This window comes from Mesorhizobium sp. P2_B5, from assembly GCF_056404775.1.
Genome location: NZ_JBFUDJ010000001.1, coordinates 330,981 through 555,311, shown reverse-complemented (window position 1 = coordinate 555,311; position 224,331 = coordinate 330,981). Strand labels below are relative to the sequence as shown.

The following is a 224,331-nucleotide window of genomic DNA, read 5'->3' as shown; positions in this document are numbered from 1 at the left end:
GCGCTCACCGCCGTCGGCATCCAGGGCCTGACCGTCACCGAAGTCAAAGGCTACGGGCGTCAGAAGGGACACACGGAAATCTATCGCGGTGCGGAATACGCGGTCAGTTTCCTGCCGAAAATCAAGATCGAAGTCGCGGTCAGCACCGACCTGGTCGACAAGGCCGTCGAAGCCATCACGGCGGCAGCCAAGACCGGCCAGATCGGCGACGGCAAGATCTTCGTCTTCGGCATCGATCAGGCGGTGCGCATCCGTACCGGCGAAACAGACACCGACGCGCTCTAAGCGGCGAACACGTATTCCAATGGAGAGTTCAATGAATATTCCTTCCACCTTGAAGACAGTGGCGCGCTCCGCGCTGCTGGGCTCGTTCGCGCTCGGAGCATTGGGCACGGTTGCTGCCTTGGCGCAGGAAGCGGCACCCGCCGTGGTCGCGGCAGCGCCAGCAGCGCCGGCCTTTACCGTCGACAAGGGCGACACCACGTGGATGATGATCTCCACCGTGCTGGTGCTGTTGATGACCATTCCCGGCCTTGCGCTTTTCTACGGCGGCCTGGTTCGCACCAAGAACATGCTGTCGGTGCTGATGCAGGTCTTCACCATCACCAGCGTGGTCATGATCATCTGGGTTTTCTACGGCTACAGCCTCGCTTTCACCCCGGGCAACGCCTTCGTCGGCGGCCTCTCCAAGATGTTTCTCTCCGGCGTCAATGTGTCGACGCTGTCGGAAACCTTCAGCAAGGGCGTCGCCATTCCTGAACTGGTGTTCGTTGTCTTCCAGATGACTTTCGCCTGCATCACGCCGGCCCTGATCGTTGGCGCCTTCGCCGAACGCGTCAAATTCTCCGCCTTGATCCTTTTCGTTATCCTCTGGGTGACGGTCATCTACTTCCCGATCGCGCACATGGTCTGGTTCTGGGGGGGGCCGAGCGCCTATGCCGACCCGTCCGGCCTGATCTTCAGCTTCGGCGCCATCGATTTCGCCGGCGGCACGGTCGTTCACATCAATGCGGGCATTGCCGGCCTCGTCGGCGCGCTGATGATCGGCAAGCGCATCGGCTACAAGAAGGACATCATGGCGCCGCACTCGATGACGCTGACAATGGTCGGCGCCTCGCTGCTGTGGGTCGGCTGGTTCGGCTTCAACGCCGGTTCGAACCTCGAAGCGAACGCCTATGCGGTGCTGGCCATGATCAACACCTTCGTCGCCACGGCGGCGGCGGCAGTGACCTGGATCGTGCTTGAATCGCTGCTGCGCGGCAAAGCCTCCATGCTCGGCGCTGTTTCGGGTGCGGTCACCGGCCTCGTCGCGGTCACGCCGGCGGCCGGTTTTGCCGGTCCGATGGGCGCCATCGTGCTTGGCATCGTCGCCACCTTCGTCTGCTATTTCTTCGTCTCGGTGGTGAAGAACACGTTCGACTATGACGACAGCCTCGATGTCTTCGGTGTCCATTGCATCGGTGGCATCATCGGTGCGCTCGGCACAGGCATATTGGTCAATCCCGCCCTCGGCGGCGCCGGCATCGTCGATTATTCGACCGCCGACTTCGCCGCCGGCTATGCCGGCACGGCCACACAGCTTCTGGCGCAAGGCAAGGGCGTCCTGGTGACCCTGCTGTGGTCGGGCATCGGCAGCGCCATCCTCTACAAGATCGTTGACCTGATCATCGGTCTGCGGCCGACGGCCGATGCCGAGCGCGAAGGCCTCGACCTGACCTCGCATGGCGAAGCGGCCTATCACTCGTAAGCCTTCCGGGGGGCGGCCTCGGCCGCCCCCGCATTCTCCCATCCCGTCGTGACGCTCCCGAAAAGGGCTCACGCTTTGAGGCCCGGGTCATTCCGGGCCTCTTTTTTTGCATTACCGTCATCCGGGCGCCCGGCGGCGCCAACTGATGATCGACGCAAGTGATGGCCCCAGCGTCCCCGCGCGGGGGATGCAAGCGCCGGACCGGTGTGGCACCTCGTGGAAGATCGCGAGATTCGCGACCTCACTCGAACAGGACGTCTCACCATGAAAAAAGCCTATGAGAAGCCGACGCTGTCAAAGCGTTAAAAACTGTCCCGTGTCACCGCTGGCATCCCTTTGTCGCAGCAGGCATGAGTCGAAACGGCCGTGGCGCGCTCTGTGCAAGATCGTTGCCCACGGCCTTATAGTTAATGCGGCCTTAACCTTCCCCCCGATAGTCTGGCGTTCGAATCTGCCGGAGTGCGTCATGCGCCCGGCCAGGCAAAAACAGACGGGGAAGAGCATGCGTTCAGGGGCTTCAGCACCGCTCGCGCTGACCGATACGGGGCACGGCATCCAGGCATTCGCGCGGCGCCAGGTCGGGCGGCTGGTCGGCGCCGGCCTGTTTATGCTGGTCGCCTTTGGGGTCGCGGCGCTGGCCACCTGGAACGTCGCCGATCCAAGCTTCTCGCACGCCACCGACAACATCGTCACCAACGCCATGGGCTATGCGGGCGCGGTGTTCTCCGACCTCGCCATGCAGTTCTTCGGCCTCGCCGCCGTTGCCGCGCTGGTGCCGGCGGTGATCTGGGGCTTTCTCCTGTTTTCGGCGCGTGGCGTCGACAGGCTGCCGAAGCGCGGCCTCGCCTGGTTCGGCTTCGCGCTGCTTGCAGCGGCGATGGCCGGCTGCGTGGTGCCGCCCAAGACCTGGCCGCTGCCGACCGGCCTCGGGGGCGTGTTCGGCGACATGGTGCTTAACATCCCGGGCCTGCTCATTGGCGGCTACCCGACCGGCCTCGTTGCCAGCATCATTGCGATCCTGCTCATTGCGCCGGCGCTGTGGCTGTTTGCCTATGGCTCGGCGCTGATTGCGCGCAAGAACGGCTTTGCCGTCATGGAGCGGACTGCCGAGCCCGATCCCCGAGAGGACGACCTGCTCTTCGACGAAGACGAGGACGAGGGCGACGAAGGCATATTGGCGCTCGGCGCAATTACGCACTGGTGGCTGTCGTTCCGTGCCTGGATGCATCGCCGGGCCGTACGTCGCCAGCAGGAGCGCGACGAGTACGAACCGGAGATGGAGCAGCGCTCCACCGCATGGCGCCGTGCCGCCGAACGGGTCGAATCGGCGGAATTCGCCGAAGCGCGGATGAGCCCGGATGGCCGAGCCCGCGTCGAGCCGGAATTCTTCGCCGCCATGGTCAATGACCGCAGCGTTTCCGTCGATCCGGACGATGACGACGTCCTCGATGCCGGGTTCGACAATGGTGACGAAGAGGTCGATCTCGACGACGAGCCGGTCCAACGCCGTGCCGCGCCGAATGCCAAGGTGCAGAACTTCCGCTCCGATGCTGTGACCCGTGTTGCAGCACCTGCGCCGCGTCCCGCTCCTGGCGCCCGCGTCCAGCGCGAGGCGCAGACCTCGCTGATCGGCTCGGAGACCTTCGAAATGCCATCGCTGCATTTCCTGTCCGAGCCGAAGAATGTGGTGCGCGACGCCAGCCTGTCCAAGGACGCGCTGGAGCAGAATGCGCGCCTGCTCGAAGGCGTGCTTGAGGATTTCGGCGTCAAGGGTGAGATCATTGCCGTCCGGCCCGGCCCGGTGGTCACGCTCTATGAGCTGGAACCGGCGCCCGGCATCAAATCGTCGCGCGTCATCGGCCTGTCCGACGACATCGCCCGTTCGATGAGCGCCATCGCCTGCCGTGTCGCCGTGGTGCCCGGCCGCAACGCCATCGGCATCGAACTGCCGAATGCCAAGCGCGAGACCGTCTATCTCAGGGAGATCATGGCCAGCCGCGATTTCGAAACGACCAAGGCCAAGCTGGCGCTGGCGCTGGGCAAGACCATCAATGGCGAGGCGGTCATCGTCGACATAGCCAAGATGCCGCACGTGCTGGTCGCCGGCACCACCGGCTCCGGCAAATCGGTCGCCATCAACACCATGATCCTGTCGCTACTCTACCGGCTGACGCCGCAGGACTGCCGGCTGATCATGATTGATCCGAAGATGCTTGAACTCTCGGTCTATGACGGCATCCCGCACCTTTTGACGCCTGTCGTCACCGATCCGAAGAAAGCGGTGGTGGCGCTGAAATGGACCGTGCGCGAGATGGAAGACCGCTACCGCAAGATGTCCAAGGTCGGCGTGCGCAACATCGACGGCTTCAACGCGCGCGTGCAATTGGCCGAGAAGAAGGGCGAAAAAATCTCGCGCACCGTGCAGACCGGCTTCGACCGCCAGACCGGCGAGGCGATCTACGAAACCGAGAATCTCGACCTCGAGCCGATGCCCTATATCGTCGTTATCATCGACGAGATGGCCGATTTGATGATGGTCGCCGGCAAGGACATCGAAGGCGCGGTGCAGCGCCTGGCGCAGATGGCGCGCGCCGCCGGCATCCATGTCATCATGGCCACCCAGCGCCCGTCCGTCGACGTCATCACCGGCACCATCAAGGCCAATTTCCCCACCCGCATCTCCTTCCAGGTGACGTCGAAGATCGACAGCCGCACCATTCTGGGCGAGCAGGGCGCCGAGCAGCTGCTGGGCATGGGCGACATGCTCTACATGGCCGGCGGCGGCCGCATCCAGCGCGTGCACGGTCCGTTCGTTTCCGACGACGAGGTCGAGAGGATCGTCGCGCATCTGAAGCTGCAGGGCGTGCCCGAATATCTCGACGCCATCACCGAAGATGACGGCGAAGACGATGACGACGAGCCGTCAGGCAAGGGCGGCGGCGGCGGTGGCGGTAATTTCGAGGATTCCGACGATCCCTACGACCAGGCGGTGGCCGTGGTGCTGCGCGACGGCAAGGCCTCGACCAGCTACATCCAGCGCCGGCTCGGCATCGGCTACAACCGCGCGGCGTCGATCATCGAGAAGATGGAGAAGGAAGGCATTGTCGGCCCGGCCAACCATGCCGGCAAACGCGAGATCCTGGTGCCGACGGAGGACGACAAGTTCTGATTGGCCAATAGCGCCGGGGCAAAGACCGCCCGGCGGCAACCTTGAACCTTTTGGCGCGTTCAAGCGACAGAGTGCCGTTCGGCCGCCAAACTTAAGTCTAACTGGGGGTCCACGGACTGCAACGAGACACACACCACACGAGAGTGACCGGCATGAAAAACGATCCTTCCGCGCTCAGCGATTTCGCTCCAAACCGCCGCCAGCTGCTCGGCCTTGGCCTGGTTCTTGCCGGCGCCGCGGCCGTCAATGTCATGCCGGGGTTCCAGCTTCTGGCCTCTGCGCAGGCGGCGGTGCCGCCGACGGCGCAAAAGATCGCCGACCACTTCTCCTCGGTCAAATCGATGAGCGGCGAGTTCGTCCAGTTCGGGCCCAACAACCAGCAGACCGGCGGCAAGTTCTTCCTCGAGCGGCCGGGCAAAATCCGCTTCAACTATGAGGGCAAGTCGAATTTCCGGGTGATTTCCGACGGCAAGTCGGTGGTCATCCTCAACAAGCGGCTGAACACGTCCGATCTCTATCCGCTGTCGAAGACGCCGCTGAAGCTGTTGCTCGACAACCGGATCGACCTCTCCGGCGGGCGCGTCAAATCGATCAAGGAAGAGAGCGACCTCACCACCATCCAACTCGCCGACAAGTCGGTGTTCGGCAATTCGAAGATCACCATGATGTTCGATCCGAAATCCTATGATCTGCGCCAGTGGACCATCACCGACGCACAGGGCAAGGACACCACGGTGATGATCTACAACACCAAGGAAGGCGTCAGCTTCCCTGCGGATACCTTTGCCATCGATTATACGGCGAACCGCGAGCTGAACACCAAGACCAGATAGTGTTCTGCCGCTGCGGGCATTCCTCCTGCCCCGTTGGCGGTTAACGCCCGCTTGTTTTTAGATCGTGTGGCTGGCAGTAGTTCCAGGACCAATTTCATAGGCACAATGTCCTGTCGGGCTGTCCCGGCGGGATTTTCGCTGCCTCGAACCGGACTCCTGCATGCCCTTTTCCATCGCCACCTGGAACATCAACTCCGTGCGCCTGCGCATGCCGATCGTCGAGCGGCTGCTGGCGGAGCAGGCGCCTGATGTGCTCTGCCTGCAGGAGACGAAGGTTCCCGACGAGCTGTTTCCGGAAAAAGCCTTCCGCAAGGCGGGCTACGAGCACATCGCCTTCCATGGCCAGAAGGGCTATCACGGCGTGGCGACGGTGGCGCGGCGGCCGATCGAGGTGGTCGAAAAGCGGCGCTTCTGCGAGATCGACGACAGTCGGCATTTGTCGGTCAAGGTACAGGCCGGCGGCAAGGCGATCCTCATCCACAATTTCTATGTGCCGGCCGGTGGCGACGAGCCCGATCCCGAGATCAACAGCAAGTTCCGGCACAAGTTGGATTTCGTCGCCGAGATGAACGCCATCCGCGCCGCGCATGATGAGGTGTCAGCCTCGATCCTGGTCGGCGACCTCAACATCGCGCCGCTGGAGCACGATGTCTGGTCGCACAAGCAATTGCTCAACGTCGTCAGCCACACGCCGATCGAGACGGAAAATTTCGAGGCGATGCGGATCGCCGGCGACTGGGTCGACCTGATGCGGCTCACCGTGCCGCTTGAAGAAAAGCTCTACACTTGGTGGAGCTACCGGGCGCAGGACTGGGAAGCTTCAAACCGTGGCCGGCGGCTCGACCATGTCTGGTCGTCGCCGAACCTGGTGCCCAATTTTGCCGGCTACGAGATCCTTCGCGCCGCGCGCGGCTGGGAGCGACCGTCGGACCATGTGCCGGTGATTGCGCGGTTCGATCTGGAGTCGTCCGCGAGCCAAAGGGGTCGTTGAATGGAGATAGTGGCAGCGCGAGAGCCGGATGTGACATCGGCGGCCGACTGTCTGGCGGCTGCCTTTGCCGATGATCCGCAGATGAGTTTTTTCTTCGATCCTCCGCAGCGTCAGTACCTGGTGACGGAGTTCTTCTCGATCCTGATGGCGGCGCGCTTGGCGCTTGGAATGCCTGTGCTGTTGCTAAAGAGCGAGGGTCGCATCCTTGGTGCGGTGATGGGCTATGATACGCAGCGGCATGAATGGCTTCCGGCTCACCAGGAGAGATGGGCTCTGCTTCAGCAAAGGCAGGCATCGATGGCTTCCCGCTTCGATAGGGCTGACGCCATCAGCGAGAAATACAAGCCGCAGGAACCGCATTTCTATCTTGGGGTCTTGGGCGTTCACCCCTCAATGCAGGGAAAAGGGGCTGGCGGCTCGCTCATCAAGGCCTATTGCGATCTTGCCGAAAGAGATCCTGTCTCGGAAGGGACGTTTCTCGAAACCGCACAACGAAAGAATTTGGCTTTCTATGAGCGTTGCGGGTTTCAACTCCTCGGCCAAGGTGAACTTGCACCCGGAAAGCCATTCTGGTGCCTGTTCAGGCCAAAACCCGTTCGAGACGGTAATTAGACTTATTCGCCAAACCGCGGCGCCAGCTTCTCTATGCGGGCGATCATGGCCTGGAAATCGTCGAGGATGTGCTGGTGCAGTTTCACCGCCACGTCGGGGTACTCCTCGAGGATGCGGCGGAACATCTTGCGGCTGAGGCGGATCACTTCCGAATCGGTCTCGGCCGAGGCGCTGGTCAGTCGCCTTGAGTCGGCGATCAGCGCCAGTTCGCTCAGGATCGTGCCCGGACCGGCGGTGCCGATCGGGATGCGGTCGCCATCCTGCTCGCGGTAGAGCACGATCTTCCCACTGACCACGATATAGGCTGAATCGGCTTCGTCGTCTTCGCGGTACAGCTTGCGGTCGGCCTGCAGATGCGTGGCTTCGGCGCCGAAGGCGAGCAGACGCAGCTGTTCCTGCGTGAAACCCTCAAAGAGCTTCACGGCAGACAGGATGCGGATGTCGTCATCCAACGCCATCTCTAGCTGCGTCCCCGAACGGTCAGTCCAATCCCTCCCTTAGAGCGCCGCGCGTCCTCCTGGTCGCGCAAAGACGCTCCAACATTTTCAATCTGCGCAGCGTTCTTCCCCAAAACCGAATCGATTTTGGGCCGATGCGCGGGTCGATCCAGGCCCCTCCAGCCGGATCGTACCCGAAACAGTCCCGCCCCGACCGCCTATTGAATAATGAAATGTTTAAGGAACCAGCTTGTAGCCGCCGCTTTCTGTCACAAGAATTTCAGCATTGGAAGGATCGCGCTCGATCTTCTGGCGCAGCCGGTAGACGTGGGTTTCCAGCGTGTGCGTGGTGACGCCGGAATTGTAGCCCCACACTTCCTCGAGCAAGACGTCGCGCGTTACCACCTTCTGGTCGGCGCGATAGAGATATTTGATGATCGAGGCCTCTTTCTCCGTCAGCCGCACCTTGGCGCCGCGTTGGTCGATCAGAAGCTTCTGGCTGGGCTTGAACGTATAGGGACCGACCGAGAAGGTGGCGTCCTCGCTCTGCTCGTGCTGGCGCAGTTGCGCACGGATACGGGCAAGCAGCACGGCGAAGCGGAACGGCTTGGTGACATAGTCGTTGGCGCCGGCCTCGAGGCCCAGAATCGTGTCGGAATCGGTGTCGTGGCCGGTCAGCATGATGATCGGCGCCTTGTAGCCGCCCTTGCGCAGGATCTTCACTGCCTCGCGGCCATCCATGTCGGGCAGGCCGACATCCATGATGAGCAGGTCGATGAGCCCACCGCGCGCAGCAGCAACACCTTTGGCGGCGGTCGCTTCCTGCAGGACGTCGAATTCTTCGTAAAGGGCTAGTTGCTCGACGAGGGTTCCGCGCAGGTCGTCATCGTCGTCAACGATAAGAATGGTACGTGATGTCATGGATCAATCCGTTGTTTTGAAAAGAATTTTCAGTTGACCGACCCCCATTTATGCGGAAGCTGACCGGCGCAACAGTCCGATCACAGTGATTTGTTCCGTGACACGATCATACAAGAAAAAACGCGTTCGCAATGCAGCCGGCGCAATTTTGCCTAAAGGGCTGCGGGTGCTGGTGGTACGGGCGAGGCCCGGCAACCCAAGCCAGGGGATTTTGCAGGCCGGCAGCAAGGTGTTCGCGTGCGCGCTCGGACGCGGCGGCATCTCCGCCAACAAGCGCGAGGGCGATGGCGCGACGCCGCTTGGCGAGATGCGGATTCTATCGGGATATTTTCGGGGCGATCATTTTCCGGCGGCCCGCAAAACCCGGCTGGCAATGGCGCCGATCGGCCCAGACCTCGGCTGGTGCGAGGTGCCGGACGACCGCAATTACAACCGGCCGGTGAAAATCCCCTACGGCGCCAGCCATGAGCGGATGCGGCGCGATGATCGCCTCTATGACGCCTGCCTGGTGCTCGACTGGAACATGGCGCCGCGCCAGCGCGGGCGCGGCAGCGCCATTTTCTTCCACCTGGCGCGTCCCGGCTTCACGCCGACGCAAGGCTGCGTGGCGGTAACCGCGCGGACGATGGCGCGGCTGTTGCCGCTGGTGTCGGACAGGACGGTGGTGAGGGTGGTTAGGTAGGCAGGAGGCAGGAGGCAGGAGGCAGGAGGCAGGAGGCAGGAGGCAGGAGGCAGGAGGCAGGAGGGCCGCGTGTCGGTGCCGTCTCATTTTTCCCCTACTGCCTACTGCCTTTTCACCACTGCCTATTCCTCTGCCAGCCAATATCCAGCAGTCCCAGCCTGCCCAGCTCCCGGTCCATGGCGTGGGCGACATCCTTGCGTTCGCCGCCAATGTCGCGCAGCTCGCGGTCGGAGAGATCCTCGACGTCCTGGTGGACGACATTTTGCTGGGTGAGGTGGATCGCGATCCTGGCGTGACGAAGCCAGTCGAGCACGGCGCGCAGCCAAGACGGCCGGGCGATCGGTGAATGAAAAGCGACGGTGGACATGGTGTGATCCGTTCCTCCGGATATCAAATCCGGTTTGATGGTGTTTCGATTGCGCCCATCATGTCGGATTGAAAGACAAAGGAGAAACGAGTAGTTTTCTCCATATCATCAAGTTTTATTTGGAGATCGATTGGCCCGCCTGCTGCCCGGAACCCGCGCACTGAGGACGCTGGAAGCGGCGGCCCGGCACCTCAATTTCACCCGGGCCGCGGACGAGCTCGGGCTGACGCCGGCGGCGGTCAGCCACCAGATCAAGGAAATCGAGGATCAGCTCGGCATCGTTCTGTTTACCCGCACCAGCCGGACCATCCGGTTGACCGAGGCAGGCACGGTGCTTTTCGAAGCCTCGCTCGATGCGCTCGACCTGCTCAACCGGGCGGTGTCGCGGGCACAAAAGATGACGCGCGGTATGGCGCTCCTGAAAATTACGCTCGACCCGCAATTTGCGACCAAATGGCTAATGCGGCGTGTCGACGATTTCCGCAAGCATCAACCCGGGATCGAACTTCGCTTCGACATCACCTATGAGGTGCGCGATTTCGATCGCGACGACGTCGATATCGGCATTCGCTTCGGCACCGGGAAATATCCGGGCATTGTCAGCCACCGTCTGTTCGACAACATCATCATTCCGGTGTGCAGCCCGGCTTTGCTGACCTCCGGTCCACCGCTTCGAGAGCCGCGCGACCTGTTCCGGCACACGCTTGCCCATATTGTATGGGCGCGCCAGGGCGTGACCTGGCCGAACTGGCGCATGTGGATGGCGGCGGCAGGCATCGACGATTTTGATGACAGCCGGACCATCGTTTTCGGCTCTTCGTCAGATGCGGTGCAGGCGGCGCTCGACGGCAATGCGGTGGCGCTCGCCGATTTCGCCATGGTGGCCAACGACCTGTCGGAGGGACGGCTGGTGCGGCCATTCGAACTCGGCCTCAAGGTCGCGGCTGAGTTCGCCTATTTCCTGGTTTATCCAGCCGCATCGGCAAACGACGCCAGGATCATCGCGTTCAAGGACTGGATCCTGGGCGAAGTCCACAACCCGCAGCCGGACCCGACGCGCCGGACATGGGACGAGTTATAGGTCATCCTCGACTCTGGAAGGGCCTCAGCCGGCGACGACCGGTGCACCGAACCAGCCGATCACCGCGCCGATGATCAAAAGCACGCCGAGCCAGTGGCCGCCATCGATCAGGGTCAGGTCCCAGCCGAAATTCTCATAGCGGTGGTTGGCCGTCAGCGTCGTGGCGACGAAGCCCAGCCAGAGGACGAAGCCGAAGACCAGGCCGGCGGTAAGGGCCGGCTCGCCGCCGGTCATGGCCCCGACAACCAGAGCAACAACCAGCGCCATGATGAGTTCGGCTATGAAGGAGATGACGAAGGGCAGCTTCGACTTGCTCATCGTCGCCGGATCGAGCTTGGCCGCCTTCAGCCACGGCTTGCTCAAAGCCATGTACCAGACGGCGCCGAACAGCCACGCCACCACGGCCGCGACAACGACCGCCAGCCAGTTCACTGCTGAAAAATCCATAAAGTCCTCCCCTCAAGCATGTCGCGGTCTTGGGATAACGACATGCGTATTCTCAAATCAATCCCGCGATGGAACGCCTGTTCGGCAGCGCCGTCAAGCGAAGCGCCAGACGGTGGTGCGCTTGACCAGCGCATCCTCCAGCGCCCGCGTCACGGCCACTTCGTAGACGGCCAGCGGCTCCAGTCCGGCCTTGGGCATGTAGGAGCGGCCGGGATCGCCAACGAGGATGTCGGCGCCGCGCGCCTTCAGCGTCGAAAACCACGGCATCAGCGTGTCGGCGAAGGATCGGTCGTAGAAAACGTCGCCGGCTAAAATCACATCCCAGCTGGCATCGGTGCCGATGCAGTCTGTGCCGCAAAACTCGATGGCAACACCGTTGGCCTCGGCGTTGAGGCGGATCGCCGTCTCGCAGAACGGGTCGATGTCGGCGGCGATCACTTGTGAACCACCGGCCTTGGCGGCGGCGATGGCGACAAGCCCGGAGCCGGAAGCGAAGTCGAGCACACGTTTGCCGCGCACTTCAGACGGGTTGTCGAGGATATAGCGGGCAAGGCCCTGGCCACCGGCCCAGGCAAAGGCCCAGAAGGGCGGCGGCAAGCCGATTTCGGCCAACTCGTCCTCGGTTCGCTGCCAGAGGTCATGCGCCTCATCGGCAAGGCGCAGAAAAATTTCCGGCACGTGCGGCGGCGTCATCAGAGCCGTGTTGTCGAGAATGAACTTTTTCGCGCTGTTCGGCGTGAGGACCGTCACGGAGCGGGCGTCAGGCCGCCCATGCGGCAGACTTCCTTCCATTCGGCCGGAGTCACCGGCTGCACGGAAAGCCGCCCGAGCCTGACCAGCGCCATCTCGGCGAGTTTCGGATTGGCCTTGACCTGTTCCAGCGTCGGCGGGTTCGGCACGTCCTTGAAGGCGCGGATATCGACACATTCCCAGCGCGGATCGTCGGTGGTGCTGTCGGGATGGGCAAGCGCGCAGACTTCGGCGATGCCGACGACGTTCAGCCCCTCGTTGGAATGGTAGAAGAAGCCGAGATCGCCGATCTGCATCGCCTTCATGTTGTTGCGCGCCGCATAGTTGCGCACGCCGTCCCATTGCGTGCCGGCCTTGCCCTTGGCCTTCAGCGCCTCGAAGGAAAAGACCGAAGGTTCGGATTTGAACAGCCAGTAGTTCATGTCTTTGCTCCTCCTTGGCGTAGCCCGAATTAACTAGCCGCCGGCTTGTTGAAGGTCCAGTTCCACTGGCGGATTTCGACTGTTTCAAACAGCCCTGCCTTGGCATAGGGGTCGGCGGCCGACAGCGCCTGCGCACCGGCCAGATCCGGGGCCTCGACGACGACGAGGCTGCCGTTCGGCTTGCCGTCGGCATCGAGGAACGGACCGGCAAAGGCCAATGTCCTGTCGGTGTTCAAGCCCTCGAGAAAGGCGACGTGGGCGGGCCGCGTGTCGACGCGCACCTGCAGGCTGCCGGGCTTGTCCTTGCAAATCAACGCAAACAGCATCTTTTCAATACTCCGGTTTGTCCGAGATCAGAGATCAGCTTCGGTCTTCAGCGGCCGCGTCATCAGGGCGGACACAGCCTGCCGTATGGTGATCGTGCCATCCAGTATCGCCGACACCGCAGTAATGATCGGCGCGTCGATGTCGCGCTCGGTGGCGATGCGGGCAGCGATCGCCGCCGTCGGCACGCCTTCGGCGAGCGGCAGGCCGGCAAGCGGTTTGCCTTGCCCCAAGGCCAAGCCATAGGCGAAATTACGCGACTGGGCGGACGAGCAGGTCAGCAGCAAATCGCCGAGGCCGGAAAGCCCCATCAGCGTCTCCGGTTTTGCACCGAAGGACGCGCCGATGCGGCGCAATTCGACGAACCCGCGCGTCACCATGGCGGCCTGCGCGCTGGCGCCGAGCCCGGCGCCGGTGACGGCACCGGCGGCGATGGCAAAGACATTCTTCAGCGCGCCGCCGATCTCGACGCCGATCAAATCGTCGCTGGAATAGCAGCGCAGGTTTTCCGCCGAAAAGCGGGCGGCAAGCTCGGCCGCCAGGGCGTCATCACGGGCGGCAACCACGACGGCGGTCGGCAGGCCCCTGGCGACATCGGCGGCGAAGCTTGGGCCGGACAAGGCTGCGACCGGGGTTTCCGGTAAAATGTCCGCGACGATTGCCGACAACAGCGCGCCGGTGTCGCGCTCAATGCCCTTGGCGCAAAGAACCAGCGGAATGCCTTTCGGCATATGGGGCTTTGTCGTCGTCAGCATGGCGCGTAGCGCTTGCGCCGGCGCCACGGCCAGCACGCAATCGGCGTCAGTCAGCGCAGCGCCAATATCGCTCGTCGCCGCGATGCCGGGCTCGATGGCGATGCCGGGGAGATAGCGCGGGTTCTCACCGCGGTGGATGGCGGCGACCGTTTCTTCATCACGGGCGTAGAGCCGGACATCGTGGCCGGCGCGCAGCATGGCCAGCGCCAGCGCAGTGCCCCAGGCGCCGCCGCCGAGCACGGCGACGCGCCAGCCGGTCTTGTCCCTGTCGCTTGCCTTGCTGCCGGTCATGCTTTCGCTCCACGCCGGCCGGAACCGACCATCGGCGCCGAAATGCTGTCCAGCGGCCAGCGCGAACGCGGCACGAAATCGAAACCGTTCTCTTGCGACAACCCAGCCCGCAGCCGCTCAATGCCGGCCCAGGCGATCATCGCTGCATTGTCGGTGCACAGTTTCAGCGGCGGCGCGACGAAGGCAAAGCCGGCCTCGGCGCACAGCTTGTGCAACGTCGCCTTGATCGTGCGATTGGCGGCGACGCCGCCGGCAACGACCAGCGAGGGCATGGCCTTGTCCGGAAATTCCTGGCGAAAGCGGGCCAGCGCACGGGCAACGCGGTCGCCCAGCGCATCGGCCACCGCCGCCTGGAACGAGGCGCAGATGTCGGCGACATCTTGCTCGCTCAGCGGCTGGATGGCGGTTGCCGCCTGGCGCACGGCGGTCTTCAAACCGGAGAAGGAGAAATCGGGCTGCGCCGAGCCTTTCATCGGCCGTGGAAAGGCAAAGCGGGTCGCATCGCCCGTTGCTGCCGCCTTCTCGACATTCGGGCCGCCGGGATAGGGCAGGCCGAGCATTTTCGCCGTCTTGTCGAAAGCTTCGCCGAGCGCGTCGTCGATGGTCGTCGCCCAGCGCTGGTAGTCGCCGACGCCGCGCACGGCGACGATTTGCGTGTGGCCGCCGGAGACCAGCAGCAGCAGATAGGGAAAGTCGAGCCCGTCGGTCAGCCTTGCGGTCAGGGCATGGCCTTCGAGATGGTTGATGGCGATCAGCGGCTTGCCGGCGGCGGCCGCAATCGCCTTGGCCGTCATCAGGCCGACAATCAGCCCGCCGACCAGACCAGGCCCGGCGGTGGCGGCAATGGCGTCGATGTCGGCAAGCGTTGTGCCCGAATCGGCAAGGGCTGCCTCGACGATCCCGTCCAGCGCCTCGACATGGGCGCGCGCGGCGATCTCCGGCACGACGCCGCCGAAGGCGGCGTGCTCCTCGATCTGGCTGAGCACGATGTTGGACGCAATGACCGGCGCGGAAGCGCCGTCCAACGTCACCACGCTGGCGGCGGTCTCGTCGCAACTCGTCTCAATGCCCAGAACGCGGATCAATTCGTCGCTGTCTCCAGAGATTGTGTCGCCGGACTTTCCTAGTTAGTAGAGGCGGGCCTCGTTAGGGAGAGTGCCGGAAACGCAAAGCCAGCCGGGGGGTTATCACGGACCGCGCGCCATGCAAACTTTGAAAATCGGAACACGCGGCAGCCCGCTCGCGCTCGCTCAGGCGCATGAGACGCAGGCGCGGCTGATGGAAGCGCATGGCATGCCGGCGGAAGCCTTCGAGGTCGTCGTCATCTCGACCAGCGGCGACCGCATCCAGGACCGGCCGCTGTCGGAAGCCGGCGGCAAGGGGCTTTTCACCAAGGAGATCGAAGAGGCGCTGCTGGCCGGCACGATCGATATCGCCGTGCATTCCTCCAAGGACATGCCGACGGTCTTGCCGGATGGGCTTGAGCTGTCCGCCTTCCTGCCGCGCGAGGACGCGCGCGATGCCTTCATAGGCAAGGCAGTAGAGCGGATTGTCGACCTGCCGCAAGGCGCCAAGGTCGGCTCGTCCTCGCTGCGGCGCCAGGCGCTGATCCGGCGCATGCGGCCGGACCTCGACGTGGTGATGTTCCGCGGCAATGTGCAGACCAGGCTGCGCAAGCTGGACGAAGGCGTCGCCGAAGGCACGATCCTCGCTTATGCCGGGTTGAAGCGACTCGGGCTCGGCCATGTCGTCACCGATCTGATGCCGCTCGACGCCTTTCCGCCAGCGCCGGGGCAAGGCGCGATCGGCATCGAAACCCGCGTCGGCGACAGCGCTGTGGAACAGATGCTGACCGCCATCCATGATGTGCCGACGGGCCAGGCGCTGGCCTGCGAGCGCGCCTTTCTGGCGGCACTCGACGGCTCCTGCCGCACGCCGATCGCCGGCTATGCCACGATAGCGGACGGCACGCTGACCTTCGCCGGGCTGATCATTTCGCCCGACGGCACGCAGTCGCATGAGGTTAAGGCCGAGGGTCCGGCGCAGGATGCCGCCCGTATCGGCATGGACGCCGCCAAAACGGTGCGGGCCAAGGCCGGCGAAACCTTCTTCGACGGCTGGGTCTGATATGCGTGTCCTGGTGACGCGGCCGCAACCCGGGGCGTCGCGCACCATGCGGCGGTTGCAGGGGCTGGGATTTGAGCCGATCCTTCTGCCATTGACCGAAACCGTCGCGCTGCCGGTCGATGCTAGCGCAGCAGGCGACAATGCCGTGGCCGTCGCGATCACCAGCGCCAATGCCGTGCGCCATGCGCCTAAAGAGCTCATCGCGGCGCTTGCCGCCTTGCCTTGCCATGCCGTCGGCGCAAGGACGGCTGAAGCGGCGCGCGCGGTTGGGTTTTTGTCGGTCCACGAAGGGCCGGGCGACGCCGAGAAACTGGCCGAAGCGATTGCCGCCGGCATTTTCGGCAAGGCAATCGTCTATCTCACGGGACGCGTGCGGTTTCCGGCTTTCGAGACGCGGCTGCGGCAGGCCAGTGTCGAGGTCCGCGCCATCGAAACCTACGACACTGTCTCACTGAACCATTCCGATGATGAAATCCGTGCGCGCCTGTCCGGTCAGGCGGTTGATGCGGTGCTGCTCTATTCGGCCAAGGGGGCGGCAGCGTTGCAGGCCTTGGCCAAGCGGGCGGAATTGGGCGATCTCCTTGGAAAGGCGCGGATTTTTGCCCTCTCTGAGCGCATAGCAGCTGCCTTCGGCAATGCCGCCGGCAAAAAAATAGTGATTGCCCGGGAACCGCAGGAGGAGGCGTTGCTTGAGCTGTTGCGTGCGGCCCCCTGACCCCCGTGTCATCACGCCGCCCCTTTTCACCGCTTGGTGATGTGCTAGACCATTTTTAAACCATCACGCGCCGTCAGGCGTTGAGACGAAGCAGGATTTGCGGAGCCCAGGCATGGTCAAGACGCCAAAGATGCGACATTCGAAAGGCCGCCGCGAGCCGGTGACCATCGAGCTCGAACCCGGCGCCGTCTCGCGCATCGTCGATGCGGATGCCGCCAAGGCGGATGGCGATGTGGCGGCATCCCCTAGCCCCGATGCGACCGAGACCTCGGCCGAATCGGTCATGCACGAGGAGGCGGCTGCCACGGCCGATGCACAGCCGGAGACGCCTGACGAGCCGGTTCATGCTGACCAAGCTGATCTCGAGCCGTGGGAGCATTCCGACGCCGCGGCGCAGGCCGCGCCGGAGAGCACCGGTGCCAAGGTGTCCGGCGAACCGGAGAGGCCCTATCCCGCCGCCTCGGACGCGCCGTCGCACGCCAGGACCTCCGATTACAGTTTCGAGGATGCCTCGCCCAAGCCGGGTGCATCTAAGGAAACGCCTGATACAGCCGAGGTGAGGAGCCAGCCCATGGCAGCGCAGCCGAAGCGTTCCAACGGCATTGCCGCCGGCATCATTGGCGGTGTCATCGCGCTGGCCGCCGCCGGCGGGCTGCAGTTTGCCGGCGTGCTCGGCGCTCCGGGTTCGGGCGGTGGCACGGTCTCGCTCGACGGCGTCAATGGCGAGATCGCCTCGCTGAAGAGCGAAATCGCCGACCTCAGGGAAGCCAGCGGCAGTGGCGCCGCAACGGCCAAGGTGGACGGGCTGTCGTCGGCTCTGGATCAGGTGAAGGCCGATGTCGCATCGCTGAAATCGGCGGTCGAGCAAGGCGGCGCCGGCGACAATGCCGGGCTTGCCGCGCTCGGCGACAAGGTCAAGCAGATCGAGACAGCGGTCGCCGCGCTCGGCCAGGCCGGCAGCACGGCGCCCGTCGACCTCGCGCCGCTCACCGAAAAGCTGGCTGGTCTGGATACGTTGGTGAAATCGGCCGGCGAGGCAGCCAAAGCGCAGGAGGCCAAGATCGCCGCGCTCGAACAGTCGGTGACGCAGCTCGCTGGCAAGGTCGATGCGCAGGCCTCGCAGCCGAAGATCGCGATGGCCATCGCCGCTTCGGCGCTGAAGTCGGCGCTCGACCGTGGCGCGCCGTTTGCCGCCGAGCTGGAAACCTTCGCGGCGATCTCGCCCGATGCGCCGCAGATTGCGGCGCTGCGCCCCTATGCCGAAAAGGGCGTGCCGACCCGCACCGAAATCGCCGGCGAGGTTGATGCCGCGGCCAATGCGATGGTCGCTGCCGCGACGCCGGTCGACGAAAATGCTGGCTTCTTCCAGAACCTTTTGTCGAGTGCCGAATCGCTGGTCAAGGTACGGCCGATCGGTGCCGTAGAGGGCGTCGGCGCGCCCGAAACCGTGGCGCGCATGGAGGTGGCGGTCAACCAGGGCGACTACGCCAAGGCGCTCAGCGAGTATGCGACGCTGCCCGATGCGGTCAAGGCGGCGGGCGCCGACTTTGCCGGCAAACTGAAGGCGCGCATCGAGGTCGAGACGCAGGTCGACGCGCTGATTGCCGGCGCGATGAAGGCATGAGGACGACACGATGATCCGCATTCTCACCTTTCTCGCCGCCGTCTTCGCGCTCGGCCTGGGTTTTGCCTGGCTGGCCGACCGTCCCGGCGAGATGGTCGTCACCTTCAACGGCTATCAGTACCAGGTCAGCCTGATGGTGGCGGCGGTGGCGATCGTTGCCGTCGTCGCTGCGGTGATGATCGTCTGGTGGCTGATCAAGTCGCTGTGGAACAGCCCGTACACGATCTCGCGCTATTTCCGCGTGCGCCGCCGCGACCGTGGGTACCAGGCGCTGTCGACCGGCATGATCGCCGCCGGCGCCGGCGATGGCGCGCTGGCGCGCAAGAAGACCAAGGAAGCGGCCAAGCTGATCCGGTCCGACCAGGAACCGCTGATCCATCTGCTCGAAGCGCAAGCCTCGCTGCTCGAAGGCGACCATGAGGGCGCGCGCGAGAAATTCGAGGCGATGCTCGACGATCCCGAAATGCGGCTGCTCGGCTTGCGCGGGCTCTATCTCGAAGCCGAGCGGCTGGGCGACCGCAACGCAGCGCGCCACTATGCCGGCCGCGCCGCTGCCGTGGCGCCGCAACTGGCCTGGGCCGCGGAATCGACACTCGAAGACCTGACCGGGCGCGGCGACTGGGATAGCGCTCTGAAACTGGTCGAGGCGCAGAAGTCGACGCGGCAGATCGAACGCGACGCCGCCAATCGCCGCCGCGCTGTGCTGTTGACCGCCAAGGCGCAGGCGCTGACCGACAGCGACCCTAACGCGGCGAAGACAGCGGCAGTCGAGGCCAACAAGCTGGCGCCCGATTTCGCACCGGCCGCGGTTGCGGCGGCCAATCTTCTGTTCAAGCAGAATGACGTGCGCAAAGGCTCCAAGATACTCGAGGCAGCCTGGAAAGCTGAGCCGCATCCGGAGATCGCAGAGCTCTACACGCATGCAAGGCCGGGCGATGCGGTGGTCGACCGCCTGAACCGGGCGAAGAAGCTGCAAGAGCTGAAGCGCAACAATGCCGAATCGTCGATGACGGTGGCGCGCGCCGCGCTCGACGCGCAGGATTTTTCCACCGCCCGCCGCGAGGCCGAAGCGGCGATCCGCATCGACCGTCGCGAAGGCGCCTACCTGCTTCTGGCCGACATCGAGGAGGCCGAGACCGGCGACCAGGGCAAGATCAGGCAATTGCTGTCCAAGGCGGTCAGGGCGCCGCGCGATCCGGCCTGGGTTGCTGACGGCGTCGTCTCCGAACGCTGGGCGCCGGTGTCGCCGGTCAGCGGCAAGCTCGACGCCTTCACCTGGCGCGCACCGATGGAACGGCTCGGCCAGCTCATCGACAGCCATGAGGACGCGCCGGCAGCCGAGGTGCCGGTGCTTGCGGCACCGGCCAAGCCGGCAAAGGAGGCCGAGGTTGTCGAGCATCCGGCCGTCGCCAGAACGACCAGCGAGGCGCCGATTGAGCCGAAGTCTGTGGTGGGCGACGACCATGTCACGCCGGTCACCGCCGCAGCTTTTGCTGCCGTGCCGATGGATAGCGAAGCGGTCGAGCCGGCCGAGGAGGTTATCCGGTTGCCAGACGACCCCGGCGTCGACCCCGAAGACGAAGCGGAGAAATCACCACGCCGGTTCCGCCTGTTTTGAACCCTGACCTGATGTGAGCACCATGTTCGAACGCGTTCTGTCCTTTCTGAAAGACCTGCCGGCCGGCGCGGGGGCTCGCGCCAATGCCGACGATCCGCGCGTTGCCGCTTCGGCTTTGCTCTATCATGTGATGAGCGCTGACGGCGTGCGCCAGGATGTCGAGTGGGAGCGGTTCAAGCAGGTGCTGGCGCAGAGCTATTCGATCAGCGGCGATGAGCTCGATGCGCTGGCTGCAGCCGGCGAGCGCGCCGACAATGAGGCGATCGACCTCTATGCCTTTACCAGCGTCTTGAAACGCCATCTCGATGCTGATGCGCGCAAGGGCTTCATCGGCCTGATGTGGGAGATCGTCTATGCCGACGGCGAACTGCATGAGTTGGAAGACAACACGGTCTGGCGCGTCGCCGAACTGATCGGCGTCGAGCGCCACGATCGCGTCGAGGCGCGCCGCAAGGCGGCCGCCGCCGCGCCTGGGGCCAGCGGAACGTCGAGCGACGAATAGGATCCCAGCTCTCCATGCCGCCTAGACCGAGCTCGAAACCGAAAATCCTGATCGTGCTGCATCAGGAGACTTCGAGCCCCGGCCGGGTCGGCCACATGCTGCTCGAGGAAGGTTTCGATCTCGACATCCGTCGGCCGCCGCTCGGCGACAGCCTGCCGGAAACACTGGATTTGCATGCCGGCGCAGTCGTGTTCGGCGGGCCGATGAGCGCCAATGACGAGGATGAATTCGTCCGCCGCGAGACCAACTGGCTGAATGTGCCGCTGCGCGAGAACCGGCCCTTCCTCGGCATCTGTCTTGGTGCGCAGATGCTGGCCAACCATCTCGGCGGCAAGGTCGAAGGGCATGGCGAGGGGCTGGTCGAGATCGGCTGGTATCCGCTGATGCCGACCGAAGCCGGCAAAAAGCTGATGCACTGGCCCGACATGGTCTACCAGTTCCACCGCGAAGGCTTTTCGCTGCCCAGGGATGCGACGCTTCTGGCGACGGCGGAAACCTACCCCAACCAGGCCTTCCGCTATGGCGGCAATGCCTGGGGCATCCAGTTTCATGGTGAGCTGACCCGGTTGATGATGCAGCGCTGGGTGGTGCGAGGAGCGAACCGTTTCGAGCTGCCCGGCGCGCAGCCCGGCCGCGACCATCTCGGTGGCCGGCTGATCTGGGACATGCACCTCAAGCGCTGGCTGAGCGAGTTTTTGCAGCTGATCTTCGGCAAGCCTACCGAGGGATAGAGTAAAGTCCAATTACTCTGAACGGCCGAGCTTGACCGAAAGACGACTTACGTCTGCCGAGGCGTGAAAAGGCGAGCGCAGCCCACAGGTGCAAACGTTGCGAGGGTTCCGTAGCTTGGATCGATGGATCGAAAAACTCCGTGGCGCATTTAAGCTTCGGCTAACAATGGCCTCAGGAGAGAACCAATGAAGAAGACGCTGCTCATTTTGAGCCTACTCGTTCCGCTCGCGGCATGCTCCCGCACCGAACAAGGCGCTGCCGTCGGTGGCTTGGGTGGCGCAGCTGTAGGCGCAGCAGTGGCCGGCGACCCGGTGAAAGGAGCGGTTGTTGGCGGCGCGGTCGGAGCGCTAGCCGGAGCGGTCATCGGGCACGCCAGCGAAGCCGGCCAGTGCAGATATCGCGATCAGTACGGTCGAGTGTACGTTGCACGGTGCCCGGACGGCTACTGATCTCAAAGGCGCGTGACCTCTTTAGATCACGCGCCTGCTCGGGGTAGGATAACTGAATGGCATATAGAATCAAAAGACTGCTGGCTTTCTGGTTTGCCGTTGTCAGCGCTGCCGCGATAAACGTCGAACTTACGACCGCGGTCTCGGCCGCACCTGTAGAAGCGAAGGCGATTGCCGATCACTTCTCATCGGTAAAGTCGATGTCCGGGGACTTTGTCCAGTCGGGCCCAAGAGCGGAAAGGACCAAAGGGAAATTTTTTCTCCAGCGGCCGGGCAAGATTCGTTTCAACTATGCAGGCCAATCAGGGATCAGCGTAATTGCAGATGGAAAATCCTTGGTGGTCTATAACAAGAAGCTCAAGACATCGCGGCTTTATGCTCTTTCGAAGACGCCGCTTAAGCTGCTCCTCGACAACCAGGTCAACTTTTCCGGCAATCGCCTCAAAAGCATCAGAGACGATGGCACCCAAGTGATCGTCAAGCTGGCCGACAAGTCGGTCTTCGGCAATTCGAATATCATTATGGTGTTTGACAGGGAGTCGCTCGATCTACGCAGATGGAGCCTCACTGACGAAAGGGGCCTTACCACGACAGTCACAATATCCAACGTGAGGACGGGCGTTCGCGCTCCTCCGGGTACCTTCACTATCGACTATGCGGCAAACCGTGAATTCAATACCAAAACGAAATAGTCGGCAGCGCGACTGACCGTGGAAGCCGGCGCGCTCGATCAGTTGCTGCTGTTGAGATGCCGCACCCGGCGCAGCTGCGGAAACAGCACCGCCCATAGGCCGGCGACGGCAATCGCTCCGATGCCGCCGATCACCACTGCCGGCACCGTGCCGATCAGCGCCGCCATGGTGCCGGCGCGGAATTCGCCGACTTCGTTGGAGGCGCCGACGAAGACCTGGTTGACGGCGTTGACGCGGCCGCGCACCTCGTCCGGGGTCCACAGCTGGATCAGCGTCTCCCTGATATAGACGCTGAACATGTCGGTGGCGCCGAGGCCGGCAAGGGCCAGGATCGACAGCCAGGTGATGGTGGAAACGCCGAACAGCACGGTGAAGGCGCCAAAGCCTGCGACGAAGCCGAGCATGATCTTGCCGGCATTGTCGCGCAGCGGGTGCCCGGCCAGCCAGACCGCAACGCAGATGGCGCCGATGCCGGGCGCCGAGCGCAGCAGGCCGAGGCCCCAGGGACCGAGCTCGAGAATATCGCGGGCATAGACCGGCAGCAGCGCCGAGGCGCCCGACAGAAGCACGGCAAAGAGGTCGAGCGAGATGGCGCCGAGCACGATCTTCTCGCTCCAGATGTAGCGGAAGCCGGCAAACAAAGTTTCCATCGTCGGCTTGTCGGTGACGCTCCGCTGGGCCGGCTTGGGAATGGTGAGGATCAGCAGACCGGCCACCAGCATCAGCACGGAGGCGGTGGCGTAAGCGGCTTCGGCGGAGACGCCATAGAGGAGGCCGCCGGCGACCGGGCCGACAATGGTCGCCGTCTGCCAGGCCGATGAGTTCCAGGCGATCGCATTGCCGAAATCCTCCGGCGGCACCAGATTGGCAAACAGCGACGACGAGGCAGGGCCGTAAAAGGCGCGCGCCATGCCGAACAGCGCCAGCACGACGAAGATAGGCAGCGGACTGACGAGGCCGCGCAGCGTGAAATACAACAGAACAAGCGCACAGCCCGCCTCGGTCACGGTCGCCAGCGCCATGATCAGGCGGCGCCCAAAACGGTCGGCGACGACGCCGGTGACCAGCACAAGCAGCAGCGACGGCAGGAACTGGACGATGCCGACGATGCCGAGATCGAAGGGATCGCGTGTCAGATCGTAGATCTGCCAGCCGACGGCGACGGACACGATCATGGTGGCGAAGGTGGTGAGGAAGCGCGCCGCCCAGTAGCTCAGGAAGGAGCGGTGGCGGAAAGCGGCGTAGCGCTGGTCCGGCGGCGTGTGGGAATGGGATGTCATGGATATGGCCCCGTTGCGATTTGCACTGGCCAGCGGGGCACTTCCCGGAGATGGGCGCTGTTCCGGCCAATGAGAGGTATCAAAGTTCGGGGCGCGTATGCGTTATAATCGGGCCTGGATCAAGAGTTTTTCGATCAATCCGCCCGACTGCGCGGCGAAGTTACTGCCTCAGCGCAGCCGAGATGGCGTCGAGGCCGCCTTGCAATTCGGCCTCTTTCGGCCAGCCGAAGCCGATGCGGAAAAACCGCTTCGGCATGTCGAACCAGTGGCCCGGGCCGACATAGGTGCCGTGGCTTTCCAGCAGATTGACGTAGAAACGGTCGAGGTCGAAGCCGGCATCGACATTAAGCTTGGGAAAGCCGACGACGCCGCCTTGCGGCCTCACCCAGTCGACCAGCGGCTCGCGGTCGATCCAGGCCTGGACGATGTCGCGGCGCTTGGCCATTTCGGGCAGCAGTGCGGCCAGGAAGGCGTCGCGGCGCTCCAGCATGCCATGCGCAATGCCTTCGTCGATGACGCTGCCGCAAATGCCGATCTGCTCCTTGGCGGCGAGGAAGCGTTCCTGCAGTTCGGCGTCCCTCGTGATCAGCCAGCCGATGCGGATGCCGGGAATGCCGAAGGCTTTCGACAGCGACGAGACGCTGATGGCCTTGGGACTGAGCGAAGCGCCCGCCGGCAGGCGCTGTCCGTAGGAGAGGTCGCGATAGGTCTCGTCGACCAGCAGATGGCAGTTGCGGCTTTCGGCGAGCGCAATCAGCGCATCGAGATCGGCCCGGCCCATCATCGTCCCGGTCGGGTTGTGCGGGCAGGTGACGCTGATCAGCCTGGTGTTCGGTTGCAGCTGGGCCGCGACGCGGTCGACATCGATGGCAAAACCTCTGTCGAAGTCGAGGTCGACATAGGAGATGGCGCAGCCGATCGCCTTGGGGGTCTCGATGTTGGTGGCGTAGTTCGGCCGGACGACGACGAGGTGGTCGCGCTCGGACAAAAGCGAGGTCGAGATGATGAACAGCGCGCCGGCCGCACCGGCCGTGACCAGTACATCGTCAGCGGAGATGCCTTTGTCCTGCGCCGCGATCAGCGCCCGCAACTCCTTGTCACCACGATGCTCGCCATAGAACAAAGTGAGGTCCGGTAGCGACAGGCCGATGTCGGAGAGTTTTTGATCGGCGATCGAGCTTTCCGAGAGATTGAACCGAATGCGGTCGTAGCCGTATTCCTCCGGCGCCTCTTTCTCGATCACCATTCTGGCGTAGTTCATGGCCGCTCCCCTAGCTTGCGCTGATATCCAAGCCACAAAAGCATGAAGCCTGCCTAGAGCCGGATGATTTCAGGTCTTTTCGCCCTGAAATCTGAATCCGTCTCTAAATCAAAGAGAGAGCATGATGTCGTCCGAAAACCGCTTCACACTTTTCGGCATCATGCTCTAGCTCATTCGCCGGCAGGCTTCTGTTCCAGTCACCCAAACTGTTGGCTCAGCGCCGAGACACCGATGATCAGGCCGGGACTTTGGCCTTGCGACCCTTGGCTTTGGCCGGTGCGACCGCGGCGGCCTTGCGGCCGAGGCCAATCGACTTGGCCAGCTCGGAGCGCGACGCCGCGTAGTTGGGGGCAACCATCGGATAATCGGCCGGCAGGCCCCATTTGGTGCGGTAGGCTTCCGGCGTCAGGTTGAAATGGACGCCGAGATGGCGCTTCAGCGATTTGAATTTCTTGCCGTCTTCGAGGCAGATGATGTAGTCCGCCGTCACCGACCGCTTGGGATTGACGGCTGGGATTTGCGGCGGCGCCACCGGAGCCGGCGGTTGGCTGAGCCCGCCGATCGATGCCGCAACGCTGGCGATGAGATCGCTCAGGCCGGCAACGGGCAAGCGGTTCTTCTCGACGTAAGCGGACACGATATGGGCGGTTAGTTCGAGCAGGTCGATGTCCTTGTCAGAGTCGTTGCTGTCGTCGGCCAATTTATCTCTCCGTCGCTAGGGGGTGGCGGAAACTCCCAGAGCTGTCCCAGCGGAACCGGAAATCCGCTCTAGTCATTTGTCTTGCCGCATTTGTACCGCTGCACCCAGATGATTCCATCCGGTGCAACCGCTCTAATCGCCAAATCTGCGTAACGCAATACTTCGCATCGCATCACACGTCATTTTGAACAACTATACTGAATTTTAATACTATCAGACGATCAGCGCCTTGTCGCGCCATAGTCGAAAGCCGCCCTCGAAGGCGCGCGTATTATCGCCGCGCCTCGATTTGGCGGGCAATTCATCCAGTCTGTCGACATTGCCGCCGCCAATGACGATGTAGTCCGGCTGCAGGGCTGCACGCAGCCGCTCGACGATGTCGAAGACGTATTTGCGCCATTTCTTCTTGCCGTATTTCTCCAGGCCGCGCTCGCCGACATAGTCCTCGAAACTGCGGCCCTTGCGGTAAGGCAGATGCGCCAGCTCCATCGGCTGGCCGACATTGTCGAGGATCATCGCCGCGCCGAGGCCGGTGCCGAGACCGAGGAACAGCATGCGCCCGCGATCGTAGCTGCCGATCGCTTGCAGCAGCGCATCGTTGACGACCTTGACCGGCTTGCCGAAGGCGGCCGCGAAGTCATAGCCGTCCCAGCCCTTGCCGAGATTGGCGGGATCGAGCGACGGCTTGTTGTTCCTGACAGGGCCGGGGTAGCCCATCGAGATCACGTCATAGGCCAGCCCCTCGGCAAGCGTCTTCACCGTGGCGACCATCTGCTGCGGCGTCAGGTCCGGTCCGGAATCGGCGCGGCGCGGCTCGCCGCCGGCGCTGGTGAGGATTTTTACATGCGAGCCGCCGACATCGATCGTCAGCACGACCGGTTCGGCCCCGGTCGTGGCGGGCTTGGCTGCCTTGGCCATGTCGTCTCCTCCGCTCACTTGGTCGGATTGATCCAGCCGTTGGGCGGACCGAATGAGGCCATCGCCTCGGCCGGGCCCCAGGTTTTCGGCTCGTAGATATGCGGCGGCGTGGTGTCGCCAAGCACCGGGCCGACGATGCGCCAGGCGAGTTCGCTGGCGTCCTGACGGGTGAACAGCTGACCATTGCCGTTCATGGCGTCGCCGATCAGCCGCTCATAGGGCGGCATGTCGCTCTTCGAGTCGTCAAGCGCGGTGAGTTCGACCTGCTCGCCGACCATGTCGTCGCCGGCCGCCTTGCGCTGCGCGCCGATCGAGATCGCCACCTGGGGGTCGATGCGGAAGCGGACATAATTGGCGTCGCCAGGCTTGATCGGGTCGAAGACGTCGAGCGGCGGCCGCTTCAGCCGCACGATCACCTCGGTCACATGCACCGGCATGTTCTTGCCGGTGCGGATGAAGAACGGGACGTCCCGCCAGCGCCATGTGTCGACCATGAAGCGCACCGCGGCAAAGGTCTCGACCGGCGAGTTCGGCTTCACACCGGGCTCAGTGAGATAGCCTGTGAACTGGCCGCGCACGACGTCGTCCTTGGTCAGCGTGCGGATGGCGCGCAGCACCTGCACCTTCTCGTCGATCAGGTCGTCGGCGGAGCGGCCGACCGGCGGCTCCATGGCGAGCAGCAAAAGGATGTTGAGCAGATGGTTCTCGATCACGTCGCGGATAGCGCCGACGTCGTCATAGAAGCGGCCACGGCCATCGATGCCGAAATCCTCGGCCATGGTGATCTGCACGCTCTCGACGAAGTTGCGGTTCCAGATCGGCTCGAGGAAGGAATTGGCGAAGCGGAAATAGAGCAGGTTCTGGATCGCTTCCTTGCCGAGATAATGGTCGATGCGGAAGATCGACTGCTCGTCAAACACCAGATGCAACACCCGGTTCAGCCAGCGTGCCGATTGCAGATCGTGGCCGAACGGCTTTTCCACCATCAGACGCGCGCCACGGGCGGTACCGGACTGTTCCAGCCCCTGAACCACCGTCTCGAACATGGTTGGCGGCACCGCCATGTAGTGCAGCGGCCGCTGCGCCGAGCCGAGCGCGGTCTTCAGCTTTGCGAAGGTCGCGCCGTCCCGGTAGTCGCCGCTGACATAGCGCAGCAAATTGGCGAATTTGGCGAAGATCTTTTCGTCGATCTTGCCGAGCGCGTTGACGATGCCGTCGCGGGCGCGTGCCTGCAGCTGCTTGATGTCCCAGGCGTCGAAGGCGACGCCGATCACCGGCTCGGTCAGCGTCCCCTTGGCGACCATCTGGTAAAGGGCGGGAAATATCTTCTTGTGGGCGAGGTCGCCGGTTGCCCCGAAGAGCACCAGCGTGTCGGACCGGTCCTGGCTCATGCGTTCGTCTCCCCTGTCGGCTTCACTTGCCGGCCTTCGGCTTCTCGACATGGCCGCCGAAGGCATAGCGCATGGCCGACAAAAGCTTGTCGGAGAATTCGGATTCGCCTTGCGAGGAGAAGCGGTCGAACAGCGCCGAGGACAGCACCGGCGCCGGCACGCCGGTGTCGATCGCCGCCTTCAGTGTCCAGCGTCCCTCGCCGGAGTCCGAGACGCGGCCGCCGAACTGGGCCAGCCCCGGGTCGCTCTTCAGCGCGCCGGCGGTGAGGTCGAGCAGCCAGGAGCCGATCACACTGCCATGGCGCCAGACTTCGGCGACCTGCGGCAGGTCGATGTCGAACTGGTAGTATTGCGGATTTTCCAGCGGGCTGGTCTCGGCATCCGCGGTGCGCTGCCTTTTGCCGGCATTGGCCGATTTCAGGATGTTCATGCCTTCGGCGTAGGCGGCCATGACGCCATATTCGATGCCGTTGTGGATCATCTTGACGAAATGACCGGCGCCGCTCGGTCCGCAATGCAGATAGCCGAAGGGTGCGGTCCCCGCAGCCTTGTCCGGCGTGGCGCCGGCATCGGCGCCGGGCGCCAGCGTGGCGAAGATCGGATCCAGATGTTTGACCGCAACGTCGGGGCCGCCGATCATCAGGCAGTAGCCGCGCTCCAGGCCCCAGACGCCGCCGCTGGTGCCGACATCGACATAGTGCAGGCCCTTGACTGCCAGCTCGGCGGCCTGGTCGACCGCGTCGTGGTAGTAGGAGTTGCCGCCGTCGATGATGATGTCGCCGGGCTCCATCAGTGCTGCCACCTGGTCGGCGATCTTGCCGGTGATTGCCGCCGGCAGCATCAGCCAGGCGCTGCGCGGCTTGGACAGCTTGCCGACGAACTCCTCCATCGAGGCGGCGCCGATGGCGCCGTCGGCGACCAGGCCGGCAACGCTTGCCGGGTTGATGTCGTAGACGACGCATTCATGGCCGTCGCGCATCAGGCGGCGCACCATGTTGGCGCCCATCCTGCCCAGTCCCATCATTCCGATCTGCATGGTGTTGTCCTAGTCGCTGGAGGAAAGAAAATTACTGGCGAGTTAGTTCTTCAATGCCGACGGTGAAGTCGACATTCTCCCAACGGTTGCCGTCGGGCCAGAAAAAAGTGAAGACGATGGTGTTACCCGGCGGAATATCGGCCACGGGCAAGTCAGCCAGATGAACGCCCAGAGCGTTTTCGGCTGTGTCGATTTCGTGGATGGTCTGCCAATGGTCGCCGCTCCACCGGATCAGCGCCGGCTGCAGCAATTCGATGCGTAGGCTCTTGCCGGCCTGCATCGTGCGCAGCTTGTTGTTGAAGCGCCATATCCTGAGCGGCGAACCGATCTTGCCCTCGATGTAGCGCTTAACGCCTTGCGGCGGCATGTCGAAGACGGCGCCGTCGCGCAGCGAACGCAAGAGCTTGATGTGCTCCGAATGTGCCCAGACCAGCGGCATGGCGCTGCCCGATGGCTTGCCCAACCATAATTCGCGCTCGGGTAAATCGGCGCCGTCCCAGACCTGTTCCGGCAGCAGGCCGCCTTGCCCGGCGGACGCCTCGAATGTCTTGAGCAGGCTTGCCGCTTTGTCCTTGTTTCCGGCGGCCAATTCGTAGTGGGCGCGTTCGCCGGCGAGCAGCGGCCAGGGGCGGCCCTCGCCGGTGCCATCGAAGGGCGCGCCGTCGGCGTGTTCGCCATAGCCGTCGCTGGTGTAGCGATACCAGAGAGGTCCTTGCGGCAGGTCGCAGCGCAATTGCGCGTCGATGATCGTGACCGTGTCGACGATGCGCGGATCATCCGCGGCTCTGAGGCCAAATCGGACCAGCGCCAGCGCGTCCGGGCTGACGATCGCCTCGGCCGGCTTGTCGGTATCGCCCGGCGGCCGGTTCTTGATCGGCACGAAGCCGTCCTTCGGCGATGCGGCGCCTGAAGCGTCGACTGGCGCGATGCGGACGTAGTAGCCGTCGACGCCGGCCTTCTGGCACTCCGGCGTGCCGCTGACGTAGGTCCAGCGCTCGATCTGGTCGTTCCAGCAGTCGGCGACCTCGCGCAAATAGTTAGCCGGCTCCGCCATGCCCGAGGCTTCGAACAGATCGGCGGCGCCAAGCAGCGCCGATGTCTCGACGGCAAGCGTGAACGGACTGTAGCCGGCATCTTCTTCCCAGCGGTCCTGCCCGGTAACGGGGCCGTTGCGCACGACATAGGACGCCGCCTTCTCGACCATCGGCATGAAAGCGGCGAGTTTGGCGCGCGGCAGATGTCCGGCACGGTGCAGCGCATCGGCCAGCAGCAGCGGGAAGGCACATTCGTCCATCTGGATGCCCGGCCAATAAAGCGATCCGTCAAGCCACACATTCTGCGGCCAGTGGCCGTCCGGTTGCTGGATCGAGCGGAGATAGGTGAGGATCTGCAACGCCTGCGCGGAGTCGCCGGCGGCGAGGAAGCCGCCGGCGGTCTCGACCAGGTCGCGCGGCCAGACCAGGTGATAGCCGCCGAGGTCGTCATCGCCCTTGCTGAACCCCCAGGGGATCGACAGGCTGGCGACGGCCGCACCGGGCTTGGCCAGCGACAGGTGCGTCGCCAGCACCGCTGTGCTGACGCGGTAGGTGTTGAGGCCGGATGCATCATGGTGGTCGAGCGGCAGCAGCCCAGCCTGCCATTTCTGCCATTTCGCGACATAGGCCTTTGCGGCAGGCTCAAAACCGCGCTTCAGGCTGGCGGCAGCATGTTTGGCGGCTTCGTCCGGCGTCGAACCGAAGCCGAGCGCCAGCAAGGCCCTGCTGTTGCCTGAGGAAAAGCCGATCTCGCCGGTCAGCGCGACATTGCCGTCCTCGGCGCGTTGACAGGCCGGATCGAGGCGCCCGTCGCGGCTGAGCTGCTGCCAGCCATCGGAAAAGCCGACATAACCGGCCGAGCAATCGGCCCAGGGCAGCGACGAGGCGAGCGCCAGGCAGGTGCCGCGCCCGAATGCGAACAGCATCGGCTTGCCCTTGTGCTCGCCGACCCAGGCGGTGTTGCCCATGCCGGCATTGACCAGATGCGGTGCCAAAAGCGCGTAGACCCGGTAGTCAGCGGCATTACCTTCGAGCGCCGTAAAACTGGTTTCCTGTAAAAGAGCCGGGTGCGCCGGATCGGCCACGATGCGCTTTTCGATCCGGTAGCGGGCTGTGGAGTTGACCAGCCGGTAGGCGGGCACGCCGTCCTCGAACGGCGCGATGACGTGGGTGGCGTCGCGCTTCTCCTCGGAGAACCAGCCGCCGGGGCCGGTGACCAGCAGCCCCATGTCGCGCGTGCAGGCGCTGTCGAGGCCGGGATAATAGACCTCGTTGACGATGCCGTGGCTGAGCGTGAACCAGATGCGGCTCGCCGGCGACAGCGCTGCGCCAACGCCGCTCTTGGCGCTCGACGTCCAGCGCGCCGGAATTCCGGGCGCGCCTTCGGCTAGGGTGGGCGGCGTCGCTGCCATGCATGGTCTCCTCGACCCTTCCCTAGACCAGCACATGAAGGCTTTTCAATCATCGCACCTGAAGTTGATCGCCAAAGCGGGGCCGATCGCAGTTGACAAGCGGGCGCATCTGCATTTGTCTGAGAATAGATAAAAAACAGGCAGCCAACGCCAAAATCATCAGCAACAGTCGGCGGGGCCGACAATCCATGGGAGGATAATGACATGAAGAAACTGCTCGTCCTGAGCGCGCTTGCGGCAATGCTCGCCTCGGGCACGGCGCTGGCCGACACCAGCGGCAAGAAGATCGCCTTCTCCAACAATTACGCCGGCAATTCGTGGCGCCAGGCGATGCTCGACAGCTACGGCATCGTCACCAAGAAGGCGGTCGAGGACAAGATCGTTGGCGCCGCCGACATCTTCACCACCGCAGACAAGGAAGTGCCGACCCAGGCAGCGCAGGTGCAGAACCTGATCCTGCAGGGCTATGACGCCATAGTCATCAATGCCGCCTCGCCGGATGCGCTCAACGGCGCCATCAAGCAGGCCTGCGACGCCGGCATCGTCGTCGTCTCTTTCGATGGCATCGTCACCGAACCTTGTGCCTACCGCGTCGTCGTCGACTTCAAGGACATGGGCAAGCAGGAAGTCGAGCAGATGGCCAAGTTCCAGCCCAAGGGCGGCAATCTGCTTGAAATCCGCGGCCTTGCCGGCACGTCGATCGACGACGCCATCCATGCCGGCATCCTCGAAGGCGTCGCCGCCCATCCCGAATTCAAGATCGTCGGGTCGGTGACCGGCGACTGGGACCAGACGACGGCGCAGAAGGCGGTCGCGACGATCCTGCCGTCGCTGCCGGATGTCGTCGGCATCGTCGACCAGGGCGGTGACGGCTATGGCGCCGCGCAAGCCTTCGCCGCCGCCGGCAAGCCGCGCCCGACCATCATCATGGGCAATCGGCAGGACGAGCTGAAATGGTGGAAGGAGCAGAAGGAGAAGGACGGCTACCAGACCTGGTCGGCTTCGATCGCACCAGGTGTGTCGACGCTCGCCTTCTGGGTGGCGCAGCAGGTGCTCGACGGCCGCAAGGATATTCCGCACGATCTCCTGGTGCCGTATCTGGCCTTCACCCAGGACGATTTCGAGGCCGCGCTGCCGAAGATCAAGGAAGGCGGCGTCGCCACCCACGAATACACGCAGGAAGAAGCCATCGCGGCGATCAAAGCCAATATCAAGTGATGCAAGTCCGGTTGCCGTCCGCATTGCCGACCGGATATCGTTGAGCATGCTCAAGGCGAATACCGACATCATCAGGCTGAACGGCGCCGAAAAACATTTCGGCGCCGTTCGTGCCCTTGACGGCGTCGACTTTCATGTCGGCGCCGGCGAATGCGTCGGGCTGGTCGGCCATAACGGCGCCGGCAAGTCGACGCTGATGCATATGGTGGCCGGCACGCTGCGGCCGGACGGTGGCGAGATCGCGGTGCGCGGCAATGCGGAAATCGACTACTCGGTGGCGCGGGCGCTCACGCTCGGCATACGCTGCGTGTTCCAGGAACTGTCGCTGTGCCCGAACCTCAGCATCGCCGAGAACACGCGCATCAATCATCCAGCGCTGACCGGCCTCGGCTGGCGGCGCAAAGCCGCTAATCTTATCGCCGCCAAGCTCGAAGAAATTTTCCCGGATCACGGCATTTCCGCCGACGACATTGCCGGCGACCTGTCGATCGGCCGGCGGCAGATGGTCGAGGTGGCGCGTGCCTTCACGGTGACGCGCGATCCGCTCGACCTGGTGATCCTCGACGAGCCGACCTCCTCGCTCGACGCACACACGGCCGGCCAGCTGCTAGCCTTCGTGCGCCGCTTCGTCGCCGCCGGCGGCAGCTGCATCCTGATCTCGCATGTGCTGGGCGAGGTGTTGCAAAATGCCGACCGCATCGTGGTGATGCGCGATGGCAAGGTGGTCGCCGCCGACGCCGCAAAGGCGTTCGACCGCGACCGGCTGGTGGCGACGATGGGCGGTGCGGAAGCCCGCGAGAAGATCGCGGCGGAGATTGCAGCCGCCAGGCCGGTGGACAGCCCCATCAGGGTGCGGGCGCGGCCTGCCCGGCAAGAGGACGGCAGGGAACTTGTCGCTCGTGCCGGCGAGATCATCGGGCTTGCCGGGCTTGCCGGCCATGGCCAGACCGATCTTCTGCTGGCGATCTTTGCCGCCGCGGCGCGCCGAAGGCCGGGCATCGAAGTGACCGCGCCGGTGGCACTGGTGGCGGGCGACCGCCAATCGGACGGCATTTTCCCGCAATGGTCGATCTCGGAAAACATAGGCATCCGCTCGCTTTCGCGACTGCGCAAAGGCCTGCTGATCTCGTCGCAGCGCGAGGCCGAGCTTGCCGAATTCTGGAAGCAGAAGATCGGCATCCGCACGCCTGACATGGCCAACAACATCTTTTCGCTGTCGGGCGGCAACCAGCAGAAGGCGCTGTTTGCCCGCGCACTGGGTTCCGATGCGCAGATCGTGCTGATGGACGATCCGATGCGCGGCGTCGACATCGGCACCAAGCTCGAAGTCTACGATCTCGTGCGCGAGGAAGCGGCCAAGGGCCGCACCTTCCTCTGGTACACCACCGAGACCGAAGAGCTCGACAATTGCGACCATATCCATGTCTTCAAGAATGGCCGCATCGTCGCCAATCTGACGCGCGACGAACTGACGGAGGAAAAGATCATCCAGTCCTCATTCGGTGATGCGGCCTGAGATGACGGCTATCGCTCCCGGCACGACCCCAACTTCCTCGCCGCGCAGCAGTGCCGCGCGGGCCCGACTGCTGCGCAGCCTGTTGCCGGCGCTGTCGCTGGCGCTGGTGCTGCTTGCCATCGCCTGGCTCAACCCGCGCGCCATCAGCTATTTCGGTTTCAGCCTGATGCTCAACCTGGCGATCCCGATCGCGCTGGCGACGATCGCGCAGATGTTCGTTATATCAGGCAATGAGCTTGACCTGTCGATCGGCACCTTTGTCGGTTTCGTCGGCTGCGTCACCGCGACCTGGCTGAAGGATGCGCCGCTGATCGGCATGATCATCCTGCTCGGCTCCATCGGCGTCTACGCGCTGCTCGGCGCGCTGATCCATCTGCGCAATCTGCCGTCGATCGTGGTGACACTGGGCATGAGCTTCGTCTGGCAAGGGCTCGCCATTCTGGTCCTGCCCAAACCCGGCGGCAAGGCGCCGGACTGGCTGCTGGGGTTGATGGCGTTCAAGCCGCCCTTCATTCCGTTCCCGATCATCGCCGCGCTGGTGATCGCGGCGGTCGTGCATTTCGGCCTGATGCGCACTTCCTATGGCGTGATCCTGCGCGGCTCGGGCGGCAATCCGGCGGCGCTCAGGCGCGCCGGCTGGTCGCTGCTGCGCACCAAGATCGTGCTGTTTGCGCTGACCGGCCTGTTCGGCGTGCTGTCCGGCATGGCGCTGATCGGCATCACCACCTCGGCCGACGCCAATATCGGCAATGGCTACACGCTGCTGGCGATTGCCGGCGTCATTCTCGGTGGCGGCGAATTCGTCGGCGGCCGGGTGTCGCCGATCGGCGCCGTGCTTGGCGCGCTGACGCTGGCGCTGGCGGCGTCGCCGCTGCTCACCTTCATGCACATCCCGCCGGACTGGCAGGTCGCCGCCAACGGCGCCATCCTGATCATCGTGCTGGCGGCTCGCGTCCTGATCAGCCGCAGGGAGAGGTAGCGATGACGCTGGTTAAATCGCTTATCGCCAAACCCTGGATCTGGTCGTTCATCGGCGCGCTGTTGGTCTGGCTGGCGACCATCGCTTTCACTGGCGGCTATGGCGGCGGCGGCATGATCACGGCAGCCCTTTCGCTGGCGGTGTTCACCGTCATCGTTGGCGTCGGCCAGATGTTCGTCATCACCCTCGGGCCCGGCAATGTCGACCTGTCGCTGCCGGCCAATATCGGGCTTGCCAGCGCCGTCGCCATGAAGGTGATGGGCGGCAGCGATTCCATGATCGTGGTCGGCCTGCTTGCAGCACTTGCCTGCGGCGCTGCCATCGGCGCCGTCAACTATCTGCTGATCTGGGCGCTCAGGATTCCGCCGATCATCGCCACGCTGTCGGCCAGCTTCATCATCCAGTCGATAGACATCAGCTACGGGCGCGGCCTGCAGATCAAGCCGCCGCCGGGCTTTGCCGACTTCGCCAACTGGCAGGTCCTTGGCATTCCGGTGCTGGCGATCCTGACCGTGCTGTTCACCATTGCTGCTGCCATCGCTTTGCAGCGCATGATCTATGGCCGCTCGGTGCTGGCGATCGGCCAGAACATTCGCGCGGCGTGGCTGGCCGGCGTCAATGTCGGCCGCACCCGCTTTCTCACCTATACGCTGTCGGGTGCGCTTGGCGGCATCGATGGCGCGCTGCTTGCCGGCTATTTCCGCGGCGCCAATGTCGACATCGGCAACGAGTATCTGCTGGCCTCGATTGCCGTCGTCGTCATCGGCGGCACTTCGGTTGCCGGCGGCAAGGCCAATGTTCCCGGCGTCTGGGGCGCGGCGCTGTTCCTGGTGCTGCTGTTGACCATGCTCAACACATTCGGCGTCAGCGCCGGCGTTCGTCTGCTGCTGACCGGGCTGATCATCGTCGGTGTCATCACTGTGGCCGGTGGCGAGAAGGCCTCGCGATAAATCGCGCCAAATTTGACCATGTGGACAAAAGTCCGCACCCGTTCCATAGTTCCGTGTCTGATTTCGGAACAGCCGGCTCGACACGGCTGTCAAACAGAGGGGCACTAGATGGAAAACCGAAAGAACAAATCGCAATCGACCGGCTTGTCGCGTCGCAACGTGCTGGAACTCGGAGCGCTTGGCATGGTTGCAGCCATGCTGCCGACTGCCGCCTTCGCCAAGGACAAGAAGCTCAAGGTGGCGGCGATCTTCGCCACGCCGATCGAGGAGCCGTGGGACAACCAGATCCACGTCGCCTTGCAGAAGGCCGAGAAGGAACTCGGCATCGAATACAAATGGTCGGAGAAGGTGCAGACCGCTGATTTCAGCCGCGTCATGCGCGAATATGCGCAAGGCGGCTATCAGCTGGTGCTGGGCGATGCCTTTGCCGCCGAGCGCGAATCGCGCCGCACGGCAAAACAGTTCCCGAAGACCGCCTGGCTGTTCGGCTCCGGCGCCGGCCCGGCCGAACCCAATTTCGGCGTCTTCGACAACTGGATCCATGAGCCGGCCTATCTCTCCGGCATCATCGCCGGCAAGATGTCCAAGTCGGGCACGATCGGCGCCGTCGCGGCGATGGGCATTCCGGAGGTGAACCGGCTGGTCAACGCCTTCTTTGCCGGCGCCAAGGAGGTCAACCCGAACATCAAGAAGAAGGTCGCCTTCATCGGTTCCTTCTTCGACCCGCCCAAGGCCAAGGAAGCGGCGGTCGCCCAGATCGACGCCGGCGTCGACGTCATCTATGCCGAGCGCTTCGGCGTCATCGAGGCGGCGGTGGAGAAGAAGATCTACGCCATTTCCAACATGTCAGACCAGTCGAGCCTCGGTCCCGACACGGTCATTACCGGCCCGGTCTGGGACATGTACCCGACGGTCGAGCAGGCGATCAAACTGGTCAAGGCCGGTGTCTTCACAGCGCAGGACTACGGCGATTTCTCGCGCATGGCCAAGGGTGGTTCGTTCCTGGCGCCGTACCACAAATTCGACAAGACGCTGCCGGCGGATGTGAAGGATTTGGTCGAGAAGAAGAAGGCCGAGATCCTGGAAGGCAATTTCCGGGTGGATGTGGATGAGAATACGCCGGTCTCGGATTGAGCGCCGGCTTCCCCCTCCCCCTCGAGGGGAGGGTGGCCCGAAGGGCCGGGTGGGGTCCTCTGCGAAGTGCTCCATCTTGTTAAGTCACAGGTCGAGGCGGTTGAGGTGACCCCACCCGCCTCGCTTCGCTCGGCACCCTCCCCTCGAGGGGGAGGGGTATCAGCGCAGGAGCATCCTTGTCCGCCCCTCTCATCGAAATGCGCGGCATCACCAAGAGCTTCGGCGCCGTGAAGGCGAACGAGGCCGTCGATCTCAGCGTTGCACCCGGCGAAATCCTCGGGCTGCTGGGCGAAAACGGCGCCGGCAAGACGACGCTGATGAACGTGCTGTTCGGCGCCTATGCGCCGGATGCCGGCGAAATACTCATCCAGGGCGAGCCGGTGCGGATCACCAGTTCGGCCGATGCGCTGGCCGCCGGCATCGGCATGGTGCATCAGCATTTTCATCTGGCGCCGCGGCTGACGGTTCTGGAAAACCTGCTCATCGGCATATCAGGCAAATCCGGCCGCATCGATCGCTCCGGTGGGCTTGCCCGGTTGTCTGACATCAGCCGCCAGCATGGATTGACGCTCGACCCCGATTTGCCGGTCTCTGCGCTGTCGGTCGGCGAGCAGCAGCGGCTTGAAATCGTCAAGGCGCTGTTTCGCGGTGCGAGGCTTTTGATCCTCGACGAACCGACGGCGGTGCTGGCGCCGAGCGAGGTCGACGGGTTGTTTTCGGCATTGCGTTCGATGGCGGCGCAAGGCCTCGGCATCATTTTCATCTCGCACAAGCTGAACGAGGTGCGGGCGCTTACCCATCGCTGCACGGTGCTGCGGCATGGCCGGGTTGCGGGCCGCGTAGACGATCCGGCCAACACGACGTCGTCTGAGATGGCGCAGATGATGTGCGGCCACGAGATCGTGCCGCCGGCGAGGGGGCCGTCGACGCCGGGTGCGGCGGTGCTGACGCTCGACGGCATTTCCACCTCAAGGCACGCGGGCACGCCGCTGCGCGATATATCGCTGTCGGTGCGAGCCGGCGAAATCCTCGGCATTGCTGGCGTCTCCGGCAACGGCCAGCGGGCGCTGGCCGAAGTGATTTCCGGGGTGCGCGCGCCTGATGCCGGCGCGATGACGATAGCCGGCAAAGCAGTGACACGGTTCTCGCCGCGAGAGGTGCAGGCGCTCGGCCTTGGCCGCATCCCGGAAGACCGCATGACAACCGGGCTGGTGACCAATCTGCCGCTCGCCGATTCCATGGTGCTGCCGCGCATCGGCACCGAGGCGTTCAGCAGCAAGGGCCTGCTCAAGCCGGATGCAATCCGTGCCTTCGCCGAAGCGCAGATCAAGGCCTATGATATCAGGTGCCCCGGGCCGATGACCCGCGCCGGCGCGCTGTCCGGCGGCAATCTGCAGAAGGCGCTCTTGGCACGCGAGCTCGCCTTCGATCCGAAGGTGCTGATCGTGTCGCAGCCGACGCGCGGCCTCGACATCGGTGCGGCCCGCTTCATCCACGAAAAGTTCCTCGACATGCGCGCCAAGGGCTGCGGCATCATTGTCATCGGCGAGGATCTCGAGGAGCTGCTGGTGCTCTGCGACCGTATCGTGGTGATGTATGAGGGCCGCATCGCCGGCACACTCGACAGTGCCGATGCCACCATCGCGCGGCTCGGCCTGTTGATGACCGGGGCGGAGGGGAGGGCTTGAACCATGCTGTTGCCTAACTTTCTCGGACGTCATCCACAACACATTGCCTTGGGCGTCAGCGCTGCCCCTCACCTGCCTACCGGCATCCTCTCCCCGTATAGAGACGGGGAGAGGGGCGCTCTCATCACTGGTTTCGCCAATCGCCACAGTCGCAAGAGGGGAGCTGCCATAGCGCCCAACCCCCTTCTCCCCGTCTCTATACGGAGAGAAGGTGCCGGCAGGCGGATGAGGGGCAGCGCGAACGCCAGATACATCGGTTCGACTACTACGCCGAGGGCAGAGGGCCACAGCTGATGTTCCGCCTGGAAGCCCGCACCTCTACCCCCGCATGGTTCAACCTGGCGCTCCCACTCATCGCGATCGCAGCCACGCTCATCCTGTGCAGCGGCTTGATCGCATTGGCTGGTGCCGGTGTGCTCGAGGCCTATGGCGTGATGCTGTCGGCCTCGTTCGGCGACAGCTATGCCATCACCGAAACGCTGGTGCGCGCAGCACCCATGATCTTCACCGGGCTGGCGGTCGCGGTGGCCTTCCGGGCCAAATTCTGGAACATCGGCGCGGAAGGCCAATTGCTGGCCGGCGCCGTGGCCAGCTGCTTCGTCGGCACCATCCCGATGCCGGGGGCGCTCGCAATCCTGTTGATGGCGCTGGCGGGCGCTGCTGCCGGTGCCCTTGTCGCGCTGGTGCCAGCGACCCTGCGAGTGAAATTCAAGGTCGATGACGTCGTCAGTTCGCTGCTGCTCAACTCGGTCATCTACTATGCTCTGATGGCGCTGATCGAGGGACCGTGGAAGGACTCCTTCAGCGGCTATCCGATCTCGCCGCCGATCGAGGATTCGGCGAATTTCCCAGTGCTGCTCGAAGGCACAAGGCTGCATCTCGGCGTCATCGCGGCGCTGATCGCGGCACCCCTGATCTGGTTCCTGATCGTGCGCACCACGCTCGGCTTCCGCATCAGGGTCTCCGGCGAAAGCCCGGAGGCCGCACGCTATGGCGGCATCAATGTTGAACGCGTGTTGCTCTCGACGGCATTGCTCTCCGGCGCGCTGGCCGGACTCGCCGGCGTCGGCGAGGTCGGCGGCGTGCATTTCCAGGTGATGAGCGACATCTCGCCGGGCTATGGTTATTCCGGCATCGTCGTTGCCATGCTGGCCAGGCTCAACCCGCTCGGCGTCGTGCCGGCGGCGATCTTCCTGGCCGCCGTGATGACCGGCGCCGAGGCGATGTCGCGCGCCACCGGCGTTCCGGCCTTCCTCAGCGATGTCATCCAGGGAACCGCGCTGCTTGCCATGCTGGTGGCGCTGCTCTTCACGGCCTACCGCATCCGCCGCGTCGGAGCGGCGTCATGAGCGCGGTGTTCGAACAGATTTTTCAGGTCGGTTTTCTCGCCGCCATCATCCGTATCGCCACGCCGCTGGCTTTCGCGACGCTCGGCGAAATGTTTTCCGAGCGCGCCGGCGTGCTCAATCTTGGCATCGAAGGCATCATGCTCTTGTCGGCGATGACCGGCTTCACCGCCGCCAGCCTCAGCGGCAGCCTGTGGCTCGGCGTGCTGGCGGCTGTATTGACCGGCATGCTGATGGGCGCGCTGCATGCGCTGTTCACAGTGGCGCTCGGCCTCAGCCAACATGTCTGCGGCATCGGCGTGACCTTGTTCTCGTCGGGTCTTGCCTATTTTCTCTACCGGCTGATCTTCGGCCAGCAATCGGTGCCGCCGAGCATCAAGGGTTTTCAGACCCTGCCGATCCCGATCCTTTCCGACATTCCCGTTCTGGGCCCGGCGGTGTTCAACCAGTTTGCGCTGGTCTACATGGCGATCATCGCCGTCCCGCTCGCCGCCTTCATACTCTACCGCACGCCTTGGGGCCTGTCTGTGCGCATGGTCGGGGAAAACCCGCGCGCTGCCGATTCCGCCGGGGTCAGCGTCATTGCCACGCGCGTCCAGGCGGTCATCCTCGGCGGCGCGCTGATGGGGCTCGCCGGCGCCTTCCTCACCATGGCCCAGTTCAACGCCTTCACCTTCGGCGTCGTCTCCGGGCGTGGCTGGGTGGCGATCGCGCTGGTCGTGTTCGGCCGCTGGGACCCGTGGCGCTCGGCCGGTGCGGCACTGCTGTTCGCCTTCGTCGATGCCTTGCAACTGCGCATGCAGGCGAGCGGGCTCGGGCATATCCCCTATGAGGCGTTCCTGATGCTGCCGTTCATCTTCACCATCGTGGCGATGGCCGTGATGTCGCGCAACGCGGTGGCGCCGTCAGCGCTGCTGAAGCCGTTTCGACGGGAAGAGCGGTAAGACGGGCTTGGCATCCTTTGCTCTCCCCCGATCACGGGCAGGGCAATCGCATATGGACTCTTTCGAGGAATCGAACGGCGAACAAATCGGAATCGCGTCGAGAACAACCGTCGCGAGATTCCATCTTTGTTCCGCATATGCATTCCCCTGCGATCACGGGGGAGAGGAAGGGCACCAAGCCTGGGATACTCACATCGCGGTAAAGCCGTTGTCGACGAACAGATGCGTACCGTTGACGAAGCTGGATTCGTCGCTGGCCAGATACAGCGCGGCCTTTGCGACCTCTTCCGGCTCACCGATGCGACCCTGCTGCGCGGCAAGCGCTGCGTCTGAAACATCGACGCCGAGCTTGCCGAGATCGGCAACCTCGCGCAGGCCGTGCGGGGTGCGGATGAAGCCGGGACAGACGGCGTTGCAACGGATGTTGCGGTCGCGGAACTCGACCGCAATCGCCCGCGCGAACATATGGCAGGCGCCTTTTGTGGTGTCGTAGAGCACCTCCATCGGTGTGGCCGCCACCGCCGAAATCGACGAGGTGCAGACGATCGAGCCGCCACCGGCCGCGATCATGCCGGGCAGCACGGCGCGGGTCATCAGGAACATGGAGCGGACATTGACTGCATGCAGCCAGTCCCACTCCTGCACCGTCGTTTCCAGGAACGGTTTTATCACGATGGTGCCGGCATGGTTGAACAGCACGGTGGCCGGGCCGAGCTTGACCGTCGCCGCTTTCACCGCCGCCTCGACTTGCGCTTCATCAGAGACATCGGCGACCAAATGCTCGGCGACATGCCCCCGCGCCCGGATCGCCGCCGCGGTTGCGGCCGCCGCCTCGCCGTTGCGGTCGATGATCGCCACTTTGGCGCCTTCGGCCGCGAACAATTCCGACGCCGCTCCGCCCATTCCCGTTGCGCCTCCCGAGATGATGGCGACCTTGCCGGCCAGTCTTGCACCCATGTTTTGTTCCCCATGCCCTGATTGAAATCGTCCGCTTTTACGCGGAAAGGGCGATGCTATCCTCGAAGTGAAGGCCGGCCAAGCTGGCTGGTCGCTTGCCGCGAATTGCGGCCTCCCAGCAATTTCAGACCAATTCACATGGAAATTTGAGAAAATTGTTCTGCGGGTAGTCAAAAAATAGCAATCGACAAAGTCTACTGATTTTATAGATTAATGGCTAAGACGGAGGTCGATATGTCCTATATCCAGAACGCCGAGACGGACCGCAGCAGTCAGAGGCTGGCCAATGCCCAGGCTTTCCGCCCCGCCTATGCAGGCGCCTTCGCCTATCTCGTCTTTGCCCTTGCGTTCGCGTTCACCGGGGCAGTTGTGCTCGGCCTGATTCCCTGACCCGTTCAGGCCGAAAGGGTGGCGACCCAAAGCGATTCCAGGAAAAGTGTGAAGCGGTTTTCCGTCGGGAATTGCGAGAAACAAAGAGATAGAGCGGTTCGCCGTGGCGAAACGCTCTAGCGCCTTCAGGTAACCGGGGTTGATGAACCGAACGCGGATGCGCTTTGGCGCGGACCGCTTTGTTTTTTGCATGTCGCTGCCCCAAACCCGGGGGCCACGTTTGAGCGGCATGCATCCAACGTGATGGAGGAGATGGCAATGCCGATCGAGTTCACGCATGTTCCCGGTAAAACACAGGCCGCCGACGCCGGTTCGGCCGTGCCTTTCTTCTATGATTTCGTCGAGACGGCGACAAAGCTGTCGCTGATCGAGGATTCCGGCTTTCAGAGGATCGTCGTCGACGATCAGGCCGGGCTTCTGACCAATATGGACATTGCCGCCCAGGCGCTCGACCGCACCTCGTCGCTGGAAGTGGTGCTGACGCATTGGGCCGGCGTGATCGCGCCCGCGGTTGCGGCGCGGCAGCTGGCGGCGCTCGACGCCAGGAGCGGCGGCCGGCTGTCGGTGAGGATGCTGAGCGAGCCGCTGGATGACGACGATGCCGAAACGCGCCCGGTCGGCCACACCGTGGTCTGGCAGCGCATCGATGAATATCTGGTGCTGTTGAAGCGGCTGTGGTCGAACGACAAGCCCTTCGACCATGAAGGCGCCTTCTACAGCATCAAGGGCGGCTATGTGCCGCGCAAGGGGCCGCATGGCGCCGACATCACCATCCGCATGGGTGGCCAATCGGGCACAGCGCTCCGGGTCGCCGGACGGCATGCCAACGTCTTTGAGCTGGCGGCTGGTTCGCTGGACGAGATCCGCCAGCTAATGGAGCGGGCACGCGCGGCCGCCGCCGAACATGGCCGCGCCGGCAAGCTGCGTTTTGCGCTTCCAGTCCGCATTCGTGCCGAAGGCGGAGTCTCCGGCGCCCACAAGGCAGTCGAGCTTTCGGGACCGCCAGCGCACATCGCTTTGTCGCTGCTGCCCTACGCGGCGCTGGGCATCAGTGAATTCATGATCGTCGGCATTGACCGACCGAGCGAGATTGCGAGCATCGGCCGCGAGACGATCGCCCTCTTACGCAACTCGCTGGCACGCCGCGAGGCCGAGGTGCCGCAGCCCGGTGCGTTTGCATCGCGGGGTGTGAATGAGGTTCACGCCGTAAGGTAACAACTTACCGAAACCATCCGCAGCGGATTGCGATCCGCAAACGTCGGCGGGACAGAGGAGGTGTGACGGGACGCCACGAAACGTTCTTGTCCCGCTAACCAGCCTTCCCATCCAACCGCGCCAGCGCCGCCAGCACAGCGCCCGATTCCGCCAGTGTGCCGAAAACCCCATCCTCCACCGTCACCATATGTAGCGCCGCCTCATGCGCGTACTGGTCACCGCTGGCGCAGGCGTCGGCTATGGTCAGGCACTGGAAATTGCGGTCGCAGGCCTCGCGCAGCGTGGTGTGGACGCAGACGTCGGTTGTGCAGCCGGAAAACATCAGATGCGTGATGCCTCGTGCGCGCAGCACAAGCTCAAGGTCGGTATAGGTGAAGGCGCTGTTGCAGGTCTTGTCGACGATGATGTCGTCGGGCGCGACCTCGATGTCGGCGACGATCTGGAAGCCGGGGCCGGAGCGCAGCAGCACGTCGGTGCCTTCGAGGCCCGCCCGCTTGCGGCGCCATTTCTCGTAAGGCGTCATGTCGGCCATGTCGCCGCGATAGCCTTGTCTGGTGTGGATGACGGTGAGACCAGCGGAGCGTGCGGCCGCGACCAATCGGTTGACCGTCGGCAGGATGGCGCGCAGCGGCGCAGGGTCGTACCCTTTCCTGGCGAAATAGCCCGATGTCGAGAGAAAGTCCTCCTGCAGGTCGATGACCAGCAGCGCGGTATTTTGCGGCACAAGCTGGCCGTCATAGGGGAAATCGAACGGTGTCGCCTTGATCATCGGCTGCTTGCCTCAATTGCTGCCCGGCATCGTGGCCCAGCAACGCCGCCGCCGTCTATCCCTCAGTGCGACGCGGCAAGTAGACCGACACAAAGACGATGCGCCGGTATCGCGCCAAAGACCGTTGGCCAAAAAAAGATCTTGTTTGTTGACTAGTAAACTCATGTTTTATAGTCAAGCGGGGGCGCGGCCGCCTGAATTGGTTTCCAGCGGCTGTGCCGCGTTTGAGAGAAAGCCAGAATCCATGCTGGTATTTTCGGCGTCGAGATGGGGGTGTTCGCGCATCCCGTCACCGGCCAACCCATCGGTTACGTGCAATGACGAAGCGGGGACGAAGCGTGTCCAGAAATGGTTTGTTGGCGGCGCTGGCCGCGGTCATCCTGTCTGCCGGCAGCGCTGCTGCGCAAGAGCAGCCGAGCACGCAACCGGCCACGCAGCCCAGGGTTACGACGGAACCAGCAGCAACCGCCCTGCCGGCGCCAGTCTCGCCGCCAGCGGCGGTGGAAAAGGCGGCACCGACTGCGCTTGCCGCGCAGACGTTACCAGCCGCCGGACAAGTCGCGCCGGCTGCGCCAGTGCCGGCCAGCCAGCCCGGCGCAACCGCGCAGCCTGATCCTTCGGCGATTTCGCTGATCCTGCCGCACGACCTGTCGCCCTGGGGCATGTTCATGGCCGCCGACGTCATCGTCAAGGCGGTGATGATCGGGCTTGCCTTCGCCTCCCTCGTCACCTGGACGGTGTGGCTGGCCAAGTCGCTGGAAATCCTGTTCGGCAAGCTCAGCGCCCGGCGCGCGGCGCGCGCAATCGGCAATGCCGCCACCTTGCTGCAGGCCAGTCGTGCGCTTGGCAACAGCGGCGGCCCCGGCGCGCTCCTGGTGCAGGCAGCCGCGCAAGAAGCCGCGCTTTCGGCCAGCGCGCTCGACCACGTCACCGGCGACGGGCTGAAGGAACGCGTCACATCACGCCTGTCGCGCATCGAGGCGGCGGCGGCGCGGCGCATGTCGCGCGGCACCGGCGTGCTGGCGACGATCGGCTCGACGGCGCCCTTTGTCGGCCTGTTCGGCACCGTCTGGGGCATCATGAATGCCTTTATCGGCATATCGCAGGCGCAGACCACCAACCTCGCCATCGTCGCGCCCGGCATCGCCGAGGCGCTGCTGGCCACCGCCATGGGCCTGGTCGCGGCCATTCCCGCTGTTGTCATCTACAACGTGTTTGCGCGCTCCATATCCGGCTACCGGCAGATCCTCGCCGATGCGTCGGCCGGCGTCGAACGGCTGGTCAGCCGCGATCTGGATTTCCGCACGGTGCCGCAGGCGCCCGCGCTCGCGGCCGAATGATGGAGCGAGGCCATGGCGGCTAGAATTCGCGAGACCTTCGACGGCGATCTCGAGGAAAACCACGAGATCAACGTTACGCCGTTCATCGACGTCATCCTGGTGCTGCTGATCATCTTCATGGTCGCGGCGCCTTTGGCGACGGTTGACGTCAATGTCGATCTGCCAGGCTCCACCGCGACGCCGGCACCGCGGCCGGAAACGCCGCTGTTCCTGACGCTGAAGGACGATCTGACGCTGGCGATCGGCAATGACAGTGTGCCGCGCGCGGCTTTTGCCGCCGTGCTCGACGGCAAGACAAAGGGCGACAAGCAGACCCGCATCTTCCTGCGCGCCGACAAGGCGGTCGGCTATGGCGATCTGATGGAGGTGATGAATCTCCTGCGCGGCGCCGGCTATCTGAAGATCGCGCTGGTCGGGCTGGAGGTGCCGGCGGATCCGGCGGCGCCGCAACCAGGCGCCGTCCCATGACGCATCTGGCCGCCGCCGTTCCCATGGCCGATCCGCCGCGCACAGGCGCGCGCGAGATCGGTTTGTGGGTGGCTGCGGCCATTCTCATTGTCGGCGCGCATGTCGCGATCGCCTATGCCGTGCAGAATTTCAGCCTGGCCAACGAGATGGATGGCGGCCCGCCGCCGGCGGTGGCGATCGAACTGTCGCCGATGATGGTCGCACCAGCGGTGCCTGAGGACACGATGGCCGATGTGGTGACGCCGGAGCCGACGAACCAGGTCGAGGAGACCGTCGCCGACGCAAGACCCGTCGTGGAACCGGCCGTCGACAAGCCGGAGCCGGTTGCCGATGAGGCGGAAGCGATTCAACCCGACGAGACCGCACCGGTCGAGACAGCGGCGGCCGAACAACCCGACCGGCCGCCGCTCGATGAGGTCGTGCCCGACATCGTCCCGACCGTGGCGCCGGACGTGGTCATTCCGCTGCCGCAAGCCAAGCTTGTGGAGGACAAGCCGGTCGAGATGGCAAAGAAGACAGTCGAAAGGCCCAAGCCGCGCCCGAAGAAAGAGAAAAAGGAAAGGGCCGCGCCGGCGAAAGCGGTCGTGACCGCCAGCGTCGATGCGAAGGTGGGCGCACAAGCGTCGGCGCCGAAGGCTTCGCAATCGAGTGGATCATCGGTCAGCCCGGCCAAGTGGAACTCGCAGCTGATTGGATGGATCAACCGGCACAAGCGTTACCCTTCCGCGGCGAGGTTCAGAAAGGCTGAGGGCACCGCCAATGTGACCTTCGTCGTCAGCGCCTCGGGCAAGGTGACCTCCGCCCGCCTGACGCGATCTTCGGGTGACGCGGACCTCGATCGCGCTGCGCTGAGCATTCTGCAGGGTGCGACGGTGCCCGCACCACCGCCAGAGAAGGTCGGTACGGCAGTCGTGGCGCCTTTGATGTTCACGCTGCGGTAAAGTGGAGTCCAGCGAACGGTACCGACCTTGTTGCCTGACGCTTGCATGTGCCGACGACCTGTCAACGGCTTTCCAAAACCATCCGCGTGGGCCTGAAAAGCCGGTTACGACGTAGCGGTGGAGCCGATGCGGGATGCGGGCTTTGTGCCCAGCATCCCCTTTTCGATCAACGCCCCTGGTGCAAGCGCGCTTCCCGCTTCTTGCGCCACGGCGCGTTGGCCTCCCAGTCACCGGCCATGATGCAGCCATAGGGCAGCACCTCGTCGACGATCTCCGCCAGGCCGAAATGCTCGATCTGGCGGCGCATCGAGGCCGCGTTCTTGTAGGTCCTCGGCAGCTCCGAAATATCCGTCACGCCAGAGAAGAAGCGGGGTCGATGTCCTTCGTCCCCTGCGCAAAGATATCGGCGTCGCTGCGCCCCGCCTGCATGCGCCTGTGCTTGGTGCGCGAAAAATTGGGCCCGGCGCCATGCGGCGAGAAGCCAAGCCCGTTCTCTGCATTCTTGCCGCGCACGATCATCACCATGGCAAGCGGAAGGATGGCGACTCCCGATACTCGCCTCGCTCGGCCACCTTTTCGTGAAGCTGAACGGGTTGAACCGCTCGCCTGTTTGCCTAGGTAAAGAGCGTGGCCGGGCGCATTGCAAATCTGACAATTGGTATGACATTTTCCTGTATTAGAAAGCTTGCCCTTCCTGTTCTTGTCGTCGGCGTCCAGTCTTCCTGCGTCATTCCCGACGATACATCACGCATCGCCAAGGTTGACCCCACGGTGGCGGCGGCTCGCAAGGAGATGGTCGGCCTCAGCGAAGCCGACGTCCGGATGTGCGCGGGGTTTCCGACCGCCACCGCAGACGTTGGCGGGTCTGGCCAGATCTGGACCTACAAGCGCGTCGTTCAGCGCGGCAATCTCAGCATTGCCGTCCCAACCATGGCGATAGGCGCGATCCCGGCGGTCGGCGGCTCCGTCAATGTCGCTCCCGGCGGTTATTGCGACACGCAAATTCGCATGGCCAACGGCCGCGTCGCCGAAGTCGCCTACGCGGGCGACAACAATTTGCCGAACAGACGGGACGCGCTTTGTGTCAGTACGGTGGACGCCTGTGTGGCCTATGCCCGCCAACACAGTCAAAGAGCGACAGCCAGATAGCTGGTCACGGCTGATTGGCGAGCCGTGGCGTTGCATGTCGACGTCGGTAAGGGCTTGACTGACCCGCCGGAGCGAATACGCTAAGGTGAAATACCGGCCCTGATCGCCGGGCGGCAAATATGCCTCGTATGCCTCGCCCCTGCGGTGCTGGCTGCGGGGCATTGTCATTTCTGGGGTCCAGTTTGAAACGGCGTATCGAGATCGGCATCCTCTATTCGCGCTCGGGCAGCTATCAGCTGGTCTCCGATGCGTGCCGGATGGGCGCCATGCGCGCCATTGCCGACATCAATGCCGACCGCAGCTCGGGCATCGAACTGGTGCCGGTCGAGCGCGATCCGCAAAGCAACGCCGATCGCTACGCGACGCTGTGCGAAGACATTTTCAGGACCAGCAGCGCCCGCCATGTCGTGGGCTGCGTCACCTCGTGGAGCCGCAAGGAGACCATCCCCGTGCTGGAGAAGGCGGGCGGCATGCTCTGGTATGCCTGCCCCTATGAGGGCTTCGAGGCCAACGAGCACGTCGTTTACATGCACGCTTGCCCCAACCAGCACCTGGTGCCGCTGATGGCGCATGTCGTGCCTCGCTTCGGCGCCAACGGCTTCCTGCTCGGCTCGAACTACATCTGGGGCTGGGAGATGAACCGCGTGGCGCGCGACCTGATCGCGGATGCCGGCGGCAAGGTGCTGGGCGAACGCTATCTGCGCATCGGCGAGACCGATGTGTCGCGGCTGATCGCAGAAATACGGGCAACGCGGCCGAATTTCATCCTCAACAATCTGATCGGCACCTCGTCCTATGCCTTCCTCGCCGCCTATCGCGATCTGGGCGACGAGGATGCGGCGTTCAGGCCGGAAAACTGCCCGGTCGTTTCCTGCAACCTCACCGAGGGCGAACTGCCGGCGATCGGCGAAACCGGCAAGGGACATTTGTCGGTCGGGCCGTATTTCGCGCCGCGGCCGGCTGCCTTCGCCTCGTCCTTCGAGGCTTCCGCCTATGCCTCGGTGCAAGTGATGGCAGAGGTGCTGTCGCGCGACGCCGACGCCGGTCCGGCGGAGTTCTCGAAAGCCTTCGCCGAGCGGCGCTTCCCGACGCGGCTCGGGCCGATCGCCATTGACGCCCATTCCCAGCACGCGACACTGCCGGTGATCATCGGCCGGATCGCCGACGGCTTCTTCGAGGTCGTCAGTCGCGAGGATGAGGTGGCGCCGGATCCGTATCTGTCCCGCTACGATCCGGCAAAAACGTTCGGCCGTCCGCGCCTGAGGGTGGTGTCGTGACCAGGGCGCGCATTCCCAATCTTGGCGGCGCCAGGGCCTTCATCCTGCATCGACCGCACCCGACGGTGCAGGCGATCACCCGGCAATTGTCGGCCATCGGCCTGATCACTGTCGACTGCTGGCCGGAATTGCCGCCTGGGGTGCTGGCGGCCGATTTCGTCTTCTTCGACGCCGATCTCGGCTTTGACGAGCAATTCCCGTGGCAGCCGGGCGAGGCGCCGATGCCGCTGGTGGCGCTGATCGGTTCCGAGGCGCCCGGCCGCATCGAATGGGCGCTGTCGCACAAGGCCGATGCGCAACTCTTGAAGCCGGTCGGCAACGCCGGTGTGTACAGCGCGCTTCTGATCGCGAGGCAGAGTTTCGAGGCGCGAAAACATTTAGCCGGCGAAATTGCGTCGCTGCGCCAGCGCGTCGCCGAGCGCCAGACCATCGTGCGGGCGGTGGCGGCCCTGTCGAAGGGCAGCGACGACGAGCGCGCCTATGCGCAGCTGCGCTCGCTGGCGATGAGCTGGCAGATCAGCGTCGAGGATGCAGCGCGCCGGATCGTGGCGATGACAAGTGAGGAAGGAACGGGCGAGGAAGGCGGCGATGACCAGTCCCATCGCGCCTGACCTACCGGTGCGTATGCCGGCCAAACCACGCGCCGGCGTCTGGCGCCGACTGATCAAACGCCGGCTGGCGCTGCTCGGGCTGGTCATCGTTGCCATCGTCGTCGCCGGCGCCATCCTGGCGCCGTGGCTGACCGGCTACGATCCCAACGAGCAGATGTTCGACGGCCTGACCATCGAGGGGTCGCCCTTACCGCCGAGCGCCCAGTACTGGCTCGGCACCGACCTGCTCGGCCGCGACCTGCTGACCCGCATCCTCTACGGCGCCCGCACCTCGCTGATCATCGGCATTGTCGCCAATGGCGTGGCGCTTCTGATCGGCACGCTGGTCGGCGTCACCGCCGGCTATTTCCGCGGCTGGGTCGGCAGCGCGCTGATGCGCTTCACCGATCTGATGATGGCGTTCCCAGCCCTGCTGCTCGCCATCTGCCTGGCGGCGGTGTTCCAGCCGAGCCTGTGGATCGTCGCCATGGTCATCGCGCTGGTCAACTGGGTGCAGACCGCGCGCGTCATCTACACCGAAACATCCTCACTCGCTGAGCGTGAATTCATCGACGCTGAACGCACCATCGGCGCCGGTGCGCCGCGCATCCTGTTTCGCCACATCCTGCCGCATCTCCTGCCGACCATCATCGTCTGGGGCACACTCGGCATCTCGACCACGGTGCTGCTGGAAGCGACTCTCTCCTTCCTCGGCATTGGCGTGCAGCCACCAACGGCGTCGTGGGGCAACATCATTTTCGAAAACCAGACCTATTTCCAGGCCGCACCCTGGCTGGTGTTCATCCCCGGTGCGGCGATCCTGGCGCTGGCGCTGGCCTTCAACCTGATCGGCGATGCGCTGCGCGACATCCTCGATCCGACGCAAAGAGGCCGGGCATGATCGCCTATCTCGGCCGCCGCCTGATCCAGTCGCTGCTGATCCTGCTCGGCGTCTCGCTGATCACCTTTGCGCTGCTCTACCTCTTGCCGGCCGACCCTGTGCGCCAGATCGCCGGCCGCAGCGCCACGCCGCAGACGGTGGAAAACATCCGCCAGCAGCTCGGCCTCGACCAGCCTTTCGTCGTTCAGTACTGGCACTATCTCACCAAGCTCATCAGCGGTGATCTCGGACGCTCCTACATCCAGCGCTCAGAAGTCACCGAACTGATTGTCTCTCGGCTACCGGCAAGCCTGCTTTTGATGGTCGGCGCCATCCTGTGCGAATTGCTGATCGGCCTGAGCATGGGCCTGATCGCCGCCGTCAAGCGCGGCACAGCCACCGACCAGACCTTGATGGTCGCTTCCTTCGTCGGCGTCTCGGCGCCGCAATTCGTCGTCGGCCTTTTGCTGCTCTACGTCTTTGCCGTGCGGCTCAGCTGGTTCCCGATCGGCGGCTACGGCACCTGGCGCCATCTGGTGCTGCCGTCGCTGACCATGGGCATACTCGGCGCCGGCTGGTATGCGCGCATGATGCGCTCGTCGATGATCGACGTGCTGCGCCAGGACTATGTCCGCACTGCGCGAGCCAAGGGCCTGGCGCGCAGCGCCATCATTTTCCGCCACGCACTGCCCAACGCCATCCTGCCGGTCATCGCCATGATCGGCATCGACATCGGCATCTTCATGGGCGGCATCGTCGTCGTCGAAAGCGTGTTCGGCTGGCCCGGCATCGGCCAGCTGGCGTGGCAAGCCATCCAGCGCGTCGACATTCCGATCATCATGGGCGTCACGCTGGTCTCGGCCTTCGCCATCGTGCTCGGCAATCTGCTCGCCGACATCGTCGCGCCCTTTATCGACCCCCGCATCAAGCTCAGATGAAAACTCAACAAACTGAATAACAAAACAGAGAAAGGGAACATGTGATGAAGAGATTTCTGGCATCCACCGTCGCGGCCTCAGCGCTCGCGCTGATGCTCGGCATGGCAAGCGCACGCGCCGAAGACGCCGTCGACCCGAACGCCAAGCAGGGCGGCGAGATTGTCGCCACATACAAGGACGACGTCACGACGCTCGACCCGGCGATCGGCTATGATTGGCAGAACTGGTCGATGATCAAGAGCCTGTTCGACGGGCTGATGGATTACGAGCCGGGCACGACCAATCTGAAGCCGGACCTTGCAGAAAGCTACGAGATTTCGACGGACGGCAAGACCTTCACCTTCAAGCTGCGCCACGGGGTGAAGTTCCACAACGGCCGCGAAATGACCGCCGACGATGTGAAATACTCGCTCGACCGCGTCACCAACCCGAAGACGCAGAGCCCGGGTGCGGGCTTCTTCGGCTCGATCAAGGGTTATGACGATGTCGTTGCCGGCAAGGCCGAAAGCCTCTCCGGCGTCACCGTCGTCGATCCCTATACGGTCAAATTCGAACTGAGCCGGCCCGACGCCACCTTCCTGCATGTCATGGCGATCAACTTCGCCCATGTCGTGCCGAAGGAGGAGGTCGAGAAATACGGCGCCGATTTCGGCAAGCACCCGGTCGGCACCGGCGCCTTCAAGCTTGCGGAATGGACGCTCGGACAGCGCATCGTCTTCGAGCTCAATCCGGACTATTGGCACAAGGGCCTGCCGCATCTGGACAAGATCACCTTCGAGGTTGGCCAAGAGCCGATCGTGGCGCTGCTGCGCCTGCAGAAGGGCGAGATCGACCTGGCTCTCGACGGCATTCCTCCAGCCAAGTTCCAGGAGGTGATGGCCGATCCAGAGCAAAAGTCGCACGTCATCGAAGGCGGCCAGTTGCACACCGGCTACATCACCATGAACACAACGATGGCGCCCTTCGACAATGTGAAGGTGCGCCAGGCCGTCAACATGGCGATCAACAAGGCGCGCATCGTCCAGATTATCAACAATCGGGCAGTGCCGGCCAACCAGCCGCTGCCGCCGTCGATGCCCGGCTACGACAAGGACTACAAGGGTTATCCCTATGACGTCGCCAAGGCCAAGGCACTGCTCGCGGAAGCCGGCCATCCCAATGGTTTTGAGACGCAGCTGTTCGCCATGAACACCGATCCCAACCCGCGCATCGCCCAGGCGATCCAGCAGGACCTGGCGGCAATCGGCATCAAGGCCAGTATCCAGGCACTGGCACAGGCCAATGTCATTGCGGCCGGCGGCGACAAGGCCGGCGCGCCGATGATCTGGTCCGGCGGTATGGCCTGGATCGCCGACTTCCCCGACCCGTCGAATTTCTACGGACCTATCCTCGGCTGTGCGGGTGCTGTGCCCGGCGGCTGGAACTGGTCGTGGTACTGCAACAAGGATCTCGACGCCAAGGCGGCGGAAGCCGACTCTATGACCGATCCGGCCAAATCAGCTGAGCGCAACAAGATGTGGAGCGGGATCTACGACAAGATCATGGAGGACGCACCATGGGCGCCTGTCTTCAACGAGCAGCGCTTCACTATTAGATCCGCGCGCATGGGCGGGGCCGACAACCTCTATGTCGACCCGGTCCATGTCTTCATCAACTATGACAATGTGTACGTAAAAGATGTGCAATAGCTGCGACTACACCATCCACGGGCGCCATCACCATTTCGGCTGGGACAATTCCTTTGCCCCGGCCGAACGAGTGGCGCCCGGCTCGACCATCGAGTTCCAGTGCCTCGATGCGGGCGGCGGCCAGTTGAACGCCGACAGCACGGTCGCCGACGTCGCCAAGCTCGACTTCGAAAGGGTCAACCCGGTGACCGGACCGATCTTCGTCGAGGGTGCGGAGCCGGGCGATGCGCTGAAGGTGACGATCGAAATGTTCAAACCGTCCGGCTTCGGCTGGACGGCGAACATTCCTGGTTTCGGCCTGCTTGCCGACGATTTTACAGAGCCGGCGCTGAACATCTGGAAATACGACGCCGCCTCGCTCGAGCCGGCGCTGTTCGGCAAAAATGCGCGCGTGCCGCTGAAGCCTTTCGCCGGCACCATCGGCAACGCCCCGGCTGAGGTGGGGCTTCACTCGGTGGTGCCGCCGCGGCGCGTCGGCGGCAATCTCGACATCCGCGACCTCGCCGCCGGCACCACACTCTATCTGCCGGTGGAAGTGGCGGGTGCGCTGTTCTCGGTTGGTGATACGCATGCCGCGCAAGGCGACGGCGAGGTCTGCGGCACGGCGATCGAAAGCCCGATGGACGTCGTGCTCAAGCTCGATCTGGTCAAGGACGCCAGGCTGAAGACGCCGCGCTTCACCACGTCGGGCCCGGTGACGCGCCATCTCGACGCCAAGGGTTATGAGGTAACGACCGGCATCGGCCCGGACCTGATGATGGGTGCGAAGGAGGCGGTCGCGCAGATGGTCGACCTGCTGGCTGGGCGGTACCGAATCGATCCCGTCGAGGCTTATATGCTGGCTTCGGTGTGCGGCGACCTTCGCATCAGCGAGATCGTCGACGTGCCGAACTGGGTGGTATCGTTCTATTTTCCGCGCTGCGTGTTTGAATGAACGCGTCCCTCGCCCGGCTGCGCCTGCGATGACCGGCGAAACAAACCCCGTCCTTGACATCGCCAACCTCTCCGTCAGCGTGCGTGGCGAGGACGGTGAGCGGGAGGTTGTCTCCAACCTGTCGCTGACGCTGGCGCGTGGCGAGACACTCTGCATTGCCGGCGAGTCTGGCTCCGGGAAGTCGATGACCGCACTGGCGATCATGCAACTCCTGCCGCAGCCGGCTGCGCGTATTTCGTCTGGCAAGATCCATCTCGGCGACACCGATCTGGCAACCCTCGACGAGCGCCAGATGCGGCGCATCCGCGGTGACCGCATCGCCATGATCTTCCAAGAGCCGATGACCTCGCTCAACCCGGTGCTGTCGATCGGTCGGCAGCTGACCGAATCCATCGAGGCGCATACCAGCCTGTCGCAGGCCGAGGCCCGCCAGCGCGCCATCGAAGCGCTCAAGGCGGTGCGCATCTCTGAAGCCGAAAGCCGGCTAAAACAGTTTCCGCATGAGCTGTCCGGCGGCATGCGCCAGCGGGTGATGATCGCCATGGCGCTGGCGCTCGAGCCCGATGTGCTGATCGCTGACGAACCGACGACGGCGCTCGACGTCACCGTGCAGGGCGAGGTGCTGGAACTGTTGCGCGACCTGCAGCGTCAGCACGGCACCAGTGTCATCTTGATCACCCACGATATGGGCGTGGTCGCCGAAATGGCCGACCGCGTCATCATCATGCGGCATGGCCGCATGGTCGAGGAGGGCAAGACCGCTGATATCTTTGCCCGACCGCAGGCCGATTACACGTGCGAACTGCTGGCCGCCGTGCCGCGCATCGGCAGCGGCGTCGGGCGGCAGAAATCCAGGGATGTGCTTGAAACCTCAAAACCGGCCAATGTCGCCGAGGTCAACGGCTTGCATGTCCGTTTCGATCTGCGCGGCGGCATCTTTGGCCAGGTCACCCGCCGCGTCCACGCCGTCGAAGGCGTCAGCTTCTCGATCGCGCCCAACGAGACGCTGGCGCTGGTCGGCGAATCCGGCTGCGGGAAGTCGACCACCGCCAAGGCACTGGCCGGACTGGTGTCGTATAGCGGTGACATCGTTATCGGCGGGCGCAATCTGTCGGGCCTCGGCCGCGTCGAGCGCAAGGCGGTGCGCCGCGACGTGCAGATGATTTTCCAGGACCCGTTCGCCTCGCTCGATCCGCGCATGCGTGTCGGCGATCTCGTCGCCGAGCCGTTGGTGATCCACGGCATCGCCTCGAAGGACGAGCGCCGCGATCGCGTGGCAGCGCTATTCGAGCGCGTCGGCCTGTCGGCCGACCAGATGGAGCTCTATCCGCATGAATTCTCCGGCGGCCAGCGCCAGCGCGTCTGCATTGCACGGGCGCTGGCGCTGCGGCCAAAGCTGATCATCGCCGACGAAAGCGTGTCGGCGCTCGACGTCTCGGTGCAGGCGCGCGTGCTCGATCTGTTGAAGGAATTGCAGCGCGAATTCGGCGTCGCCTATCTCTTCATCTCGCATGACATGGCGGTGGTCGAGAACATCTCCGATCGCGTCGCCGTCATGTATCTCGGCCAGATCGTCGAAATGGGCACACGCGACCAGGTGTTTTCCAACCCGCGCCATCCCTACACCAGGCGGCTGATCGAAGCCGTGCCGGTGCCAGACCCGGCGCAGCGCAGAACCCGATTCGCCCGCCTCGACCAGGAGATACCGAGCGCGACCCGCAAGATCGGCGAAGCGCCGCTGAAGCTGGCGCTGAACGATGTCGGCAACGGCCATCTCGTCGCTGCGGAAGGCTGAGCCCGCACTGGTCGGCGATTGCAGCTGTTCTTTCACCTTGTTGAGCACAACCAAGACTTGTCATCTCGGGTTTACCTCGCCTTAGGTGGATGACGACCACTATACGGTCGGCGTTCTTGCCTCAGGGGGAAACAGTGCTGAAGGCGGTTCTGCAGCTGCTGCCGGGTCGGTTCATGGATGTGCGTATGCGCGTGTCCGACGGCTACGAGACGCGCGTCGTGGAGCGGCCCGGGCGCTGGATGAAGGCAGCCGAGCTGGAGCAGTTGAGCAACGATCTGCGGCTGGTGGCGTCGAAGACGCTGGAGGCCGGCAGCCTGACCTATGGCGTGTTTTCCGGCGATCGCAGCCGGCTGGAACATTCCATCATCACCATCGTCTACCGGCGCAGCGACGGGCGGCCGATCGCCTTCAACGCGCTGGCGCTGATGGAGATTTCACTGACCGGCAAGCCGTATGAGGTCCTGCATCTCGGCCTCGTCATGGTCGATCCGGACGAGCGCAGCCGGGGGCTGAGCTGGATCCTCTACGGCCTGACCTGCTTCCTGATGTTCCTGCGCAACCAGCTGCGGCCGATCTGGATCTCCAACGTCACCCAGGTGCCCGCCGTCGTCGGTATGGTCGCCGAAGCCTTCACCAATGTATTTCCCGGACCGCATGCCGGCGCGCGGCGCTCGCTGACCCATGTGCTTTTTGCGCGGCAGATCATGGCGCGCCACCGCCATGTCTTCGGCGTTGGCCCCGAGGCGGGCTTCGACGACGAGCGCTTCGTCATCACCAATGCCTATACAGGCGGCTCGGACGATCTGAAAAAGACCTTCGACGAGGCGGCCAAGCATCGCGTCGAAACCTACAACGCGTTCTGCCGCAAAGAGCTCGACTATGGGCGCGGCGATGACGTGCTGCAGATCGGCCAGATGAGTTTTCAGTCCGCGCGCACCTATCTCGCCGACGCGGGCCGCGCGGCTCGCTTGCCGCCCTTGCCGTGGCGGGTGCCGCCGCCACGCTGCAGCGGCTGGTGCTGCCGGTGGTTCACTGGGCGGATTCGAGCCGGCAATGGAATGTGCTGAGACCATGGACACGCTAGCGGCCTCAGATGCGGTACGCCGTTTCACGCTCAAGCTGATGGCAGCGGAGCCATGAGTTTCGATGACACACTCGTCGCCGACACCATCACCTCGCTGGCGGCGCTGTTCGGCCTGCTGATCGTGATATCGGTCGTCGGCGGGCGCGACGATGGGTTGTCGCGCCGCTTCCTGTTTGGGTTGCGTGTGCTGGTGGTGCTGCTCGCCTGCCGCATTCTGGACTGGACGACCGGCCTCGCCCTCTTCCGCTTCGTCACGATCGCGGCAGCGGGCCTGCTGCCGCTGGCCGCTCTTTTGCTGACTGAGGGCTTGCTGCGCCGGCATGCGCCGTTTGCGCTTAAATTCTTCGCCGCAAGTGGCGCCCTGCTGTTCCTCCTGCTGGCTCCGATCCCGGAAAGCTTTGCAGAGCCATGGCGGATGGCGATGCTTCTGGCCTTCCAGTTCGGCGGTTTTGTCGCCATCGGCTGGCTGGTGATGACGCGCGATCGCGACAGCCTGTCGGCGGCCGAGAACCGCACCGTGGAGCGCATGGCGCTGTCGCTGCTGCTGATCCTTCCGTTCATGGTCACCGACTATCGGCCCGGCCTGTTCGAAGTGCCGGTGCGGCTCGGCGGCATCGCCATCCTGTTCCTGTGCTGGCTGACAATCGGCCTTGGGCGCGGGAGCCTCGGCCATCGCGACACGATCGGCGCCTTCGCCGTCATCGCGCTGAGCTCGGTGTTTGCCGGGCTGGCGCTGGGCGGCATCGACGATCTCGGCTGGCGCGGCAGCGTGCAGGGCGTGGTGATCGTGCTTTCTGCGACGCTGCTCGCCGTCATCTACAATGACAGCGTCAGCCTGACCGCCGAAAAGCGCCGCGACTCGCTGCTCAAGCATATAGCGGAGGGCGATCTCACCGATTCGGCGCACTTTCTACGCGGGCTTCAGCACCACATTCTCGTCGACGGCGCCTTGATCCTGCCGGCCGCCGACCTCGGCGATTTCGACCTGAAGGTGCTGGCGCGGGCGCTGGCACAGGAGCCGGTGCGCTCGCTCGCCGATGTGCAGCCGGGTGCGCCTGTCGACCAGGATATACGCGAGCAGCTGGCCTGGCTGTTCGAGAAATACGAGGCGACGCATGTGCTGCTGGCGACACTCGACCCGTTAACCGTCGTGGTGCTCAACATGCCGGCGCTGGCTTCGTCGCCCGGCGTGGAACTGGAATTGCGCGCCGTGCAGCGTATGGCCATGCTGATCGCGCAGCGGAAGGCCGTGACGTGACGACAAGAAGGGCCGGCGTTTTGTGCCGACCTTCTTGTGAGTGGATCAGGCGGCCTTGGTCTTCATGGCCTCTTCGTCGCGCACCATCTTGGTCACGGCGGCGAAGTCGAGTTTGCCGGAGCCGAGCACTGGCACTTTCGCAACGACGCGCACTTCGGCCGGCACCATCAGGTCCATGGCGCCGTTGGCCTTGGCGAAGGCTAGGAATTGCGCGCGTGTGGCGTCGGCGGCCTCGGTGATGAGGATCAGCTTTTCGCCCTTGCGCGCATCCGGCACCGTGGCAACGGCCGATAGCAAGCCCTTCCACAATTCGCCTGCGAGGGCCTCCACGGCAGCCAGCGAGATCATCTCGCCGCCGATCTTGGCAAAGCGCTTGGCACGGCCGCGAATGGTGATGAAGCCGCCCTCGTCGATGGCGACGACGTCGCCCGTATCATGCCAGCCGTCTTCCAGCGGTTCGAGCACGCCGGGCTTCTCGGCCCGGAGATAGCCGGCCATGACGTTCGGTCCGCGCACGAACAGCCGGCCGCCATCGTCGACGCCAGGCACCGGGTCGAGGCGATATTCCATGCCGGGCATGATCTTGCCGACGGTTCCGGAGCGGTTGTACATCGGCGTGTTGATCGAGATCACCGGCGCCGTCTCGGTGACGCCGTAGCCCTCGAGGATGCGCACGCCGAACTTCTCCATATAGGTCATGCGCGTCGCTGCCTTGACCGGTTCTGCGCCGGCAAAACAATAGCGTATCGAGCGGAAGTCGTAGGGGTGCGCGGTGCGTGCATAGCCTGAGAGGAACGTGTCGGTGCCGAAGATGATCGTCGCGTTCGAGCCGTAGATCAGTTCGGGCACGAGGCGGTAGTGCAGCGGCGAGGGGTAGAAATAGACCGGCACGCCCGAGATCAGCGGCAGTACGGTGCCCGCCGTCATGCCGAAGGAATGGAAGATCGGCAGCACGTTGAAGACCTTGTCGCCCGAGTGGAAGTCGATGCGCGACGCCGCCTGGGCGGCATTGGCCAGGATGTTGCGGTGGGTCAGCACCACGCCCTTGGGCGTGCCTTCCGAACCCGAGGTGAACAGGATCACCGCAGGATCGCCGGGCTTGCGGGCAACGCGCGGCGTGCTTTTGCGCAGCAGGCCCAGGAGCTTGTCCTTGAGGCCAATGGTGGCGCGCAAATCATCGAGCCAGACGATGTTCACCGAGCGGCCGAGCTCCTCGACCACGGCGCCGAGTTTTGCCTGTTCGATAAAGGCGCGCGAGGTGAGCACGGTCTTCACCTCGGCGGCCTTGCAGGCGGAGAGGATGTTGGCGGCGCCGGCGGTGAAGTTCATCATCGCCGGAACCTTGCCGGAAGACATGACACCGAGCAGCGTCGCGCAGGAGCCGTTGGCGTTGGGCAGCATGATGCCGAGCGTCTGCTGGCCGGCGTAGAGGTTCTTGAATTTCTCGCCAAGCACGGCAGCAGCCGTCAGCAGCTTGCCGTAGCTCAGCGAACCGGTGACCGGGTCCTGCACGGCGAGCTCTCTCATGCCGCGTTCGGTGGCGGTCTGGATGATCTTTTCCAGCACTGTCTTGTCGATGTCCTGGGTGCGGAAGACGAGGTCCGACATCACCTGATAGAGGGCAGACCCGGCCGCGGCGCGGCGCTTGCGACCCTTCAGTTCCTGCGGCACTTCGAGCTTGACCGGCTCCAGAATGGTCACCTTGACCTTTGGGAACAGCCGGCGGCGCACATGCTGCGAGCTCAGCCGCGAGAAGTAGGTCTTCTCCAACCCGTCGATACGCACCGGCACAACCATCGAGCCGGTCTTGTCGGCGACCATGGCAGCGCCGTCATAGACCTTCATCAGGCCACCGGTGACAGTGATGCGGCCCTCCGGGAAGATGACCAGCGGATCGCCACCCTGCACGACCTTGATCAGCGTGCGGGTGGACATCGGCTTGGCCGGATTGAGCGGCAAAGCGCGTGCAAGTTTCATGAACGGCTTCATCCACCAGGCCTGGGCGATGAAGTAGTCGATGGCGAAGACCGGCTCCTCGTCGGTCAACGTCAGCGCCAGCGGACCGTCGAGGAAGCTGACATGGTTGAGCGCCAGGATCGGCGCCTTGCCGGCCGCCTTGAGGTTGTCCATGCCCTCGACCTCCAGGCGCAGGAAGGCGCGGAACAGGATGGAGACGAAATCGCGGAAGGGGTTGGTCGGCAGATATTTCAGCATCAACCAGGCGGCAATCGCGTTGGCCGCGGCAAGGCCGAACAGGATGCCGCCGGTGGAGACTTTGGTCTGGATCACGGCGACGATAATGCCGCCGACGGTCATGAAACCGGCATTGACGATGCTGACGGCAGCAACGACACGGGCACGGCGCGCCTCGGGCGACCAGGCCTGTACGGCGGCGAAGGTCGGCACCACCAGGAAGGCGGCTGCGATGGCCATGCCGGCGAGGTCGATGGCGACCCGGATCGTGTTCGGGCCAGCGAAGAATGCACCAAGGGTTTCTGCCTGGGGCGAAGGCGTCATGCTCCATATGGTCCAGGCCAGATGCAGGCCGAACAGCGCCAGCAGCGCCGTGCCGACCGGTGCCGGCAGAAGCACGATGCGGCCCTGCGACATCCAGGCGGCGATGGCCGAGCCGATGGCGATCGAGACGGCGAAGACCGCGAGATAGACGGTGACCGCCATCTCGTTGCCGCCGAGCGAATCCTTGACCAGGGTCGGCAGGATCGACAGCACGATGGCGCCGATCAACCAGAACCACGAGGTCATCAGGCCGGCGCGCCAGATGCGCATGTCGGTGCGCAACTCGGCAACCTGACGCCAGGTCGAGCGGAAGATGTTCTTGTCGATGACAAGGTCGGGCGCCGCCGAGCCGGTGGATGGGATGTAGCGGCTGACGAGCCAGCAGCCGACGGCCAAGGTCATCATGATCGGCCCGAACACTGTGACACCGATGCCATCGGCGGAAACGACGCCGCCGGCAATGGTGCCGCCGAGGATTGCGGCAAAGGTGGCGGACTCGATCCAGGCGTTGGCCTTGGGCAGTTCCTTGCGCTCGAGGTGATCGGGCAGGATGCCGTATTTGATCGGCCCGAACAGCGCCGAGATGATGCCGAACATCAGCAGCGCCACCATCAGCACGGGAATGGACGACAGCGCGATGCCGACGACGGAGACACCTGCGGCGGCGATCTCGGCGAATTTCAGACGTTTGGCGATGAGGGCCTTGTCGAAGCGGTCGGCGATCTCGCCGCCAAGCGCCGACAGAAGCAGGAAGGGGGCCATGAAGACGGCGCCAGCCAGAGTGACCAGAGACGCCGCCTGATCCGCCGCCAGCGTGAACAGAATAAGGAACACCAGCGTGTTCTTCAGGAAATTGTCGTTGAAGGCGGACAGGAACTGCGTCCAGAACAAAGGCGCAAAGCGCCGGGATGTCATCAGATGAGCTGTGGGACGGTTGATCGGGGCGATTTCCATAGCGGCGACTTCCATTGGGCAACACCGGTGAAATCCTGTTGGGATTGATCAGCGGGCTTGCGCGGTTTGAGCCTTGTTTTAGCGGGAACCCGGTTACACTTCGTTACTGCGGCTGACATCCATCAGCAGCTTCTCTGTCTTGGCGTCTTCCAGCCGGTTGATGAAACGGCTTGCTTCTTCCGCGTCACGCAACGTCTTGGTGATGGTGATCGAGGTGTGCACGAGCATGATGGCGGCCATGGCGTAGAACCCCTTGGCGGCGAAGCTTGCCTCCATGAAGTAGATGCCGCCGGCCATCATCGCGGCGGCAATGACGAAACTGGCCATGGTGAAGGTCTTCCAGGCGGCTGTGTCCTTGGGTGCGTAGGTGTTAGAGGTCATCGGTATAATCCTTTCGTTTCAGGGTTAGGTTGGTTGGGCGTGGATCTGTTTCAGGCCGGATACAATCAGGCCGGCTTGGTCATGGTCTTCGCCAGCCGTTCGAGCACGGCGTCGGCGCTGCTTCTCAACGGGGCGCCGCAGCCGGCGGCCGCGAGCTTTTCGCTGACCGCGGCCGGATCGCCCGACTGTTCCATCTCGGCCATGGCGGCCGCGGTGGCGTCGATCTGCTTTTGCCGTGTGCGCAGGCGCAGCAGCGTCTCCTCGGCGTCCTTGAGCGCCGAGAGGCTTGAGCCCGGCGCGCTTTCGCGCAGGCGCTGGGTCGAGTCGACCGCGGCAACGATGCGCTGGCCGCGCTGCAATTCACGCAGGCGCATTTCAGAGACGCGAATAATCCGCTTCAGCCGTTCGATTTCGGTGCTGAGGCTTTTCTGCGCCTCGCTGGAGGCATCGCGTTCGGCTTCCAGCATGGCGATCGTTTCGGCGGCCTCGCGGGCCAGTTCATTCTGTCCCTGCTCGATCGCGGCGATCGTGCGCTTCTCCAGGTCGTCGATGCGAGCGACCAGTTTCTTGAACTGCGCGACTTCCTGTTCGTTCTGGGCGATGGCAATTGCGACCGCCCGGCGGGCAGAGGCGATGGCGTCGGCACAATCGCGGATCTGCTGGCGCAAGATCACCAGCGCGTTGCGGTTGACGACCGTCTCTGCTGCTTCGTAGCTGCGGCCGCGAACGAGAGCAAAAAACTGTTTCAACATTCCCGCTTCTCCTCTATGAACGTTGTTCACAAATGCAACGTAACACATCGTGAACGGCGTTCAAGAGAAAAATGAACGGTGTTCATGAATTCCGGAGCAAGACGGTTAATGACGGCAAAACGGGACGCCAAACGTGAGGGTCTCAGGAGCAGGCTGATCGAGGCCGCCCAGGCGCGAATTCAATCCTCGGGGCTCGCCGGGCTGCGCGCACGCGACATCACGGCCGATGCCGGCTGCGCGCTCGGTGCGCTCTACACTGCCTTTGCCGACCTCGACGAGCTCATCCTGCACGTCAATTCGATTACGCTGGCGCGGCTGGGAGAGGCCTTGCAGCAGGAGGCGACGGGCGCCGCAGAGCCAAGGGCGAGGCTGAAGGCGCTGGCCAAGGCCTATCTCGGCTTCGCCCGCGACAACCGCATGGCGTGGAAGGCGCTGTTCGAACACCGCATGGCGCCAGGCGTGGCGGTGCCCGAATGGCACCTGGCCGAACATGCGGTGCTGATCCAGCATCTGGTCGAGCCGCTTGCCCAGCTGCTCCCCGCGCTGGACTCGCACGATCTGCTGGCCCGCGCGCGCACCCTGTTCTCCGCCGTCCACGGCATCGTCGCCATCTCGCTCGAAGACCGCTTCATTGGCCTCGCGCCCACTGACCTCGAAAGCGAGCTGCTGGGTTTCGTCGACACGCTGGTGAGCGGGCTGGAGACGGAAAGAGAATGAGCTGCCGCGATCGGCTCTTGCCTCACCGCTCTCTGCCCTTATGAAGACCGTAGCGCGGACTGGCCTGTTGATTAAGGCCGACTGAAACTGTTGGGGACATCAGGTGACAATTAATCAGGAACGTCGGTTTCGGCCCGAAATACAAGGGTTGCGCGGACTGGCCGTCACTCTGGTCGTCATCTTTCACCTGTGGCCCTATGTTCTTCCCGGTGGATACATCGGCGTCGACGTCTTTTTCGTCATCTCGGGCTATCTGATCACCGGCTTGCTGGCGCAGATGGCGCTGCGCGACGGTCGCGTCTCGGTGATAGAATTCTATTCGCGACGGATTCGGAGGCTTCTGCCGGCAGCGATCCTCGTGCTTCTGGTGACGCTGCTCGGCACGCTGCTGTTCATTTCCAAGGCGCGCTGGGAGGAAACCGCCAAGCAGATCCTGGCCAGCGCGCTCTATGTCGAGAACTGGCGTCTGGCCCACGAGGCTGTCAGCTATCTCGACGCCGACAATCTGCCGACGCCGGTGCAGCATTACTGGTCGCTTTCCATCGAAGAGCAGTTCTACATCGTCTGGCCGGTGCTGATGATCGGTGTGATCTGGCTGGCGCGGCGATGGCAGCTCTCCTTGAGGCGATGCCTGGCGACGACATTGTCGCTTGTTTTCGTGGCATCGCTGGTCGCCTCGATTGTTCTGACGAAAACAGACCCCGCCCAGGCCTATTTCGTCAGTCACACCCGCCTGTGGGAATTAGCGCTGGGTGGGCTTCTGGTGCTTGGCGCGCACCGGTTTCGATTGGGCGCGGGTACAAGGCGGCTGATGGCGCTTGCTGGCATCGCCGGCATCCTCGCATCCGCTTTTCTGTTTTCCGCGGCGACACCGTTCCCCGGCGTCAGTGCGTTGCTGCCAACCTTGGCCACCGTGCTCGTCATCCTGGCTGGCGGAGTCCAAGCCGGCCGGTTTCGTGGGCTCGATTTGTGGCCGCTTCGTTTCATCGGCGATCGGTCATACTCGATCTATCTCTGGCATTGGCCACTGATCACATTCTTCCTGGGACAGGGCCATTCGCTGACATTTGCCAGTGGTGTCGGCCTGATTGCGGTGACCCTGGTCCTGTCGGACCTGTCTTATCGCTATGTCGAACAACCTTATCGACAACCCCGGGGCGGCGCGTGGTGGAAGCCGCTGGGATACGGCACCATCGCGGTCCTGGCATGCGTGGCGGCATCCGAGGGGCTGCTGCATTTTGTGACGACGCAACGCACCGACATTACGCTGATTGGCACGCCTGCCTATCCTGGGCCCGCCGCTCTGCTGGCCGACGCCGCGGTTCCGGACGATGTGGACCTCCTGCCGCCGCTGGCCCGGCTGAGGCGGGACGTGTCGAGCTTGTTCTCGGCGGGATGTCAGCAGAACCTGAAAGGCGCCAACCCGGTGGGATGTGTGCTGGGCGACCCGGCCGGCGCGAAAACCATCGTCCTCGTGGGCGATTCTCACGCTGCCCAGTGGGGTCCAGCCCTAAACAAGATCGCCAGGGACCGCAAATTCAAGCTGGTTTCTTTCTCGAAATCCGCCTGTGCATTCGCGCGTGCGCCCACCATGTCGGACGGCAAACCGTATCCATCTTGCTACGAGTGGCGAGAGAAAGTGCTGGCCGAAATCCTCAAGCTCAGACCGTTCGCTGTTATCACCAGCCAGTCCAACGCAGGATCGGTTCCGGATGACCTGATGATCGAAGGGCTGCGCGACGTCTGGAGCAGACTGACGGAGGCGGGCTCCCGGATCATCGTCATCCGCAACACGCCCTTGATGGCATTTGAGCCCGGCGATTGCCTGAGCGCCACGCCTGTAAAATGCTTCACCAAAAGAAGCGACGCCGAGCTCGACGACGTGTTGGCGCTTGCTGCAGAGGGTCAGAAAAATGTGCGCGTCGTCGATATGACCGACGCCATGTGCGGGCCGGAACTATGCCCGGCGGTTATCGGCAATATGATCGTCTGGCGCGACAATGGTCATTTGACGGCCACCTATTCGCTTGCGCTCGCGCCCTATCTCGCTCCCAGGCTCGGGCTTTGACGCAATTCCCGAGAGGAAAGCGCTGCGCGCTTTTCCGAATCCGTTCGGGACGAGCAAGGAATGGGAAAAATTCCGCTGGTGGAGCTGAGGAGGATCGAACTCCTGACCTCGTCATTGCGAACGACGCGCTCTCCCAGCTGAGCTACAGCCCCGTCCAGCGGATGGCGCATTTATCGAAGGCTGCGGTTTCCTGTCAAGGCGGGGGGTTGCCGAAATCCCTTGTCGTCATGCGCCGCGTCGGGCGCTGTGCAAAGGCTGCCCTTGCCGGTTTCGTGCGCAATGGCTACATGTCGGCAACAATTGGAGACCGGCATGCTCGCCCTCATTCAAACAATCGTCATGGCGCTCGACCTCTACTGGTGGGTCATCATCGCCTCAGCGATCTTTTCCTGGCTTTATGCCTTCAACGTCGTCAACTCGCGCAATCAGTTCGTCGGCAGCATCGGCAACATGCTCTACCGGCTGACCGAGCCGGCGCTGCGGCCGATCCGTCGGTTCATGCCCGACCTTGGCGGTGTCGACATCTCGCCGATCATCCTGCTTTTGCTCCTGTTCTTCCTCAGGCAGCTCATTCTCACCACGATAGCGCCGCTGGTCCTGTGAGGCCGAAGATCGCTTGAGCGCGCCTTTTCGTACCCGCGAGAATGGCATCGACCTGTTCGTCCGGCTGACGCCGAAGTCTTCCGCGGACAGGCTTGAAGGCGTCGAAACATCGGCGGACGGGCGAAGCTATTTGAAGGCGCGCGTGCGCGCCGTGCCGGAGAATGGTGCGGCCAACGCCGCGCTGGAGCGGCTGATTGGTAAGGCGCTCGGTGTGCCGGCATCGACCGTGTCGGTTGTCGGTGGAGGTACTTCACGGCTGAAGACACTGCGTGTCGCGGGTGATCCGGCTGTGCTGGCGCTGCGCGTTGAAACGCTCAGTGGCTGATCCAAGATCCAGCGTTGCGGCATGTACACCCTTGATCTGTCGGCGGGACAGCGCCCCCCTCTGTCCTGCCGGCTTTCGTCGCTCGCAAAGCCAAGCAATTGGCTTTGCGTCCGCAATGCGGACCGCTCCTCAACCCCCACGAGGGGGGAGATTGGCAGCTTCTGCGTCGCTCTCAATCCCCCAGCGGCAGCTTCGGATCGTCGACCTTCAGCGTGTTCACGCTCTGCTTGATGCGGCGCAGGTTTTCGAGAACCCTGGGTCCGCGCGTCTCGGCGACGGAAGTGACAATCATGTCGACGATCGACAGCAAGGCATAGCGCGACGAGGTCGGCTTGTAGATGTTGCCGTCTTCCAGCGATTGGAACTGGATGACCGTGTCGGCGGCTTTGGCGAGTGCTGAGTCCGGCGGGGTGATGGCGATGGTGGTGGCGCCATATTGCTGGGCAACCTGGACCGCATCGATGACCGAGCGCGCATAGCCGGACACCGAGAAGGCGATCAGCGTCGTCTCTGATGTGGCGACCGCGGCATACATGCGCTGCAATTGCCCGTCGATCTGCGCCAGCACCGGCACGCCCAGCCGAAACAACCGGTTCTGCATCTCCGTCGCCATCATCGAGGAAATGCCGCCGGAGCCGATGCACAGCACATTGCCTGAATTGACGATGCGCGCGGCGACGCCCACCAGCGTCTTCATGTCGAGGTTTTCGCTGGCACGCTGGATGGCGGCAATTGCCGCTTCGGTGATGGCTGAGGCGATGCGCTGCTCGCGCGCATCGCGGCTGAGCGGCTCGGGCGACAGATACTGGCCGCCAATCGCGATGGCCTGCGCCAGATAGAATTTAAAGTCGCGCAAGCCCTCGCAGCCGAGATTGCGGCAGAAGCGGGTCACCGTCGGCTCGCTGACGCCGACACGCGCGGCGATCTCGGAGATCGCAGCCTTGGAGGCGAAATCGAGATCGGTCAGCACGAGGCCGGCCAGCCGGCGGTCCGATTTGGTACCATCCTGCAACATCAGCTGCAGGCGCGTGATGATGTCGGCCGGCGTTTTCATTTCTGGGTTGTCGTCTTCATCCCTGGATTTTCGTTTTCATACCGGCGCTTTCATAGCGGCAGGCCTGTCGCCTTGTCGAACAGATGGATGTTGCCCGGCGCGACGGAGACCGGCAGCATTTCACCCGGCTTGACCTGTATCCGGTCGCGGAACACGGCACGGACCGTATCGGCACCGATGGCGCCATAGACATGGGTTTCCGAGCCGGTCGGTTCGACGACATCGACCTTGATCGCCATCGCGTCGACAGCCTCGCCGATGACGAAGTGTTCGGGCCTTATGCCGGCCTCGACCGTGCTGCCCGCCGGCACCGTCTTGCCGCCGAGCGCCAGCCGCCCGCCGCCGGCCGACTCGAACCAGCTTTTCTCGGGCGTGGTCTTCAGCGCGCCGGACACGAAGCTCATCGACGGCGAGCCGATGAAGGAGGCGACGAATTTGTTGGCGGGACGGTCGTAGAGCTCCAGTGGCGCGCCGACCTGCTGGATCTTGCCGCGGTCCATCACCACGATGCGGTCGGCCATGGTCATCGCCTCGATCTGGTCGTGCGTGACATAGACGATGGTCGATTTCAGCCGCTGGTGCAGTGCCTTGATCTCGGTGCGCATCTGCACGCGCAGCTGAGCGTCGAGGTTGCTGAGCGGCTCGTCGAACAGGAACACCGAAGGTTCGCGCACGATGGCGCGGCCCATGGCGACGCGCTGGCGCTGGCCGCCCGACAGCTCCCGGGGGTAGCGGTCGAGATAGGAGAACAGGTTGAGGATGCCCGACGCCTTCTTGACCTTCTCATCGATGGCAGGGCGCGCCTCGCCGCGAATCTTTGGACCGAAGCCGATATTGTCTGCCGCCTTCAGGTGCGGGAACAGCGCATAGGACTGGAACACCATCGCAATATTGCGCTGCTGCGGCGGCAAATCGTTGGCGCGCACGCCGCCGATCAGAAGGTCGCCCGAGGTGATCGGCTCCAGTCCCGCCAGCATGCGCAGCAAGGTCGACTTGCCGCAGCCGGACGGCCCGACCAGCACGACGAACTCGCCGCTTTTGATGTCGAGGCTGATGTTCTCGAGGATCTTGTGTCGCCCGAAGGATTTCGACAGGTCGCGGAACTCGACATCGGTCATGGTCAGGCTCCCAATATGTCGTCGATGAAGGGCAAGAAGCCGGCGGTCAGTCCAGCGTCCACCGGCACCACCGCCCCCGCTATGCCCGATGCGCGCTCCGAGGCAAGGAAGGCCACCGCTTCGGCCACTTCCGTGGCATCGACGATGCGGCCGAGCGGATAGAGCCGCTGCAGCTTGCCGAGAATATCCGGGTTCTTGGCCAGGCGATGGTCCCATGCGGCGGTGCGGATCGAACCGGGGCAGACGACATTGGCGCGCAGGCCGCTGCGTCCGAGTTCCACCGCGACCGCTTTGGCATAGGCGTTGATGCCGGCCTTGGCTGCGGCATAGGCGGGGTTGCCGAAATGGGAAATCGCATTGACCGAGGAGATGAAAACCACGTTGCCCGAACCACGCGCTGCCATCGCCTTGATCAGCGGATCGGCGAACAGCATCACCCCGGTCAGATTGAGGTCGAGCTCGTGCTCGATCTTGTCGGGGGTCAGCGCGGCAAGCGTCTCGGCACGCGTCCAGCCGGCATTATTGATCAGGATGTCGGGAACGCCGTCTTTCTCGAGGATCGCTGGTATCGCCGCTTCGATGGAAGCCCGGTCGAGCAGGTCGAAGACGTGGCACGACGCCAGATGCGGGCTGCCGAGTTGACCTTCCGATTGGTCGCAGCCGACGACCCGTGCGCCGCGCTCCGCCAGAAGCGCCACGATGGCCGAGCCGAGGCCGCCGCCGGCGCCGGTGACCAGCACAGTCTTACTTGCAAATTCGGCCTTTGAAACCACCCTGTGCGTCTCCCTGGGTCTACGATAGTCGCAAAACGCTATTTTATGAAATGTAATTAAGCAACAGGATAATCCGCTTGCGCAGCGCGAAATGATGGATAATGTAGGAAAGTCACATAAAGCCGAGGCCGCCTGAAAGCCGCAAGTGCGCAGGCGCCAATCAATGGGAGAGATCATATGACGCTTGCGAAATGGACCATAGGCCTGATGGCCGGAATGAGCATGCTGGCGATGACGGCGCAGGCGGACGCCGGCGAAGTGCGCGTCACCGTCGCCGAATACAGCGCCAAGACCGGGCCGTATTTCGAAGCGGTGAAGAAGGAATTCGAAGCCGCCAATCCCGGCATCACCGTCAAGTTCGAAGTGGTGCCGTGGGAAGTTCTGCTGCAGAAGCTGACCACCGACATCACCGCCGGCACCAATGCGGACCTGTCGATCATCGGCACGCGCTGGCTGATCGACTTCGTCCAGCAGGATGTCGCCGAGTCGCTCGACGGCTACATCACGCCCGACTTCAAGGGCCGCTTCATCGACACTTTCCTGTCGCCGTCGATCATGGAGGGCAAGACCTACGGCCTGCCGATCGCGGCTTCGGCGCGGGCGATGTACTACAACAAGGAATTGTTCGAGAAGGCCGGCATCGCCAACCCGCCGGAAACCTGGACCGAACTGCAGGAAGATGCGCGCAAGATCAAGGCGCTGGGCTCCGGCACGTTCGGTTTCGGCCTGCAGGGCAAGGAGATCGAGACCGACGTCTATTACTACTATGCGATGTGGTCACAGGGCACCGAGATCCTCAACAAGGACGGCACGTCCGGCCTCGGCACGCCAGGGGCACTCGAAGCCGCAAAGCTCTACAAGTCGATGATCGATGAAGGCCTGACGGAGCCCGGCGTCACCTCCAACAACCGCGAGGACGTGCAGAACCTGTTCAAGCAGGGCAAGGTCGGCATGATGATCACCGCCCCGTTCCTGTCCAACCAGATCAAGGACGAGGCGCCGAACCTGAAATATGGCGTGGCTGCCATCCCGGCCGGGCCGACCGGCGCGCGCGGCACGTATGGCGTCACCGATTCCATCATCATGTTCAAGAATTCCAAGAACAAGGATGAGGCCTGGAAGCTGCTCGACTTCCTGTTCACCACCGAACAGCGCGCCAAGTTCACGCAAGGCGAAGGCTTCCTGCCGGTGAACAAGGAAGAGGCCAAGATGGATTATTACGTCAACAATGCCGATCTGGCCGCCTTCACCGCACTTCTGCCCGATGCCCGCTTCGCGCCGGTCATTCCGGGCTGGGAAGAAGTCGCCCAGATTACCTCGGATGCCATGCAGAAAATCTATCTTGGCGGCGACCCCGAGGCAGGCCTGAAGGAAGCGGCTGATAAGGCCAACGCGGTGCTGAAGAAATAGGGCGTATCTCCCTGCGCCCGGCGCGCCCCTAGAAATCGGGGCGCGCCACTACTTTCAGTCTTCAGCAGAAAGACAGATTCGTTGATGTCAGTGCTGCCCCTCATTGCCCTGCCGGGCATTTCTCCCCGTATAGTGACGGGGAGAAAGGGGCCGGCCGCAGCCTTGGCGCTATTCCTGAAACGCCGAAGATTGGCGAAACCGTCGATGACTGCGCCCCTCTCCCCGTCCCTATACGGGGAGAGGATGCCGGCAGGCAGGTGAGGGGCAGCGCAAACGTCTGCAGGAGATTCAACGCCTGGAGCGCTGCTCTAGAACGATATGCAAGACTGATCCGAGCTGGGCACGCCAGCGCCACTGATGTCCAAACACGGTACGAAACCGGCCGATGCAAAATCGCTTCCTGCCCTATATGCTGACCTTGCCCAGCCTGCTGCTGGCGGCTGTGGTCATCTTCTGGCCGGTCTGGGACCTGATCCAGATCTCGACGCATGATGTCAGCCGCTTCGGCCAGCTGCGCGACTTCAACAATTTCGCCAACTACGCCGCCTTCCTCGCCGATCCCGATTTCCTGGCGGCGCTCTGGCGCACCGGCCTGTGGACGCTGCTGGTTGTCGGTGGTGCGCTGCTTTTGTCGGTGCCGGTGGCGATGGTCCTCAACACCGATTTCTACGGCCGCGGCATTGCCCGCGTCATCATCATGCTGCCCTGGGCGGTGTCGCTGACGATGACGGCCGTGGTCTGGCGCTGGGCGCTCAACGGCGAAAGCGGCATGCTGAATTCGGCACTGATCGGGCTCGGCCTGATCCATGAGAACATCCAGTGGCTGGCGCGTGCCGAGACCGCCTTTCCGATGCAGGTACTGATCGGCATATTGGTGACGGTGCCATTCACGACGACGATCTTCCTCGGCGGCCTGTCGTCAATCCCCGACGATCTCTACGAGGCGGCGGCGCTGGAGGGTGCCACGCCGCTGCAGCAATTCCGCGAGATCACCTTTCCGCTGCTGAAACCGTTCATCAACATCGCCATCGTGCTCAACACCATATACGTCTTCAACTCGTTCCCGATCATCTGGGTGATGACGCAGGGCGGGCCGGCCAATTCCACCGACATATTGGTCACCCATCTCTACAAACTGGCTTTCCGCATCGGCAAGCTGGGAGAAGCGTCGGCGGTGTCGCTGCTGATGTTCGCCATCCTTTTGATCTTCACCATGATCTATGTGCGCCTCGCCATGCGGGAGCAACGCGCATGACGCCCAAGCTGAAGCGCACGATCATCGCCTGGCTGCTGCTTTCGCCGCTGCTCGTGGTGACGATCTTTCCGTTTGCCGTGATGTTCCTAACCGCGGTCAAACCGAGGCAGGAAGTGCTGTCGCCGACCTGGTGGCCGAGCGAATTCCGCTGGTCGAATTTCGCCGACATGTGGGTGGCGACCGGCTTCGGCCAGGCGCTGGCCAATTCGCTTTATGTCTCTGTCATCGCCACGGCCGGCGCCATCCTGATCTCGGTGCCGGCCGCCTATGCCATGTCGCGTTTCCGCTTTGCCGGCTACGGCGCCCTCCGCCAGTTCCTGCTGATCTCGCAGATGATCTCGCCGATCGTGCTGGTGCTCGGCCTGTTCCGGCTGATGGCAGCCTGGGGGCTGATCGAATCAACGACCGCGCTCGGCGTCATCTATATGGCCTTCAACGTCGCCTTCACCGTGTGGATGCTGCAGAGCTATTTCGACACGATCCCGCGCGATCTCGAGGAAGCCGCCTGGATGGAAGGCGCCGGCCGCTGGCTGACACTGCGAAAAGTGTTCCTGCCGCTCTGCCTGCCGGCGATCGCGGTCACCGCCATCTTCACCTTCATCAATGCCTGGAACGAGTTCGTCGTCGCACTCACCATGCTGCGCAGCCAGGAAAGCTACACGCTGCCGATCCAGGTGTTCTCGCTGGTCGCCGGCCGCTATACGATCGAATGGCACCATGTGATGGCGGCGACGCTGCTGGCGACCCTGCCGGTGGCGATCCTGTTCATCTGGCTGCAGCGCTATCTCGTCAGAGGGCTGGCGCTCGGGGCGGTCAAATAGCCTGACACCACGGAGCTTCCATGCGTATCTTCACCGCCTCGCTGGCGACGGAAACCAACACTTTCTCGCCGGTGCCGACCGACCGGGCGTCGTTCGAGATGGCGTTCTATGCCGGTCCGGGCAAGCATCCGGACACGCCGACCTTGTGCTCGTCGCCAATGGTCGCGCTGCGCCGGCGTGCAGCCAAGGATGGGCTGACCGTCATCGAAGGCACCGCCACCTGGGCAGAGCCGGGCGGCCTGGTGCAACGCCAGACCTATGAGGCGTTGCGCGACGAGATCCTGGGCCAGCTCAAGGCGGCGCTGCCGATCGACGCCGTCATTCTTGGCCTGCATGGCGCCATGGTCGCGCAAGGCTATGACGATTGCGAAGGCGATCTGCTGGACCGAGTCCGCGCAATGGTCGGGCCGGATGTGGTGATCGCGGTGGAGCTCGATCCGCACAGCCATCTGACGCCGAAGCGCGTCGCGGCGTCAAACGTCATGGCCTACTTCCTCGAATTCCCGCACACCGATTTCTACGAGCGCGGCGAGCATGTAGTCGAGCTTGGGTTGGCTGCCGCGCGTGGCGAGATCAGGCCTGTGATCTCGACCTTCGATTGCCGCATGATCCAGGTGCTGCCGACCAGCCGCGAGCCGATGCGCTCCTTTGTCGACCGCATCAAGGCGCTGCATGGCAAGGACGGCGTGCTGTCGGTCTCGGTCATCCACGGTTTCATGGCGGCCGACGTGCCGGAAATGGGCACGCGCATCCTCGTCGTCACCAACAATGACAAGGCCAAGGGCGATGCGCTGGCGGAGCGCTTGGGGCGTGAACTCTATGCCATGCGCGAGAAGACCGCGATGACGATGCTGAACACCGAGGACGGCATTGCGCGGGCGCTGGCTGTGCGCAAGGAAAACCCGGACAGACCGGTGGTCATCGCGGACATATGGGACAATCCCGGCGGCGGCGTCGCCGGCGACGGCACCGTCGTGCTGCGCGCCATGCTGGCACGCGGCATCGACAATGTCGGCGTGGCGACGATCTGGGACCCGATCGCGGTCACCTTCTGCCAGGCTGCCGGCGAGGGCGCCGTCATCGACCTGCGCTTCGGCGGCAAGGCCGGCCCGCTGGCCGGCGAACCGATCGACGCGCGCGTGAAAGTGCTGAAGGCGGTTGCCGAGGGCTGGCAGAGTTTCGGGCCGAGCCGGGTGACGCTCGGGCCGACGGCGCTGGTGCGCATCGAAGGCACCGAAATCGACATCATCCTCAACACCAACCGCACGCAAACCTTCGAGCCGGATATTTTCTCCAACATCGGCGTCGATCCGATGAGCAAGGATATCTTGCTGATCAAGTCGACCAACCATTTCTACGCCGGCTTCGAACCGATCGCGGCGGAGATTATTTATCTGTCGGCGCCGAGCTCGTACCCGAGCAATCCGGCGGTGACGGATTACAGGAAGCTGACGCGGCCGGTGTGGCCGAGGGTGGCCGACCCGTGGAAGGATGATGCCGGTAATCTCCCCCCTTGAGGGGGAGATGTCGCCACAGGCGAGAGAGGGGGTCGCCTCGCGTGAAGCGCTAACCCCCTGCGCCGAAGATGAGGGGCGCGCCCGGTCGGACCGACCCCCTCTGGCCGCTTTGGGGCCATCTCCCCCTCGAGGGGGAGATTAACTGCGCTACACCAATCCGCGCTTCACCATCATCGCCTCCGGCGACGGCATCTTGCCACGAAACGCCGTGTACAGCTCTTCCGGGTCCTTCGAGCCACCGGCGGCGTAGATGTTCTTCCGCAGCCGTTCGGCCAGCGCCGGGTTGAAGGGGTCTCCGGTTTCCTCGAAGGCGGCGAAGGCATCGGCATCGAGCACTTCCGACCACATGTAGGAATAGTAGCCGGCTGAATAACCGTCGCCGGAGAAGACATGGCCGAAATGCGGGGTGCGGTGGCGCATGGCGATGGTGTCAGGCATGTGCAGCTTCTCCAGCGTTTCGGCTTCGAATTGAAGCGGCTGGTCCGGCGCATCCGAGCGCGCGTGATAGGCCATGTCGATCAGCGCCGACGCCGTGAACTCGACCGTGGCGAAGCCGGCGCCGAAGGTGCGGGCGGCCAGCATCTTGTCGAGCAGCGCCTTCGGCATCGGCTTGCCGGTTTTCACATGCAGCGCATGCTTTTCCAGCACCGCCGGCACCGTCAGCCAATGCTCGTAGAGCTGCGAGGGCAGTTCGACGAAATCGCGGCTGACCGAAGTGCCCGCCACGGAAGGCCAGGTGACGTCGGTCAGCATGCCATGCAGGGCATGGCCGAATTCGTGGAACAGGGTCTTGGCCTCATCGACCGACAGAAGGGCGGCTTCGCCGGCCGGCGGCTTGGCAAAATTCATGATGTTGTAGATCACCGGCTTCGACCCGTTACCGAGCTTACAGCCGGACTTCAGCGCGCTCATCCAGGCGCCGGAACGTTTGGAGGAGCGGGCGAAATAGTCGGCAAGAAACAGGCCGCGTTCGCTGCCGTCGGCATTCTTCACCAAGAAGGTGCGCGCGTCGGGATGCCAGGTGGCAATGCCCTTCTTCTCCTCGAAGGTGATTCCGAACAGTTTGGTCGCAACGTCGAAGCAGGCGTCGATGACGCGGTCGAGCTGCAGATAGGGCTTCAGTTCCGCCTCGTCGAAGGCGAATTTTTCCGTGCGCAATTTCTCCTGGTAGAAGCGCCAGTCCCAGGCGGCAAATTTTTCGTTGCTGCCGGCCGCGGTCGCCAGCCGCTCCAGCTGCTTCTGGTCGGCGGCGGCCTTCTCCAGCGCCTTCTCCCAGACCGGATCGAGCAAATCGTGCACGGCTTTCGGCGTCTTGGCCATGGTGTCGTCGAGCTTGAGCGCGGCGAAGGAGGCATAGCCGAGCAGCTTGGCCTTTTCGGCGCGCAATTTCAGCATGTCGCGCACCACTGACGCGTTGTCGCTGGCGCCGCCATTCTGGCCGCGCATGGTGAAGGCGCGGAAGGCGGTCTCGCGCAGGTCGCGGCGCTCGGAGAAGGTGGTGAACGGCTCATAGATCGAGCGCGACAAAGTTACGGCGTAGCGGCCCTTCTGGCCGCGCGTCTCGGCGGCTTCGGCCATCGAGCTCTTCACGAAGTCCGGCAGGCCGGCGAGATCGGCCTCGTCGAGGAACAGCGCCCAGTCGCGCTCGTCGGCCAGCACGTTCTGGCCAAAAGTGGTGCCAAGCGAGGACAGTTCCTCGCTGATGTTGGCCAACCGCTTCTTGCCGTCGGCGTCGAGCTTGGCGCCGGAGCGGACAAAGCCTTTCCAGGTCTTTTCCAGCACGCGCAGCGTCTCGGCGTCCAGTTTGAGCGTTTCGCGGCGCTGATAGAGATCGTCGATGCGGGCAAACAGCTTCTCGTTCATCGAGATCGCCGAGAAATGCCTCGACATCTTTGGCGAAATCTCGCGCTCCAGCGCCTGGATCGCGTCGTTGGTGTGGGCGCCGGCCCGGTACCAGAAGATCGACGAGACATGGTCGAGCGGCTCGCCAGCAAGCTCAAGTGCTGCGAGCGTGTTGTCGATGGTCGGCGCATCCTTGTTGCCGGCAATGGCATCGATCTCGGCCTCATGCGCCTTCAGCGCTGCGTCGAACACTGCGGAGAAATCGCCGTCGCCGATGCTGGCGAAATCCGGCAGGCCGAGCGGCCCTTGCCATTTGGTCAGCGGATGGGCGGCGAGGTCGACGGTTTTCGTGGACGGCATGGGGATCTTTCGATGATTGGCGGGGCTTGCTGACCGATGTAGGGCGATGCCTGGCGCTGCGCAACAGCGCGACCGTTCAAGCTGGCGTCAGAAGCCGTCGCAATTTTCCGCGATCGCCGCTTGCGAACTGGCGGTGATGCGGTTGCCGGTGACGGCAAACGTCTCCTGCATCAGCATGTCATTGTTGGGAAAATCGTAGCAGGCGATGACCGTGGTGATGCCGGCCTCGCTTTTTTCGATGCGATGCCGGATCGCGGCGCCGGCGACCGCACCCTTCCATTCGTCGATTGAAGCGATGAATTCCTGTTTCGACTGCACGACGCCGAGATCGTCGAGCTTGATGCGGGCATCGTCGGCGAGCAGCTCCGACAGTTCGGTGCGATCGGCAACCAGCAGCGCCGAATACCAACGGTCGATGATGGCGCCGTCATCGGCGCGGGCAGGGGTGAGCGAGAAGAGCAGCGCCACCACGGCGAAAACGATCGAATGGCGATTCCGCATGGCTGCCTCCTCTTATTTGACCATGATCTTATCCGAAAACCGGTGCCCACTTTTCCGGATCATGATCTATGTCAAATCCGGCCGCTCGAAGTCGCCGGTGTCCTTGTTCATCACCCAGAGTTCGCCGGTCGAAATGTCGAACCAGGCGCCGTGCAGCGCCAGCCGTCCCTTGCCTTCGAGGATCGAAACGCAAGGGAAAGTCCTCAGATTGGCAATCGAATAGCGGATGGAAATGCGCTCGAGCGCCGTCTGCCGTTCGGTCGCCGTCATGAAGGTGCTGGACGACACGGTCTCGGCCGCCGGCGCGATCAGGCTCATCCATTTGCCGATAAAGTCGCCGGGCGACAGCGGCGCCGAATTCGGATCGAGCGCGGCGCGGATGCCGCCGCAGCGGCCATGGCCCATCACCACGATGTTTTTCACCTTCAGGCTCTGCACGGCGAATTCGAGCGCGGCGGAGGTCGAGTGGAACTCACCATCCGGCGCATAGGGGGGCACCAGATTGCCGACATTGCGCAACACGAAGAGTTCGCCGGGGCCGGCGTCGAAGATCGCTTCGGGGGCGGCGCGGGAATCGCAGCAGGCAACGATCATGGTTTCGGGCGACTGCCCCTCGCGGGCGAGCTCACGATAGCGTCCGCTCTCGGTGAGATAGCGGCCGTTCATGAAGTTGCGATAGCCGTTGAGAAGGTGTTCGGGGAGGTGGGGCATGGGCGGAGGACGGAGCCTTTCCGGGTTGGAGACGGCAGCTCGTTTTCAGTTGAGAAAGCCTCTAACGGCAAATGCCCGTCGCGGGCAATGCCGAATTGCGGATGGTTTCGTCGCAAATCGCCATGCGGCACGCATGGGTCGCGGCCTGCCTTACGCCCAAATGGCGACGGGAATGCCGAAACGGTCGGCAAGTGGTGGGTCGGGAAACGGTCTTGCCTTGCCGCTGGCGATGCGTCCGGCGATCAGCATCATGGCGGCCGCGTCGAGGAAATCGTCGGCAGCAGCCCCTTTCGGCGGCTTCTGGTCGAGAAAGTCCCTGAGATAGCCATGCCGGCACAGCAGCGCCTTGCGCTCTTCCATGCCAGCCGGATTGACGGCGCCCTTGATCTTCTTCGGCAGCGTCATCGGCTTTTCGCCATTCAGCCGACAGAAGGCGACTTCCGGGTGCGATTCGTAGACGCGGCTGCGCAGTTCTGGGCGCGCGATCAGCAGCGCGTCGATCTCGCGGATCTTGGCAAAAATGCCGAAAGCCTGGATCGAGACGCCACGTGGCGGATCGGAGGTCGCCTTGGCGATTTCGCTGGCGCGGCGATGCGCTTCGTACCAGGCCTCCACCGTGGTGAAGTCGTTGGTGTCGGCATAAAGGGCTGCGCGCGAGGGAATGGCAAAAACGCTGGATTGCCTGGCCCCGATCAGCGGCCGCACCAGTGCTTCCGGTCCGCGCCCGCCTTTCTGCGAAAAATCCGGCAGGCCGATGGGCATGTCGACGGCCATGATCGCATCGGCCGGCAAGGCGTCGAGCAAGGCCGCGAAGCTTACGAAGACGGAGACCGATGGCGAAGCGTCCGGATCGCGGTGGACAGCGATCCAGCCTGTTTTGCAGCCGTCGACGCCGACCAGCATACCGGACGTCACGCCCGGCGGTCCCGCCCTGGATGTGTGAGATGGCGCAGCTGCACCATCGCCATCGGGTGCGACAGGCTTTGCGCATCGGTTTCGAGCTGCAGTTCGTCGCCGCCGCGCTTGGCTGTGCGTGCCAGGATCTCGTAGACCGCCGCCGTGGTCGACTGCAGCGCCTTGATCGGCGGCTGTCCCGACAGGATGCGGGCGAGGTAGACGGCAGCCGTGAGGTCACCCAGCCCATTCGGCGGCTTGTCGATGAGGCGGTGTTCGGCCAGCAGCGCCTGGCTGCCGTCGAGTAGCAGATTGCCGGTGCCGCCGGTCATCATCGACGGCGCCGACGTCACCAGCATGGTGCGTGGTCCGGCATGAAGGGCAGCTGCAATGACCGATTTCAGATCGGGCAAGGGCGCGCCCGCCATCCACTCCAGCTCGTAGCGGTTGGGGGTGGCGATATCCGCGATCGGCATCAGCCGGTCGCGCATGGCGGCGGCCGTCGGCTCGGGCACGTAGAGCCCGCCGGAATCGCCCATCACCGGGTCACATATATAGACCGCGTCCGGCGTCTTCGCCTTGACCGCAGCAACCAGCGAAGCGACGGCCTCGGCCTGGCCGGCCTCGCCGAGATAGCCCGACAGCACGGCGCCGACCTCGCCCAGCCAGGGCGCGCGCTCGAGATCGGCCATCAGCGCCTTGAACTGGTCGAGCGGCGGCACGATGCGCGTGGCCCGCCCATGGCCGGGATGCCAGGGCAGGATGACCGTCGGCACCGCCCACACCGGGAAGCCCAGCGTTTCCAGCGCAAACACGGCGGCGCGGTTGCCGACCGAGCCGCGGGCGACATGGCTGGAAATGACGATGACCGCGCGCGGCGCGTCGGCTTTTTCGCTGTTCATGGAATTCCTAGCTGCCCCGGGAGACGAAATACACCAGCCAGATCAAAAGGCCGAGGGCGACGATGAGCCCAAGCGTTCGGCCAATGCGGGTGCCCCAGACCTCGATCGGATCGGAGCGGTCGGCCTCGGCGGCGGTGACGTGATCGCGCGCGCCTTTCGCGGCACGCGCGATGAACGACGTCCCGCCCGGGCCGCTCTCGTTTGCCACGCGCTCGATAATGCGGCGCGATTCGCTGTCATCGTCTTGGCGTTGCGCCATGATCCTGTCCTGTTTGCCGGCGACCTTATCGTGTTCGCGCGGTCAATCACAGGGCCTCGCGAGCGCATGCGTGCGCGCCAGCCGCAGACATTTTCTTGAGCGCAGATTGTGCTAATGCTTCCCATGCAACTTCTGTCGAGGGACCACACCATGTTTGCCCAGCGTCTTGCCTTCCCCTTCCGCAGCCTGCCGGCCGTGCTGATGATGGCCATTGTGCTGCCGCTGCTTGCCGGCTGCGGCTACAACACCATCCCGACAGCGGAGGAAAACGCCAAGGCAGCCTGGAGCGAGGTGCTGAACCAGTATCAGCGCCGCTCCGACCTGATCCCGAACCTGGTCGAGACGGTCAAGGGCTATGCGGCGCATGAAAAGGACACGCTCGACGCGGTGGTCGAAGCGCGCGCCAAGGCGACGCAGATCACGGTGACGCCGGAAACGCTGAAGGATCCCGAAGCCGTCAAGAGGTTCCAGGATGCCCAGGCAGGGCTGACCAGCGCACTGTCACGGCTGATCGCGGTGTCCGAGGCCTATCCCGATCTCAAGGCCAATCAGAATTTCCTGGCACTGCAGGCGCAGCTCGAAGGCACAGAGAACCGCATTGCAGTGGCGCGGCGCGACTACATCCTGGCGGTCAAGGACTACAATCTGACACTGAGGACCTTCCCCTCGGTGCTGTGGGCAACCTTCTGGTTCCGCAGCAACGAGCCCTTCGCCAACTTCACCGTCGAAGAAGACAAGATGCAGCCGCCGAAGGTCGATTTCGGCACGAAGCAGGGCGGATAAGCGATCGGTTGGCAAGCTTGGTCATTTTCGGCCTTGTATTCCTTCACACCCCCCTCTGTCCTGCCGGACATCTCCCCCGCAAGGGGGGAGATTGGCAGCTTCGTGGCCGGACATCTCTTTCAAACGGTGAAAATTGGCGAAAGCACAGATGACGTCCGATCTCCCCCCTTGCGGGGGAGATGGCCGGCAGGACAGAGGGGGGTGGGACGGGACGCCTACCTAGCCTTCCTTGGCATACTTCTCTGCTTCCTCTTCCCCCTGACAGCCTTCGCCGCCGATCTCCCCGCGCTGACCGGCCGTGTCGTCGACAATGCCGGCATCATCGATGCGGCGACCGAGGCGGCGCTCACCCAAAAACTCGCCGACTTCGAGACAAAGGGCTCCGATCAGATCGTCGTCGCCACCATCCCCAGCCTCGACGGGGAGGAGATCGAGCCTTACGCCAACCGGCTGTTCCGCTTCTGGAAACTCGGCCAGGCCAAGGAGAACAACGGCGTGCTGCTTGTGGTGGCGCCGAACGACCGCAAGATGCGCATCGAGGTCGGCTATGGGCTGGAAGGCACGCTGACCGACCTGCACACCAGGCTGATCATCGAAAACGACATGGTGCCGGCGTTTCGCGCCGGCGATTTCTCCGGCGGGATTTCCAAAGCCGTCGACGACATGGTCATGGTGCTGGAAGGCAATCCGGAAGAACTGGAGGCGCGCGGAAAGCGCAATGAGCAACCGCCCATCGACATGGACAATCTGTTCTTCACCGTCTTCATAACCATCTGGGCGATCATCTTCTTCGGCAGCATGGCGGCCTCCATCCTACCGCCGATCTTCGGCAAGAAACTCGGCCCCGGCCGCTATCGCTGGCTGGGCATGACATTCGAGCCAGGCCGGCGGTCATCCAGCAGCGGCTGGTCTTCGGGCAGTTCGGGCGGCGGCTGGTCGTCGGGTTCAAGCGGTGGTGGCGGCTTTTCAGGCGGTGGCGGTTCGTCCGGCGGCGGCGGCTCCTCGGGAAGCTGGTGACATGACCGCACGCACCATCAATTCCTGGCATCGCCGTCTCGTCACTATGACCGGCGCTGTTTTGCTGGGCCTGGCGGTTTTGCTCGTCGGCTTCGCAGCGCTGGCGGCGGAGTTGCCCGTACTCACCGGTCGTGTCGTCGACAATGCCGACATCATCGACGCCGCGACCGAGGCGGCGCTGACGCAGAAGCTGGCGGATTTCGAGACCAAAGGCTCCGACCAGATCGTCGTCGCCACGATCAACAGCCTCGGCGGCGAGGAGATCGAACCTTACGCCAACCGGCTGTTCAACTTCTGGCAGCTCGGCCAGGTGGGCAAGAACAATGGCGTGCTTCTGCTGGTGGCCAGGAACGACCGCAAGATGCGCATCGAGGTCGGCTATGGGCTGGAGGGCGCGCTGACCAATTCGCACGCCACACGGATCATTGAAAACGACATGGTGCCGGCCTTCCGCGTCGGCGATTTCTCCGGTGGCCTTTCCAAGGCCGTCGACGACATCATCAAGGTGCTCGAGGACAGTCATGGCGCTTGAGGGCAATCCGGAAGCGTTGGAGGCGGTGTCGATATGATGATGCCCATCATCAGCCCCTCCAGGCGTTTCACCGCCGGTGCGTTGTTTGCCTTGGCGGTGTTGATCTTCGGCTTTGCCGCCATGGCGGCGGAGTTGCCCGCGCTCACCGGTCGCGTCGTCGACGATGCCGGTATCATCGACCCCGCGACCGAGGCGGCGCTGACCCAGAAACTGGCCGACTTCGAGACAAAGGGCTCCGACCAGATCGTCGTGGCAACGATCAACAGTCTCGGCGGAGAGGAGATCGAGCCCTACGCCAACCGGCTGTTCCGCTTCTGGAAGCTCGGCCAGGCCGGCGAGAACAATGGCGTGCTTTTGCTGGTGGCGCCGAACGACCACAAGATGCGCATCGAGGTCGGTTATGGGCTGGAAGGCACGCTGACCGATCTGCACACAAAACTGATCATCGAAAACGATATGGTGCCGGCTTTTCGTGCCGGCGATTTCTCCGGCGGCATTTCCAAAGCAGTCGACGACATGGTCATGGTGCTGGAAGGCAATCCCGAAGAGCTGGAGGCGCGCGGCAAACGCAATCCGGCCGACAACAGCACGCCCATCGATCCTATCGTCGCGATCTTCCTGATCCTGTGGGCGACGATGTTCTTCGGCGGCCTGGCGATGGCCTTCCTGCCGCCGATCTTCGGCACCAAGCTGTCGCCGGGCGTGTATAAATGGCTGGGCATGACTTTTCGCTATGGCCAGGGACCGAGGGGATCGTCTTCGGGTTCAAGCAGCTGGACAACGAGTTCGTCGTCGGGCTGGTCCTCGGGCAGTGGATGGTCGTCAGGAAGTTCGGGCAGCAGCTGGTCGTCGGGCTCAAGCAGCGGCGGTGGGTTTTCAGGTGGCGGCGGTTCGTCCGGCGGTGGCGGGTCTTCAGGGAGCTGGTGAGAGACATGGCAACACGACCGATCAGCCCGCAGGAGCATGAGCGCATCGCCACCGCGATCCGCGCCGCCGAATCGAAAACCGACGGCGAGATCTACTGCGTCGTCGCGCATGCCAGCGACGGCTATTTCTTTCCGGCTGCCTTCATGGCGACATCCGGCATGCTGATCGTCAGTCTCGCCGTCGCCTATGGGCTGGAAGCCTGGTGGCTGTCGATCCGGCTGCCGCATTTCGTCATTGTACAGCTGCTGGCGCTGGCCTCGGTGCTGGTGCTGTTATGGGCGCTGCCCGCTTTGCGCATCCATCTGGTGCCGCGCCGGCAGCGTTACCAGGCAGCACATGACAATGCGCTCAGGCAGTTCCTCGCCCGTAACGTCCATCGCACCACGGCGCGCACCGGCGTGCTGGTCTTCGTGTCGATCGCCGAGCGCTATGCCGAAGTGGTCGCCGACTCGGGCATCAACAGCAAAGTCGGCCAGCATGTCTGGGACGGCCTCATCCGCGACCTTACGCAGCATGCCGGCGACGACCGGCTCGCCGACGGCTTCGTCAAGGCGATCGGGCAGGTCGGCGCGGTGCTTGCCGAGCATTTCCCGGTTACGTCGGGCGACGCCAATGAGCTGGACGACCATCTGGTCGAGATCTGAAAAGCCTGCAAACGCTACCCTGACGACCGTTTGACCGCCTCGGCTGCGCGCGTTTTCAAGCCGGCTCTGGCCCGATGTCACCAGTGTCGTGGTCGGCTGTGAGAAAGCGGTTGGCGAGTTGGCCTCGACTCTTGCAAATGGCCGATGCGGGTTTATGGTTAACAAATCATGAATACGCTGAGCATCGACATCAGGAAGGCAGAACCACGCGACGCTGGCGCCATCGCCGACGTGCACCAGCAGGCTTGGGAGGGCGCCTATTCCGGCATCATCCCGCATCGCTCGCTGACCTCGATGATCAACCGTCGTGGCGCAGACTGGTGGGCGAATGCGATTCGCCGTGCCGCCACCGTGCTGGTGGTCGAGATCGGCGGCACCATTGCCGGCTATGCCACGATCGGCAAGAACCGCGCCCGCGAACTTCGCCAGCAGGGCGAGATCTACGAGCTTTATTTGCGTCCGGAATATCAGGGCATCGGGCTCGGCAGCCGGCTGTTCAAGGCGGCGCGGGCACGGCTTGCCGATCACGGGCTGAAAGGCATGGTGGTGTGGGCGCTGGAAGACAACCAGAACGCGCTCGCCTTCTACACCGGCGCCGGCGGCCGCGATGTTGCCGAGGGCGTCGAGATTTTCGAGCAGAAGGCGCTGAAGAAGGTCGCCTTCGTCTGGGAATAGCAGGCGCCGCCTCGGTTACAGCCCATTCACAAACTGTGCGCTTCCATGAGCGCTGCGTACCAATCGCCGCATTGCGCCCTTGCGCTTCGCCCGCTATCGATCTTGGAAATCGAGAGAGGGATTGAGCCATGCGCATTGAAGCCGTTGCCAGCGGAAAGAACCCGCCTGAGGACGTCAACGTCATCATCGAGGTGCCGATCGGCGGCGAGCCGATCAAATACGAGATGGACAAGGAGGCCGGCACTTTGTTCGTCGACCGCTTCCTGCACACCTCGATGCGCTACCCCGGCAATTACGGTTTCGTGCCGCACACGCTGTCGGGTGATGGCGACCCGATCGACGTTCTGGTCTGCAACACGCGCGCGCTGGTGCCGGGCTGCGTCATCAATGTGCGGCCGATCGGCGTCTTGATCATGGAAGACAATGCCGGCCAGGACGAGAAGATCATCGCCGTGCCGTCGCCGAAGCTGACGCTGCGCTACGAAAACGTCACCGAATACACGCAGCTGCCCGAGATCACCCGTGACCAGGTGCAGCACTTCTTCGAGCACTACAAGGATCTCGAACCCGGTAAATGGGTCAAGATCGAAGGCTGGCACGATTCCAAATACGCCAAGAAGATGATTATCGACGCGATCGCGCGGGCGAAGGCGGCGAAGTAGGAGGCGAGGCTGGGGGTGCGAGCGGCCGCTAAGCACGGCGCCGCCCCTCATCCGCCTGCCGGCACCTTCTCCCCGTGTAGTGACGGGGAGAAGGGAGTAGCCCGGCCCTCGGCTTCTCATTCTGCAACGTGTGTAATTGGCGAAAGCTGCGATGACAGCGTCTTTCTCCCCGTCACTATACGGGGAGAAATGTCCGGCAGGACAATGAGGGGCAGCACGAACCGACGACACTGCATAAGGGGCGTTCCAACGCGAACGGCCCTTAGTTATCCACCCTACCAAACGCCGGCACATCGCCAATGACGGTGTGCTTGTCCTTGCCGCAGGCGAAACTCTTCGCCTTTTCGTCGGCCAGCTTGCGCGCCTGGTCGTTGGCTTGAGGGTTGCCGGTGGCGAGCACAAGGCCGATGGTGCAGCCATCGCGGGCTTCCATCTGGCCAACCTTGGCGACGAGCAGCACTTCGGTCGGCTTGTTCTCATCCTCGGGATTGCTGATCGAGCGGCGGTGGATGACGGCGAAAGGAACGGCGACGTCGCCCTTGCTCTCGATGCGCCATTCGACCTTGGCGCCGGACGAGTTGAAGCCGGAAAAGCTCTCCCAGACCGAGGTCATGTCGCCGCCGGGTGGAAAACCGTAAAACAGTGATTCACGCGCATCGTCATAGGCGATCAGCACGGGATAACCGCGATAGCCGGAGCAGGCGAGTTCGGCCCAGTCGCCGTCGCCCTCGTCCGCCTGCGCATAGGTCACGCAATCCTTTTGCGAATCGAGGTCGGTGTAGGCGCTGGATATGCCGTCGGCATGGGCTGCCTGGCAGAGGCCGGCAAGGGCAAAGGGGACAAGCAGCAGGGTGCGCATGTGGACGTCTCCCGTGGAGTTCGTTCCAGCCTATCGTCAAATTTTCGACAGGCCTAGCGTGCGCTATCAGGGGTTGGCGCCGCCCCTCATTGCCCTGCCGGGCATTTCTCCCCGTGAACGGGGAGAAAGAGGCTGGCCGCGCCCCGGCGATACTCTTGCAACGTCGGTGATTGGCGAAATCGGTGATGGGAGCGCCCCTCGCCCCGTTTACGGGGAGAGGATGCCGGCAGGCAGGTGAGGGGCGGCGCCAACGCTCGAAAATGTTATTTCTTCAAGCTCGCCTCGATCAGCAGGTCGGCGTTGCGGGCGACCGATGCCGCGGGTCCGCCGAGGCCGAACAGCTGGCCGCTGATATAGGCGCCCTCGATCAGGAGCAGCAGGCCGTCGCCGAGCGTGTCAGGGTCTTGTGCACCCATCGCTGCCGCCATTTCGCGCAAGCGGCGGCGCAGTTCCTGCTTGTTGGCTTCGCTGACGACGCGTGCCGGATGGCCGTGTTCGGGGTATTCCACCGCCGCGTTGGTCATGCCGCAGCCGCGATAGTCCGGTCTTTGCGTACGCTTGCCGACGCGGGTCAGGAAGGCGCTGATCTGCGCGCGCGGGTTGCCGGGATGGGCGGCCACGGCTTCGTCGAAACGCTCCCAATATTCACGGTCATATTGCCGCAGATACGAAGCGGCGAGCTCGTCCTTGGAGGGAAAGCTGCGGTAGAGGCTGGGCTTGGTCACGCCGGCGCGCTTGACGATTTCGTCGACGCCGATCGCCCTGATGCCGCGCCGGTAGAACAGGTCGTAGGCGACGTCGAGGATCTTCTTGGCAGCTTTGGGCGGCGCCGCTGCATGACCGTCGTTGATGGTCAGTTCAATATTTTTGTCCGTTGGCATAATATGACTCGATTGACAATGTTACCGATCGGTACGTATACCTGCCTCCACCCTGCAACGTACCGGTCAGTAACATGATAGCTCAATCCCGTCCCTTTGGCCAGCGCTACGCTTTCGTCGTGGTCGGCGTCATCTTCCTCTGCCTGCTGATCGCGGCCGGTCTGCGTTCGGCTCCCTCCGTGATGATGCTGCCGCTGGATAAGAGCTTCGGCTGGGGACGGGATACCGTTTCGATTGCCGCTGCCATCGGCATCTTCCTCTATGGCCTGACCGGGCCGTTCGCCGCCGCCCTGATGGAGCGGATCGGTCTGCGCCGCACGCTGCTCGCTTCGCTGGTGGTCATGTCGGGCTCAACCGCGCTCAGCCTGCTGATGACCGAGCCCTGGCATCTGTTCCTCACCTGGGGCGTGTTTTCCGGCATCGGCTCGGGCGCTGTCGCCACCGTGCTCGGCGCCACCATCGTCAATCGCTGGTTCAAGACCAATCGCGGCCTCGTCATGGGGCTGATGTCGGCCTCCAGCGCCACCGGCTTGCTGGTGTTCCTGCCGCTGCTCGCCTCGCTCGCCCAGTCGGGCGGCTGGCAGCCGGTCGCCATTGCCGTCTCTGTTGCCACCGCCTGTCTTCTGCCGCTGGTCTGGCTGCTGGTGCCGGAGCGCCCGGCTTCGATCGGCATGGTGCGCTATGGCGCCGAGGCCGATGACGTGCCGCCGGTGTCGCCGGCCTCGCAAGGCAATTTCCTGGCGCATACGCTCAACACGCTGCGCCGCGCCGCGGGAACCAGGGTATTCTGGTATCTGTTTGCCACCTTCTTCGTCTGCGGATTCACGACCAACGGGTTGGTCGGCACCCATCTGATCTCCTTTTGCGGCGATATGGGCATCGGCGAGGTGCAGGCGGCCGGCCTTTTGTCGATGATGGGCATTTTCGACCTGATCGGCACGACGCTGTCGGGCTGGCTCACCGACCGTTTCGACCCGCGCAAGCTGCTCGGTGTCTACTATGGCATTCGCGGCCTGTCGCTGATTTACCTGCCCTATTCCGGCTTCTCGGCGACCAGCCTGATCATCTTTGCCGTGCTCTACGGTCTCGACTGGATCGCCACCGTGCCGCCGACGCTCAGGCTCGCCAACGAAGCCTTCGGCGACCGCAGCGGCCCGATCGTGTTCGGCTGGATCGTCGCCGGTCATCAGGTCGGTGCGGCAGCCGCCGCAGCCTTCGGCGGCACCATGCGGGAATTGCAGGGCAATTATGAACTGGCCTTCCTGATCGCCGGCATGACGGCGATTGTGGCGGCGTGTCTGTCGCTGCTGATCAACACCACCCGGCCGGCCTTCGACCCGGAGCCGCAGGCGGCTTAAGCGCGACGCTAATCTCCCCCCTTGAGGGGGAGATGGCCGCGAAGCGGCCAGAGGAGGTCGGTCCGACTGGGCTCGGCGTCCTTGCGGCGAAGGAGGAGGTCAGCGCTCTACGCGCGGCGACCCCCTCTGTCGCCTTTGGCGACATCTCCCCCTCAAGGGGGGAGATCATCTGTCCATTGTTATCAAAACTTCATCTTTCCGAGATGCGGCTGAAACATTGAGGCTGGACGCTGGTGGCGGACGTTCAAGCCATCAGGAGACAGCCATGAACAAGATCTCGATGACCCGCCGCGCCTTCGTCACCTCAGCGAGTGCGGCCGGTCTGCTCGGCGCATCGGGCCTCGCTTTGCCCTATTATTCGCGCGCCAGCCAGCGCCCGGCGTTTACCCATGGCGTCCAGTCCGGCGATGTCGATGCCTCGAACGGCATGGTGTGGACGCGCACCGATCGACCCTCGCGCGTCATGTTCGAAGTGTCGTCGACCGAGAATTTCGCCAACGCCACCCGGCTGGCGCCGCTCGATACCTCGCCGGCCAGCGACTTTACGGTCAAGCGGCTGCTCACCGACTTGGCTGCCGACCAGGACATCTTCTACCGCATGACGGCCGCCGACCTCGCCGACATCAATGTCGTTTCCGAGCCGATCGTCGGGCGCTTCCGCACTGCACCCGCCTCGAAGCGCGATATCAAATTCGCCTGGTCGGGCGACACGGCCGGCCAGGGCTGGGGCATCGACGAGACCGGCATGAAGACCTACGCCACCATCGCGAAGCACACGCCCGACTTCTTCCTGCATTCCGGCGACACGATCTATGCCGATGGCGCCATGAAGGATGAGGTCGACCTGCCTGGCGGCGGCAAATGGAAGAACGTCGTCCTCATCGACGGCAAGCGCAAGGTGGCCGAGACGCTGGACGAGTACCGCGACCAGTGGAAGTACAACATGATGGACAAGAACGTTCTCGCCCTGAGCGCCATCTGCCCGACCTTCTACCAGTGGGACGACCACGAAGTGCTGAACAACTGGTCGGATTCGAAGGATTTGAGCGCCGACAGCCGCTACACCGAAAAATCCATCCATGTGCTGGCGGCGCGTGCGGCGCGCGCCTTCCATGAGATGACGACGATCCGCTACGAACCGTCGGAGCCGGGCCGCGTCTATCGCAAGATATCCCATGGGCCGCTGCTCGACGTGTTCTTCCTCGACATGCGCTCCTATCGCGGCCCCAACGGCCCTGACATGCAGGACACTATGACGCCGGAGTCCCGTATACTTGGCGAACAGCAGACCAAATGGCTGAAGCGCGAACTGGCCAACTCCAAGGCGACCTGGAAGATCATCGCCGCCGACATGCCGCTCGGCCTCGTCGTCTGGGACGACGGCACCAAGAAGGTCGGCGCGGAAGCCGTCAGCAATGGCGACAACGGTCTGCCCAAGGGCCGCGAGCTCGAGATCGCCGACCTTTTGCGCTACATCAAGAACGCCGGCATCACCAACACAGTGTGGCTGACGGCCGACGTGCATTACACGGCCGCGCACTATTACAACCCCGACAAGGCGCAGTTCCAGGACTTCAACCCGTTCTGGGAATTCGTCTCCGGCCCGATCCATGCCGGCACGTTCGGCCCCAACGATTTCGACATGACCTTTGGGCCGGAACTGAAATTCATCAAGGCGCCGACCGCCGAACAGGGCCAGAACCTGCCGCCCTCGGCTGGGCTCCAGTTCTTCGGGCTGGTCGATATTTCAGGGGCGACCGAGCAACTGACGGTGCGGCTGATGGATCGCGATGATAACGAGCTCTACAAGGTGACGCTGGATCCGGTGCGGTCGGCTTAGCCTGGATAGGTCGGCAGGACAGCACCCCCCTCTGTCCTGCCGGACATCTCCCCCGCAAGGGGGGAGATTAGCAGTTCTGCCGCTGGCGCAGGTTCTTCCGCGTTGACGATTGGCGAAAGCCGACGCGACATCTGATCTCCCCCCTTGCGGGGGAGATGCCCGGCAGGGCAGAGGGGGGTGTGACGGATCGCTACGCTTGGAGTAGGTGGGAACTGTCAATCCGGATAGCAAACCGTCGGAATTTTCGGCCAAACCGCGCTGTCGCACCCTGCCGCTTGCTGCCTCTGCCTGAACGATGCGCTGACCGGGCCGGTGACCACGGGGTCGACGCCATCAGGGGCGTCGGCGAACATCTGCTCGGCCGTCTGGTCAGAGGACGAGACTGGATTGGCTTCCTTCAGCGTCGCGGCCGATTGCGCGGCATTGGCCGCCAGCAGGGCAGCGAATGCGACCGAAGCGATGAGTGGCCAAAATCGGTTGAGTTTGTCGGTCATGAATTTCGAACTGCCCAGGCCCCGAAAGGTTCCCGCCTTGGTTAACAAAACCATCTCACACCGAGATGCTTAAGATTTGATGAGTATTTGGTGATGCGCCTCCTCTTTCGCAATTGCGAAAAACCCTGTATGAGCCGCGCAACCGAAAGAGGCGGCGCCTTTTGGCCTGCTGCCTGCAACGCTCCCGAGACCACAACATGAAAATTCGTAATATCGCGATCATCGCGCACGTCGACCATGGAAAAACCACCCTCGTCGACCAGTTGCTCCGGCAATCCGGCTCCTTCCGCGACAATCAGCGCGTCGCCGAGCGCGCTATGGATTCCAACGACCTGGAAAAGGAACGCGGCATCACCATCCTGGCCAAGGCGACCTCGGTCGACTGGAAGGACACCCGCATCAATATCGTCGACACCCCCGGCCACGCCGATTTCGGCGGTGAGGTCGAGCGCATCCTGTCGATGGTGGATTCGGCCATCGTGCTGGTCGACGCCGCCGAGGGCCCGATGCCGCAGACCAAATTCGTCGTCGGCAAGGCGCTCAAGGTCGGCTTGAAGCCGATCGTCGTCATCAACAAGATCGACCGTCCGGATGCCCGACACGTCGAGGTGGTCAACGAGGTGTTCGACCTGTTTGCCGCGCTCGACGCCACCGACGAGCAGCTCGACTTCCCGATCCTCTACGGTTCGGGCCGCGATGGCTGGGTCTCCGAAAACCCGGAAGGCCCGAAGGACCAAGGCCTGGCACCGCTGTTCGACCTCGTCATCAAGCATGTGCCGGCGCCGACCGTTCACCCCGGTCCGTTCCGCATGATCGGCACCATTCTGGAAGCCAATCCCTTCCTCGGCCGCATCATCACCGGCCGCATCGAGTCCGGCACGTTGAAGTCCAACCAGCCGGTCAAGGTGCTGCACCATGACGGCACGCTGGTCGAAACCGGCCGTATTTCCAAGATCCTCGCTTTCCGTGGCCTCGAGCGCCAGCCGATCGAAGAGGCGCAGGCGGGCGACATTGTCGCCATTGCCGGCCTGTCGAAAGGCACCGTTGCCGACACGTTCTGCGATCCGGCTGTGACCGAACCGCTGCATGCGCAGCCGATCGATCCGCCGACCGTGACCATGTCCTTCCTGGTCAATGACTCGCCGCTCGCCGGCACCGAAGGCGACAAGGTCACCAGCCGCGTCATCCGCGACCGCCTGCTGCGCGAAGCCGAAGGCAATGTTGCGCTCAAGATCGAGGAATCGCCCGATAAGGATTCGTTCTTCGTCTCCGGCCGCGGCGAATTGCAGCTGGCCGTGCTGATCGAGACGATGCGTCGCGAAGGCTTTGAGATCGCCGTGTCGCGTCCCCGCGTCGTCATGCAGAACGGCGAGAACGGCGAATTGCTGGAGCCGGTCGAGGAAGTCGTCATCGACGTCGACGAGGAGCATGCCGGCATCGTCGTGCAGAAGATGTCGGAGCGTAAGGCCGAGATGGTCGAACTGCGCCCCTCCGGCGGCAACCGCCAGCGCATCGTCTTCCACGCGCCGACACGCGGCCTGATCGGCTACCAGTCGGAACTCTTGACCGACACGCGCGGCACCGCCGTGATGAACCGGCTGTTCCATGCCTACCAGCCCTACAAGGGCGAATTGCCCGGCCGCACCAATGGCGTGCTGATCTCCAACGAACAGGGCGAAGCAGTGGCCTACGCCATGTGGAACCTGGAAGACCGCGGCCCGATGGTCATCGACCCGGGCGTCAAGGTCTATCAGGGCATGATCATCGGCATCCATTCCAGAGACAACGACCTCGAAGTGAACGTGCTGAAGGGCAAGAAGCTGACCAACATCCGCGCCGCCGGCAAGGACGAGGCGGTCAAGCTGACGCCGCCGATCCGCATGACACTGGAACGCGCGCTGGCCTGGATCCAGGACGACGAACTGGTCGAAGTGACGCCGAAGACCATCCGCCTGCGCAAGCTCTATCTCGACCCGAACGAGCGCAAGCGCTTCGAGAAGTCGGCGAAAGTGGTCGGCGCGGCTTAATCGTCTGATTTTTCCGGATATGGAAAGGGGCGAAGCACCAACATGCTTCGCCCCTTTCGTTTATCCGCTGGCCGCTAAGATAATGGCTTTGCGGTCGGCTTCGCCTGCGAGATCAATCCGCACGGTGGTGCCGTTGCGGGCCGGCTTGCGCAAAGCCTTGGCCCCTTCCGGATCAACCACCAGCAATCGCTTCTCCTCCAGCGCCTGAAGCCTCGACCGTGAGATGCCGAGCTCGCCGGCAAGCAAACGGTCAAGCCGCAGCGATGTCGGCATTTCAAGCGCGAGCCTGAGTTCGAGTGCGCTTGCACGTTCGCCCTCGTCGCCGAGCCTCTGTTTGTGAACGGCGACGTCGGAAAACTCCTCGACGCGTCCGACCCGGCTTCGCAGCGTCACGACATCGAAGGCGTGGCGGCGGGCGAGGGCCGGGTCGTTGCTTTCAAGGGCGGCCAGCAGCGCCGGTTCGATGTCGCGGCGGTTGCAGCGTTCGAAAATGCCGAAATTCCACGAATTGTCGCAGTCGATACAGCGATAGATCAGCCAGACGTCGATTCGCTTGCCATTGGCGTTGACGCGGAATTTGTCGCTGCAGCAATAGGCTTTCACGGCGCCGCAGCGGTTGCAGTTGACGAGAGGTCGAGGTGCGATTTCGGGCGCAATCGCCCAGTGGATGCGCAAAGTGCCGGACATGCCGATAAGCCCTTCCCGTCGGGAAGTTCTTCAGGCCGGCGATGTCGAGATGCCCATGCGGGCACGGCGTGGCGAGAGCTAGCTTGGTCGGAGGTCAGGTGTCACGGGCGGAGCCACGCGACAGCGGTTCAGCAGTGCCAAACCGGTCTCGAACCGCCGCCTGAGGAACACGTGAAAATGAAGCAGGCACCGCTGATGCGGCGCCCTGCCAGGTGTGAACAGGGGAGTTGGCGAGACCGGCGGTTACTGAGGCAAAGTGAAGCTCGAACTGGATGTCGGGACGGCTCTTCTAGCGACAAGATGCCACGCGGGCAAGGCTCATAGCGGGTGTTCCGCCATGCTCAGGCGAAGGCGATCTGCACCTTCATGGATTGGGTGCGGTCGCCGGCGATCTCGAACGCCGCAACCGCCTCGTCCATCGGATAGATGCCGGTCAGCAGCGGCTTGACGTCGACACGACGGTTGTTGATCAGGTCGACGGCCAGCGCGAACTCGTCGTGGAAACGGAAGCTGCCACGCATCTCGATCTCCTTGGCGACGATGAGATTCTGCGGCAAGGACATGTCGCCGCCAAGGCCGAGTTGAACAAGCACGCCGCGCGGCTTCAGCACGTCGAACCCCGCCCGCACCGCGCGCTCGTTGCCGGAGCACTCGAACATCACGTCGAAACTGCCCTTTTCGATGTTGTAGGCGGCGAGGCTGGCGCCGTCGGTGGCGACATTGATGGTGCGGTCGGCGCCGATCTCACGGGCCTTGACCAGAACGGCGTCCATGACATCGGTGGCGACGATCTCGCGCGCGCCGTGGACGCGCGCAGCCAGGATGCAGAGCGCGCCGATCGGCCCGCTGCCGGTGACCAGCACCCGCTTGCCTAGCAGCGAGCCGGCGCGGTTCACGGCGTGCAGCGTCACCGCGAAGGGCTCGGCGAAGGCAGCTTCGTTGATGGAGACATGGTCCGCTATTTTGTGGCATTGCCAAGCCTCGGCGACGAGGCGCTGGCGGAAGGCGCCCTGTATATGCGGCATCGGCATGGCGCTGCCGTAAAAGCGCATGTTGCGGCATTGGTTCTGCATGCCTTGCAGGCAGTAGCGGCAGGCATTGCAGGGCCGGCTGGGCGAAATCGCGACACGGTCGCCAACGGCGAGGCTTGAGACACCAGCGCCAAGCGCCCTCACCGTGCCGGCGACCTCATGTCCCAGGATCATCGGCTCGCGCAGGCGCACGACGCCGAAGCCGCCATGATTGTAATAGTGCAGATCCGAGCCGCAGATGCCGCCGGCTTCGACTGAAATCTCGACCTGTCCGGCGCCCGGCGTGCCTGGATCGGTCTCCTCGATGCGAAGGTCTTTTGCCGCGTGGATGACGATTGATTTCATGGCCGCGATCCTTTCTCAAACCATAGGTGCGGGCAAGGTGCGAGCGCTGAGATTGTCGCGCGCCGCAGGACTTGGGTTCCTCGCTCCCGCCAGAGCGGGGGAGAGGTGGCCGCGAAGCGGTCGGAGAGGGGGCCCGCGACGCTGGCGAGCTTTCTTCGAAGTCCTGCGGAAGCCGAGCTTCCCGGCTTCGCCGAGCCACCTCTCCCCCCACTCGCGTGGGGGCGAGGAACCGCGTCTGCTTTGCCAAGCCGCCCGGAGTCGGGCTAATGTCGCTTGACCAAAACCGAGATCCTGCCATGCACCTCACCTCGCTGCTGATTTTCGCCGCCGCTCTCTTCGTCGCCGCCGGCTCGCCCGGCCCATCGATCGCAGCACTTGTCGCTCGCGTCATCTCGAAGGGCTTTCGCGATGTGTTTCCGTTCCTGCTCGCCATGTGGATTGGCGAGGGCATCTGGCTGTCGCTGGCGGTGTTCGGGCTGGCTGTCGTGGCGCAGACTTTTCATTTCGCCTTCGTCATCGTGAAATGGGTCGGTGTCGCCTACCTCGCTTATCTCGCGTGGAAGATGTGGACCGCACCGGTCGAGGCCAGGGAAGGCGAGATGCCGCGTGAAGATTCGGCGGTAAAACTGTTCTTCGCCGGCATGGCGGTGACGCTCGGCAATCCCAAGATCATGATGTTCTACTTGGCGCTGCTGCCGACGATCATCGACCTGGCTTCGGTCAGTGTCGTCGGCTGGGTCGAGCTGACTGCGACCATGGCGGTTGTCCTCATCGCCATCGATCTCGCCTGGGTGCTCGCGGCCTCGCAGGCGCGCAAGCTCCTGAAAAGCAAGCGCGCCATGAAGATCGCCAACCGCGTCAGCGCCACGACGATGGCCGGTGCTGCCGCGGCCATCGCGGCGCGGTCATAGGGCACGATCCGGAACCGAAGGACCGGGTCAGCGAAAAGCGAAACCCGGTTTGCTTTGGTCCCGAAGATCATGCTGGAACAAACGGCACGTCACATCATTTCGATGATCGGCGCGATCTCGACGCTGAAGGCCGGGTCCATCAGGATGGGACAGTCCTTGGCCTTGGCGACGGCATCGTTGATGTCCTTTGCTTCGACGATGGTGTAGCCGGCGGTGGGATTGCTGCCGCCATTGTTCTCGACCTTGCCGCCGGGCAGCACCATCTTCGACATGCCGACCGGATTGCCGCCGTCGACGACGGCCGAGCCGAGCTTGCCATACCAGTCCGTCCAGGCATCCGTTGCCGCTTTCCGTTCGGCCTCCTCGGTCGGCATCTTGCCCGAGCCATGATAGACATAGAGAAACTTCGCCATGTTCTCCTCCCTTGATCGGCAGCGTCGAACCGGCATGCGGCCGCGCCGCCCTGCGATATGCGGCCTTGCCGCAATCGTTGATCATCGGACCAGAATGGCGGAGACGCAATGAGAATGCGTAATCGCTAGTATATAGGTGCTGGCGGTCCGTCAGCGCGCCATGGCGTGGTATTCGTCGTTCGGGCGCATGTCGATCGCGGCGGCGACGCGGTTCGACATGTTGAAGAAGGCCGCCGTCGAGGCGATGTCCCAGATGTCGCGGTCGGTGAAGCCAGCCGCGCGCAACGCCGCCCGGTCGGCCTCGACGATCCTGGCCGGCTCCTCCGTCAGCTTGACGGCGAATTCGAGCATCGCCGTCTGCTTCTGCGAAAGCTCGGCGGCGCGGAAATTCATCACCATCATCTCGCCGAAAGCCGGGTCGCCGGAGAGCTGCCGCACCGCCGCGCCATGCGCGGTCAGGCAATAGTAGCAGTGGTTGATCGAGGAGACGACGACCGCGATCATCTCGCGTTCCAGCTTCGACAGGCCCGAATCGCCCAGCATCAGGTCGTTGTAGGTGTCGGTGAAGGCGCGCAGCTTCTTCTCGTCGAAGGCATAGGACAGAAGCACGTTGGGAACGAGGCCGAGCTTCTCCTCGCATTTGGCGAAGTAGGCTTTTGTCGCATCGCTGAGTTCGCCAGGGGCGAGGTCAAGTGCCGTGATCTTTCTGCTCATGCTGGCGGGGGTCTTGCCGGTCATGGGGGGCCGTTCTCCTCACTCGTCGCTGATATCAGCCAAAATTCCGAATAATCTTCGCAAGCCGTCAAACCTTTGTCGCCAAACAGCAGTCATCTGCTACCATAATCGCAAAAGCATATGACGGGAGGGAATAGCATCATGGCCAGCCTGAAAACCGCAAGCCAGCCGAAAAAGACGGCTCCGGCCAAGGCAAGCGCGGCAAGGACGAGCGAAAGACAAGGCGGACTCGCCGACTATCTTCTGGCGCGCGCGCCGGCCGAAGACGTCGCCGCCTACGATGCCGCCGATCTCGAACGCGCCGCCGATCTGGCCGGGCGCGCCGTCGCCAGGCACAAGAAGGGCGATTGCGTCGTCGCCATCGACGTCGACTCCGGCGTCGTGCGCCAGGGCCGGCCGCTGACGGTGATCACCGTCGTCAATGACAACATGCCGTTCCTATTCGATTCCATCCTCGGCGAGATTACCGAGAGTGCCGGCGAGCCGCTGCTGGTCACGCATCCGGTCATCGTCGTCAAGCATGGCAAAAGCGGCGTCGAGGAAATCCTCGGCGATGGCGGCTTCGCCAAGGGTGATCGCAGCCTTGACCGGCTGAGCGTGATTCATGTGCATATCGGCCGCCTTCCGGTCGACCAGGCCGAGGCTTTGGCCGGGCGGTTGAGGAAACTGCTGGGCCAGGTGCGCGCTGCCGTCACCGACTGGAAACCAATGCTGGCCCGCCTTGACCAGGCAATCCATGAATTCCGCTATGCGCCGGTGCCGCTCGACAAGGCCAGTGTAACCGAGGCCATCGCCTTCCTCGAATGGCTGCGCGACGACAATTTCACCTTCCTCGGCATGCGCGAGTTCAAATATACCGGTGGCGAAAAGAGCGGCACGCTGGAGCGCGCCGACAAGCCCGGCCTCGGCATCCTGTCCGATCCGGACGTGTTGGTGCTCAGGCGCGGCACGGAAGCGGTGACGACGACGCCGGAAATCCGCGCCTTCCTGCACGGGCCGGAACCGCTGATCGTCACCAAAGCCAACGCCAAGTCAGCCGTGCATCGCCGCATCTATCTCGATTACATCGGCGTCAAGACCTACACCGACAAGGGCACGCTTCTGGGCGAATTGCGCATCGTTGGCCTGTTCACCTCGACCGCCTACACGCGCTCGGTGATGAAGATTCCCTATCTCCGGTCGAAGGCCGAGACCATCATCGCCAAGTCCGGCTTCAATCCAGGCGATCATTCCGGGAAGGCGCTGATCAATGTGCTGGAGAGCTATCCGCGCGACGAGCTGTTCCAGGTCCCGGTGCCGATACTGCGGAAGCATGCCGAAGCCATATTGGGACTGGTGGAGAGGCCGCGGGTCAGGGCGCTGGTGCGCGCCGACCAGTTCGACCGCTTCGTCTCGATCCTGGTCTTCGTGCCGCGCGACCGCTACGACAGCGTCGTGCGCGAGAAGATCGGGGCGTACCTGAAGACGGCATTCGAAGGCCGCCTGTCGGCCTATTATCCAGCCTTCCCGGAAGGTGGCCTGGCGCGCGTGCATTTCATTATCGGCCGCTCCGGCGGCAAGAAACCGAAGATCGAGCAAGCCACCATCGAGGCGGCGATCCGCGACATCGTGCGCACCTGGGATGACGCGCTGCGCGAAACCGCGGCCGAGACCGGCGCCGACGCGGCGATGACCGCGATCGCCTCACGCTTTTCGGAAAGCTATCGCGACAGCTTCCCGCCGGCGGTGGCGCTGGCGGACGCTGGGCGCATCGCCAAGATCAGCCCGGCCAATCCGATCGCCATCGACTACTACCGCCATGGCGACCAGGAGCCGCAGCAGGCGTCGCTGAAGATCTATCACCACGGCAACCCGGTGGCGCTGTCCAGGCGTGTGCCGGTGCTGGAAAACATCGGCTTCCGCGTCATCAGCGAGCGCACCTTCGAGGTCGGTGACGATCCATCCAGAATGGTCTTCATCCACGACATGGAGCTCGAGAACAGCTACGGCAAGCCGATCGACCTCGGCGACGGCGGCGCGCTGTTCGAGGACGCCTTCCTGTCGGTCTGGCGCGGCGACGTCGACAATGACGGCTATAATGGCCTTGCCCAGACCGCCGGCCTGTGGTCGGACGAGGTCACCATCCTGCGCGCCTATGGCCGCTATCTGCAGCAGGCCGGCATTCCGCAGAGCCAGGATTTCATTGCCGCCGCACTCAACCGCTACCCCGACATTGCACGCGGCCTGCATGCGCTGTTCGTCGCCCGCCTCGGGCCGACGGCCGGGACGGAAGGCGTGGTGGCCGCCAAGCATCTCAAGGCCAAGATCAAGGACGCCCTGGAAGAGGTGCCCAATATCGATGACGACACCATCATCCGCCGCTACCTCAATCTGATCGAATCTTCGCTGCGAACAAACCATTTCGTCGCCGAAACGAAGGCGAGAGGCCAGTCGCTGGCGATCAAGCTGGACTCGCAGGCGGTCGAGGGTCTGCCGGCGCCGCGGCCATGGCGCGAGATTTTCGTGTACGGGTCCGAGGTCGAAGGCGTGCATCTGCGCTTCGGCCCGGTGGCGCGCGGCGGCCTGCGCTGGTCGGACCGCGCCCAGGATTACCGCACCGAGGTGCTCGGCCTGGTCAAGGCGCAGCAGGTCAAGAACGCCGTCATTGTGCCGGTCGGCGCCAAGGGCGGCTTTTTCCCCAAGCGCCTGCCCGCGGGCGGCAGCCGCGACGCCATCTTCGAGGCCGGCACCTCGGCCTACAAGAACTTCGTCTCCAGCCTGCTGTCGATCACCGACAATATCGGCCTGGATGGAGTGATCCCGCCTGCCGGCGTTGTCAGGCGCGACCCCGACGATCCTTATTTCGTCGTTGCTGCAGACAAGGGCACGGCGACCTTCTCCGACACTGCCAACGCAATCTCGGAGAAACACGGCTTCTGGCTCGACGACGCCTTTGCCAGCGGCGGCTCGGCCGGCTATGACCATAAGAAGATGGGCATCACCGCCAAGGGCGCCTGGGAAGCGGTGAAGCGGCATTTCCGCGAGATGAACCGCGACATCCAGACCTCGCCCTTCACCGTCGTCGGCGTCGGCGACATGTCGGGCGACGTGTTCGGCAACGGCATGCTGTTGTCGCCGCAGACCAGGCTGATCGCCGCCTTCGACCATCGCGACATCTTCATCGATCCCGATCCGGACAGGGTGGCGTCAATGGCCGAGCGCGAGCGCATGTTCGCGCTGCCGCGTTCGAGTTGGCAGGATTACGACAAGACCAAACTGTCGGAAGGCGGCGTGATCGTCTCGCGCAGCCAGAAGTCGATCACGCTACCCGCGGCAGCCGCCGCCGCGATCGGCCTCACCAAGACCACCGCGACCCCGGTCGAGATCATGACCGCCATCCTCAAGGCGAATGTCGACCTTCTGTGGTTCGGCGGCATTGGCACTTACTTGCGGGCATCGGGCGAAACCAATGCCGAAGTCGGTGACCGCGCCAATGACGCCATCCGCATCACCGCGCTCGACGTCCGGGCGAAAGTGATCGGCGAGGGCGCCAATCTCGGCGTCACGCAGCGCGCCCGCATCGAGTTCGGTATGAATGGCGGCCGCTGCAATTCCGACGCCATCGACAATTCGGGTGGCGTCAACTGCTCCGATGTCGAGGTCAACATCAAGATCGCGCTGGCCTCCGCCATGCGCAAGGGACTGCTGACCCGGCCTGCGCGCAACAAATTGCTGGCTGAAATGACCGACGAGGTCAGCGGGCTGGTTCTGTCCAACAATTACGAACAGACGCTGGCGCTTTCGATCGCGCGCAAGCGTGGCCTCGCCGACATCGCGCATCAGAGCCGCTTCATGACGGCGCTGGAGGCGCGCGGCCTGCTCGACCGTGCGGTCGAGACGCTGCCGTCGCCGGCAGCCCTTGCCGAGCGCGAGGCGCGCGGCGAGCCGCTGACCCGGGCCGAGCTCGGCGTGCTGCTTGCCTATGCCAAGATCGTGCTGTTCTCCGACATCGTCGCCAGCGACGTGCCGGACGATGCGCATTTCGACCGCGACCTGATGGGCTATTTCCCCGACCGGATGGCGAAGAAATACGCCACCGAAATCCATGGCCACCGTCTGCGCCGCGAGATCATCGCTCGCGTCGTCGCCAACGATCTCGTCAACCGCGGCGGCCCGTCCTTCGTCAACCGGCTGCAGGAAGCCACCGGCCGCAGTGCCGCCGACGTGGTGCGCACCTTCGCCGTGGTGCGCGATGGCTTTGGACTGCCGGCGCTCTACCGCGAGATCGACGCGCTCGACAGTCAGATCGATGGCCAGGCACAGCTCGACCTCTACCAGTCCGTCAGCCGGCTTATCTTTGTGACCAGCGGATGGTATCTGAAGAACGATGCGGGGGCCGCAGCGCTCGGCCAGCGCATCGCCGAATTGCAGGAGGCGCGCAAGGCACTGGAGCCGAAGCTCATCTCGCTGCTGCCGGGCTTCTCGCGCGAGCGGATCGAGGAGCGGCGGCACGGCCTGTTCAAGGTCGGCGCACCGGAAAAACTGGCCGAAAAGCTGGCGCTGGCCGATCTGGCGGAGCTGATCCCCGATATCGCACTGACGGCGCGCACGGCCAATGCCGACATCGTCGCGGCGGCCAAGGCGTTCTTCGCCGTCAGCGACGCCTTCCGCATTCCGCGCGTCGAAGAGGCGGCGCGGTCGATCACACCGTCGGATTATTACGACCAGCTGGCGCTGTCGCGTGCCACAGACACGATCGGCGCGGCGCGACGCGGCATCGCGGTCGCCGCTCTCACCGGCCATGCCGGCACGGCGGACCCGGTGGCCGCCTGGCTGGAGGCCGGCGGCGAGCGGGTGGCCCGCATCCGCGAGCGGCTGCAGGCGCTGACCGAAGGCGGCGACATCACCGTGTCACGGCTGTCGGTGGCGTCGGGGCTGATGAGCGATTTGACGGGGATGTGAGGCTTCGCAAGGCCTTGGGTTCCTCGCCCCCCCAAAGCGGGGGAGAGGTGGCCGCGAAGCGGCCGGAGAGGGGGCTTCGTGAGGCTGAGCCTTGACCAGTAAATCCAAACGTACGGCGCTTTTGCCCCTCTCCGTCTCGGCTTCGCCGAGCCACCTCTCCCCCACTTCGTGGGGGCGAGCAACCCGAGAGCAATGAGGTGGGGCAGCGCACGCTTGCTAATTGCATGAGCACTGGAAACATGCAGACATGGCGCCCGATACGGGCGGAGCAGGATCTTCAGCATGGCGGCGGTAGAAACAGTGCAGCGGGCATCGGGACGCGGCATCTGGGGATGGATGCTGTTCGACTGGGCGGCGCAGCCCTTTTTCACCGTCGTCACCACCTTTATCTTCGGCCCTTACTTCGTCTCGCGCATGGCCAGCGATCCCGAAAGCGGACAGGCCGCCTGGGGTTATGGCATCGCCGCTGCGGGCCTGGTCATCGCCGTCTTGTCGCCGATCCTCGGTTCGATTGCCGACCAGACCGGCCCTCGCAAGCCATGGATCGCCTTCTTCGCCTCGATCAAGATCATCAGTCTTTGCCTGCTGTGGTTCGCCGCTCCCGGTTCGAACCTTTTCCTGGTGGTGCTGTTCTTCTCTCTCGCATCAGTGGCGGCGGAGTTTTCGACCGTGTTCAACGATTCGATGATGCCGCGCCTGGTGCCGAAGAGCGAGATCGGCCACATCTCGAATATGGCCTGGGGCCTCGGCTATCTCGGCGGCATGATCGCGCTGATCTTTGTCGTCACCTGCCTGGCGGGTTCGGCGGAGACCGGCAAGACGATCATCGGCATCGAGCCGCTCTTCGGGCTCGACCCGAAACTCGGCGAGGACGCACGCGCCACCGGGCCGCTGTCTGCCGGCTGGTATTTCCTGTTCATCCTGCCGATGTTTTTCTTCACGCCGGACGCCATCAAAGGCATTCCGATTGGGCCGGCGGTCCGCGAAGGCCTGTCGGAGCTGAAGTCGACACTGACCGAAGTGCGCCAGCGCAGTGGCATCCTTCGCTTCCTTGTCGCTCGCATGATCTATCAGGACGGCGTCAACGCGCTGCTCGCCTTGGGCGGCACATTTGCGGCGGCGATGTTCCACTGGTCGATCACCGAGATCGGCATGTTCGGCATCATCCTCAATGTCGTCGCTATCGTCGGTTGCCTGGTTGCCGCGCGTCTCGACACCGCGCTCGGCTCCAAGACCATCGTGATGATTTCGCTCGTCATGCTCAGCCTCGCCACCATCGGCATCGTTTCGACCGGGCCGGGCTACACGCTGTTCGGCGCCTGGATGATGCCGGGAGCCGATAGCGGCGGCCTGTTCGGCACGGCGGCGGAAAAGGCCTACATCTTCTACGGCTTGTTGATCGGGCTGGCCTTCGGGCCGGTCCAGGCATCGTCGCGCTCCTATATGGCGCGCAGCGTGACCGCTGCCGAGTCCGGCCGCTATTTCGGCATCTATGCGTTGGCCGGAAGGGCGACCAGTTTCCTGGCGCCGTTCATGGTGGCGACGATTACGCTCGCCAGCGGCTCGGCGCGACTAGGCATGGCGGCGATCGTGCTGTTCCTCGGCGTGGGGATCGCGATATTGATCTGGACGCCGTATCCAGCGGATCAGCCGGTAGAGTGACTGCGTTCTTCCTTCCCCCACAAGGGGGAAGGGGAGAGGGCGCTCAATGCCTGAAATGCCTGACACCCGTAAACACCATCGCGATGCCATGCTCGTCCGCGGCGGCGATGACGTCTTCGTCGCGCATCGAGCCACCGGGCTGGATGACCGCTGTGGCGCCGGCTTCGATGGCTGAGATCAGCCCGTCGGCGAAGGGGAAGAAGGCATCGGAGGCAACCACCGAGCCTTTGGTCAGCGGCTCCGCCAGGCCAGCCGCTTCCGCGGCGTCGAGCGCCTTGCGGGCGGCAATGCGCGAGGAATCGACGCGGCTCATCTGGCCGGCGCCGATGCCGACCGTGGCGCCGTCCTTGGCGTAGACAATGGCGTTCGACTTGACGTGCTTGGCGATGCGGAAGGCGAATTTGAGATCGGCCATCTCAGCCGCTGTCGGCGCGCGCCTGGTCACCACCTTGAGTTCGAGATCGTCGACCACCGCATTGTCGCGGCCCTGGACGAGCATACCGCCGGCGACGGACTTCACCGTGGTGCCGGCAGAACGCGGATCGGGCAGGCCGCCGGTGACCAGCAGGCGCAAATTCTTCTTGGCGGCAACGATACGGATGGCGTCTTCCGAAGCGTTCGGCGCAATGATCACTTCTGTGAAGGTTTTGACGATCTCCTCCGCCGCCTCGGCATCGAGTATGCGGTTCATGGCGACGATGCCGCCAAAGGCCGAGACCGGGTCGCAAGCCAGCGCCCGTGCATAGGCCGCCGTCAACGAAGCGCCTTCGGCGACGCCGCACGGGTTGGCGTGCTTGATGATCGCAACCGCGGCGCAGCGGTTGGGATCGAACTCGCCGACCAGTTCGAAGGCGGCGTCGGTGTCGTTGATGTTGTTGTAGGACAGCTGCTTGCCCTGCAACTGGCGGGCCGTGGCGACGCCCGGCCGCTTGTCGCCATTGACGTAGAAGCCGGCGCCCTGATGCGGGTTCTCGCCATAGCGCATGACGCTCTCCAGCCGGCCGCCGAAAGCGCGCCAGGTCGGATGCTCGATCTCCAGCGTCTCGGCGAACCAGCCGGAAATCGCCGCATCGTAGGTCGCGGTGCGGGCAAAGGCCTTGGCCGCCAGTTTCTTGCGGAAATCCAGCGACAGCGAGCCGATGTTCATTTCCAGCGCATTCAACACCGAGGCGTAGTCGCCGGGATCGGTGACGATGGCGACATAGGCGTGGTTCTTGGCCGAGGCGCGGATCATCGCCGGACCGCCAATGTCGATGTTCTCGACGATCGCTGCATAGTCGGCGCCGGAGCGGCGGACCTCCTCGAACGGGTAGAGATTGGAGACGAGGAGATCGATTGGCTCGATGCCGTGATCGTGCATGGCCTTTGCATGTTCGGGATCGTCGCGCACGCCGAGCAGCGCGCCATGCACCGACGGATGCAGCGTCTTGACGCGGCCGTCCATGATCTCGGGAAAGCCGGTCAGCTCGGAAACGTCGCGCACGGCCAGCCCCGCATCGGCAATCGATTTTGCCGTGCCGCCGGTCGACACCAGCTCGACGCCGGCCGCGGCCAGGCCTTTGGCGAAGTCGATCAGGCCGGTCTTGTCGAAAACGGAAAGCAGGGCGCGGCGGATCGGAACGAGGTCAGGTGCCGGAATGTTCTTGGCGGCGACGGCCATGGGCTGGCGGCCTTTCAGGGCTGATTGGAGAGCGTTGCCGGGCCGTAGCACATAAGGTCAGGAAATCAAGCCGGAAGCTCGATCAAGCCGGTGCCGGCAACGACGCTCAGTTGTTCTCGGGGTAGCCGGCGATGCCGGTGCGCGTCAGCTGCCAATGGACTTCTGCAATCTCCGAGGCCTTGAAGGCAAGCACGATCTGGCGGCTGCGGCGCGGACCGCCGAGGCCGGCGAAATAGATCGATTCCTCCACCTCCGGCGCCACCTCGGTGCAGGTGAACACCCAGGTGTCGGCCTCGTCGGCGGTTAGCACCAGGCGGTCATGCTCGTCTTGCAGCAGGTTGATGTCGGGATGAATGTGGAAGCGCACCACGACGAAGTCGCGGCCATTGTTGCGGATCGCCGCACCGCCGGGGCGCAGGAAGCGGTCCCGTCCGGCAAGCACATTGCCCTCGCTCGACAGTTTCAGCTCACGCTCATGCTGGAAGCCAAAGCGCTGGACGTAGCCGTCATGGCGGGCGATGAAGCCTTGCGCGCCCTTCTGGTCGATGCGCTTGCACGGCACATGCTGCGGGCCACCGAGCAATGGGGTGCCGAGCAGGTCGTTGACGCGCAGCGAATGGGAAAACCGCGCCGACGAGGTGTCGTTGATGGTGGCGGTCGAATGCGCCGCGGTGGCGCGGGCCAGCGGCCGGAATTCGGCGGCGCCATAGGTGTCGATACCGGCATTGACGACATAGTGCTGGCGGCCCGAGGACAGTTCGAAGGCCAGGCAGCCGGCATGCGCAGCGTTGGAGACGTCGATGGGCGGCGACGCGCCGGTATCGGCAATGACAGTCACGCCGCCCATAGACAGCCGCTCATAGCCCGAATGCGGTGCATGCAGCAGCGGTGCGCCGGCGGTGTCGTCGTGGCGCAATATGGTGGCGATGCGGTCGTGGATGGTTGCGCCCATGCCGTTGAAGCGGGCGAGGCTGCCGTCCTGGTGACGGAAGAAGCGTAGCGCCGGCAGCATGCGGTCGATGGCACCCATAAGTGCTGCCGGTGGCGTTTCGGCCTGGTTGGCATAGGTCTGGCGCAGCGGCAGAAGGTCGGCAAGCAGTTCCAGCACCGCCATCGGGTTGCGCGAAATATGGCCGCCGTCGGGAAGGATCTGGCGGTCGAGTTCTTCCGCCAGATTGCGGGTGGCGCCGCGCAGTGCCGAGGCCGGCGCCGGCAGCGACAGCGCGGCGAAGGCAAGCGCGATGCGGGCGCGCAGCCTGTCCTTGCCATCCGGCATTTCGCGCGCCATCGAGCGCAGATAGCGGATCTGCACAGCGAGCGATTTCAGGAAGGCGCGATAGAACGGAAACTCGGCCCCTTGTAGGACAACCGAGGAATGTTGGAGCCAGGCGATGACGCGCTTGGCGGTGGTGCCGGGCTCCCAGGCGATGCCGGAAATCTGGTTGCCGTGCATGGCGATCCAGTCGGAAACCAGCGCGCGGGCGTTGGCTGCGGCCAGCTCGGTGCCGGCGGCGCGCATGTGGCGCAGCCAACGGAAACCGTGCAGCGTTTTCACCCAACCACGATTGGCAACGTCGATCTGGAACGGCGATTTGCCGCCGGTCTCGACCAGATGGCCCGACAGCGGATAGCGGCCGTAATAGATTTCGAGCGCGATCTGCGGGTCGGCGAGCCTGAGATCCGGCGGCGCAATCAGGACGCGCTCCGGCGTGCGTCCGGAATAGCGCCAGCGATAGACTGGCCCTGCCCGCAGGCGCCGGCGCGTCTTGCGCCAAAACTCCTTAGCGACAAGCGTCCACAGACGTGTCGTACTGCCGGCAGCCAGTGCCAAAACCCCTCCTCGTCGTCCACTTCCCAAGCACAAGCTTATATGATTCAAGAACTTATGCGAAGTCGAATTCGGCCGACGTGAAGGGCTTCACGCTGCCGGCGGCCGGTCAACTCCGAAAAAAGTCGAGCGATTTCCGGGGGTAAGCCCGACAATCCGGCACTCACTTGCGGTTGTGACGCGGTTGATCACCAAGGTCTGCGGTCGGCAACCTGAACCGACGACCCTAGGCCGCGCGCCGCATGCGGGCGGCGAAGAAGCCGTCCAGGCCGGAAATCCCCGGCGAACCTAGGTCGAAATCGGCGGGCGTTGTGCGCAGCGTGCCCTGGCTGGTCAGGAAAGCATCGATGCCGTCGATCTCGCCCGGCTGCAATGGATCGTCGGCGATGGTTCTGTTTCCGGCCAGAAAGACGCGATAAAGATCTTCGCCTTCGATAGGGTCGAGCGAGCAGTTGGAAAAAACAATCCGACCGCCCGGTTTGACCAAGGTGACGGCGCGGGCGAGCAGCCTTGCCTGCAGGTCGGCGAGCTTTTCGACGTCGGCCATGGTCTTCGTCCACGGCACGTCGGGATGCCGCCGCACCGTGCCGGTGGAAGAGCAGGGCGCGTCGAGCAGCACGGCGTCGAACAGCTCCGCCGGCTGGTATTTCAGCAGATCGGCCTGGACGATGTCCACTGACAGGCCGAGCCGTTCGAGGTTGTGGGTCAGCCGCGCCAGCCGGTTCTTCGAGTTGTCGACGGCGGTGACTTTTGCGCCGGCAAGGATCAGCTGGGCGGTCTTGCCGCCCGGGGCGGCGCAGAGGTCGGCGATGCGCAGGCCTTTGACCTCGCCGAACAGCCGCGCCGGAAAACTGGCGGCGGCGTCCTGAACCCACCAGGCGCCGTCGCCGAAGCCGGGCAGTTCGGTGACGGAGGCACTGAGCTTTTCCACTCGGATCGTGCCGGTCGGCAGCACGATGCCGCCGAGCTTTTCAGCCCAGAGTTCGGGATCGGCCTTGACGGTGAAGTCGACCGGCGCCTCGACCCGGTGAGCAGCGAGAATCTGCTTCGTCTTGTCGGCGCCATAGGCGGCCTTCAGCCTATCGGAGAACCACTTTGGCGCTTCGTCGGTGGCGGCGAGGGCTGCCGGCAGTTCGGTTTCCTTGGCGCGTGCCAACGTGCGCAGCACGCCGTTGACGAGGCCGGAAAAGCGCTGCGTGCGGGGATCGGACTTGGCGTGGGTCACGGCAAGGTCGACGGCGGCGCTGTCGGGAATGTCGAGGAACAGGATCTGCGCCGCTGCGACATGGAGGACGTGCGACAGAGCCGTGGCGTTGGGTGGCAGCGGCTTTTCGAGGCGCTTGGCCAAAAGCCCGGCAATCGTCATGCGGTAGCGCAGCGCGGTGACCAGTATGGCGCGCACCAGGCCACGGTCGCGCAGGTCGAGCGCCTTGTATTGCGGATGGCCGTTCTCGTGGTCGGTCAGCCCGTCGAGCGGCGTGCGCGCATCGATGACAGCAGCGAGCAGCCGCGCCGCCGCCTTGCGCGCGGCAAGGCCGGCGACGGGCTCGCCTGCGTTGTCTTCACGATCGCCTGAATGTGCGGGCCGGCGTCTGGCTTCGCTCACGACCACGGACCTTTGGGTCCGGTCGGGTTGCGGCCCCACGGGTTGGGCTTTGGCTGTTCCGGTTCGGCCGGCGGCGCGGGCCGCGCCGGCCTGCCCCATGGGCCTTGATGGTCATCGGAGTGCAGTTCTTCGGTGGGCACGGGCGCCTGGCGCGGCACCGGCTGGTTGGTGCGGCCAGCCATGTCGCGCGCCATCTCTTGCAGCGCGGCGATGCGGTTGTCGGTGTTCGGGTGGGTCGAAAACAGGCTGTCCATGCGCTCGCCGTGAAGGGGATTGATGATGAAGAGATGCGCGGTCGCGGGGTTGCGTTCGGCATCCAGGTTGCGGATGCGTTCTGCGCCGCGAGCGATCTTGTCAAGCGCTGATGCCAGCCAAAGCGGATTTCCGACGATTTCAGCACCCCGCCTGTCGGCCTCGTATTCGCGCGTGCGGCTGACCGCCATCTGCACGATCATGGCGGCGAAGGGCGCGACCAGCATCGCCACCAGCACGCCGACAAAGCCGAACGGATTGTTGTTGTCGCGGCTGCCGCCGAAGAAGAAGGCGAAATTGCCGAGCATCGAGATGGCGCCGGCGAGCGTGGCGACGATGGTCATGGTCAGCGTATCGCGGTGCTGGATGTGGGCGAGCTCATGCGCCATGACCGCCGCCACTTCCTCATGCGAAAGGCGCTCCAGCAGGCCAGTCGAGGCCGCGACGGCGGCGTTCTCGGGATTGCGGCCGGTGGCGAAGGCGTTGGGCTGCGGGTTGTCGATCAGATAAGTCTTCGGCATCGGCAGGCCGGCCTGCTTGGCCAGCGCCTCGACGATGGCGTAAAATTCGGGCGCATTCCTGGCGTCGACCTCGACGGCGTGGTTCATCGACAACACCATCTTGTCGGCGTTCCAATAGCTGAACAGGTTGGTGCCGGCGGCGACCAGGAAGGCGATCATCATGCCGCCGGTGCCGCCGATCAGAAAGCCGACGCCCATGAACAGCGCCGTCATTGCGGCCAGAAGCATGGCGGTGCGTAGCGTGCTCATCGTCTGCTCCGTTTGCGGCCGTGGCAAAAAGGGGTCGATCCGGGTGTCATCATCGCTATATGATGGGAAACGCCGCCTCTCGTTTCAATCCGCCGGAACTATCGCATGACCGACGAAACCAGCAAAGCCGACGCCGATCCGGATGGCGCTGCGCCTCCGAAGGACCTGACACCCGCCGCCCGCCGCGCGCTGGCAGAGGCCAAGGCGCGCCGTGACGAGTATCGCCAGAAGGAAGCTGCGCTGCCCAAGGAAATCGGCGGCCGCGGCGGCAAGGAACCCGGCCGCTACGGCGACTGGGAAATCAAAGGCCTGACCAGCGATTTCTGAGGATATGCCGGGATTCAGGTGATGCCGGCCTGCGAACAACCGCTTCCTCCGCTTCCGGTACTCACGGACCCGAAAGTCCGCTCCGTTCCGGTTCTCGGAATCGATTGTTCTCGACCCGGCCTGACCTGAATCGCGACATTTCCTAGGCGCTAGTTTAGGCCGCGCTGCGCTGCGGCTCCAGCGTCATCCAGCCGCCGTCATCGATGCCGATGGAGACGGTGTCGTAGCCGGCAATCGCGGTGTGCAGTGTCGCCATCGGGTGCTGGTGGGTGGCGCTGATCACCATCACCGACGCTCCCGCCGCCTCGGCGGCGGCGATGCCGGCCGGCGCGTCCTCGAAGACCAGGCAGTCGCCGATATCGACGCCGAGCCGTTTTGCCGCCAGCAGGAAACAGTCGGGCTCCGGTTTGCCGTGCGAAACGTCCTCGCCCGTGACCATCAGGGCCGGAACCGGGATGCCGGCCGCCTGCATGCGCAGCAGCGCCAGCGGGCGCGGCGCCGAGGTGACGATCGCCCAGCGCTCGGGCGGCAAAGCGTTGAGAAACGGTACGGCGCCGGCGATCGGCAGCACGCCTTCGACATCGTCCGACTCGGCCTGCAACAGTACATGCGCCTCATGCACCGGATCGACGCCGGGAAGCGCCAGCCTGGCGATGGTCTCGACGGCGCGCACGCCGTGGATCGTCGGCAGGAAGTTTTCGACGTCGAGACCATGCCTAAGCGCCCACGCCGCCCAGACCCGCTCGGCCGAAGCAATCGAATTGAGCACCGTGCCATCCATATCGAAGAGGAAGGCGGCGAATCTTCTGCCTGCAAACATAAGATTTTCCAACGGGGTCAGGGAGCGTTTCAGGAGGGTCATGTCGTTCGACCGTAACGTCGCCACGCCTGCCTGGGAAGGCGTGGGCGGTCCTTTTCGATAGTTCCAGGGAACCATGGTCCCGCTTCTGGCGTTTGAGCAAAACTGTTTTCCACGAGATCGAGGGGGACTTGCGATGCTGATCCGGCTTGGCTACGAAATCGCCATTGACTGCGTGGACGCCACGCCGGTCATCTCGCTTCTCGAGATCCATGCGGACCGGCAGGCCGACATCAAGCGGCAGACGCGCGTGCTGACCTCGCCTTCGGTGCCGAGCAAGGTCTATCACGACCTGTTCGGCAATGCCTGCCGCCGCTTTGTCGCGCCCGCCGGCAATTTCCGTATCCTCTACGACGCTGCCGTCGAGGACAGCGGCGAGCCCGATGCGGTCAACACGCTGGCCAGGGAAGTGCCTGTGGCCGAACTGCCGGACGATGTGCTCGGCTATCTCCTCGGCAGCCGCTATTGCGAGACCGACCATCTGAGCGGGCTGGCCTGGCAGCTTTTCGGCCATCTGCCGTCCGGCTGGGCGCGGGTGCAGGCGATCGTCGACTATGTCCATAACCGGCTGTCCTTTGGCTATGGCTATGCCCGTCCGACGCGTACGGCCGCACAGGCGAATGAGGAGCGGGTCGGAGTCTGCCGCGACTTCGCCCATCTGGCGATCACGCTGTGCCGTTGCATGAACATCCCGGCCCGCTATGTGAACGGCTATCTCGGCGACATTGGCGTGCCGGTCGATCCGGCGCCGATGGATTTCTCGGCCTGGATGGAAGTCTACCTCGACGGCAAGTGGTACACGTTCGACCCCCGCCACAACACGCCCAGGATCGGCCGCGTCGTCATCGCGCGCGGCCGCGACGCCACGGATGTGCCGCTGCTGCACAGTTTCGGCCCGCATCGGCTCAGCCTGTTCAAGGTCTGGACCCATGAGCAGGAAGGCAAGCTGTTCAATCCGCCCTATCACGGCGTCGACAAGACCGTCAGCGCGCACATGCTCGCATAGAGCGGTTCTTGGCCCGGATTCTGATCCGCTTCGACACACTGCATCCTCCGGACATCTGTGCCGGATCGGGACCGGCATTCGGCACGCAGTGGATCATGGTAAGCACTTCGTAAACGAAGTCGCTTGCGTGAATTTCCGTTTACCGCCCGTTCACTTTGCTGCGATGCAGAACCCAGCAAAAACAACGGCTTGAATGATAGTTGGCTGCTTTCGCGGAGGCAACCGCGCGATCCGGCCGGAATCCTGCATTGGCCTTCCTGCGGCGACTGGGCCGAGGCGAACGGAGGCTGAAGGATGCGGAATTACGGGGGTCTTATTCAGGCGGCGGGTGTTTTCACCAGGGATCGCAGTGGAAGTTTCGCGGTGCTGTTCGGCCTTGCCGCTTCGGTCCTGGCGCTCAGCGTCGGCTTTGCCGTCAACATCTCCCAGATTTACAACGCCAAATCGAGCCTGCAGGGCGTGGTCGATGCCGCTGTCACCTCGACCGCGCGCGACCTGACCACCGGGGTGATCAGGGAAGCCGATGCCAACAAGTCGGTGCAGGCCTTTCTCGACGGCAACAGCATGGCCGGCATACTGCAACCCAACCAGATCGTTCTCGACAAGCTCACCGTCGACAGGACCGCCAACACGGTCACGGCCGACGCCCACGTCGATGTCGGGCTCTACTTTCCGCTGTTCAGCGTCGGCGACATGCAGCGCGTCGGTGCTTCCACCTCCGCGCTCTATTCGGACAAGCAGGTCGAGATCGCCATGATGCTCGACATAACGGGATCGATGGCGAAGCGGGGCAGTGTCGACAAGATCGGCGATCTGAAGGCTGCCGCGAAAAACGCCGTCCAGACGATGCTGCGGAACCAGGATCCGAAGAACCCCCGCATCCGCGTCGCGATTGTGCCTTACGCATCTGGCGTGAACGCCGGCAAGCTGGCGGAAAACGTCTATGCCGAGAAGGCAGGCAGTTCTGACCTGCCGCCGGTCGCCGGCAGTTCGCTTCTCGTCGCCAAGACGGGCAAGAACCTGCTGCCGTCCTTCAGCGACTATATATCCATTGTTGGCGCGGCGGTGCCAAACCCCGATAATTGCGGCACGGAGCGCAAGGACAAAAACGGCAATGCCGATTTGAGCGCCGATGGCCCGGATACGATTCGCACGGACAAGAGCGGCAAGAAATATTATGCCCTGGTCAACCGGGATGATCATCTCGGTGGCGGAGGCATGAACAGGTGCCCCGATGCGGAAGTGATCCCGCTGACCGCCGATTCCGGGGTATTGCTCGATGCGATCGACGACTTCCGGGCCGATGGTTATACGGCCGGCGCGATCGCCATTCAGTGGACCTATTATATGCTGTCGCCGCAATGGCGTACCGCGATCAAGAATGCGGGTCTCGGCAAGGGTGCGGCGGATGCCAATGCCAAGAAGATTGCCAAGGTCGCGATCCTGATGACCGATGGCCAGTTCAACACCGCCTTCGCCGGCGCCGCCGGCAACTACAACAGCCAAGGCAACCTTACGCGCAGCAACGCCCAATCACTGTGCGGCAATATGAAAAATGACGGCATCGAGATTTTCACCATCGGCTTTGATCTAAACGACAAGGCCATGTCGGCAACCGAGCGAGACCAGGCAAAGGCGGTGCTGAAGGACTGTTCGTCGAAAGACACTTCCGCCGCCAATCATTATTTCGAGGCGTCCACCGGAGCAGAATTGGACGCTGCCTTTCAGGAAATCATCAGCAACACCGAAAAGGTCGCACTGACCCAGTAACGCTCCAAAGGAAAAGGCCGCCGCTTCTTGACGAAGCCGGCGGCCTTCCGTGTTTCCGTCCATGGCGCGGCCGATGGCGGCGACCGAAGTCACCCACCGCGCTTCTCGCGCCTTAACGGGAAGACTGCTTCCCGAAAGTGCAATCCGCTGAGGCCACGTTCTGGAAAACGAAATCACTCGACATCGGATCACCTCCTTTCGATTTGTTGAACACACCGTCATGATGGGGTGCGTCGCAGCAAAAGACAAGATGCCGGTTTGAAATAGCCGGCGGGCTGGCTTTTCCGGGCCGGGTTGCGATCGGCCGTCCAGCCGGGCAAACTCCCGCTGGGAGACCAGCATTCGGAGGAATGGCATGGAGGCAGCCGAGAAGGCCGCGCGTATCGTTCGCACGGTGATCGAGACGCTGAAGCCGGGTTTTGCCGTCAGGCTGTGGACCGGCGAGCGGATCGGCCCTGCCACCGGTCCGGTGCTGACCATCAACGACCAGGACATCGTCTGGCAGGTGGTGAAGCGTCCATCGTTGTCGACACTGATCGAGATGTGGATTTCCAAGACGATAGATATCGAAGACGGGACGATTTTCGATTTCTACGCCCTGCCGTCGCAAGGCAAGCTCAGAACCAAGATCAAGTCGCTGCCGAAGCTGGCGATCCTGCGCGACCTGCCGGCGGTGCTCTTGTCACGCAAACAGATGAGTGCGCGGACCGATCTGTCGGGGCGCAACCCCTATGTCAGCGGCTCGAGCCAGGAGGCGATCCAGCATCACTACGACATTTCGAATGCCTTCTACCGGCTCTTCCTCGACGAGCGCATGGTCTACAGCTGCGGCTACTTTACGGATTTCGCCAACGGCATCGATCAGGCGCAGGCCGACAAGCTCGACCATATCTGCCGCAAACTCCGGCTGAAGCCGGGCGAAAAGCTGCTCGACATTGGCTGCGGCTGGGGCGCCATGCTGATCCATGCGGCAAAGCATTACGGCGTCGTTGGCCACGGCGTGTCGCTGTCGCAGGCGCAGACCGATCTTGCCCGCGAGCGCATCCGCGCCGAGGGGCTGGAAGACCGCGTCACCATCGAGATCAAATCCTATGCGGAGCTCGAAGGCAGCTTCGACAAGATATCCTCGATCGGCATGTTCGAGCATCTCGGGCTCGCCAACCACGCCACCTATTTCAAGACCATCCATCGCCTGCTCAAGCCGGGCGGCATCTACCTGCACCACGCCATCACAAGGCGCAGCAAGGGAGATTTGAAGAAGACCTTGCGCAAGGGGCCGGAGTTCAAGGCGCTGCTCAAATACATTTTCCCCGGCGGCGAACTCGACACGATCGGCATGACGCTCGGCAATTTCGAGGCGCATGGCTTCCTGGTCTATGACGTCGAGAATTTGCGCGAACACTATGCGCGCACCTGCCGGCTGTGGGCCGAACGGCTGCAGGCCCGTTTCGACGAAGCGGTCGCCGAAGTCGGAGAGGCCAAGGCGCGGCTGTGGCTGCTCTATCTCACCGGCTGTTCGATCACCTTCGAGCGCGCCTCGGCACAGATTTTCCAGACCGTCGTCACCAAACGCGCGCGCGGCCCGAGCGGCCTGCCGCCGACACGGGCGGACTTGTATCGTTAGTGATCTGTCTGATCCGGGGCTGGCCCGGCGCTAATCCTGAACGAAGCGCATCGGCGCGCCGATCTCGACGCTGGCTGGCCTGTCCACCGTGCAATAGACGCCGAGATTGTGGGCGTTGTGGCGGACCAGATTGCGCAGGATGCCGGGGTCGTGGTCGAAGCCGTCCTGGGAGATGATGGTGAAGCCGCAGCGGCGGCATGGTGCCGAGATGGTCACCAGCAGGTCGCCGATGGCGAGCTTGCGGCCGATCCATTCGGTCTCGGGAAACGAGCCTTCGACCGCCGCCATGTCGACGACGATGTTGGGGCGGAAGCGGCGCGGATCGGGGACGCCGTCGGGGTGTAGCGCCTTCAGCCGCGCCAGCGATGCGGTGGTCAAGAGATGGATCGGCGCCTTGCGGTAGCGCTCGGCGGTCAGTGGGCCGGTGTAGCCGGGCGCGTTATCCTGGCTGAACGGCCGGATCGAGGCGGCGAAGCCGAGATAGGCCGAGATGGCGCGGTCGCATTCAGCACCTGGTGCTGCCAGCCAGTCGCCATCGGGAACGGCGATCTCCAGCTGCCGGTCGTTGCTCAGCCTTGTGCGGATGCGCGGCACCTTGTGCCATTTCGCATCGCGATCGGGCCGCGCGATCTCGTTGTCCGAGACATCGACGAGGCCGAACAGCCGGTCACCGCCGATGGTCTCAAGGCCGACCGAAATGGCGTCCCGGCGCTCGCCGGCAAGCGAGCTTGCCGGGTAACGCCAGAGCTCCGTAACCGCCCCCAGTGCAGGCATCAAACGCGTCAGGTCTTCTTGTTCTGGCGGTTGGCGATCAGGTCGTCGACCACGGCCGGGTCAGCCAGTGTCGAGGTGTCGCCAAGTGCGGAAAAATCGTCCTCAGCGATCTTGCGCAGGATGCGGCGCATGATCTTGCCGGAGCGGGTTTTCGGCAGGCCGGGAGCGAACTGGAGCTTGTCGGGCGACGCGATGGCGCCGATCTCCTTGCGGACATGGGCGACGAGCTCCTTGCGCAGCTCCTCGGTCGGTTCCACGCCTTTCATCAAGGTGACGTAGCTGTAGATTCCCTGGCCCTTGATGTCGTGAGGATAGCCGACGACGGCGGCCTCCGAAACCTTGTCATGGCTGACCAGTGCCGATTCGACTTCCGCCGTGCCCATGCGGTGGCCGGAGACGTTGATGACGTCGTCGACGCGGCCGGTGATCCAGTAATAGCCATCGGCGTCGCGCCGGCAGCCGTCGCCGGTAAAGTATTTGCCCTTGTAGGTGGAGAAATAGGTCTGCACGAAGCGGTCGTGGTCGCCATAGACGGTGCGCATCATGCCCGGCCAAGAATCGGTGATGCAGAGATTGCCGTCGGCGGCACCCTCCAGCACCTTGCCCTCGCCGTCGACCAGCTGCGGCTTGACGCCGAAGAAGGGCCGCGTCGCCGAGCCGGCCTTGAGGTCGGTGGCGCCGGGCAACGGTGTGATCAGAATGCCGCCGGTTTCGGTCTGCCACCAGGTGTCGACGATCGGCACCTTGCCGTTGCCGACGACGTTGAAATACCACTCCCAGGCTTCCGGGTTGATCGGCTCGCCGACCGAACCGAGTACGCGCAGCGATTTGCGCGAGGTCTTCTTCACCGGGTCGTCGCCGGCGCCCATCAGCGCACGCAGCGCCGTCGGTGCGGTGTAGAAGATGTTGACCTTGTGCTTGTCGATGACTTCCCAGAAGCGCGACTGCGAGGGGTAGTTCGGCACACCCTCGAACATCAGCGTGGTGGCGCCGTTGGCGAGCGGGCCATAGACGATGTAGCTATGACCGGTGACCCAGCCGACATCGGCGGTGCACCAGTAGATGTCGCCGTCATGGTAGTCGAAAACATATTGGTGCGTCATCGAGGCATAGACGAGATAGCCGGCGGTGGTGTGCAGCACGCCCTTCGGCTTGCCGGTCGAGCCCGATGTGTAGAGGATGAACAGCGGATCCTCGGCTTTCATCTTCTCCGGCTTGCAGTCCGCCTTCACGGTGGCGATCTCGTCATGGTACCAGACGTCGCGGCCCTGGACCCAGCCGGCTTTGCCGCCGGTGCGGCGCACGACCACCACCTTTTCGACCTTGGTGCCGGCCTTGGCCGCGATCTCGATCGCCTTGTCGGTGTTGTCCTTCAGCGGAATCGGTTTGCCGCCGCGCAGCCCTTCATCGGCGGTGATGACGAAGGTCGACTTGCAGTCGTCGATGCGGCCGGCCAGCGCGTCCGGCGAGAAGCCGCCGAAGACGATCGAATGGATGGCGCCAATCCGCGTACAGGCCAGCATCGCATAAGCGGCCTCCGGGATCATCGGCATGTAGATGGTGACGCGGTCGCCCTTCTTGACGCCGTGCTTCTTCATCACATTGGCCAGCCGGCAGACGCGCTCGTAAAGCTCGTTATAGGTGATTTTCTTGTCGTCGTAGGGGTTATCGCCTTCCCAGATGATGGCGGTCTGGTTGCCGCGCTTCTTCAAATGGCGGTCGATGCAGTTGTAGGAGACGTTGGTCTCGCCGTCCTCGAACCATTTGATCGAGACCTTGCCGTCGAAGGAGGTGTTCTTGACCTTGCTGAACGGCTTGAACCAGTCGATGCGCTTGCCGTGCTTGCCCCAGAACTTGTCCGGATTCTTCACGCTGTCGGCATACCATTTCAGGTAGGTGTCGTTGTCGATCAGCGCGTTCTTCTTCCACGCCGGCTGGACGCGGTGGACATGAACCTCGGACATTTCTGGCATTCCTCCCCAAACTATCCGCCGATTTGATCATTGGCGGGATCGCGGCGATGCGGCCGCGAATTCGCGCGCATTATTAACAGTTCCGGCATGACGGCAACATTAGACGTTGGATTCGCGCGGCGGGATGACGCAGGGGCGTCGTCCGGTACTGTCAGCACTCTGCCAAGGTCGCTGCTAACTGCATGTTTTAGCGTAGAAAATGCCCAGGACGATCAAAAAAAATCAATAGACAGTTAAGCAAGTGAGCGCAGAATCCAACATTGGGAGGAAAGGAGATCGACGCAGGGGGCTGCAATGCGTGACCATGCCGAAATGGACTTGATGCTCAAAGGCTATGGGCTGACCACGGCCAAGATTCTCTATCACTTCCCCGACCACCCGCACCTGCTGCAGAGCTTCATCTGGCAGGATTACGACCTCGCACCGAAATTCCCGGTGCTGGTCCGCTTCATCGAATTCTGGCAGGCCAAGCTCGACGGCCCGCTGCATTCGGTGACCTACACGCATCAGAAGCTGATCGCGCCGAATGAGTGGCGGAAGGTCGATGGGGAGTTCGTGCTGCACTAGGTCAAAACTCAACCCGCCATCTGCGGCGGCTAGCGCCGAGAGGATGGAAAGGGGCGATCAGGGTTGCCCTATCGCGTCATCAGCTCCTCTATGCTTAGGAGCTGAGGGTTTCCACGCAGGAGGACCTCGCCATACCATGATATTCTATCGTGTGATGGCAGAAGAAGAGGTGACGGCTTCAGGCCTAACAGGGCGCGCTCCATTGCCTCGCCAAAAGTGCGGCCCATAAGGCATATGCCTTGCATGTCCGGGAACACCGCAAACACCCGGCCTTCTCTATCGATATAGAGGCTTTCGTGATTGTTGTGGGCGCTTGCAAAGCCAGCCAGCTCTGTCTGAAGCAGGGCTCCAATTTCGGAAATTTCTTCGTAGTCTTCGTCTGACGGCCACCTGAAGACGACGTCGCTCCGGCCGCATTCCACCCCAGGACCGGTCTCACCCACCTTGAGGCCATCGAACTCACTGAGAATGGCAGCCGCCGGATGGCCGGCCGGGACCGTTGGAGATACGGGCACCTTGCGCCCGGGAAACCATCCGGCTGCGGCAAAGATCGGCAAAACAGCTGGCGGTAGAGTCGTCATAGTGCAGTTATGAGCGGTGATCCCAACGTCCGCAACGGGTCGACTGCGGACGTTAGTCGTAGATGAACAGCTTGTCGTCAGCCGCCCGGCGACGCCCTCACACCGCGGGCGGGTTCAGACGGGCAAAGCCCTCCTGGCGGCGATAGGGGAAGTACGGGTAGGGTGCGGTGACTTCGCTTGCCGCATCGAGCTTCTTGATCTGCTCCGGCGTCAAGGCCCAGCCGACGGCGCCGAGGTTCTGGCGCAGCTGTTCCTCGTTGCGGGCGCCGATGATGACGGAGGACACGGTCGGGCGCTGCAGCAGCCAGTTGATGGCGATCTGTGGAACGGTCCTGCCGGTTTCTTCGGCCACCGCGTCGAGCGCATCCATGACCCGATAGAGATGCTCGTCGGCGACCGGCGGGCCGAAATCGGCGGTGTCGTGCAGCCGGCTCTTTTCCGGCAGGGGCTGGCCGCGGCGGATCTTGCCGGTCAGTCGGCCCCAGCCGAGCGGGCTCCACACCAGCGCGCCGACACTCTGGTCGAGGCCGAGCGGCATCAGCTCCCACTCATAGTCGCGGCCGACCAGCGAGTAGTAGACCTGATGCGCGGCGTAGCGGGGATAACCGTGCTTGTCGGCTTCCGCCAGCGACTTCATCACTTGCCAGCCGGAGAAGTTGGAGACGCCGACATAGCGCAGCTTGCCGACGCGTACGAGATCGTCCAGCGTCGACAGCACTTCCTCGATTGGTGTGCCGGCGTCGAAGGCGTGCAACTGCAAAAGGTCGATGTAATCGGTGCCGAGGCGCTTCAGTGCCGCGTCGACGGATTTGATCAGGCGCGAGCGCGACGAGCCGTAATCGGCTGGCCCATCGCCCATCGGCAGCGAGGTCTTGGTAGAGATCAACACGGCGTCGCGGCGGCCCTTGATGGCTTCGCCCAGCACCTCTTCGGAAGCGCCATTCGAATAGACATCGGCCGTGTCGAACAGATTGACGCCGGCCTCGAGACAGATGTCGATCAGCCGCCGCGCCTCCTTGGCGTCGCTGTTGCCCCAGGCGCCGAACAGCGGGCCGGAGCCGCCGAAAGTGCCGGCGCCGAAGGAGAGTGCGGGCACTTTCAGGCCCGATGAGCCGAGACGTCGATAATCCATTTTATGTCCTTTCAAAGTGTGAAGCAGCGGATGCGTCGCTCAGTTTTTGACCAGTGTGGCGAGGTCGATGGCGTCGGCCATGGCCTGGTTTCCCTCGTCACCTGGATGCAGATGGTCGCCGGAATCGAATTCGGGCAGCAGACGTGTCGGATGCGCCGGATCGCGCAGCAGGAGGTCGAAATCGACCACGGCATCGAAGGCGCCGCTGGTGCGGATCCAGGTGTTGACCTTTTGGCGCAGCGCATCCTTTTCCGCCGTATAGTAGGCATCGAGCGGCGTCCCGCTCAATGCGCCTTCGAAGGGCGTCAGCGTGGCGCCGACAATGCTGAGATTGTGGGCGTGGGCCTGGGCGGCGAGCTGCAGGTAGGCGCTTGTCAAGGTTTCGAAAGCGGGCAGGGATTTTTCGCGCACGAAGGGCGTGCCTGGCCAGCTGATGTCGTTGATGCCGATGAGCAGGATCACCGCCTTGACGCCGGGCTGGGCAAGGACATCGCGGTCGAAGCGCGCGGATGCCTTCTCGCCCATGGCGTCGTCCAGCAGCCTTGCGCCGGATATGCCGGCGTTGAGCACCGCTACCTGTTTCGGCGCGAGGCGCGCGGCCAGGAAATCGGGCCAGCGGTTGTCCGCATCCAAAGTGGCGCCATTGCCGTCGGTGATCGAATCGCCGATAGCGACGACAGCGCCGTCATTTGCGGGTGCGTCGACCAGGATTTCGCTGAGCAGGATGCGTGCGTCGGTGGTCTGCGTGGCCGCGAACGCGTCCGAAGCCATCTGGTTGCCGTTGCCGATATAGGCGGTCTGCTTGCCGTCCCAATGGAAGGTGGCGAGCGGCGTTTCCTGCGGCAGATAGACCGAGACCGAAAGCCGGCTCAAGGCATCGAGCGGCAGGTCCACCGGGTCGCTGATCAGAAATGTGCCCGGCGCGATTGCGGCCTTGGCCTGTCCGCCAAAGGTCAGCGCTCGATCGGTGCCGGCGATAATTTTCGATCCCTTGCCGGCGACCGCCACATGGGCCCCGCCGATCTGGACCGGCGTGGCGGCATACTCGTTCGACAGGACGACGCGGAATTTCTCGCCACCGAGGCTGATCCGGACCGTCTGGCGAATGGTCTGGTTCTCAAGCTGCGGCGATATCTTCACCGGCAAGGCAAAATCGGCGCCCCATGTCGATTGCGGACTGGCCAACCAGGTGCCGACCCACCCTTGCCTTTCGCCGGCTATCGCCGGATCGAACATCAACGACGCCGCCAGGGCGATAGGAACGAGCCTCAAATGCCTGACCGCATTGGCAAGGATGGCGTAGCGAACCGGATCTCTGCTGTTGGTCACAACGGTTTCTCCTGTTGGGTTCGTGTCTTGGCTTCTGTCGAGGTAGGAATGTTTCGGAGCTACGGTCACTCCGCGGCGCTTGGGCAGACGGCGGCCGGCACCAATCGCTCGCCGTTTCTGTCGAGGCGCAGCGCCAGGGCGGCGACGCCGAGTGCCGAGACCGGCAGCAAGGCGGCGACCCAGGTCAGCGAGCCGAGGCCGAGGCCATGGGCAATCACCGCGCCGCCGAGCCAGGCGCCGGCGGCATTGCCGAGATTAAAGGCGGCGATGTTGAAGGACGAGGCGAGGCTCTGGCCGGCACCTTGCGCCTTTTCCAGCACCCACATCTGCAGCGGTGCCACGGTGGCGAAGGCTGCGGCACCCAGCAGGCCGACATAGATCACGGCCAGGACCTGGCTGTGGACGGCAAAGGTCATGGTTGCCAGCACCAGCGCCAGCACCACGAGGCTGCCGAGCACCGCCGGTACCAGCCAGCGGTCGGCGACTTTGCCGCCAAGCAGATTGCCGGCGATGAGACCGCCGCCGAAGACGAGCAGGATCGGCGACACGGCCGCTTCCTTGAAGCCGCTGATCTCGGTCAGCAATGGGGCGATGTAGGTGAAGACGGCGAAGACTCCGGCATAGCCGAGCACGGTGGTGGCAAGGCCGAGCAGCACCGGCGTGCGGCGCAGCACGGCGAGGTCGGCTCGCAAATTGGTCTTCTCGGGCGGCGTCTGGCTGCGCGGCACCAGAAGGAGGATGACGGCGAAGGCTGCCAAACCGACCAGGGTTACTGCCCAGAAGGTGGCGCGCCAGCCGAAGGCTTGGCCGAGCCATGTGCCGAAGGGGACGCCGAGAATGTTGGCGATGGTCAGGCCGGTGAACATCAGCGCGATCGCCGAGGCCTTCTTGTTGGGCGCGACCAAGCCGGTGGCGACCACCGAGCCGACGCCGAAGAAGGTGCCGTGGGCAAAGGCGGTGATGATGCGGGCGCCCATCAGCGTCCAGTAGTCGGGCGCCAGCGCACAGGCGAGGTTGCCGAGGGTGAAGATGGCCATCAGCGCCAAGAGCACGGTCTTGCGCGGCCAATTGCCGGTGGCGATGGTCAAAAGCGGCGCGCCGATGACGACGCCAAGTGCATAGCCTGAAATCAGCTGGCCGGCGGCCGAGATCGAGACGCCGAGATCTTTGCTGACATCGATCAGCAGGCCCATGATGACGAATTCGGTGACACCGATGCCGAAGGCACCGGCGGCGAGGGCATAGAGAGCAAGAGGCATGGCGGTTTCCACTTCCAAGACGATGAGCGCCTTGTCCAATCCGCGCCCCGACCCAAGAGATCGTACACCCACGCCTTGTGAACCAGACTTGCCTTAGGCATATTTCCTGTGAAATAGATTCACAGATGGCCAGGCCCGACATCAACCGCTCCGGCGAGATCGAAGTGTTCGTGCGCGTTGTCGAGGCGGGCAGCTTTTCGGCTGCCGCTCGCGCGTTGCGCATGACGCCGTCGGCGGTCAGCAAACTGATAGCGCGGCTGGAGGCAAGGCTCGGGGCGCGGCTGGTCAGCCGCTCGACGCGCAAGCTGCAGCTGACGCCGGAAGGGACGGCCTTCTACGACAGCGGGCTGCGCATCCTGGCCGACATGGCGGCGGCCGAACGCGAGGCCGCCGTGGGTGCGGCACCGCGCGGACGGCTGCGCGTCAACAGCTATGTGCCCTTCGGGGTGCACCGGCTGATCCCGCTGCTGCCGCGCTTCCTCGAACGCTATCCTGAGATTTCGGTCGATCTGGTGCTGACCGACAGCGTCATCGACCTGATGCAGGAGCGCGCCGACGTCGCCATCCGCGCCGGTCCGCTCGGCGAATCGCGGCTGGTGGCGCGCAAGCTCGGGCAATGTCGGATGGTGGTCGTTGCAGCACCGTCCTACCTAGTCACACATGGCACGCCACTGACACCTGCCGATCTCGACCGGCACAATCGCATGGCTTTCGGCTTTGTCCGGCATGTCGATGGCTGGCAGTTCGTCGACGCAGCCGGCAACGCCGTCACGGTGCCGATAATGGGAAACACGGTGGTCAGCGATGGCGAGTCGATGCGGCTGATGGCGGTTGCCGGCGCCGGCATCGCCCGGCTGGCACATTGGCATGTGGCTGATGACATTGCGGCGGGCCGGCTGACGGGGCTGCTGGAGGATTTCAATCCGGGCGACGAGGAGCCTAGCCACGCCGTCTATGTCGGCCAGGGCCGGCATTTGCCGGCACGGGTGCGGGCCTTTCTCGACTTTCTGGTTGAGAGCGTGCGGATGGCCTGACAGACGTTCGGGAGCCAAATGGCTCCCGAGGCATCAGGCCGAGATGCGCCTACCTCTTCGGCACGAATGGCGCCGGGCGGCGGCCGGCGCCCTGACGCTCCAGCATCCAGCCGGGATATTCGGAGGGCAGCGCGCTGACCTCGTCCAGTTTGGCGAGATCGTCGACGTCGAGCTTCACATCGGCCGCGGCAAGGTTCTGTTCCAGCTGCTCCATGCGGCTGGCGCCGATGATGACGCTCATCACGAAAGGTTTTGCCAGGACATAGCCGAGCGCCACGGTGGCGACGCTGACGTCGTGCTTCTTGGCGATGTCGCGCATGACGGCGACAGCTGCCCAGGCGCGATCCTCATTGACCGGCGGGAAGTTGAAGGCGGCGCGGCGGCCTTCGCCATTGCCGGGCGCGCCGGGGCCGTATTTGCCCGACAGCAGGCCACCGGCCATCGGCGACCACACCATCAGCCCGAGCTTCTCCTCGTTGATGAGCGGCACGATCTCGCGCTCGAGGTCGCGGCCGGCGATCGAATAATAGGACTGGATGGTCTCGAAGCGGGAAAAGCCCTTGCGCTCGGCAATGCCCAGCGCCTTGGCGATGCGCCAGGCCTGCCAGTTGGAGACGCCGACATAGCGAACCTTGCCGCTGGCGACGAGATCGTCCAGCGCCCGCAGCGTCTCGTCGATCGGCGTCACCGTGTCGGTGCCGTGCAACTGGTAGAGGTCGATATGGTCGAGCTGCAGCCGCTCCAGGCTAGCGTCGACCGAATCCATGATGTGGCCGCGCGACGAGCCGCGCTCGTTCGGGCCCTGGCCCATGGCGCCGTGGACTTTGGTGGCGATGATGACGTCGGAGCGCTTGACACCGAGATCCCTGAGCGACTGGCCGAGCAGACGCTCGGACTGGCCGAACGAATAGACGTCGGCCGTGTCGAAGAAATTGACGCCGGCGGCGATGGAGCGGGCAACGATGTCGTTGACGCCCTTCTGGTCGAGACTGGCGATGAGGCCCCATTGGGCATTCTCGCCGGCGGCGCCGAAAGTCATGGTGCCGAGGCAGAGTTCGGAGACGAACATCCCCGTATTTCCGAGTTGGTTGTAGCGCATGGTGGCGGCTCCAGAAGATTTGGTGAAGGCACACCCCATATAGGAACGGTCCGTTTCGTTTCCAGTCGTGGCGCAATGAACCTTTCGTAGCTGGCATCATAGGTTCGCCACTTGTCGGTGGGGCGATGAAATAAATGTGACCGGCGCCGACCCGCGGCCCATGGTTTCCTGGAACTTTGGAGGTTGACCGAAACATTTCTCACTTCGTCATCCACGGGCGGAGCAGCCGCGAAGCGGCGTCGCGAAGACCCGAGGATCCATGCCGCGACCCTGGCCAAAGGGCGCGACGGAGCAGAAATTCTTCACTGCAGCGGCGCTCTGAAGTCCCGGCATGGATCCCGGGGTCTACGCCGCGTCGCTTCGCTCCTTGCTCCGCCCCAGGATGACGAAGGTTCTGTCGACGCGGCCAATCGCGTATGGCGGAAATGGACCTACCGGCTGCCGAAGATCGCCGAGCCGACCCGGATGCTGGTGGCGCCGAAGGCGATGGCTGTTTCATAATCGCCGGACATGCCCATCGACAGTTTGGCGACGCCGGCCTCGCGCGCCAGCTTTTCCAGCAAAGCGAAATGCGGTCCGGGGTTTTCGTCCGCCGGCGGGATGCACATCAGGCCTTCGATGGCCAGCCCGTGAATGTCGCGGCAATGAGCAACAAAGGCGACGGCGTCACGCGGCTCGATGCCGGCCTTTTGCGGCTCCGAACCGGTGTTGACCTGGACATAGAGTTTTGGCGTCCGGCCTTGCCTGGTGATCTCTTTGGCAAGTTCGGCGGCGATCTTCTCGCGGTCGACGGTCTCGATGACGTCGGCCAAAGCAACCGCTTCCTTCGCCTTGTTCGACTGCAGCGGGCCGATGAGGTGCAGCTCGATGTCGGGGAATTCCTGTTTCAGTGCCGGCCATTTGGCCTGCGCCTCCTGGACGCGGTTTTCGCCGAAGACGCGCTGGCCGGCTTCGATGACGGGGCGGATGGCGTCGGCCTCAAAAGTCTTCGACACGGCAACCAGCGTCACGGAACCGGCGTCGCGGCCGGCTTCGCGCTCTGCAGTGGCGATCCTTGTCTTGACGGCGAAAAACTGTTCGACGGCGCTGGCCATGCCTATATCCTGCCTGTCTTTCTAGCCCTCGCCGGCTCGCCGCAGTTGACGGGTCCGGCAATCCATGGTGAACACCGCGACGACATTTACCTCGGCCACCGGGCCTTGTCCGGCGGCTTGCGCCTGCTTTTAAGTGAAAATCATCCGATGGCAACCGAACGATACAATCCGCGCGCGTCAGAGCCCAAATGGCAGAAAGCCTGGGCCGAAAAGAAGCTGTTCGAAGCGCACAATGACGACCCGAAGCCGAAATACTATGTGCTGGAGATGTTTCCCTATCCTTCGGGGAAGATCCATATCGGCCATACCCGCAACTACACGATGGGCGACGTGGTGGCGCGCTACAAGCGGGCCAAGGGTTTCAACGTGCTGCACCCGATGGGCTGGGATGCCTTCGGCATGCCGGCCGAAAATGCGGCGATGCAGAACAAGGTCCATCCCAAGGAATGGACCTACGCCAACATCGCCGCCATGCGCGAACAGCTCAAGATGATGGGCTTGTCGCTGGACTGGGCGCGCGAATTCGCCACCTGCGACGTCGACTATTACCACCGCCAGCAGATGCTGTTCCTCGATTTCGTCGAGAAGGGGCTGGTGACGCGCAAATCCTCCAAGGTCAACTGGGACCCGGAGGACATGACGGTGCTCGCCAACGAGCAGGTCATCGACGGGCGCGGCTGGCGCTCCGGCGCCCTGGTCGAACAGCGTGAGCTGACGCAGTGGTTCTTCAAGATCACCGATTATGCGCAGGATCTGCTGGATTCGCTGAACGGTCTCGGCGAGTGGCCGGAAAAGGTCAAGCTGATGCAGCAGAACTGGATCGGCCGCTCCGAAGGGCTGCTGATCCGCTGGCCGCTGGCAGCACCCGTTGGCGACACGCACGAGCTGGAAGTTTACACGACCAGGCCCGACACCATCTTCGGCGCCTCTTTCATGGCAGTTGCCGCCGATCATCCGCTGGCCAAAAAGGCGGCGGAGACCAATGTCGAGCTGGCCAAGTTCATCGACGAAGTGCGCCATATGGGCACGTCGGTGGCCGCACTGGAGACGGCCGAGAAGAAGGGCTTCGACACCGGGATCCGCGTCGTCCATCCGTTCGACGACTCGTGGACGCTGCCGGTCTATGTCGCCAATTTCGTGCTGATGGAATACGGCACCGGCGCCATTTTCGGCTGCCCGTCGGGCGACCAGCGCGACCTCGACTTCGCCAACAAATACGGCCTGCCGGTGACCCCGGTGGTGATGCCGGAAGATGCCGACGCAAAGACCTTCCAGATCACGGAAGAGGCCTATGTCGATGACGGCGTGATGATCAATTCGCGCTTCCTCGACGGCATGAAGCCGGAGCAGGCGTTCGACGAAGTGGCGAAGCTGCTGGAGCAGAAAAGCATCGGTGGCCGGCCGATGGCCGAGCGCAAGGTGAACTTCCGCCTGCGCGACTGGGGCATTTCGCGCCAGCGCTATTGGGGCTGCCCGATCCCGATGATCCATTGCGAGGATTGCGGCGTGGTGCCGGTGCCGAAGGCCGACCTGCCGGTCAAACTGCCCGACGACATCGAGTTCGACCGTCCCGGTAATCCGCTCGACCGTCACCCGACCTGGCGGCATGTCAAATGCCCGCAATGCGGCAAGGACGCACGGCGCGAGACCGACACGATGGACACGTTCGTCGATTCGTCCTGGTATTTCGCGCGCTTCACCGCGCCCTGGGCCAACGAACCGACCGAACCCAAGGCTGCCGACGATTGGCTGGCGGTCGACCAGTATATTGGCGGCATCGAGCACGCGATCCTGCATCTGCTCTATTCGCGCTTCTTCACCCGCGCCATGCGCGAGACCGGGCATCTCGATCTCGCCGAGCCGTTCAAGGGCCTGTTCACGCAAGGCATGGTGGTGCACGAGACCTACCGCGTCGGCGGCGCCTCGACCAATGGACGCTGGCTGTCGCCAAGTGAGGTCAGGATCGAGGATGCCGGCGGCAAGCGCCGCGCCATCGAGATCGCCACCGGCGAAGAGGCGGCGATCGGCTCGCTCGAAAAGATGTCGAAGTCGAAGAAGAACACGGTGAGCCCGGAAGACATCACCGACGGTTACGGTGCCGACACCGCGCGCTGGTTCATGCTGTCGGATTCGCCGCCGGAGCGCGACGTCGAATGGACCGACGATGGCGCCGCCGGCGCGCACCGCTTCATCCAGCGCGTCTGGCGCCTGGTGTCGATCGCCGCCGAGACGCTCGACGGCGTCAAGCCGCAGGCGGCGAAGGAAGGCGAGGCCGGCGCCGTTTCCAAGGCCGCGCACAAGATCCTGAAGGCCATCGGCGAGGACATCGAGAAGCTCGGCTTCAACCGCGCCATCGCCCGCATCTACGAGCTGGCCAACGCCTTGACCACGCCGCTCAATGACGTCGCCGAGGGCAAGGCCGATGCAGCTCTCAAAGGCGCCTGCTGCGAGGCCGTGGAGATCCTGGTGCATGTGGTTGCGCCGGTCATGCCGCATCTGGCGGAGGAGTGCTGGCACACGCTGGGCGGCACCGATCTGGTCGCCGAACGGCCGTGGCCGGTCTACGATCCGGCGCTGGTCGTCGACAACGAGATCGTGCTGCCGGTCCAGGTCAACGGCAAGAAGCGTGGGGATTTGACAATTGCCCGCGACGCGGACCAAGGTGCGGTCGAAAAAGCGGTGCTGGCCCTCGACTTCGTGCAAAAAGCGCTGGAAGGTAAGGCGCCCCGCAAGGTGATCATCGTGCCGCAGAGGATCGTCAATGTCGTTGCCTGATCTGGAAAAGACGACGCATTTGCTGCGCCGCGCCGCGCTGTACGGCATGGTCGCCTCGATAGCGCTGGTTTCGGCCTGCACGGTCAGGCCGCTCTATTCCAGTGCGCCGTTGACGGCGGGCTCGACCGTCAGCGCTTCAGCCGAACTGGCGTCGATCGCGGTCAAGCCGGTCAAGACCCGCTATGCCCAGCAGGTCCGCAACAATCTGATCTTTGCCTTTGGCCAGGGCGCCGGCGAGCCGCCAGCGCCGGTCTACATGCTCGATCTCGGCGTCACCGAACTGGTCGAATCGGCCGCTGTGGTGCAGGTCCAGACCGACGAGGATGAGCCGACCGCAGGCACGGTGACGCTGACGGCGAACTATGTGCTGACCGATGCCAAGACCGGCGCGGTAATCGCCACCGGCAAGCGCTCGATCCCGTCATCCTTCGACAAGCCAAGGCAGGAGTTCGCTTCCTACCGTGCGCAGCTCGACGCCGAGAACCGCGCCGCGCGCGAACTGGCCGAAATGGTGAGCCTGTCGGTCGCCCAGGATCTGGTCAGGCACGGCAAAAAGGCCTGAGAGACCGTTTGGAAATTCTACTCCGGCGGTCATCTGATGGCGTTTTCTGCGCTTCCGGTGCTCACGGACCGAAATGTCCGCTGCGCTCCGGTTCTCGAAACCACCACCATATGACTCGCCAGAGCGAATTTCGAAATGGTCTCTGAGCGTTCCCCAATATGCGGATCGCAATAAAAAAGGCCGGTTTCCCGGCCTTTTTGTTGATATCGAAGCTTGGTCTCAGCCGATCTTCTGGCCAGTCTTGGCCCAGTCGGCGAGGAACTGCTCGAGGCCCTTGTCGGTCAGCGGGTGCTTGACCAGCGCCTTGAGCGTCGCTGCCGGCGCGGTAACGACATCGGCGCCGATCAGGGCCGCCTGCTTGACGTGGTTCACGGTGCGAACCGATGCGACGAGGATTTCGGTGTCGAAATCATAATTGTCGTAGATATGACGGATTTCCTCGATCAGCTCCATGCCGTTCGCGCCGGTGTCGTCGACGCGGCCGACGAAGGGCGAGATGAAGGAGGCGCCGGCCTTGGCGGCGAGCAGCGCCTGGTTGGCCGAGAAGCACAGCGTCACATTGACCAAGCGGTTCATCTCGGTGCGGATCGTCCTGCAGGCGCGCAGGCCGTCCAGCGTCAGCGGCACCTTGATGCAGATGTTGTCGGCGATCTTGGCCAGGATCTTGGCCTCGGCCATCATGTCCTTGTATTCGGTGGCGACGACCTCGGCCGAAACCGGGCCCTTGACGATGTCGCAGATCTGCTTGGTGACATCGGCGATCTTGCCGCCGGATTTCAGGATCAGCGAGGGATTGGTGGTAACGCCGTCGAGCAGCCCCAGGTCGTTCAGTTCCTTGATGTCCTTGATGTCAGCGGTGTCGACAAAAAATTTCATGGGGTCTCCTGAAAGATTTCCATGTGCAGGTCATGCACATTCGGGGTTGCCCTTTGATCTAGACCAAAGTCGGGGCAAGGTCACGCCCGATGATCGAAGATTCGCTCTTTGTCGCAGCCGCGCCGGTGCTGGTGCCGATGCCCGCCGAACGGCCCTACACCTATGCGGTGCCTGCCGGCATGCGCGTGGTGCCGGGCTCGATCGTGCGCGTGCCGCTCGGTTCGCGCCAGGTTGCCGGCATCGTCTGGGACGGCTTGACCGAACAGGTCGACGCGAAGAAATTGCGGCCGATCGAGCAGGTTTTCGACTGCCCGCCGATCGACCGCGGCATGCGCCGCTTCGTCGACTGGATCGCGCAGTACACGCTGTCGCCGCCCGGCATGGTGGCGCGCATGCTGCTCAGGGCGCCGGAGGCGTTCGATCCCGAACCATGGATCGAGGGTCTGCAGCGGACGCTTCTCATGCCCGATCGGATGACGGACGCCAGGACACGCGTGCTGGAGACGGCGGAAGGTGGCCTCGCCTGGACGCGATCCGGGTTGGCGCATGCGGCAGGCGTGTCGTCGACGGTGATCGAGGGGCTCAAGGCGCAAGGCGTGTTCGAGACGGTGATGATCCCGCCGCGACCGGTGGTCGCAGCGCCCGATGCCTCTTACGCCCTGCCGGAGCTTATGCCGGACCAGGCTGATGCGGCCGCCATGCTGCGCGCCAATGTCGCGGCCGGTGCTTTCAACGTGACGCTTCTGGACGGTGTTACCGGATCGGGCAAGACGGAGGTCTATTTCGAAGCGGTGGCGGCGGCTCTCGACCAGGGCAAGCAGGTGCTGATCCTGTTGCCGGAAATCGCGCTGACGCATGCCTTCCTCGAACGCTTCCAGCAGCGCTTCGGCGCCAAGCCGGCCGAATGGCATTCCGACCTGCCGCCCAGAATGCGCGAAAAGGTCTGGCGGCAAGTGGCGGAAGGCGGCGTGCGCGTCGTCGCCGGCGCGCGCTCGGCGCTGTTTCTCCCGTTCCGCGAGCTCGGCCTCATCGTCGTCGACGAGGAGCACGACCCCGCCTACAAGCAGGAGGACCGCGTCTTCTACAATGCCCGCGACATGGCGGTGGTGCGCGGCCATATCAGCAGCTTTCCGGTGGTGCTGGCATCAGCGACGCCGTCCGTCGAAAGCCGGGTCAATGCGCAGCAGGGCCGCTACAGCAGGGCGGTGCTTTCGGCGCGCTTTGCCGAGGCCGCCCTTCCCGACCTCAAGACCATCGACATGCGGCGCGCGCCGCCGGCGCGCGGCGGCTTCCTGTCGCCGCTGCTGATCGATCAGATGCAGCGCACGCTGGAGAAAAAAGAACAGTCGCTGCTGTTCCTCAACCGGCGTGGCTATGCGCCGCTGACGCTGTGCCGGGTCTGCGGCCACCGCTTCGGCTGCCCGGTCTGCTCGGCCTGGCTGGTCGAGCACCGCTTTCGCGGCCAGCTTGTCTGCCATCATTGCGGGCACAATGAAAAGCGGCCGGAGGCCTGTCCCGAATGCGGCACGCTCGACCATCTTGTCGCCTGTGGGCCGGGCGTCGAGCGCATCGCCGAAGAGGTTGTGGCGCATTTCCCCGACGCGCGCACCATCGTCTTGTCCTCCGACCTGATGGGCGGCGTGCGGCGGCTGCGGCTGGAGCTGGAGGCCATCGCCAATGGCGAGGCCGATATCGTCATCGGCACGCAGCTGGTCGCCAAAGGGCATAACTTCCCCAACATGACGCTGGTCGGTGTCGTCGATGCGGATCTGGGTCTCGCCAATGGCGATCCGCGCGCTGCCGAGCGCACCTTCCAGTTGCTCAGCCAGGTGACAGGCCGCGCGGGGCGCACCGGCAAGAAGAGCCTCGGCCTGCTGCAGACTTTTCAGCCGGACCATCCGGTGATGCGGGCGATCGTCTCGGGCGACGCCGAGGCGTTTTACGAACGTGAGATCACCGAGCGCGAACGGGCGGCCCTGCCGCCTTTCGGCCGGCTCGCCGGCGTCATTGTCAGCGCGGTGACGCGGGCGGAGGCCGAAGGCCACGCTCGTGGTTTGCGCCGCGCAGCACCCCAGGCCAGCGACCTGTTCGTGCTTGGCCCGGCCGAGGCGCCGCTGTCCCTGCTTGGCGGGCGCCACCGCTTCCGCTTGCTGATCCAGGGCGAGCGACGGGCCGACATGCAAGGCTTCATCCGCACCATGCTGGCTGAAGGGCCGAAGCAACGCGGCTCGGTCCGCGTACAGGTCGACATCGACCCGCAAAGCTTTTTGTAAGCAAAGGCTAACGCCCCGCGGCGGCGCCCCGAAGTCGTTTTGTCAAGAAAGCTCAGTATCTTAGCATACGCTAAAATGCGCGTGGCTCATATACCTGACTGCCGTTTCGTTTGCTGAGTAATCCTGATCAAAAAACTCATAAAATAAATGTTGACTCGTTTTATCATGAATTATAACTGGGCCTTTCCGCTTTGGCACTGGGGACCAGGGCATGGTTGGGGGCAGCATGCGCAGATTTTATATTTCACTTCTCTGGTCATCGGCTTTGGGTTCGTCGATCCTGGCAGGCGCGGCATTCGCCCAGGAGGCCACCCCAACGGATAGTCAGGGAGCCACCGTGCTCGACCAGATCCTGGTCACCGGCCGCAATGAAAGGTCCATTTCCAGCGTTGCCCAGTCTGTCCAGGTCGTGGAACGGGAACAGGTCGAGGAAGCTGCGCAGGAGAACATCGACGCCGCGACCCTGATCAGCCGCATCGTCCCCGGCTACGCGCCACGCAACCAGACCATTTCGGGCGCCTCGGAAACCTTCCGCGGGCGCAGCGTGCTCATCATGGTCGACGGCGTGCCGCGCAACACGCCGCTGCGTGACGTGTCACGCATCCTGTCGATGATCGACCTGAATTCGGTTGAGCGCATCGAGGTCATCAACGGTGCGTCCAGCCTCTATGGCGCCGGCGCCACCGGCGGCACGATCAACTTCATCACCAAGCGCGGCGACAGCGACAAGCCGAAGGTGACGGTGCGCACCGGCGTCACCGCCTTCACCGAGAATACCGGCAAATCGGCCGGGCCCAGCACCAGCGTTTCGGTCGAGGGCAAGAAAGGCGATTTCGACTATTTCTTCTCGGCCTCCGGCGATCTGTCGCGCCGCACCTATGACGGCCACGGCAACGAGATGGCTTCCGACGCCATGCTTGGGCAAGGCGGCGGCGACCGCACCGGCACGGGCAATCTGTTCGGCGTGGCCGGTTATCAGTTCGATGCGCGGCGCTTTGAGGTCAGTGTCGACTGGACCTATGCCAACCAGAAGCCGGACTGGTTCACCGATTACACGACCAATCCTGTCTCCCCGGATTTCGGCGATCCCTATGAAGGCAAGCCGCTGAAGGAAGATTCGAAATACCTGACCGCCAAATACACCGACAGCGACTTCGCGCTCGGAAACCTCGAGGTCAAGGCGTTCTACAACGACATCTTCAAGCAGTCGCCCTTCACCAAATTCTCTGCCGTCAACAGCCAGGTCTACCTGCCGACAAACCCGACGCGGCCGGTGATCCTGCCGCCGGGCACGGACCCGACGGCCGACTTCAACCAGACGGCGCTGCAGTCACGGCGCAGCGGCGTCAATCTGACCGTCAACACGCCGATGGACTTCATAAAGGAGGGCAGCACGCTGACCTGGGGCGCCGACTACGTCTTCGATGCCACCGATCAACAGCTGACCAACGGTCAGGACGCCATCTCGCCCACGACCCAGAACTCGGTCGCCTTGTTTGCGCAGGGCGAAATTCCGGTGACGGATCGTTTTCGCATCAGCGGCGGGGCGCGCTTCGACCAGTTCTACCTCAATGTCGAGGATTTCACCCGGCCCGCCGCAGCCGTCCTGCTTGGCAGCAACATCATCGGCCTGCCGGCGATCCGGGTGACCGGCGGGTTGTTCGACTACAACGCCGTCACCTTCAATGTCGGCGCCGTCTACGACCTGACCGAAAGGATGCAGCTTTTCGGCAATTTTTCGCAAGGCTACAGCCTGACCGACATTGGCGGCTTCACCCGCCGCGCCGGGTTGAACTCCAACGCTGAAACCTGCGACGCCTACGGCACGGCCATCAGGCCGCTGCTGCCGTGCACCAATGCGCCGGACTATGCGATCAGCTATGCCGATATCGCACCGGAACCCCAGCTGGTGAACACTTGGGAAGCCGGCCTGCGCGGCGACTGGGGCGACTATCGTGGTGGCGTCAGCACCTATCTGTCGACCTCGGACAACGGCGTCAGCTACGACATCGCAAACAACCGGGTGTCGCAGCAGAAGGAACGCATCTGGGGCGTCGAAGCCAATATCGAGGCCGACCTCAGCGGCATGTTCACGCTTGGCGGATCGGTCGGCTATGTCGAAGGCAAATACGATGCGGATCGCGACGGCCACATCGAAGCCAACGAATATTTGCCCAACAACCGCATTCCCTCGACCTACAAGGGGCTGGTCTATCTCACGACCCATTTCGAGAACGAGCTGACCCTGCGCAGCGAGCTGGAGCTGTTTTCCGGCCGCGACCGCATCGCCACCCAGGAACTGGACGGTGCCGCGCTGGTCAATCTCGCCGTCTCGAAGAAGTTCGCCAATGAGACCGTGCTGAACCTTGCGGTGCGCAACGTGTTCGACACCTACTACATCAACCCTTCCGCATCGGCGACGCGCGGTGCCGACGTTCCCGGTCTGGGACGTTCGGTCGCGCTGTCCTACCAGATCACCTTCTGAGGGGCGGCGATGGCGGTGTCTCTCCAACGAAACGGTGCATTGGTCTCGCTGCTGGCAGAGGCTCCCGCCGATCCGGCGGATGGCGGGGCCTATGTCGAGGCGCTCGGCCGCCTTTCGCTGGAACAAGAGCCGTTCGTGCTGCTGGTCGATATCGGCATCGAGATCGCGCTAAGCGACACCCAGCGCAAGGCGCAAAACCTCTGGTACAAGGCAGAACACGAGCGGCTCGAAAAGGTCTGCCGCGCCTGCGCGCTGGTGCGCCCCGCGGCCGACGCGAACATGCAGCGCGTCTGGCAAAGCCTGCTCGGCTTTCCGGTGCTCGTCACCCGCAGCCGGGCGGAGGCCGACGCCTTCCTGAGCGGCTACGCGCCGAAGGGACATGCCAAATGAGCGGCGACGCCGACCGACCGGCGCCTGCCGGGCTTTCGCGCCTGCGGCTCTTCGTCGTCCTGGCCTGCCTCTATCTGGCGCAGGCCATTCCGAGCTATCTGTTCGCGGCGGCGATCCCGCCGATCCTGCGCGAGCAGGGCGTCTCGCGCACCGCCATCGGCATGATGGCGCTGCTGATGCTGCCGCTGGTGTTGAAATTCCTGTGGGCGCCGCTGGTCGACCGCTTCCGGCCGCTGGCCCGCGCGCATCGCGCCGGCTGGGTCATCATCACCCAGATCGGCGTCATCGCCGGCATCGCCGCCATGCTGTGGATCGAGCCGACCGATGTCACCGGTATCTTTGCCGTCGGCCTTGTCGTGAGCCTGCTGATGTCGACGCAGGACATCGCCACCGATGGCTACGCAGCCAAATATCTCGATCCGAAGGACAGGCCGATCGGCAATGCGATCCAGGGCGGCGCCGTGGCGCTCGGTGTCGTTCTCGGCGGCACGCTCGGCCTGTTGGCCTATCATCATGCCGGTTGGCAGACCATGGTGGCCATGGTGGCCGCGCTGTCCGTCATACCGCTGTTCGCCGCCTTCGCCATGCGCGAGACGGATCCCGTCGCCAGCGCGCCGCAGCCGGTCATAAGCCGCCCCTCCATCCTGCGCTTCCTGCGCCGGCCCGAGGCGCGCCAGATCCTCTGGATCGCACTCATCTACCGCGCCAGCGAAGGGCTGGTGAAGTCGATGGAGGGTTCCTATCTCGTCGATGCCGGCGTGCCGCTCGACATCATCGGTTACCTCTCGGGCGGTGCCGCGCTCACCGTCGGGCTCGGCGGCTCGGCGCTGGCAGCGTGGCTGCTGCACAAAAGGGGCGCCGCTTCGGTGCTCGGGCTGCTCGGCGCGCTGCGCACCTTATGCTTCCTGATCTTCGCGCTGCATGCTTTCGGCGCCATTGCCGGCTTCTGGCCGATCTTCGGCGCCTCGTTCCTGCAGACGCTGGTGCGCTACATGGAGATCGTGGCGCTCTACAGCCTGTTCATGACTGTTACCTCGTCGGACCAGCCGGGCACCGATTTCACCATCCTGTCCTGCGCCCAGCTCATCGTCTACCTCGTCGGCTCCATGGTTGCCGGGCGCCTCGCCGACATGCTCGGCTACGCCGCGCTGTTCACCCTGGCGACCGTGCTGTCGGCCATTGCCGTGATGGCGACCTATCGCATGCTGAACGCCCATTTTGCCGATGCCGCAAAAGCCCGTCCGGGCGCTCCGAGGCAGCCGCTGCCGGAGGTCGCCGAATGAGCGCGGTTTGGCTAGTGCTTGCGAAGCATGGCGGCGAGACAGGCGGCGGCCAGCGCCAGCGCCGCGCAGCCGGCCAGCGGCGCAAAGGGCCAGAGCGTGAAGGCAAAGCCGCCGGCCAATGCGCCGATGCTCTGGCCGAGCACATGGGTGCTGGTGAGCCAGCCGGCCGCGGCGCCTTGCTCGGCGGGCTCCAGGCGCTTCATCAGCCAGGCGGTGTAGCCGGGCGTCGCCAGCGCTATGCCGGCGGCCGCAACCACCAGGGCCGCTGCCGAGACGATATGGCTGGCCGTGACGGCCAGTATCGTCATGCCGGCGCAAACCAGGACGCAGCCGACGACAACACTGTTGCGCTCCGCCAACCGCAGGCGGGCTACGACCAGCCCCTGAATCAGAACCATGACGATGGCCACCAGCATCAAAGCGAGGCCGGTCACCGTCGTCGCCTGCGCCGCGCCAAGGGCGAAACGCTGCTGGACCATGGGGCCGAGCATCATCTGCACCTGTCCGAAGCCCAGCGTCAGGCACAAGCCGATCGCCAGGCAAGGCAGAGCGCGGCGATCGAAGGGCGATATTCCGCGGCCGGCATCGGCCGCCTTGGCATCGCTCTGTCCGCCGCTTTGCTCTCTGCCCGGCGCGAGCCACAGCAGCAGCGGACTGAACAGGAACAGGATGGGCGGCAGCAGCGGCGACAGCACGGCAGCCGCCGCCGGCAGCGCGCCGGCCAGCCGTCCCATGCTGACGCCGGCGCCGAGCAGCCCCAACGCGGCCTGGCGCCGGTCGTCGGCAACCGAGCGGCTGGCCCAGACCTGCGCAGTCGGCATGACGCCCGATGCGGCGAAGCCGTAGACGAAGCGCGAGAGCATCAGCAGGGCGATGCCGAGCGCGGCTTTGGTCCCGGCTGTCAGCAGCATGGCGAACACCGCCTGACCGGCCAGCATGGCGAGGCCAAGCAGGCGCAACAGCCTGGCGTGGCCAAGCCGTTCGCCCATGCGGCCCCACAGCGGCGAGCCGACCAGGAACGCCGCCGCGCCGACAGCGGTTGCCGCGCCGACGGCAAATGTGTCGAGCCTCAGCCGCTCCATCACCAGGGGAACGAGCGACACGAAGGCCGACTGGCCGAAGCCGATCGCGGAGACCGCGATTGCCAGGCGGCGCAGAAGCGAAGATCGTTTTTTCATATTGCTCATCACAACGAAAAGCTTATTTCTTATTTTTATTAGATGATCAATAGAAATATTGAATCTATAAAAGTATAATATCCTGTAGATGCAATATCGTTCAGAGTGTATGAGGACGGGTATGGAGCGAATAAGACCAGAAGCTTCCTCTGCATTAAGCCCGTTCCTCAACGCGTTGCTGCGGGAATGGGATGGCTGGGAATTCATCGACGCGAGCCAAACCGGATTGTTCCGGCCGCAGGCGAATGTGCTGCGCCTGAATTTCCCTGCCTCGCTCGCAGCGGTGCTTGTCGAGGCGCGGCATCGCTCGAAGGTCGGTTACCACGATTTCGCGATGCCGCTCTGGCGGCTCGATGCCGATGGCGAAGCGACCGAGCTTGACCTTTTCAGCCTTTTGGCGCTGATCCTGGCGGAGCCAGACATTGCCGGCCGGGCGACACCGAAAAGCCGGCTGACTTTCCTGCGCCGCAGCCTGGCCAGCATCGCCGCGATCGCAGAGGCGACTGCGGCCCGCGGATCGTCGCGGCCCTTCTCCGAACGCGATCCGGATTTCATCGAAGCCGAGAGCGCGCTGCGTTTTGGCCACGCCGTGCATCCGGCGCCGATGAGCCGCGAAGAATTCACGCAGACGGATTCCGAGCGCTTCGGACACGAATACGGCAAAGCGTTCAAACTGCGCTGGTGGGCCGTCGACCCGGCCATACTCGCCGGCGGCAGTGTCGAACCGCTTGAAATCACCGAGATGGCCCGCGGGCTCGCCGTCAGCGATGCGCAGCTGCTCGCCCGAGCCAGCCGGGAGCAAGGCAAGGTTCTCGTTCCGATGCATCCGTGGCAGGCGGCGCGGCTGATGCTGGAAGACCGCGTCGAAAGCCTGTTCCGCGCCGGCCGTATCGTCGATCTCGGGCTCGGCGGGCCAGCATGGCGGGCCACGACCTCGCTGCGTACGGTTCATTCAGCTGAAACCGAGTGGATGCTGAAATTCTCGCTCAGCCTGCGCCTGACCAACTCCCGGCGCATCGTTGAGGAACACGAATGCCGGCGCGGCCTTTCGGTGCACCGGCTGGTCAAGGGCAAACTTGGCGACGCCTTGAAGACCCGCTGCCCGACCATGACGGTGCTGGGCGAGCCGGGCTGGTTCGGCCTGCGCGACGAGGACGGCCGGCTGATGACGGACACCATCGTCTCGTTTCGCGAAAATCCGTTCCGCGGCACGGGCAGCCCGCGGGCTGCCGTTCTCGGCGCGCTTTGCGAGCGCCATCCCGGCTGTAGCGAGAGCCATCTGTCCGACCTGATCCGCCGCATCGCCCGCGACGAGAAGAGACCTGTCGAGGAAACGGCGCGTCAGTGGCTTCAGCGTTTCCTCGAAACCGCAATCGAGCCTTTTATCGTTGCCTTCTCGGAATTCGGCCTGCTGTTCGGCGCCCACCAGCAGAACCTTGTCGTCGGCCTTTCCGGAGGCTGGCCGAATGCGCTCTATTTCCGCGACTGCCAGGGCACCGGTTATGTCGAGGAATTCCTGCCCAGGCTGCGCGAATTCCTGCCCGAGGCCGGTCGGGCGGGAGATCATGTCTTCCCGGCGGAAGCAGCCGCGAAGCTGTTCGGCTACTATTTGATCGTCAACGGCGCCTTCGCCGCCATCGCAGCGCTTGCCGCCGCTGGCCTCGCCAGGGAAGACGACCTGCTGGTGATATTCCGCCGTTCGCTCGAGCGGCTGGCCGCCACGCCGATGGCCGACCGGTCCTGCGTCGACTATCTGCTCAACGCGCCGACACTAGCCGCCAAAGGCAATTTCCTGATCGCCCTGCGCGACATCAACGAGAACACCGAAGTGACCGACCCGCTGGCCGGTTACGTCGAGCTTCCCAACCCCCTGCATGTGAGAGAGTACGCATGAACATCGAGGCTGCGAAAAACTGGTCGCCCGCCACCGCTGCCGGCAACGAAGGATGGCAGCATTTGGCCTCGGCCGCGGAGCCGCTCGCCATCCGTGCCGGCGATGGCCATGTCAGCTTGGTCGATGCTGACGGAACAGCGGCCGGACAGGCCCGCATCTCCGTCGCGGATGGCCGCCTGCTGATCGATGACGTCGCCTTCGCCGGCGGACGTCTCGACCAACCGCAGATCCTGGCGGGTCTGGTCGAAGCCGCGCTGCGCCTGCATCCCTCGTTCGACCGCGCTTTCCTGCCGGTTGCCAAGACGCTGTGGCCGGTTTCGACGCTGGCCACCGAGGCGGCAGCGGGTGAACCGGAACGCGCGATCATCCATCGCTCGGTCCTGCGCCAGCTGCCGCTCTTGTGGCGCAGCCAGGCCTCGCATTCCACCTATCCGGCGCTGACGACCGCGATCGGCCCGGAAGACCGACTGCCGCCGTTGCGTCAGCCGCGTCCCTGCGGCCCGATGTACGAGCGCTGGATTGCCGAGATCGGCCTCACCGTGTCGCTGCGTCCGATCGACCGCCGGACCGATCTCGATCTCTTCCATCGCTGGATGAACGATGGCCGTGTCGCCTTTTTCTGGGAGCTTGCCCAGAGCCATGAGGAGCTCGACAAATATCTCGCCGAGCAGGAAAGCGATCCGCACATCTTCGGCGTCATCGCCAGTTTCGACGGCGAGCCAACCGGCTATTTCGAGTTCTACTGGGCCAAGGAGGATCGGCTCGGGCCCTATTACGAGCCGCTCGACTGGGACCGTGGCTGGCATGGGTTGATCGGCAATACGCGCCATCTCGGCCGGCCGAAGACACTGGCTCTGTTCCGTTCCGTTACCCACTATCTGTTCCTGGACGAGCCGCGCACGCAGCGCATCGTCGGCGAGCCGCGCGCGGCGCACCAGAAGATGCTGAGCTATTGCGCCGATGCCGCCTACGACAAGGTCAAGGAGTTCGATTTTCCGCACAAGCGCGCGGCGCTGGTCTGCTGCGAGCGCGAGCGCTTCTTCCGCGAGGTGCCGCTGTGACGGTGCAGCAACCGATCGCCAAGGCGGGGACACGCTGGACCGCGGTCAACCGCGAGGCGGTCGCCAAGGCCATTTCCGAACTGACCTTCGAGGAGTGCCTTTCGCCGCGCGAGCTTTTGCCCGGCCGATGGGAGCTGACGCCCGGCCCCGGCGTGACCTATCGTTTTGCCGCAACACGGCGCATATGGGGCCAGATCGCCGTCCGCCCCGAGACGCTGACCCGCGATGCCGGCATCGAGCTGCCGGTCGACGATGCGGTCGCCTTCTTCGCCGACGCACGCGAGACGCTTGGCATGTCGCCGGCAACGTTCTGCACCTATGCGAAGGAACTCTACAACACGCTGATGGCCGACATGCGCATTGCCAAGGCGCGCGGCAGCCGACCGGCGGCCGAGCTTGCGGCGCTGCCGGACACCGAGTTGCAGGCCTTGCTCGACGGCCATCCGAAGGCGCCTGCCAACAAGGGCCGGCTCGGCTGGGGGCGGGAGGATTTCGAGCGCTACGCGCCTGAATCCGTCGCGGCCGTCCAGCTCTTCTGGCTTGCCGCCGCACGCGACCGTTGTCAGCTGGCGCTCGACAGCGGGCTTGACGAAGAGGCGCTGCTGCAGGCCGCACTCGGTGGCGAGGAGCGCGCAAGGCTCGAAACGGCCTTCACCGCCGCTGGGGTCTCGCGGTCGACGCACAGGCTGCTGCCGGTGCACCCCTGGCAATGGCAGGCGATGATCGCCTCGCAATATGGTGGCGAGATTGCCGCCGGCCGGCTGGTGCCGCTTGGCCCGTTCGGCGACCCGTTCCTGCCCTTGCAGTCGCTGCGCACACTTGCCAATGCGGCACGGCCCGAGGCGCTGCACGTCAAGCTGCCGCTGACCATCCTCAACACCTCGGCCTGGCGCGGGGTGCCCGGAAAATACATGGAGATCGGCGCCGATCTGTCGCGCTGGCTGGCCACGGTGGCGGCCGCGGACCCGGTGCTCAAGAACGTCAAGGTCTTAAGGGAAGTCGCCGGCGCCTTCTATCCGCATCCGCACTACACCGGCGTTGATGGCGCGCCCTATCAGTTTTGCGAGATGCTGGGCGCCATCTGGCGCGAAAGCCCCGAAAAGGATCTGGCCACGGGCCAGCGCCCGATGATGATGGGCGCCTTGCCGCAGCGCGACGCCCATGGCCGGCCGATCGCCAGCGCCCTGATCGAACAATCCGGCCTTGGTCCGGAGGCATGGCTGGACCGCCTGTTCTCCACGGTCTTCGTGCCGCTCTACCACTTCATGTGCCGCTACGGCGTCGGCTTCATCGCCCATGGCCAGAACGTCACGATCATCCTCGACGGAGCGACGCCTGTCGGCGTGGCGGTCAAGGACTTTCAGGGCGACCTTGACCTGGTCGACCAGCCGTTTCCCGAACTTGCCGGCCTCGACCCAAAAATCCTGTCGACGCTGAAGCGCCGGCCGCCGGCGCATCTTCTCCAGCATTTGCAGACCGGCCACATCGTCAGCGTCCTGCGCTTTCTGTCCGAGGCGCTGGTCGCCTATGACCGCTTCGACGAGAGGACGTTCTACGGCATCCTCGCCGGCGCCATCCGGCGCTACCAGGTGCAGAATCCTGAACTGGCGGACCGGTTCGCGCTTTTCGATCTGTTTGCGCCAAAAATCCCGCGCATCGCCATCAACAAGGTGCGGTTCGCGATCGGCTATGGCGATAGCGGCGAACGCCCTCTGCCCGACCTCGGCACACCGCTCGACAATCCGCTCAACCCGAGTCAGCCCGGCGACCTCCCATCAGCCCAGCCAGCTCCAGAAGGAGTTCGCCATGACCCAAGCACTTGACCTCGCAGGCATCGGTATCGGGCCGTTCAACCTCAGCCTCGCCGCCCATCTCGATGCGGTGGACGGCGTCGAAGCGCGCTTCTTCGACCGGGCGACGCGGCTTGAATGGCACCCCGGCATGATGCTGCCGGGCGTCGAACTGCAGACGTCTTTTCTCAAGGACCTCGTCACCGCGACGCATCCGACCAGTCCATGGTCGTTCATGTCCTATCTGGTCGCGCAGAAGCGGTTCTACGAGTTTCTCAACGCGGATTTCTCCGCCATCCCGCGGCCGGAATTCGCCCGCTATCTCGCATGGGTCGGCGAGAACCTGTCTTCGCTGCGCTTTGCCAGTGCCGTCGATCAGATCGACTTCGACGGAACGAATTTCAGGCTCCGTATTGGCCGCGAGGAGGTGAGCGCGCGCAATCTTGCCATTGCCGTCGGGCTGAAGCCCAACATCCCTGCCTGGGCGCGAGCGGCGGCCTCCGACCAATGCTTCCACAACGCCCAGGCCACCAACCGTCTCAATCGCCTGACCGGGCAGCGTATTGCCGTCATCGGCGGTGGCCAGAGCGGCGCCGAAGTGCTGCTGCATCTGATCTCCTCCGACCGCTTTGCCGGCCGCGAGATCGAGTGGATCTCGATGCGGCCAAATTTCCTGCCGCTGGACGACTCGCCCTTCACCGACGAGCTCTTTACGCCGGGCTATGTGGAAAACTTCCATCGGCTGCCGCAAGGGCGGCGCGAGACCATCCTGGAACAGCAGCTGCTTGCCGGCGACGGCGCATCGACGAGCACGCTGAAGGCGATCTACCGCCGGCTTTACACGCTGCGGCATCTTTCCGAGGAGATGACGGCGGTCAACATGACGCCGCACCGCGAAGTGCTGAACGTGACACGGGAAGGCAGTGAATACCGGCTGATCATGCGCAACGGCTTCGACGGCGCCATCGAGACGCGTACCGTCGATGCGGTGGTGCTGGCCACCGGCTATGCCTTTGCGATTCCCGACTGCATGGCGCCGCTGATGGACAGGATCGCGCTGGACGAGCGCGGCCACTACCGGCTCAACGCCAGCTTCGAGGTTGAGTGGGACGGGCCGGATGACCGGCGCATCTACGCGCTCAATGCCGGCCGGCTCAGCCATGGCATAGCCGAGCCGCAGCTCAGCCTGATGGCCTGGCGCAGCGCCAAGATCGTCAATTCACTGCTCGGGAGGGCACATTTCGATCTCGATTTGCCCGACCCGCCGGTTGCCTGGAGTTCGAGGCATACGGCACAAAGCCTGCATCACCTCGGCACCAGTGCGAGGATGACCGAATCGGGTGCGCGCTGACATTTGGGCGTGGGCCGTAGGGCGGTTCGGCTCGCCTTCAGGTTGACATCGACCTGCAAAGCTTTTCTGTGAGAGAGATTGTTCGGTCCTGCTGGAGTTTCAGCGTATGAAAACCCTTGGCCTGCTCGGCGGCATGAGCTGGGAATCGACCGCCATCTACTACCGCCTGCTCAACGAGATTGTGCGCGAGCGATTGGGCGGGCTGCATTCGGCAAAGCTGCTGCTCCATTCCTTCGACTTCGCCGAGATCGCCGAGCGGCAGCATCACGGCGACTGGGACGGTGCGGGCGTGCTTCTGGCGGATGCCGCGCGTAAGCTGGAGGCGGGCGGCGCCGAGGGGCTGCTGATTTGCACCAACACAATGCACAAGCTCGCCGGCCAGGTGCAGGCGGCGGTGTCCATTCCACTTATCCACATCGTCGATGCCACGGCAGTGGCGGTCAAGGGCGCCGGCGTCAGACGGCCGGCGCTGCTGGCGACGCGTTTCACCATGGAGCAGGATTTCTACAAGGGCCGGCTGGCCGACAAATATGGCCTCGAGCCGATGGTGCCGGACCAGGCCGGCCGCGACATGGTGCATCGGGTGATCTATGACGAGCTCTGCCAGGGCATCGTCAGCGCACCATCGAAGGCGGCCTACCTCGACGAGGTCACCCGCTTGCGGCGCGATGAAAAGATTGACGGCGTCATCATGGGCTGCACCGAGATCGCCATGCTGATCGGCCAAGGCGATTTCGACATTCCAGTGTTCGACACCACGCGCATCCATGCCGAGGCGGCGGTCAATTTCGCGCTCTCTTGATGCGCCGTTGTTAAACTGCCCACCGCCATCTGGCGCGCAGTCTTTCCTTCGCTAGAATGCTCGCGATTTCAGAGAGCCATTTGCGAGGGGACAAAGATGGAGTTTGCGTTTCCGTGGCCGACCAGCCAGGGCGAATGGCTGGCGTGGTCGAGCGCCGTCGTCACCTTGGCGCTGGGCCTCATATTCTTCCTCGCGCCGGGGTTCGCCTTTCGCATCCTCAGGCTGCAGGTTCGACCGGAAAAGGCAGCGGCCATCGCCGAAGGGCGCGGCCGCATGTCGGGCTTCTATCTCGGCGTCAGCCTGTGCTGCATTCTTTTGGCGCAGCCATGGCTCTACATGGCGCTTGGCTTCTCCTGGCTGTTCACCGCTTTCGGCCGTTTGCTGTCGATGATGTCGGATGGCGCGAACACGCCTTTCAACTGGGCGTCGATCATTGTCGAGCTGGCGCTGGCCGCACTGCCGCTCGCCTTCGTCTTCGGCTTTCTGCCCTGAATCGGCGGGCAATCCGAAGGCTTTGGTTGAACTCTGCCGCCGGATGCGACAATAGTGCCTGAAAAGCATGCGGAACGACGCATTGCGGTCTTAAAATGCCTGTGCTAGACGGCAATCGACTTTCGGCCGGGGATAGCGGAAGCCGCGTCTTCGTGCTTGGAAAAACTTAGTAAGGTCAAAGATTTAGCCAGAGTTTTTTGCTCGCGCCAACAATCTGCGGCCTGTCAGACAAGAGAAAAGACGGTCCGTGGCTCAATCGTCATCGCCAATCTCAGGTGTCGCAGAACGCTACGCGGGTTCGCTGTTCGAACTCGCACTGCAGTCCAATTCAGTGGCCAAGGTCGAGGCCGACCTCAACAGTTTCGCTGAGATGCTGGATGGCAGCGCCGACCTGACCCGCCTCATCAACAGCCCGGTGTTCTCCAGCGAGGACCAGGCCAAGGCGATCGCGGCAATCGCCGACAAGGCCGGCATCACTGGTCTCACCGGCAATTTCCTGCGTGTTGTCGCCCGCAACCGTCGCCTCTTCGCTGTGCCCGGCATGATCAAGGCATTCCGCCAGATCGCCGCCGAGCATCGCGGCGAGACCGCTGCCGAGGTCACCTCGGCGCATGAACTGACGGCGGCGCAGCAGACCGAACTCAAGGCCGCGCTGAAAAGCGTCGCCGGCAAGGACGTGGCCATCGCCGTCACCGTCGATCCGTCACTGCTCGGCGGGCTGGTGGTCAAGATGGGCTCGCGCCAGATCGATACGTCGCTCAAAACCAAACTCAATTCGCTCAAGCTTGCACTGAAAGAGGTCGGCTGATGGACATCCGCGCCGCGGAAATTTCCGCAATTCTGAAAGACCAGATCAAGAATTTCGGCAAGGAGGCCGAGGTCTCCGAAGTTGGACAGGTGCTGTCCGTCGGTGACGGTATCGCCCGCGTCTATGGCCTCGACAATGTCCAGGCCGGCGAGATGGTCGAATTCCCCGGCGGCATCCGCGGCATGGCCCTCAACCTTGAAGCCGACAATGTCGGCGTCGTCATCTTCGGCGCCGACCGCGACATCAAGGAAGGCGACACCGTCAAGCGGACCGGCGCCATCGTCGATGCGCCAGTCGGCATGGGCCTGCTCGGCCGCGTCGTCGACGCGCTCGGCAACCCGATCGACGGTAAGGGCCCGATCAAGGCGACCGAACGCAAGCGCGTCGACGTCAAAGCGCCCGGCATCATCCCGCGCAAGTCGGTGAACGAGCCGATGTCGACCGGCCTCAAGGCCATCGACGCACTGATCCCGGTCGGCCGCGGCCAGCGCGAGCTGGTCATCGGTGACCGCCAGACCGGCAAGACCGCCATCATTCTCGACACGATGCTCAACCAGAAGGCGGTCCATGACAACGGCCCGGAGAAGGAAAAGCTCTACTGCGTCTACGTCGCCATCGGTCAGAAGCGCTCGACCGTCGCGCAGTTCGTGAAAGTGCTCGAAGAGCGCGGCGCGCTCGACTATTCGATCATCGTCGCGGCCACCGCTTCCGATCCGGCGCCGATGCAGTTCCTGGCGCCGTTCACCGCCTGCACCATGGGCGAATATTTCCGCGACAACGGCATGCACGCGCTGATCAGCTATGACGATCTGTCGAAGCAGGCCGTCGCCTATCGCCAGATGTCGCTCTTGCTGCGCCGCCCGCCGGGCCGCGAAGCCTATCCGGGCGACGTGTTCTACCTGCATTCGCGCCTGCTCGAGCGCGCCGCCAAGCTCAATGACGACAATGGCGGCGGTTCGCTGACCGCGCTGCCGATCATCGAGACGCAGGCCAACGACGTGTCGGCCTACATCCCGACCAACGTGATCTCGATCACCGACGGCCAGATCTTCCTCGAAACCAATCTGTTCTTCCAGGGCGTTCGCCCGGCCGTCAACGTCGGTCTGTCGGTGTCGCGCGTCGGTTCGTCGGCGCAGATCAAGGCGATGAAGCAGGTCGCCGGCTCCATCAAGGGCGAGCTTGCGCAGTACCGCGAAATGGCGGCCTTCGCGCAGTTCGGCTCCGATCTCGACGCCGCCACGCAGCGCCTGCTCAATCGCGGTTCGCGTCTGACCGAACTCCTGAAGCAGCCGCAGTTCTCGCCGCTCAAGGTCGAGGAACAGGTCGCGGTGATCTTCGCCGGTGTCAACGGCTACCTCGACAAGCTGGCGATCAATCAGGTCGGCAAGTTCGAGCATGGCCTGCTCAGCCACATGCGCTCGGCCGGTAAGGACGTGCTTGACGGCATCCGCAAGGAGAAGGCGCTGTCGGACGATCTGCGCGCCAAGCTGAAGGCCGAGATCGACGCCTTCGCCAAGACCTTCGCTTGAGAAAGCCGGACGCACGGGATCAGGTTTGAAGCATGCCTTCGTTAAAAGACCTTCGTAACCGTATCGCCTCGGTCAAGGCGACGCAGAAGATCACCAAGGCGATGCAGATGGTCGCCGCGGCGAAGCTGCGCCGCGCGCAGGAAGCCGCGGAAGCCGCGCGCCCCTATTCGGAGCGCATGGGTCTGGTGCTCGCCAACATCACGCAGGCGATCGGCGGCGGCGGCGATGCCCCGGCGCTGATGACCGGCACTGGCAAGGACGATGTGCATCTGCTCGTCGTCTGCACCGCCGAGCGCGGCCTGTGCGGCGGCTTCAATTCGCAGATTGCGCGCCTCGCCCGAGACCACATCCGCCGGCTGTTGGCCGACGGCAAGCAGGTCAAGATCATTTGCGTCGGCAAGAAGGGTTTCGACATCCTGCGCCGCGACTACGGTTCGATGATCCTCGAACGCGTCGATCTGCGTGAGGTCAAAACGCTCGGCTTCGTCAATGCCGACGCCATTGCTCGCAAGGTCATCCATCTGTTCGGCGAGGGCGGCTTCGACATCTGCACGCTGTTCTATTCGCAGTTCAAGTCGGTGATCAGCCAGATTCCGACGGCACAGCAGATCATCCCGGCCGGTGTGGCCTCCGCGCCCGCCGAGGCGACCGCCGGCGGCAATGCCGTCTACGAATACGAGCCGGAGCCAGGCGAAATCCTGACCGACCTCATTCCGCGCAACATCTCGGTCCAGGTCTTCCGCGCGCTGCTCGAAAACGCAGCCGGCGAGATGGGTGCCAAGATGAGCGCCATGGACAATGCGACGCGCAATGCCGGCGACATGATCAACAAGTTGTCGATCACCTACAACCGCCAGCGGCAGGCGCAGATCACCAAGGAACTGATCGAAATCATTTCGGGCGCCGAGGCGCTCTAGGCGCGGCCGCCAGGAGGTCATCGACCTTGTGGTGGAGCGTGAGAAACAAAGGACGAAAAGGGTAAAGACGATGGCGAAAGCAGCGACCCCGAAGGCGGCAGCTCCCAAAGCGGCCGCAAAGGCTCCGGCAACAGCGGCGAAGGCCGCTCCGGCCAAGACGGCGGCTGCGCCCGCCAAGGCAGCGGCCCCGGCCAAGGCTACGGCAGCGAAGACGACGGCCGCCGTTGTGAAGAAGACCGGCGTTGTCGGCAAGGTCCGCCAGGTCATCGGCGCTGTCGTCGACGTCCAGTTCGGCGATCACCTGCCGGCCATTCTGAACGCCATCGAGACGACCAATGTCGGCAATCGCCTGGTGCTCGAAGTTGCCCAGCATCTCGGTGAAAACACCGTGCGCTGCATCGCCATGGACTCCACCGAAGGTCTGGTTCGCGGTCAGGACGTCTATGACACTGGCGCGCCGATCACCGTGCCGGTCGGCCCGGGCATGCTCGGCCGCATCATCAACGTCATCGGCGAGCCGGTCGACGAAGAAGGCCCGGTCGACGGTATCGAAATGCGCGCCATTCACCAGCCGGCTCCGTCCTATGTCGAACAGTCGACGGAAGCGCAGATCCTGATCACCGGCATCAAGGTTCTCGACCTTCTGGCGCCCTACGCCCGCGGCGGCAAGATCGGCCTGTTCGGCGGTGCCGGCGTCGGCAAGACCGTGCTGATCCAGGAACTGATCAACAACGTCGCCAAGGCTCACGGCGGCTTCTCGGTGTTCGCCGGCGTCGGCGAGCGCACCCGCGAAGGCAACGATCTCTATCACGAGTTCATCGAGTCCGGCGTCAACAAGAAGGGCGGCGGCGAAGGCTCCAAGGCGGCACTGGTCTATGGCCAGATGAACGAGCCGCCGGGCGCACGTGCCCGCGTCGGCCTGACCGGTCTGACGGTCGCTGAATATTTCCGCGACCAGGGCCAGGATGTGCTGTTCTTCGTCGACAACATCTTCCGCTTCACGCAAGCGGGTTCGGAAGTGTCGGCGCTGCTCGGCCGTATTCCTTCGGCCGTGGGCTATCAGCCGACGCTGGCCACCGACATGGGCGCGCTACAGGAACGCATCACGACGACGACCAAGGGCTCGATCACCTCGGTGCAGGCGATCTACGTGCCCGCCGACGATTTGACCGATCCGGCGCCGGCAACCTCGTTCGCCCACCTTGACGCGACGACCGTGCTCAACCGCGCGATCTCGGAAAAAGGCATCTATCCGGCGGTCGATCCGCTCGATTCGACTTCGCGCATGCTCGACCCGCTGGTCGTCGGCGAAGAGCACTATGCCGTGGCTCGTCAGGTGCAGTCGATCCTCCAGCGCTACAAGTCGCTGCAGGACATCATCGCCATCCTGGGCATGGACGAGCTCTCGGAAGAGGACAAGCAGACCGTGGCTCGCGCCCGCAAGATCGAGCGCTTCCTGTCGCAGCCCTTCTTCGTCGCCGAAGTGTTCACCGGTTCGCCGGGCAAGCTGGTCGACCTCGCCGATACCATCAAGGGCTTCAAGGGCCTCTGCAACGGCGACTACGATCACCTGCCGGAAGCCGCCTTCTACATGGTCGGCGGCATCGACGAAGCGGTCGAGAAGGCACAGCGTCTCGCGGCTGAAGCGGCGTAAAGAAGCGAATAGCGAATAGGGAGTAGCGAATAGGGGAAATATGAGAGCGGGCTTCTTCACTACTCGCTACTCACTATTCCCTACTCGCTAGATTGATCATGGCTGAAGCTTTCCAATTCGAACTGGTCTCGCCGGAGCGGCTGCTCGTTTCCGAGCAGGTCGAAGCCGTCGTCATTCCGGGCGCCGAAGGCGAGATGACCGTGATGGCGCATCACGCGCCGGTCATGACCACGATCAAGCCGGGCGTCGTCACGGTGAAGACCGCCGGCGGCAAGGAAGAGCGCTATGTGGTGTTCGGCGGCTTTGCCGACATCCTGCCTTCCGGCTGCACGCTGCTGGCCGAATCGGCGGTTGCCGTCGGCGACATCGACCGCGCCGATCTCGCCCGCCGCATCCAGGACGCCAAGGAAGACGCTGCCGATGCCAAGGACGATCAGTCCCGCAGCAAGGCCGAGCAGTTCCTTAGCCAGCTCACCACGCTCGAAAGTGCGCTGCTGGCAGCTTAGGCCGCAGGCGAAAACAAACTACGAGACAGGCCGGGTTCAACTCGGCCTTTTTTGTGCCCACAGATATGGCTGAAGCACGTCAGCAGTCGGACGGAATGGCGACTTGCCGGCTCGGCAATGCGGGCTCTTTCGGATCAGAATCCGGGCCTGGATCGCCGTTAGGCCCGGCTCGTCTTTCCGAGCGCTGCGAGCGCAAGCGCTATCCCGCCTTGCCGGATATGGACGCGATGGGCGGCGACCAGTTCGATGAGCGGCTGACGCTCGGGCTTGCCGCTGGCGAAGCCGGCGAGGTCGAATACCGCCGCTACACGTTCCTGCGTCCGCCGTTCGCCGATAGCTGCCAGTGCGGCGTCGAGCGGATCGGTGAAGTGGGCTTCCGGCAAGCTTTTGCCGCGCGCCTCGCAGGCTGCGATCCAGGCGGCGATCACCAGCGTCAGATGCTCCGGGACCAGGCCGGCCTGGATACGCTCGATGGCGGAAGCGACGATGCGCTGCGGCAATTTCTGGCTGCCGTCATTGGCGATCTGCGCCGTGCGGTGCGCGAGTGCTGTGTTGGAGAAGCGCTCGGCAAGTTCGGCCGTATAGGCCGACGTGTCGAGCCCGGCATCGGCGGGCAAGGTAGGGATCGCTTCGGTCCAGAGCCGGTCGACGAATTCACGGATCGCCGGGTCGGCGAAGGCACGGTCGACGGTGGCATGGCCACCGAGCAGGCCGAGATAGGCGATGCCCGAATGGGCGCCGTTAAGCAGTCTCAGCTTCATGTCCTCGAACGGCCTGACATCCTCGACCATGGTGACGCCGAATTTTTCCCAGGCCGGTCGTCCCGCCGGGAACCTGTCTTCGATCACCCATTGCCGGAACGGCTCAGTCATCACCGGCCAGGCATCTTGGACGCCGAGCTCACCGGCGATGCGCGCGCGGTCGGCATCGATGGTTGCCGGCACGATGCGGTCGACCATGCTCGAGGGGAATGCCACCGCATCGACGATGTGTTCCGCGAGCAGGGCATCGCCCGATGCAGCGGCCCGGGCATCGCGCAATTTGGCGAACGCGATCAGCAACCGGTGCAGCGTGGCGCCGTTGGCCGGCAGGTTGTCGCAGCACAGCACGGTGAAGGGTGGCGTGCCGGCGGCACGGCGGTGCGCCAGCGCTTCAGCCAGAAAGCCATGCGCGGTTTTCGGCGATCCGGGATTGGCAAGATCGTGGACGATATCGGGATGTTTTTCGTCGAGGCTGCCGTCGGCTGCTCTCAAATAGGCCTTTTCGGTGATGGTCAGCGTGACGATGCGGGTGCGCGGATCGGTCAGCGCGGCGAGCACCGCGCCGGGATCTTCCGGCGCCACCAGCATCGACTGGATCGAGCCGATTATTTGAAGCGCTTCGCCATCGCTGCCGCGCACCGCCAGCGTGTAGAGCCCGTCCTGCGGCGTCAGCGCATCGCGCGTTTCGGGGCTGCGCAGCGACACGCCGATGATACCCCAGCCGCTCTCGCCGGCGGCCAGGCAGTCATCGACATAGGCTGCCTGATGGGCGCGGTGAAAGGCGCCGACGCCGAGATGGACGATGCCTGGGGCGACGGCGGCGCGGTCATAGGCCGGGATCGCAACCGAGGCCGGCAAGGATCGCACCGTGTCGTTGCAAAGGCGTCTGGTTGTCATGGTTTGGCTTGTCGGGCTCGGATTGATCGGTCGGGAGGCTAGCGGCGTAACATCCGTTCTCCCGCCGCACAATGACCCGGTGTTGGCTAAAAGTCATCATACAACAATCCAATTTTTGTATGTTGACATTACTTCTTCCCAATCCTACCGATAGCGCCCTTGGGAGGAGTGACGTGGCAGGATTGACCCACCCCGATCTGCTTTTTGCCGCTGAAGGGCGTGCGCTTTCGATCGCGCGCGATCTCTATGCCGGGGTCAAGGACCTGCCAATCGTCAGCCCGCACGGCCACACCGATCCACGCTGGTATGCGCTCAACGAGCCGTTTCCGGACCCGGCGCAATTGCTGGTCGCGCCCGACCACTACATTTTCCGTATGCTGTTCAGCCAGGGCGTGCGGCTGGAGGATCTCGGCATATCACCGCTCGACGGCTCGCCGGTCGAGAGCGACCCAAGGGCGATCTGGCGGCGCTTTGCCGAGCATTATTACCTGTTTCGCGGCACGCCGACGCGACTGTGGCTCGACCATGTGCTCGAGCATCTGTTCGGCATTGAAGAGCAGCTCAGCGCCAGCACTGCCGACCGCCACTACGATACCATCGCCGGCCTGCTCAAACAGGACGACTATCGCCCGCGTGCACTGTTCGAGCGCTTCAACATCGAGGTCATTGCGACGACCGAGGGGGCGCTGGACGATCTCCAATGGCACAAGGCGATCCGCGACAGCGCCTGGCAAGGTCGCGTGGTCACCGCCTACCGGCCGGATGCCGTCGTCGATCCAGACTTCGAGGGCTTCTTAGGCAACCTCGACCGTCTCGGCGAGGTCAGCGGCTGCGATACCGGCACATGGGCCGGCTATCTCGACGCGCATCGCCAGCGCCGCGCCTTCTTCAAGACGTTCGGTGCGACCTCGTCCGACCATGGCCATCCGACGGCCGAGACCGCCAATCTTTCCGACGCGGCGGCGGAAGAGCTGTTCAACCGCATCCGCCACGGCTCCGACGACGAGCGCGAGCGCAAACTGTTTCGCGCCCAGATGCTGACCGAAATGGCCAAGATGAGCCGCGACGACGGGCTGGTGATGCAGATCCATCCCGGTTCCTGGCGCAACCATTCGCCCGGCATTTTCCAGAAATTCGGCCGTGACAAGGGCTTCGACATTCCGACCCGCACCGATTATGCGGCAGCGCTCAAACCTTTGCTCGACTGCGTCGGGCTAGAACGCGACCTGACCATCATCCTGTTCACGCTCGACGAGACGAGCTATGCGCGCGAACTGGCGCCGCTCGCCGGCGTCTATCCGGCGCTGAAGCTCGGACCTGCCTGGTGGTTCCACGACAGCCCGGAAGGCATGCGCCGCTTCCGCGAGATGACCACCGAGACCGCCGGCTTCTACAACACCGTCGGTTTCAATGACGACACCCGCGCCTTTCCATCCATACCCGCGCGTCACGATGTGGCGCGCCGGGTCGACTGCGCCTTTCTCGCCCGTCTCGTCGCCGAACACCGGCTACGGGAGGACGAGGCGCACGAGTTGGCGCGGGAGCTTGCCTACACGCTTGCCAAGAAGGCGTATCGGCTCTGAGCCGGGCGCTTTGATTTCTACAAGGGAGGAAGACAGTCATGTTGCATTTTTCAAAACTGACGGCAGCCACATTCGCCTTCGGCTCACTGATGATCGGCGTCGCCAACGCCCAGACCGTGCTGCGTTCGGCCGACACCCATCCGGATGGATATCCGACCGTCGAGGCCGTCAAATATATGGGCGAGCTGATCAAGGAGCGCACCGCCGGGCGCTATTCGGTGGAGGTCTATCATTCGGCGCAGCTCGGCGAAGAGAAGGACACGATCGAGCAGACGCAGACCGGTGTCATCGATTTGAACCGCGTCTCGATGGGGCCGTTCAACGGCATCGTGCCGGAAACCGCTGTGCCGTCGCTGCCCTACATGTTCCGCTCGGTCGACCAGATGCGCCATGTCATGGACGGGCCGATCGGTGACGAGATCCTGAAGGCCTTCGAGGCGCATGATCTGGTCGGTCTCGCCTTCTACGATTCCGGTGCGCGTTCCTTCTACAACACCAAGAAGGACATCACCTCGATCGCCGATCTCAAGGGCATGAAGTTCCGCGTCATCCAGTCCGACGTGTTCGTCGACATGGTCAATGCGCTCGGCGCCAACGCCACGCCGATGGCCTATGGCGAGGTCTATTCGGCGCTCGAAACCGGCGTCATCGACGGCGCCGAGAACAACTGGCCGAGCTTCGAATCCGCCAAGCACTATGAGGTCGCCAAGCACTACACCGTCGACCAGCACCAGATCGTGCCGGAAGTGCTGGTGATGGCGAAGCCGAGCTGGGACAAGCTGTCGCCGGAAGACCAGGCGATCGTCAAGCAGGCGGCAAAGGACAGCGTCGTCAAGATGCGCGAACTGTGGGATGCGCAGGAGAAGAAGTCGCGCGACATCGTCGAGAAGGCCGGCGTCAAGGTCAGCGAGATCGACAAGCAGCCGCTGATCGATGCGATGAAGCCGGTTTACGACAAGTACCTGTCGACGCCGGAACTCAAGGATCTCGCCACGCGCATCCAGGCAACCAAGTAATCTCCTGGCGGGGCGGCAGAGCGGCGCCCCGCCAATCATTTCAGGAACGGAAGGCCGGGAGGATCGGATGACTGCGGGAAATGCCAGGAGCGGCGCGCCGCCGCGCTTCAGCGCGGTGCTCTCGAAGATTTGCGACGGCGCGCTCTATCTCGCCTGTGTCGGGATGGTCGTCATGACCGCGCTTGTGGCCTACCAGGTGTTTTCCCGCTTCGTGCTCAACGCGTCGCCGAGCTGGACGGAAGTCACCGCCATCATGCTGATGAACTGGTTCATCTTCCTGGGCGCGGCGGTCGGCGTGCGCGAGAACTACCATATGGGCTTCGACGTGCTGCTCTACATCCTGCCGAAAGGCAGCAAATGGGCGCTGCGCACATTGTCCGACCTGATCGCGTTCGGCTTTGGCTTCGGCATGGTCTGGTATGGTTGCAAGCTGGTCGGGTTGACCTGGCACACCGTCATTCCGGCGCTCGAACTTCCGGGCGGTTTCGACTATCTGCCGCTGGTCGCCGGCGGCGTTTTGATCTGCCTGTTCTCGGCCGAACGCATCGTGCTGCGCTGGTCGGGCGTCGACATCGACAAGGACATCAATCTCGAAGACGTGCCGGAAATGCCGGCCGTGCAGGAGGCCTAGATGGAACTCTGGATCCTGTTCGGCGTCTTCACGCTGTTGATGTTTGCCGGTACGCCAATCGCGTTTTGCCTGGGTGCGGCATCTTTCGCCACCGTGCTTTATCTCGGCCTGCCGCCCCTGGTGGTCTTCCAGCAATTGAAATCAGGCATGTCGGCGTTCTCGCTGATGGCGATCCCGTTCTTCATCTTCGCCGGCGACCTGATGGTGCGCGGCGGCATCGCGCAGCGCATCGTCTCCTTTGCTGGCTCACTGGTCGGCCATGTCCGCGGCGGGCTCGGTCAGGTCAACATCATCGCCGCGACATTGTTCGGCGGCATTTCCGGCTCGGCGGTGGCTGAAGCCGCCGCCGTCGGCGGGCTGATGATTCCGCAGATGAAAGAGCGCGGCTACGGCGCGGACTACGCTGTCAACGTCACCTCGATGGCGGCGCTGATCGCGCTGCTTTTGCCGCCGTCGCAGAACATGATCATCTATTCGATCGCCGGCGGCGGCAAGATTTCGATCGCCGACCTGTTCACCGCCGGCATCCTGCCCGGTCTGCTGTTCGCCGCGTCGCTGATGGTCACCGCCTATTTTGTCGCCCGCAGCCGCGGTTATCCGGTCGAGGCCTTCCCCGGCTTCTCGCGCGTCGGCCAGCTGGCGGTGATCGCGGTGCCCGGGCTCTTGCTCATCGGCATCATCTTCGGCGGCGTTCGCTCGGGTATTTTCACGGCGACGGAAAGCTCCTGCATCGCCATCATCTACGCCTTGCTGGTCACCGTCTTCGTCTACCGGTCGATGGCCTGGAGCGATTTCGTCCATGCCACTAAGGGCGCGGTGCGCACGACCTCGATGGTGCTGCTGATCATCGGCACGGCGGCCTCGTTCAGCTGGCTGATGGCCTATCTCAAAGTGCCGGTGCTGCTTATCGCGGGGATGAACGCCATCTCCACCGACCCACTGGTGGTGCTGCTTTTGCTCAACGTCCTGATGCTGCTGCTCGGCACCTTCATGGATATGGGGCCGATGATCATCATCTGTACGCCGATCTTCCTGCCGCTGGTGACGCATTACGGCGTCGACCCCGTGCATTTCGGCGTCATCACCATCCTAAACCTCGGCATCGGGTTGAACACGCCGCCGGTCGGCACGGTGCAGTTCGTCGCCTGCGCCGTGGGAAAGATCACGGTGTGGGAAGCGATGCGGTCGATCTGGCCGTTCTATGGCGCGGGTATCGTGGTCCTCGGGCTGGTGACGTATATTCCGGCGATCTCGCTCTGGCTGCCGAGTGTCTTCAAATAGGGCGTCTTCAAACAGGGGTGCGACATGGCATCGGATAGCGCTGTTGATCTCAGGGTCGAGAGAAAACCCAAACTGTCGGAGACTGTCGTCGCGGCGATCCGCAAGCAGCTGCATGCGGGCGAGATCCTACCGGGCCACAAATTGCCGACCGAGGGACAGTTGACCGAGACTTTCGGCGTCAGCCGCACCGTCATCCGCGAGGCGCTGGCCAAGCTTGCCGCCGACGGCCTGGTCGAGGCGCGCCAGGGTGCCGGCGTCTTCGTCACCGAACACATCTCGACCATGTTCGGCGCGCTTGCCGCCGACATGGGAGCCAAGGATTCGGTCGCGCTCAACGTGCTCGAAGTGCGCCTGGCCGTCGAAATCGAATCGGCGGGGCTCGCCGCCATCCGCCGCAATGCGGCGCAGGAAGCGGCGATCCAGGAAGCCTTCTTCGAATTCGAGCGCCTGCTTCTCAACAGCGAGCCGACCGGTCCGGCCGATCTCGCTTTCCACCGGGCAATCGCCAGCGCCACCAACAACCCGTTCTATGTCGAGATGCTCGATGTGCTGGGCCGGCGAGCCATTCCCTGCGACGTGACCTCGCCCTGGTCGACCGAACTGGTGCAGTCCGACAGCTATCAGCGCGGGCTGCAGCGAGAGCATCTGGTGATCCTGAATGCGATCACGTCAGGCGACGCCGAAGCCGCGCGCGAGGCGATGCGCGCCCATCTCACCGCCAGCCAGCAGCGTTATCGCGAGCGCCTGCACGCACGCCAGGTCTTTTATGCCGACTCGGTCAAGGCGGCGGAAACCGAATAGAAGAATCAGCTGGAGCAATGATGGATAATCCCCATACCGACTATACCTCGCGTTTCGCCATCGACCCGGTAGCCGCGGCGTCCATGGGAACCGACGAGTTGCGTCACAACTTCCACATTGACGACCTGTTCCAGCCGGGACGCGTCAGCCTGACCTATACCCATTATGACCGCATGATCGTCGGCGGCGCCGTGCCGGTGGCGGAATCGCTGCCGCTGGAAGCGATCAAGCCGACGGGCACCAGGAATTTTCTCGACCGCCGCGAGCTGATCATCGTCAACATCGGCGGCGCCGGCTCGGTGACGGCAAATGGCGAAACCCACCCATTGCAGGCACGCGACATGCTTTATCTCGGCATGGGCAGCACCGATGTGTCGTTCGCGTCGGCCGATACGGGCCAGCCGGCCAAGTTCTACCTGCTCAGCGCGCCGGCGCATCACACCCATCGGAACCGATTGATCCGTATCGGCGATGCGAAGCGTCTCGACCTCGGCAGCAAGGAGACCTGCAACGAGCGCTCGATCTTCCAGTTCATCCATGCCGAGGGCGTCAAGACCTGTCAGCTGGTGGTCGGCATGACCCAGCTGGCGCCGGGCTCGGTGTGGAACACTATCCCTTGCCATGTGCATGACCGACGCATGGAGGCCTATCTCTATTTCGATCTGCCGGAGACGGCGCGCGTCTTCCATTTCATGGGCGAGCCGGACGAAACCCGCCATCTGGTGATGGCCAATGAGGAGGCGGTGCTGTCGCCGGGCTGGTCGATCCATTCGGGCGCCGGCACCTCCAACTATGCCTTCATATGGGCGATGGCCGGCGACAATGCCGACTACACCGATGTCGATCCGGTGCCGCTGGGCGAATTGCGTTGAGCGGGCCGTCCGCCTTCAGCCTCGCCGGCAGGCGCATCCTGGTCACCGGCGCCAATACCGGCATCGGCCAGGGCATAGCGGTCTCCATCGCGCGCGCCGGCGGCACCGTCATCGGTGTCGGCCGCTCGGCGATGGATGACACGCAAAGGAAGGTCGGCGAGGCCGGCGGGCAGTTCGAGGCCGTGCGGTGTGATCTCGCCGATCATGACGCCGCCAAGGCGATGCTCGACCAGGTCTGGGAAAAGACCGCACCGATCGACGGCCTGGTCAACAATGCCGGCATCATCCGGCGCGCCGATGCGGTCGATTTCACCGAGGCCGACTGGGACGACGTCGTCGACGTCAATCTGAAGACCCTGTTCTTTTTGAGCCAGGCTTTTGCCAGGCGCGTGCTGGCCGATCCCGGGCGCCGTGGCAAGATCGTCAACATCGCCTCGGTGCTGAGTTTCCAGGGCGGCATCCGCGTGGCGTCCTACACCGCGTCGAAACATGGCGCGCTCGGCATAACAAGGCTGCTCGCCTGCGAATGGGCGGCAAAAGGCATCAACGTCAACGCCATTGCGCCGGGCTATATCGAAACCAACAACACCGAGGCGCTGCGCGCCGATCCCGACCGCAGTGCGGCCATACTGGCGCGCATCCCGGCCGGTCGCTGGGGCGAGCCGGAAGACATAGGCGACGCCGCCGTCTTCCTGCTGGCGCCGGCGTCCGACTATATGCATGGCGCGGTGGTTCCGGTCGACGGCGGCTGGCTGGCGCGATGAGGAGACGGTCATGACCGAGCAGAAGATTTTCACGCAGCCCGGCGAGAGCGCCTGGATGCCGACTCCGGACGGCAACAGGCGGCGCGTTCTCCTGCACACCGATGAGCTGATGCTGGTCGAATTCGGCTTCGACAAGGGCGGTGTCGGCGCCCTGCATTCGCACCCGCATGTCCAGGCCAGCTATGTCGCCGAAGGCCGATTCGAGGTCACCATCGACGGTCGCACCGAAACCATCGAGACCGGCGGCAGCTTCATCGTGCCGTCCAATCTGGTGCACGGCGTCAAGGCGCTGGAGGCCGGCCGCCTCGTTGACAGCTTTACCCCGCATCGGGCCGATTTCCTGGCCTGATAGCGTTTCAGGTCTGTTCCAGAAACGGAAAACCCGCGCCTCCTGGGAGGCGCGGGCCTGTTGCCTGTGCGCTCGTAGCGCAGCGGTACTCGAAACATCGCCGCAGGGTTCGGACGGTGCCGCAACATTGTGAAGATAGATTTAACGGCGCCGGCCAGGTCGATCATCGGTGGGATGTTGCTGCTGCTTGTTGTGGTCGGACGGGGGCTGGGCTAATCGTTGCCCCATGCCGCTACTTCGGGCGGCCGATCGAAAACATCAGTGATGCAGATATCGACGACGAGCGTTTCGACGCACGATCCCAAACGGCGCGTCCTGAAGGACGTGTTCGGCTTCGACGATTTTCGCCCCGGCCAGGCCGCCGTGATGGAGGCGCTGCTCGCCGGCCGTCATGTGCTGGCCGTGATGCCGACGGGGGCGGGCAAGTCGCTCTGCTACCAGGTGCCGGCGCTGGTCAAGGGCGGGCTGACGATCGTCGTGTCGCCGCTGGTGGCGTTGATGCAGGATCAGGTCGCGGCACTGCGCCTTGCCGGCGTCGCGGCTGACACGATCAACTCGTCGATCGATCGCGACGCCAATGTCGCGGCATGGCGGCGTGTTGCGTCGGGCCAGACGCGGCTGCTCTATCTGGCGCCGGAGCGGCTGATGACCGAGCGCATGCTCGATGCGTTGGCCAGGCTCGATGTCAGGCTGATCGCCATCGACGAGGCGCATTGCATTTCGCAATGGGGGCCGGCGTTCCGGCGCGAATATGAAGATCTGTCGCAGCTGCGCGGCATCTTTCCCGACGTGCCGATCATTGCGGTGACGGCGACGGCGGACGAGACGACGCGGGCAGACATCGAGACGCGGCTGTTTGGCGGGCGTGTGGAAACGCAGGTTCTTGGTTTCGACCGGCCTAACATCAAGCTTGCCATCGAACCCAAGCAGGACAGCAAGCGGCAATTGCTCAATTTCATCGAGCGCCATCAGGGCCGCAGCGGCATCGTCTATTGCCTGTCGCGCAAGAAGACCGAAGAGATGGCGGCCTTCCTCGAGAAGAACGGCGTCACCGCGCTCGCCTATCACGCCGGGATGAGCAAGGAGGCGCGTGACGCCAACCAGAACGCTTTCATGACGCTGTCCGGCGTCGTCATGGTGGCGACCATCGCCTTCGGCATGGGCATCGACAAGCCTGACGTCGCCTATGTCTTCCACACCGATCTGCCGGGCAGCCTGGAGGCATATTACCAGGAAATCGGTCGCGCTGGCCGCGACGGGCGAGCAGCGGAAGCTCATATGCTGTACGGCCTCGGCGATATCCGCATGCGCCGCATGTTCATCGAGGACGAGGACGCTGCTGTCGAGCACAAGCGCCGCTCGCATGGCCGGCTCGACACGCTGATCGGCTATTGCGAGACGGCGGAGTGCCGGCGCCAGGTGCTGCTCGGCTATTTCGGCGAAGAGGCTTCGCCTTGCGGCAATTGCGACAACTGCCTGGAGCAGGCGCCGCGCGCCGACGGCACCACCGAGGCTGGCATTATACTGGCGGCGGTCGCGCAGAGCGGCGAGCGCTTCGGCGCCGGCCATGTCATCGACATTCTGCTTGGTCACGAGACCGAAAAGGTGGCGGCAAGGGGCCATCACAGGCTGGCCGGTTTCGGCAGCGGCGCCGCGCACAAAAAGGACTTTTGGCAGTCGCTGATCCGTCAGTTGGTCGCGAACGGCTTCCTAGTGCCGGATCCGGGTGGCCATGGCGGCTTGGCCATCGCCGACAAGGGCCATGCGCTCGGCCGTGGCGAGGTTCCGTTCCAGTACCGCGTCGAGACGCGCACCCGCGCGGCGCGCCGCGCGGCTCGTGCCGGCCAGACTCCCCAAGGCGAAAATGTCGATGCATCGCTGCTTGCCGCGCTCAAGACGCTGCGGCTGCGGTTGGCCAAGGAGCGTCAGGTTCCGGCCTATGTGGTGTTTTCGGACCGCACGCTGATCGACATGGCCGAGCGTCGTCCGCAAGACCTCGACGATTTTGCCGAGGTGAACGGTGTCGGCGCCGCCAAGCTCAAGGAGTTCGGCAAGGTATTCCTGAGCGCAATCGCTGCGCACCCGTCAGAGGCCCAAGGCTGAGAGGCTGGACCAAAGCCCGATTGGGCATCAGTACGCTTTCAACTTGCCCGACCAGCGATCCCGCCCTACCCAATAAGGGCATCGCGGGCAGACGCCTCCTTCCGGGTAGTCAGTCCCTTCTTCGTGTGGGCAACCGAGAATTCCGTTGACCATGACCACGGAATGGACTTCGTGCTCCTGCAAGAACGCAGCGATTTCGCCAAAGATCGTATCGTCCTTGCGCAGATCGCCCGTTTCGGCAAACCATCGGCGCATCTCGGTCGCGTCGGAGTGCTGGTCAGGAATGATGGCGACGGCCGCCTTGGTGGCGCGCCTGTCATCGGGACCATAGAAGGCGATGGTGCCGACGGGTTAGTTTCGTAAACCCTTCTTGGCCTTCTTCTCGATCCACTTCCTTGCCCGCGATTCCGGTTTCATGCTTGCTAGCCGTTGCAGTCATTGGACAAGATGGGAACATAAATCAACTAGACGAGAGTGGATCAACCGAATGCCAAGCCCGATTGTACAAAGGACGCAAAGCCCGACGCCGTCAACGACCGGATCGCCAGCTTCTGCAAAGCTGTGTGAGGGTTTCACAGAGGCGGACTTAGACAGGGCTAATATGCCTGAATTCAGCGAAGCAAGAGAGTCAGGTTCTCTATTCCGCACCAATGTTCGCTGAGCTTCGGGGGAAGTTCTTACAGCTTGCATCAAAACGAATCGGGCGCGCCGAATTTTCGGCGCCCGCTTGGCTATGGGAGCAGGGGCATGCCGACGCGTGAAGGGATCGACGTTTCGCACTATCAGAACGAGGCCGGCGGCGGCGGCGCCAGCGCCATCAAATGGGCGAAAATTGCCAGCGCCGGGGTCAAGTTCACCTTCGTCAAGATATCCGACAAGACCAGCAAGGACGCATTCGCGGTGCGCAATGTTGCCGATGCCAAGGCGGCGGGATTGCTGGTGGGGGGATATCACTTCCTGCGCAACACCGCTTCGGGCGCCGACCAGGCGCATGCCTTCCTCAACACGGTGTCGTTCGGCAGCGGCGACCTCATTCCGTCGCTCGACATCGAACTCATTCCGGCAACGCCGGCGGCGCGGGCCGCCTATGTCCAGAAGGCGAAGGATTGGGTGGCGGCGGTGCGGTCTGCCCATAGTGGCCGTTGGCCGTTCATCTACACCCGCGCCAATATCTGGCAGGCGCTGGGCAACCCGAGCGGCTTCGGCAACTGCCCGCTCTGGCTCGCCCGCTACGGCTCGAGCCCGCCGCCGATACCGTCAGGCTTCACCAACTATGCCATCTGGCAATTCAGCCAGTCGGGCAGCATCGACGGGATCACCGGCAAGGTGGACGAGAACCATCTGGCGATGTCCTTCGCCGAGTTTCGCTCGCGCTACAGCCTGTAGGCAAGGTGATCCGGCATCGGATCGCCTGCTCAGGCGGCTTCGCGTTCGCCCTGCGCCGGCGAGTCCGTTTCCAGGCGCCGGCTGTATTGGCGCGGCGAACAACCCATGACGCGCTTGAACGCCGTGCTGAAGGCGCTTTCGGATTCATAGCCGAGCGCCAGCGCAATAACGGACACCGGATCGCCGGAATGCATCAACCTGTCGCCCGCGAGCATCATGCGCCAGCGCGTCAGATAATCCAGGGGTGAGGCCCCGACCGTCTGCTTGAACTTCAGCGCAAAGGTCGATCGCGACATGCCGGCGCGCTCGGCCAGCGTCTGCAATGTCCAGGCATGCGCCGGGTCTTCGTGCATGGCGGCGATCGCGGCGCCGATCTGCCTGTCGGTCAGCGCGAACAGCCAGCCGACGCTGTCACGAGCCCCCATATGCAGGCGCAAGGCCTCGATCAGGATCATATGGGCGAGATGCTCGACGATGAGAAAGCCGCCGGGACGCCGCTGGCGCAATTCCTGCATCATCCGCTCCACCGGCCAACGCAGCGCCGAGTGGTCGCTGTCCCCACGGATATGGACGATGGGCGGCAGCATCCGCAACAGGATGCCGGCATGGTCGCCGGACAGCGCGAAGCGGCTGCTGACCAGCAGGAAATCGCCGCCGCCATTGTGGGTGGTGATGCCGCCGGTGCGCGCCGGTGAAAAGATCGTTCGGGCGTCGACCGTCGGCAGGCCTAGATCGCTGGCAAGCCGAAAAGGCCGGCCGCGCGGCAGCAGGAAACAGTCGCCGGCGTCAAGGCGCACCGCGTCAGCGACCCCCTCGACCGACAGCCAGCACCGACCGGAGACCACGGCGCCGCATTTGATGGCGGCCTGCTGGTCGGGAAACTGGATCGCCCAGTCGCCACCGGCCTCCAGGCCTGCGGACAGGTAATTGCGCGGCTTCAGCAGCGACAGCACGTCTGACAGCGGATCCATGAGCAGTCCCGGACGATTGCGAAGATATTTCGGATTTTACAGCATAGATCGTATGATCTCAACCTTCTATCTCCTTCGGCATGCGGGCTGCCTGTGCGGCCTTCGACAAACCCGAGGAGAAATCATCATGCGTGTGTTCGTTACCGGTGCCACCGGTTTTGTCGGTTCGGCCGTTGTGCAGGAATTGCTTAGGGCGGGCCATCAGGTGCTTGGCCTCGCGCGCTCGGAAGCGGGTGCGATGTCGATCGTGGCCGCGGGTGCCGAGGCGCACCGCGGCGATATCGAAGACCTGGACAGCCTGCGCGGCGGCGCTGCCCGAGCGGACGGCGTCATCCACACGGCCTTCAACCACGATTTTTCGAGATTCGCCGCCAGTTGCGCAGCGGACCAGCGCGCCATCGAGACGCTTGGCGCGGCGCTCGAAGGTTCGGAGCGGCCATTGCTTGTCACCTCCGGCCTCGCCGGGTTTGCGCAGGGAAGGGCAGCGGCCGAGGACGACAAACCCGCGCCTCCATCCGCCGCCATGCCGCGCGCTTCGGAAGCGACGGCCATGGCGCTTGCCGCGCGCGGGGTGCGCGCATCGACGGTACGGCTTGCGCCGACCGTCCACGGCGCCGGCGACCACGGCTTCGTGCCGATGCTGATTGCCATTGCGCGTGAAAAAGGCGTCTCGGCCTATGTTGGCGACGGTATGAACCGCTGGGCCGCGGTGCACCGGTCCGACGCTGCCACGCTGTACAGGCTGGCGCTGGAGAAGGGCGCCCGCGGCGTCAGCTATCATGCGGTTGCCGAACAGGGCGTGGCGGCCAGGGAGATCGCCGAGATCATCGGCCGCCGCCTCAACCTGCCGGTCGTTTCCAAAAGCCTCGAGGAGGCGGCCGGGCATTTCGGCTTCCTCGGCCATTTCATCGGCAGGGATCTGTCGGCGTCGAGCGAGCAGACCCGCAACGCGCTGGGATGGCTGCCGACCGGGCTGGGGCTCATCGCCGATCTCGATCGTGTCAGCTATTTCGAGAGCTGAATGGGTCAGGGCCAGTTGCGTTGCATTGCATCAAGCGACAGCCAGGCGATCAGCGGCAGGGCGAGCAGAAGGGCCATCCGCAACCCGACGATCGCGCTCCGTCCATGTCGTCTCGCCGGAGCCGCAGCAAAGCCTGCACGGCTGCGGCAAGGACGAACAGGGCATAAAGGCTGCCCAGAGCCCAGACGAGTTGTTCGCCCGTCACTGGAATACCGGCCCGATGCAGCGCATCGCCGATGGCCGCTCCCGGAATCGCGATGAAGAAGGCGGCCGTGATGCCGAACAGGAAGCCGATCATAGCGCCGGGAAAGGCGGTCGCCGACAGCGCTACGACCACCGCCAGCAGGATGAGCAGGATGACGAATGCGGGCTGCGACACTGCCGGGAAACTCCGCCAATTGACGACCGAGTAGCAGCAAAGGCCTGGAGATCTGTTCCGATCGGCTCGGATTGCGCTCGGCGACCCGTCATTTGTCCCGGTAAAGGATCATGCCGGCGTGGTGCAGCACGCCATCAACAAAGTCTCCGTCGGCGGTGAAGCCGGTGTCGTCCCAATAATCGATGTGATTGCCCGTCACGACATATCGCCCGAGATAGGCGCGTTCGCGTTTTCCCCTTGCCTCGACATAGCGGCCGTTGGCCAGGAGTTCGTGGCGGATATTACGGTCGGCGGTGACCCACACGCCGACATAAGGATTGGTGTTCATCCGGTGGTGCTCGGTGGTTGCGGAGTTGAATAGCGCCAAGACAAGCGACGCGGCGACGGAACGCGTCAATGCGCCGCCCGCGTCGGGCGCACGACGATCTCGTTGATGTCGACATCGTCCGGCTGCTCGATGGCAAAGCGCACCGCCCGGCCGATGGCGTCGGGCTGCAGCGCGATGGCGCGATAGCTGCTCATCGCCGCTGCCGCTGCCGGGTCGGTGATCGTGCCGGCAAGTTCGCTCTCGACCACGCCCGGGTGGATGCAAGTGACGCGGATGTCGTTGCGTTCCTGCCGCAGTCCGTCGGAAATGGCGCGCACGGCATACTTGGTCGCGCAATAGACCGCCGCCGTCGGCGACACGGTAAGCGCCCCGACCGAGGCAATGTTGATGATGTGGCCCGAACCCCGCGCCGTCATCTCCGGCAACACCGCCGCGATGCCGTTGAGCACGCCCTTGATGTTGACCTCGACCATCTGGTCCCATTCATCCGTTTTCATCGATGCCATCAGGGACAGCGGCATGATGCCGGCATTGTTGACGATGACGTCGACCCGGCCCCAGGCCTGGCGCGCCGCGTCGGCGAAGGTCGCGACATCGGCGCGGTCGGTGACGTCGAGCCGGCGGGTCATGATCTCGCCGCCGCCTGCGCGGATTTTCTGGGCCAGAATTTCCAGCCGGTCGGTGCGGCGGGCGCCGAGCATCAGCCTGGCGCCGGCGGCGCCGAGTTCGCGAGCGATGCCGGCGCCGATGCCGCTGGAGCCACCGGTGACGAGAACGATCTTGTCGAGGGACATGGCAACTTTCCTTTATGTCTGGACTGAGAGGTGGGTTGCCAAGGAGATACGCCGAGAGCATTGTTGCGATAAGACACCCATTTCTCCACACTATGGAAAGCGGAGCTAACCAGTGTCGCCTGACATCAATGCACTGGTGGTCTTTGCGCTTGTCGCCGAGGAGCGGAATTTCCGCGCTGCAGCCGATCGGCTGGGCGTCAGCCGCTCGGCCGTCAGCCAGACGATCAAGCGGCTGGAGGAGAGCCTTGGCATTGCCCTGGTGCAACGCACCACGCGCAGCGTTAGCCTGACCGAAGCCGGCGAGAGGCTCCATGCCGAAGTCGGACCGGCCATTGCCGACATGCGCTCCGCGCTCGAGGCGACACAGGCACTGCGCGACCGCCCGCGCGGCCAGTTGCGGCTGGCCGTATCCTCGATTGCCGAACGCTTCCTGTCAGGGCCGTTTCTCGCGGCTTTCTGCACTGCCAATCCCGATATCCAGCTCGACATCACGGTGACCGACGAAGAGTTCGACATCGTCGCCGAAGGCTATGATGCCGGGGTGCGGTTGGGAGAGGTGATCGACGAGGACATGATCGCCGTGCCGGTGGCGGGTGACGAGCGGCAGATTGCCGTCTGCTCGCCTGCCTATCGCGACCGCTTCGGCCTGCCGTCTCATCCCGCGGAACTTGCCCAACATCGCTGCATCGGCTGGCGTCCGGCGCCGAAGGTTGCGCCCTATCGCTGGGAATTCGCCGATCAGGGCCGCGAATTCCGGGTCGAGGTCGCGCCGGAGATCACGACCAACGAGATGAGCCTGATGATCAAGCTCGCTGTCGCCGGAGCAGGCATCACCTTCGGCATGGAAGAGAGCTTTCGCCGCGCAATCGAACGCGGCGACCTGATACCAGTGCTCGAAAACTACGGCCCGCGCTTTGCCGGCTTCTACCTCTATTATCCGAGCCGCAGGAATGCCGCGCCGAAGCTGCGCGCGCTGATCGACCATCTTAAGCGCTGGCAGCTGTGATGCCGAAAAGAGACCCGCGCGATTCCCCGCACTGTGTCAGTTAGAGGTCGCCCTTCCTGACTTTGCCGTAAACGATATTTCGGTTCGAGCCATAATAGACTTTCGCGTCGAAAGAGCTCCCACCGAGGGCGGCATTGATGATGTCCCACATATCGTCAGCCGAACGCAGGATGAGCGGCCAATCCATGAAGGTCTCCATGTAACCATCGGTCGTGATCTCGTCGCTGAAATTGGCAAACAGGAATTCGCCACCAGGCTTGACGAATTCCATGGCTCTTTGCAGCAGGCGGACGCCGATGGCACGCGGCAGGTAATCGTAAAGCCCCGATGCGTAGACGAGATCGAATGTGCCAAGAGCATAGGCGCGGCGAAGAATGCCGCGTACAGAGCCCTGGAGTGCCTCGACTGCCGTGCCGGCAAAGTCGTGGTTCACCGTGGCTACGCTGATGGGGTCCTGGTCCAGGCCGACCCAACGTTGTAATTTGCGCTTGGCCAACGCGTCGGAGCGTTCGGCTTCCCGCAGGTGGCCGCAGGCAATTGCCAGGACCTCCGCCTTCGCCACACCGCTGGCCGTCTCGTCGACGGTCCTGGCCAGGATATCCCGCCGCTCGCGCCCCGCCACCGAACTGGCGGCTTCACTGGTGTACGCGTAAATTTGCCGACCAAGTAAGGTCGACGAAGCCACGGCATCGTCGGCAGCGGGATGCTTGTAATAAATGTCCAGCAGGCCTGCATCGCCTGAATACCCGCGCGGTTTTTCGACCGACCAACGCGTGAACGGATCCTGGATCAAATATTCCGCGACCCGATGCTGCTGAGCCAACGGGACGAGTTTCTGCCAGACCGCGGGAGCAACCTGCCGGCGGAGCTTATGGAGTCTGCCTGCCAGGCGGTGGACGATGGGGGCGGCCGGTTTGTGCCGCATGAAGGCTTGGTGAGCAAGATCCAGTATCAGGGCGAGCTGGGCCGTCCTGTCCCTCAACTCGTTAGTGTCAATCGTCTCTTCAGAGGTAGGGGCATGTTTCTTCATCAGTCTGGTGGTGACGAGGCTGTATTCGTCGAGCTGCACTTTTGGGTCGATTGGCATGCCGTTTACTCTCCGGTTTTACCCCCTGGTCCCCGGCAAACAGCATAGGTGCGTCGCTGCATGATGCGAACTATTTTAATAAAATTTTAATAAAACTTTAGCCAATTGGGCGGTCCTTCACCGTGCTGAACTGGCTAAATCCGAACCGCCTGTTTACCGTCGGTTAGCGACATCCGACGTTTCCTGCGGACAGTGGCGCCTTCATTCTCCGATGGCAGGCAACCTCGGCTATTGCATTCGCTACTGCAGATCGCAGAGGAGCGTTGCAATGCAACTGAGCGAGGACGTTGCCCAGAAGGTGGCGGTTGCGATTGCACGCCCGCGGTGGCATTCGGCCGATCCGGAACTCCTGGCGCTGTTCCTGCAGAAAGATGCCGATGAAAATCGCAGGCTCGTGCGATGGGGTATTGCGGCTGCTGTAGTCAGCTACGTGGCCTACGGCCTCTTCGATTGGTTTCTTTTTCCGGATATCGCCGATCGGCTTGTTTTGACCCGCGTTGTGCTGGGGATCACTTCCTTGGCGCTTGTCGAATTTGTCGCCCGACGGGGCTTCGCCCTTGCCACCTTGCACCTTGTAGCGGCGTTGGCGATTGTATCCGGGGCCCTTGGATGGCTCGTCTCCGCTCTTGGAACAGGGCATCAGGATGCCCTCTCCCATTTCATGGTTTTTGGCACCGTGTTTATCCTGGGTGCGAATTTGTTCTTCAACTTCCGGTTTTGGCTTTCGGCCATTGCCTCCGCGACGGTCGCCGCAAGCTTTGTGTGCGCCGCGCTCTTCTTCCTCCAGGCCGACATCGTGGGCCGGGTCGTGCTGTCGGCCTATTTCGTGAATTGTCTGGTGTTGTCGCTGTATCTTTCCTGGCGACTTAGCCTGGAGCGGTACCAGACTTTCCTGCACGCACTTCGGGCACAGTTCCAGGAGCAGGCTGCTATCAGGAAGGGGCAGAAGCTAACCGAAATCGCGGACACGGATCCGCTCACGGGAATGAAAAACCGGAGAGCGATCATTCGAGAGTTCTCGGAGCTGCGCGAAGACTGGGTCGCGGACGACGACGAGATAGGCCTCATTCTGATCGACGTCGACTACTTCAAAAGGTTCAATGACGGACTTGGTCATCAAGCCGGCGACGATTGTCTGATCAAACTCGCCCAGGTCCTTTCCGAAATAGCGGCTTCGAACAACGCCGTCGCGGCACGCTATGGCGGAGAAGAATTCGTCATTCTCTGCAAGGTCACCGGACGGGCTCACCTTCACGAAATAACGCAGCAATTTTGTCGCGCTGTGGAGGACTTGGACATCTATCACCCTGATCGGGGTGACAAGCTCAACATTGTCACGATCAGTGCCGGAGCCTCGTTGACGCGCGCCGATCAGAGCATAGAGCTTAGAATCCTGCTGCAGGAAGCAGACCGCGCACTCTACGCGTCCAAGTTTGCGGGTCGGGCTACGTTCACAATTTACGATCCGCACGCCACCGGCCGGGATCGCTCCGGCGAAAATCTTTCAGAACTGCTGAAGCTGGCAGTTTCCAACCAGCTCGTTTCTGTCGCCTACCAGCCAATTTGCGACCTGGCGTCTGGACGGGTGCTGGGCCACGAGACGCTGATGCGGGTATGTGACTTCGACGGTACCATGATCAGTCCGTCCGTATTCATACCCGTTGCCGAGCAAACTGGCGCGATAGTGGAACTTGGTACGTGGCTGGTCGATCGAGCCTGCGGTGACATGGCCGAATACGGATTGGGCTCGGTCGTGACCGTGAACGTATCTGTTTTTCAGCTCAAGGTTCCTAACTTTTCACTCCGGATCACCGAAATCCTTGGTCGGCACGGCCTCGCGCCACAGAAACTGGCCATCGAAATCACCGAAGGCAGTGACATCTTTCTAGAGGCGCAAGCGGTAAGAAACGTGGAGCGGCTGCGAAAATTGGGCGTTCAGATCTGGCTGGACGACTTCGGAACGGGATTTGCTGGCCTTACATGGCTCCGCCGTTTCAAATTCGACGTGGTCAAGATCGACCGTAGCTTCCTCCACGATTGCCAGACGTCTCATGGCCTTAGCCTGTTAAGGGACATGGTCGGACTGCTTCGCAATCTCGGCCATGTCGTGCTCGCCGAGGGCGTTGAAACGGAAGAGCAGTACATATTGCTGCAGCGCCTGGGGGTGGATTTGATGCAGGGCTTCCTCACCGGGCATCCGGTCCCGATCGAAGAGGTAAACCAAATCAGGCAAGGCCTCGTTGCCTAGCAGGCGCCGATCGGGCGCTGGCTGCTACGCAACAAGGCGTCACTGCCCCACGGTCATTTCGGGCCATGGCTCGATAAGCAACAAGGGCTTTCCCGCTGTATGGCGTTGCAGTGCATGGCGCTGGCCACAGGCGGGCACCGGGACGCGCGGAGGGCTTCGCGGGCGTAGGAGCCCCGGCCGCCTGGCGGGCCTATTGCGCCCTCTGTCTCTTGGCTTGTGCGGCAATAGCGCAGAGGAAAGCCAATGCGGCAGCGTCGCATGCCGTCCGCGACGGTCCTTTGGCGAAGAGCACGGCGTCCGCAATTGGGATCGTAAGGCCGTACTTTTGGGCGAAAGAGGTGATTTCGTACGGCTGATCGTCAGACGGATGGCGGATGTCGAATTCGAAATCCATGTGTCTAGTTCCTCCCAGTTCGCGACCCTTCCACTCCTTGGCCTGATGCAAAATTAAACTACCGACGCATCGCGCGAGTCCAGCAATTGGAAATTGAGTAAAACGATGCACTTTCCGGTCGCGCCAACATTGGCAGACAGCGGTCGGCATAAATGCGCGCTGGCGCGGCTACTGGCGGCCCAGCGGTCAAGGGCGGGGGGCTTGGGGTTTGACCACCGGGCCTAACCGGCAATGGGTGCCGGCTGACAAGGGATCATACGCCGATGTAACGTGTTGTAGAATGGGCTCCTTCCGTTCCTGAACCGTGCAGGAGACGTTCCTTTACGTCAGGGAAGGCTAAACAAACCCGCCGTCGCCTGGCGATGATCCAGGCGCCGCGCTATTATCGGCCGGATGGGCCACCAGCAGTCCGCCGCGTGCCCCCACGCGACGGACCTCTGATAGGAGCGGCTACATCCCTAAGGAATCGACCGCTTGTAGATGTATTGTGAACTGGCGGGATCACGTTAGCCTATGGTGTGATCGCGGAAGCCCGAGGAGATTGGCGCCATGGGCGAAGGGCCAGGCGGCCATACATTGAAAAGGTCTGGCGGACGCCCGATCGATCTGGAACCTCCCGGAAGGTGCGTTCACGCCGGAAAACCGGCCTTTCTGAAGCCTGACATGAAAAGCTTGAGGCCGACTTGGTCGGCGAACGGGAAACCTGAAAACAGCCGGAGACTCAGGTCGTGTTTCCTCGTCAGTGCTTCCTCGACTTCAGCTCGCGCCTTCTGCGTCTCGCCCAAATGTGCGTACGCCGCTGCGAGGAAGGTATGGATGAAGAATTGGTCGCCGGCCTTCTGATACGAACCGACGGCTTCCGCGTACCTTCCAAGCAGGAAGAGGGAGCTGCCCTTCACCTCCCAGAACCATACCGGAGGTAACGGGTCGCGCAGGAGCGCAGTTTCGAGCACGTTCAGCGCCGTCTCGGCCCGTCCGCCGTAGTTGAGCCAGCTTGCGTAGTCCCCAGCTATGTTCACGTCCAGCGGGTTCAACGAGCGCGCTTGCTCGAAATGCACTCCCGCATCGCTGTGCTGGCGCATATGCGTAAGCACAAGCCCCATGCTCTGGTGACAGACGCCATCGCTCCTGTCGAGAGCGAGCGCCGTTCGTGCCGAGTCCCAAGCCTTCTGTAGCGTCCGCGGATCGTTGTCGTACCAAAATCTGCCGACGAGGGCCTGCGCTAGGAAGGCGTGGCCTTGAGCGAACGTCGAATCGAGCTCGACACACCGGGCGAATAGGGGCTCGGACTCGTCCAGCTCATACCGGTGGAAGTGCGCGCGCCCCTGCAGATAGTTGTCGTATGCATCCCAATCGGCCGGCGGCTTGCGTCTGGTCCGGCTCGCCGAATCGGCCTCCGCCTGGCCTTCGGCCATCGAGGCGATAAGCGCCGCAACCTCGTCTTGCCATGCGAAGATATCGTCGAGGGCCCGGTCGTACCGTTGGGCCCACAGGTGGGTGCCGGTGGCGGCGTCAATCAACTGTGTGGTGATCCGAATGCGATCACCGAGCTTTCGTATGCTGCCTTCGACGAGGTAGCGAACTCCGAGTTTGCGATGGACTTCGGCGATGTCCAATGCCGGATGGCGAAACTGAAAAGATGAATTGCGCGCGATGACAAGGAGGGAGCGGAACCTGGCCAGCTCCGTAATTATGTCCTCGGTTATGCCGTCGCTGAGATACTGCTGGTCCTGATCGCCGCTCAAATTGGCAAAAGGCAGCACTGCAATCGACGGCTTGCCGGACGGTGGTATCGGTCCGCGGGATGCGCTCGCCACCGGCTCGACAGTCCCGGTGAAGCGGTAGCCGATGCGAGGCACCGTGGCGATCCACTCGCCGCCGTTGTCAGCCGGACCGAGTGCCTTTCTTAGTGTCGCGATTTGGACGGTAAGGTTGCCTTCCTCGACGGCAGTGCCCGGCCAGGCAGCGTCCATCAGCTCGGCCTTGGTCAGGATCTCACCGGGCCGTGCCGTAAGCGCGGCAAGCAGCGTCAGCCCACGATGCCCAACAGCGATCGGGATCTGCTCTTTAAGGAGCGTCCCGATGTCGGGATCGAGTACGAACGGACCAAAAGCGATGCGAGTCCCCGGCATGTGGGCATACTAGACGTTTCGTACGTTTCCGGAACAGTTTCGATCGGTTTTTCAGCAGCGTGTCACCCGACCTCGCACAACGGCGGTGACGGCGACCTCGTCGCCCACTTTGATATTACCCCGAGCCATGCCGATGATTCTGGTGCGGCCGGCGCCGTCGCAGCATCATTTGTTATGCGGGAGTCCAAGGCACGGGGACCGTCCTCATCTGTTCGGCCGATGTGCCGGGCAAAGGAAGGCGCCAAATTGCACATGTGATCCTCCCCGGGTCACACCGCCGAACAGCCCTTCAGCTAGTCCCTAAGTGGGCTGTTCCAAGAGCCCCACCCGCTGATTCCGGTGGGGCATCTTGCCTAGGAGCCCCGCCGGCCGTCTGGCGAGCCTATTGCGCCCTCTGTCTCTTGGCTTGTGCGGCAATAGCGCAGAGGAAAGCCAATGCGGCAGCGTCGCATGCCGTCCGCGACGGTCCTCTAGCGAAGAGCACGGCGTCCGCAATTGGGATCGTAAGGCCGTACTTTTGGGCGAAAGAGGTGATTTCGTACGGCTGATCGTCAGACGGATGGCGGATGTCGAATTCGAAATCCATGTGTCTAGTTCCTCCCAGTTCGCGACCCTTCCACTCCTTGGCCTGATGCAAAAATTAAACTACCGACGCATCGCGCGAGTCCAGCAATTGGAAATTGAGTAAACGATGCACTTTCCTGTCGCGCCAACATTGGCAGACGGTCGGCATAAATGCGCGCTGGCGCGGCTACTGGCGGCCCAGCGGTCAAGGGCGGGGGGCTTGGGGTTTGACCACCGGGCCTAACCGGCAATGGGTGCCGGCTGACAAGAGATCATATTACGTTAGGGAAGCCTAAACAAACGCGCCGGGATGATCGTGCTATAATCCCGCATGGCCGTCCGAATAGTGGCTGTCCTGGCGCTTCTTTTCGCCTTCGCCTACGGATTCGCAAAACTGGTGGAACGTTATGGCGGAGTTGGCGATCGGCCTCCTGCGTGTGAGCAATTGTCTGATTGCCCCGACCCGAACGCGCCGCCTCCTGAACCTGGGCTTAAGCCTTACTGAAGCCTCACCCCCGGGCGCTCACCATCACTAGCATGGCCGCGCTTAGGGAGTAGCGACATACTTCAGGACGGCAAGCACACCACCCATGCTGGCGATAACCAGTGCCAGCAAGATGCCAGTAATCTGCACAACACTGAAAGCGCTTGGGAGATGATCGACCTTCGCACGCAGCGAAGTCATATCGGATTGGATCGATGATAGCTTAGTGTCGATCTTCTCAAACTTGTCCTCTTTCCCTGTCATCTTCAAGCCTTGCCTCCTATATTTCCCCTCGTTGCGGCGACCCCTCGAATGGAGATCGCCATGCCTCAAAAAACCCTCGCCGACACCCTTGCCGCCCGCGAATCTGTCTACGTCAATTGCGCGCACCCGGTTTGCTGCAAATCCACAAAGCCAGACGTTCAGGCGCTCATCGACAGGCTTGGTCCTGATCACGGGTCAATGCATCAGGATCTCGTCGGGCTGTTCGCCTGCTCGGATTGCAAGGCTGCCGACCGCGGCCGCCGGCCGGTGTTCTTCACCGTGGTGCCTGACTATGACGGAAGAAGCAAATCACCACCGCACCGCCGGCACAAGAGTGCAAGGCACGGGGACCGTCCTCATCTGTTCGGCCGATGTGCCGGGCAAAGGAAGGCGCCAAATTGCACATGTGATCCTCCCCGGGTCACACCGCCGAACAGCCCCGTCAGCTAGTCCCTAAGTGGGCTGTTCCAAGAGCCCCACCGGCTGATTCCGGTGGGGCATCTTGCTATCCAGGCGGCGCGTCAGTAGTTGATTTTTCTCGATCCCATAGGGCCAAGCCCATCCGACACACGTCTCGCGACGTCCCTGACCAAATGATGGATCGCACTCGGCTCATGCGTCGCGTATGCCGTGAAGAATTCCATGGACTGTGCGACCAGATAAATCTCGCGGAAGTTCTGGGACATCAGCTCGTCATTATCGTCGAACGGATTCAACATGACATGTTCCATTCGCTCTACGGCGTCCGGGAACCTCGCGACGTAGACTTTTAGGAATTCCTCGATCTGTTCGTCGCGGAAATGCTTGCCCATAGTCTCCTCACGAAAAGGCGCTAGCGAAACAGCATATAGGCGCCCATGCCGGCCATCAGGAGGCATGCAGCCATCCCGAAGCTTACCCCCGCAAGGGCGCGCTTGACGATTTCAGCCCCGGCAGCGACACGGCGCCGAGCCTATGGCTCGCTACAGGGCCAATCTTCAGGCCTCGTCAAGCCGGAAGGCAACTCGGTCCGGGCGTCTCCGCAAGCCATGTTGAGCTGCCACTGGGATAGACCCGCCGAATTGGAAAGATCGAGGCCCTCGATACGGGTCAGAAAGAAAAAAGCGCGGTCAAAGTCTATCGGCGCGGTGAACGTCGCTCCTCGGAAGTCCGCCCGCGCGAGATTGGCAAACGAAAAGCGGCTGCCGCTGATATCGGCGTCATGGAACTGCGCTCGCCCCAATTCCGCCTTTGTGAAATCAACATTGGTCAGATTGGCGTCCTGGAAATTCGAGCGCTGCACTTCCGCGCCCGTAAACACAGCGCCCTGCGCGTCCATATGGCTGAAGTCGGTCCTGTAGGCCTCGATTTTGTCGAACCGGGCGCCTTTGGCGGTCGAGTCGGCCAGGGAAGCACGCACAAGCGTTGCCTTCTCAAAATTTGCCGCAAGGAGATTGCTGTTCCTGAGGTCGGTCGAAGTGAAATCAACACCGATCAGGTTCGCCCCGCTCAGGTCCTGTCCTTTTAGGATGAGAAGCTTTTTGTCACAGTCCTGCCAATTGACGCCAGGCGTCGCGGCTGCGTCGCAATCTTGAGCGGCAGCGGCGTTCTGCCAAGCAAATACAATGCAAACGGCTAGAACCAAGCTGGATGTGCCGTAGGCTCTGGTTCGTCTCAAAGTCATTGTTGCTGGACCTCTGCTACTCGCCGACACTCAACCTTACCACATCTGCTGACACTCGAAAGCGACGGCATTTTGCCCGCTAATCCCGCTAGTCCCCACCGCCAAATGAAAAGCCCGCAACCGTTGAGGCTGCGGGCTAAAATGGTGGGCGTCGGACCTATTGAATGCAAGAGCCCGGCGGGTAGCGCTCAGGGTCGTAGTGCGACGGCGAGACGAGCATGAAATCGTCTTGAGTGCGCACAGGGATCATTCCGAAGTTTGTTGCGGTAAGCGTGGTGGAACGGCAGAACGATCATGTCGTTGCTCGGCTCGATCGCTGCTGTGGCTGGGCTCTCCAAAGTACTCCGAACCGGAATAGCTTTCAGTTAACGTTCGGCGGCGTGTAGCTCTCCCACCGCGATAGACGGGTCTTGATGTCGAAGCGGGACGCCTCGAAGTTGGTGCCGGTGATGACCTTGTTTTTGCCGTCGATCAGCCGATAAAGCTCGTTGTTCTCGACATCGTCGACAGGGTGGGTCGATCGCACCACCCGCAGCCATAGCAATCGTGCTCGATCGCAAACGTCCTTGACCCGGTTCATTTCTTCCTCCCGTCAGTCTCCGTGCTGCTCGAGGTCTTCATCGCACACGCGGTCTCGGCCGGGCCGCCCGGGCTCGGTCAGTGCGCTCAACTTTGCTCCTGATCTGTCATCCCGTCAATGTCATCTCATCCAGTCAGAGCCCGCTGCGTCGAAGCAGCAAACGCCGCTTCGATCCCGCCGGTAGCGCATCCCCCGGCATTTCCAGCAGACGGGGCGGGTTCGAAAGTGGGGCCTCCACGATCTGCACGAGTGACCGCCCGCTAATCTTTAGGCGGATTTCCGACGTCGAGAACCTTTGTAGTATAGGCGACCCGCGTCAAACCTATCACGTGTCGCGGTCGGTGGACGCCGTAATCGCGAGTCGGCCTTAACTAGGCCCGTCGTTGCCGAGAAAGGCCGACAACGGTCGACAAGCGATCCCGCCGAGATCGCCTTTTTCCGACGAAGCAAGGAACTCGGGAAATTTACCATCTTTGCCACGGTGACGAAAAGATAAGCGGAAACCGACGGGGGCAGTTCGGGGGCTATCGTTATAATGCGAGAAAATATCTAATAACTTCAATGTGGGATGGCGGAGAGGGAGACCGCCAGACGATTGATTTTGCTGACTTTATTGTCAGGCGACCCCTTGCTTTTCCTAATCCCCATGCAAATATCCCAGAACATATTGCACGTTAATGACTTTGCTGGCAACCATGCTCGTTAGGAAAGCCGTTAGGAAAGAATGGCGCGCCACAAACTTCGGGATACACAAATAAAGGGCCTGCCGGCCGGTCGGCATGGCGATGGCGATGGCCTGTGGCTCTATGTTCAGAAGTCCGGAACGCGCAGTTGGGTTTTCATATTCATTCGCCAGGGCGTGCGCCGGGAGTTCGGACTCGGCTCCTACGGTAATGCGTCAGGCAAGATCAGTCTGGCCGATGCGCGAAGCCGGGCCGACGAGGCGCGCGAGATTATCAAGCACGGCGGCGACCCTACGAAAGAGATGGCGCATCGGCGGCGATCGGTAAAGCTGCGCACCTTCGGAGAGTGCGCCGACGAGTTGCTCACCTCGAAAGAGAACACCTTCCGGAACGCGAAGCACGCGGCACAATGGAAGATGACACTGACGGAATACGCGCTGCCGCTGCGCAAGATCCCCGTCGGCGACGTCACCACAGATGAGGTGGTCCGGGTGCTTCGGCCGCTATGGGCAGAGAAGCAGGAAACCGCCTCCCGGCTGCGCGGCCGCATCGAGAAGGTGCTCGACTATGCCAAGGCGGTCGGGCTGCGGTCAGGCGAAAATCCAGCCCGTTGGAAAGGTCACCTCGACCATATCCTGCCGGCCCGCCAGAGGCTCGCCAGAGGTCACCATGCAGCTATGGCCTATGCAGACGTCCCGGCCTTCATGGTTGAACTCGCGGGCGTTGATGGCTTCGGCGCCAGGGCACTCGAACTCTGCATTCTCACCGCGACACGGTCGGGCGAAGTGCTGAACGCGAAGTGGCCAGAGTTCGACTTAGGGAAAGCCCTGTGGGCGATCCCCGCCGAGCGGATGAAGATGGGCAAGGAACACGTTGTCCCGCTCTCAGCGCGCGCCGTTGCCGTGCTCAAGGGCCTTCAGGCGAAGCGGCTATCCGACTATGTATTCCCCGGTGCCGCGCCGAAAAAGCCGCTGTCCAACATGGCGATGACGGCTGTCCTGCGTCGGATGAAAAAAGGCGAGTTCACCGTGCACGGCTTCAGGTCGAGTTTCCGGGACTGGTGCGGCGATGCAACGAATTTCCCGCGGGATGTCGCCGAGATGGCGCTGGCGCACAAGGTCGGCGACGAGGTCGAGCAGGCATACCGCCGCGGCTCGGCGCTGGCGAAGCGCAAGAAGCTGATGGACGCATGGGCGGCCTATGTGTCGAGCACGAAGGGCGGCACGAATGTGGTGCCGATCGGCAAGGCGGAGCGAAATGGACACTGAGGCCTGGTTCGAGGATGCCTTAGCAAGGGAGGAAGCACGTTGGCGAGCTGGCGACTTTCGCGGCTTGGTGATGGCCTTCATGCTTATGTTTGAAAATGGCAGACCGCTTCCGGAGTGGCTAGGTAAAGCCGTGGCCACTGAATTGAGCGGGATCTACACAGGCAACGGAGCGCGCAAAAAAGGCGGAATGAAACCGGCCTTAGCCGCCTTCCACAACCAGCGGCATGTCGTGCGCTGGTCCTTGGCTAGAAGAGCATTGGCGGGTCGCTCTTCGGTCGCTGGCAAAGAAAAGGCTTGGCTTAAACTCGCTGGCTATGCCGACAACCAGGATGGGGCTTTCCAATGGGCGTCAGACCAGTTGAAGGGTGCTCCAGCGCGGGGAAGCCGCGGTGCAATTGAGACAAGTTACAAGCTTGTCAACGACGCGATAGCCGAGGGCAACGGCGCTCTATACGGCATCGTTGAGGAAGCCGGGTAAAAAATTCCCGAAATTCTTCCTTCTAGCGGATCAATCCGAAACCCTATCAATAGACGACACCGTCAACAGCGACGACGGTGGCGACCATAGAGGCCACCTAACTCGCATAGCGAAAGGTGGCAAATATGGACAGCGACGCTGTTCTGATTTCGATCAAGGAAGCGGCTCGGATTACCAGCCTCTCCCGAACTTCCATCAACGAAAAGCGAGCGGCGGGCAAATTTCCGCAGCCGGTTCCGCTCGGTGACAAGCGCATCGCCTTTGTCAAATCCGAGGTGGAAGACTGGATTCGCTCGCGCATCGCCGCGCGTCAGCCGGTGGCCGCATAAGATGGCCATCACCCTCTGCACCGCCGTCGCCTTCCTGATGAGCATCGTCATGGGGTGGGCGCCATGAGCATCGATCTTCAGCCCGACGAAGCAGTCGCCGCCGCTGCACGGTGGCTTGCAACAGATCCCGACCATGTTGGCAAAGCGATCGTCCCGACGATCAAGACTAGATTCGGCCTAGATACGCCTTCTGCAATCGAAGCCGTCCGGCAAGCCAACATCCTCCGCCGACAGGGAGGCGCGGATGGGACCTCCTAACGAGAAACCCGCCGCGGGCGGGGCGGCGGGCTCATCGGAGATGTCGAAAGGTTGGGACCGGATCGACAGGTATCAGAATACCTCAGGCGATCCATCTCCGCAAGCAAGCGGTGGCGGCTGATGGGCAACACTTCCCGTGAACCTCGCCATCTGCGCCTATACGAATGGCTGACCAAATGCCCGGCGTGGCGATCGCTCGACGTGTACGAGCGCTCTCTCTATGTCGAGTTCAAGGCCAGGTATAACGGCTCGAACAATGGCGACATCGGCTTCAGCGGCGACGAGATGTGCGCCGCCATCAATTGCAGCAACCGACCCGCCGACCGCGCTTGCGACAGGCTGGTGGAACTGGGATTCGTCAAACTCGCGAAGAAAGGACACTTCGACTGGAAAGCACGCGCTGAAGGCCGCAGCCGGGCAAGCACCTGGACATTGACGGAATACCCACTCGACTATCCGACACACAGCGCAATGCCGGCGACGAAGGACTTCATGAAATGGCGGAAGGAAACTCTCCCTCCCCGGAAAAAAACGCGGGGTGACCACGTCACCCGAATGGCAGTACGTCGTCACCCCATTTCAAAGAGCATGGCAGTACCACGTCACCCGATTGGGGTGACCACGTCACCCGATAACGACGGAAATGCCGACTTGGATGGGGTGACCACGTCACCTGCATATAGTTTACCACATACCCTTGGTGCTGATCGGCCTACAGACACCCCGCCTTCCCAATCCATTGAGACCAGCCCGGCACTTGCCAGAGCTATGGAACGGCGCGGCTGGACTGACAGACGGCGGGGCCGCTCATGACCGGCGAGCACCGTTCCCCAGGGGAACACCCCCATTCCGACCAGCCAAACTTCACGCTCGATGACTATCTCGGCATGTGCAACAGCGGCGAGGCTGAGTTTTCCGTAGCTGAGGCGGCACGCGTCATGGGCGTTTCCCGCGCCTATGTCTACCGATGCATGCTGTTCGCCAGCATCCCGGAAGACGAGTTCGAAGACGTTTTGGCTCATGTCCGGGCGACCAAAGGCCTGAATTCCACGACGGCTGTTGCCGACGAGATCAAGCGGCGCACCGGCAAGGCGAAACGCTACGTCGAGAGCTGTCCGCATTGCGGCGGCGCGCTCAGGACGCGAACGCGATGACCGGCGGCAAAGCGAGAACCGCCGATCAGCGGCGCGAGGCCGACCGGATTCGGAAGCAAGAGGAGCGAGCGCGCTACGACGCTGGCATCATCCTGCTCAATGTTCCGGTGCATAAGAAACGCATTAGCGCACTCCTGGTAAATTTGCAGAAGCTCGATCCAGACGTTGCCAACGACAAGAAGGCTATCGAGGCGGCAGCGTCCGAGTTGCTGGCAAGTCTGAAGGCCGTTGATATCTTTCCCCGATAAAATCCATTGCGTCACGTGTGACAATTCTTTCTGTTGCTTGGGAACGATGATTTCTTTGATTTGGAGATTCCAATGCGCGCCGCAATTTCAATGGTCGACAATCCGAGCACCGCCAACATGGCGTTGTGGGTTAAGGCAATCGCCATGGGCGGCGGCCAACTAAACGAGGCTGTCGAGTTCGCCGAACGAATGCGCATGCCGGACCGCGTCAAGGCGGCAGTCGCGCCGCATTTATCGACCGACAGCGACCAGGAGGCGCTCGCCAACACAAGGACGATCCTGACGTCGTTCGCGCCATTGCTTCGCAACTCGTCGGCGTTTTTCCGCCTGCTCGACGGTTCGATGATGATGCGGGCGCCACTTCGGCAGCGCGTTTCATATCTGACCAGTGCCGCCCAGGTGACCAGGGTTGGCGAGGCGCAGGCGATCAAGGTTCAGCGCAGCGCTCTAGACAGCGTCAATCTGGATCCGATGAAAGCGACCTCGATCCTGGTTTTCTCTGAGGAACTTTTGAATTGGCTGAGCACGGCCGGCGAGGCGTTTTTATCGAACGAATTGCGCAAGGCGATTTCAGCGGGCGTCGACGTCGGATTCTTCGCCGCGATCACCGATGGCTCGACGCCTACGCAGGCTTCATCCGGTTCGACCGAATCGGCAGCCCTGGCTGACTGCTACGCGTTGTTCGAGGCCGTCCAAATCACAGCGGAATCCAAGCCGTTGTTTGTCATGTCGCCGGATGTCGGGCGCCGCGCCGCGACGTTGATCGGCGGTGGCGGTAGAGCGTTTCCGCTGATGGGTCCGACAGGCGGCGAAATGTGCGGCGTGCCTGCGATGGCCGTTGATGGATTGTCGGCCGGCACCTTGGGATTGATCGACGGCGCCGGCATTGCGGGCGATGCTGAAGGCGTCGAGATCAAGAGCGCGAAGCATGCCAGTCTGCAGCTATCCGACTCGCCAGATTCGCCGGCGACCACGTCAACCACGATGATTTCGCTATGGCAACGAAATCTGACCGGTGTGATGCCGTCGATCTACTTCGCCGCGCAGCGTCTCCGAGACAATGCCTTCGCCACGATCAGCGCCGTCCAGTGGAACGCGTCTGGCAACAGCCCGACGTAGGAGAAACGATCATGAGCTATGCAGTGGTGAATGCCGAAACCTGGCAGCGCGGCAAGGAATTTTCTGAAGGCGCACGCGTCGAGCATGAGGGCATTGTCTGGGAGGCGCTGCTGCCGATCCCGGCAAACTTCAGGCCGCAGAACGCCAAGGGAATTTGGCGGATGCTCGGCCCTGTCGATACCAAACGGACCTTCGAACAGTTCGGTGCGACCCATGGCTGACGACTTTGAAAAGCTGGTCGACGTGGAATGCGAACGTGTCCGAAAGGCGTTAAAGAACGGCCTCGCAAAGATGAAGGCCAACAGCACTCCGAAGGGCAACGAATTCTGCAGCATCACGCACAATCAGTATCACTGGCTTGTAGAGATGGCATGCAACGGCATTGGCCTAGCGCGTGCTGTTGGTCTCAGAGCAAGTGAACGCCTCACTGCAGCGGAAGCCCGCATCAAAGCGCTGGAAGAGGGCAAGGTGATAGGGGTCAAGTATCTCGGCACCTATCAACGCGCCGTGCCCTACGACAAGGGCGCCGTGGTCACCTACCAGGGCGACATGTGGACGTGCCTTCAGAATGTCGCAGAAGGCATCGTGCCCGGCAGCAACACCGCCGCATGGCAACTGTCATCCAGAGCCGGCAAGCCTGTCACTGTCACCAAACCAAGAGGCAGCAAATGATCATCAACATCAACCTAGACGGACTGACGCCAGAGCAGATTGAGGCGAAGAACGGCGCTGCGTTCGATCTCGCCATTCAACGCCAGCTTGAGCGCGACGAGTTGTTTCTGTTCGACCACGGCGACCCCACTCCCGAAGAGGTTGCCGACTTCCTTGAGCTTCGCCGCGCCGTCCATGCAGAGTGGAAAGCCGAATGCCTGGCAGAGGTGAGACGCTGGCTCCTCGATGAGAATGCGCCGGCCAAGCTGCAGTGACCCAGGGGCGGGCCATCGCGACAAATTTTAGGTCCAAACCGCCGACCGCTCCGGGAGCTTCACGTTCAATTTCGTCCAGAATTTTCGCTGAAGGTTAGAAATTCGCAATGGGTGCCAGAGGCAGAAAATCCGCGGTTGAAACAACCACGATCTCATCCAAGGTCGACGGTAAGATTATGCAGCCGCCGGAAGCTATGAGCCAGGCCGAAACCGATGTTTGGCTGGACGTTCTCCGGTGCCTCCCGGTGGATTTCATCGCCAGAGAATCGGCCGAATTGCTGGCAGGCTACTGTCGGCACGCTGTCTCGACGCGAGATCTCTCGACCATGATAGCCCGCTTCAATCCCAAATGGCTGAAGGTCGATGGCGGGATTGCTCGCTACGAAAAGCTTCTGCGGATGCGCTCTGTCGAGAGCCGGGCGATGCTCGCCTGCGCCCGAAGCCTGCGCCTGACCTCGCAAAGCAGGGTCGACCCGAAAACAGCCGGCCGCGCGCGGCGCAATGGAATGCTGCCCAGTTATTACGATCTCGAAGGCAACAAGGATGAGTTTTTCGATGACTGAGGGACTCCAGCGCACGCCAAACCTGCCTGTAAGGGGCTTCCTGAAGCCAGGTGAGAAAGCCGACGGCTCGCACCTTGATCCTATCGATCGGGAGGCGCTTGAGAGGTGTATCGAAATCGCGCGCCAGGATACGCGCCCAGGCCGCGCCGAGCAGATCACATGGATGATCGCAAACAACGGTGGCGGCTGGTTCGAGGCCGCAATCTTCGCGTCATACTGCTGCCAGATGCATTCATTGCGGTTGAAGCCGTGGGAATCGCCGCCGGTTCACGGTCGCATAGAAGATCCGCCGTCTTGGCGCCTCCTGCAGCGCATGTTGAGGGCAAACCTTTCGCAGTTTGAGCCTGACCCGCCAGCGGCGCTAATGAGGGCCAAGCCATGACAGACAGCGTCGCCATCAACGACAAGTTCGCTCTCGGCATGAGGATGGGGCCTGTATTCCAAACCACGATCACGCCGCTTTCTGGCGGCTATGAAGACCGCAATCAGGACTGGCCCGTTGCGCTGTGGAAATACGAGGTCTCGCTGAATAATCGGCCGATCGCCGAGATTCGGGCCTTCATGGCTCATGTGCTTGGCCGGCGCGGCGCTGCCAATTCCTTCCCGCTTCGTGATCCGCTCGACAACACGCTGACAGACGAAAACATCGGCACCGGCAACGGCGTCACGCTCGAATTTCAAATCAAGAAAACCTATGCCGATGCCGATCGCCCATACCGCCGGCCGATTGCCATCGTGTCCAACCTCGTCGTGAAGGTCGCTGGCGTTACGCAGGTCGAAGATGTTGACTACGTGCAAGAGGATGGGTGGATAGGCTTCACGAGCGCGCCGACATCTGGACAAGCGATCACCGTGACATGTGACTGGCTGGTTGCGGTCAGATTTGAGGCCGACCAGAACCCCCTCACGCTGCCGATCGGTCCAGGTACGTCGAATGCCTTCGCTTCGGCAGGGCCGTTCGTGTTGTTGGAAAGGCCGGTCCCGAAGCCGGATCTTGGCACGCCACCACCGCCGCCCACCCCCTCAACAATCGCCAGTGTGGCCACAGCTTCCGCTCTCGTCGCTGGCGGCAGCCCGTCATTTGCAGGCATGAGTTTCGGGGCGGAAGCCGACGACCGTGTTTTAATCGCGTTCATTTGCTACGATGGCACTGTTTCAGGAGCGGGCTTTCCGTCGACAATAACGATCGGAGGCGTAACGGCCAACAAGAGGGTTCAGCACCTTGCGACCGGCGGCAAGAATATTGCCGGCTATGCCGCTGCGGTGCCAACCGGCACGAGCGGCACCGTGTCGTTGACGCTCACCAATCCAGGCGCCAGCAATATCGGCTATCTCTGCTCGCTGCTGCGCGCGACGGCAATAGCGACGACGATATCGGACACCGCCACACCAGCAGTTGTCAGCGCGACTTCCGTCAGCGCTTCCATAAACTGTCCGGCAGGCGGCGTTATCGCTGCCGCGGTGTTCGACGAGGTCAACGCCAGTGCCCAGACGTGGACCAATCTGACGGAATTGAATGACTTCGGCGCCTTTTTCGTGGAGCTTTCCGCCGCTGGTGACGTGTTTGCCAGTGCACAGACGGGAAGGACGATCACGGTAGGGCCAGGGGCTACGCATACGCTGCGGCTCGTCGCGGCATCCTTCGCGCACTCGCCCTGAGTAACGGGAACAATGTCGGACCTGATTTGTACTCCGGACACCACGCCGAACGCCTACCGCAAAGCAAGCCAATGACGGACAAGCCGGCCAGGTAAGCGCTGGAAGTAAGGTCTGCAGGCGGCCTGCGTCATCTTGAATCAGGCGGCAAGGGAACGTTCATACGTTTCGTTTATTGCGTTTATACGCGAATGCGATCATACCTCTGACCACTGCAAGGGGAGAAAAACAGCCATGCTACTCGAATATCCTGGCACTGTTGTGCCAACGCCGGCTGAAGTCGAGCTGGCAGCTAAGGCAAGCCGAACTCTATCTCGGCATACAAAACAGGCCCTCCGCATACGGTTGGATGATGGCGAGGAGTTAACACTGCCGACGGCCGCGGCGAGGTTGCTTACCCACCTCCTAACTGAGATGTCTCAGGGCAACGCGGTGACCTTAATCCCGCTCCATGCCGAGCTGACAACCCGGCAGGCGGCAGACTATCTCAACGTGTCTCGGCCTCATGTGGTGAAGCTTTTGGAGATGAAGAAAATCGCCTTCCACAAGGTGGGGACACATCGTCGGATTAGATTTAGCGACGTAGCCGCGTTTAAACAGGTTCAGGAGGGAGCACGCCGCGAGGCGCTTGATGAGTTGGCTGCTCAGGCCCAAGAGATGGGGATGGGCTATTAGAATCGCCGGCTATACAGTCATTCTGGACGCCTGTGTGCTTTATCCCGCTCCGCTGCGAGACTTCATATTGGAGCTGGCCGGGAGCGGGATTTATCGAGCCCGTTGGACTGAAATGATCCATGATGAGTGGACAAGAAGTCTCTTAAAGGACCGTCCTGATTTGGATCCGGCAAAGCTTGACCGAACCCGGAAACTCATGAACGCGAGCGTTCTCGGTTGCCTGGTCGAAGGCTTTGAAGGCTTGATACCTGCTCTTGAATTGCCCGATCCGGATGATCGCCACGTCTTAGCCGCGGCAATTCACACGGGCGCCGATGCGATCGTAACCATGAATTTGAAGGACTTCCCAGCCAGCGTTTCCCAGCAATACGAGCTTGAGATCCTACACCCGGATGAATTCCTCTATCAGCAATTCGGTCTTGATCCCGCTGCGGTGGTAATCGCCGCTCGCAACTGTCGTGCTCGGCTGAAAAATCCGTCGAAAACGCCCTCCGAATTTCTCGGCACTCTGCAGGCGCAATCTTTGCCGCTTCTCGTCGATGAGCTAGTCGCCTACCAAGATTTGATCTGAAGGGGTCGGGGGAGATCAAACGAAAAGCCCGCCACCGTGAGGGGACGGGCCAAACTTCCAAAGCGGAAGTTCCGATCAGTCGTGGTCTGGCTGCTCGCCGTTCTCCCTGATTGCTTCAAGCGTCGCAACCCCTGCCTTGAGCTTCGCCAGACCTTCGCTCAGCACAGCTTCAATAGCACTGCGTTCCTGCATGTCATCGATGTCGGCCAACGCCATCAGCGCTGCGAAAAACAGATGCTTTGCCATGTTGAGGTTGTCGATGGCGTCGATTGTGTCGCTCATGAGGGCACCTGTTGAATTTCCCGGAGGCGCTGCATTGCCTTGCGGGCCAAGTGACGGGCGGCGGGGTCGCGCTCGTCGCCCGTACACATTTCATCTTCATTGCCGATGTAGTCGGTTTCGTCGCCGTTCGGCTCGGTGTCGCCGCCGTCCTCGTCGTCGGCATTGTCCAGCTCAAGGTCGCATGTGTCGCTGCCGTGGCCGAGGTTTGGCGCACTGTATGACGCCAAGCCTGATCCGCCGCGCTCCGTCCAGCCGAGCGACGGCTCGTCGTCGTCTGTGCTTTCCAGATCGCAGTCGGCTTCCATGAGGTCGAGCGCCGTTATCAGGCTCATGGCGCAGTCAAGGTGGTCGTTAAGGCGCTTCTCGACCGATTGGCGCCATTGTCTCGGGTCCATGCCCCTGGGCATGCCGTAGGGCTTTAGAAGACGCATGTGTGCGCTCATGGCTTCTCCTCCCGCTCGACTTGGCGAATGACGCGGCTGCCGGCGTCGCCCAGTGTGTTCGACAGGCGGAGGAGTCTCAGCGCAAGGTGAAGGCGTAGAAGGCGCGTGCGGAGCCCCGCTGCGGCAAGCAGCAGGCATATTGCGAGGTAAGTTATGACGTGCATTTCCCTGTCTCCTTCGGTTGCATTTTCCTTGGGAAACGCATTGGGAAGGAGGCAAGCGGCGTCGACAACTATCCTACAAAATCAATCTGTTAGGCAAGAAATCTGGCGGAGAGGGAGGGATTCGAACCCCCGATGGGCTTGCACCCATGCCGCATTTCGAGTGCGGTGCATTCGACCACTCTGCCACCTCTCCGCGGTCATGGTCGGCCGTTGCCGGCGCGGCGCACTAGATAACGGCTGGGCGGGCAGGTTACAAGGCCAAATCCGCGGGGAAATTCCGCTTCCTTTGCGGGCCTTGCCTGATCAGGCATTGGCGGCGTCGACAGGCGCCGCCGGTCCGCGCTCTGGAGCAAGGACCGGAACCGCAGGGAATCGGGCCGTTTGCCTTGACTTCACCCGAACCTTCGGTTAGGGGAAGCGCGCAATCGGCGTGGAGGGTTCTTCCGCGCCGCTTGTTTTTTGAACCCGCAGACTGACAAAAAGACGGCCGAACCGCCAGAGGCGGTTCATCAAGGCCGACCGAACAGCGAAAGGCAAAAAATGTTCGCAGTCATTAAAACGGGCGGTAAGCAGTATCGCGTTGCCGCCAACGATCTCCTGAAGATCGAAAAGCTTGAAGCCAATGTCGGCGATATCGTCGAAATCGGCAGCGTTCTCGCGCATGGCGAGGGCGAAAATGTTACCTTCGGCGCACCGTTCGTCGATGGCGCTCTGGTCACGGCGGAAGTTGTCGAGCAGGGCAAGAACCGCACCGTCATCGCTTTCAAGAAGCGCCGCCGGCAGAATTCGCGCCGCAAGATCGGCCACCGCCAGCTTCTGACCACGGTCAGGATCGCCGAGATCCTGCTGGGTGGCGCTAAGCCTTCCAAGAAGGCCGCAGCCAAGGTCGAAGCCAAGGCGCTGGAAGCCAAGGCCGACGTAGCGCCCGAGGCGAAGGCCGAGGCCGCGCCGAAGGAAACCAAGGCCAAGAAGGAAGCCAAGGCAGAAGCTGCCCCGAAGGCGGAAGCCAAGGCCGAGACCGCCGTCGCGGCGCCGCTGTTCAAGGCGCCGAAGGGCGAGCCGGACGACCTGACCGTGATCAAGGGCATCGGCCCGGTCGCCGCCAAGGATCTGGCCGAACAGGGCATCATCACCTTCGCGCAGCTGGCCAAGCTGACCGACAAGGATGTCGCCAAGATCGACGAGCACATGCCCTTCAGCGCCGACCAGATCAAGGACTGGCGCGAGCAGGCCAAGGAACTGGCGAAGAAGTGATTTTTCCGGCGACAAGGTCGCCGGATCGGACTTGAAACGGAACGCGAACGCGTTCATAAGACCATTCAAGCGCCTCTTGAGGCGCATCGGAGTTAGTTAGATGGCACACAAGAAAGCTGGCGGCTCGTCGCGCAACGGTCGCGACTCGCATTCCAAGCGCCTGGGCGTGAAGAAGTTCGGTGGCGAAGCCGTCATCCCGGGCAACATCATCATCCGTCAACGTGGCACCACCTGGCATCCCGGCGTCAATGTCGGCATGGGCACGGACCACACCCTTTTTGCGCTTGAGACCGGCGCAGTCACCTTCAACAAAAAAGCCAACGGCCGAACCTACGTATCGGTCAACCCGATTACCAAAGCCGCGGAGTAGCCGGTTCCGCACTACAAAACCGGCGCCCATCTCGGGAACCGGTGTCTGGCCAACCAGTGAATGGATCGGGCCAGGAAAAGGATCAGGGGAGATGGGTTTTCCATCTCCCCTTTTTTCTTGCCTGGAGGACTGAAAATGGTTGCCGAAGCGGAAGACACCGAAGACGAAAGTTACGCGATAGACTGCCCGGTGCTGGCCACGGAGCGGCTGGTGATGCGGGCGCCCTGCGAAGCCGATATTGCGCAACTGGTTGAGCTTGCCGACAACCGTCATGTCGCCGAAATGCTGGCCCGCATGCCGCACCCCTATGGCGAGGCCGAGGCGCGCGCCTTCCTGGCCATGACCCGGTCGCGCCGGGCCGGCATTGCGTACGCCCTGACGCTCGCCGGCACCGACACCTTCGTCGGCTGTGCCGGCCTCAACATGACCGATCGCGGACTGGAGCTCGGCTACTGGATCGGCGAGCCCTACTGGAAGCGCGGCTATGCGACGGAGGCAGCGCATGCGCTGGTCGACCTCGCCTTCCAGCGGACGTCGACCCAGGTGCTGCAGGCCTCGACCAGGGTCATCAATCCGGCCTCGCGCCGGGTCATCCACAAGTGCGGCTTCCAGTATGCCGGCCAGGGCATGCTGAACTCGATCGTCGCCGGCCAGGTGCCGGTCGAGCGGTATCGGCTAGACAGGAAGACGTGGATAAGTCTGCGAAACTGGGTCCACTTCTAGGTGTATTGATATTCAGGTGAGGCCGGTCTGCGAATGGCGGCTTCCTGCGCTTCCGGTGCTCACGTACTTAAGTGCGCTCCGCTCCGGTTCTCGGAAGCCACCATTCTCGACTCGGCCAGACCTGAATCTCAACACACCTAGGCGCGTGGCTCCAAACGACAGGTTTGGAAACGTCGGTTGTGGATCGGGCTTAGCTCAGCCCATCTCGACCCAGACCGGGAGATGATCGGAACCGACGGCTTTTTGATCGACCCACAGGCGCTTCAGCGATCCGGCGAGCGAGGCTGAGGTGAAGATGTAGTCGATGCGCTTGTGGCGGCTTGTGTCCTGCGGCCGGTTGGGATCGACCCAGGTGACGATGTCCGGCGCGTTGAGGCGCTGGGCGACATCGACGGCGAGATCGGCGGTCAGCGGCATGCCGAACTCATGGTCCGAGCGGCCGACGAGTTCGACATATTCCGAGGAGCCGGACAGCATGTTGAAGTCGCCCATCACGATGAAGGCTTCCGGATAGGGCAGGTCCGGCAGGCCGATCTCGGGAATGCCGGAGAGACCGCCGCCTTCGAGAGCATAGTTCAACAGGCGCTGGCGCAGAAAACGGATCTGGCTGGCGCGTTCAACCGGACTGCGATGGTCGAGATGGGTGGAATAGAAGCGCACGAAGCCGAGCGGGGTCTCGATCAGCGCCTCGAGCGCGCCGCGTTGGAAGTTCATCGCCTCCAGGCTGCGGCTGCGCGGCAAAAGCAGATTGCGCGACAGTTGGATGGGCGTCTTCGACAGCACCATGTTGCCGAGCTGGAAGGTCGTGGTGATGGCGCGGCCGGCCTCCAGGCGCGAGCCGACATTGACCTCGAAATTGCTGCCATAAGCGGCAAAATACTCGGGCAGCGCCTCGCCGATCTCGGCCACCATGTCGCGGTTGCCGTTCCTCGGATTGTTGCGGGTCACTTCCTGCAGCGCGATCACGTCGGCGCCGCGTACCGCATCGGTGATGCGGCCGAGATCGTAGCGGCCATCCAGACCGATGCCGTACTGGATGTTATAGGTGACGACCTTCATTCCCACGCCCCCCACGCTCCGTCTCGCGAACACTGCTACCGCTTGCCCGGCAAAAGGGCATCCGGCGCTTTAGTCGCAAATCGGCCTCGCCCTTCGGTCCGCCTTGGTTTAGAGCAAGGCGCAAGGTTAGAGCAAAGCCGCAAGGCCAACAGCAGAAACTGCGTAGTCCAATGAAATTTCTCGATCAAGCCAAGGTCTATATCCGCTCCGGCGACGGCGGCGCCGGTTCGGTGTCGTTCCGGCGCGAAAAGTTCATCGAGTTCGGCGGCCCCGACGGCGGCGATGGCGGCCGCGGCGGCGATGTCTGGCTGGAAGCCGTCAACGGGCTGAACACGCTGATCGACTACCGCTACCAGCAGCATTTCAAGGCCAAGACCGGCGTCCACGGCATGGGCCGCAACATGACCGGCGCCAAGGGCGCCGACGTGACTCTGAAGGTGCCGGCCGGAACCCAGGTCTTTGCCGAGGACAATGAGACGCTGATCTGCGACCTGACCGTGGTCGGCCAGCGCTTCCTGCTCGCCAAGGGCGGCAATGGCGGTTTCGGCAATCAACATTTCAAGACCTCGACCAACCAGGCGCCGCGCCGCGCCAATCCGGGCCTGCCCGGCGAAGAGATGAATATCTGGCTGCGGCTGAAGCTGATCGCCGATGCCGGCCTGGTCGGGCTGCCCAATGCCGGCAAGTCGACTTTTCTTGCGGCGGTGACCGCCGCCAAGCCGAAGATCGCCGACTATCCTTTCACCACGCTGCATCCCGGCCTTGGCGTCGCCCGCATCGATGCGCGCGAATTCGTAATTGCCGACATTCCGGGTCTTATCGAAGGCGCGCATGAGGGTGTCGGCATTGGCGACCGGTTCCTCGGCCATGTCGAGCGCACGCGGGTTTTGTTGCACCTGGTCTCGGCGCAGGAGGAAAATCCGGGCAAGGCCTACAAGACCGTGCGCGCCGAACTCGATGCCTATGGCAATGGCTTGACCGACAAGGTCGAGATCGTGGCGCTCAGCCAGGTCGACATCCTCGACGCCGATGAGCGCAAGAAGAAGGCCGCGTCGCTGAAACGCGCCGCCGGTCGCGCGCCGATGCTGTTGTCGGCGGTCACCGGCGAAGGCGTCGAAGCAGTGCTGCGGGCGCTGATGGCGGTGGTTGGCGAAGCGCGCAACGCGACTGCCGCTCCCGTCGAGACCCGCTGGAACTCATAGCGATGACGGCGCAGTCGCTGACAAAATACCGGCGCATCACGGTCAAGATCGGTTCGGCCTTGCTGGTCGATCGCACCAGCGGGCTGAAGCGCGACTGGCTGGCCTCGCTGGCCGACGACATTGCGGTGCTGGCCAATGGCGGCGCCGAAATCCTGGTCGTGTCGTCCGGCGCCATTGCACTCGGCCGCACCATTCTCGGTCTCGGCAAGCGGGCGTTGAAGCTTGAGGAAAGCCAGGCGGCGGCCGCCGTCGGGCAAATCGCGCTGGCCGGCGCATGGTCGGATGCACTCGGCAAGGGCGGGCTGAAGTCGGGCCAGATCCTGCTGACGCTGGGCGACACTGAAGAGCGCCGCCGCTATCTCAATGCGCGCGCCACGATCTCGACGCTGCTCAAGATGAAGGCGGTGCCGGTCATCAACGAGAACGACACGGTAGCGACCTCCGAAATCCGCTATGGTGACAATGACCGGCTGGCGGCGCGGGTGGCGACGATGATGGGCGCCGATCTTCTGGTGCTGCTCTCCGATATTGACGGGCTCTACACCGCACCGCCGGCGCGCGATCCGCAGGCGAAGTTCATCTCCGTGGTCGACCGCATCACGCCCGATATCGAGGCGATGGCGGGGGCGGCGGCTTCCGAGCTGTCGCGCGGCGGCATGCGCACCAAGCTCGACGCCGGCAAGATCGCCACCGCCGCCGGCACCGCGATGATCATCACCTCCGGCACCAGGCTGTCGCCGCTGATGGCGATCGAACGTGGCGAGCGCGCCACCTTCTTCAAGCCGAGCGCCAATCCGGTGAAGGGCTACAAGACCTGGATCGCCGGCCAGCTCGAACCGGCAGGGCGGCTCACCGTCGATGCCGGCGCCATCGGCGCGCTGCTCTCCGGCAAATCGCTGCTGCCGGCCGGCGTCAGGCTGGTCAGCGGCAATTTCTCGCGCGGCGATACGGTGGCGATCCTGTCGCCCGAGGGCCGCGAGATCGCGCGCGGGCTGGTTGCCTACGATGCCGCCGATGCCGTAAGGATCGCAGGCCTGAAAACCGCCGAGATCGAAACAGTGCTCGGCTACGAGGCGCGCTCGGCGATGATCCACAGGGATGACCTTGTGGTGAGCGATCCGGGTGACCAGATACGAGCTGCCGGCCAGCTATGGGCCGGGGGCGACGTAAGCGGAGGATGAGCCATGCTGAAGCTGCATGAAAAATCCGGCGATGACACGATCGCGCTGATGGCCGATATCGGCCGCCGCGCCCACGCCGCCGCCCGACCGCTGGCCATCGCCACCACCACCGCCAAGAATGCCGCGCTTCTCGCCATGGCCGACGCGATCATCGCGCGCCAGCAGGAGATTCTCGACGCCAACGCCATCGACGTCTCGAACGGCCACGAATCGGGCTTGTCCGCCTCCTTCATGGATCGGCTGAAGCTCGATCCGGCGCGCATCCGCGCCATGGCTGACGGCATTCGTGAAATCGCCGAACTCAAGGATCCGGTCGGCGATGTGATCGCTGCCTGGGAGCGGCCGAACGGCCTGCATATCGAGCGCGTGCGCACACCGCTCGGCGTCGTCGGCGTCATCTATGAGAGCCGGCCGAATGTGACGGCCGATGCCGGCGCACTCTGCCTCAAGGCAGGCAATCCAGTGATCCTGCGCGGTGGCTCGGACTCGCTCAATTCATCCGCCGCCATCCATGCCTGCCTGGTCGAGGGGCTGAAAGCCGCTGGCCTGCCGGAAGACGCCATCCAGCTGGTGCCGACCACCGACCGCGCCGCCGTCGGCGAGATGCTGAAGGGTCTCTCCGGCAATCTCGACGTCATCATTCCGCGCGGCGGCAAAAGCCTGGTCGGGCGGGTGCAGAGCGAGGCGCGGGTGCCGGTCTTTGCCCATCTCGAAGGCATCTGCCATCTCTATATCGACCGCTCGGCCGACCTCGACATGGCGGTCAAGATCGCCGTCAACGCCAAGATGCGTCGCACCGGTGTCTGCGGCGCTGCCGAGACGCTGCTGGTCGATCGTGCCGTGGCGTCGACCCATCTGGTGCCGATCCTCGACGCGCTGCGTGCGGCCGGCTGCGAAATCCATGCTGATCTGGAGGTGATGAAGCTGTTCTTCGACGCCAAGCCCGCGACCGATGCCGACTGGGTGACCGAATATCTCGACGCCATCATCGCGGTGAAGCTGGTCGACGGCATTGCCGGCGCCATCGACCATATCGAAACGTTCTCCTCGCATCATACCGAGGCAATCATCGCCGAGGATGCAAAGGCGGTGGAGCGCTTCTTCAACGAGATCGATTCGGCGATTCTCTTGCACAATGCCTCGACCCAGTTCGCCGATGGCGGCGAGTTCGGCATGGGCGCCGAGATCGGCATCGCCACCGGCAAGATGCACGCGCGCGGACCGGTCGGCGTCGAGCAGCTGACCTCGTTCAAATACCGCGTGCGCGGGTCGGGACAGGTGAGGCCTTGAGCGCTGGCCTTACCCTCCCCCTTGTGGGGAGGGTGGCGAGCGTAGCGAGCCGGGTGGGGGTACGACGCTGAATTCTGCAACACCCCCACCCCGCTCCGCTTCGCGGATCGACCCTCCCCACAAGGGGGAGGGTAAGGGCGCTATTTCCTCTCGCTATCTCCGCATGCCCCACGCCGAGAAGGGCCTTGCCGTCGGCCTGTTTGGCGGCTCGTTCAACCCGCCGCATGCCGGCCACGCGCTGGTGGCGGAAATCGCGCTGCGGCGGCTGGCGCTTGACCAGCTGTGGTGGATGGTGACCCCGGGCAATCCGCTGAAGAGCACCAGGGAATTGGCGCCGCTCGGCGACCGGCTGCTTCAGTCGGAGCAGATCGCCAAGAACCCGAAGATCAAGGTCACGGCTTTCGAGGCGGCGCATCATATCCGCTTCACCGCCGACACGCTGGAGCTGGTCAAGGCGCGCAATCCCGGCGTCGACTTCGTCTGGATCATGGGTGCCGACTCGTTGCGCGACTTCCACCGCTGGCAACGCTGGCGCCAGATCGTCATGACCTTCCCGATCGCCGTCATCGACCGCCCGGGTGCGACGCTGTCCTTCCTGTCCTCGGTCGTCGCCAAGACCTTCGACTATGCCCGCGTCGACGAGGGCGACGCGCCCCGGCTTGCGCGGATGAAAGCGCCGGCCTGGACTTTTATTCACGGCCCGCGCTCCTCGCTGTCGTCGAGCGCCATTCGCAGGGCTGCGAAGGTGCGCTGACTTTCCCCTTCCCCCCCTGGGGGGAAGGTGTCGCCGAAGGCGGCGGATGAGGGGTGTTGGAAGGATCGCTACGCTCAAGAATTAAGCGCTTAGAATCCCTCAATCTTTTTACGTCTCATTCCGCTGGAACACCCCTCATCCGTCTCGGCGCTGCGCGCCGATCCACCTTCTCCCACAGGGGGAGAAGGGAAGACCTGCCGATGTCGCTTTTGCGGCGGCCTTTCGTTGCCGCGTAGGCGATGCTCTGCGGATATGGCCACGTTCGCAAAGACCCACATCGACCCGGACCATGGCGCCGCGCCGCCGCCGGTGATCGCCATTGCCAGTGTCGTCGTGTCGATGGCGCTGATTGCGGTCGGCAATGGGTTGATGTTTGCCTACATCCCGGTCCGGCTCGGTGTGGAGCATTTCGATCCGACATGGGCCGGGCTGATCATCACCGGCCTGTCGGCCGGCGGCCTTGCCGGCTGCATCCTGACAGGACCTCTCGTCAGAAGGGTCGGGCATGCCCGCGCGTTCATGGTGCTGTCGGCGCTGATTGCGCTCTCCAACGCGGCCATTGGCGCCGGCACCTATCCACTGCTGTGGATCGCGGCGCGCGCGCTTTATGGCTTTGCCATATGCGGCCTGTTCATCGTTGCCCAGAGCTGGCTCAACGATGCCGTAGCCAACGCCATTCGCGGCCGGGTGATGGCGGTGTTCTACGTCGCCTATGTCGCCGGGCTCGGCGTTGGCTATGCCCTGCTTGCGGCGGTCGACATCGCATCGGCGCAGGCGCCGCTGATCGGCATTGCCTTCACCGCGGTGTCGATCCTGCCGGTGGGGATGACCCGTCTAGCTCAACCGCCACCACCTCGCGCGGCCTCGGTGGCGCTCGGGCGCGCCTGGCGAATCTCACCGGTCGGTGTGGCCGGCATGTTGGCCGTCGGCGGCCTGTCGATGGCGATTTCGGGCTTCGCGCCGATACACGCCACGGCCAAGGGCTACAGCCAGGCCGATGTGGCGCTGCTGCTCTCGGCCATGCCGGTCGGCACGCTGATCCTGCAGATCCCGCTCGGCTGGATCTCCGACCGTACCGACCGCCGCTACGTGCTGGCCGGCGCTGCAGCACTCGCCATCGTCGCCGGCCTGCTCGCCATCGGCTTCGACGGCGGCGCTCTGGCGTTGCTGGTGGTGATCTATGTGATCTGGGACGGCGCCTCGGAATCGATCTACTCGCTGGCCAGTGCGCATGCGGCCGACCGCGCCGGCAAGGACGACATGGTGGCGCTGTCGAGTTCGCTGCTGTTTGCCTGGTCGCTGTCTGGTTTCATCGTGCCTGGCATCGTGACGGCGCTGTCGGCTGTCTATGGAACGCAGGCCTTCATCTATGTGGCGATCGTCATCGCCACCGTCTTCTGCCTGTTCGTGCTGTGGCGGGTGGCGACGACTCGCGCCGTCCCCGCCACGGAGACCGGCAGTTTCGCGCCGATGTCGGCGCAGGCGCCGCTGCCGGTGGAGCTCGCTTTCGCCCCTGAAGAGCAGCGCTAGACGGGTTCCACAAACCTACTGTCGGGTGGCGGAAGCCTCCTGCCGGGCCTCCGGCGGCGGCGCCGGAACCGAGATGGCCTCGGCGTCGAAGGCCTGCTTGACGCGTTTGGTGAGATCGATCTGGGTGGCGAAGAAATCCGCCGCCGATGTCCAGTAGCGCAAGGTGATGGCGACGGTGGCATCGCCGACGGTGGCGACAAAGGCAATCGGCGCCGGCTCGCGCTTGATGCGGCGCTCGGCGCCGGCAACGCCCAGCATCGTCTTCTGCGCCAGGTCGATGTCGTTCCAGGAGCCGATGGTCAGCGTGATGTCGCTGCGGCGCACGCCGTTGCGGGTAAAATTGCGGACCGGCTGGTTCCAGAGGGTCGAATTGGGGGCCAAGACATAGACGCCGTCCGTCGTGCGAAGCTTGGTGGCGAACAGGCCGATTTCCTCGATGGTGCCGGCAATGGCGCCGACCTCGACATATTCGCCGATGCGGAATGGCCTGAGCGCCAGAAGCATGATGCCGGCGGCGATGTTCTGCAGCGTGCCTTGCAGCGCAAGACCAATCGCCAGGCCGATGGCGCCGATCGCGGCAATGATCGAAGCCGTCTGGACGCCGAACTGGCCGAGCACCATGATGACGACCAGGATCAGGATGGCGTATCGGACGATCTTCGAGAAGAAATGGCGCAGCGTCGCGTCGAAGCCATGGATATGGCCGAGCCCGGCTGAGATCGAGCGTTCGGCGAGACCGGCAACGAGGTAGCCGACAACCAGCAGGATGACGGCGCCGATGGCGGAGAAGGAATAGGAAACGATCAGGGTGCTCAGTTGCGCAAGGCCGGCCTGCACGGTGAGAAGCGTGTTTTGGGGGTCGATGGGCATCAGAGAAATTCCGGTTTGGGGGGTGTGTCGATAACCCCTGTGGACGCCATGGGTTCCGATTTTTTTGAAGCCCGGCGGAACCGCAAGGTGGGCGCCACGTTCGCCCCGGCAGAGCCTGCGTCTTGAAACTGCAACGGAACTCTGCCTATCTATGGGGTGTCACCTGATTTCATGGGTGATTTGGTTGTTCTTGCTGCGAAAGGAAATACACTGAGAACAGCACTGCGGAAGAAGGCCGACATCGTGCCTTCGCCGGCCAGGATCAGCGTAGACGACGCCGTATCCCGTGCCATCAAGACAGTCCTTGCCAGTCTGGAAGACTCCAAGGCCGAAAATATTGTCTCAATCGACATTCAGGGGAAATCGAGCCTCGGCGACTATATGGTCGTCGCGTCGGGTCGATCGCACCGTCATGTCTCGGCTGTCGCCGACCATCTCCTCAAGGCGCTCAAGGATGCCGGCCTCGGCATGGCGCGCGTCGAGGGGTTGTCCGGCGCCGACTGGGTCCTGATCGATTCGGGTGATATCATCGTCCATGTCTTCCGCCCCGAAGTCCGCGAATTCTACAATCTTGAAAAGATGTGGCAGGCGCCGGATCTCGAGGAAGAGACCCTCCACTAAGCCGCTCGCGCGGCTTATAGAGGCGGGATGAAAGTATTCGTTCATGCCGTGGGCCGGATGAAGACCGGCCCCGAGAGAGAACTCGCCGACCGCTATTTCGAGCGTTTCGCCAAGAGCGGCCCGGCGATCGGGCTCGAATTCTCCGGTGTCGCCGAGATTGCCGAGGGACGCGCCCAGAACGCCAATGAGCGCCGCCGCGAGGAAAGCCAGAAGCTGCAGGCGCAGCTGCAGCCGGGCACGGCCCTTTTCCTGCTCGACGAACGCGGCAAAAACCTGTCCTCAGACGATTTCGCCGGCCGCATCGGCCAACTGCGCGATGGGGGCCGCAAGGCGCTGGTGATCGCCATTGGCGGTGCCGACGGACACGACCAGCCGCTGCGCGACCAGGCCGATCTGGTGCTGTCGTTCGGCGCGGCAACCTGGCCGCACCAGCTGGTGCGCGTCATGCTGGGCGAGCAGCTTTATCGCGCGGCGACAATTCTCTCGGGCCATCCGTACCATCGGTCGTAAACCGGTGGACGCAATCACCGTCATACCGATTTCCGCCCCAATGCGCGGCTGTCTTATGCTAGGCTTCGGTTTCGATCATGGTTGATGGTTCGTTAACGAAGCCACGCATAGAGTCGGGCTTCAATGGCTGACAACGGGAAATCAGGAACGGGCTTCTGGCACGCACGCTGCGGCATCGCTGCAGTCGTGGTTTTGCTGTCGGTCGGCCTTGCGCGGGCTGAAAACACGCTCGACGTGGCGCCCGATCCGGACCAGAGCCGGGCCGAATATGAGAAGGTGTCGGCCGAGATCACGCTGTCGTCCGAACGGCTGGCCAAGCTTGCCGCCGACATTGCGGCGGTCAAGAAGGACCATGCCTCGATCACCGCGGCGCTGATCCAGTCGGCGATGACCGAGCAGAAGCTCGGCCAGGACATCGAGGATATCGGCGCCAGGCTGGAAGGGCTGAAGGGCGAGGAACAGAAGATCCGCGTCTCGCTGGCGGCGCGACGCGACGTGCTGGCTGAAGTGCTGGGCGCGCTGCAGCGCATGGGGCTCAATCCGCCGCCGGCGATCCTGGTCAAGCCGGAAGACGCGCTGTCGTCGGTGCGCAGCGCCATCCTGCTCGGCGCGGTGGTGCCGGAACTGCGCCAGCAGACCGACAAATTGCTGGCCGACCTCAAGGAGCAGACGCGGGTAACGGCCTCGATCGAGGCCGAGCGGACCCGGCTGACGGCGGCGGTCGGCGAGCAGACGGCGGAAAAGAAACGCCTCTCCATGCTGCTCGAGGCCAAGCAGAAGCTTGAGGCCGACACCTGGACGGCAATGGCGGCGGAAAAGCAGCGATCCCAGGCCCTCGCAGCCAAGGCCGGCAGCCTGAAGGAACTGATCGCCTCGCTCGAGGCCGACAAGAGCCGCAAGGCGGCCGATGCAGTTAAGGCAGGCGAGCAGAAGGCGGCTGACGGCGACAAGCCGGACGCGGATACCACCGCGTCGACGGAGCTCGCCTCGCTGCCAGTGCCGGAAGGTAATCGCCTCACCGCCTCGGCGCCGTTTTCGGCGCTTCAGGGTCAAGTCGCGCTGCCGGTCACCGGCAAGATCAAGCGCCGTTTCGGGGCCGATGACGGTAACGGCGCGGTGATGCTTGGCGACATGGTTGCGACACAATCGGGAGCCATCGTCACGGCACCGGCGGACGGAAATGTGCTTTATGCGGGGCCTTTTCGCTCCTATGGTCAACTCTTGATCCTCAATGCGGGAGACGGCTATCATGTCGTCCTGGCGGGGATGAGCAGAATCAGCGTCGCGTCTGGCCAGTCGGTGCTCGCAGGAGAGCCGGTCGGCGCGATGGGAGAGGCCCGGGTGGCAAGCACCTCGGCCTCGAAGAATGGAAATGCCACGCCGGAACTCTACGTCGAGTTCCGCAAGGATGGAAAACCCGTCGATCCGACCCCATGGTGGGCGGACCGCTTCTCTGGAAGGACGTGAAATGATGCGGAAACTGTCGCTTCTTATTGCCGGTGCGCTGATGGGCGCGTCAGCGATGAGCCTGGTCTATGGCGCGCCCGGCTCGACGGCGAACGCTGCAGGCTCCGAAACCTACAAGCAACTGGCGATCTTCGGTGACATCTTCGAGCGCGTGCGGGCGCAGTATGTGACGCCGCCGGACGACAAGTCGCTGGTCGAAAACGCCATCAACGGCATGCTCGCTTCGCTCGATCCGCACTCGTCCTACATGAATGCCGAGCAGGCGCAGGACATGCGCGTGCAGACCAAGGGTGAATTCGGCGGCCTCGGCATCGAGGTCACCATGGAGAACGACCTGGTCAAGGTGATCACGCCGATCGACGACACACCGGCCGCCAAGGCGGGCGTGCTGGCCGGCGACTATATCGCCAAGATCGACGGCGAAGAGGTTCGCGGCCTGACGCTGAACGACGCGGTCGAGAAGATGCGCGGCCTGGTCAACACGCCGATCAAGCTCACCATCCTGCGCCAGGGCGCCGACAAGCCGATCGAGCTGACGGTTGTGCGCGACATCATCAAGGTCAAGGCGGTCAAGTTCCGGGTCGAGAACGACATCGGCTACATGAAGATCACCTCCTTCACCGAAAAGACCTATGACGACCTCGAGAACGCTATCGACACCATCAAGAAGCAGGTGCCGAACGATAAGCTCAAGGGCTATGTGCTCGATCTGCGCCTCAACCCGGGCGGCCTGCTAGACCAGGCGGTGAGCGTGTCCGACGCCTTCCTCGACCGTGGCGAGATTGTCTCGACCCGCGGCCGCGACCCGAAGGATGTCACCCGCTTCGACGCCAAGGCAGGCGACGACATCGGCGCCAAGCCGCTGATCGTGCTGGTCAATGGCGGTTCGGCCAGTGCTTCGGAGATCGTCGCCGGCGCGCTGCAGGACCTACGCCGCGCCACCGTGGTAGGCACGCAGTCCTTCGGCAAGGGCTCGGTGCAGACGATCATCCCGCTCGGCGAGAACGGCGCTCTGCGCCTGACGACGGCGCTCTATTACACGCCGTCGGGCAAGTCGATCCAGGGTAAAGGCATTACGCCCGACATCAAGGTCGACCAGCCGCTGCCGCCCGAACTGCAGGGCAGGGATTTGACGCGTGGCGAATCGGACCTCAAGGGCCACATCAAGGGCGCCGACGAGGGTGAGACCGGTTCGGGCTCGGCAGCATATGTGCCGCCGGATCCGAAGGACGATCTGCAACTGATCTACGCCGAACAGCTGCTGCGCGGCCAGAAGACCGATCCGGCGTTCCCGCCGAATCCGGAGAAGGCCGTGCTCAACCAGTAAGTCGACCGGCAGCACTGGCTGCCTGATCGAAGCAATGCAATGCTGCCGGGACCGCAAGGTTCCGGCAGTTTGATTCGGAGGCAGTGGCTGGAGAGGGGTGCCTCAAAAGGCGCGCCGAGGACGCGCCGTCAGTTTTGGATCTGCGCATGGCGAAAAGGTTTCGCTGATCATGCGCCCGGGGATACGGCTTGGCTGACATCGGCAACGACATAGAACGCCCGCTCGGACAGACCGTCCGGCCGCGCGCTGCGTCGCGCGGGTTGAGCGCCCGTACTGTCGCGACGACGCTGGTCGTCCTGGCCGCGCTCGGCATCTCCGGCGCGATCGCGCTTCGCGAAAAGCCGTTCCGCAAGCCCGAACAGGCGGCGGTCTCGACGCCGAAGGTGACGGCGGCGGCGGAGCCTGCCGCGGCGGCACCGACTGCCGAGCCCGCGGCGCCGAAGGCGGAAACGCCGCCCAAGGCAGCCGGGCCGCAGATCATCCATATGCAGGAGGGCGACGGTCCGCCGAATGCAGCCATCGTCATCCATGACCCGTCGACGATCGGTCAGAATCTGAAGATTGCACATATTCCTGATAAGGCGCTGATCGAGGCCAGCGACACCGGCCCGCTGCCGGTACGCGCCGCCGACGGCAGGCGGCCGTTCGACGTCTATGCGCGGCCGTGGTCCGGGTCGCGCGGCGCCCGCGTGGCGATTGTCATCGGTGGGCTTGCCGTGTCGCAGACCGGAACCCAGGCAGCAATCGCCAAGCTGCCGGCGGAAGTGACGCTGGGCTTTGCGCCGCAAGGCAACAGCATCGGCCGCTGGATGCAGGCGGCGCGTCAGAGCGGGCACGAGGTCGTCATGCAGGTGCCGCTAGAGCCGTTCGACTATCCCAACGTTAACCCCGGCCGCAACACGCTGACGGTGGCGGCGAGCCCGGACGACAATTTGAAGAACCTGCGCTGGGCGCTGTCGCGGACCACCAACTATACGGGCGTCATGAACTATATGGGTGCGCGCTTTTCGGCCGACGCGGCGGCGATGGGCCCCTTCATGGCCGAGCTAGGCAAACGCGGCCTTGCCTATATCGACGACGGCTCGTCCGCGCGGAGCCTGGCGCCCGATCTCGCCTTGAAGGACGGCGTGCCGTTTGTCGCCGGTGATATGGCGATCGATGCCGTACAGGACCGTGGCGCCATCCTGAAAAAGCTCGACGCGCTGGAAGCCACAGCGCGCGCCAAAGGCTCCGCCGTCGGCATCGGCTCGGCCTTCGATCTTACCGTCGACGCGGTTGCGGCGTGGGTGCTCGAGGCGAAAAAGCGCGGCATCGAGATCGTGCCGATCTCGGCGGTGGCCATCGACCCAGAAAAAAATTAGCGCGAACTCCCGAAACGGCTGGACCTGACTGATGGCTAAAAAGATCGATCCCGAGACGCTGCCCTACCGCCCCTGCGTCGGACTGATGATCCTCAATGGCGACGGGATGGTCTGGGTCGGCCATCGCATCGCCGAGCCGGACAGCGAATTTGCCGGCACGAAGCAGCTCTGGCAGATGCCGCAAGGCGGCATCGACAAGGGCGAGGAGCCGCTGCAGGCGGCCGGGCGCGAGCTCTATGAGGAGACCGGCATGCGCTCGGTCACGCTGCTGGCCGAGGCGCCGCACTGGATCAATTACGATCTGCCGGCCGATCTGGTCGGCATCGCCTTCAAGGGCCGCTATCGTGGCCAGACGCAGAAATGGTTCGCCTACCGCTTTCATGGCGAGACCAGCGAAATCCAGATCAATCCGCCGCCCGGCGGCCATACCGCCGAATTCGATGAATGGGCCTGGCGGCCGATGCAGGACCTGCCCGACCTGATCGTGCCGTTCAAGCGCAAGGTCTATGAGGATGTGGTGGCGGCATTCCGTCACTTGGCGTAGGCCGCTCAGCTGTTGCGGCGTCCACGATCTGTCCGTACTGATAGAGTTGTTTGGTGCTCTGGTCAGGAGCCGGGATGGGCAGCGCCTCGGGGAAGTCACTGGATTCAGCATGTGAGGCCGGCCTGCGGCCGATCAGCGAAGCGGCGGCCGGCGCGATCCTGACCATCGATCTCGGCGCTATCCAAGAAAACTACCGGCGGCTGAAGGCGAAGCTCGGCGGCGTGCGCTGCGCCGGCGTCGTCAAGGCCGACGGTTACGGGCTCGGCGCGCGGCAAGTGGCGGCGGCACTGGTTGCCGAAGGCTGCGACATCTTCTTTGTCGCGCATCTCACTGAGGGTGTCGCGCTGCGCGAGGCACTCGGGCCGCGGCCGCAGATCCATGTGCTGAACGGCTTGCCGCCGGGATCGGAGCCGGAGGCGATTGCGGCAGATCTTGTGCCCGTCATCAACAGCGCCGGGCAACTGAAGGCATGGAGCGAGGCCGGCCAAAAGGTCGGCCGCAAGCTCAAGGCGGCCGTTCAGGTCGATAGCGGCATGTCACGGCTGGGGATGGCGCCTGCGGAGGTCGAGGCGCTTGCGGCCGATGCCTTCGCCGGCGTCGACGTTGTCCTGGTCATGAGCCATCTGGCCCGGGCCGACGAACCCACCAATGCGGCTAATGATGCGCAACTCATGGAATTCGAACGGTTGCGCAAAATGCTGCCCAAGGCGCCGGCGTCGCTCGACAATTCCTCCGGCATCTTTCTCGGGCCGCGCTATCGGTACGACCTCGCCCGCCCAGGTGCAGCGCTCTACGGCATCAACCCGACGCCAAGCGAGGCGAACCCGATGCTGCCGGTGGTGCGGCTCGAGGCAAAGATCATCCAGACGCGTAGCATCGAAAAGGGTGCGGGCGTCGGCTACGGCCATGCCTTCCTGGCCAGCGGTCCCTTGCGCGCAGCGACAATCTCGCTCGGCTATGCCGATGGCTGGCACCGGCGCGCCGCGTCGGCCGCCTGGTTCGAAGGTGTCAGGCTGCCCTTTGTCGGACGCGTGTCGATGGATTCGATCATCCTCGACATCTCGGCGCTGCCGGCCGGCCGCTTGCGCGAGGGCGACCTTGTCGAGCTGATGGGTCCGTCACAAAGCGTCGACGATGCGGCCGGCCACGCCGGCACCATCGGCTATGAAATCCTGACCAGTCTCGGCCCGCGCTTTCATCGCCGCTACATCAACGAATAGAGGCGCGACACGCCACCCCTTGGCGGACGCGGCAAAATCCGGCAGACAGGAGGCGACGGCTTCAGGCTCGGATAAGATGTCGTCGTGGAGAGTGATGCGATGAAGATCTTCGTGTTGGGCGGCGGCGTTATCGGGGTCACCACAGCCTACTACCTCGCCGAGGCCGGCCACGAGGTCACGGTGTTCGACCGCCAGAAAGGGCCGGCGCTGGAAACCAGCTTCGCCAACGCCGGCGAGGTTTCGCCCGGCTATGCCTCGCCCTGGGCCGGTCCCGGCATTCCGCTGAAGGCGATCAAATGGCTGTTGATGAAGCATGGCCCGCTGGTCGTGCGACCGGCCTTCGATCCTTACATGTGGACGTGGCTGCTCAAGATGCTGCGCAACTGCACTGCCGATCGCTACGCCATCAACAAGGCGCGCATGGTGCCGCTCGCCGAATACAGCCGCGACACGCTGAAGGCGCTGCGCGAGGCGACCGGCATCGCTTATGACGAGCGGACCAAGGGCACGCTGCAGCTGTTTCGCACGCAAAAGCAGCTCGACGGCACTGGCGGCGATGTCGAGGTCCTAAAGAAATATGGCGTGCCCTACGAGTTGCTCGATCCCGATGGCTGCATCGCGGCCGAGCCGGCGCTGGCCGGCGTGCGGGAAAAGTTCGTCGGCGGCCTCAGGCTGCCCGGCGACGAAACCGGCGACTGCAAGATGTTCACCGACAGATTGGCCGAGCTCTGCGTGGCGCGCGGCGTTACCTTCGAATATGGCACGCAGATCAGGCGCTTCACCAAGAACCGCAATCGCATCGTCAGCTTCGGCACGGACCAGCGCTCGCGCGCGGCCGACGCCTATGTGCTGGCGCTGGGCAGCTATTCGGCGCGCTTCATGCGACTGCTCAGGCGTCCGATCCCGGTCTATCCGGTCAAGGGTTACTCGATCACCGTGCCGATCAAGGATGCGGCGGCTGCACCGGTATCGACGGTGATGGACGAAACCTACAAGGTGGCGATCACCAGGCTAGGCGGCCGCATCCGCGTCGGCGGCACGGCAGAGATTTCGGGCTTCGATCTCAGGCTGCACGAATCGCGCCGGCGCACACTCGAACATTCGGTCGGCGATCTGTTCCCGGATGGCGGCGACCTCAAGGCCGCGTCGTTTTGGTGCGGACTGCGGCCGATGACGCCGGATGGGCCGCCGCTGATCGGCCGCACCGAGTTCTCCAATCTGTATCTCAACACCGGCCACGGCACGCTCGGCTGGACCATGGCCTGCGGCTCGGCCAAGGTGCTGTCCGACATCATCTCCAGCAAGGTGCCGGATATCGATGTGCGGGAGTTGGGGCCGGAGCGGTATTTGAGGTAGGGATCAGAACGCTTCCTTCACCCAGCCTTTCGAGAACAACCACCGGTAGGCCCAGGGTATCGTCACCTTGGTCGATACCGGGTTCGAATGGGCGACATAGTCGTCATAAACCGGTTTCATTCTGGTGTAGAAGGCGGGGTCGAGCACCATCATGCCGTTCTCCAGATCGTGGAAGAAGCTGCGGTTGTTGAGGTTAACCGACGAGATCGTCACCAGCCGTTCGTCGATCATCATGATTTTGGAATGCAGCACGACATCGGGCGCCTTGAATTCGCGGATGTTGATGCGGTCGCCATATTTCTCGACGAACAGCTTGTTGAGCGCGGTCAGCAACTTGCCGCCAATGTCGCCCTTGAGGTCGATGCGGCCGATAATGTCGATCCTGACACCACGCGCCAGTGCCCGCTCGATGGCCAGGCTGAGCTTCGGCGTCAGATTGAGGTAGGGATTGACGATTTCGATGTGATGCTGGGCAGTGTCGATCAGTTCGACGAAATACGTCTCCAGCGCGGAGAACAGCTCGCGTTTTGATCCGCACCAGCTTTGCAATAAGATGTCCCACCCGGCGCAGCCAGTCCCACGTGATCGGCGACATTGCGCTTGCCGCCACACTCGCCGACTTTGTGGCTTTGATTTGGCGCATGTCCGCACCCGACCCGATTCCGATTTTCACAGCCATGCGCTACACGAACAGCCCGCGCTCCCTCTCCACCGCCTTGGTGATGAAGTTGGCGACGATCTGCACGCGGCGGAGAGGGCGAACCGATTCATGATAGACCAGCCAGTAGGCGCGGCGGATCGGCGCCACGATGTCGACGGGGATCAGCTCCGGCATCGAGCGGGCGACGAAGGTGTGCAGGATGCCAATGCCGGCGCCGGAGCGCACCGCCTCGGCCTGGCCGAGGGCCGAGGAAATGGCAAAGCTGGTGCGCCAGTCCGGGCTGAACTCGGCCGCATAGTCGAGCGATGGGCTGACGATGAGGTCCGGCACATAGCCGATCAGCGTATGCTGGCTAAGTTCCGCTGATGTCCGCGGCAGGCCATGTGCCTCAACATAGACGCGGGAGGCAAACAGGCCGAGCGTGTAGTCGACCAGCTTTCCCGCCACCAGCCTGCCTTCGCTCGGCCGCTCGACGGTGATGGCGATGTCGGCCTCGCGCCGTGACAGCGAGAAGGAACGCGGCACCGGCACCAGCTGGATGGTCAGTTCGCGGTGCAGCGCCGTCAGCGCACCGAGACGCGTGGCGAGGAAGGCGACGCCGAACCCGTCGGGCGCGCCGATGCGCACCGTGCCGGAAATATCGTCGCCTTCGCCCGACACGGTTGAGCGCGCAGCGATCATGTCGCCCTCCATTCGCTCGGCAATGTCGAGAAAGCGCTCGCCGGCCGGCGTCAGCTCGCTGCCGGTGGTGAGCCGGCGAAAGAGTTTTGTGCGCAGCGCATCCTCGAGCGCCGCGATGCGGCGTGAGACGGTGGCGTGGTTGAGCTCGAGGCGCTTGGCGGCACCGAGGATCTGGCCAGCGCGGGCCACGGCGAGGAAGATGCGGACGTCATCCCAGTTCATGGGGATAGTCCGATTTAATAGCGAACGCCGCGTTCCCGCCCACCCCCCTCTGGTCTGCCGGCCATCTCCCCCGCAAGGGGGGAGATTGGATGTCACTCCGGCTTTCGCCAATCTTGACCGCTGAAAGAAAGGCACCGTCGCTGACGCTGCTGATCTCCCCCCTTGCGGGGGAGATGGCCGGCAGGCCAGAGGGGGGTGTGAAGGATCGCAACTCTCTATCCTTGCTGCCAATCAACAGAACATCGCTATTTGCGGCAATTAATGCACACCCATCGGCTGTTGTCTATTTGCCGCACAACGGTTGCGTTCTCCCTCGCGTTGCCTTCGCGCCTGCAAAGGCGTTGAATGCATCATCACAAACTCAGGGAGAGAAACCATGATCGAATACGGTCATTTCATCGGCGGCAAGCATGTCGCCGGGACCAGCGGGCGCAAGCAGGATGTCATGCAGCCGATGGACGGCACGGTGCGCGGCACGGTGGCGCTGGCTTCGCCAGCGGAACTGCGCGCGGCAGTCGAGAATGCCAAGGAGGCGCAGCCGAAATGGGCCGCCACCAACCCGCAGCGCCGCGTGCGCGTCTTGATGAAATTCCTCGAACTGGTCGCCCGCGACTATGACGAACTGGCCGACATACTGGCGCGCGAGCATGGCAAGACCATCGCCGACGCCAAGGGCGACATCCAGCGCGGCCTCGAAGTGGTTGAAGTCTGCATCGGCGCGCCGCACATGATGAAGGGCGAATTCACCGACGGCGCCGGCCCCGGCATCGACGTCTATTCGATGCGCCAGCCGCTCGGCGTCGTCGCCGGCATCACGCCGTTCAATTTCCCGGCGATGATCCCGTTGTGGAAGATCGCGCCGGCAATCGCTTGCGGCAACGCGTTCATCCTGAAACCTTCCGAGCGTGACCCGGGCGTGCCGATGCGCATCGCCGAACTGTTCATCGAGGCCGGCTTGCCGGCCGGCATCCTCAACGTCGTCAATGGCGACAAGGATGTCGTCGACGCCATTCTCGACGATGCCGATATCAAGGCCATCGGCTTTGTCGGCTCGACGCCGATCGCCCATTACATCTATTCGCGCGGCACGGCGGCGGGAAAACGGGTGCAGTGCTTCGGCGGCGCCAAGAACCACATGATCATCATGCCCGACGCCGACATGGACCAGACGGTCGATGCGCTGATCGGCGCCGGCTACGGCTCGGCCGGTGAGCGCTGCATGGCGATCTCGGTGGCGGTGCCTGTCGGCAACGACACCGCCAACCGGCTGATGGAAAAACTGGTCCCGCGTGTCGAAAGCCTAAAGGTTGGCCCATCGACCGATTCCTCCGCTGATTTCGGCCCGCTGGTGACGCGCCAAGCTCTGGAGCGGGTCAAGGGCTATGTCGACATCGGCGTCAAGGAAGGCGCCAAGCTGGTCGTCGACGGCCGCGGCTTCTCCATGCAGGGCTACGAGGACGGCTACTATATGGGCGGCTGCCTGTTCGACAATGTCACCGCCGACATGCGCATCTACAAGGAAGAGATTTTTGGGCCGGTGCTGTCGGTGGTGCGCGCGCCGACCTATGAGAACGCCATCAAGCTCGCCAACGATCACGAAATGGGCAATGGCGTCGCCATCTTCACCCGCGACGGCGATGCCGCGCGTGACTTTGCTTCCCGAGTTCAGGTCGGCATGGTCGGCGTCAACGTGCCGATCCCCGTGCCGATCGCCTATTACACGTTCGGCGGCTGGAAGGCCTCGTCCTTTGGCGATCTCAACCAGCACGGCCCGGATGCATTCCGCTTCTACACCAAGACCAAGACGGTGACGTCGCGCTGGCCGTCCGGCATCAAGGATGGCGCGGAATTCGTTATCCCGACGATGAACTGACGTCTGGTACTTGTTCCACGGTCAGGGGCGCAACTTTGTTGCGCCCCTGATCTTTTGCATGACGTCACACCGTCGGAATCGTGCCGCCGTCGATGACGTATTCGGCGCCGTGGATCGCCGAGGCGCGGTCGGAAACAAGGAAAGCCACCAGTTCCGCAACCTCTTGCGGCCATGCCGGCCGGCCGATCGGGATGCCGCCCAGCGCATCCATGATGCCCTGGCGGGCGGTTGCCTCGTCCGAACCCGAGTGGGATGCCAGCCGCCTCACCATGGCTTCTGAAGCGGTGGTGTGGATCCAGCCCGGCGCCACGGTGTTGACGCGAATCCCTTTCGGCCCGAGCTCCTTGGACAGCGCCTTGCTGTAGGTCGATAGGGCCGCCTTGGCTGCCGCATAGGCGATGGTGGATTCGTGTAGCGGCAGGCGGCGCTGGATCGACGATATATGGACGATGGCGCCGGAGCCTTGCTCGATCATATGCGGGACAAGCAGGCGATCGAGCCGCACAGCCGCCAGCAGGTTGAGGTTTAGTTCATCTTGCCAGGCCTGCTCCGACAGTCCGGCAAATCCTCCCCCTGGGCTCTTCGAACCGCCGACGCTGTGAACGATGATGTCGACGCCACCAAGCTGTTCCATGACATTTGCGGCCACTTTTTCGGTCCCTGCCAGAGTGCTGACGTCGGCCTGCACGAACAGCTTCGGCGATGATGCTTCGGTTGCCGAACGAGCGATGGTGACAACCAGCGCGCCCGCCGCCGAAAGCCTGGCAACGATGGCCTCGCCGGCACCCTTGGTGCCGCCGGTGACCAGAACGCGACTGCCGGCAAATTCCTGGGCGTCGACCGCAAATTTCTGGACGATGGTCATGCGCCGATCTCCAGCCGCGCGATCCGGTCGCCCGCCAGCGTGAAGTTGTAATGGAGCGTCGCAGGGCTGCCGGGGAAATTACCTGAGACGAGGCCGGCGACCCGCCATGCCTGACCATTGGCCGTCGCGTCGGCGACCTCGACAGTCACCCGGTATTTGCGTGTGGTTGCATCCATCCAGTCGCGGATGGCGTCCGACCCCTGATGGATTTCGCCTTCGTCGCGAACCGTCGCATCCGGTGCGAAGGGGGTGAGCATGGCGTCGATGTCGTGCCGGTTCTTGGCAGCAAAATAATCCGCCAGCAACTGGGGAAGTTTTACGGTCATGATTTCGTCTCCGGTTCCGGTTGTCGCTCCGCCGGCTTGACGTCGGCGGTGCTTGTCCGGCCCCTAAAGTGAGGTATGCTGCGGAAATGACAAGAACCGACGAAAAGGTAAGGTACTTACCCGAAAGTAAGGTTGAGCCTGAAAGCAAGGTCGAGCCGCTGACGCCCTCATCTGCTGCAAGCGGCGTAGAGAATGTGCTGCGAATCCTCGAAGGCCGCTGGAAACTGGTGATCCTGTTCCACCTGTTCGGCGGCAAGGTGCTGCGCTTCTCCGATCTCGAACGGGCGATCCCGGCGATCTCGCAGAAGATGCTGATCCAGCAGCTGCGGCAGATGGAGTCCGATGGCATCGTTCGCCGTATCGTGCATCACCAGGTGCCGCCGAAGGTCGAGTATTGTCTGACCGACTGGGGTCAGGCCCTGTGCCCGGCGCTCGATGCCTTGCTGAAATGGGCAGCACTTCGCGAACCGGCGGAAGTCTGACGCCGATCGTTGTCCTGCAACGCGCCGCAAGCCCCGAATGGTGCTTGTTTTCGGATCGGGGCCTCACCATATCGATTCAAGGGAATGATAAAATTCCCTGACGACAGACCGGAAAACCAGAAGGAGTGACGTGATGAAGACGTCGAACCCGGCCTGGAGCGTTTCGGTGTATTGAGGCTGCCCCATGTGCCTCCCTTTGCCGGAACGCCAAGGCGAAGGAGGTGCCCGATGGCACACAAATTTTCGTTTCGATGGATCAGGATAGCCGCGATCGGCACCGCGCTGGTGCTGTCGACGCTATCGGCGCAGGCGCAATTTATCTGCGGTGGTCACAGCGACCTCGTCGCGGGGCTGGCGCAGGCCTTTCAACAAAAGCAGATCGGCTACGGTGTGGTCGGCGAGGCCGCCATTGTCGAGATCTATGTTGCGGCAAATGGGACCTGGTCGATGCTGGTGACCGACGTGAAGGGCCGAAGCTGCATCTTCGCGACCGGTGACGGATGGGAGAATACCGCCATCGCCACCGCGCAAGGGATCTGATCGCCCGTTCAGCGCGTCGCCGCCGTCTCGGCATGGCCACGCAGCAGCGCCATCAGGCGCTTGGCGTCCTTGGCGGCGGCTTCCTCATCGCCGTCCAGGATCGAGCGGATCAGCGCGACATGGTGCTCGGCGGATTCGGCGAGCCCCGTATCGGCCTTGTAGCGAAACCAGAAGCGGCGGCTGTGGGTCTGCAAGGGCGCGGCCAGCCGGGCTGCGAACGGGTTGTCGGCGGCCAGCGCCAGCGCCTCGTCGAGCGCCTTGTCGGCCTGGATGAAGGCCAGCACGTTGCCCGAGATGACCGCCTTCTGCATGGCAAGTGCTGCGTCGTGAAACATGTCGGCGGCCTCGCGGGTGACGAAACGGGCGGCTGAGCGTGCCAGCACCACCTCGACGCCGCGGCGCGCGTCAAGCACGCGCAGCCAGTCGCCGGGGTGCAGCGGGGCAATGGCGATGCCGGCGCGTGGCCTTATGTCGAGCAAGCCTTCCCAGGCCAGGCGCTGGATCGCCTCGCGCACTGGCGTGCGGCCGAGGCCGAGCCTTTCGATCAGGGCGCCCTCGGTGACAAAGCTCGCCGGCGCCAGTTCCAGCGTCACGATCATATGCTCGAGCGCGCGATAGGCCTTGGTGGCAGCCGGCTCTGGGGATGCAGTGTCGGTGGATATCAAAGGTCCGCTCCTGATATATTTTAGATATATCATGGCAGATTCCGCATTGACAGTGGATTTCTTAGCAGATATACGGCTGATATATCAGATGGAGATTCAGCTATGTGGACCGGAGTTTTCCCCGCCGTCACGACCAAATTCACTGCTGACGACCGCCTCGACCATGCCGAGATGGAGCGCTGCTTTGCCTTGCAGATGGAGGCCGGCTGCGACGGCATCATCGTCTGCGGCTCGCTCGGCGAAGGCCCGATGCTGTCGCATGACGAAAAGATCGAGGTGCTGAAGACGGCACAGAAAGTCGCCGGGAACAAGCCGGTGCTGCTGACGGTCAACGAGGCCGGCACCCGCGAGGCGGCAAGCATCGCCAAGCGCGCCGCCAAGGAAGGCGCCAACGGGCTGATGGTGGTGCCGAGCCCGATCTATCACACCAACCCGGAAGAGACGGTCGCCGCCTTGCGCGCCGTCGCCCAGGCCGGCGACCTGCCGGTGATGATCTACTCCAACCGGCTCGCCTACCGCGTCGACGTCACCGTCGACCAGATGGAGGAGCTGGCCGCCGACAAGCGCTTCGTCGCCATCAAGGAATCGTCCGACGAGATCCGCCGTTCGACCGAGATCATCAACCGCTTCGGCGACCGCTACGACCTCTTCACCGGCGTCGACAATCTCGCTTTCGAGGCGCTGTCGGTCGGCGCCATCGGCTGGGTAGCTGGTCTGGTCACGGCCTTCCCGCGCGAGACCGTCGCCATCTACCAACTGATGAAGCAGGGCCGCCGCGAGGAGGCGCTTTCGATCTACCGGTGGTTCCGGCCGCTGCTCGATCTCGACGTGTCGACCTATCTGGTGCAGAACATCAAGCTTGCCGAAGTGTTCGCCATCCAGACCAACGACCGCGTGCGCATGCCGCGCCAGCCGCTGTCAGGCGAGCGCCGCAAGACAGTCGAGAAGATCGTCAAGGACGCATTGGCGGTACGGCCGAAGCTGCCGACGTTCTGAAAGCTTTCTTCTCCCCGTTCACGGGGAGAAGATGGCGGCAGCCAGAAGAGAGGCAGCGCCAGCGTGCAAGGAAATTCCAAATCGGCAGAGGCGGGGCGCCGCCCCTCATCCGCCCTTCGGGCACCGCAGCCCTTCGCTGGCGCTCCGGGCGTTCGTCGTTCTCAAAGCCAAGCAATTGGCTTTTCGTCCGCTGCGCGGACCACTCCTCACCCCCGTGAGCGGGGAGAAGGGGAAGACATCGCCATCGTCGGTGGCGGCATTGTCGGCATCTGTGCCGCAGCCCTGCTGGCTGAGGCCGGGCGCAGCGTCACCATCTTCGACCGGACCGGCATTTGCGAGGAAACCAGCTCCGGCAATGCCGCCGCCTTCGCCTTCTCCGATGTGCTGCCGATGGCGCATAAGGGCATGATGCGGCAATTGCCGAAATGGCTTGCCGATCCGCTCGGACCGCTCAGTATCCCACCGGCCTATCTGCCGAAGCTCCTGCCATGGCTGTTCCGCTTCTGGCGCGCTGGCGCGCCGCGGCATTATGAGGCGAGCCTTGTGGCACAGGCGGGCATGATGAGGCTCGCCGAGGCCGAATGGATGGGGTTGCTCGAGCGGTCCGGCACGCGGCCGATGCTGCACGAGGATGGTTCGCTGGAACTTTACGAAAGCGAGGCAGAGTTCCAGGCCGGACTGTCGGGATGGGCGGCGCGAGAGCGCTTCGGCATCGGCTTTCGCCATGTCGAAGGCGAGGAACTGGCGCGGCTGCAGCCTGGGCTGTCGCCGCGCTTCATCAAGGGCACGTTCGTGCCGGGATGGAAGACCGTTGCTGACCCGAAACTGCTCGGCAAGGCAGTGTGGGCCTATGCCGAAGGGTTGGGCGCGCGTTTCGAAAAGGGGCGCATCGAGCGCGTCGTGGCCGATCATGCTGGCGCGACGCTGACGCTGGCCGACGGCACGACCAGACAGGCGAGACACCTTGTCGTCGCGGCCGGGGCATGGTCGCATCTGCTGGCCAAGAACCTCGGCGACATTATCCCGCTGGAGACCGAGCGCGGCTACAACACGACATTGCCGAAGACCGCCTTCGCCGTGCAGCGGATGCTGATCTTCTCCGGCCACGGTTTCGTCATCACGCCGCTCGACACAGGCTTGCGCGTCGGCGGCGCCGTCGAGTTGGGCGGACTTGACCGGCCGCCGAATTTTGCACGCTCGAAGGCGATGCTGGAAAAAGCCCGACAATTCCTTCCGGGGCTGGACCCGTCAGGCGGCCGCGAATGGATGGGCTATCGTCCGTCGCTGCCGGATTCGCTGCCGGTCATAGGCACGGCGCGCACTGCGCCCAACGTTGTCTACGCCTTTGGCCATGGCCATCTCGGCCTGACCCAGGCGGCGGCCAGCGGCCGCTTGATCCGCGATCTCGTTCTCGGGCAGACTTCGCCGATCGATCTTACCCCCTTCAGCCCGCAACGGTTTTGAGTTCGAGGAAATCATGGCCAAAAAATCCTTCTTCTGCATCGACGGCCATACTTGCGGCAATCCGGTGCGGCTGGTTGCAGGCGGCGGTCCCTTGCTCGAGGGGTCGACGATGATGGAACGGCGGGCGCATTTCCTGGCGGAGTATGACTGGATCCGCACCGGGCTGATGTTCGAGCCGCGCGGCCATGACGTGATGTCGGGCTCGATCCTTTATCCGCCGACGCGCGAGGATTGCGACATCGCCATCCTGTTCATCGAAACGTCGGGCTGCCTGCCGATGTGCGGCCACGGCACGATCGGCACGGTGACGATGGCCATCGAACATGGGCTGATCAAGCCGAAAACGCCGGGTGTGCTCAGGCTCGACACGCCGGCCGGGCTGGTCATCGCCGAATACAAACAGGTTGGTGATTATGTCGAAGAGGTGCGTATCACCAATGTGCCGTCCTTCCTTTATGCGGAAGGGCTGACGGTGGAGTGTCCGCAGCTTGGCGAGATTACCGTCGATGTCGCTTATGGCGGCAATTTCTACGCCATCGTCGAACCGCAGGCGAATTACCGCGATATGGCTGACTACTCCGCTGGCGATTTCATCGCCTGGAGCCCGGTGGTGCGGCAGCGGCTCAACGAGAAGTATTCGTTCGTGCATCCGGAAAATCCTGAGATCAACCGGCTGTCGCACATGCTGTGGACGGGCAAGCCGACGGTGGCGGGCGCCGATGCGCGCAATGCCGTCTTCTATGGCGACAAGGCGATCGACCGCTCGCCCTGCGGCACAGGCACTTCGGCACGCATGGCGCAGCTTCACGCCAAGGGCAAGCTCAAGGCCGGCGACAGCTTCGTCCATGAATCGATTATCGGTTCGCTGTTCAAGGGTAAGGTCGAAGAGGACGTCACCGTTGCCGGTAAGCCGGCCATCATCCCTTCGATCGGCGGCTGGGCGCGGATGACCGGTCTGAACACTATCTTCATCGACGACCGCGATCCGTTCGCGCATGGGTTCGTTGTCAAGTGAGATTGCTGGGCGGCTGATCATCCGGCCCGACAGAAACCTCACGACGGAACCAGTCGGCGAAGGTGAGTGCGGCGGGGGCGGCATTCGCCGCCATGGTCAGGAAGTAAGCCTTGTCGCGGTTCGTCGATATGTCGGACAGGACCACCAGGTCGCCGCGCTTCAGTTCGTCGCGAAAGACATCGACCGGGCATAGCGCCACGCCATGCCCGGCGATGACCGCGGTGGCAAGGATGTTGAAGTCGGCAAAGACCGGCCCGTTGCCGACATCGACCTTGGCCAGTCCGGCCTCGGCAAACCAATCGCTCCAGCCCTGGCGGTTCTCGTCGTGCAGCAGGTCGGCGCCGGCGATCCCGGCAGGTATCCTGAGATGCTCCCTGCCGGCCAGATAGTAGGGGCTGCACACTGGGCGGTTGAGGCGCGAAAACAGTTTCAGGCTGGTGGCGCCGGGCGTCGGATCGGCGCCGAGCGTGATCAGCACATCATTGTCGCCATCGCCAAGCCTGTCCTCGGCTTTGGCATAGGCGACGCGCATGCCGATGTCGGGGTGACTGGCGGTGAAGGCTGGCAGGCGAGGCACAAGCCAGCGGCTGGCGATGGACGGGATGCAGCCGACAGAAATCGTCGCCGCCGCGGCATTGCGGCGGATGCGCCGGCAGGTGGCGCCGAGTTCGGCAAGGGCTGCGCTCGCTGACGCCTGCAGGATCACGCCGGCATCGGTCAGCCTTACCTTGCGCGCGTCGCGGTGGAACAGAGGCACGCCCAGCCACTCCTCCAGGCGCCTTATCTGGTGACTGATCGCCGGATGGGTCACATGCAACTCTTCGGCGGCAACGGAAAAGCTCAAGCGGCGGGAGGCAGCCTCAAAGGCCCGGATGGCATTCAGCGGAATGTAGTCCATCTGTAAGATTTACTAACATGACCGGTGAGAAGCAATCATTTGAAAGTCCGCCCGGCATGCGGCATCTCTGCCGTGGATCACCAATCCATCCGCAACTTCCCGGTCCTTGGCCGGCATCCGCAGGGAAATCATCATGTTCACCAGACAATTGGCTGATGTAGAAAAATCTGACTTCTTCGTGAATTGGGGCAATGGCACCAGCCACCGGCTGCTGACCCGGCAGGACGGCATGGGCTTCACCGTCTGCCACACTGTCGTGCGCGCCGGCAGCGAATCGCGCCTCCACTATGTCAGGCATTTCGAGGCCTGCTACTGCATCGCCGGCGCCGGCGAGGTCGAGGACATGTCCGGTACGGTGCATCGCATCGAACCGGGTACGATCTATGTGCTCAATGAGCATGACGAGCACTATCTGCGGGCCGACGCTGCAGGCGACATGATCCTGGTCAGCGTTTTCAATCCGCCCTTGAAGGGCACGGAGCGGCATGCGCTGAGCGACGACGGTGGATCCGCCTACTGATCACAGACGCGCAGCCGCTTCCTTGCCCGGCGGTCTGGCCTGGAAGCCCGGTTTTTTTTATACTGTCTTCTATCGACCATCACGATCCACTTGCGCACAGCCAAGGCCAAGCGGCAAGAATCTTGCCCCCGAGGAAAGGAATGTGGCTAAAAAACGAAGCCTCTCAGAAGCGCAACGAATCGTCTCATCACCTAATTTTGACGGCGATTTCTTCGAAATGAGGTGCATGGTCCGGCTGAATCGTCAAAGACATTGCGTTATGCCAATGATAGGGTCCGCGATAGTCCAGGGGTCGGGAGCAAAAAAACGGACAATCGGAAGGCGTGCCGGCAAAACACGCACGACGTTTGAAAAATCACGTTGCAATCCGGGCTCGAAACTTTACGACTAGGGGAAATACGAAAAGGAATGCGTCTGCATGGGCGACATTCCAGGGGAGCCATGTACACATGCAGTACTTTGTCCAGCAGCTTATCAATGGGCTGACGCTGGGATCGATCTATGGGCTGATCGCAATCGGCTACACGATGGTCTACGGCATCATCGGCATGATCAACTTCGCCCACGGCGACATTTTCATGGTCGGGGCCTTCGCCGCCCTCGTCGTCTTCCTCATTCTCGGCTCCTTGTTCTATTCGGTGCCGATCGTCCTGGCGCTGCTGATCATGATGATCGTGGCGATGCTGCTCACCAGCCTCTACAACTGGACGATCGAGAAGGTGGCCTACCGGCCGCTGCGCGGTTCGTTCCGGCTGGCGCCGCTGATCACCGCCATCGGCATGTCGATCGCGCTGTCGAACTTCATCCAGGTGACGCAGGGTCCGCGCAACAAACCGATCCCGCCGATGGTCAGCCAGGTCTACAACATCAACGGCATCAGCGTGTCGCTGAAGCAGATCATTATCGTCATCGTCACCGCGCTGCTGCTGGCGCTGTTCTGGTACCTGGTCAACAGGACCTCGCTTGGCCGCGCCCAGCGCGCCTGCGAACAGGATCGCAAGATGGCCGCGCTGCTCGGCGTCGACGTCGACCGTACGATCTCGATCACCTTCATCATGGGCGCAGCGCTTGCGGCCGTCGCCGGCACGCTGTTCCTGATGTACTACGGCGTTATCGCCTTCTCCGACGGCTTCGTGCCGGGGGTCAAGGCCTTCACCGCGGCCGTTCTCGGCGGCATCGGGTCTCTGCCGGGCGCCGTGCTTGGCGGGCTGCTGATCGGCTTCATCGAAAGCATGTGGTCGGCCTATTTCTCGATCGACTACAAGGACGTCGCGGCGTTCTCCATCCTGGCGATCGTGCTGATCTTCCTGCCTTCCGGCATTTTGGGCCGGCCAGAAGTCGAAAAGGTCTGAGACAATGGCGGTTACCGTATCCTCGGAGCGCGACACCGTCGCCTCCCCCGTGCAGCGCGCATTTCGTGAGGCGCTCTATGCCGGTGCCATCTCGCTGGGCCTGTTCGTTCTGTTCATCGGCCTGAAGACCGACCAGAACATCAGCAACCAGCTGATCCTGGTGACGCGCTGGTGGCTGCTCATCACCGTGGTCGTGCTGACCATGCTTGGCCGCTTCTTCTACATTGCCTATGGCCAGCCCTTCATGGCCAATCAGAAGATCGCCAATGTCGCCACCGGTCTGTTGCCGGCCAGCGTGGCGTCGCGCTTCTTCCTGCTTCCGGCCTTTATCGTGGCCATCGTGCTGGCAGCGATACTGTTTGTGTTCGGCGGCGCCTTGCCGGGCCTGGTAGGCGAGGGTCTGGCCGGCTATCTGCAGTTCCTGCGCGCGCTGGCCGTCATCTATGCGCTGGCCTGTGTGATCTTTTACTTCCGCGCCTACATCCATGACAATTTCACCAAGCTCGGGATCACCGCATTGGTGCTCTATCCGGTCCTGGTCGTCGGCGTGTTGTCGCTGATGTCGTGGTCGTTCGTCGGCGGGCTGCAGGGCTCACTGAAGTGGATCGACAATTTCGGCATCCAGATCCTGATCTATGTGATGCTGGCCTGGGGGCTGAACATCGTCGTCGGCCTCGCCGGTCTGCTCGATCTCGGTTACGTCGCCTTCTACGCGGTCGGCGCCTATGCCTATGCGCTGCTCGGCTCTCACTACGGCCTGTCGTTCTGGATCCTGCTGCCGGCGGCCGGCGCCATGGCCGCCTTCTGGGGCGTGATGCTCGGCTTTCCGGTGCTCCGGCTGCGTGGCGACTACCTGGCGATCGTCACTCTGGCCTTCGGCGAGATCATCCGCCTGGTGCTGATCAACTGGCGTGAAGTCACCAACGGCTCGGCCGGCATCTCTGGTATTCCGAAGGTCACGTTCTTCGGCCTGATGACGTTCAATTCGACGGACCCGAACTATATCGGCAAGGTGCTGCACATCGCCCAGTCGAGCGCCTACTACAAGATATTCCTCTACTATCTGATCCTGGCGCTGGCGCTGCTGACCGCCTTCGTCACGATACGGCTCAGGCGCATGCCTGTCGGCCGCGCCTGGGAGGCACTGCGCGAGGACGAGATCGCCTGCCGCTCGCTCGGCATCAACACCACCACCACCAAGCTCACCGCCTTTGCCACCGGCGCCATGTTCGGCGGTTTTGCCGGCGCTTTCTTCTCCGCACGGCAGGGCTTCGTCAGCCCTGAATCCTTCGTCTTCCTGGAATCGGCGATCATCCTGGCCATCGTTGTGCTCGGTGGCATGGGCTCGCTGGTCGGTATCGCGGTCGCCGCAATGGTGATGATCGGCGGCACCGAGGCATTGCGGGAACTCGACTTTCTCAAGCAGGTCTTCGGCAAGGATTTCACGCCGGAGCTTTACCGCATGCTTCTGTTCGGCATGGCCATGGTCATCGTCATGCTGTGGAAGCCGCGCGGCTTCGTCGGTAGTCGTGAACCGACAGCCTTCCTCAAGGAGCGAAGAGCGGTCTCCAGTTCCTTCACCAAGGAAGGACACGGCTGATGAATGCGAGTTCGATTCAGAAGACCAATCCGGGCATGAAAGACGCCATCCTCCAGGTCGAGCATCTGTCGATGAAGTTCGGCGGCCTGGTCGCCATCGGCGACCTGTCCTTCCAGGCCAAGCGTGGCGAGATCACCGCGCTGATCGGACCCAACGGCGCCGGCAAGACCACCGTGTTCAACTGCATCACCGGCTTCTACAAGCCGTCGGAAGGCATGATCACGCTTAACGGTGCCGACGGCTCGACCTTCCTGCTCGAACGGTTGCCCAACCACGAGATCCCGGCGCGCGCCAAGGTGGCGCGCACCTTCCAGAACATTCGCCTGTTCTCGGGCATGACGCTGTTGGAGAACCTCTTGGTTGCCCAGCACAACAAGCTGATGAAGGCATCGGGCTATACGATCCTGGGCCTGTTCGGGATCGGCGGCTACCGCAGGGCTTCGGCCGAATCGGTGGAGCTTGCCAAGCACTGGTTGGAAAAGGCCGATCTCGTCGATCGCGCCGACGATCCGGCCGGCGATTTGCCTTATGGCGCGCAGCGGCGCCTCGAGATCGCGCGCGCCATGTGCACGGGGCCCGAGCTTCTGTGCCTCGACGAGCCGGCGGCCGGTCTCAATCCGAAGGAATCGGCCGCGCTCAATTCGCTGCTGATGGACATCAAGAGCAGCACCTCGATCCTGCTGATCGAGCACGACATGTCGGTGGTCATGCAGATTTCCGACCATGTCGTGGTGCTCGAATATGGCCGCAAGATTTCCGACGGCAGCCCGCAATCGGTGCGCACCGACCCACGCGTCATCGCCGCCTATCTCGGCGTCGACGACGAGGAGGTCGAGACGGTGCTGACCGAGGTCGGCGATGAAGACGTCATCGAGCAGTTGGACATAGGGCCTGACACAGCGCACGGACCAGGCACGTCGTCGTCTTATCTCGCCGGCCCGGTGAGCGACACGATCGGCCACAGCGAGGGCGAGCGGGTCACGGTGTCGAAGGGCGCCTCGAAGGCAGCTCAATTCGATGCAAAGGCCAACGTCGCGCCGAGAAAACCAACCGAGCGGGCCACGGCCAAGCCCGCCGGGAAATCCCCGACATCCAAGCCGCGCGGAGGGCGTAAATGATGGCCGAGACAACGTTGCTCGACATCAAGGGCGTCGAGACCTACTACGGCAACATCAAGGCGCTGAACGGCGTCAATGTCCACGTCAACGAGGGCGAGATCGTCGCTTTGATCGGCGCCAACGGCGCCGGCAAGTCGACGCTGATGATGACCATCTTCGGGGCGCCGCGGGCTCGCGCCGGCACCATCACTTTCGCGGGCACCGACATCACCCAGATGCCGACGCACGAGATCGCGCGCATGCGCATCGCGCAGTCGCCGGAGGGCAGGCGCATTTTCCCGCGCATGACGGTGATGGAAAACCTGCAGATGGGCGCCGGTCTCGACAACCTCAAGCACTATGACGAGGATGCCGAGAAGGTGTTCACACTGTTCCCGCGCCTCAAGGAGCGCATTGCCCAGCGCGGCGGGACGCTGTCGGGCGGCGAGCAGCAGATGCTGTCGATCGGACGCGCGCTGATGGCGCGGCCGAAGCTGCTTTTGCTCGACGAGCCGTCGCTGGGCCTGGCGCCGCTGATCGTCAAGCAGATCTTCGACGCCATCCGCGAGCTGAACCGCACGCAAGGGCTGACCGTGTTCCTGGTCGAGCAGAACGCCTTCGGCGCGCTCAAGCTCGCCACGCGCGGCTATGTCATGGTCAACGGCAACGTGACCATGAGCGGCACCGGCAAGGAATTGCTCGCCAATCCGGAAGTGCGCGCGGCCTATCTCGAAGGCGGCCATCACTGAGTTTGGAGCGGAATCCATGCATACAGTATTCCGCTCCAATTTGTTTGTTTGTCGCATGACCTTTGTCCGAAAAGTCTGCAACTTTTCGGGATCATGCTAGGGAGTCTTCACGATGCAAGGCATTCTTCACGAGGAACCTTCCATCTGGCAGTTCTTCTTCGTCACCTGTCTGCTCGGCGGCTGGGCGGCATGGATGACCGGCAAGGCAAGCGCCCAGACATGGCGCAGCCTGCCGACGCTGTTCGCCTACCTGCTGGGGCTCGGCATCGGCATCAGGTTCATCCATCATGCCCTGTTCGGCGGTACAATGTTTTCGCTGCAATACTATGTCGTGGACACAATCGTGCTCATGATATTGGGGTTTGTCGGCTATCAATACACGCGCACCAACCAGATGGTGACGCAGTATAATTGGCTTTACGAACGTGCTTCGATCTTAAGCTGGAAACCGAAAGGCTGACGTTCATCATTAACGCCGTTCCGGGGATGAATCGGCGTGACAAGGGCCTGAAAATCGGCAAAGTACGCTTTCTGCGATAAGGGTGGGCATCGCATGAAAGTATCATCCACGCCCACCTCGTAAATGGGAGCGTTTAAATGAAGAAATCACTTTTGTCCGCCGTTGCCCTGACCGCGCTTGTCGCGTTCGGCGGTAACGCATGGGCTGATGTCCTCGTCGGCGTCGCCGGTCCGATCACCGGCCCGAATGCGGCCTTCGGTGCGCAGCTGCAGAAGGGTACGGAAGCGGCTGTCGCCGATATCAACGCAGCAGGCGGCATGAATGGCGAGCAGATCAAGCTTGAAGTCGGCGACGACGTCTCCGATCCGAAGCAAGGCATCTCGGTCGCCAACAAGTTCGTCGGCGATGGCGTCAAGTTCGTGGTTGGCCACTTCAACTCGGGCGTCTCGATTCCGGTGTCGCAGGAAGTCTACGTCGACAACAATATCGTCGAAGTGACCCCAGCGGCGACCAACCCGAAATTCACCGAGCGCGGCCTGTGGAACGTGTTCCGCACCTGCGGACGCGACGACCAGCAGGGCGGCATCGCCGGCGCCTACATTGCGGCCAACTTCAAGGACGCCAAGGTTGCCGTCATCCACGACAAGACCCCCTACGGTCAGGGCCTTGCCGACGAAACCAAGAAGGCGATGAACGCAGCCGGCCTGACGGAAGTCATGTACGAAGGCGTCAATGTCGGCGACAAGGACTTCTCGGCACTGATCGCCAAGATGAAGGACGCCGGCGTCACCCTGATCTATTGGGGCGGCCTGCACACCGAAGCCGGCCTGATCATCCGCCAGTCGGCTGACCAGGGCCTCAAGGCTACCTTGATGTCGGGCGACGGCATCGTCACCGACGAGCTGGCTGCGATCGCCGGCGACGCGGTTATCGGCACGCTCAACACCTTCGGCC

Annotated in this window: 216 protein-coding genes, 2 tRNA genes and 3 pseudogenes (2 of these 221 running past the window's edge); 142 read left to right on the top strand and 79 right to left on the bottom strand. The window is 63.4% G+C overall.

The window, feature by feature from the left end; genetic code table 11:
* The 6 genes from AC1D1N_RS02810 to AC1D1N_RS02785 form a co-directional block, all read left to right on the top strand.
* Positions 1-285, top strand: the 3' portion of a protein-coding gene (locus tag AC1D1N_RS02810; protein ID WP_023670499.1) for a P-II family nitrogen regulator. Its footprint begins 54 nt before the window's first position; only the last 285 of its 339 coding nucleotides appear in the window; the start codon falls outside the window, past its left edge; its stop codon occupies positions 283-285.
* 31 nt (positions 286-316) lie between these two features.
* Positions 317-1,747, top strand: coding sequence for an ammonium transporter (locus AC1D1N_RS02805; RefSeq protein WP_436262317.1), 1,431 nt, complete (start codon positions 317-319; stop codon positions 1,745-1,747).
* Positions 1,748-2,249: 502 nt separating this feature from the next.
* Positions 2,250-4,916 carry a DNA translocase FtsK gene (locus tag AC1D1N_RS02800; RefSeq protein WP_436262316.1) on the top strand — a complete coding sequence of 889 codons (2,667 nt, stop codon included), beginning with the start codon at positions 2,250-2,252 and terminating at the stop codon, positions 4,914-4,916.
* A gap of 152 nt (positions 4,917-5,068) precedes the next feature.
* Complete coding sequence (locus AC1D1N_RS02795; RefSeq protein WP_112561228.1) at positions 5,069-5,749, top strand: outer-membrane lipoprotein carrier protein LolA; 681 nt, start codon at positions 5,069-5,071, stop codon at positions 5,747-5,749.
* 160 nt (positions 5,750-5,909) lie between these two features.
* Entirely contained in the window at positions 5,910-6,740 is an 831-nt protein-coding gene (locus AC1D1N_RS02790; RefSeq protein ID WP_477346463.1) for an exodeoxyribonuclease III, read from the top strand.
* Positions 6,741-7,352, top strand: coding sequence for a GNAT family N-acetyltransferase (locus AC1D1N_RS02785; protein WP_477346461.1), 612 nt, complete (start codon positions 6,741-6,743; stop codon positions 7,350-7,352). It begins immediately after the preceding gene.
* Between the two features lie 2 nt (positions 7,353-7,354).
* Here the strand turns inward: AC1D1N_RS02785 and AC1D1N_RS02780 are convergent, their stop codons facing one another.
* Together AC1D1N_RS02780 and AC1D1N_RS02775 are read right to left on the bottom strand one after the other, a co-directional pair.
* On the bottom strand, positions 7,355-7,810 hold the full coding sequence (locus tag AC1D1N_RS02780; protein WP_477346459.1) for a cyclic nucleotide-binding domain-containing protein: 456 nt from the start codon (positions 7,808-7,810) through the stop codon (positions 7,355-7,357).
* Positions 7,811-8,026: 216 nt separating this feature from the next.
* On the bottom strand, positions 8,027-8,710 hold the full coding sequence (locus AC1D1N_RS02775; RefSeq protein WP_112561232.1) for a response regulator transcription factor: 684 nt from the start codon (positions 8,708-8,710) through the stop codon (positions 8,027-8,029).
* Between the two features lie 145 nt (positions 8,711-8,855).
* Between AC1D1N_RS02775 and AC1D1N_RS02770 the strand changes: the two genes are divergently transcribed.
* Entirely contained in the window at positions 8,856-9,392 is a 537-nt protein-coding gene (locus tag AC1D1N_RS02770; protein WP_477347361.1) for a L,D-transpeptidase family protein, read from the top strand.
* 112 nt (positions 9,393-9,504) lie between these two features.
* On the opposite strand, the gene AC1D1N_RS02765 is transcribed toward AC1D1N_RS02770, so the two are convergent.
* A complete protein-coding gene (locus tag AC1D1N_RS02765; RefSeq protein WP_477346458.1) occupies positions 9,505-9,759 on the bottom strand; it encodes a hypothetical protein in 255 nt (84 codons plus the stop codon).
* A gap of 130 nt (positions 9,760-9,889) precedes the next feature.
* On the opposite strand from AC1D1N_RS02765, the gene gcvA reads away from it, so the two are divergent.
* Positions 9,890-10,840, top strand: a complete 951-nt coding sequence (gene gcvA / locus AC1D1N_RS02760) for a transcriptional regulator GcvA (protein ID WP_192254763.1) — start codon at positions 9,890-9,892, stop codon at positions 10,838-10,840.
* Between the two features lie 24 nt (positions 10,841-10,864).
* Here gcvA and AC1D1N_RS02755 read toward each other — a convergent pair whose 3' ends face one another.
* The 6 genes from AC1D1N_RS02755 to tsaD form a co-directional block, all read right to left on the bottom strand.
* Complete coding sequence (locus AC1D1N_RS02755) at positions 10,865-11,287, bottom strand: DUF1761 domain-containing protein (RefSeq protein WP_112561236.1); 423 nt, start codon at positions 11,285-11,287, stop codon at positions 10,865-10,867.
* A 93-nt stretch (positions 11,288-11,380) separates the two neighbouring features.
* The gene (locus AC1D1N_RS02750) at positions 11,381-12,079 is read right to left on the bottom strand and encodes a class I SAM-dependent methyltransferase (protein ID WP_477346455.1); all 699 of its coding nucleotides are present in this window, start codon (positions 12,077-12,079) and stop codon (positions 11,381-11,383) included.
* Complete coding sequence (locus tag AC1D1N_RS02745) at positions 12,034-12,459, bottom strand: EVE domain-containing protein (RefSeq protein WP_112621800.1); 426 nt, start codon at positions 12,457-12,459, stop codon at positions 12,034-12,036. Before AC1D1N_RS02745 ends, AC1D1N_RS02750 begins: the two co-directional genes overlap by 46 nt.
* A gap of 29 nt (positions 12,460-12,488) precedes the next feature.
* On the bottom strand, positions 12,489-12,785 hold the full coding sequence (locus AC1D1N_RS02740) for a YciI-like protein (RefSeq protein WP_436262310.1): 297 nt from the start codon (positions 12,783-12,785) through the stop codon (positions 12,489-12,491).
* Between the two features lie 27 nt (positions 12,786-12,812).
* Positions 12,813-13,829 carry an NAD(P)H-dependent glycerol-3-phosphate dehydrogenase gene (locus tag AC1D1N_RS02735; protein ID WP_112561240.1) on the bottom strand — a complete coding sequence of 339 codons (1,017 nt, stop codon included), beginning with the start codon at positions 13,827-13,829 and terminating at the stop codon, positions 12,813-12,815.
* Positions 13,826-14,911, bottom strand: a complete 1,086-nt coding sequence (gene tsaD, locus AC1D1N_RS02730; protein WP_436262346.1) for a tRNA (adenosine(37)-N6)-threonylcarbamoyltransferase complex transferase subunit TsaD — start codon at positions 14,909-14,911, stop codon at positions 13,826-13,828. Before tsaD ends, AC1D1N_RS02735 begins: the two co-directional genes overlap by 4 nt.
* Before the next feature lie 121 nt (positions 14,912-15,032).
* Here tsaD and hemC point away from each other — a divergent pair, with 121 nt between their 5' ends.
* From hemC to AC1D1N_RS02690, 8 genes are all read left to right on the top strand, one after another.
* Positions 15,033-15,956 carry a hydroxymethylbilane synthase gene (hemC, locus tag AC1D1N_RS02725; protein WP_477346453.1) on the top strand — a complete coding sequence of 308 codons (924 nt, stop codon included), beginning with the start codon at positions 15,033-15,035 and terminating at the stop codon, positions 15,954-15,956.
* Between the two features lies 1 nt (position 15,957).
* The gene (locus AC1D1N_RS02720) at positions 15,958-16,671 is read left to right on the top strand and encodes a uroporphyrinogen-III synthase (RefSeq protein WP_477346451.1); all 714 of its coding nucleotides are present in this window, start codon (positions 15,958-15,960) and stop codon (positions 16,669-16,671) included.
* A 112-nt stretch (positions 16,672-16,783) separates the two neighbouring features.
* On the top strand, positions 16,784-18,295 hold the full coding sequence (locus tag AC1D1N_RS02715; RefSeq protein WP_477346449.1) for a COG4223 family protein: 1,512 nt from the start codon (positions 16,784-16,786) through the stop codon (positions 18,293-18,295).
* 10 nt (positions 18,296-18,305) lie between these two features.
* Positions 18,306-19,913, top strand: a complete 1,608-nt coding sequence (locus tag AC1D1N_RS02710; protein WP_477346447.1) for a heme biosynthesis HemY N-terminal domain-containing protein — start codon at positions 18,306-18,308, stop codon at positions 19,911-19,913.
* Between the two features lie 22 nt (positions 19,914-19,935).
* Positions 19,936-20,415: a tellurite resistance TerB family protein gene (locus tag AC1D1N_RS02705; protein ID WP_477346445.1), complete on the top strand. Its 480-nt coding sequence runs from the start codon at positions 19,936-19,938 to the stop codon at positions 20,413-20,415.
* A 14-nt stretch (positions 20,416-20,429) separates the two neighbouring features.
* Positions 20,430-21,146 (top strand): glutamine amidotransferase, encoded by a 717-nt coding sequence (locus AC1D1N_RS02700; RefSeq protein ID WP_477346443.1) that lies wholly within the window; start codon positions 20,430-20,432, stop codon positions 21,144-21,146.
* Positions 21,147-21,332: 186 nt separating this feature from the next.
* The gene (locus tag AC1D1N_RS02695) at positions 21,333-21,596 is read left to right on the top strand and encodes a YMGG-like glycine zipper-containing protein (protein ID WP_112561248.1); all 264 of its coding nucleotides are present in this window, start codon (positions 21,333-21,335) and stop codon (positions 21,594-21,596) included.
* Positions 21,597-21,652: 56 nt separating this feature from the next.
* Positions 21,653-22,288 carry a LolA family protein gene (locus AC1D1N_RS02690; protein WP_477346441.1) on the top strand — a complete coding sequence of 212 codons (636 nt, stop codon included), beginning with the start codon at positions 21,653-21,655 and terminating at the stop codon, positions 22,286-22,288.
* 38 nt (positions 22,289-22,326) lie between these two features.
* Here AC1D1N_RS02690 and AC1D1N_RS02685 read toward each other — a convergent pair whose 3' ends face one another.
* The 7 genes from AC1D1N_RS02685 to AC1D1N_RS02655 form a co-directional block, all read right to left on the bottom strand.
* The gene (locus AC1D1N_RS02685; protein ID WP_477346438.1) at positions 22,327-23,568 is read right to left on the bottom strand and encodes an MFS transporter; all 1,242 of its coding nucleotides are present in this window, start codon (positions 23,566-23,568) and stop codon (positions 22,327-22,329) included.
* A gap of 160 nt (positions 23,569-23,728) precedes the next feature.
* Positions 23,729-24,829, bottom strand: coding sequence for an aminotransferase class I/II-fold pyridoxal phosphate-dependent enzyme (locus tag AC1D1N_RS02680; protein WP_477346437.1), 1,101 nt, complete (start codon positions 24,827-24,829; stop codon positions 23,729-23,731).
* A gap of 235 nt (positions 24,830-25,064) precedes the next feature.
* Positions 25,065-25,529 (bottom strand): Ros/MucR family transcriptional regulator, encoded by a 465-nt coding sequence (locus tag AC1D1N_RS02675; protein ID WP_112561252.1) that lies wholly within the window; start codon positions 25,527-25,529, stop codon positions 25,065-25,067.
* Between the two features lie 213 nt (positions 25,530-25,742).
* On the bottom strand, positions 25,743-26,447 hold the full coding sequence (locus AC1D1N_RS02670; protein WP_477346435.1) for an ROK family protein: 705 nt from the start codon (positions 26,445-26,447) through the stop codon (positions 25,743-25,745).
* Positions 26,448-26,461: 14 nt separating this feature from the next.
* A complete protein-coding gene (gene zwf, locus AC1D1N_RS02665; RefSeq protein ID WP_477346433.1) occupies positions 26,462-27,838 on the bottom strand; it encodes a glucose-6-phosphate dehydrogenase in 1,377 nt (458 codons plus the stop codon).
* A 22-nt stretch (positions 27,839-27,860) separates the two neighbouring features.
* A complete protein-coding gene (gene gnd / locus AC1D1N_RS02660; protein ID WP_477346431.1) occupies positions 27,861-28,874 on the bottom strand; it encodes a phosphogluconate dehydrogenase (NAD(+)-dependent, decarboxylating) in 1,014 nt (337 codons plus the stop codon).
* 31 nt (positions 28,875-28,905) lie between these two features.
* Entirely contained in the window at positions 28,906-31,320 is a 2,415-nt protein-coding gene (locus tag AC1D1N_RS02655) for a glucan 1,4-alpha-glucosidase (RefSeq protein ID WP_477346429.1), read from the bottom strand.
* 204 nt (positions 31,321-31,524) lie between these two features.
* Here AC1D1N_RS02655 and AC1D1N_RS02650 point away from each other — a divergent pair, with 204 nt between their 5' ends.
* From AC1D1N_RS02650 to AC1D1N_RS02615, 8 genes are all read left to right on the top strand, one after another.
* Positions 31,525-32,538 (top strand): ABC transporter substrate-binding protein, encoded by a 1,014-nt coding sequence (locus AC1D1N_RS02650; RefSeq protein ID WP_112561257.1) that lies wholly within the window; start codon positions 31,525-31,527, stop codon positions 32,536-32,538.
* A gap of 46 nt (positions 32,539-32,584) precedes the next feature.
* On the top strand, positions 32,585-34,054 hold the full coding sequence (locus tag AC1D1N_RS02645; protein WP_477346427.1) for an ATP-binding cassette domain-containing protein: 1,470 nt from the start codon (positions 32,585-32,587) through the stop codon (positions 34,052-34,054).
* Between the two features lies 1 nt (position 34,055).
* Complete coding sequence (locus AC1D1N_RS02640; protein ID WP_477346425.1) at positions 34,056-35,033, top strand: ABC transporter permease; 978 nt, start codon at positions 34,056-34,058, stop codon at positions 35,031-35,033.
* A gap of 2 nt (positions 35,034-35,035) precedes the next feature.
* Positions 35,036-35,983, top strand: coding sequence for an ABC transporter permease (locus tag AC1D1N_RS02635; RefSeq protein ID WP_436262292.1), 948 nt, complete (start codon positions 35,036-35,038; stop codon positions 35,981-35,983).
* A 108-nt stretch (positions 35,984-36,091) separates the two neighbouring features.
* The gene (locus AC1D1N_RS02630; protein WP_112561261.1) at positions 36,092-37,117 is read left to right on the top strand and encodes a BMP family protein; all 1,026 of its coding nucleotides are present in this window, start codon (positions 36,092-36,094) and stop codon (positions 37,115-37,117) included.
* A gap of 176 nt (positions 37,118-37,293) precedes the next feature.
* Positions 37,294-38,805 carry an ABC transporter ATP-binding protein gene (locus AC1D1N_RS02625; protein ID WP_477346422.1) on the top strand — a complete coding sequence of 504 codons (1,512 nt, stop codon included), beginning with the start codon at positions 37,294-37,296 and terminating at the stop codon, positions 38,803-38,805.
* A 293-nt stretch (positions 38,806-39,098) separates the two neighbouring features.
* Positions 39,099-40,154, top strand: coding sequence for an ABC transporter permease (locus AC1D1N_RS02620; protein WP_477346420.1), 1,056 nt, complete (start codon positions 39,099-39,101; stop codon positions 40,152-40,154).
* Positions 40,151-41,095: an ABC transporter permease gene (locus AC1D1N_RS02615; RefSeq protein ID WP_477346418.1), complete on the top strand. Its 945-nt coding sequence runs from the start codon at positions 40,151-40,153 to the stop codon at positions 41,093-41,095. Before AC1D1N_RS02620 ends, AC1D1N_RS02615 begins: the two co-directional genes overlap by 4 nt.
* A 189-nt stretch (positions 41,096-41,284) precedes the next feature.
* Here the strand turns inward: AC1D1N_RS02615 and AC1D1N_RS02610 are convergent, their stop codons facing one another.
* Entirely contained in the window at positions 41,285-42,052 is a 768-nt protein-coding gene (locus AC1D1N_RS02610) for an SDR family NAD(P)-dependent oxidoreductase (protein WP_477346416.1), read from the bottom strand.
* Positions 42,053-42,286: 234 nt separating this feature from the next.
* Between AC1D1N_RS02610 and AC1D1N_RS02605 the strand changes: the two genes are divergently transcribed.
* Together AC1D1N_RS02605 and AC1D1N_RS02600 are read left to right on the top strand one after the other, a co-directional pair.
* Positions 42,287-42,442: a hypothetical protein gene (locus tag AC1D1N_RS02605; RefSeq protein WP_112561314.1), complete on the top strand. Its 156-nt coding sequence runs from the start codon at positions 42,287-42,289 to the stop codon at positions 42,440-42,442.
* A 258-nt stretch (positions 42,443-42,700) separates the two neighbouring features.
* Entirely contained in the window at positions 42,701-43,657 is a 957-nt protein-coding gene (locus AC1D1N_RS02600; RefSeq protein ID WP_477346414.1) for an LLM class flavin-dependent oxidoreductase, read from the top strand.
* A 94-nt stretch (positions 43,658-43,751) separates the two neighbouring features.
* Here the strand turns inward: AC1D1N_RS02600 and AC1D1N_RS02595 are convergent, their stop codons facing one another.
* Positions 43,752-44,426, bottom strand: a complete 675-nt coding sequence (locus AC1D1N_RS02595; RefSeq protein WP_477346412.1) for a cysteine hydrolase family protein — start codon at positions 44,424-44,426, stop codon at positions 43,752-43,754.
* Positions 44,427-44,764: 338 nt separating this feature from the next.
* On the opposite strand from AC1D1N_RS02595, the gene exbB reads away from it, so the two are divergent.
* Genes exbB through AC1D1N_RS02580 form a run of 3 tightly spaced genes read left to right on the top strand, consistent with a single transcriptional unit; the run spans position 44,765 to position 47,175 of the window.
* Positions 44,765-45,766 carry a tonB-system energizer ExbB gene (gene exbB, locus AC1D1N_RS02590; RefSeq protein ID WP_477346410.1) on the top strand — a complete coding sequence of 334 codons (1,002 nt, stop codon included), beginning with the start codon at positions 44,765-44,767 and terminating at the stop codon, positions 45,764-45,766.
* 12 nt (positions 45,767-45,778) lie between these two features.
* Positions 45,779-46,234: a TonB system transport protein ExbD gene (gene exbD, locus AC1D1N_RS02585; RefSeq protein WP_477346408.1), complete on the top strand. Its 456-nt coding sequence runs from the start codon at positions 45,779-45,781 to the stop codon at positions 46,232-46,234.
* Positions 46,231-47,175 carry an energy transducer TonB family protein gene (locus AC1D1N_RS02580; RefSeq protein ID WP_477346406.1) on the top strand — a complete coding sequence of 315 codons (945 nt, stop codon included), beginning with the start codon at positions 46,231-46,233 and terminating at the stop codon, positions 47,173-47,175. Before exbD ends, AC1D1N_RS02580 begins: the two co-directional genes overlap by 4 nt.
* 166 nt (positions 47,176-47,341) lie before the next feature.
* Here AC1D1N_RS02580 and AC1D1N_RS02575 read toward each other — a convergent pair.
* Positions 47,342-47,694 (bottom strand): annotated as a pseudogene (locus AC1D1N_RS02575) (RtcB family protein); the annotation flags it as partial.
* Positions 47,695-47,802: 108 nt separating this feature from the next.
* Between AC1D1N_RS02575 and AC1D1N_RS02570 the strand changes: the two are divergent.
* From AC1D1N_RS02570 to AC1D1N_RS02525, 10 genes are all read left to right on the top strand, one after another.
* Complete coding sequence (locus AC1D1N_RS02570) at positions 47,803-48,324, top strand: hypothetical protein (protein WP_436262281.1); 522 nt, start codon at positions 47,803-47,805, stop codon at positions 48,322-48,324.
* Positions 48,325-48,506: 182 nt separating this feature from the next.
* A complete protein-coding gene (locus AC1D1N_RS02565) occupies positions 48,507-49,601 on the top strand; it encodes a transporter substrate-binding protein (RefSeq protein ID WP_477346404.1) in 1,095 nt (364 codons plus the stop codon).
* Positions 49,598-50,212 carry an ANTAR domain-containing response regulator gene (locus AC1D1N_RS02560; protein WP_436262279.1) on the top strand — a complete coding sequence of 205 codons (615 nt, stop codon included), beginning with the start codon at positions 49,598-49,600 and terminating at the stop codon, positions 50,210-50,212. Before AC1D1N_RS02565 ends, AC1D1N_RS02560 begins: the two co-directional genes overlap by 4 nt.
* Complete coding sequence (locus AC1D1N_RS02555) at positions 50,190-51,092, top strand: ABC transporter permease (protein WP_112561316.1); 903 nt, start codon at positions 50,190-50,192, stop codon at positions 51,090-51,092. Before AC1D1N_RS02560 ends, AC1D1N_RS02555 begins: the two co-directional genes overlap by 23 nt.
* On the top strand, positions 51,089-52,009 hold the full coding sequence (locus AC1D1N_RS02550; RefSeq protein WP_436262278.1) for an ABC transporter permease: 921 nt from the start codon (positions 51,089-51,091) through the stop codon (positions 52,007-52,009). The genes AC1D1N_RS02555 and AC1D1N_RS02550 overlap by 4 nt, the downstream gene beginning before the upstream one ends.
* Positions 52,010-52,053: 44 nt before the next feature.
* Positions 52,054-53,697, top strand: a complete 1,644-nt coding sequence (locus AC1D1N_RS02545; protein WP_477346401.1) for an ABC transporter substrate-binding protein — start codon at positions 52,054-52,056, stop codon at positions 53,695-53,697.
* Positions 53,687-54,631 (top strand): acetamidase/formamidase family protein, encoded by a 945-nt coding sequence (locus AC1D1N_RS02540; RefSeq protein WP_477346399.1) that lies wholly within the window; start codon positions 53,687-53,689, stop codon positions 54,629-54,631. The genes AC1D1N_RS02545 and AC1D1N_RS02540 overlap by 11 nt, the downstream gene beginning before the upstream one ends.
* A 28-nt stretch (positions 54,632-54,659) precedes the next feature.
* On the top strand, positions 54,660-56,426 hold the full coding sequence (locus tag AC1D1N_RS02535) for an ABC transporter ATP-binding protein (protein WP_477346397.1): 1,767 nt from the start codon (positions 54,660-54,662) through the stop codon (positions 56,424-56,426).
* A 134-nt stretch (positions 56,427-56,560) separates the two neighbouring features.
* Positions 56,561-57,493 (top strand): hypothetical protein, encoded by a 933-nt coding sequence (locus tag AC1D1N_RS02530; RefSeq protein ID WP_477346395.1) that lies wholly within the window; start codon positions 56,561-56,563, stop codon positions 57,491-57,493.
* Between the two features lie 69 nt (positions 57,494-57,562).
* Complete coding sequence (locus AC1D1N_RS02525) at positions 57,563-58,768, top strand: hypothetical protein (protein ID WP_477346393.1); 1,206 nt, start codon at positions 57,563-57,565, stop codon at positions 58,766-58,768.
* A 45-nt stretch (positions 58,769-58,813) separates the two neighbouring features.
* Here the strand turns inward: AC1D1N_RS02525 and AC1D1N_RS02520 are convergent, their stop codons facing one another.
* From AC1D1N_RS02520 to AC1D1N_RS02510, 3 genes are all read right to left on the bottom strand, one after another.
* A complete protein-coding gene (locus AC1D1N_RS02520) occupies positions 58,814-62,200 on the bottom strand; it encodes an acyl-[ACP]--phospholipid O-acyltransferase (protein ID WP_477347359.1) in 3,387 nt (1,128 codons plus the stop codon).
* A gap of 132 nt (positions 62,201-62,332) precedes the next feature.
* The gene (locus AC1D1N_RS02515) at positions 62,333-62,620 is read right to left on the bottom strand and encodes a YiaA/YiaB family inner membrane protein (RefSeq protein ID WP_477346391.1); all 288 of its coding nucleotides are present in this window, start codon (positions 62,618-62,620) and stop codon (positions 62,333-62,335) included.
* A gap of 65 nt (positions 62,621-62,685) precedes the next feature.
* Positions 62,686-63,372 (bottom strand): PspA/IM30 family protein, encoded by a 687-nt coding sequence (locus AC1D1N_RS02510; RefSeq protein ID WP_477346389.1) that lies wholly within the window; start codon positions 63,370-63,372, stop codon positions 62,686-62,688.
* A 108-nt stretch (positions 63,373-63,480) separates the two neighbouring features.
* On the opposite strand from AC1D1N_RS02510, the gene AC1D1N_RS02505 reads away from it, so the two are divergent.
* Together AC1D1N_RS02505 and AC1D1N_RS02500 are read left to right on the top strand one after the other, a co-directional pair.
* The gene (locus AC1D1N_RS02505) at positions 63,481-64,089 is read left to right on the top strand and encodes a TetR/AcrR family transcriptional regulator (protein WP_436262269.1); all 609 of its coding nucleotides are present in this window, start codon (positions 63,481-63,483) and stop codon (positions 64,087-64,089) included.
* A gap of 103 nt (positions 64,090-64,192) precedes the next feature.
* The gene (locus AC1D1N_RS02500; RefSeq protein WP_477346387.1) at positions 64,193-66,157 is read left to right on the top strand and encodes an acyltransferase family protein; all 1,965 of its coding nucleotides are present in this window, start codon (positions 64,193-64,195) and stop codon (positions 66,155-66,157) included.
* A gap of 76 nt (positions 66,158-66,233) precedes the next feature.
* On the opposite strand, the gene AC1D1N_RS02495 is transcribed toward AC1D1N_RS02500, so the two are convergent.
* Positions 66,234-66,309 (bottom strand) — tRNA-Ala (locus tag AC1D1N_RS02495).
* A gap of 160 nt (positions 66,310-66,469) precedes the next feature.
* Between AC1D1N_RS02495 and AC1D1N_RS02490 the strand changes: the two genes are divergently transcribed.
* Together AC1D1N_RS02490 and AC1D1N_RS02485 are read left to right on the top strand one after the other, a co-directional pair.
* Positions 66,470-66,760 (top strand): YggT family protein, encoded by a 291-nt coding sequence (locus AC1D1N_RS02490; RefSeq protein ID WP_023668602.1) that lies wholly within the window; start codon positions 66,470-66,472, stop codon positions 66,758-66,760.
* Positions 66,761-66,773: 13 nt separating this feature from the next.
* Entirely contained in the window at positions 66,774-67,085 is a 312-nt protein-coding gene (locus AC1D1N_RS02485) for a DUF167 family protein (RefSeq protein WP_477346385.1), read from the top strand.
* A gap of 172 nt (positions 67,086-67,257) precedes the next feature.
* On the opposite strand, the gene AC1D1N_RS02480 is transcribed toward AC1D1N_RS02485, so the two are convergent.
* From AC1D1N_RS02480 to AC1D1N_RS02470, 3 genes are read right to left on the bottom strand one after another with little or no spacing between them, the layout of a single operon-like run.
* On the bottom strand, positions 67,258-68,139 hold the full coding sequence (locus AC1D1N_RS02480; protein WP_112561284.1) for a MurR/RpiR family transcriptional regulator: 882 nt from the start codon (positions 68,137-68,139) through the stop codon (positions 67,258-67,260).
* A 50-nt stretch (positions 68,140-68,189) separates the two neighbouring features.
* Complete coding sequence (locus tag AC1D1N_RS02475) at positions 68,190-69,257, bottom strand: ABC transporter ATP-binding protein (protein ID WP_477346383.1); 1,068 nt, start codon at positions 69,255-69,257, stop codon at positions 68,190-68,192.
* Positions 69,258-69,259: 2 nt separating this feature from the next.
* Entirely contained in the window at positions 69,260-70,030 is a 771-nt protein-coding gene (locus tag AC1D1N_RS02470) for an SDR family oxidoreductase (RefSeq protein WP_477346381.1), read from the bottom strand.
* 177 nt (positions 70,031-70,207) lie between these two features.
* Here AC1D1N_RS02470 and AC1D1N_RS02465 point away from each other — a divergent pair, with 177 nt between their 5' ends.
* The 4 genes from AC1D1N_RS02465 (at position 70,208) to AC1D1N_RS02450 (ending at position 75,033) form a co-directional block, all read left to right on the top strand.
* On the top strand, positions 70,208-71,440 hold the full coding sequence (locus tag AC1D1N_RS02465; RefSeq protein WP_477346379.1) for an ABC transporter substrate-binding protein: 1,233 nt from the start codon (positions 70,208-70,210) through the stop codon (positions 71,438-71,440).
* A 385-nt stretch (positions 71,441-71,825) separates the two neighbouring features.
* Positions 71,826-72,695 (top strand): carbohydrate ABC transporter permease, encoded by an 870-nt coding sequence (locus AC1D1N_RS02460; protein WP_436262262.1) that lies wholly within the window; start codon positions 71,826-71,828, stop codon positions 72,693-72,695.
* On the top strand, positions 72,692-73,516 hold the full coding sequence (locus tag AC1D1N_RS02455) for a carbohydrate ABC transporter permease (RefSeq protein ID WP_477346377.1): 825 nt from the start codon (positions 72,692-72,694) through the stop codon (positions 73,514-73,516). Before AC1D1N_RS02460 ends, AC1D1N_RS02455 begins: the two co-directional genes overlap by 4 nt.
* Before the next feature lie 20 nt (positions 73,517-73,536).
* Positions 73,537-75,033, top strand: a complete 1,497-nt coding sequence (locus AC1D1N_RS02450; protein ID WP_477346375.1) for a M81 family metallopeptidase — start codon at positions 73,537-73,539, stop codon at positions 75,031-75,033.
* A gap of 147 nt (positions 75,034-75,180) precedes the next feature.
* Here the strand turns inward: AC1D1N_RS02450 and AC1D1N_RS02445 are convergent, their stop codons facing one another.
* From AC1D1N_RS02445 to AC1D1N_RS02420, 6 genes are all read right to left on the bottom strand, one after another.
* Positions 75,181-77,235: a M3 family metallopeptidase gene (locus AC1D1N_RS02445; RefSeq protein WP_477346373.1), complete on the bottom strand. Its 2,055-nt coding sequence runs from the start codon at positions 77,233-77,235 to the stop codon at positions 75,181-75,183.
* 87 nt (positions 77,236-77,322) lie between these two features.
* Positions 77,323-77,736, bottom strand: coding sequence for a nuclear transport factor 2 family protein (locus tag AC1D1N_RS02440; protein ID WP_477346371.1), 414 nt, complete (start codon positions 77,734-77,736; stop codon positions 77,323-77,325).
* A gap of 66 nt (positions 77,737-77,802) precedes the next feature.
* Positions 77,803-78,447, bottom strand: coding sequence for a carbonic anhydrase (locus AC1D1N_RS02435; protein ID WP_112561294.1), 645 nt, complete (start codon positions 78,445-78,447; stop codon positions 77,803-77,805).
* Positions 78,448-78,597: 150 nt separating this feature from the next.
* Positions 78,598-79,350 carry a DUF429 domain-containing protein gene (locus AC1D1N_RS02430; RefSeq protein WP_436262345.1) on the bottom strand — a complete coding sequence of 251 codons (753 nt, stop codon included), beginning with the start codon at positions 79,348-79,350 and terminating at the stop codon, positions 78,598-78,600.
* An 8-nt stretch (positions 79,351-79,358) separates the two neighbouring features.
* Positions 79,359-80,243, bottom strand: coding sequence for a pyridoxal kinase PdxY (gene pdxY, locus AC1D1N_RS02425; RefSeq protein ID WP_477346369.1), 885 nt, complete (start codon positions 80,241-80,243; stop codon positions 79,359-79,361).
* Between the two features lie 7 nt (positions 80,244-80,250).
* A complete protein-coding gene (locus AC1D1N_RS02420) occupies positions 80,251-80,502 on the bottom strand; it encodes a hypothetical protein (protein WP_203280706.1) in 252 nt (83 codons plus the stop codon).
* 150 nt (positions 80,503-80,652) lie between these two features.
* Here AC1D1N_RS02420 and AC1D1N_RS02415 point away from each other — a divergent pair, with 150 nt between their 5' ends.
* The 7 genes and pseudogenes from AC1D1N_RS02415 to ppa all read left to right on the top strand — a co-directional run bounded on the left by AC1D1N_RS02415 (position 80,653) and on the right by ppa (position 85,742).
* A complete protein-coding gene (locus AC1D1N_RS02415; protein ID WP_477346367.1) occupies positions 80,653-81,285 on the top strand; it encodes a LemA family protein in 633 nt (210 codons plus the stop codon).
* A gap of 201 nt (positions 81,286-81,486) precedes the next feature.
* Positions 81,487-82,302, top strand: coding sequence for a TPM domain-containing protein (locus AC1D1N_RS02410; protein ID WP_477346365.1), 816 nt, complete (start codon positions 81,487-81,489; stop codon positions 82,300-82,302).
* Between the two features lie 46 nt (positions 82,303-82,348).
* Positions 82,349-82,816 (top strand): annotated as a pseudogene (locus tag AC1D1N_RS02405) (TPM domain-containing protein); the annotation flags it as partial.
* Between the two features lie 51 nt (positions 82,817-82,867).
* Positions 82,868-83,761: a TPM domain-containing protein gene (locus AC1D1N_RS02400; RefSeq protein ID WP_477346363.1), complete on the top strand. Its 894-nt coding sequence runs from the start codon at positions 82,868-82,870 to the stop codon at positions 83,759-83,761.
* Positions 83,762-83,766: 5 nt separating this feature from the next.
* The gene (locus AC1D1N_RS02395) at positions 83,767-84,405 is read left to right on the top strand and encodes a TPM domain-containing protein (RefSeq protein WP_477346361.1); all 639 of its coding nucleotides are present in this window, start codon (positions 83,767-83,769) and stop codon (positions 84,403-84,405) included.
* Positions 84,406-84,573: 168 nt separating this feature from the next.
* Positions 84,574-85,080, top strand: a complete 507-nt coding sequence (locus tag AC1D1N_RS02390; RefSeq protein WP_436262254.1) for a GNAT family N-acetyltransferase — start codon at positions 84,574-84,576, stop codon at positions 85,078-85,080.
* A 128-nt stretch (positions 85,081-85,208) separates the two neighbouring features.
* A complete protein-coding gene (gene ppa / locus AC1D1N_RS02385; protein ID WP_436262253.1) occupies positions 85,209-85,742 on the top strand; it encodes an inorganic diphosphatase in 534 nt (177 codons plus the stop codon).
* 262 nt (positions 85,743-86,004) lie between these two features.
* Here the strand turns inward: ppa and AC1D1N_RS02380 are convergent, their stop codons facing one another.
* A complete protein-coding gene (locus AC1D1N_RS02380) occupies positions 86,005-86,601 on the bottom strand; it encodes a hypothetical protein (protein ID WP_477346358.1) in 597 nt (198 codons plus the stop codon).
* Positions 86,602-86,864: 263 nt separating this feature from the next.
* Positions 86,865-87,482 (bottom strand): TetR/AcrR family transcriptional regulator, encoded by a 618-nt coding sequence (locus AC1D1N_RS02375; RefSeq protein WP_352586562.1) that lies wholly within the window; start codon positions 87,480-87,482, stop codon positions 86,865-86,867.
* Positions 87,483-87,556: 74 nt separating this feature from the next.
* Here AC1D1N_RS02375 and AC1D1N_RS02370 point away from each other — a divergent pair, with 74 nt between their 5' ends.
* Together AC1D1N_RS02370 and AC1D1N_RS02365 are read left to right on the top strand one after the other, a co-directional pair.
* Positions 87,557-88,840, top strand: coding sequence for an MFS transporter (locus AC1D1N_RS02370; protein WP_477346356.1), 1,284 nt, complete (start codon positions 87,557-87,559; stop codon positions 88,838-88,840).
* A gap of 265 nt (positions 88,841-89,105) precedes the next feature.
* Positions 89,106-90,680, top strand: a complete 1,575-nt coding sequence (locus tag AC1D1N_RS02365; protein ID WP_477346354.1) for an alkaline phosphatase D family protein — start codon at positions 89,106-89,108, stop codon at positions 90,678-90,680.
* Positions 90,681-90,895: 215 nt separating this feature from the next.
* Here AC1D1N_RS02365 and AC1D1N_RS02360 read toward each other — a convergent pair whose 3' ends face one another.
* Positions 90,896-91,174 carry a hypothetical protein gene (locus tag AC1D1N_RS02360; protein WP_436262249.1) on the bottom strand — a complete coding sequence of 93 codons (279 nt, stop codon included), beginning with the start codon at positions 91,172-91,174 and terminating at the stop codon, positions 90,896-90,898.
* 197 nt (positions 91,175-91,371) lie between these two features.
* Between AC1D1N_RS02360 and typA the strand changes: the two genes are divergently transcribed.
* A complete protein-coding gene (gene typA / locus AC1D1N_RS02355; protein WP_112561307.1) occupies positions 91,372-93,201 on the top strand; it encodes a translational GTPase TypA in 1,830 nt (609 codons plus the stop codon).
* Between the two features lie 60 nt (positions 93,202-93,261).
* Here typA and AC1D1N_RS02350 read toward each other — a convergent pair whose 3' ends face one another.
* Positions 93,262-93,888: a DUF1062 domain-containing protein gene (locus AC1D1N_RS02350; protein WP_477346352.1), complete on the bottom strand. Its 627-nt coding sequence runs from the start codon at positions 93,886-93,888 to the stop codon at positions 93,262-93,264.
* A gap of 341 nt (positions 93,889-94,229) precedes the next feature.
* Positions 94,230-95,264 carry an L-idonate 5-dehydrogenase gene (locus AC1D1N_RS02345; protein WP_477346350.1) on the bottom strand — a complete coding sequence of 345 codons (1,035 nt, stop codon included), beginning with the start codon at positions 95,262-95,264 and terminating at the stop codon, positions 94,230-94,232.
* Between the two features lie 296 nt (positions 95,265-95,560).
* Between AC1D1N_RS02345 and AC1D1N_RS02340 the strand changes: the two genes are divergently transcribed.
* A complete protein-coding gene (locus AC1D1N_RS02340; RefSeq protein ID WP_477347357.1) occupies positions 95,561-96,175 on the top strand; it encodes a LysE family translocator in 615 nt (204 codons plus the stop codon).
* 89 nt (positions 96,176-96,264) lie between these two features.
* On the opposite strand, the gene AC1D1N_RS02335 is transcribed toward AC1D1N_RS02340, so the two are convergent.
* Together AC1D1N_RS02335 and AC1D1N_RS02330 are read right to left on the bottom strand one after the other, a co-directional pair.
* Complete coding sequence (locus AC1D1N_RS02335; RefSeq protein ID WP_352586569.1) at positions 96,265-96,588, bottom strand: YciI family protein; 324 nt, start codon at positions 96,586-96,588, stop codon at positions 96,265-96,267.
* A 150-nt stretch (positions 96,589-96,738) separates the two neighbouring features.
* Positions 96,739-97,302, bottom strand: coding sequence for a peroxidase-related enzyme (locus tag AC1D1N_RS02330; RefSeq protein WP_477347355.1), 564 nt, complete (start codon positions 97,300-97,302; stop codon positions 96,739-96,741).
* 162 nt (positions 97,303-97,464) lie between these two features.
* Between AC1D1N_RS02330 and AC1D1N_RS02325 the strand changes: the two genes are divergently transcribed.
* Both AC1D1N_RS02325 and AC1D1N_RS02320 read left to right on the top strand, forming a co-directional pair.
* Positions 97,465-102,264, top strand: coding sequence for an NAD-glutamate dehydrogenase (locus AC1D1N_RS02325; protein WP_477346348.1), 4,800 nt, complete (start codon positions 97,465-97,467; stop codon positions 102,262-102,264).
* Positions 102,265-102,546: 282 nt separating this feature from the next.
* Positions 102,547-103,926, top strand: a complete 1,380-nt coding sequence (locus AC1D1N_RS02320; protein ID WP_477346346.1) for an MFS transporter — start codon at positions 102,547-102,549, stop codon at positions 103,924-103,926.
* A 43-nt stretch (positions 103,927-103,969) separates the two neighbouring features.
* Here AC1D1N_RS02320 and purH read toward each other — a convergent pair whose 3' ends face one another.
* The 4 genes from purH to htpX all read right to left on the bottom strand — a co-directional run bounded on the left by purH (position 103,970) and on the right by htpX (position 110,042).
* Entirely contained in the window at positions 103,970-105,586 is a 1,617-nt protein-coding gene (purH, locus tag AC1D1N_RS02315; RefSeq protein WP_477346344.1) for a bifunctional phosphoribosylaminoimidazolecarboxamide formyltransferase/IMP cyclohydrolase, read from the bottom strand.
* A gap of 106 nt (positions 105,587-105,692) precedes the next feature.
* Positions 105,693-107,417 carry a heparinase II/III family protein gene (locus tag AC1D1N_RS02310; RefSeq protein ID WP_352586573.1) on the bottom strand — a complete coding sequence of 575 codons (1,725 nt, stop codon included), beginning with the start codon at positions 107,415-107,417 and terminating at the stop codon, positions 105,693-105,695.
* A 223-nt stretch (positions 107,418-107,640) separates the two neighbouring features.
* A complete protein-coding gene (locus AC1D1N_RS02305) occupies positions 107,641-109,020 on the bottom strand; it encodes an RsmB/NOP family class I SAM-dependent RNA methyltransferase (protein WP_436262393.1) in 1,380 nt (459 codons plus the stop codon).
* Positions 109,017-110,042 carry a zinc metalloprotease HtpX gene (gene htpX / locus AC1D1N_RS02300; RefSeq protein WP_436262392.1) on the bottom strand — a complete coding sequence of 342 codons (1,026 nt, stop codon included), beginning with the start codon at positions 110,040-110,042 and terminating at the stop codon, positions 109,017-109,019. Before htpX ends, AC1D1N_RS02305 begins: the two co-directional genes overlap by 4 nt.
* Before the next feature lie 105 nt (positions 110,043-110,147).
* Here htpX and AC1D1N_RS02295 point away from each other — a divergent pair, with 105 nt between their 5' ends.
* Positions 110,148-110,369: a DUF1674 domain-containing protein gene (locus tag AC1D1N_RS02295; RefSeq protein ID WP_477346341.1), complete on the top strand. Its 222-nt coding sequence runs from the start codon at positions 110,148-110,150 to the stop codon at positions 110,367-110,369.
* Positions 110,370-110,523: 154 nt separating this feature from the next.
* On the opposite strand, the gene AC1D1N_RS02290 is transcribed toward AC1D1N_RS02295, so the two are convergent.
* Positions 110,524-111,189 carry an HAD-IA family hydrolase gene (locus AC1D1N_RS02290; RefSeq protein WP_477346339.1) on the bottom strand — a complete coding sequence of 222 codons (666 nt, stop codon included), beginning with the start codon at positions 111,187-111,189 and terminating at the stop codon, positions 110,524-110,526.
* 175 nt (positions 111,190-111,364) lie between these two features.
* Here AC1D1N_RS02290 and AC1D1N_RS02285 point away from each other — a divergent pair, with 175 nt between their 5' ends.
* From AC1D1N_RS02285 to AC1D1N_RS02275, 3 genes are all read left to right on the top strand, one after another.
* Positions 111,365-112,234 carry a transglutaminase-like domain-containing protein gene (locus AC1D1N_RS02285; RefSeq protein ID WP_477346338.1) on the top strand — a complete coding sequence of 290 codons (870 nt, stop codon included), beginning with the start codon at positions 111,365-111,367 and terminating at the stop codon, positions 112,232-112,234.
* Between the two features lie 294 nt (positions 112,235-112,528).
* Positions 112,529-114,004, top strand: coding sequence for a TadE/TadG family type IV pilus assembly protein (locus AC1D1N_RS02280; RefSeq protein WP_477346336.1), 1,476 nt, complete (start codon positions 112,529-112,531; stop codon positions 114,002-114,004).
* 355 nt (positions 114,005-114,359) lie between these two features.
* Complete coding sequence (locus AC1D1N_RS02275) at positions 114,360-115,628, top strand: class I SAM-dependent methyltransferase (protein WP_477346334.1); 1,269 nt, start codon at positions 114,360-114,362, stop codon at positions 115,626-115,628.
* Between the two features lie 30 nt (positions 115,629-115,658).
* Here the strand turns inward: AC1D1N_RS02275 and AC1D1N_RS02270 are convergent, their stop codons facing one another.
* Both AC1D1N_RS02270 and acs read right to left on the bottom strand, forming a co-directional pair.
* Positions 115,659-116,402, bottom strand: a complete 744-nt coding sequence (locus AC1D1N_RS02270; RefSeq protein ID WP_477346332.1) for an MOSC domain-containing protein — start codon at positions 116,400-116,402, stop codon at positions 115,659-115,661.
* Positions 116,403-116,410: 8 nt separating this feature from the next.
* On the bottom strand, positions 116,411-118,366 hold the full coding sequence (gene acs / locus AC1D1N_RS02265) for an acetate--CoA ligase (protein ID WP_477346330.1): 1,956 nt from the start codon (positions 118,364-118,366) through the stop codon (positions 116,411-116,413).
* A 303-nt stretch (positions 118,367-118,669) separates the two neighbouring features.
* Between acs and AC1D1N_RS02260 the strand changes: the two genes are divergently transcribed.
* Complete coding sequence (locus AC1D1N_RS02260) at positions 118,670-118,942, top strand: usg protein (RefSeq protein ID WP_352556825.1); 273 nt, start codon at positions 118,670-118,672, stop codon at positions 118,940-118,942.
* A 68-nt stretch (positions 118,943-119,010) separates the two neighbouring features.
* Here AC1D1N_RS02260 and AC1D1N_RS02255 read toward each other — a convergent pair whose 3' ends face one another.
* The 4 genes from AC1D1N_RS02255 to AC1D1N_RS02240 all read right to left on the bottom strand — a co-directional run bounded on the left by AC1D1N_RS02255 (position 119,011) and on the right by AC1D1N_RS02240 (position 123,243).
* Positions 119,011-119,523, bottom strand: coding sequence for an SUKH-3 domain-containing protein (locus AC1D1N_RS02255; protein ID WP_477346328.1), 513 nt, complete (start codon positions 119,521-119,523; stop codon positions 119,011-119,013).
* Positions 119,524-119,620: 97 nt separating this feature from the next.
* On the bottom strand, positions 119,621-120,655 hold the full coding sequence (locus tag AC1D1N_RS02250; protein WP_477346326.1) for an aldo/keto reductase: 1,035 nt from the start codon (positions 120,653-120,655) through the stop codon (positions 119,621-119,623).
* A 39-nt stretch (positions 120,656-120,694) separates the two neighbouring features.
* The gene (locus AC1D1N_RS02245; protein ID WP_477346324.1) at positions 120,695-121,984 is read right to left on the bottom strand and encodes an SGNH/GDSL hydrolase family protein; all 1,290 of its coding nucleotides are present in this window, start codon (positions 121,982-121,984) and stop codon (positions 120,695-120,697) included.
* Positions 121,985-122,049: 65 nt separating this feature from the next.
* On the bottom strand, positions 122,050-123,243 hold the full coding sequence (locus AC1D1N_RS02240) for an MFS transporter (RefSeq protein ID WP_477346322.1): 1,194 nt from the start codon (positions 123,241-123,243) through the stop codon (positions 122,050-122,052).
* 125 nt (positions 123,244-123,368) lie between these two features.
* Here AC1D1N_RS02240 and AC1D1N_RS02235 point away from each other — a divergent pair, with 125 nt between their 5' ends.
* The gene (locus tag AC1D1N_RS02235; protein ID WP_436262382.1) at positions 123,369-124,277 is read left to right on the top strand and encodes a LysR family transcriptional regulator; all 909 of its coding nucleotides are present in this window, start codon (positions 123,369-123,371) and stop codon (positions 124,275-124,277) included.
* 49 nt (positions 124,278-124,326) lie between these two features.
* Here AC1D1N_RS02235 and AC1D1N_RS02230 read toward each other — a convergent pair whose 3' ends face one another.
* A complete protein-coding gene (locus tag AC1D1N_RS02230; protein ID WP_436262381.1) occupies positions 124,327-125,376 on the bottom strand; it encodes an aldo/keto reductase in 1,050 nt (349 codons plus the stop codon).
* A gap of 431 nt (positions 125,377-125,807) precedes the next feature.
* Positions 125,808-126,470 carry a YggS family pyridoxal phosphate-dependent enzyme gene (locus tag AC1D1N_RS02225; RefSeq protein ID WP_477346320.1) on the bottom strand — a complete coding sequence of 221 codons (663 nt, stop codon included), beginning with the start codon at positions 126,468-126,470 and terminating at the stop codon, positions 125,808-125,810.
* Positions 126,471-126,617: 147 nt separating this feature from the next.
* Between AC1D1N_RS02225 and leuS the strand changes: the two genes are divergently transcribed.
* Positions 126,618-129,245, top strand: a complete 2,628-nt coding sequence (leuS, locus tag AC1D1N_RS02220; RefSeq protein WP_477346318.1) for a leucine--tRNA ligase — start codon at positions 126,618-126,620, stop codon at positions 129,243-129,245.
* Complete coding sequence (gene lptE / locus AC1D1N_RS02215) at positions 129,232-129,807, top strand: LPS assembly lipoprotein LptE (RefSeq protein ID WP_477346316.1); 576 nt, start codon at positions 129,232-129,234, stop codon at positions 129,805-129,807. Before leuS ends, lptE begins: the two co-directional genes overlap by 14 nt.
* Before the next feature lie 219 nt (positions 129,808-130,026).
* On the opposite strand, the gene fsa is transcribed toward lptE, so the two are convergent.
* Positions 130,027-130,683 carry a fructose-6-phosphate aldolase gene (fsa, locus tag AC1D1N_RS02210; protein ID WP_181061482.1) on the bottom strand — a complete coding sequence of 219 codons (657 nt, stop codon included), beginning with the start codon at positions 130,681-130,683 and terminating at the stop codon, positions 130,027-130,029.
* A gap of 89 nt (positions 130,684-130,772) precedes the next feature.
* On the opposite strand from fsa, the gene AC1D1N_RS02205 reads away from it, so the two are divergent.
* The 4 genes from AC1D1N_RS02205 to AC1D1N_RS02190 all read left to right on the top strand — a co-directional run bounded on the left by AC1D1N_RS02205 (position 130,773) and on the right by AC1D1N_RS02190 (position 137,114).
* Positions 130,773-132,956 (top strand): primosomal protein N', encoded by a 2,184-nt coding sequence (locus tag AC1D1N_RS02205; protein WP_477346313.1) that lies wholly within the window; start codon positions 130,773-130,775, stop codon positions 132,954-132,956.
* A gap of 226 nt (positions 132,957-133,182) precedes the next feature.
* Positions 133,183-135,441, top strand: coding sequence for a TonB-dependent receptor (locus tag AC1D1N_RS02200; protein ID WP_477346311.1), 2,259 nt, complete (start codon positions 133,183-133,185; stop codon positions 135,439-135,441).
* 39 nt (positions 135,442-135,480) lie between these two features.
* Positions 135,481-135,831 (top strand): hypothetical protein, encoded by a 351-nt coding sequence (locus AC1D1N_RS02195; RefSeq protein WP_477346309.1) that lies wholly within the window; start codon positions 135,481-135,483, stop codon positions 135,829-135,831.
* A complete protein-coding gene (locus tag AC1D1N_RS02190) occupies positions 135,828-137,114 on the top strand; it encodes a RhtX/FptX family siderophore transporter (protein ID WP_477346307.1) in 1,287 nt (428 codons plus the stop codon). Before AC1D1N_RS02195 ends, AC1D1N_RS02190 begins: the two co-directional genes overlap by 4 nt.
* Before the next feature lie 11 nt (positions 137,115-137,125).
* Here the strand turns inward: AC1D1N_RS02190 and AC1D1N_RS02185 are convergent, their stop codons facing one another.
* Positions 137,126-138,292 carry an MFS transporter gene (locus AC1D1N_RS02185; RefSeq protein WP_477346305.1) on the bottom strand — a complete coding sequence of 389 codons (1,167 nt, stop codon included), beginning with the start codon at positions 138,290-138,292 and terminating at the stop codon, positions 137,126-137,128.
* Positions 138,293-138,413: 121 nt separating this feature from the next.
* Here AC1D1N_RS02185 and AC1D1N_RS02180 point away from each other — a divergent pair, with 121 nt between their 5' ends.
* The 11 genes from AC1D1N_RS02180 (at position 138,414) to AC1D1N_RS02130 (ending at position 151,096) form a co-directional block, all read left to right on the top strand.
* A complete protein-coding gene (locus AC1D1N_RS02180; RefSeq protein ID WP_477346304.1) occupies positions 138,414-140,186 on the top strand; it encodes an IucA/IucC family protein in 1,773 nt (590 codons plus the stop codon).
* Complete coding sequence (locus AC1D1N_RS02175; protein WP_477346303.1) at positions 140,183-141,247, top strand: GNAT family N-acetyltransferase; 1,065 nt, start codon at positions 140,183-140,185, stop codon at positions 141,245-141,247. The genes AC1D1N_RS02180 and AC1D1N_RS02175 overlap by 4 nt, the downstream gene beginning before the upstream one ends.
* Positions 141,244-143,070, top strand: coding sequence for an IucA/IucC family protein (locus AC1D1N_RS02170; protein ID WP_477346302.1), 1,827 nt, complete (start codon positions 141,244-141,246; stop codon positions 143,068-143,070). Before AC1D1N_RS02175 ends, AC1D1N_RS02170 begins: the two co-directional genes overlap by 4 nt.
* A complete protein-coding gene (locus tag AC1D1N_RS02165) occupies positions 143,054-144,388 on the top strand; it encodes a lysine N(6)-hydroxylase/L-ornithine N(5)-oxygenase family protein (RefSeq protein ID WP_477346301.1) in 1,335 nt (444 codons plus the stop codon). Before AC1D1N_RS02170 ends, AC1D1N_RS02165 begins: the two co-directional genes overlap by 17 nt.
* A 106-nt stretch (positions 144,389-144,494) precedes the next feature.
* Entirely contained in the window at positions 144,495-145,190 is a 696-nt protein-coding gene (locus AC1D1N_RS02160; protein ID WP_477346300.1) for an aspartate/glutamate racemase family protein, read from the top strand.
* A 96-nt stretch (positions 145,191-145,286) separates the two neighbouring features.
* Entirely contained in the window at positions 145,287-145,682 is a 396-nt protein-coding gene (locus AC1D1N_RS02155) for an AGROH133_08824 family phage infection protein (RefSeq protein WP_477346299.1), read from the top strand.
* A gap of 247 nt (positions 145,683-145,929) precedes the next feature.
* The gene (locus AC1D1N_RS02150) at positions 145,930-146,490 is read left to right on the top strand and encodes a F0F1 ATP synthase subunit delta (RefSeq protein WP_477346298.1); all 561 of its coding nucleotides are present in this window, start codon (positions 145,930-145,932) and stop codon (positions 146,488-146,490) included.
* Entirely contained in the window at positions 146,490-148,019 is a 1,530-nt protein-coding gene (gene atpA, locus AC1D1N_RS02145) for a F0F1 ATP synthase subunit alpha (RefSeq protein ID WP_023822025.1), read from the top strand. Before AC1D1N_RS02150 ends, atpA begins: the two co-directional genes overlap by 1 nt.
* Positions 148,020-148,051: 32 nt before the next feature.
* A complete protein-coding gene (locus AC1D1N_RS02140) occupies positions 148,052-148,936 on the top strand; it encodes a F0F1 ATP synthase subunit gamma (protein ID WP_112559755.1) in 885 nt (294 codons plus the stop codon).
* Positions 148,937-149,006: 70 nt separating this feature from the next.
* On the top strand, positions 149,007-150,590 hold the full coding sequence (gene atpD / locus AC1D1N_RS02135; RefSeq protein WP_162712003.1) for a F0F1 ATP synthase subunit beta: 1,584 nt from the start codon (positions 149,007-149,009) through the stop codon (positions 150,588-150,590).
* A gap of 98 nt (positions 150,591-150,688) precedes the next feature.
* A complete protein-coding gene (locus tag AC1D1N_RS02130; protein WP_477346297.1) occupies positions 150,689-151,096 on the top strand; it encodes a F0F1 ATP synthase subunit epsilon in 408 nt (135 codons plus the stop codon).
* 158 nt (positions 151,097-151,254) lie between these two features.
* Here AC1D1N_RS02130 and AC1D1N_RS02125 read toward each other — a convergent pair whose 3' ends face one another.
* A complete protein-coding gene (locus tag AC1D1N_RS02125) occupies positions 151,255-152,754 on the bottom strand; it encodes a mannitol dehydrogenase family protein (RefSeq protein WP_477346296.1) in 1,500 nt (499 codons plus the stop codon).
* A gap of 173 nt (positions 152,755-152,927) precedes the next feature.
* Between AC1D1N_RS02125 and uxaC the strand changes: the two genes are divergently transcribed.
* From uxaC to AC1D1N_RS02070, 11 genes are all read left to right on the top strand, one after another.
* Positions 152,928-154,337, top strand: a complete 1,410-nt coding sequence (gene uxaC, locus AC1D1N_RS02120; protein ID WP_477346295.1) for a glucuronate isomerase — start codon at positions 152,928-152,930, stop codon at positions 154,335-154,337.
* 38 nt (positions 154,338-154,375) lie between these two features.
* A complete protein-coding gene (locus AC1D1N_RS02115; RefSeq protein WP_477346294.1) occupies positions 154,376-155,353 on the top strand; it encodes a TRAP transporter substrate-binding protein in 978 nt (325 codons plus the stop codon).
* A gap of 67 nt (positions 155,354-155,420) precedes the next feature.
* On the top strand, positions 155,421-155,984 hold the full coding sequence (locus AC1D1N_RS02110; protein WP_477346293.1) for a TRAP transporter small permease: 564 nt from the start codon (positions 155,421-155,423) through the stop codon (positions 155,982-155,984).
* Positions 155,985-157,265 carry a TRAP transporter large permease gene (locus tag AC1D1N_RS02105; protein WP_203280293.1) on the top strand — a complete coding sequence of 427 codons (1,281 nt, stop codon included), beginning with the start codon at positions 155,985-155,987 and terminating at the stop codon, positions 157,263-157,265. It begins immediately after the preceding gene.
* 24 nt (positions 157,266-157,289) lie between these two features.
* Positions 157,290-158,066, top strand: a complete 777-nt coding sequence (locus AC1D1N_RS02100) for a FadR/GntR family transcriptional regulator (protein WP_192252646.1) — start codon at positions 157,290-157,292, stop codon at positions 158,064-158,066.
* A gap of 20 nt (positions 158,067-158,086) precedes the next feature.
* On the top strand, positions 158,087-158,938 hold the full coding sequence (kduI, locus tag AC1D1N_RS02095; RefSeq protein WP_477346292.1) for a 5-dehydro-4-deoxy-D-glucuronate isomerase: 852 nt from the start codon (positions 158,087-158,089) through the stop codon (positions 158,936-158,938).
* On the top strand, positions 158,935-159,702 hold the full coding sequence (gene kduD / locus AC1D1N_RS02090) for a 2-dehydro-3-deoxy-D-gluconate 5-dehydrogenase KduD (RefSeq protein ID WP_477346291.1): 768 nt from the start codon (positions 158,935-158,937) through the stop codon (positions 159,700-159,702). Before kduI ends, kduD begins: the two co-directional genes overlap by 4 nt.
* Positions 159,703-159,712: 10 nt before the next feature.
* Positions 159,713-160,051 carry a cupin domain-containing protein gene (locus AC1D1N_RS02085; RefSeq protein ID WP_477346290.1) on the top strand — a complete coding sequence of 113 codons (339 nt, stop codon included), beginning with the start codon at positions 159,713-159,715 and terminating at the stop codon, positions 160,049-160,051.
* 264 nt (positions 160,052-160,315) lie between these two features.
* On the top strand, positions 160,316-162,154 hold the full coding sequence (gene recQ / locus AC1D1N_RS02080; protein WP_477347353.1) for a DNA helicase RecQ: 1,839 nt from the start codon (positions 160,316-160,318) through the stop codon (positions 162,152-162,154).
* Positions 162,155-162,316: 162 nt separating this feature from the next.
* Complete coding sequence (locus AC1D1N_RS02075; protein ID WP_477346289.1) at positions 162,317-162,517, top strand: hypothetical protein; 201 nt, start codon at positions 162,317-162,319, stop codon at positions 162,515-162,517.
* 384 nt (positions 162,518-162,901) lie between these two features.
* On the top strand, positions 162,902-163,540 hold the full coding sequence (locus tag AC1D1N_RS02070) for a glycoside hydrolase family 25 protein (RefSeq protein WP_352556796.1): 639 nt from the start codon (positions 162,902-162,904) through the stop codon (positions 163,538-163,540).
* 29 nt (positions 163,541-163,569) lie between these two features.
* On the opposite strand, the gene AC1D1N_RS02065 is transcribed toward AC1D1N_RS02070, so the two are convergent.
* Positions 163,570-164,511 (bottom strand): AraC family transcriptional regulator, encoded by a 942-nt coding sequence (locus AC1D1N_RS02065; RefSeq protein ID WP_112559744.1) that lies wholly within the window; start codon positions 164,509-164,511, stop codon positions 163,570-163,572.
* A gap of 127 nt (positions 164,512-164,638) precedes the next feature.
* Here AC1D1N_RS02065 and AC1D1N_RS02060 point away from each other — a divergent pair, with 127 nt between their 5' ends.
* Positions 164,639-165,532, top strand: coding sequence for an SDR family oxidoreductase (locus AC1D1N_RS02060; RefSeq protein ID WP_477346288.1), 894 nt, complete (start codon positions 164,639-164,641; stop codon positions 165,530-165,532).
* Positions 165,533-165,581: 49 nt separating this feature from the next.
* Here AC1D1N_RS02060 and AC1D1N_RS02055 read toward each other — a convergent pair whose 3' ends face one another.
* From AC1D1N_RS02055 to AC1D1N_RS02045, 3 genes are all read right to left on the bottom strand, one after another.
* Positions 165,582-165,911, bottom strand: a complete 330-nt coding sequence (locus AC1D1N_RS02055) for a hypothetical protein (RefSeq protein ID WP_477346287.1) — start codon at positions 165,909-165,911, stop codon at positions 165,582-165,584.
* Between the two features lie 88 nt (positions 165,912-165,999).
* Positions 166,000-166,278, bottom strand: coding sequence for an Atu4866 domain-containing protein (locus tag AC1D1N_RS02050; RefSeq protein WP_477347351.1), 279 nt, complete (start codon positions 166,276-166,278; stop codon positions 166,000-166,002).
* Between the two features lie 26 nt (positions 166,279-166,304).
* Entirely contained in the window at positions 166,305-167,033 is a 729-nt protein-coding gene (locus AC1D1N_RS02045) for an SDR family oxidoreductase (RefSeq protein WP_477346286.1), read from the bottom strand.
* A 112-nt stretch (positions 167,034-167,145) separates the two neighbouring features.
* On the opposite strand from AC1D1N_RS02045, the gene AC1D1N_RS02040 reads away from it, so the two are divergent.
* A complete protein-coding gene (locus tag AC1D1N_RS02040; RefSeq protein WP_477346285.1) occupies positions 167,146-168,039 on the top strand; it encodes a LysR family transcriptional regulator in 894 nt (297 codons plus the stop codon).
* Positions 168,040-168,079: 40 nt separating this feature from the next.
* On the opposite strand, the gene AC1D1N_RS02035 is transcribed toward AC1D1N_RS02040, so the two are convergent.
* Positions 168,080-169,126 (bottom strand): class I SAM-dependent methyltransferase, encoded by a 1,047-nt coding sequence (locus AC1D1N_RS02035; RefSeq protein WP_436262350.1) that lies wholly within the window; start codon positions 169,124-169,126, stop codon positions 168,080-168,082.
* Positions 169,127-169,394: 268 nt separating this feature from the next.
* Here AC1D1N_RS02035 and AC1D1N_RS02030 point away from each other — a divergent pair, with 268 nt between their 5' ends.
* The gene (locus AC1D1N_RS02030) at positions 169,395-171,374 is read left to right on the top strand and encodes a putative bifunctional diguanylate cyclase/phosphodiesterase (protein WP_436262349.1); all 1,980 of its coding nucleotides are present in this window, start codon (positions 169,395-169,397) and stop codon (positions 171,372-171,374) included.
* Between the two features lie 190 nt (positions 171,375-171,564).
* Here AC1D1N_RS02030 and AC1D1N_RS02025 read toward each other — a convergent pair whose 3' ends face one another.
* From AC1D1N_RS02025 to AC1D1N_RS01995, 7 genes are all read right to left on the bottom strand, one after another.
* Entirely contained in the window at positions 171,565-171,768 is a 204-nt protein-coding gene (locus tag AC1D1N_RS02025) for a hypothetical protein (RefSeq protein WP_112559831.1), read from the bottom strand.
* A 629-nt stretch (positions 171,769-172,397) separates the two neighbouring features.
* Positions 172,398-173,900: a winged helix-turn-helix domain-containing tetratricopeptide repeat protein gene (locus tag AC1D1N_RS02020; RefSeq protein ID WP_477346284.1), complete on the bottom strand. Its 1,503-nt coding sequence runs from the start codon at positions 173,898-173,900 to the stop codon at positions 172,398-172,400.
* 382 nt (positions 173,901-174,282) lie between these two features.
* Entirely contained in the window at positions 174,283-174,486 is a 204-nt protein-coding gene (locus tag AC1D1N_RS02015; protein WP_477346283.1) for a hypothetical protein, read from the bottom strand.
* Between the two features lie 525 nt (positions 174,487-175,011).
* Positions 175,012-175,404 carry a hypothetical protein gene (locus AC1D1N_RS02010; protein WP_477346282.1) on the bottom strand — a complete coding sequence of 131 codons (393 nt, stop codon included), beginning with the start codon at positions 175,402-175,404 and terminating at the stop codon, positions 175,012-175,014.
* Positions 175,405-175,733: 329 nt separating this feature from the next.
* Positions 175,734-176,024: a hypothetical protein gene (locus AC1D1N_RS02005; protein WP_477346281.1), complete on the bottom strand. Its 291-nt coding sequence runs from the start codon at positions 176,022-176,024 to the stop codon at positions 175,734-175,736.
* A 140-nt stretch (positions 176,025-176,164) separates the two neighbouring features.
* The gene (locus AC1D1N_RS02000) at positions 176,165-176,875 is read right to left on the bottom strand and encodes a pentapeptide repeat-containing protein (RefSeq protein ID WP_436261855.1); all 711 of its coding nucleotides are present in this window, start codon (positions 176,873-176,875) and stop codon (positions 176,165-176,167) included.
* Positions 176,876-177,236: 361 nt separating this feature from the next.
* On the bottom strand, positions 177,237-177,455 hold the full coding sequence (locus tag AC1D1N_RS01995; protein WP_436261854.1) for a hypothetical protein: 219 nt from the start codon (positions 177,453-177,455) through the stop codon (positions 177,237-177,239).
* Between the two features lie 724 nt (positions 177,456-178,179).
* On the opposite strand from AC1D1N_RS01995, the gene AC1D1N_RS01990 reads away from it, so the two are divergent.
* From AC1D1N_RS01990 to AC1D1N_RS01960, 7 genes are all read left to right on the top strand, one after another.
* Positions 178,180-179,406 (top strand): tyrosine-type recombinase/integrase, encoded by a 1,227-nt coding sequence (locus AC1D1N_RS01990; protein ID WP_477346280.1) that lies wholly within the window; start codon positions 178,180-178,182, stop codon positions 179,404-179,406.
* Complete coding sequence (locus AC1D1N_RS01985) at positions 179,396-179,884, top strand: hypothetical protein (protein WP_477346279.1); 489 nt, start codon at positions 179,396-179,398, stop codon at positions 179,882-179,884. Before AC1D1N_RS01990 ends, AC1D1N_RS01985 begins: the two co-directional genes overlap by 11 nt.
* A gap of 125 nt (positions 179,885-180,009) precedes the next feature.
* On the top strand, positions 180,010-180,213 hold the full coding sequence (locus tag AC1D1N_RS01980) for a helix-turn-helix transcriptional regulator (RefSeq protein WP_477346278.1): 204 nt from the start codon (positions 180,010-180,012) through the stop codon (positions 180,211-180,213).
* Between the two features lie 63 nt (positions 180,214-180,276).
* A complete protein-coding gene (locus AC1D1N_RS01975) occupies positions 180,277-180,471 on the top strand; it encodes a hypothetical protein (protein WP_477346277.1) in 195 nt (64 codons plus the stop codon).
* A 120-nt stretch (positions 180,472-180,591) separates the two neighbouring features.
* On the top strand, positions 180,592-181,284 hold the full coding sequence (locus AC1D1N_RS01970; protein ID WP_477346276.1) for a hypothetical protein: 693 nt from the start codon (positions 180,592-180,594) through the stop codon (positions 181,282-181,284).
* Positions 181,281-181,625: a hypothetical protein gene (locus tag AC1D1N_RS01965; protein WP_477346275.1), complete on the top strand. Its 345-nt coding sequence runs from the start codon at positions 181,281-181,283 to the stop codon at positions 181,623-181,625. Before AC1D1N_RS01970 ends, AC1D1N_RS01965 begins: the two co-directional genes overlap by 4 nt.
* Positions 181,622-181,873 carry a hypothetical protein gene (locus AC1D1N_RS01960; protein WP_477346274.1) on the top strand — a complete coding sequence of 84 codons (252 nt, stop codon included), beginning with the start codon at positions 181,622-181,624 and terminating at the stop codon, positions 181,871-181,873. Before AC1D1N_RS01965 ends, AC1D1N_RS01960 begins: the two co-directional genes overlap by 4 nt.
* Positions 181,874-181,884: 11 nt before the next feature.
* Here AC1D1N_RS01960 and AC1D1N_RS01955 read toward each other — a convergent pair whose 3' ends face one another.
* The gene (locus AC1D1N_RS01955) at positions 181,885-182,142 is read right to left on the bottom strand and encodes a hypothetical protein (protein ID WP_477346273.1); all 258 of its coding nucleotides are present in this window, start codon (positions 182,140-182,142) and stop codon (positions 181,885-181,887) included.
* Positions 182,143-182,215: 73 nt separating this feature from the next.
* Between AC1D1N_RS01955 and AC1D1N_RS01950 the strand changes: the two genes are divergently transcribed.
* The 9 genes from AC1D1N_RS01950 (at position 182,216) to AC1D1N_RS01910 (ending at position 187,383) form a co-directional block, all read left to right on the top strand.
* Positions 182,216-182,992, top strand: a complete 777-nt coding sequence (locus AC1D1N_RS01950; RefSeq protein WP_477346272.1) for a hypothetical protein — start codon at positions 182,216-182,218, stop codon at positions 182,990-182,992.
* 11 nt (positions 182,993-183,003) lie between these two features.
* Entirely contained in the window at positions 183,004-183,213 is a 210-nt protein-coding gene (locus AC1D1N_RS01945) for a hypothetical protein (RefSeq protein WP_477346271.1), read from the top strand.
* Complete coding sequence (locus AC1D1N_RS01940) at positions 183,206-183,664, top strand: hypothetical protein (protein ID WP_477346270.1); 459 nt, start codon at positions 183,206-183,208, stop codon at positions 183,662-183,664. The genes AC1D1N_RS01945 and AC1D1N_RS01940 overlap by 8 nt, the downstream gene beginning before the upstream one ends.
* Positions 183,661-183,918 carry a hypothetical protein gene (locus AC1D1N_RS01935; RefSeq protein WP_477346269.1) on the top strand — a complete coding sequence of 86 codons (258 nt, stop codon included), beginning with the start codon at positions 183,661-183,663 and terminating at the stop codon, positions 183,916-183,918. The genes AC1D1N_RS01940 and AC1D1N_RS01935 overlap by 4 nt, the downstream gene beginning before the upstream one ends.
* Positions 183,919-184,025: 107 nt before the next feature.
* Positions 184,026-184,481, top strand: a complete 456-nt coding sequence (locus tag AC1D1N_RS01930) for a hypothetical protein (protein ID WP_477346268.1) — start codon at positions 184,026-184,028, stop codon at positions 184,479-184,481.
* Positions 184,474-184,863: a hypothetical protein gene (locus AC1D1N_RS01925; RefSeq protein WP_477346267.1), complete on the top strand. Its 390-nt coding sequence runs from the start codon at positions 184,474-184,476 to the stop codon at positions 184,861-184,863. Before AC1D1N_RS01930 ends, AC1D1N_RS01925 begins: the two co-directional genes overlap by 8 nt.
* Positions 184,860-186,140: a DUF2460 domain-containing protein gene (locus AC1D1N_RS01920; RefSeq protein ID WP_477346266.1), complete on the top strand. Its 1,281-nt coding sequence runs from the start codon at positions 184,860-184,862 to the stop codon at positions 186,138-186,140. Before AC1D1N_RS01925 ends, AC1D1N_RS01920 begins: the two co-directional genes overlap by 4 nt.
* Positions 186,141-186,371: 231 nt before the next feature.
* A complete protein-coding gene (locus tag AC1D1N_RS01915; RefSeq protein WP_477346265.1) occupies positions 186,372-186,812 on the top strand; it encodes a helix-turn-helix domain-containing protein in 441 nt (146 codons plus the stop codon).
* Positions 186,769-187,383 (top strand): PIN domain-containing protein, encoded by a 615-nt coding sequence (locus AC1D1N_RS01910; RefSeq protein ID WP_477346264.1) that lies wholly within the window; start codon positions 186,769-186,771, stop codon positions 187,381-187,383. The genes AC1D1N_RS01915 and AC1D1N_RS01910 overlap by 44 nt, the downstream gene beginning before the upstream one ends.
* Positions 187,384-187,458: 75 nt before the next feature.
* Here the strand turns inward: AC1D1N_RS01910 and AC1D1N_RS01905 are convergent, their stop codons facing one another.
* The 3 genes from AC1D1N_RS01905 to AC1D1N_RS01895 all read right to left on the bottom strand — a co-directional run bounded on the left by AC1D1N_RS01905 (position 187,459) and on the right by AC1D1N_RS01895 (position 188,465).
* Positions 187,459-187,665, bottom strand: a complete 207-nt coding sequence (locus AC1D1N_RS01905; protein WP_477346263.1) for a hypothetical protein — start codon at positions 187,663-187,665, stop codon at positions 187,459-187,461.
* Positions 187,662-188,108, bottom strand: a complete 447-nt coding sequence (locus tag AC1D1N_RS01900) for a hypothetical protein (RefSeq protein WP_477346262.1) — start codon at positions 188,106-188,108, stop codon at positions 187,662-187,664. Before AC1D1N_RS01900 ends, AC1D1N_RS01905 begins: the two co-directional genes overlap by 4 nt.
* 267 nt (positions 188,109-188,375) lie before the next feature.
* A tRNA-Ser gene (locus AC1D1N_RS01895) sits at positions 188,376-188,465 on the bottom strand.
* A gap of 347 nt (positions 188,466-188,812) precedes the next feature.
* On the opposite strand from AC1D1N_RS01895, the gene AC1D1N_RS01890 reads away from it, so the two are divergent.
* The 3 genes from AC1D1N_RS01890 to AC1D1N_RS01880 all read left to right on the top strand — a co-directional run bounded on the left by AC1D1N_RS01890 (position 188,813) and on the right by AC1D1N_RS01880 (position 190,619).
* A complete protein-coding gene (locus AC1D1N_RS01890) occupies positions 188,813-189,526 on the top strand; it encodes a 50S ribosomal protein L21 (protein ID WP_477346261.1) in 714 nt (237 codons plus the stop codon).
* A 100-nt stretch (positions 189,527-189,626) separates the two neighbouring features.
* Positions 189,627-189,896, top strand: a complete 270-nt coding sequence (gene rpmA, locus AC1D1N_RS01885; protein ID WP_015315190.1) for a 50S ribosomal protein L27 — start codon at positions 189,627-189,629, stop codon at positions 189,894-189,896.
* Between the two features lie 135 nt (positions 189,897-190,031).
* Positions 190,032-190,619, top strand: a complete 588-nt coding sequence (locus AC1D1N_RS01880; protein ID WP_112393576.1) for a GNAT family N-acetyltransferase — start codon at positions 190,032-190,034, stop codon at positions 190,617-190,619.
* A 195-nt stretch (positions 190,620-190,814) separates the two neighbouring features.
* Here the strand turns inward: AC1D1N_RS01880 and AC1D1N_RS01875 are convergent, their stop codons facing one another.
* Positions 190,815-191,678, bottom strand: coding sequence for an endonuclease/exonuclease/phosphatase family protein (locus tag AC1D1N_RS01875; protein WP_436261852.1), 864 nt, complete (start codon positions 191,676-191,678; stop codon positions 190,815-190,817).
* A 170-nt stretch (positions 191,679-191,848) separates the two neighbouring features.
* Here AC1D1N_RS01875 and obgE point away from each other — a divergent pair, with 170 nt between their 5' ends.
* The 5 genes from obgE to AC1D1N_RS01850 all read left to right on the top strand — a co-directional run bounded on the left by obgE (position 191,849) and on the right by AC1D1N_RS01850 (position 197,635).
* Positions 191,849-192,880 carry a GTPase ObgE gene (obgE, locus tag AC1D1N_RS01870; RefSeq protein WP_477346260.1) on the top strand — a complete coding sequence of 344 codons (1,032 nt, stop codon included), beginning with the start codon at positions 191,849-191,851 and terminating at the stop codon, positions 192,878-192,880.
* Between the two features lie 2 nt (positions 192,881-192,882).
* Positions 192,883-194,061: a glutamate 5-kinase gene (gene proB, locus AC1D1N_RS01865; protein ID WP_477346259.1), complete on the top strand. Its 1,179-nt coding sequence runs from the start codon at positions 192,883-192,885 to the stop codon at positions 194,059-194,061.
* A gap of 3 nt (positions 194,062-194,064) precedes the next feature.
* Positions 194,065-195,351 carry a glutamate-5-semialdehyde dehydrogenase gene (locus AC1D1N_RS01860; RefSeq protein WP_477346258.1) on the top strand — a complete coding sequence of 429 codons (1,287 nt, stop codon included), beginning with the start codon at positions 194,065-194,067 and terminating at the stop codon, positions 195,349-195,351.
* Positions 195,352-195,514: 163 nt separating this feature from the next.
* The gene (locus AC1D1N_RS01855) at positions 195,515-196,105 is read left to right on the top strand and encodes a nicotinate-nucleotide adenylyltransferase (RefSeq protein ID WP_477346257.1); all 591 of its coding nucleotides are present in this window, start codon (positions 195,515-195,517) and stop codon (positions 196,103-196,105) included.
* 252 nt (positions 196,106-196,357) lie between these two features.
* Entirely contained in the window at positions 196,358-197,635 is a 1,278-nt protein-coding gene (locus AC1D1N_RS01850) for an MFS transporter (RefSeq protein WP_477346256.1), read from the top strand.
* A 15-nt stretch (positions 197,636-197,650) separates the two neighbouring features.
* Here the strand turns inward: AC1D1N_RS01850 and AC1D1N_RS01845 are convergent, their stop codons facing one another.
* Positions 197,651-198,505 (bottom strand): mechanosensitive ion channel family protein, encoded by an 855-nt coding sequence (locus tag AC1D1N_RS01845; RefSeq protein WP_203280511.1) that lies wholly within the window; start codon positions 198,503-198,505, stop codon positions 197,651-197,653.
* 243 nt (positions 198,506-198,748) lie between these two features.
* Between AC1D1N_RS01845 and rsfS the strand changes: the two genes are divergently transcribed.
* From rsfS to AC1D1N_RS01805, 8 genes are all read left to right on the top strand, one after another.
* Positions 198,749-199,126 (top strand): ribosome silencing factor, encoded by a 378-nt coding sequence (gene rsfS, locus AC1D1N_RS01840; protein WP_112559829.1) that lies wholly within the window; start codon positions 198,749-198,751, stop codon positions 199,124-199,126.
* 27 nt (positions 199,127-199,153) lie between these two features.
* Complete coding sequence (rlmH, locus tag AC1D1N_RS01835) at positions 199,154-199,636, top strand: 23S rRNA (pseudouridine(1915)-N(3))-methyltransferase RlmH (protein WP_352592670.1); 483 nt, start codon at positions 199,154-199,156, stop codon at positions 199,634-199,636.
* Between the two features lie 123 nt (positions 199,637-199,759).
* Complete coding sequence (locus AC1D1N_RS01830) at positions 199,760-201,103, top strand: murein hydrolase activator EnvC family protein (RefSeq protein WP_477346255.1); 1,344 nt, start codon at positions 199,760-199,762, stop codon at positions 201,101-201,103.
* Position 201,104: 1 nt separating this feature from the next.
* Positions 201,105-202,430: a S41 family peptidase gene (locus AC1D1N_RS01825; protein ID WP_162712000.1), complete on the top strand. Its 1,326-nt coding sequence runs from the start codon at positions 201,105-201,107 to the stop codon at positions 202,428-202,430.
* 188 nt (positions 202,431-202,618) lie between these two features.
* Entirely contained in the window at positions 202,619-203,791 is a 1,173-nt protein-coding gene (locus AC1D1N_RS01820) for a divergent polysaccharide deacetylase family protein (protein ID WP_477346254.1), read from the top strand.
* A 31-nt stretch (positions 203,792-203,822) separates the two neighbouring features.
* On the top strand, positions 203,823-204,335 hold the full coding sequence (locus tag AC1D1N_RS01815; protein ID WP_112559725.1) for an RNA pyrophosphohydrolase: 513 nt from the start codon (positions 203,823-203,825) through the stop codon (positions 204,333-204,335).
* Between the two features lie 74 nt (positions 204,336-204,409).
* Positions 204,410-205,555 (top strand): alanine racemase, encoded by a 1,146-nt coding sequence (gene alr / locus AC1D1N_RS01810; protein WP_477346253.1) that lies wholly within the window; start codon positions 204,410-204,412, stop codon positions 205,553-205,555.
* 99 nt (positions 205,556-205,654) lie between these two features.
* Positions 205,655-206,911, top strand: coding sequence for a D-amino acid dehydrogenase (locus AC1D1N_RS01805; RefSeq protein WP_477346252.1), 1,257 nt, complete (start codon positions 205,655-205,657; stop codon positions 206,909-206,911).
* Between the two features lie 3 nt (positions 206,912-206,914).
* Here AC1D1N_RS01805 and AC1D1N_RS01800 read toward each other — a convergent pair whose 3' ends face one another.
* The gene (locus AC1D1N_RS01800) at positions 206,915-207,460 is read right to left on the bottom strand and encodes a phospholipase D-like domain-containing protein (RefSeq protein WP_477346251.1); all 546 of its coding nucleotides are present in this window, start codon (positions 207,458-207,460) and stop codon (positions 206,915-206,917) included.
* Between the two features lie 133 nt (positions 207,461-207,593).
* Positions 207,594-208,475, bottom strand: coding sequence for a LysR family transcriptional regulator (locus tag AC1D1N_RS01795; protein ID WP_477346250.1), 882 nt, complete (start codon positions 208,473-208,475; stop codon positions 207,594-207,596).
* A gap of 376 nt (positions 208,476-208,851) precedes the next feature.
* Here AC1D1N_RS01795 and AC1D1N_RS01790 point away from each other — a divergent pair, with 376 nt between their 5' ends.
* Positions 208,852-210,348 (top strand): CoA-acylating methylmalonate-semialdehyde dehydrogenase, encoded by a 1,497-nt coding sequence (locus tag AC1D1N_RS01790; RefSeq protein WP_112559720.1) that lies wholly within the window; start codon positions 208,852-208,854, stop codon positions 210,346-210,348.
* 64 nt (positions 210,349-210,412) lie between these two features.
* Here the strand turns inward: AC1D1N_RS01790 and AC1D1N_RS01785 are convergent, their stop codons facing one another.
* Both AC1D1N_RS01785 and AC1D1N_RS01780 read right to left on the bottom strand, forming a co-directional pair.
* Positions 210,413-211,213 (bottom strand): SDR family oxidoreductase, encoded by an 801-nt coding sequence (locus AC1D1N_RS01785; protein ID WP_477346249.1) that lies wholly within the window; start codon positions 211,211-211,213, stop codon positions 210,413-210,415.
* Positions 211,210-211,539: a nuclear transport factor 2 family protein gene (locus AC1D1N_RS01780; protein WP_477341068.1), complete on the bottom strand. Its 330-nt coding sequence runs from the start codon at positions 211,537-211,539 to the stop codon at positions 211,210-211,212. The genes AC1D1N_RS01785 and AC1D1N_RS01780 overlap by 4 nt, the downstream gene beginning before the upstream one ends.
* A gap of 158 nt (positions 211,540-211,697) precedes the next feature.
* Between AC1D1N_RS01780 and AC1D1N_RS01775 the strand changes: the two genes are divergently transcribed.
* Positions 211,698-212,021 (top strand): winged helix-turn-helix transcriptional regulator, encoded by a 324-nt coding sequence (locus tag AC1D1N_RS01775; RefSeq protein ID WP_162712008.1) that lies wholly within the window; start codon positions 211,698-211,700, stop codon positions 212,019-212,021.
* A gap of 228 nt (positions 212,022-212,249) precedes the next feature.
* Positions 212,250-212,561, top strand: coding sequence for a hypothetical protein (locus AC1D1N_RS01770; protein ID WP_477346248.1), 312 nt, complete (start codon positions 212,250-212,252; stop codon positions 212,559-212,561).
* A gap of 8 nt (positions 212,562-212,569) precedes the next feature.
* Here the strand turns inward: AC1D1N_RS01770 and AC1D1N_RS01765 are convergent, their stop codons facing one another.
* Positions 212,570-213,259, bottom strand: a complete 690-nt coding sequence (locus AC1D1N_RS01765; protein WP_162711999.1) for a GntR family transcriptional regulator — start codon at positions 213,257-213,259, stop codon at positions 212,570-212,572.
* A gap of 69 nt (positions 213,260-213,328) precedes the next feature.
* Here AC1D1N_RS01765 and AC1D1N_RS01760 point away from each other — a divergent pair, with 69 nt between their 5' ends.
* The 3 genes from AC1D1N_RS01760 (at position 213,329) to AC1D1N_RS01750 (ending at position 216,701) form a co-directional block, all read left to right on the top strand.
* The gene (locus AC1D1N_RS01760; RefSeq protein WP_477346247.1) at positions 213,329-214,222 is read left to right on the top strand and encodes a dihydrodipicolinate synthase family protein; all 894 of its coding nucleotides are present in this window, start codon (positions 213,329-213,331) and stop codon (positions 214,220-214,222) included.
* Between the two features lie 63 nt (positions 214,223-214,285).
* Complete coding sequence (locus tag AC1D1N_RS01755) at positions 214,286-215,686, top strand: NAD(P)/FAD-dependent oxidoreductase (protein WP_477346246.1); 1,401 nt, start codon at positions 214,286-214,288, stop codon at positions 215,684-215,686.
* Positions 215,687-215,699: 13 nt separating this feature from the next.
* Positions 215,700-216,701 (top strand): 4-hydroxyproline epimerase, encoded by a 1,002-nt coding sequence (locus tag AC1D1N_RS01750; protein WP_436261832.1) that lies wholly within the window; start codon positions 215,700-215,702, stop codon positions 216,699-216,701.
* On the opposite strand, the gene AC1D1N_RS01745 is transcribed toward AC1D1N_RS01750, so the two are convergent.
* Entirely contained in the window at positions 216,694-217,599 is a 906-nt protein-coding gene (locus AC1D1N_RS01745; RefSeq protein ID WP_477346245.1) for a LysR substrate-binding domain-containing protein, read from the bottom strand. The two genes, AC1D1N_RS01750 and AC1D1N_RS01745, sit on opposite strands and share 8 nt — an antisense overlap.
* Positions 217,600-217,732: 133 nt before the next feature.
* Between AC1D1N_RS01745 and AC1D1N_RS01740 the strand changes: the two genes are divergently transcribed.
* From AC1D1N_RS01740 to AC1D1N_RS01710, 7 genes and pseudogenes are all read left to right on the top strand, one after another.
* Positions 217,733-218,119, top strand: coding sequence for an ectoine synthase (locus AC1D1N_RS01740; RefSeq protein ID WP_112559712.1), 387 nt, complete (start codon positions 217,733-217,735; stop codon positions 218,117-218,119).
* Between the two features lie 449 nt (positions 218,120-218,568).
* The gene (locus tag AC1D1N_RS01735; protein WP_112559711.1) at positions 218,569-219,471 is read left to right on the top strand and encodes a branched-chain amino acid ABC transporter permease; all 903 of its coding nucleotides are present in this window, start codon (positions 218,569-218,571) and stop codon (positions 219,469-219,471) included.
* A gap of 4 nt (positions 219,472-219,475) precedes the next feature.
* Positions 219,476-221,071: a high-affinity branched-chain amino acid ABC transporter permease LivM gene (gene livM, locus AC1D1N_RS01730; protein WP_112559710.1), complete on the top strand. Its 1,596-nt coding sequence runs from the start codon at positions 219,476-219,478 to the stop codon at positions 221,069-221,071.
* Positions 221,071-222,177: pseudogene (locus tag AC1D1N_RS01725) on the top strand (ABC transporter ATP-binding protein); the annotation flags it as partial. The gene livM and the pseudogene AC1D1N_RS01725, both read left to right, overlap by 1 nt.
* An 11-nt stretch (positions 222,178-222,188) precedes the next feature.
* The gene (locus AC1D1N_RS01720) at positions 222,189-222,917 is read left to right on the top strand and encodes an ABC transporter ATP-binding protein (RefSeq protein ID WP_477347348.1); all 729 of its coding nucleotides are present in this window, start codon (positions 222,189-222,191) and stop codon (positions 222,915-222,917) included.
* Positions 222,918-223,029: 112 nt separating this feature from the next.
* A complete protein-coding gene (locus AC1D1N_RS01715; protein ID WP_352556725.1) occupies positions 223,030-223,377 on the top strand; it encodes a DUF6867 family protein in 348 nt (115 codons plus the stop codon).
* Positions 223,378-223,514: 137 nt separating this feature from the next.
* Positions 223,515-224,331 carry the 5' portion of a branched-chain amino acid ABC transporter substrate-binding protein gene (locus AC1D1N_RS01710; RefSeq protein WP_112559706.1) on the top strand. Its footprint extends 305 nt past the window's final position, so 817 of the gene's 1,122 nt are visible here — the first part of the coding sequence; it begins with the start codon at positions 223,515-223,517; the stop codon falls past the right edge of the window.

What these genes read in the sequence shown, in the direction of transcription:
- AC1D1N_RS02805 (WP_436262317.1), top strand. Translation starts at nt 317, where the DNA reads ATGAATATTCCTTCCACCTTGAAGACAGTGGCGCGCTCCGCGCTGCTG.
- AC1D1N_RS02800 (WP_436262316.1), top strand. Translation starts at nt 2,250, where the DNA reads ATGCGTTCAGGGGCTTCAGCACCGCTCGCGCTGACCGATACGGGGCAC.
- AC1D1N_RS02795 (WP_112561228.1), top strand. Translation starts at nt 5,069, where the DNA reads ATGAAAAACGATCCTTCCGCGCTCAGCGATTTCGCTCCAAACCGCCGC.
- AC1D1N_RS02790 (WP_477346463.1), top strand. Translation starts at nt 5,910, where the DNA reads ATGCCCTTTTCCATCGCCACCTGGAACATCAACTCCGTGCGCCTGCGC.
- AC1D1N_RS02785 (WP_477346461.1), top strand. Translation starts at nt 6,741, where the DNA reads ATGGAGATAGTGGCAGCGCGAGAGCCGGATGTGACATCGGCGGCCGAC.
- AC1D1N_RS02780 (WP_477346459.1), bottom strand. Translation starts at nt 7,810, where the DNA reads ATGGCGTTGGATGACGACATCCGCATCCTGTCTGCCGTGAAGCTCTTT.
- AC1D1N_RS02775 (WP_112561232.1), bottom strand. Translation starts at nt 8,710, where the DNA reads ATGACATCACGTACCATTCTTATCGTTGACGACGATGACGACCTGCGC.
- AC1D1N_RS02765 (WP_477346458.1), bottom strand. Translation starts at nt 9,759, where the DNA reads ATGTCCACCGTCGCTTTTCATTCACCGATCGCCCGGCCGTCTTGGCTG.
- AC1D1N_RS02755 (WP_112561236.1), bottom strand. Translation starts at nt 11,287, where the DNA reads ATGGATTTTTCAGCAGTGAACTGGCTGGCGGTCGTTGTCGCGGCCGTG.
- AC1D1N_RS02750 (WP_477346455.1), bottom strand. Translation starts at nt 12,079, where the DNA reads ATGGAAGGAAGTCTGCCGCATGGGCGGCCTGACGCCCGCTCCGTGACG.
- AC1D1N_RS02745 (WP_112621800.1), bottom strand. Translation starts at nt 12,459, where the DNA reads ATGAACTACTGGCTGTTCAAATCCGAACCTTCGGTCTTTTCCTTCGAG.
- AC1D1N_RS02740 (WP_436262310.1), bottom strand. Translation starts at nt 12,785, where the DNA reads ATGCTGTTTGCGTTGATTTGCAAGGACAAGCCCGGCAGCCTGCAGGTG.
- AC1D1N_RS02735 (WP_112561240.1), bottom strand. Translation starts at nt 13,829, where the DNA reads ATGACCGGCAGCAAGGCAAGCGACAGGGACAAGACCGGCTGGCGCGTC.
- hemC (WP_477346453.1), top strand. Translation starts at nt 15,033, where the DNA reads ATGCAAACTTTGAAAATCGGAACACGCGGCAGCCCGCTCGCGCTCGCT.
- AC1D1N_RS02720 (WP_477346451.1), top strand. Translation starts at nt 15,958, where the DNA reads ATGCGTGTCCTGGTGACGCGGCCGCAACCCGGGGCGTCGCGCACCATG.
- AC1D1N_RS02715 (WP_477346449.1), top strand. Translation starts at nt 16,784, where the DNA reads ATGGTCAAGACGCCAAAGATGCGACATTCGAAAGGCCGCCGCGAGCCG.
- AC1D1N_RS02710 (WP_477346447.1), top strand. Translation starts at nt 18,306, where the DNA reads ATGATCCGCATTCTCACCTTTCTCGCCGCCGTCTTCGCGCTCGGCCTG.
- AC1D1N_RS02705 (WP_477346445.1), top strand. Translation starts at nt 19,936, where the DNA reads ATGTTCGAACGCGTTCTGTCCTTTCTGAAAGACCTGCCGGCCGGCGCG.
- AC1D1N_RS02700 (WP_477346443.1), top strand. Translation starts at nt 20,430, where the DNA reads ATGCCGCCTAGACCGAGCTCGAAACCGAAAATCCTGATCGTGCTGCAT.
- AC1D1N_RS02695 (WP_112561248.1), top strand. Translation starts at nt 21,333, where the DNA reads ATGAAGAAGACGCTGCTCATTTTGAGCCTACTCGTTCCGCTCGCGGCA.
- AC1D1N_RS02690 (WP_477346441.1), top strand. Translation starts at nt 21,653, where the DNA reads ATGGCATATAGAATCAAAAGACTGCTGGCTTTCTGGTTTGCCGTTGTC.
- AC1D1N_RS02685 (WP_477346438.1), bottom strand. Translation starts at nt 23,568, where the DNA reads ATGACATCCCATTCCCACACGCCGCCGGACCAGCGCTACGCCGCTTTC.
- AC1D1N_RS02680 (WP_477346437.1), bottom strand. Translation starts at nt 24,829, where the DNA reads ATGAACTACGCCAGAATGGTGATCGAGAAAGAGGCGCCGGAGGAATAC.
- AC1D1N_RS02670 (WP_477346435.1), bottom strand. Translation starts at nt 26,447, where the DNA reads ATGGCCAAGGCAGCCAAGCCCGCCACGACCGGGGCCGAACCGGTCGTG.
- zwf (WP_477346433.1), bottom strand. Translation starts at nt 27,838, where the DNA reads ATGAGCCAGGACCGGTCCGACACGCTGGTGCTCTTCGGGGCAACCGGC.
- gnd (WP_477346431.1), bottom strand. Translation starts at nt 28,874, where the DNA reads ATGCAGATCGGAATGATGGGACTGGGCAGGATGGGCGCCAACATGGTG.
- AC1D1N_RS02655 (WP_477346429.1), bottom strand. Translation starts at nt 31,320, where the DNA reads ATGGCAGCGACGCCGCCCACCCTAGCCGAAGGCGCGCCCGGAATTCCG.
- AC1D1N_RS02650 (WP_112561257.1), top strand. Translation starts at nt 31,525, where the DNA reads ATGAAGAAACTGCTCGTCCTGAGCGCGCTTGCGGCAATGCTCGCCTCG.
- AC1D1N_RS02645 (WP_477346427.1), top strand. Translation starts at nt 32,585, where the DNA reads ATGCTCAAGGCGAATACCGACATCATCAGGCTGAACGGCGCCGAAAAA.
- AC1D1N_RS02640 (WP_477346425.1), top strand. Translation starts at nt 34,056, where the DNA reads ATGACGGCTATCGCTCCCGGCACGACCCCAACTTCCTCGCCGCGCAGC.
- AC1D1N_RS02635 (WP_436262292.1), top strand. Translation starts at nt 35,036, where the DNA reads ATGACGCTGGTTAAATCGCTTATCGCCAAACCCTGGATCTGGTCGTTC.
- AC1D1N_RS02630 (WP_112561261.1), top strand. Translation starts at nt 36,092, where the DNA reads ATGGAAAACCGAAAGAACAAATCGCAATCGACCGGCTTGTCGCGTCGC.
- AC1D1N_RS02620 (WP_477346420.1), top strand. Translation starts at nt 39,099, where the DNA reads ATGTTCCGCCTGGAAGCCCGCACCTCTACCCCCGCATGGTTCAACCTG.
- AC1D1N_RS02615 (WP_477346418.1), top strand. Translation starts at nt 40,151, where the DNA reads ATGAGCGCGGTGTTCGAACAGATTTTTCAGGTCGGTTTTCTCGCCGCC.
- AC1D1N_RS02610 (WP_477346416.1), bottom strand. Translation starts at nt 42,052, where the DNA reads ATGGGTGCAAGACTGGCCGGCAAGGTCGCCATCATCTCGGGAGGCGCA.
- AC1D1N_RS02605 (WP_112561314.1), top strand. Translation starts at nt 42,287, where the DNA reads ATGTCCTATATCCAGAACGCCGAGACGGACCGCAGCAGTCAGAGGCTG.
- AC1D1N_RS02600 (WP_477346414.1), top strand. Translation starts at nt 42,701, where the DNA reads ATGCCGATCGAGTTCACGCATGTTCCCGGTAAAACACAGGCCGCCGAC.
- AC1D1N_RS02595 (WP_477346412.1), bottom strand. Translation starts at nt 44,426, where the DNA reads ATGATCAAGGCGACACCGTTCGATTTCCCCTATGACGGCCAGCTTGTG.
- exbD (WP_477346408.1), top strand. Translation starts at nt 45,779, where the DNA reads ATGGCGGCTAGAATTCGCGAGACCTTCGACGGCGATCTCGAGGAAAAC.
- AC1D1N_RS02580 (WP_477346406.1), top strand. Translation starts at nt 46,231, where the DNA reads ATGACGCATCTGGCCGCCGCCGTTCCCATGGCCGATCCGCCGCGCACA.
- AC1D1N_RS02555 (WP_112561316.1), top strand. Translation starts at nt 50,190, where the DNA reads ATGACCAGTCCCATCGCGCCTGACCTACCGGTGCGTATGCCGGCCAAA.
- AC1D1N_RS02550 (WP_436262278.1), top strand. Translation starts at nt 51,089, where the DNA reads ATGATCGCCTATCTCGGCCGCCGCCTGATCCAGTCGCTGCTGATCCTG.
- AC1D1N_RS02545 (WP_477346401.1), top strand. Translation starts at nt 52,054, where the DNA reads ATGAAGAGATTTCTGGCATCCACCGTCGCGGCCTCAGCGCTCGCGCTG.
- AC1D1N_RS02540 (WP_477346399.1), top strand. Translation starts at nt 53,687, where the DNA reads ATGTGCAATAGCTGCGACTACACCATCCACGGGCGCCATCACCATTTC.
- AC1D1N_RS02535 (WP_477346397.1), top strand. Translation starts at nt 54,660, where the DNA reads ATGACCGGCGAAACAAACCCCGTCCTTGACATCGCCAACCTCTCCGTC.
- AC1D1N_RS02525 (WP_477346393.1), top strand. Translation starts at nt 57,563, where the DNA reads ATGAGTTTCGATGACACACTCGTCGCCGACACCATCACCTCGCTGGCG.
- AC1D1N_RS02520 (WP_477347359.1), bottom strand. Translation starts at nt 62,200, where the DNA reads ATGACATCCCGGCGCTTTGCGCCTTTGTTCTGGACGCAGTTCCTGTCC.
- AC1D1N_RS02515 (WP_477346391.1), bottom strand. Translation starts at nt 62,620, where the DNA reads ATGACCTCTAACACCTACGCACCCAAGGACACAGCCGCCTGGAAGACC.
- AC1D1N_RS02510 (WP_477346389.1), bottom strand. Translation starts at nt 63,372, where the DNA reads ATGTTGAAACAGTTTTTTGCTCTCGTTCGCGGCCGCAGCTACGAAGCA.
- AC1D1N_RS02505 (WP_436262269.1), top strand. Translation starts at nt 63,481, where the DNA reads ATGACGGCAAAACGGGACGCCAAACGTGAGGGTCTCAGGAGCAGGCTG.
- AC1D1N_RS02490 (WP_023668602.1), top strand. Translation starts at nt 66,470, where the DNA reads ATGCTCGCCCTCATTCAAACAATCGTCATGGCGCTCGACCTCTACTGG.
- AC1D1N_RS02480 (WP_112561284.1), bottom strand. Translation starts at nt 68,139, where the DNA reads ATGAAAACGCCGGCCGACATCATCACGCGCCTGCAGCTGATGTTGCAG.
- AC1D1N_RS02475 (WP_477346383.1), bottom strand. Translation starts at nt 69,257, where the DNA reads ATGACCGATGTCGAGTTCCGCGACCTGTCGAAATCCTTCGGGCGACAC.
- AC1D1N_RS02465 (WP_477346379.1), top strand. Translation starts at nt 70,208, where the DNA reads ATGACGCTTGCGAAATGGACCATAGGCCTGATGGCCGGAATGAGCATG.
- AC1D1N_RS02460 (WP_436262262.1), top strand. Translation starts at nt 71,826, where the DNA reads ATGCAAAATCGCTTCCTGCCCTATATGCTGACCTTGCCCAGCCTGCTG.
- AC1D1N_RS02455 (WP_477346377.1), top strand. Translation starts at nt 72,692, where the DNA reads ATGACGCCCAAGCTGAAGCGCACGATCATCGCCTGGCTGCTGCTTTCG.
- AC1D1N_RS02450 (WP_477346375.1), top strand. Translation starts at nt 73,537, where the DNA reads ATGCGTATCTTCACCGCCTCGCTGGCGACGGAAACCAACACTTTCTCG.
- AC1D1N_RS02445 (WP_477346373.1), bottom strand. Translation starts at nt 77,235, where the DNA reads ATGCCGTCCACGAAAACCGTCGACCTCGCCGCCCATCCGCTGACCAAA.
- AC1D1N_RS02440 (WP_477346371.1), bottom strand. Translation starts at nt 77,736, where the DNA reads ATGCGGAATCGCCATTCGATCGTTTTCGCCGTGGTGGCGCTGCTCTTC.
- AC1D1N_RS02435 (WP_112561294.1), bottom strand. Translation starts at nt 78,447, where the DNA reads ATGCCCCACCTCCCCGAACACCTTCTCAACGGCTATCGCAACTTCATG.
- AC1D1N_RS02430 (WP_436262345.1), bottom strand. Translation starts at nt 79,350, where the DNA reads ATGCTGGTCGGCGTCGACGGCTGCAAAACAGGCTGGATCGCTGTCCAC.
- pdxY (WP_477346369.1), bottom strand. Translation starts at nt 80,243, where the DNA reads ATGAACAGCGAAAAAGCCGACGCGCCGCGCGCGGTCATCGTCATTTCC.
- AC1D1N_RS02420 (WP_203280706.1), bottom strand. Translation starts at nt 80,502, where the DNA reads ATGGCGCAACGCCAAGACGATGACAGCGAATCGCGCCGCATTATCGAG.
- AC1D1N_RS02415 (WP_477346367.1), top strand. Translation starts at nt 80,653, where the DNA reads ATGTTTGCCCAGCGTCTTGCCTTCCCCTTCCGCAGCCTGCCGGCCGTG.
- AC1D1N_RS02400 (WP_477346363.1), top strand. Translation starts at nt 82,868, where the DNA reads ATGATGATGCCCATCATCAGCCCCTCCAGGCGTTTCACCGCCGGTGCG.
- AC1D1N_RS02395 (WP_477346361.1), top strand. Translation starts at nt 83,767, where the DNA reads ATGGCAACACGACCGATCAGCCCGCAGGAGCATGAGCGCATCGCCACC.
- AC1D1N_RS02390 (WP_436262254.1), top strand. Translation starts at nt 84,574, where the DNA reads ATGAATACGCTGAGCATCGACATCAGGAAGGCAGAACCACGCGACGCT.
- ppa (WP_436262253.1), top strand. Translation starts at nt 85,209, where the DNA reads ATGCGCATTGAAGCCGTTGCCAGCGGAAAGAACCCGCCTGAGGACGTC.
- AC1D1N_RS02380 (WP_477346358.1), bottom strand. Translation starts at nt 86,601, where the DNA reads ATGCGCACCCTGCTGCTTGTCCCCTTTGCCCTTGCCGGCCTCTGCCAG.
- AC1D1N_RS02375 (WP_352586562.1), bottom strand. Translation starts at nt 87,482, where the DNA reads ATGCCAACGGACAAAAATATTGAACTGACCATCAACGACGGTCATGCA.
- AC1D1N_RS02370 (WP_477346356.1), top strand. Translation starts at nt 87,557, where the DNA reads ATGATAGCTCAATCCCGTCCCTTTGGCCAGCGCTACGCTTTCGTCGTG.
- AC1D1N_RS02365 (WP_477346354.1), top strand. Translation starts at nt 89,106, where the DNA reads ATGAACAAGATCTCGATGACCCGCCGCGCCTTCGTCACCTCAGCGAGT.
- AC1D1N_RS02360 (WP_436262249.1), bottom strand. Translation starts at nt 91,174, where the DNA reads ATGACCGACAAACTCAACCGATTTTGGCCACTCATCGCTTCGGTCGCA.
- typA (WP_112561307.1), top strand. Translation starts at nt 91,372, where the DNA reads ATGAAAATTCGTAATATCGCGATCATCGCGCACGTCGACCATGGAAAA.
- AC1D1N_RS02350 (WP_477346352.1), bottom strand. Translation starts at nt 93,888, where the DNA reads ATGTCCGGCACTTTGCGCATCCACTGGGCGATTGCGCCCGAAATCGCA.
- AC1D1N_RS02345 (WP_477346350.1), bottom strand. Translation starts at nt 95,264, where the DNA reads ATGAAATCAATCGTCATCCACGCGGCAAAAGACCTTCGCATCGAGGAG.
- AC1D1N_RS02340 (WP_477347357.1), top strand. Translation starts at nt 95,561, where the DNA reads ATGCACCTCACCTCGCTGCTGATTTTCGCCGCCGCTCTCTTCGTCGCC.
- AC1D1N_RS02335 (WP_352586569.1), bottom strand. Translation starts at nt 96,588, where the DNA reads ATGGCGAAGTTTCTCTATGTCTATCATGGCTCGGGCAAGATGCCGACC.
- AC1D1N_RS02330 (WP_477347355.1), bottom strand. Translation starts at nt 97,302, where the DNA reads ATGAGCAGAAAGATCACGGCACTTGACCTCGCCCCTGGCGAACTCAGC.
- AC1D1N_RS02325 (WP_477346348.1), top strand. Translation starts at nt 97,465, where the DNA reads ATGGCCAGCCTGAAAACCGCAAGCCAGCCGAAAAAGACGGCTCCGGCC.
- AC1D1N_RS02320 (WP_477346346.1), top strand. Translation starts at nt 102,547, where the DNA reads ATGGCGGCGGTAGAAACAGTGCAGCGGGCATCGGGACGCGGCATCTGG.
- purH (WP_477346344.1), bottom strand. Translation starts at nt 105,586, where the DNA reads ATGGCCGTCGCCGCCAAGAACATTCCGGCACCTGACCTCGTTCCGATC.
- htpX (WP_436262392.1), bottom strand. Translation starts at nt 110,042, where the DNA reads ATGAGCACGCTACGCACCGCCATGCTTCTGGCCGCAATGACGGCGCTG.
- AC1D1N_RS02295 (WP_477346341.1), top strand. Translation starts at nt 110,148, where the DNA reads ATGACCGACGAAACCAGCAAAGCCGACGCCGATCCGGATGGCGCTGCG.
- AC1D1N_RS02290 (WP_477346339.1), bottom strand. Translation starts at nt 111,189, where the DNA reads ATGTTTGCAGGCAGAAGATTCGCCGCCTTCCTCTTCGATATGGATGGC.
- AC1D1N_RS02285 (WP_477346338.1), top strand. Translation starts at nt 111,365, where the DNA reads ATGCTGATCCGGCTTGGCTACGAAATCGCCATTGACTGCGTGGACGCC.
- AC1D1N_RS02280 (WP_477346336.1), top strand. Translation starts at nt 112,529, where the DNA reads ATGCGGAATTACGGGGGTCTTATTCAGGCGGCGGGTGTTTTCACCAGG.
- AC1D1N_RS02275 (WP_477346334.1), top strand. Translation starts at nt 114,360, where the DNA reads ATGGAGGCAGCCGAGAAGGCCGCGCGTATCGTTCGCACGGTGATCGAG.
- AC1D1N_RS02270 (WP_477346332.1), bottom strand. Translation starts at nt 116,402, where the DNA reads ATGCCTGCACTGGGGGCGGTTACGGAGCTCTGGCGTTACCCGGCAAGC.
- acs (WP_477346330.1), bottom strand. Translation starts at nt 118,366, where the DNA reads ATGTCCGAGGTTCATGTCCACCGCGTCCAGCCGGCGTGGAAGAAGAAC.
- AC1D1N_RS02260 (WP_352556825.1), top strand. Translation starts at nt 118,670, where the DNA reads ATGCGTGACCATGCCGAAATGGACTTGATGCTCAAAGGCTATGGGCTG.
- AC1D1N_RS02255 (WP_477346328.1), bottom strand. Translation starts at nt 119,523, where the DNA reads ATGACGACTCTACCGCCAGCTGTTTTGCCGATCTTTGCCGCAGCCGGA.
- AC1D1N_RS02250 (WP_477346326.1), bottom strand. Translation starts at nt 120,655, where the DNA reads ATGGATTATCGACGTCTCGGCTCATCGGGCCTGAAAGTGCCCGCACTC.
- AC1D1N_RS02240 (WP_477346322.1), bottom strand. Translation starts at nt 123,243, where the DNA reads ATGCCTCTTGCTCTCTATGCCCTCGCCGCCGGTGCCTTCGGCATCGGT.
- AC1D1N_RS02235 (WP_436262382.1), top strand. Translation starts at nt 123,369, where the DNA reads ATGGCCAGGCCCGACATCAACCGCTCCGGCGAGATCGAAGTGTTCGTG.
- AC1D1N_RS02230 (WP_436262381.1), bottom strand. Translation starts at nt 125,376, where the DNA reads ATGCGCTACAACCAACTCGGAAATACGGGGATGTTCGTCTCCGAACTC.
- AC1D1N_RS02225 (WP_477346320.1), bottom strand. Translation starts at nt 126,470, where the DNA reads ATGGCCAGCGCCGTCGAACAGTTTTTCGCCGTCAAGACAAGGATCGCC.
- leuS (WP_477346318.1), top strand. Translation starts at nt 126,618, where the DNA reads ATGGCAACCGAACGATACAATCCGCGCGCGTCAGAGCCCAAATGGCAG.
- lptE (WP_477346316.1), top strand. Translation starts at nt 129,232, where the DNA reads ATGTCGTTGCCTGATCTGGAAAAGACGACGCATTTGCTGCGCCGCGCC.
- fsa (WP_181061482.1), bottom strand. Translation starts at nt 130,683, where the DNA reads ATGAAATTTTTTGTCGACACCGCTGACATCAAGGACATCAAGGAACTG.
- AC1D1N_RS02205 (WP_477346313.1), top strand. Translation starts at nt 130,773, where the DNA reads ATGATCGAAGATTCGCTCTTTGTCGCAGCCGCGCCGGTGCTGGTGCCG.
- AC1D1N_RS02200 (WP_477346311.1), top strand. Translation starts at nt 133,183, where the DNA reads ATGCGCAGATTTTATATTTCACTTCTCTGGTCATCGGCTTTGGGTTCG.
- AC1D1N_RS02190 (WP_477346307.1), top strand. Translation starts at nt 135,828, where the DNA reads ATGAGCGGCGACGCCGACCGACCGGCGCCTGCCGGGCTTTCGCGCCTG.
- AC1D1N_RS02185 (WP_477346305.1), bottom strand. Translation starts at nt 138,292, where the DNA reads ATGAAAAAACGATCTTCGCTTCTGCGCCGCCTGGCAATCGCGGTCTCC.
- AC1D1N_RS02180 (WP_477346304.1), top strand. Translation starts at nt 138,414, where the DNA reads ATGGAGCGAATAAGACCAGAAGCTTCCTCTGCATTAAGCCCGTTCCTC.
- AC1D1N_RS02175 (WP_477346303.1), top strand. Translation starts at nt 140,183, where the DNA reads ATGAACATCGAGGCTGCGAAAAACTGGTCGCCCGCCACCGCTGCCGGC.
- AC1D1N_RS02165 (WP_477346301.1), top strand. Translation starts at nt 143,054, where the DNA reads ATGACCCAAGCACTTGACCTCGCAGGCATCGGTATCGGGCCGTTCAAC.
- AC1D1N_RS02160 (WP_477346300.1), top strand. Translation starts at nt 144,495, where the DNA reads ATGAAAACCCTTGGCCTGCTCGGCGGCATGAGCTGGGAATCGACCGCC.
- AC1D1N_RS02155 (WP_477346299.1), top strand. Translation starts at nt 145,287, where the DNA reads ATGGAGTTTGCGTTTCCGTGGCCGACCAGCCAGGGCGAATGGCTGGCG.
- atpA (WP_023822025.1), top strand. Translation starts at nt 146,490, where the DNA reads ATGGACATCCGCGCCGCGGAAATTTCCGCAATTCTGAAAGACCAGATC.
- AC1D1N_RS02140 (WP_112559755.1), top strand. Translation starts at nt 148,052, where the DNA reads ATGCCTTCGTTAAAAGACCTTCGTAACCGTATCGCCTCGGTCAAGGCG.
- atpD (WP_162712003.1), top strand. Translation starts at nt 149,007, where the DNA reads ATGGCGAAAGCAGCGACCCCGAAGGCGGCAGCTCCCAAAGCGGCCGCA.
- AC1D1N_RS02130 (WP_477346297.1), top strand. Translation starts at nt 150,689, where the DNA reads ATGGCTGAAGCTTTCCAATTCGAACTGGTCTCGCCGGAGCGGCTGCTC.
- AC1D1N_RS02125 (WP_477346296.1), bottom strand. Translation starts at nt 152,754, where the DNA reads ATGACAACCAGACGCCTTTGCAACGACACGGTGCGATCCTTGCCGGCC.
- AC1D1N_RS02115 (WP_477346294.1), top strand. Translation starts at nt 154,376, where the DNA reads ATGTTGCATTTTTCAAAACTGACGGCAGCCACATTCGCCTTCGGCTCA.
- AC1D1N_RS02110 (WP_477346293.1), top strand. Translation starts at nt 155,421, where the DNA reads ATGACTGCGGGAAATGCCAGGAGCGGCGCGCCGCCGCGCTTCAGCGCG.
- AC1D1N_RS02105 (WP_203280293.1), top strand. Translation starts at nt 155,985, where the DNA reads ATGGAACTCTGGATCCTGTTCGGCGTCTTCACGCTGTTGATGTTTGCC.
- AC1D1N_RS02100 (WP_192252646.1), top strand. Translation starts at nt 157,290, where the DNA reads ATGGCATCGGATAGCGCTGTTGATCTCAGGGTCGAGAGAAAACCCAAA.
- kduI (WP_477346292.1), top strand. Translation starts at nt 158,087, where the DNA reads ATGGATAATCCCCATACCGACTATACCTCGCGTTTCGCCATCGACCCG.
- AC1D1N_RS02085 (WP_477346290.1), top strand. Translation starts at nt 159,713, where the DNA reads ATGACCGAGCAGAAGATTTTCACGCAGCCCGGCGAGAGCGCCTGGATG.
- recQ (WP_477347353.1), top strand. Translation starts at nt 160,316, where the DNA reads ATGCAGATATCGACGACGAGCGTTTCGACGCACGATCCCAAACGGCGC.
- AC1D1N_RS02075 (WP_477346289.1), top strand. Translation starts at nt 162,317, where the DNA reads ATGGACTTCGTGCTCCTGCAAGAACGCAGCGATTTCGCCAAAGATCGT.
- AC1D1N_RS02070 (WP_352556796.1), top strand. Translation starts at nt 162,902, where the DNA reads ATGCCGACGCGTGAAGGGATCGACGTTTCGCACTATCAGAACGAGGCC.
- AC1D1N_RS02065 (WP_112559744.1), bottom strand. Translation starts at nt 164,511, where the DNA reads ATGGATCCGCTGTCAGACGTGCTGTCGCTGCTGAAGCCGCGCAATTAC.
- AC1D1N_RS02060 (WP_477346288.1), top strand. Translation starts at nt 164,639, where the DNA reads ATGCGTGTGTTCGTTACCGGTGCCACCGGTTTTGTCGGTTCGGCCGTT.
- AC1D1N_RS02045 (WP_477346286.1), bottom strand. Translation starts at nt 167,033, where the DNA reads ATGTCCCTCGACAAGATCGTTCTCGTCACCGGTGGCTCCAGCGGCATC.
- AC1D1N_RS02035 (WP_436262350.1), bottom strand. Translation starts at nt 169,126, where the DNA reads ATGCCAATCGACCCAAAAGTGCAGCTCGACGAATACAGCCTCGTCACC.
- AC1D1N_RS02030 (WP_436262349.1), top strand. Translation starts at nt 169,395, where the DNA reads ATGCAACTGAGCGAGGACGTTGCCCAGAAGGTGGCGGTTGCGATTGCA.
- AC1D1N_RS02025 (WP_112559831.1), bottom strand. Translation starts at nt 171,768, where the DNA reads ATGGATTTCGAATTCGACATCCGCCATCCGTCTGACGATCAGCCGTAC.
- AC1D1N_RS02020 (WP_477346284.1), bottom strand. Translation starts at nt 173,900, where the DNA reads ATGCCGGGGACTCGCATCGCTTTTGGTCCGTTCGTACTCGATCCCGAC.
- AC1D1N_RS02015 (WP_477346283.1), bottom strand. Translation starts at nt 174,486, where the DNA reads ATGGATTTCGAATTCGACATCCGCCATCCGTCTGACGATCAGCCGTAC.
- AC1D1N_RS02005 (WP_477346281.1), bottom strand. Translation starts at nt 176,024, where the DNA reads ATGGGCAAGCATTTCCGCGACGAACAGATCGAGGAATTCCTAAAAGTC.
- AC1D1N_RS02000 (WP_436261855.1), bottom strand. Translation starts at nt 176,875, where the DNA reads ATGACTTTGAGACGAACCAGAGCCTACGGCACATCCAGCTTGGTTCTA.
- AC1D1N_RS01995 (WP_436261854.1), bottom strand. Translation starts at nt 177,455, where the DNA reads ATGAACCGGGTCAAGGACGTTTGCGATCGAGCACGATTGCTATGGCTG.
- AC1D1N_RS01990 (WP_477346280.1), top strand. Translation starts at nt 178,180, where the DNA reads ATGGCGCGCCACAAACTTCGGGATACACAAATAAAGGGCCTGCCGGCC.
- AC1D1N_RS01985 (WP_477346279.1), top strand. Translation starts at nt 179,396, where the DNA reads ATGGACACTGAGGCCTGGTTCGAGGATGCCTTAGCAAGGGAGGAAGCA.
- AC1D1N_RS01980 (WP_477346278.1), top strand. Translation starts at nt 180,010, where the DNA reads ATGGACAGCGACGCTGTTCTGATTTCGATCAAGGAAGCGGCTCGGATT.
- AC1D1N_RS01975 (WP_477346277.1), top strand. Translation starts at nt 180,277, where the DNA reads ATGAGCATCGATCTTCAGCCCGACGAAGCAGTCGCCGCCGCTGCACGG.
- AC1D1N_RS01970 (WP_477346276.1), top strand. Translation starts at nt 180,592, where the DNA reads ATGGGCAACACTTCCCGTGAACCTCGCCATCTGCGCCTATACGAATGG.
- AC1D1N_RS01965 (WP_477346275.1), top strand. Translation starts at nt 181,281, where the DNA reads ATGACCGGCGAGCACCGTTCCCCAGGGGAACACCCCCATTCCGACCAG.
- AC1D1N_RS01960 (WP_477346274.1), top strand. Translation starts at nt 181,622, where the DNA reads ATGACCGGCGGCAAAGCGAGAACCGCCGATCAGCGGCGCGAGGCCGAC.
- AC1D1N_RS01950 (WP_477346272.1), top strand. Translation starts at nt 182,216, where the DNA reads ATGATGATGCGGGCGCCACTTCGGCAGCGCGTTTCATATCTGACCAGT.
- AC1D1N_RS01945 (WP_477346271.1), top strand. Translation starts at nt 183,004, where the DNA reads ATGAGCTATGCAGTGGTGAATGCCGAAACCTGGCAGCGCGGCAAGGAA.
- AC1D1N_RS01940 (WP_477346270.1), top strand. Translation starts at nt 183,206, where the DNA reads ATGGCTGACGACTTTGAAAAGCTGGTCGACGTGGAATGCGAACGTGTC.
- AC1D1N_RS01935 (WP_477346269.1), top strand. Translation starts at nt 183,661, where the DNA reads ATGATCATCAACATCAACCTAGACGGACTGACGCCAGAGCAGATTGAG.
- AC1D1N_RS01930 (WP_477346268.1), top strand. Translation starts at nt 184,026, where the DNA reads ATGGGTGCCAGAGGCAGAAAATCCGCGGTTGAAACAACCACGATCTCA.
- AC1D1N_RS01925 (WP_477346267.1), top strand. Translation starts at nt 184,474, where the DNA reads ATGACTGAGGGACTCCAGCGCACGCCAAACCTGCCTGTAAGGGGCTTC.
- AC1D1N_RS01920 (WP_477346266.1), top strand. Translation starts at nt 184,860, where the DNA reads ATGACAGACAGCGTCGCCATCAACGACAAGTTCGCTCTCGGCATGAGG.
- AC1D1N_RS01915 (WP_477346265.1), top strand. Translation starts at nt 186,372, where the DNA reads ATGCTACTCGAATATCCTGGCACTGTTGTGCCAACGCCGGCTGAAGTC.
- AC1D1N_RS01910 (WP_477346264.1), top strand. Translation starts at nt 186,769, where the DNA reads ATGAGTTGGCTGCTCAGGCCCAAGAGATGGGGATGGGCTATTAGAATC.
- AC1D1N_RS01905 (WP_477346263.1), bottom strand. Translation starts at nt 187,665, where the DNA reads ATGAGCGACACAATCGACGCCATCGACAACCTCAACATGGCAAAGCAT.
- AC1D1N_RS01900 (WP_477346262.1), bottom strand. Translation starts at nt 188,108, where the DNA reads ATGAGCGCACACATGCGTCTTCTAAAGCCCTACGGCATGCCCAGGGGC.
- AC1D1N_RS01890 (WP_477346261.1), top strand. Translation starts at nt 188,813, where the DNA reads ATGTTCGCAGTCATTAAAACGGGCGGTAAGCAGTATCGCGTTGCCGCC.
- rpmA (WP_015315190.1), top strand. Translation starts at nt 189,627, where the DNA reads ATGGCACACAAGAAAGCTGGCGGCTCGTCGCGCAACGGTCGCGACTCG.
- AC1D1N_RS01880 (WP_112393576.1), top strand. Translation starts at nt 190,032, where the DNA reads ATGGTTGCCGAAGCGGAAGACACCGAAGACGAAAGTTACGCGATAGAC.
- AC1D1N_RS01875 (WP_436261852.1), bottom strand. Translation starts at nt 191,678, where the DNA reads ATGAAGGTCGTCACCTATAACATCCAGTACGGCATCGGTCTGGATGGC.
- obgE (WP_477346260.1), top strand. Translation starts at nt 191,849, where the DNA reads ATGAAATTTCTCGATCAAGCCAAGGTCTATATCCGCTCCGGCGACGGC.
- proB (WP_477346259.1), top strand. Translation starts at nt 192,883, where the DNA reads ATGACGGCGCAGTCGCTGACAAAATACCGGCGCATCACGGTCAAGATC.
- AC1D1N_RS01860 (WP_477346258.1), top strand. Translation starts at nt 194,065, where the DNA reads ATGCTGAAGCTGCATGAAAAATCCGGCGATGACACGATCGCGCTGATG.
- AC1D1N_RS01855 (WP_477346257.1), top strand. Translation starts at nt 195,515, where the DNA reads ATGCCCCACGCCGAGAAGGGCCTTGCCGTCGGCCTGTTTGGCGGCTCG.
- AC1D1N_RS01850 (WP_477346256.1), top strand. Translation starts at nt 196,358, where the DNA reads ATGGCCACGTTCGCAAAGACCCACATCGACCCGGACCATGGCGCCGCG.
- AC1D1N_RS01845 (WP_203280511.1), bottom strand. Translation starts at nt 198,505, where the DNA reads ATGCCCATCGACCCCCAAAACACGCTTCTCACCGTGCAGGCCGGCCTT.
- rlmH (WP_352592670.1), top strand. Translation starts at nt 199,154, where the DNA reads ATGAAAGTATTCGTTCATGCCGTGGGCCGGATGAAGACCGGCCCCGAG.
- AC1D1N_RS01830 (WP_477346255.1), top strand. Translation starts at nt 199,760, where the DNA reads ATGGCTGACAACGGGAAATCAGGAACGGGCTTCTGGCACGCACGCTGC.
- AC1D1N_RS01825 (WP_162712000.1), top strand. Translation starts at nt 201,105, where the DNA reads ATGATGCGGAAACTGTCGCTTCTTATTGCCGGTGCGCTGATGGGCGCG.
- AC1D1N_RS01815 (WP_112559725.1), top strand. Translation starts at nt 203,823, where the DNA reads ATGGCTAAAAAGATCGATCCCGAGACGCTGCCCTACCGCCCCTGCGTC.
- alr (WP_477346253.1), top strand. Translation starts at nt 204,410, where the DNA reads ATGGGCAGCGCCTCGGGGAAGTCACTGGATTCAGCATGTGAGGCCGGC.
- AC1D1N_RS01805 (WP_477346252.1), top strand. Translation starts at nt 205,655, where the DNA reads ATGAAGATCTTCGTGTTGGGCGGCGGCGTTATCGGGGTCACCACAGCC.
- AC1D1N_RS01795 (WP_477346250.1), bottom strand. Translation starts at nt 208,475, where the DNA reads ATGAACTGGGATGACGTCCGCATCTTCCTCGCCGTGGCCCGCGCTGGC.
- AC1D1N_RS01790 (WP_112559720.1), top strand. Translation starts at nt 208,852, where the DNA reads ATGATCGAATACGGTCATTTCATCGGCGGCAAGCATGTCGCCGGGACC.
- AC1D1N_RS01785 (WP_477346249.1), bottom strand. Translation starts at nt 211,213, where the DNA reads ATGACCATCGTCCAGAAATTTGCGGTCGACGCCCAGGAATTTGCCGGC.
- AC1D1N_RS01780 (WP_477341068.1), bottom strand. Translation starts at nt 211,539, where the DNA reads ATGACCGTAAAACTTCCCCAGTTGCTGGCGGATTATTTTGCTGCCAAG.
- AC1D1N_RS01770 (WP_477346248.1), top strand. Translation starts at nt 212,250, where the DNA reads ATGGCACACAAATTTTCGTTTCGATGGATCAGGATAGCCGCGATCGGC.
- AC1D1N_RS01765 (WP_162711999.1), bottom strand. Translation starts at nt 213,259, where the DNA reads ATGATATATCTAAAATATATCAGGAGCGGACCTTTGATATCCACCGAC.
- AC1D1N_RS01760 (WP_477346247.1), top strand. Translation starts at nt 213,329, where the DNA reads ATGTGGACCGGAGTTTTCCCCGCCGTCACGACCAAATTCACTGCTGAC.
- AC1D1N_RS01750 (WP_436261832.1), top strand. Translation starts at nt 215,700, where the DNA reads ATGGCCAAAAAATCCTTCTTCTGCATCGACGGCCATACTTGCGGCAAT.
- AC1D1N_RS01745 (WP_477346245.1), bottom strand. Translation starts at nt 217,599, where the DNA reads ATGGACTACATTCCGCTGAATGCCATCCGGGCCTTTGAGGCTGCCTCC.
- AC1D1N_RS01740 (WP_112559712.1), top strand. Translation starts at nt 217,733, where the DNA reads ATGTTCACCAGACAATTGGCTGATGTAGAAAAATCTGACTTCTTCGTG.
- AC1D1N_RS01735 (WP_112559711.1), top strand. Translation starts at nt 218,569, where the DNA reads ATGCAGTACTTTGTCCAGCAGCTTATCAATGGGCTGACGCTGGGATCG.
- livM (WP_112559710.1), top strand. Translation starts at nt 219,476, where the DNA reads ATGGCGGTTACCGTATCCTCGGAGCGCGACACCGTCGCCTCCCCCGTG.
- AC1D1N_RS01720 (WP_477347348.1), top strand. Translation starts at nt 222,189, where the DNA reads ATGGCCGAGACAACGTTGCTCGACATCAAGGGCGTCGAGACCTACTAC.
- AC1D1N_RS01715 (WP_352556725.1), top strand. Translation starts at nt 223,030, where the DNA reads ATGCAAGGCATTCTTCACGAGGAACCTTCCATCTGGCAGTTCTTCTTC.